A 230686-nucleotide genomic window follows, 5' to 3' on the forward strand; every position below is an offset into this window, starting at 1 on the left:
GAAAGAGCAGCCCCTCGGAAGCAGGCCGAATCGAGCGATTCGGCGCAGAGAGGCAAAGAGGCGCGATTATAGCACCCAAACAGGGGAGGTCAACAGCCCCCCTGACGGCCAGACTCCTGCCTGACCGTCGGAAGACAGGAGTCGGAGGACGGAGGACAGAAGCGGCGGCGTGTCCCGTGGCGGCGCATCGAGCGCCGCTGGAAAGCTCGTCGTGGGTTCGGCGTCCGCCGAACGACGCCGACTCAGTCGCTACAATTCGAGTCCGCCGCCCATCGGGCGCCGACCGATCTGCCGTGAGCGAACCCCGATCGTCCTCTGACGCGCCCGAGCCCCCGCTCCCCGGAGAGGTCGCTCCGGCCGCGAGCGTGCGCGCGGCGCCGGCCGACGTCGTGCCGGAACCGCCGGAAGCCGCCGGGACCGCGGTGAGCCTCGCGGAAGCGGCAACCAGGGCCGCGACGACGTCCGTGCCCCCGGTGCCCCCGGAGCCACCCGCGGGCAAAGCATCGCCCGCTGCCGCGCCGCCGCGCGACGTCACGCCGGTCGCGATCGTCGTCGCCTTCGTCGCAGGCTGCGCCATCGCGCTCGCCGCGTACGTGGCGATCAACGAGGGCTCGTTCCGCTCGACCGGACAGGCGCAGGTCTACGGCATCGCGAAGATGTCCGTCCCGCGCGGCACCGCGAAACGCGACGGCGACACGCTCGTCGTACAGGCGCCGGTGGCCGACGTCCTGATCGTCTCGACACCGAGCGATTTCCGCGCGCGCGACCTCGCTTCGATCGCCTGGAACGTCGAGGACGTCCCGGCGGGCGCCGACGTGCGCCTGCTGTTCACCAGCGACTACCGGCCGCGACGCGTCGAGAATCGACCGCTCGCCGTCGAGGACGGGCGTGTGCAGCCCATCGTGCTCTCCGGCGATCGCGATTGGATCGGGAAGATCACCGGACTCGCGCTCGCGGTGCGCGCGCCGGGCGCGACGATCCGGGTCCGCGGCGTCACGGCCAAGCCGCAGACGGCGCTGCAACTCGTCGGCGACCGCGCGCGCGAATGGTTCCGCTTCGAACCGTGGAACGGCACGTCGATCAACGCCGTCACCGGCGGCGCTCAGGCGCAGAACCTGCCGCTGCCCGTTCCGGTCACGATCGCGGCGTTGATCGCCCTGGCCGCGCTCGCGCTCGTGCGCCGCCTCGCGCCCGCGCGCCTGCGCGGAACCCTCGCGTCGATCGCCGCGGGACTGTTCGTCCTCGCCTGGGCGGTGCTCGATGTCCGCTGGACCGCGAACCTCGCGCGCCAGAACGTCGCGACGATCGAACGCTACGGCGGCAAGGATGCCGCGGGCCGCGCCGACGCGGCCGAGGACGGCGACCTCTACCGCTTCATCGAGAAGGTACGCGCCGCGCTCCCGGCCGATCCGCAGCGCATCGTCGTGCTCTCGTCCGCGCACTACTACCGTGGGCGCGCCGGATGGCACCTGCTGCCGCATCGCGTGATGTGGACCCCGACGGTCGACGCGGCGCCCGCGCGCGACCTGCTGCGCCCGGGCGACTACGTCGTCGTCTGGCAGGACAGCCACGCCGCATTCGATGCGGCCGCAGGACGCCTGCGCTTCGACAACGGCGTCGATCTCGCCGCGAAACTCGTGACGGGCGAGGGCCCGCACGCCGTCTACGCGATCCTCTGACGCGCCATGGACCTCGTCGGGCTGCTGTTCGCCCTGCTGCTGCCGTACGCGATCGGCGATGCGCTGCTCGCGGCCTGCGTCGCCAACGGCCGCGCGTGGCGGGAACCGGGCCTCGTGCCCTGGCTCGCGGGCGCCGCGTGGATCGTCGGGTCGTTCGCGCTGACGCTCGTCATGCGCGCGAACGCGATGGCCGGCGTTCCGTTCAGCCTGCCGTCGATCGGCGTTCCCGGCCTCGCGATCGTCGCGGCCGCCGGATTCGTCGCGTGGCGACGCAACCGCGACGGCTGGCGCGACGGCCTCGGTGATGCATTCGGCGGCCTGATGGCGCACGATCTCGGCCGCGCGGCGCGCATCGCATGGTTCGTGCTCCTCGCGTGGCTCTCGTTGCGCGCGGCGATGCTGCTCGTCGAGGTGGTATCGAAGCCGATCTACCCGTGGGACGCGTGGTCGGCCTGGGCGACGAAGGCGAAGGCGTACTTCGCCGCGCGCACGATCGTGCCCTTCGGCGACGAATCGGCGTGGGCCACTGCCCCGACGGCCATCTGGTTCGACGCGGCGCCCGGGCAGCCCGCGACGCTGCCGCTGCTGCAGACGTGGATCGCCACCGCGATGGGCCGCTTCGACGACGCGCGCGTGACGCTCCCGTGGTGGTTCGCGTTCGTCGCGATGATGCTCGTCGTGTACGGGGAGACGCGCAGGCGCGGCGTCGCCCCGTTGCCCTCGCTCGCGGCCGCGTGGTTCGCGGGCTCGATGCCGCTGATGGGCACGCAGGTGGCGCTCGCCGGCTACGCGGATCTTTTGCTGGCGGCGGCGTTCGCGCTCGGCGCGCTCGCCGGTCTTCGCGCGGTGCGAACGCGCGAGCCCGTCGATGTCGTCGCGGCGCTGTTCGCGCTCGCGGCGGTCGCGTCGATGAAGGTTGCGGGCTGGGCCTGGATCGTCGCGGTACTGCCGGGTCTCGCCGCAACCGCGCTTCCGCCGGCATGGACGCGGCGCATCGCCATCGGACTCGTCGCCGCGGTAGCCGCCGTCGTCGCGGTGGCGGCGCGATTCACCGACGTCGCGATCGGCCCGGTGTCGCTCGCGTTCGATCCGTCGTACTCCACCCTCGCCGCCGACGGCCTGCTGCTCGCGAACTGGCACCTGCTCGCGCTCGGCGTGGTGGGCACGATCGCGTTCGCGTGGCGCCGGCTCCTCGGGCCCGACCTCGGAGGGCTCACGCTCGTCGTCGCGGCCTGCGCCGGATGGATCGCGCTCCTCGCCGCGTTTCCGTGGCTGCGCGCCTGGGGCGCGGACGGGCTCGGCCTCAATCGCGCGGTGCTGGTGGCCGCGCCCGTCGTCGTGACCTGGATGGTCGTGGCGTTGCAGGACGCGGGCGCCGCGCGGAGCATGCCGGCGCCGGCCGAAGCGGGAAGCTGATCGATGCTCGAACTGCCGTCGGTCACGCTCGTCTGCGCCGACACGCTGAACCACGGCCTCGCGGTGCGCGCCCTCGCGCTCTGCCGCGAGCGCGTGCGCTTCGGTCGCGCGCTGTTCCTGGCCGACCGCGCGCCGACGCCGTTGCCGCCGGGCGTCGAGTGGCGGCCCATCGCGCCGCTCGATTCGCGTGACGCCTACTCCTCGCTGATGATCAAGGGCCTCTCCGCGCACGTCGAGACGACGCACGCGCTCGTCGTCCAGTGGGACGGCTACGTCGTGAATCCGGACGCGTGGACCGACGAGTTCCTCGCGTACGACTACATCGGCGCGCCGTGGTTCTGGGCTCCGGAAGGGGCGCGGGTCGGCAACGGCGGCTTCTCGCTCCGGTCGCGCAAGCTCCTCGACGCGCTCGCCGATCCGGCGGTCGTCGTCGATGGCAACGAGGACGTCACGATCTGCCGCACCCATCGCAGGCACCTCGAGGAGCGCCACGCGATCCGCTTCGCGCCCGAGGCGCTCGCCGCGCGCTTCTCGTTCGAGGCCGCCTACCCGATCGGCCGCCCGTTCGGTTTCCACGGACTGTTCAACTTCGCGCGCGTCGAATCCGACGCCACCATCGCCGCGCTCGCTCCCGCGGTCTCCGACGCGATCGCAGGTTCGCCGCAGATGCACTCACTGATGCGCAATTGCGTGGCCCTGGGCCACACGCAGGCCGCGATCGCGATCGCGAACCGGATCGTCGCGGCGGTGCCCGATCACGAGGAGGCGCTGCGCGTGCGCGCCGATGCGGGGCGGGCGCTCGCCCGCGGACCGGCCGCCGGGCGGAACGAGCCGTGTCCGTGCGGCAGCGGCAAGCGCTTCAAGGCCTGCCACGGCGCGCTCGCGCCCGCGCCCAAGGCGGCGAAGGATGCCGAAACCCTGACGCGCGAAGGCATCGAGGCCCACCGCTCCGGCCGGATCGACGACGCGAAGCGTCGCTACGAAGCGGCGCTGGCCGTCGCGCCCGATCACCCGTACGCCGGCCATTTCCTGGCCGTCATCGCGATGCAGCGGCGCGATTACGCGGTCGCGATCCCGGCGCTCGAGCGCACCGTGCGCGAACGTCCCGACGAGCCGGACTTCCACAACAACCTCGGCCTCGCCTACGCCGGGGTCGACCGGTTCGACGACGCGATCGCCGCGCATCGCCGGTCGATCGCGCTCCGCCCGGAGAACGCGAGCGCATGGAACAATCTCGGCCTCGCGCTGGTCGAGCAGTGCCGCCACGCCGAGGCGGTCGACGCCTATCGGCGCGCGCTCGCGATCGACCCCGCGTTTCCGAAGGGACGCTGGAACCTCGCGATGGCGCGCCTCATGCTCGGCGATCGCGGCGGCTGGTCCGACTACGAGGCGCGACTCGACATCGACGAACTCGGCCACCCGCCCGACATCCCCGGCGTCGCGCGCTGGCGCGGCGGCGAGGCCTCCGGCAGGACGATCCTCCTCGACGCCGAGCAGGGCTACGGCGACATGCTGCAGTTCATCCGCTACGCGAAGGCGCTCGCCGCGCGCGGCGCCCGGGTGATCGTGCGGGCGCGCGATCCGATCGCCGACCTGATTCGCACAGCCCCCGGCGTCGCGGATGTCGTGTCGATCGACGCGACTCCGCCTGCCGACGGCTGGCTGCCGCTCATGTCGCTGCCGGGCGTCCTCGGCATCGATCCGCACGGCGAGGCGCCCGACCCGCCCTATCTCCGCGCGGACGCCGCGCGCGTCGAGGCGATGCGCGCGAAGCTCGCGACCCGGCGCGCGAAGCTCAAGGTCGGACTCTCGTGGGCCGGCAATCCGGTCCAGCAGAACAACCGCCGCCGCTCGATTCCGCTGGCGCTGCTCGCGCCGCTCCTCGAGCGCGACGACATCGCCTGGTACTCGCTCCAGCGCGTCGACGGCGAGGACGAGATGGCCTCGGTCCCGGCCGCGCGTTCTCTCGTGCTCGCGGACGAACGCAACGAGTTCATGGGCAAGGCGGCGCTGATGGAGGCGCTCGACCTCGTCGTGAGCGTCTGCACGAGCAACGCGCATCTCGCCGGAGCGCTCGCGCGCCCGACGTGGATCGCCCTCGCCTACGCGCCCGACTGGCGCTGGGGCACGACCGGCTCGTCGACGCGCTGGTACCCGACGGCGCGACTGTTCCGTCAGGGCGCGCCGGGCGACTGGACCTCCGTGGTGCGCGAGATCGGCGTCGCGCTCGACCGCGAACTCGACGCGCGATGACGCTGCGCCCGCCCAGGTCGCGCAACGACCCCTGTCCCTGCGGCAGCGGCAAGCGCTACAAGCACTGCCATGGCGGCGACGCGCGGCCTCAGGAGACGTTGGCCGTTCCGGCGTCGACGCAACCGGACGACCTGGCCCGCGCCGCGCTGAGGAACGGCCGGCCCGATGAAGCGGTCCGGATCCTCGTTGACGCGTTCGGCCGGTCGCCGGAGGACCTGGGAACGCTGAAGCTGCTCGCGGAAGCGCTGCGCGGTTCCGATCCCGCCCGGTCGCGCGCTTGCTGGGAGCGCGCGCACGAGCGCGCACCCGACGATCCGGAGACGCTGTTCTTCCTCGGGGACTTCGCGCGCGAAGCGGGCGACTTCGAGGAGGCGATCCGACGGTTCGAACAGGCGCTCGCGGTCGCGCCCGATCACCCGGCGCTCCTCAACAACCTCGGCCTCGCGCTCGAGAAGGCGGGCCGCCTGGACGAGGCGGAGCCGCGCTTCCGCCGCGCGCTCGAGGTCGCGCCCGGCGATCTCAACGCCCTCGCGAACCTCGCGCAGAACCTCTACCAGCTGCACCGCTTCCGCGAGGCGGCCGGACTCTTCGACCGGCTGATCGCGCGCATGCCGACGGCGCCGGCCTCGATCTGGGTCAACCGCGCGATCTGCCTCATCGACTGCAGCGAGATCTCGAAGGCCGCCGCGAGCTTCGAGCGCGCGGTCGAGCTCGCGCCCGACTCCGCCAATGCGTGGCGGGGCCTCGGCATCGTCCGCATCGAGCAGAAGCAGTTCGGAGCGGCGGTCATCGCGCTCGAACGAGCGATGAAACTCGATCTCGAGGACGTCGCGGCGGAGTGCATGCTGTTCCACGCGAACGGCTTCGAGTGCCACTGGCGCGATTTCGACGCCGCGCGCGCGCGCCTGATCGAGTTCGCGCGCAACCCGTCGCCGACACAGGTCGGCGCGGTCCTGCCGTTCGTGTTGCAGTCGATCGACGACGACCCCGAACTCGAACTTCGGGTGGCTCGCCGCTGGGCGGACACGCAGCTCGTGCCGCCGAGCCCGGTGCGTCCCCCGCGACGTCGCCCGGACGGCCGACTCAACCTGGGGTTCGTCTCGTCCGACCTCTACGAGCACCCGGTCGGCCGGCTCGTCGTCGGACTGTTCGAGCGGCTCGATCGGTCGCGCTACCGCGTCTTCGCCTACTCCCATGGCCCGGATCGTGCGGACGCGACGCGCGCGCGGCTCGTGGCGGCGTCCGACGGCTTCCGCGTCCGTCCTTCGATGGACGCCTTCGAGATCGCCCAGTCGATGCGCGACGACGGCGTCGACGTCGCGTTCGATCTGACCGGCTTCACCGGGACCACGGTGGTCGAGGTGCTGCTGCACCGGCCCGCGCCGGTGCAGGTCAACTTCCTCGGCTACACCGGCACGATGGGAAGCTCCGCGATCGACTGGATACTCACCGACCGGTTCTGCGTGCCGCCGGCGTTCGCGAAGCACTACGCCGAACGAGCGCTCTACGTCGACCCCTGCTACATGCCGAGCGACACGGCGCGCATGCTCTCCGAGACGCCGGTCACGCGGCGCGAGTACGGACTGCCCGAGGATGCCGTCGTGTTCTCGGCGCAGATGGGGGCCTACAAGATGAAGCCTCCCGTCCTCGCCGCGTGGATGCGCATCCTGGCGGAGGTCGACGGTTCGGTACTGTGGATGCGCCAGCAGTCGATCGGACTGGAGGCACGCCTGGGCGGCCTCGCACGTGCGCACGGCGTCGATCCCGGACGGCTTCGCTACGTGCCGTCGCAGAAGGTTCCGGTGTATCTGTCGCGGTTCCAGCTCGCCGATCTGTTCCTCGACGCGACGCCGTTCGGCTCGCACACGACGGTCAACGACGCGCTGTTCGCGGGCCTGCCCGTGCTCGCCATCGCCGGACGGTCGTTCGCGTCGCGCGCGAGCGCGAGCCAGGTACATGCCGCAGGACTCTCCGATCTCGTCGTGACCGATCTCGACGCGTACGTGAAGAAGGCCGTGGCGCTCGCGCGCGATCCCGCCGGGCTGCGCGCGATCGGGGCCCGGCTGCGCGAGCAGCGCGCGAGTCTCCCGCTCTTCGATCTCGATCGGTACGCACGCGAGTTCGAGGCGGCGATCGAGTACGCGTGGGCCAACACTCCCGAAACCTGACGCGGGTCAGCGTCGCTCCGCCCCCGGGCCCTCCGACAGGAACGTTCCGAGCGCGGTCAAGGGTGCGGCGTCGTCGAATACCCGGGCGGCGCCGGCGGACACGCGGCGCGACATCGCCTCCCGGAAGTCGCGATCGGTCGCGAGGCGAACGGCGCTCGCCACGCACCCTTCCTCGTCGCTCGCGACGAGCTCGGTCGCGCCGGCGAGCGCGAGCATGCCCGCGCTCTGGCGCGCACGCATCACGGTCCCCGGAAGCGTCGCGATCGGCAGGCCGCAGGCGATCGCATCGAGGCTCGTGTTGCCCCCCGACCAGCGCGCGCTGTCGAGCATCGCGTCGCACGCGAGGTTGACCCGCAGGTAGTCGTGGTGGCCGACCTGCGGCCGCACGATGACCCGCTCACGCGCCACGTCGTGCGCGTCGAGGACCGGGTCGAGACGCGCGCGCCAGGCCGCCGTGATCCGCGGATGGCGGCCCGCGAAGGCGACCACCCGGGCGAGCGGCGCCGCAGCGAGCACGCGCGCGATGCGACGATCGTCGGCGGGATGCAGCTTGAACAGCGACTGCGGCACGAGGAGCAGCGGCCCGTGCTCCGGCAGTCCCAGCGCGGCCCGGGAGGCCGGCTCGGGCAGGTGGAAGCGCGCGTAGCGCGTGCCCAAGCCGGGCAGGCGCACCAGGCGTTCGCGGTACTGCGCTTCTCCGCCCTCGGGCTCCATCGCGTCGCAGCCGAACATCGCGTCGACGGTCGCGAGTCCGCTCGTGACCGGATGGCCCCAGCCTGCCGCCTGCAGTGGTGCGAGGCGCAGCGATGCGAGCACGAAGGTCGTCGCATCCATGCCGAGTTCCGGATACACGATCGCGTCGGCAGCGCACGCGAAGACGGTGCGCGCGAGATCGGCCGTGCGCCTGCTCCCGATCGGCACGAAGCGATCCGCACGCGCGCGAATGCGCGCGGTGAGTTCGTCGTCGCCGTGCGTCAGGTGGAAGACGATCACTTCGAAGCGATCGCGTGCGAGGCCGGTGATCCAGCTCTCGAAATAGCGTCCCGCCGTGCCGTCCCGCAGGAACGCGGACACGAACGCGATGCGCCTGCGCCCGTCGCGCGGGCGCGCCGCGGCCTCCGCGCCCGCGACGAGCCGCGAAGGTTCCCTGGCCGCGCCGATCGTCGCGGCCAGCAGATCGCCGTAGGCCGCCTGCAGGTCGCGGTCGTCCTCGCCGTGGTAGGCGAGCAGGAAATTGGTCCAGCGCATCTCGTCGAGCACCCGGTCGGCGGGCATGCCGGACGCCCGGGCGGGCAACTCGTCGCGCAGCCTCGCCACGCCGGTCCGAAACCGTTCGCGCGCCTCCGCGATCGCCGTCTCGCTCGCCATGATCGAGGGCAGCGCCAGCTCCGCGCCCAGGCGCGCGCGCAAGAGACCGGCATCGTCCCGGGCCGCCTGCACGTAGGCGGTGTGCGCGGCCTCCATGTCGTCGCGCTCGGCGAGCGTCCCGGCCAGCGCGAAACGCGCGCGCGCGTCGCCGGGCCGGTCGACGAGCGCGCGGCGGTAGCCGTCCACCGCGCCGTCGAGGTCGCCGCCGCGGCGAGCGATGCTCGCGAGCACGATGCGGGCGCTCGCCTGCCGCGCATCGAGCGCGATCGCGCGCCGGGCGGCGTCGGCCGCGCCGTCCGAATCGCCGGCATCGCGCCGCGCGACCGCGAGGTTGGTCCAGCCGAACGCATAGCGGGAATCGGCCGCGACCGCACGTTCGAACGCGGCGCGGCCGTCGTCGTGGCGCCCGGCGCCGCGCAGCGCGTTGCCGAGGTTGTTCCAGGCCCGTGCGTAGCCCGGATCGAGACGCGTCGCCCGCTCGAAGCACGCGATCGCGAGGTCGAGCTCGCCGGCATCCGCGGCCGCGATGCCGCAGCGGTGCCACGCGCGAGCGTCGCCCGGGGCGAGCACGGTCGCCTCCCGGGCGTCGTCCAGCGCGCCGGCCGTGTCCCCCGTCCCGGATCTCGCGTCGGAACGCAACCGGAACGCCAGGGCCCGGAGCGACGCCGGGGCGAGCGCATCGTCGATGACGCGCGTCGCGTCGCGCATGGCGACGGCGACCTCCCCCGCGTCGAGCGCGCGCTGCGCGGCGACGAGGCGCGCGTCGCTCACGTCGGCGCGGGCCAGCCCGCCGATGCGAGCGCCTCGGGGGCCTTCTGCCCCAGCGCGACGACGTACGCCGCTTCGAGGTGCCTCGCGTAGATCCGGCCGTCGGTGAGCGGCGAGGTCGCGAGCTTCGCGACGATCTCCTGCCGCGTCTCGCGCATGAACGCCTCGTCCTGTGCGAGACGAACGGCGAGTTCGACGTAATCGCGCCCGCTCGCGGCGACCGTCGAGGTCACGCCGAGGTTCGCGAGAATCGACCAGCTCGTGCGTTCGCCGTGGCGCTTGCCCATCATGGTCACGACCGGGACCCCCATCGACAGCGGTTCGATCGTGCCGTTGACGTTGCCGAAGGGCATCGGGTCGAGGACCACGTCGACGATGCGATAGCGGGCCCGGTTGCCGCCTTCGCCCGACGCCTGCGGCAGGAACGTGAAGCGTTCGCGGGCGATGCCCGCCGCCGCCATGAGCCGCTCGTACGCGCCGCGATGTTCCGGCCGCAGCGGCGAGAACACGAACAGCGCCCGGGGCACGCGCTCGGCGATTTCCTTCCACAGCGAGAGGCACCGGCGCGACAGCTTCATCGGCGTCACGAAGGCGCCGATGACGAACGCCTCCTCCGGGACGCCCGCCTGCGCGCGGCCGAGCGGAGGGATCTTGCCGGGCGCGACGCGGCGCCAGGGATAGACCGAACCGCCCATCACGAGCAGCGGCTCGATCTGGTCCTCCTGCGCTTCGGGCAGGTCCGCCCAGGCGTCGGTGAGCTTGTAGTCGATCGCCGAGAGGCCCAGCGTGCCGGCGGAAGCGACGTGCGTGATCTGCACGCGCGCCGGCTTGAGCGCGAGGATGCCCGGCCGCGCGCCGCGGGTGTGCGTCTGCAGATCGACGAGGAGATCGAGATCGTCGCCGTCGATGGCGCGGGCGGCGGCACGATCCGCGAGGCCCGACAGGTCGCGGAACGCCGTGGCTATCGACTCGTATCGTTCGGTCCAGCGGTCGCGGTCGGACGAGAGCGCGTAGAAGTACAGATCGAAACGGTCGCGGTCGTGATGGCGCACCGCGTCCCACATCATCTTGCCCATGACGTGGTTGCGAAGATCCGCCGACAGGTAGCCGATCCTGATCTTCCCCGGCTTGCGTTCTGCCGCGCGCGGCCGCGGCACGCCGTAGACGCGCCGGGTCGCCTGGTCGTAGGTGCGCGCGAAACGGTGGATGACCGACGGCTCGACGTCGAAGAAGAGCAGCAGGTAGAGAAGCTCCTCGAGGGCGTCGACGAGCGAGGTTTCCGATCCCGCGCGATAGCGCTCCTGCCGCAGGCCGTCGAGGTAGCGGTCGAGCCGGGTGAAGTCGGCCTGGAACTGGCAGACCTCGAGCGCCTGCACGGCGAGCAGCAACGATTCCGGGCACGCAGCCTCGAAACGGCGGAAATTCGCCGCCCAGCCGCCGAAGTCACCGGCCTCGCGCAGGACCTCGCCCAGGTTCTTCCACGCGGACTCCCGCGTGGGGTCGATCGCCAGTACCCGGCGATACATGCTGGCCGACGCCTTGCGCCGATCCTGCTGTTGGAACAGCACCCCGAGGTTGAACGCCGCGTCGGGGAACGACGGATCGAAGGTCATCGCGTGCCGGTACGCCTCGACCGCGGCTGCGGCATCGCCCTCGAGTTGCCGGGCCACGCCCAGGTTGTAGTGCGTCTCGGCGTCGAGCGGATCGATGAGTGACGCGCGCTCGAACACTCGCGCGGCACCGGCGCCGTCGCCGATCCGAAGGAGCGCGTGTCCGAGCGCGCGCCACAACCCGAGGTTCGCGCCGTCGCGCGCGAGCCCGTCCTCGGCGAGCGAGATCGCGAGTGCCGGACGTTCGGCTTCGAGCGCGAGCCGGCTCGCGTCCACGCGCGCCTCGGCGTACCGCGGCGCCTGCGCGAGGACGGCCTCGAGATCGTCCGCTGCGGCATCGATCTCGCCCGCGTCCCATTCCAGCCGGGCGCGGAAATGGCGCGCGGGCGCGTAGTCCGGCTGGTCGTCGATGACGGCCGAGTACGCGGCCCGCGCGCGGCTGACGTCGCCCGTCTGGTGCGCGCGAAGGCCGTCCGTCCATCGGCCGGCGATCGCTTCGGCGTCGAGCCGCGCCGGCGTGTCGAGAGCCACTTCGCCGAGCGCGGCGCGCAGCGCCTCCGCGTCGGCGGGGATCCGGCGGTCGACGAGCGGCGGCTCCAGGTCGGCGATCGTCCACAGCGCGCGCGCCGGCCGGGCCGCGAGCCAGGGCCCCGTCGGCGCGTCGAGACCGCATGCGTCGACGAGGACGTCGGCATCGCGCGCGGCGACGACACGCGGGGTCGATGGGTCGGGAATCGGCCCGGTCGCGATGATCGCCGCCACCGGGACGGGCAGCGCGTTCGCGAGCGCCCTCGCCTCCTCCGGCGGCGCGAGCGCGACGAGCGTCGTCACGCACCCGTCGAGCGCCCGCAGAGCGTCGATGCGATCGCGCGGCAGGCCGGGGCTGGCCAGCACCGCGACACGCAACGCCTCTCCCGCGGTTCGCCGCGGCCACGCGACCGGCAGCGCCGCCGCGTGGCCGCGCACGGTTGCCACGGCGTACGCAGCGGACAGGCGCTGTGCGCGTTCCGTGTCCCCGAGATCACGGGCTGCGCGGGCGAGCTCGCGCAGCGCGTCGGCATTCTCGCCTCGCGCATCGCGACGCAATGCCTCGTCGAACACGTCGACGGTCGACGATGGCGCGGCTGCCGGCCCTTCCGCGGCCCGCGCGGCGATGACCGCGAGCAGTTCGAGCGGCGCCCTCGCCGGCGTTCTGGCCAAGTCCGCCAGGAGCACATCCTGGCCAGGCGCACCCGCCGTTCGCGCGAGCGCGGCCGCGATCAGCTTCGCGCGTGCCGGCGCGAACACCATGCCGGGGTCTCCCCGCACCGCGTCGGCGACTTCGGACCAGTCGACATCGGCCTCACCGAGCGACGCATCGGCGATCAGGCGAAACGTTCTCGCGCGCGGCTCATCCGGGTGGAGCGCGAGCGCCGAACGCGCGGCGGTCCTGGCGGCCTCCGCGTCGCCGGTCGCGAGGCAGGCCTCCGCCAGTGCGAGCCAGCTCGCGAGATGCGTCGGCGCGCGTTCCGTCGCCTCGCGCCATTCGGCCTTGGCCTGTTCGAGGCACCCGAGTTGCCAGAGCACCTCACCCGAGTGGAACCGGGCGTCCCCGTGGTCGGGACGGCGTTCGAGCTCCTGCTTGAAGCAGTACAGCGCATGGATCGGCCGCGACGCCCATTGCTCCTGGCGTCCCTTCGCCATCCAGTCGACCGGCGCCTCCTCGCTCACTTGAGCCTGGCCTTCAGCGCTTCGCGCACGAATCCGGGCGTGATCGCGCGCAGCAACGGTCCCGCCGACGACCGGCGCAGGCGCAGCGCCGCGAGGGCAACGCGATGTCCGCTGCCCCCGGTCGCCTGCAACGCAGCCTGCGCGTCGCGCGAAGGCGTCCACGGGCGGTAGCCGAGCGCATCGCGCAACCGGGTCCGCGCGAGCGGGGCGTGCCGCGTCGCCGCAGCTCTTCCGATCCGCACGCGTTCGTAGCAGGCGAGTGTCGCGTCCGCCATCGCCTCGAGCGTAATGCGCGGCACCGCTGCCGCGGTGCGCGCCGCCTTTGCGAGTGCCTGCGCCTCGCCGGGCCCGACGAGCGCGAGGATGCGATCCAGCATCAGGGCCTCGTCGCGCCACTCGCCCTCGGTCATCACGAAACCCGCCCCCGTCGCGGCGACGCGCTCGGGCAGTGCGCCGATCGGCGGCACCAGCGCCGGCCGGCCCGCGCCCCAGGCCTCGGACAGCGTGTAGCTGAACGTCTCGGGTCCCGCCGAGGGAAAGAGCACCAGCGACGCCCGGTAGTGCGACAGGAGATCCGGCAGGTCCCGGGGGTCGTAGCGGCCGTGCACGGTGAAGCGCGCATCGTCGCTCTGCCAGGCCGCGTGTTGCCGGTCGAGGTAGCCGATCAGCACGAACCGCACGCGCGACCCGCGTGCGCGCGCGAGTTCGACCAGGCGCTCGATGCGCCGCGCGCCCTTGTCGGGACCGACCGCGCCCAGGACCGCGACCGTCGGCACGTCGTCCTGCGGCAGCATCACGGCGAGCCGGGTTCCCGAGTGCCGGGGCGCCACGTCGGGCACGCCATGCGGCACGATGACCGCACCCTTCGCCGCCGGGAAGTACCGCTCGAGCGTGTCCGCCGCCCAGCGCGACGGCGCGACGACGAATGCCGCGCGCTCGATCATTGCGCGATGGCGCTGGCGCCACGCGACGATGTCGATCTCCGCGAACGCCGGCTGCGCGGCAAGGCACGCCCGGCACGTCGACGGATCGGTCTGCGCGCCGCAGTACATGCCCCGCGCGTCGAGGAAGGTGATCGTCGGACACGCGGCGTTCACGTCGTGCACCGTGTAGCCGTAGGGCAGGTCGAGCGAGGCGAGCGCGGTGAGGAGTCCGTCGCGGCACGCCGACAGGTTGTGGACGTGCACGAGGTCGACGCCGAGCGTCGCGCACAACGCGCCGAGGAAATCGCGCCAGGGCTCGTCGGGCAGGCGGTCGAGGTCGAACGCGATCGCCGTGCCGTCGGCGCGGTGGGCCTCGATGCGCCAGCGGTCGCCGACCGCGATCGCGACCGCATGGCGGCAGCGTGCCCGCGTGGACGCGACGAGCGCGCGCACGTGCGTCTCGGTGCCGCCCCCCTGGTGGTGCAGGATGTGCAGCACGCAAGGAGCGGACGCGGCATCGAGCGCGATCGTCGCCGCGGCGCGCAGCGGCGCGAGCGGGTCCTTCGAGACGTACTCGTGCACGAGCGACAGGTAACCCGGATGACGCGCGGTGAGCGTCGCGGTGTTCCTCGGCACCAGCGCCTCCTTCTGCTTCTCGAAGGACCGGCCGCCGGTGTGCAGCACGAACGCGTCGTCCGCGAGCACGTTGCGCCAGCCGGCCGCGGCCGCGCGCATGCACAGGTCGTTCTCCTCGCCGTAGCCGGCCCCGAACGCGGAGTCGAAGCCGCCGATCTGGTCGAGCAGCGCGCGGCGCACGAAGAAGCAGAAGCCGACGCCAGTGGGAAGCTCCGGGTAGCTCGGCACCGCCGCGCGCGCGAACGCCTCGGCGACCGGGCGCGGGTCCTCGCCCGCGGGCCATGGATTGTTCACGCAGAAGCGCGGATACGACAGGATCTCGGCGTTGTTCGACCACGGCGTGATCGTTCCGATCGAAGGATCGGACGCCGCGCAGCGCAGGAGCGCATCGAGCCAGCCGTCGGTGACGACGGTGTCGCTGTTCAGCAGGACGACATCGCGGCGTGACAGGCCGAAGCCTCGGTTCGCGGTGCCGGTGAATCCGAGGTTCTTCCCGTTCGCGAGGACCTCGACCTCCGGGTGGCCTTCCGCCGCGATCGAGCGCAGCACGTCGGCCACGCGCGGGTCGGGCGATGCGTCGTCGATCAGGACGAGCCGATAGACGGGCGGCGTGCGGTCGAGCACGCTCGCGACGCAGCGGCGGACGTCGTCGGGCGCGTTGTACACCGGCACGACGACGTCGACCACGGGCGCGCGATCCATCGGAGGACTCATCCGCCGCGAAGGCGCTTCCACGCGAGCTTCCCGCGCATCCACGGCAGCACCGCCCACCAGCGGAAGCTCTGGCGGTAGGCGATGATGCGCTCCTGCGCCTCCAGCGCGCGGTCGAGGCGGACGCACTCGTTCGCGGCGGCGGCGGCCTCGCGCTTCGCCGCGGCGAGCGCCTCGCGGGTGTTCGCCGACTCACGTTCGAGATCGGCGATGCGGCTCTGCGATGCCGCCAGCGCCGCGTCTCGTTCCGCCACGAGATTCGTCGCGTACGCTTCGCGCGCTCCGACTTCCGCGAGCGCAGCGTCGCGGTTCGCCAGCGCGGCGTCGCGTTCGACGACGAGCTTCTCGCGGAACGACGCGAGTTCCTCCAGGTGCTTCACGTGGGCGTTCGCCTTGGCGAGCTGGGTGTCGCGCTCCCCCACCAGCCGCTCGCGCTCGGCGACGAGCGACTCGAGCGCTCCGGCGCGATCGCCCTGCGCGGCGAGCTGGCCGTCGCGCTCGGCGACGAGCCGGTCGCGCACGGCGAGGAGTTCCTCGAGATGGCCGACATGCGCGTTCGCCTTCGCGAGCTGGCCGTCGCGCTCGACGACGACGCCTTCGCGGTCGCGCAGGAGCGCGTCCAGCCGGATCGCCTCGGCGGCGGCCTGCGCGGCCCGCCGCAGCTCGGTCTCGCCGGCATCCGAGAAGAGCGAGATCGCGGGGGCCGGCGGGGGCAGCGCAACTGCGCGACGCGCCGCGACGACGACGAAGTACATCGCGGGGGGCACCGCCGCTGGCCCGACGCGCGACGCGTCGCCGTCGAAGGCCTCGACGTCCGTCCCGCCTTCCTCGCGCCACAGCACGGAACCCAGCCAGACGCGCTGGGCGTGCCAGCGCCGCGCCGGGAAACGCGCATCGAGCAGGCGCTCGAGTTCGGCCCGGTCGTGCTCGTGCCGGTGGAACGGATTCACGTAGCCGCGCGACTCCGAGTATTCTGGACGGTTGGGCGCGGAGAGCACGAGCACGCCGTCGTCGACGAGCACGCGCGCGAACTCCTCGAGCATCCTCGGCTGGTCCTCCGGCGCGAGGTGCTCGATGGTCTCGAACGACACGACCAGCTCGACGCTCGCGTCGTCGAGCGGCAGCGCGGTCGCGGACCCCGCGCGGAACGAGAGGTTGGCGCACGAGGCGTAGGCGGCGTTCGCGTGGGCCACGGTCGCCGCGTCGATGTCGATGCCGACGACCGACGCCGCGGCCTGGGCCAGGATCGCGCTGCCGTAGCCCTCGCCGCACGCGACGTCGAGCACGCGGCGGCCGGCGGCATGGCGTCGCGCGAACGCGTAGCGGTGGACGTGCTCGTAGACGATTTCGCCCTCGATGCCTGGGACGAAGCGCTCGCCGGTGAACGTCAGGGGCTCGGGCATGCGGGGCGCGAGGCGCGCGGGGCGCAGAACCGCGTCATTTTAGCCGATCACCCCGGTCGGCCGATGGCGCCGGTGCCCACGGAACTCCCGTCCTACGACCCCCGGTCCGTGTCGAGCCACTCGTGCGGCAGCCGCACCAGTCCGAGTTCGCGCGCGTCGCCGCCGACGATGAGCGGCGTCTCGACGTGGTCGAACAGGTAGATGCCCTGCGGGTCGAGCGCGTGCGCGCGCACGACGTACTTGCCCGGCAGGATCGCGAGCCGCGGCAGGCGCAGCGCGAACGCGAAGCGGTCGCCCGAGGCGTGGCGCAGCGTGACGTGCTCCATGTCGGTGGCGACGCCGTAGACCGGCGTGCCGTCGGCGCGCACGATGCCGATGAGCACGGCGGGCGGGCGCCCGTCGGACGAGAAGACCTCGCCGCTCACGGTCAGGGATTCGCCCATCCGGATCGACGCGCCCGGGTCGAGGACGAGCGAACACACGCGCGGGGTGTCGGTCGAGGTCGGGGCCGCGGTCAGCGATTCGGCGCGCTGCACGACGCCGGCCGCCTTCTCCTCGTGCCACGCGAGGTAGGCCTGCGTCACATCCATCGCCGGGCCGTAGCGTTCGACCCGCCCACCCCTGAGCCAGATGGCGTTGCGGCAGAGCTTCTGCACGTGGTACATGCCGTGCGAGCACAGGAGCAGCGTGCCGCCGCCCGCGAGGTAGTTCTCCATCCACGCCATGCACTTCTTCTGGAACGACTCGTCGCCGACCGCGAGCACCTCGTCGGTGATGAGCACGTCGGGCGAGAGCGCGGTCGCGACCGCGAAGCCCAGCCGCACCACCATCCCCGACGAATAGTGCTTGATCGGGTCGGCGAGGTGCTCGCCCAGGTCGGCGAAGCGCACGATCGACTCGCGCTTCTCCGCGAGTTCCGCGGGGGTGATGCCGAGGAGCGCCGCGGCGAGATCGATGTTCTGCGCGCCGGTGTACTCGGGATGGAAACCCGACCCCAGCTCGAGCAGCGCGCCGACGCGCCCGCGCACGGTCACGCGTCCGCGCGTCGGCGTGATGATGCCCGCCACGGCCTTGAGCAGCGTCGACTTGCCCGCGCCGTTCTCGCCGATCACGCCGAGCGACTGGCCGCGGTACATCGTGAACGAGACACCGTCGAGCGCGGTGAACGCCCGGGCGACGCCGCGTCCCCGCAGGAGGCTCCACACCAGCGACACGCGGCCGCCGCGCGAGTCCACCTTCGCGTAGTCCTTGCCGACGCCGTCGAGTTCGAGCAGCGGCGCGGTCACACGAAGTCCTCGAAGTGCGGCGACAGCCGCCGGAACATCCAGCGCCCGGCGAGGAAGATCGCCACCGCGACCGCGAGCGCGACGACATCCGAGAGTCGCGGCGCGAGCTGGCCTTCGAGCAGCGCCGCGCGCATGCGGTCGACGAGCCAGGTGAACGGGTTCGCGGCGACGAAACCGCGCAGGTTGGCGGGCACGAGCGAGAGCGGGTAGAGGACCGGCGTCAGGTACATCAGCATCATCAGGACCGGCATCAGCACGTGCTCGACGTCGCGCACGAACACCTGCAGCGACGCGAGCGCGAGCGAGATGCCCGCGACCGCGATCGCCATGATCATCCACAGCGGGATCGCGGCGACGAGCCCGACGAGCCAGACCTCCTTGCCGAACGCCCGCAGCACGGCGAGCACGACGATGTAGCCGACGAAGTGGATCGCGAGCGTCCCCGCGACCGACGCGTAGACGACGACTTCGTGCGGGAACGCGACTTTCCGGATCAGCCCGCCGTACGCGGGCACGCAGACGGCCGCGCGCTGGATCGCCTCCTGCGCCGCGACCCAGGGCCACAGCGCGACCGCGACGAACGCGAGAAACGAGGTGCCGACCGAACCCGTCGCGCGGAAGATCGACGTGAACACGAAGTGGTAGACGCCGAGCAGCGCGACCGGGTGGATGAGCGCCCACGCGAGGCCGCTGACGCTGCCGAGGTAGCGCGTCGTCGCCTCGCGGCGGAAGAACTGGACGAAGAGCGCGCGTCCGATCGCGCCCTGGTCGGGCCCGGCGATCCGGCGCGTGGAGACGACCTGAGCGGGGGCGCCCATCGGCTGGAAGCGCGACGCGCGGACGGGGTCAGCGCTTCGCTGCGGCCCTGCCGGCGCGGTTGCGCATCGATTCGCGCTGCAGGCGCATCAGCTCCTGCTCGGACGGCTGCTCGATGACGAAGAGCTTCACCTTGTCCATGTCGACGTTGGCATGGGCCGTGGCCTGCATCGCTCCGAGCACCTCGTCGCGGCGCGCATTGACGTATTGCTCGCGCAACTCGGCCATGATCTTCGGGCCGGCCTCCTCCCAGCTCTCGCGGTGCTCGGGCGTGCGCGACTGCACCACGATCAGGTGCACGCCGAACTTCGAGACGACCGGCTGCGAGAGCTCGCCGACCCCGAGGGCGAACGCGGCTTGTTCGAACGCCGGATCCATCTCGCCGCGCGCGAACGGCGGCAGCTTCCCGCCTTCCTGCCGCGAACCGGGATCCTCCGACACTTCGCCCGCCACCTTCGCGAAGTCTTCGCCGGCGACGATACGCGCGCGCGCCTTGGCCGCGAGCGCCATCGCCTCGGCTGCGGAGTGTTTCTGGGTCAGGAACAGCAGGTGGGAGGCCTGCAGCCGCTCGGGCGTCGTGAACCGTTGTGGCTGCGTGCGGTACAACTCGCGCGCGCGCTTCTCGAAGCTCGCCCGTTCGCGCTCGAAGGCGTCGCCCGCTTCCTTGTCCATCTGCGCGACACGGAGCTGCGCCTTCGCCCGTTCGAGTTCGTAGGCGAGTCGCGCCGCGTTGTAGGGCTCCCGCGCCACGCCGGTCTCGTCGGCCTGGATCGCGAGTTCCCGGGTGACGAGCATGCGCGTGAGGAGATCGGCGACGCGCTTCTCGCTGGTCGCGAAGCCGGGGCGCAGGTCGGGCGGCAGGCGCGTCAGCTCGAGTTCGTAGTCGGCGCGCGTGACCTTCGCCGCGCCGCGCTCGGCGAGCACCGCGTCGGGGGGAAGGGCAGCACCGGAAGCCGGGATGCCGGTCGACGAAGCGGCAGGGGCGGTTCTCGGTTGGCCGGGCGGGGTAACCTGGCCCGCGGCCGGGAACGCGAAGGCGAGGACCGCCGCCACGGCGAAGGTGCGAAGGGTCATGGGAAAAAGCGCAATTCTACCAGCCCGAAACGACGCCGCCCCGCACGAGGCGGGGCGGCGCTTCCGAACACTCGGGGGATTGCCCCCTGAGTGGGATTATTGCGTTGCTACTTCCGGCAGCACTCCGATGATGCCGGCCCCGTTCGGCGCGTACATGTTGAGGTAGTACATCTTGCCCGGGGTCAGGTTGCCGGTCACGCGGTACTGGAAGTTGACCGTGCCGTTCGGCGTGTAGCCGGCGAGCGGGTACGGCGTCGGGTTGCCGGAGAAGCTGCTGATCGTCCGGACTGCGTAGGTGCCGGCGTAGTCGCAGGCGACTTCCGAGATCGAGTAGTACCAGCCGCCGCCCGCACCGTAGGTTGCCCAGTCACCCTTCTTCTTGCCGGTGGAGTAGCCGGACGACGGAACCCACATCGCGAACGACACGTGCTGGCCGGCGGAGGGGTAGAGCACGGTACCGGTGCTCGCCTGATAGGTGCCGTAGCCCGGGTCGAGGGTGATCGTGCCGGCCGGGCAGCTCGAGAAGTCGGCACCGCCGCCACCGCCCGCATTGTAGGTGAACGTCGCGGACTTGTTGCTGTTGTTCGTGCCGTTGCCCTGGTCGTTCGAGAACTGCGCAACCGTCCACGTGGTGGTCTGCGAGACGCCCGACACGACGCAGGTCTTGGTCAGCGCGTCCATCGAGGTCGGGCAGTTGGAGTTGGCCGGCGGGTTGCCGCCCTGCCAGGCGACGTTGATCGGCAGCGTGCCCGAGGAGCAGGAGAGTGTCAGCGTAACGTTGGTCGCCGACGGGCCGCCGTTGGCCGGGCTGCGGCCCAGCGTGCAGCCGGACGGCGCGACGGGACCGCCGCCGCCGCCGGTGCAGCTCACCGAGTTCCCGTTGACCGTGGCGACCTGGCCACCGGTGCAGGTGAGCGCGCAGACGTACGACGCGCTCGATGATCCGTCTCCGGACCATTGGGGCGCCATGCCGGACGGGCAGCTGGCCGTGCTCTGGGCGAAGGCCGCCGGGGCGACCGCGAGACCGAGGGCGACGAGCGCCGCGCGGCCGATTGTGGTGAACAAGTGAGTCATGAGTCGCTCCTGAGTGGTCCCACGGCCAGCTTCAGCAAATATCGATCCAGTATAGAACAAGTCCGGCCGGATGTCAGCATGACGGCGGCATGAAAACCGGCCATCCGACGAAATACCCGGCCCGAATGACGGGCGGCGGCCTGTGTCAGCACCACGCCCGGGCCACGCGGAGCCGGATCCTGCCGGCGTCTGACGCAGCGTGGCGCCCTGCGCCGTCCACCGGCAGCCCCGCCGGGCCCTCGACGCGCCAAATACACGCGAGCGGGGGAAACGACGGAAGCTGTACTGTAGGGTGCAAAGGACATGCCCCGGCGACGGGCGGCGGCCGAAATCGGCCGTGCCCCGACGAACGGTCGGCGGTGCCGCTGGCGCGGCCAGGGGCCCGCGAAGGACCGGCCTTCGGTCCGAGATGGGGCCGCTCGGAAGCGCCGATTCGCGGCAAATGGAACGCCGGCCCGACGGGACTGCCGGCGAGCATCCGGCCAAACCCGGATCCGCCGAACCCAGGCGCATCGCGCCGCACGGCGCACTGCAAGCGTCCGGAACGCAAACGCTCGCCGTTGCGTGCACCTCGGCAAACGGGCACAAAAAAAGGCGGAGCCGGAGCTCCGCCTTCGAGGGGTTGAAGCAACGATCGCGTCGTATTACGGGTTGCCGTAGTCGACGCGGCGGGTGGCCTTGTGGTCGAAATTGCCACCGTAGTTCGACAGCGCACCACCGACGTCGCCGTTGTTGTACGTGACCGCGGCGAAGCCGATCACCGGCAGGCCCCAGTACGTGGCGGACGTCCACGTATCGGTGGAGCCGGTCAGCAGGCTGATCCGCGTCGTCGAACCGCCGCCGAGGCGATGGACCAGCGAGGTCGCCGGGATCGCCGTCGACACCGACGGGAAGCCCAAGTCGGCCCAGCCGTTCTCGAACGTGGTGGTGGCGTTGAGCCTGTTCGTCGACAGCAGGACATCGCTGCTGTTGAACGTGATGACGTTCGCTTCCCAGCAGATCGAGTCGGTCTTGGTGGGCGGCGGCGGCGAGAACGAGCTCGTCACCTTGACCACCTTCTCTTCGCGATCGTACTTGGTGAAGGTGATGTCGTCGCAGGCGCCGGTCGACGTGAAGTTGCGCTGGAACAGCCGGTTGACCTTGAGCTGCGTGGTCGACGGGTTGTTCGCGTAGTACGCCCACTTCGTCGGCATCGTCACGACCCAGTCGGTACCCGACTTGGTTCCCGCGTCGAGCACGAACTCGTTGTAGATGTGGTCGTGCATCAGGACGGCCGAGACCGCGTCCACCGGCTGCCAGAACTGAGCTTCGTCCCAGACGGTGACGTAGGCCGCCGCGTTGCCGAACGGCAGGTCGTTCTGCACCACGAGCGAGACCGGATCGCCGGAGTTCAGGTTCGGGAAGATCGAACCCGGATTCGCGAAGATGCCGTCACCGTAGGTGCGCGACGCGAACGCGGCCAGGGCGGTGGCGTCGTAGCCGAAGTCCATGCCCGTGCCCACGTTGATCAGCGACATCGTGCCGAACAGGCCGCCGGTAAGCGAGGTCACCCAGTAGCCGGCCTCGACCAGACCGCCGTTGCGGAACTCGCGCAGGTAGTCGCAATGCGCCGGGACGCCGGACGAGTTGTGCGTCGCCCACTTCGCGCCGTAGCCGTACATCGCGCCCATCTCGATGATCTCGACGTAGCCCTCGCGGGTGCGGTCGAGATCGTCGTTGGCCGGATCGTCCTGCTCACCCGTGTACGCGTAGTTGACGAACGGCGTCAGGTTGTTCTCGTCCTGCGAGACGACGCCGTCCGTGCAGCTGTTGTCCGGCGTCATGATGCCGGCGCCTGCGGCGGTCGGAAGGATCGCGGCGACCCACACGTCTTTCGCCGACAGGTACAGGTTGAAGTCGAGGACTTCGCGGCTGTTCTTGCCTTCGAGGAAGCGGACCTTGACGGCCTTCGCCGAAGCGGTCGAGTTGACGACCGACAGCAGCGACATGTAGGACGAGCCGGTCGCGCTCGAGCGCACCGTGAAGTACGGGTACAGCAGCACCGACCCGAGACCGTCCGCATTCAGCGTGACGGCGCTCGCGGACCCGGCACCCAGCGCGCTAGCTCCCGCGACGGCGAGGTAGAGCGACTTCTTCTTGAAGGTGTTCATGGTGGGTGATGACTCCTTGGTTTGCAATTTAAGTGATCACTTGGAACCGACAGCGCGTCAATGGTATGCCAAGGCTCTCCTGGTTGGCAATCGGAAAACTCGCCTCCGAACGCCGGTTGTTGGAAATCTGCAACGGAACCGTGTCAGCCGGCCGGGAACACGAAAAACGGCCTGCCGTTCTCGATCACCCAGACCTCGGTGATCGGCGTGGTGACGCCTTTCATCATGCGGTGGTTGAAGGTCAGCTTGGACCGCACCGTGCAGTTGCCGCCCTCGCAGTTCGCGTCGTCGATCCGGTACGCGGTGAACGGGACGAGGCCCATACGGCGCTTGAAATTGTCCAGCGAAATCACGGCCTTGGATCCTTCCGACAGATACTGGTACGCGCCGTCCAGGTCGCCGCGTACCAGCGCCGCGCCGCGGCCGTCGGCACGCTCGATCAGCGCCGCGCGTTTCGCCTCGGGCGGGCTCGACTCCGAGACGCCGCCGATCGACGCACAGGCGGAGAGGCCGAGCGCCAGCAGGAGCGATCCCGCGCGGACAACGCAGGCAGATTGGCAAAAACCCATCCAGTTGTCTCCAAACAGCGACAGATCGAGCGCATCTCGACCTTCATGTCCAGCTTCGGCCGGTGGAACCGGCTTCCGGACGGAAGAAAGCGTACGCAAACGGCCCGCTATCGTCAATGTCGCTGGATGACGACAGGGAAATGGCACGTTTTCCTGCGTCCCCCGCAGGCGGACTGTCGCTGCCGCCCGACACTTCATCTCCCGCCGAAGCGTTCCGGGCCGCGAACGCGGCCCGGAACGCGGGATTCGGAGGGGTCAGTTCCCCGGAGAAGCAGGAGGCGTGCCGCCCGCAGGCTGGGCCCGCCGCGGCGGACGCCTGGGTGCGCTCTGCGCAGGAGCGCCGGACGTCGCGCCCGAGCCTGCGGGCGATGGCGTCACGGCTGCCGCAGCGGGCGGAGTGCCGGAGGCGGGCGCGGACTTCCCCTGCGCGGCAGCAGGCGCCGCTGGAGGCGCCGCAGCGGGCGCCGCAGGTGCTCCCGCGGGCGCGGCAGCGCCGGCCGGTGCCGCGGGCGGACGCGCCGCCGGCGCCGGTGGCGCCGCGACCGGTACGGGCGCGGGCGCAGGCTGCGCCGCGGACGGCGCCGGGTAGTAGATCGGCAAAGGGCCTCCCTCGCCCGCGTTCGGCCCCGACGTCCGCGGCGGGAACACCGAAGGCTTCACCTCGGGCTGGTACTCGGCCGGCAGGCGCAGCGACGGCATGAACGTGCGGTCGAGGTACTCCATCCGGCGGCGCAGGTCGTCGACGAGCCCGCGCATGTCCTGTTGCGTCTCGACCACGCGCGGCGTGACGAACAGCACGAGTTCGGAGCGCTGGTCCTTGATGTCCTGCTGGCCGAAGAGCCCGCCCAGCACCGGGATCTTCGCGAGCCACGGAATGCCTTCGGAACCCACCTGCTTGGTGTCGCGGATCAACCCGCCCATGATGAGCGTGTCGCCGCTCTGCACCGCGACCATCGACTGCAGCGAGCGCGTGTTGATCGGCGGGGCCTCGCCGGCGTTGGCGACGTCGCCCGGGTTGCTGACCTCGGCCTGGATGTCCATCGTCACGAGGCCGCCCGCGTTGATGCGCGGCGTGACCGACACCAGCACGCCGGTGTCGATGTACTGCGAGGTCGTGGTCACCGCGTTGGTCGTGCCGCCGACGAGCGTCTGCTGCGTGATCGGGATGCGGTCGCCGACCTTGATCGTCGACTTCTGGTTGTCGAGCGCGGCCACGTGCGGGTTCGCGACGATCTTCGTGTTGCCCGCGGTGCCGAGGAGCGAGAGCGCGGCCTGGATGCCGCCGGGGAACATGCCGGAGAGCAGGTAGTTGAACCCCGGCACGCGCGCGCCGATGCCCGCGGCCGCGACGTCCGCCGCGGTTCCGGCGATCGCGCCGAAGATGTCGCCGGGCACCGTGCCGCGGCGGAAGTTGCCCCCGGCCTGGTTGCCGCCGTTCTTGAAGTACCACTCGACGCCGAACTGGAAGTTGTCGATCAGCGACACCTCGGCGATCACCAGTTCGATCATCACCTGGCGCGCGGGCACGTCGAGCTTGCGGAGCGCGGCCTCGATGATGACCCATTCGGCCGGCGTCGCGACGACGAGCAGCGTGTTGTTGTCCTTGTCCGCGACGACCTGGATGTTGCGCACCACGCCTTGCGGCTGCGCGCCGGGTATTCCCTGCGCGACCGTCTGCGCCGCGGTCGGCGGCGGGGGCGGCGCGTTCACGACGACGGTGGACGGCGGCGCGACCAGCGGCGTCGCCTGCGGCTGGAACGCCGGCGGCGAGACGATCTGGCCGGCGGGCGTGCCCGGTGCGAGCGTCGGCGCCTGCGTCGTCGTCTGGGCCGCCGGCTTGCCGGTGAACGCCTGCTGCAAGAGCGGGCCGACGCGCTCGGCGCGGCTGTTCTGCAGGTTGTAGACGTAGAAACGCACGCCCTCGCCGCCGGTGCCCTGGTCGAGCTTCTCGATCCACTCCTTCGCCTTGTCGATGAGCGCGGGGTTCGGCGTCACGACGAGGAGCGCGTTCATGCGCTCGATCGGAATGACGCGGATCAGGCCCGCCAGCGGGTTCTGGTCGCGCGCCCCGAGGAGTTTCTCGATCTCCTGGCCCACCGCCTTCACGTCCGCGCTCTGCAGCGGGAAGATGCCTGCCGACATCCCCTTCATCCAGTCGATGTCGAACAGGTTGATCGTGTCGAGCAGGCGGCGCAGTTCCGGCTCGGTGCCCGACAGGATCACGAGATTGCGGAGGTCGTCCGCGCGCACCGCCTGCGCGTCCTTCGCGATCGGCTCGAGGATCTTCACCATCTCGCGCGCGCTCACGTAGCGCAGCGGCACGACCTGCACCGAGAAGCCGGGCGGCAGGATGCGCGTGCTGTTGCCGAGCATCGGCGTCACGTTGCCGCGCACCGCCGCGCCCTGCGGCACGATCCGGAAGAGGTCGGTCGCGTCGTCCCAGACCATCGTCGCGCCGTTCATCCGGAGCAGCGTCTCCAGCGTGGGCAGCAACGCGCTGCGAGGCAGGCCCGACGAGGTGCGGATCGTGACCTGCCCGCCGACGGCGGGGTCGATCACGTAGCCCTTCTTCATGATGTCGCCGAGGATGTTGCGGATCACCTCGCGCAGGTCGGCTCCCTCGAAGTTGAGGCTCACGTTGCCGCCCGCGTCCAGCGGCGTGGTCGTCCAGGGCGGGCTGCCTCCGCCCTGCGGCTGCCCGTTCACGACGATGCCGGTGCCGCGGAACACCTTCGCGCGATCGGGCGTGTCGCCCGCGCCGGTCTCGACCCGCGCCGCGGTTTCGGCGAGCGCGGGCGTGAGCCCTTCGGGTTGCAGCGAGGAACGCACCTTCTCGGGCGGCTGCGGCGGCGCCACGGGTTGTTGCGCGCATCCGGCGAGCGCGAGCACGCACGCGAGCGCGATCCAGGCGGCGGCGCACGACGGCGGCGCGGCGCGGCGCCCGATCGGTTCGGGGCGGAAGGGTCGTCGGATCATCGTGGCTTCCCGGGTCGTGCGATCGAGGTTCAGCGGGGCTGACGCATGTTGCGGTAGACGTTGTTCCAGCTTCCCGGCGCAGGCGGAGGCGTGCTGTCGTCGCTCTGCGGCTGGAGGCCCTGTTGCGTGCCGCTCGCCTGCGCTTCGGCGGCGCGCGCGTTGCGGCGATTCTGCCGAAGGTTCTGCTCGGCGGTGCTGCCCGGCGGGCCGCTCGTGCCCTGTCCGCGTGCGCGCGTTTGCGCGGTGGCGGGCTGGACCTGCGCGCCTCCTGCCCCGGGGACGCCGGCGCTCGGCCGCGCGGCCTGCGCCGCAGGTGCGGGCGCGGGCTCCGCCGGCTGCACCGTCGTCTTCGGCCCCTTCTGGACCTTGAGTTCGAGATCCTCGGCGTCGTCGCCGAGCGTCAGGCGCACGCGGTCGGTCTCGACGGAGGCGACGAGCATGCCGCCGATCGCCTCACCCTTGCGGACGGAACGCGACTTGCCGGCGCCGCCCGTCTCCTTCAGGAAGGCGATCGCGACGTTGTCGACGATCATCGTTCCGGTCAGCACGTACTGGCCGCGCTGGATCGAGGACTTGGCCGCGACCGCCGCCGCCGTCGGCGCGGGCCGGCGCGTCGCGTTGAAGAGCGGCCGCTCGACCGTCGCGCGCATCGAGGCGATGCCGCCTTCGATCTGGTAGCCGGGCAGCACCGGCACCTCGACCGGCGCGGGCACGGCGGGGAGATCGGGCGGCAGGTTCCGGCGCCAAGCGGTGCCCCAGCCGGTCTGCACGCCGATCGCGAGCGCGAGCAGGGCGAACGGTGCCGCCCAGGCGAGCCAGCGGGTAAAGCGGGGTGTGAGCGCGCTCATCGTCGGCCTCGTCGGGTCACTTGCGCGGCGCGGACACCGGCACGAGCGGAGCCGCGACCTGCGGCTCGGGCATCGCCCAGGCGGTGACTTCGAGTTGCACGTTGACCTCGGGCTCCTGGCCCGCGGCCGGCTTGAAACCGCGGAACGCGTTCGCCGGCCGCACCGTGATGTTCTCGACGACGAGGAGCGGTTCGCGCGTCTCCAGCGCGGAGAGGATCTTCTGCAGGTTCGGCACGGTCGCGAAGAACTGCACGCTGGCGACGATCTGCCGGAAGGCGCCGTCCTCGCGCGGCGCGGGGCTCTGGCTCGTCGTGATGCGCCCGCCGTTGCCTTCGATCGCCGCCTTCGCGATCTCCTGCAGTTCCGCGCCCGCGAGGTTCGCGGCGGTGTTGCGCAGGTAGAAGCGGCGGGCGTCCTTCGCGCGCATCGCGTCGAGCGCGCGGCGCAACTCGGGCGCCTGCGCGGCGACGCGCTTGTAGGTGGAAAGCCGCTGCGACCAGGTCTCGATCGCGTCGTCGTAGTGGCGATGCAGGAGCCACAGCGGCGCGAGCAGCGCCGTGAACACGAGCGCGATCGCGACCGCGAGCAGGCCCACGGCGAGCGCGCGGCGCTGGCCCGGCGAGAAACGGGCGAGGATCGCGGGCGTCATGTATCCGACCTCCGCCGTCGACCGCCGGGGCGGCCCATGCCCTTCGCCTCACCCTGCGGCGGTGCCGGCGCGGCCGCGGGAGGAGCCGGCGCGTCGGCGACCGGCGCGGACGAACCTTCCATCTCGGAGACACCCGCCGACGCGGGTTCGGGCACCGGTGCGGCGGAGGCAGGCGCGAGCGACGCGGACGACGGCGCTGGCGCGGCGTTCGCCGGCGCAGGCTGCGGCGGCGCGGGCGGCGGGGCAGCGGGCTCGGGTGCGCGCGCGGGCGGATCGGCCAGCGCGAGCACCGTGACCATCGCGGGCTTCGCCGCGGGCTTCAACTGCGCGCCGAGGTCGAAGATCTCGCCGGGCCCGGGCTGGATCTTGGTGACGGGCGAGCGCGGTGCGACCTGCGCGACCAGCCCGGAGCCTTCGAGGATCGGGATCAGCGCACCGGCGTTGCCGGACTCCCCGCGAACGACGATCTCGCGATCGCGGTCGCGGCCCTTCGGCAGCGCGCGGATCTCGAGTTGCGTGATCCAGGTGTCGTCGGGCAGCACCGAACTCATCGTGTCGAGCACGCGCACGATCGGCGGATACGCGTACTTGCGTTCGAGCACGAAGTTGACCTGCGCGGCGGCGTTCTCGACGTCGGCGCGCAGGCGCTCGGAGACCGCGGCCTCGTCGCGCGCGGCCTGCGCCCGCCCGATCAGCGCGATCGCGTAGTCGCGCTTCTGCCACAGCGGCAGCACGATCGCGACGAGCGTGACGGCACCGAGCGCCGCGAGCGGCGCCCAGAATTGCCAGCGCTTCCACGGCGCGGGCGCGGCGCGCGACTCCTCCGGCGCGAGGTTCAACCGCGACGGCGGCGCGCCCGGCTCGTCGGGCGTGACGCTGCGCACGTCCGCGCCCCAGAGCGCGGCGTGCGCGAGCGCGGCGTCCACCACCGGGCGGCGCACGGCGGCGAAATCGACCGCGACCGTGCCCTTGCCCGCGTCGCGCGACACGACGGCCGCGTCGTAGTAGAGCTCGTCGGCCTTGAACGGCGTCAGGCGATCGAGGTCGTAGCCGATCGCCTGGCGCAGGTTCTCCTCGACCGCGGCGGGCAGCACGAGCGTCTTGCGCAGGACGGCACGCGCGGGGATCGCGAGCCGGACCCGCGGCGCGCCCGACGCGCCCGAGCCCGCGAGGCGACCGAGTTCGCCGATCGCGGCGCGGCCCGCCGCGACGACGGCCTGCGCGTCGCCGTCGAGCGTGATGCGCGCGGTCGGCTCCACCTTCACCGCGCCGTCGACCATCACCGGCCGCCACACGGTCGCCACCGGGCCGTCGAACGCGAGGATCGGCCGCATGCGCCGGCGCGCCACCGCGTTGCGCGCGCCGCTCGGCACCAGCGGCGCGAGTTCCGCGCCCCACCAGCGCAGGAACGACGCGAAGCCGCTCCGCTGCGCGATCGCGGAGAGCGCGCCCGCGGTGCGCTCGAGCGGCGTGCTACGGTCGGAGGGCATCGTGATTGTCGGTCTTCGCGTCGGCGGGAGCGGCGGGCGCCACCGCGCCTTCGAGCCACGCCAGCACGACGAGCGGCCTTCCCGGGTCCTGTGAGGGCCGCACCACCGCTTCGCGCACGAAGGTTACACCATCGGAGGTGCGCGCCTCGCCGCGGATCCGCCACGTCTGGACCGCTCCGGACGCGAGTCCCGACGCGTTCGGGAAGTTGGGCGGAGGCAACCCGTCGCGGATCGCGGCGTCGCGCTGCGCGAGGTAGCCGTCGACCGCCGCGGCGTCGACGCCCGGCAGGGCGAGCAGAACGTCGCGCGAAGCGGTCTTCGGATTGATGCCCGGCTGTCGCGACCACACGGTGACACTGCCGGCGATGCGCTCGTAGACGCCGGGCGTCATGCCGAGCACGCGCGAGACCTCGCCCGTCGTCTCGAACGGAGCGTTCCCCGGCAGGACCTTCGCACCCGCCGCCTGATAGTCGGCCGCTTCCGCGCCGAGCGGCCGCCGGAAGTCGTCCGCGTCGCGCCAGTCGATCACCGCATCGACGAGGCGCGCGGCGGTGTCGGGGTCGGCGCCACCGATCGCCGTGAAGAGCCCGCGCAGCAGCACCTCGCCGGCGGCGTTCAGGTCGATCTTCGCGGATTCGTCGGTCGCGACGACCGTGATCGCGATGCCGTCGTCTTCATAAGCGTGCGGCGCGCCGTCGGGCGTCCACGCGCCGGGCACCCGCGCACGCCCGAGTTCGTAGACGGCACGCTCGATCGCGCCGTCGGCCGCGGCGCGCGCCCGGGCGACGCCCACCGCGTTCCCCGCGGCGAGCGCCTCGGTGCGCATGCTGTAGGCGAACGACCCCGCCATCGCGGTCAGGAGCACGGTGGCCCACAGCGCGAGCACCAGCGCGATGCCCGCCTGCGACGTCTTCGCCGCACCGGGCATTGCCCGGGCGGGCCGTGCGCGATGCGGCGGGCGTGGCGAAGCCGCGCGAGCGTTCCGCATGGCGGTCATCGCTGCGCGCAGCGCGCGCGCGCCTTGTCCCATGCGCGACAGCCGGCCTCGGGCGCCTCGCGCGGCGCCGCGTAGAACACCGGCCACTTCGCGCCCCGCTCGGTCTCGACCTCGATGCGGATCAGTTGCGGCAGGCGCTGCGTGTCCTGCCATTGATCGCGCCACGCCGGTTCGGCGCCGGCCGCGCCCGTCGCGCCGGGGTCGAGTCCGAGGTAGCCGAAGGTCACCGACCGAATGCCGGTCGCGAGCACCGAGTGCTCGGCCCCGCCGAAATCCGGCAGCGCGGCCGCGGTGACGTCGGGCACCATGCGATCGACGACGAGCGCGGGCTTGCCGTCGATCTCGGTCACGTGCAATCGGTAGTACCAGACGCCACCGCCCTGAACCCGCGCGGGGAGCGCCGCGGCGAAGCGCATCTCGTCGCGATCGCCGGCGAAGAGCAGCGGCCACTCCGGCATTTTCTTCATCCGCTGGCCGTGCTGGCCTTCGAGGGTCGCGCGCAGGAATTCCTGCGCGGTGCGCATCGACGCGGTCTTGGCGGCCTTCGCCTCGCCCGCGTCCCAACTGCGGCCCGACAGGGCGAGCGAGCCGAAGAGCGTCGCCGACAGCAGCGCGAGGAGCGCCAGCGCGACCAGGAGTTCGACCAGCGTGAAGCCGCGCTCGGCTCGCCGCGGAGCATCGCGTCGTGGGTCGAACCGGGGGACCGGCTTCACGGCGCGCCCTCCCGCCGGGCGAGGCGCAGCGTCGAGAGCGCGAGCGTGCGTTCGCGTCCGCCCGCGCCGGGGTAGCGGACCTCGACGCGGATCCGGTAGAGCTGCATCGGCGACACCGGCCGCGGATCGGCGGCGGCCGCGGCGTCGGGAGAGACCCAGGGCTCGACCGTCGTCGTCCAGGCGATGCGCCCGTCGTCCTCGGAGCCCGATTCGCCGGCGAGGCGCGCTCCGCCGCGCGCCGCGTCGAGCCGGCTCTGCGCGACCAGCACCGCCCGGCTCACGTCCTCGGCGACCCCCGCGTTGCCGAGCGCTCCGCCGATCAGGCGGAACAGCGCGGTCGCGACGAGCGCGAGAATCACGAAGGCGACGAGCACCTCGAGCAGGCTGAAGCCGCGCAGCGCGTGTCGAGACATGTTCACTGATCGAGTATCGCGACGCGACCGGTGAGCCAATCGACGTCGACTTCGTACCTGCGTTCGCCCGACGACACGGTGACGCGGCCGCCGTTGCTGCCGCCGTCGGGAAAGAAGCGGATCGCGCCGCGCTTGTCGGAGACGAGGTCCGACTGCGCGGTGAAGAGCTCGAGGTCGACCTTCCGCGGCAGCGCGACTTCGCGCGCGTCGTTCGCGACGTGGAAGCTGCGCGCCTCGAGATCGAGCGTGAGCGCCGTCTCGCGGCGGGAGGTGACCGCCTCGCTACGCGCGAGGCGCAACCCCGCGGCGATCTGGCGCGCGGCGGACTTGAGTTCGCCGGTCGTGGCACCCTGCCCCGAGACCATCGGCACGACGAATGCGGCTCCGATCGCCATGATCGCGAGCACGACGAGGATCTCGATCATCGTCATGCCGAGCGACAAGCGTCGGGCTGAAGCCCGACCCACGGGAGCGGGCGGCGAGCGTCGGGCTGAAGCCCGACCCACAGGAGCGGGCGGCGAGCGTCGGGCTGAAGCCCGACCCACAGGGGCGGGCGGCGAGCGTCGGGCTGAAGCCCGACCCACGGGAGCGGGCGGCGAGCGCCGCGACGGCGCCCGATCCGCGTGCACGCGTCGCGATCGCGAATTCGCCCGGTGCGTTGCCATGGGGGGACGGTCTCACGCGGCGCGCCTGCCCGGCGTCATTCCGCGCTCGTGATGTCCTTGTTCGCGCCCTCGCCGCCCTCCTGGCCGTCGGCGCCGAGCGAAACGATGTCGTAGGCGCCCTTCTGGCCGGGCGCGCTGTAGCGGTACTCGTGACCCCACGGATCCTTCGGGATCTGCGCCTTCTTCCAGTAGGGGCCGTTCCAGTTCGACGCGCCGGCGGGCGCGCTGACGAGCGCCTGCAGGCCCTCGGACGACGACGGATAGCGGCCGGTCTCGAGCTTGTAGAGATCGAGCGCCTGCCCGATCTGGCCGATCTCGATCTTCGCCGCGTCGGCCTTCGCCTTCTCGCCGCGGCCGATGAAGTTGCCCCCGACGATCCCCAGCACGACGCCGATCAGGACCAGGACGACGAGAATCTCGATCAATGTCATGCCCCGCTCGCAGCGGAACGGGACGGGACGGCGGAGGATGCGGAGGTTCATGAGTGTCACCATCTGGCGACAACGGGCGCCATGCCCGCGTTCGCGGAAACGATTAGACCGGGTTCAGCCGACAAGTTCGCTCATGCCCATGACGCCGAGCAGGATCGAGAACACGATGCCGCCGATCAGGACGGCGAGCCCCAGGATCAGCACGGGCTCGAGGACCGCGAGGAAGCGCTTGATCGCGACCTGCACCTCGCGGTCGTAGACGTCGGCGACGCGGCCGAGCATCTCCTCGAGCCGGCCCGACTCCTCGCCCACGAGGATCATCTGCGTGGCGAGCTTCGGCCACAGGCCGGTCTCGGCGAGCGGCCGCCCGAATCCCTTGCCCTCGCGCAGCCGGGCGGTCACGCTGTCGAGCGAGGCGCCCATCACCGCGTTGCCCATCGTCTCCTTGACGATGCCGAGGCCGGCGAGCAGCGTCACGCCGTTGCCGAGCAGCGTCGCGAGCGTGCGCGAGAAGCGCGCGACCTCGACCTTCGCCACGAGGTCGCCCACGATCGGCAGGCGCAGCAATCGCGCGTCGACGCGCGCGCGAAACGCCGGGTCGCGGAACCGGCGGCGCAGCCACCACGCGAGCGCGGCGGCGGCGACGATCATCGCCCACCACCAGCGCTTGATCGCCGTGCCGACGAGGATGACGACCTGCGTCGCGAGCGGCAGCGCCTTGCCGGCCTGCGCGAAGGTCTGCTGGAACTGCGGCACGACGTAGACGAGCAGGATCATCACCGACAGCACCGCGACGCCGATCAGGATGACCGGATAGATGAGCGCGCTCTTCACCGTCTCGCGCAGCTCCTTGTTGCGCTCCATCGTGTCGGCGAGGCGCGTCAGCACCGTCGCGAGCGCGCCACCGGCCTCGCCCGCGCGCACGATGTTCACGTAGAAGCGCGAGAAGGTCTCGCGGCGCGCGTCGAGCGCCTGCGACAGCGCCTTGCCTCCGCGCACCTCGTCGCGGATGCCCTGCAGCAGCGCGGTGACGGCGGGCGTCGGCGCGAGGCCGATCAGCGTCTCCAGCGCGCGGTCGAGCGGGAGGCCGGCGCGGAGCAGCGTGGCGAGTTCGCGCGTCAGCGCCATCGTCTGGTCGCGCGTGACCGATTTCGATTCGAACCACCGGCGGCGCGCGGGCGCGGCGCCGCGCCCCGCCGCGGGCGATTGAGCGCCGGTCGCCGGCGCGACCTGCATCGGCATCAGGCCCTGGTCGCGCAGGCGGTCGAGGATCTCCGCCTCGTTCGCGGCGTCGAGTTCGCCGGAGGACACCGCCCCGCCGGGGGCGACCGCCTTGTAGCGGAAGAGCGGCATCGTGTCAGGTCGCGGAACGGATCCGCAGGGACGAAAGGGCGTCGGCCTGAAGGCCGACCCACAGCCACCCCTCGGTGGGTCGGGCTTCAGCCCGACGGGTTCGCGTCGATGCGCGGGGACCGCGTCGGCCTGAAGGCCGACCCGCGGGATGGAGGAGGCTTCGCATCGTCAGTCCTCGCGCGTCGCGCGAAGCACTTCCTCGACCGTCGTGACGCCGGCCACCGCCTTGCGCAACCCGTCTTCGTACATCGTCAGCATGCCTTCGCGCACCGCCTCGGCCTTGAGTTCGGAGGCGGTCGCGTGGCGCATGACGAGCGAGCGGATCGCGTCGGTCATCGGCATCACCTCGATGATCGACACGCGGCCGGTGTAGCCGGTGTGCGCGCAGGCCGCGCAGCCCTTCGCGCGCCACAGCGTCATCGGGCCGCCGTTCGCGAACCGGCGGAGCCCGGCGTGCTCGACCATTTCGGGCAGCGCCGTGTACGATTCCTTGCAGTGGGCGCAGAGCGTGCGCACCAGCCGCTGCGCCTCTATGCCCACGACGGTCGAGGTGAGCAGGTAGTCGTCGACGCCCATGTCGAGCAGCCGGTTGACGGTCGAGGGCGCGTCGTTCGTGTGCACGGTGGACAGCACCAGGTGCCCGGTGAGCGCCGACTGCACCGCGATCTGCGCGGTCTCGAGGTCGCGGATCTCGCCGATCATGATGACGTCGGGATCCTGGCGCACGATCGAGCGCAGCGCGTTGGCGAACGTGAGGTCGATCTGCGGCTTGACCTGGATCTGGTTGATGCCCGCCATCTGGTACTCGACCGGATCCTCGACCGTGAGGATCTTGACGTCGGGCCGGTTCAGCTCGTCGAGCGCCGTGTAGAGCGTCGTCGTCTTGCCCGAGCCCGTGGGCCCGGTGACGAGCAGGATGCCGTTCGGCTGCTTCAGCGCGCGCATGAACCGCTCGAGCGTGTCGTCGAGGAACCCGAGCTTCGCGAAGTCGAGCGCGACGCCGCCCTTGTCGAGGATCCGCATCACGACGCTCTCGCCGTGCATCGTGGGCACGGTCGAGACGCGCAGGTCGATCTCCTTGCCCTGCACGCGCAGGCGGATGCGGCCGTCCTGCGGAAGCCTGCGCTCGGCGATGTCGAGGTTCGCGAGAATCTTCACGCGCGAGATCACGGCCGCGGACAGCCGCCGCGGCGGCGTCTCGACCTCGTGCAGCACGCCGTCGATCCGGTAGCGCACGGTGAGCCGGTTCTCGAACGGCTCGATGTGGATGTCCGAGGCGCGCGCCTCGAGCGCGTTGGTGATGAGGAGCGAGACGAGCCGGATGACCGGCGCCTCCGACGCGAGATCCTTCAACTGCTGCACGTCGGCGTCGAACGCGATCTCGTCGCCGCGCATCTCGACGTCGTCGCCGACGATCTGTCCGACCGCGCTCTTGCCGCTGCCGTAGAGGCGCTCGAGCGCGGCGTCGAGGTCGCCGGGCACCGCGACCATCGGGCGGATCTTCCGGCCGGTCACCATCGCGAACGCGTCGATCGCGTAGGCGTCGGTCGGGTCCGCCATCGCGAGCACGAGTTCGTCGGCGTCCTCGCGCACCGGCAGCGCGCGGGCGTCGCGCAGGAAACGCGCCGAGACGCGTTCCTCGAGGATCGGCAGCTCGGGATAGCCGGCGCCGTCGAGGAGCGGCAATCCGAGCTGCGCCGCGAGGGCATCGGCGACGTCGCGCGGCGCGACGAGGCCGAGCGTCACGAGGAGCGACCCCAGCCGCTCGCCGGAATCCTGCTGCAGCCTCAGGGCACGCTCGAGCGAACCGGCATCGAGCTTGCCGCGCTCGATCAGGAGTTCGCCCAGCCGACGCTTCGGGATCGACATCGACGGGGGTGTCGGGGAAAGGACGGTTCGATCCGCAACGCGCGGTCCGAGTTCAGCGATTCTAGCAGAGGCGTGGCCGGCAACGACGAGAAATCCTTGCGGAGCAACGACTTAGCCGAAATCCTCCGTCCGTCGGACCGGCCGGTCCACTTCCCGTGGCATGCTGCCCGCTGCCCCCGGCCGAACCCGATCGACCCATGAAGCTCGAATGCTTCGCCCTCGACGATGACCCGCTGCCTCTTTCCCCGGCGTCGCCGACGCGCGAGTGGATGGACCGCATCCCGGATCGCCACGCCTACCGGTGCCTGCCGCTGTCGATCGCGAACGCGCACGGCTGGACGATCGGCGCGCCCTGCGACCTCGAGATCGCCTGGGACGGAGGCCACCACGCCTTCAACCTGAAGGTGCGCGCGTTGGACGGCTTCGCGAACGTCGAAAAGTACGCGGTGTCGCACTTCGCGTTCGGCATCGTCACCTTCAACCTGGGCTGGCTCTTCCGCACGCCGCCGGGCTGGAACCTGCTCGCGTCCGGCCCCCTCAACCGGCCGAAGGACGGCATCGCACCGCTCGCCGGCGTCGTCGAGACGCACTGGCTGCCCTATCCGTTCACGATGAACTGGCAGCTCACGCGGCCCGGAACCGTGCGCTTCGACAAGGACGAGCCGGTGTGCATGGTCATCCCGCTGCCCGCGGGCGCGATCGAGTCGTTCGAACCCGAGATCCGTTGGCTTCGCGACGATCCGGCGCTCGCGGAGCAGGCCCACGCGTGGAAGGCGCGGCGCGACGATTTCATGCGTCGCTTCGCGCGAAGCGACCCGGCGACGCTCGCCGAAGCGTGGCAGAAGTACTATTTTCTCGGCAAGCTGCCGGACGGCAGCGATGCGCCGGTCGGCCACGCGAAGAAGCTGCGCGCCGCGACCCCGGTCGATCGGCGCGGTTGACCGCGGCTCATCGCTGCACGCTCGGCGGCGCGCGGCAACAGGCCGCCTGCTCCAGCACTTGGCGGGCGGCCTCGCTCTTTCCCTGCCGCTCCAGGATCGTCGCCAGCATCGTGGCATAGGTCGCCGACCCCGGCGCGAGCGCGAGGGCGGACATCAGCGTGAATTGCGCCGCCCGCTCGTCGCCCGCGCGCAGCGCGATCGTCGCGTACCCCACGACCGGTTCCTCGTCGAAGGGCAACATGACGTGCGCGCCGAGCCAAGCCGTCGCGGCCGCTTCCAGACGGCCGGACGCGGCGAACGATCGCGCCTCGCGCTTTTTCGCCTCGAACGCCTGCCACAGCGGCGAACGCCGCGCCGCGTAGCGTTCCCTCACCGTCTGCAGGTCCTGCGCGATGCGCGGATCGCTGCCGGGCCGTTCGTAATCCCACACCCCCGACTGCGACAGCTGCAGCCGGTAGACGCCGGTCCGCTCCCGGACGTGCGCGAATGGCGTGAGCGCGGCGGCCTTGAGCCAGAGGTCCCAGTCCTCGAAATAGTCGATCCCCTCGTCGAAGCGGACGCCGTCATTCCTCATCAGGGAGAGGTCGAACATCGCCGCGTTGGGCGGGAACAGGTTGCGCATCAGGAGCGCCAGCTCGGAATACTCGAACATGTACTCGTATTCGATGCCGGATTCGGTCTCCACCGCGACGTTGCCGTACGCGACCCGCATCGGCGGATTCGCCTCGAGGGCGTTCGAGAGCAGTTCGACGGCGCGCGGCAAAAGCAGGTCATCGTCATCGAGCACCATCCCGCGGGCGCCCCGCGCATGAAGGAATCCGAAGTTCCCCGCACGCGAGCGAAGCATCCGTTCGCCGTTGCCGATCACCCGGACCTCGACATCGCCCGCTGCCGGCGGAACCACGCCGCTCCCTGCCGCGTCGACGACGAGCCACTCGATCGGGCGGTAGGTCTGCGCGGCGACGCTCGCGGCAGCGTCGGCAAGACAGGGGCGTCCGAGGGTGCGCGTGACGATCGTGACCAATGCCGGCACGGCTGTCAGCGCGCGCCGAACGCACGCTCCGCCGCGCGCACCGTCTGCGCGATGTCGTCGTCGCCGTGCGCGGCCGAGACGAATCCCGCCTCGTAGGCGGAGGGCGCGAAGTACACGCCCGCGTCGAGCATCGCGTGGAAGAAGCGGTTGAAGCGCTCCTTGTCGCAGGCCATGACCGCGTCGTAGCTCGCCGGCACCGACGGCGCGAAGTAGAGGCCGAACATGCCTCCGACCGCCTGCGCGCGAAACGTCGCGCCCGCGCGCTTCGCGGCCGACTCCAGTCCGTCGACGAGCGCGCGCGTCTTCTCGGCGAGCGTCTCGTAGAATCCGGGCGCCTCGGTGAGCGCGAGTGTCGCGAGCCCTGCCGCGACCGCCACCGGATTCCCCGACAGCGTGCCCGCCTGGTAGACCGGTCCGAGCGGCGCGATCTTCTGCATGATGTCGCGGCGGCCGCCGAACGCGCCGACCGGCATCCCGCCGCCGATCACCTTGCCGAGCGTGGTGAGGTCGGGCGTGATGCCGACCATGCCCTGCACGCCGCGCGGATGCACGCGGAAGCCGGTCATCACCTCGTCGAAGATCAGCACCGCGCCGTGGCGGTCGCAGAGCGCGCGCAGCGCGGCGAGCCATTCGCGCGAGGGCACGACGAGGTTCATGTTGCCGGCGACCGGCTCGACGATGATGCCCGCGATCGCGTCGCCGTCGGCGGCGAACGCGCGTTCCAGCGCGTCGGAGTCGTTGTAGGGCAGCACGACGGTCTGGTTCGCGATCTCCGGCGGCACGCCCGCCGACGAGGGCTGGCCGAAGGTGAGCGCACCCGATCCGGCCTTCACCAGCAGGCTGTCGCCGTGGCCGTGGTAGCAGCCTTCGAACTTCACGATCTTCGGGCGGCCGGTGTACCCGCGCGCGAGCCGCAGCGCCGACATCGTCGCCTCGGTGCCGGAGGACACGAGACGCACGAGTTCGAGCGACGGGAGTCTGCGCACGAGCGTCTCCGCCATCTCGATCTCGGCCTCGGTCGGCGCACCGAACGACAGGCCGTGCACGGCCGAGGCCTGCACCGCGCGCACGACCTCGGGATGCGCGTGGCCGACGATCGCCGGTCCCCACGATCCGACGTAGTCGACGTAGCGCCTGCCGTCGGCGTCCCACACGTACGGGCCTTCGCCGCGCACGAGGAAACGCGGCGTGCCGCCGACCGACCGGAAAGCGCGGACCGGAGAATTGACGCCAGCGGGAATCGTGCGCTGCGCGCGTTCGAACAGCGAATCGTTGCGGCTCATCGTCGGGGGCGGGATCGGGATCGGGAGGGAAAAGAGGGTCAGCGGCCGCTGCCGCGGCGCGCGAACGCAGCGACGATGCGTCGCGCCGCGCGCTCGACCTCGCGCGGGTCGTCGTGCGCGAACAGCGCACCGATCACCGCGACGGCGTCGACGCCCGCATCGGCGAGCGAGCCGGCGTTGCGCTCGTCGATGCCGCCGATCGCGACGACCGGGACGCCGAGCGCCTTCGCGCGCGGCACGAGGTCGAGGCTCGCGCGCCGCGCGGCGGGCTTCGTGCCGGATGCGAAGAAGCTGCCGAACGCGACGTGGTCGGCGCCCGCGGCCACCGCGGACGCCGCGCGCGCGGGATCGTCGTAGCACGACGCCCCGACGAGTCGGTCCTCGCCCACCTCCGCGCGTGCCTGCGCGACGCCGCCGTCGTCCTCACCGACGTGCACGCCGTCGGCGCCGACCGCGCGGGCGAGCGCGGGGTCGTCGTTGACGATCGCGAGGGCTCCGCGCGCATGGCACAACGCGACGATCGCCTCCGCCTGTGCGCGGCGCGTGGGCGCGTCCCCCGACTTGCGGCGGATCTGGATCGCGCTCGCCCCGCCGTCGAGCGCGGCCGCGCACTTCGCGAGGAGCGAGACGGTGTCGTCGGTGTCGGACGTCACCGCGTAGAGGCCGCGGAGCCGCGCGAGCCGCGCGGCGCGCTCATCAGTGACTGCCACGGGCATCGGCCGGACGCGCGTCGTCCGCCTCCTCGCCGCGGGCGTCGCTCTCCTCGCGCGCCCAGAACAGCCGGTCGGGCAGGAACTGCCCCATGCCGGGCCGATAGGCCTTGCGCAGCGCGTTCCAGGTGTAGTCCTGCGCCTCGCGCACCGCGTCGGCGAGTTCGAGACCGTTCGCGAGCATCGCGGCGATCGCGGCCGAGAGCGTGGCGCCCGCGCCCTTGAACGGCCCGGGCAGGCGCGCCCAGGTGTCGGTGCGCACGACGCCGCCCTTGCCGTAGAGCGTGTTGACGATCTCGCGCGACGCGTGGTGCGTGCCGGTGACGAGCACGAACTCGCAACCCGCCTCCACCAACCGTGCCGCGCAGGCGGCGACCGACGCCTCCTCGTCCTCGTCGTCGCCGGCGAGCAGGCGCAGTTCGAGTCCGTTGGCCGTGGCGAGCGTCGACTGCGGCACGAGCAGGTCGCGCAGCGCGTGCATCGCCGCATCGTGGAGCGGACCCGCGGCGCGGCCGGCGGTGAGCGAGGGGTCGAGCACGAGCGGCACGTCCGGGTAGTCGGAGAGCACCTCGGCGATCGCGGTGACGACCTCGACGTTGGGCAGCGCGCTGATCTTGAACGCGTCGACCGGCATGTCCTCGAGCAGCGCGCGCGCCTGGTCGGCGACCCAGTCGGCGTCCATCGGGAGCGAGCCCTCGACGCCGCGCGTGTCCTGCACGGTGAGCGAGGTGACCACCGAGAGCGGGTGGCAGCCCATGCTCGCGAGCGTCAGCAGGTCGGCCTGCAGACCCGCGCCGCCCGAAGGGTCGGAGGGCGCGAAGGAGAGGACGATGGGCGGCGAGCCCTGCAGCGGTTCACTGTTCACGCGTCGATGGTACCCGCACGGCGAAGTGCCCGCGACGGAGGCGGATCGCCGACAGCCGGCACGCGGTCATCCGCCGACCGCGGGCGTGGCCCCGCCGGTCGCCCGCGACTCGCCGCGCGGCACGCACTCGAGGTACATGCTCACCGCCTCGTCCGGCTTGCGGAGGTCGATGCCGCGCATCGCGGGATGTCGGCTCTCGCCGTAGCGCGCGACGAACGTGTCGAAGCCCGCCTGCGCGGCGACGCGCGAGAAGGTTTCGGCGTCGTACTGCCAGCGGCCCGCGAGCTTCATGCCGAGGTTCAGCACGTCCGCGGCGGTGCCGGTGGGGAGCGGCACGCCGACGCCCACGTTCCAGAACCGGATCAGCGTGTCGGGATCGTCGAGGTACATCCGGGCGAAGCGCGCGAGATCGGGGGTCAGCACGCGCAGCGTGCCGGCGGACTTCAGGATGCGGCGGCACTCGGCGAGGAAGCCGCAGAGCGCGTCGGGTTCGAGTTGCGCCACGAAGTCCTCGCTGAAGATCGCGTCGGCGCATGCGTCCGCGAACGGCAGCCCCCGCGCGAGGTCGGCGACGACGTCCGGCCGGCCGGAACGATCGAGGTCGACGTTGATCCAGCCGTCGAGCGGATAGGGGCCGGAGCCGAAGTTGACGAGGATCATCTTCCCGGGGCGAGCGCGTCGTTCATCCTATAATTCTGCCCGACGCGCGCGCCGACGCGCCGCGGTCCCGGAGAATCGCGTTGAAGAAATACATGTGCCTGGTCTGCGGGTTCATCTACGAGGAGGCGCTCGGCCTCCCGGACGAGGGCATTCCGCCGGGGACGACCTGGGACCAGGTGCCGCCGAACTGGACCTGTCCCGAATGCGGCGCCCGCAAGGACGATTTCGAGATGGTCGAATTCTGAAGCCTCGCGGCGGGCGTCCTGCCGCGCTCCGCTGGAGCGGACTCGCGCTTCGCGCCAGCCGCTCACCTTTCGCGAAAGCCCCTTCGGCGAGCGAATTCTCCCAACGCGATCGGGGCGCCGGCATGAAGCCTCGCGGCGGGCGTCCTGCAACGCTCCGCTGGAGCGGACTCGCGCTTCGCGCCAGCCGCTCAACTTTCGCGAACGCCTGCTCGCGGATCGATCTCCCCCAGGCGCGCCTCGAGGGCCGTCGCGACCTGCCGAACCGGTCCGGACCAGTCGCCCGGCGCCGACTGGCGGAAGAGCCTCGCCGTGGGATACCAGGGACTGTCGTCGCGGTCGCGAAGCCAGCGCCAGTCCGCCGCCGTCGAAAGCAGCACCCACAGCGGCTTGCCTAGCGCGCCGGCCAGGTGCGCGACCGACGTGCACACGCTGATCACCAGGTCGACCCCGTCGATCAGCGCCGCGACGTCCGCGAAGTCCTCGATCCCGCCGCCGACGTCGTGGAGGCGCGGCGTCGACGCGAGCGCGGCCCGGTCGCTCTCGCGCACGCCCTTCTGCAAGACGACGAACTCCGCGTCGAACTCGAGCAGCGGCGCGAGGCGCGCCAGCGGAATCGACCGGTACGCGTCGTCGCGCTGCGCGGCGTTGCCCGACCAGGCGAGGCCGATCCGCGGGCGCCCGCGCCGAGGCAGGCGCTCGCGCCAGCGGGCGACGCGCGCCGGATCCGCGGCGAGGTACGGCACGTCGGCGGGAACGTCGTCGAGCGTCGTGCCGAACGCGAGGGGCAGGCTCATCAGCGGGCAATGCAGGTCGACCGGCGGCAGCGGGTCGCCCGCGACGACGATCCGGTGCACGCCGGCGAGCGTCGCGAGGAGCGTCGCGAGCGCGGGCTCGACCTCGAGCACGACCTCGGCGCCGCGCGCGGCGGCGAGCGGCGCGTAGCGGGAGAACTGGATCGCGTCGCCGTAGCCCTGCTCGGCGTGGAGCAGGAGCCTGCGACCGGCGAGGTCCTGCTCGCCGGTCCACCGCGGCACCGCGAAGTCGCGCCAGCCGCGCCGCATCTGGTCGTCCCGCCAGCGCCACTCGTGCTCGGGCCAGCCGCGCGCGTAGTCGCCGAGCGCGAGGCGGCAGCGGCTCGCGTTCACGTGCGACGCGGCGCGTTCCGGCTCGGCTGCGAGCGCCCGCTCGAAGCTCGCCAGCGCGTCCGCGTGACGGCCGAGGTCGGCGAGCGCGATGCCCCGGGCGTCGAGCGAGTCGATGCGGGCGGGAGCCAGCGCGAGCGCACCCTCGGCGTCGGCGAGCGCCTCGCGCGCCCGGCCGAGCTGCCGCAGCGCGAGTCCGCGGTTGTGCCGCGCGTCCCCGTAGCCGGGCGCGAGCGCGATCGCCCGGCCGTAGCTGTCGACCGCCGCGTCGAGCCGGCCGAGCGCGACCAGCGCGTAGCCGCGGTTGTTCCAGGCCTCCGCGTACTCGGGCCTGAGCGCGATCGCGCGGTCGAAGCTCGCGAGCGCCTCGGCGGAACGCCCGAGCGCCAGCGCGACGTTGCCGCGGTTGTTGTGCGCCTCGGGCAGCGCGGGGGCGAGCCGGATCGCGCGGTCGAAGCTCGCGAGCGCTTCCTCGAGACGCCCCGCACCCTTCAGCGCGAGGCCGAGGTTCGACTGGATCCCCGGGTGGCCGGCAGCGAGCTTCGCGGCACCGCCGATCAGCGCGATCGCGTCGTCGTAGCGTCGCTGCTGCGTGCGCAGGACGCCCAGGAAGTGCATCGCGTCGGTGTCCTGCGGCGCGCGAGCGAGGATCTCGCGGTAGAGCGCCTCGGCGCGCGCCAGGTCGCCGCCTCGGTGGAGCGCGATCGCCTGCTGCAGCGTGGCCGCCATGGGAAAGGTGGGCAGGACTCGACTTCTGAATCGCGATGCGCTGCAGCGATGCAGGATGGAGAAGTCGGGCCTGACCCTGCTTTCCCTTCAGGACGCGCCGCGCAGGAGCTCGCGCAGGTCGTGCGCGAGGACGTCGGGCCCCTGGCCGTGTCCCTCGTAAACGCGAAGCCGTCCCTGCGGGTCGAAGAGGAACAGTCCCGCCGAGTGGTCGACCGTGTAGGACTCGGACGTCGCGCCCGGCACCTTCTGGAAGATGATCCGGAATTCCTTCGCGACCGCCTCGGTCTGCGCCGTGTCGCCGCGCAGGCCCACGAAGCGCGGATCGAAGGCCGGGACGTATTGGCGCAGGAGTTCGGCCGTGTCGCGATCGGGATCGACGGTGACGAACAGCACCTGCACCCGGTCGGCGTCGGGACCGAGGAGCTTCATCGTCTCGGAGAGCGTCGCGAGCGTCGTCGGGCACACGTCCGGGCACTGCGTGTAGCCGAAGAACACCACGACCGCCTTGCCGCGCCAGTCGGCGAGCGTGCGCGGCGTGCCGTTCGCGTCGACGAGCGCGAAATCGCGGCCGAACGCGCTGCCGGTGACGTCGGAGCCCTTGAACGCGGGACCGTCCTTGCCGCAGGCGGCGACGGCGAGCGCCACGAGGACCGCGGCGGCGAAGCGGGTGATCGCCCTCAGCATCGGCCCGGGCCACAGGCGGACGACGAGCGCGTTCGCGAAACGTGAGCGGCGCGCGAGGCGCGTCCGTTCGACCGTGGCGCGCTCGACGTCACCCGGCTCACTGCCAGTAGTGGTCGACCAGCAGCGCAGAGAACAGCGCCGCGAGGTAGACGATCGAGTAGGCGAAGGTGCGCCGCGCGAGCGCGTCGCTGTAGCGGAGGTAGAGCGCGACCGCGTAGGCGACGAACACGCCGCCCAGCACCAGCGCGCTCGCGAGATACAACGCGCCGCTCATCCGGATCGCGAACGGCAGCAGCGTGACCGCGACCAGCATCGCCGTGTAGAGCACGATCATGAGGCGCGTGTAGCGCGACCCGTGCGTGACCGGCAGCATCGGCAGCCCGGCGCGCGCGTAGTCCGCCGTGCGGTAGAGCGCCAGCGCCCAGAAGTGCGGCGGCGTCCAGGCGAAGATGATCAGGAACAGGATCAGCGCCTCGGGCGGGACCTCGTTGGTGACCGCGGCCCAGCCCAGCACCGGCGGCATCGCGCCGGACGCGCCGCCGATCACGATGTTCTGCGGCGTGGCCGGCTTGAGCAGCACCGTGTAGACGATCGCGTAGCCGACGAAGGTGCCGAGGGTCAGCCACATCGTCAGCGGATTGACGAACACGGCGAGGATCGCGAGACCGGCGATGCCGACGAGCGAGGCGAACCAGAGGGTCTGCGCCGACGTGAGTTCGCCCGCGGGGAGCGGCCGGCGGGCGGTGCGCATCATCTTCGCGTCGATCTTCTGCTCGACGAGGCAGTTGATCGCCGCGGCGGCGCCCGCCACCAGCGCGATGCCGACGGTCGCGGCGAAGACCACGGCCGGCGGAGGCAGGTCCGGCGTCGCGAGGAACATCCCGATCACCGCGCAGAACACGATGAGCGACACGACGCGCGGCTTGGCGAGCGCGAGGAACTGCTTCAGTCGGGTCTCGGCGAGGGCGAGGGACGTCATGGCTTGGCCGCGGGCGAAACGTCGATTCTACCGCAGCGGAGTTCGTCAGCCGATGCGGGAGGTCCGCAGGAGCTTCGAGACGTCCTTCGCCATCGCGCGGACGTCCGGATCGGACGGCCACGCGAGCACCTGGTTGCCCAGCGGGTCGACGAGGTAGATCGCGTCGGGACCTTTCGGCAGGCGTCCGGCCGAGCGAGCGTCCGCGCGGACCACGACGAGGTCCGGATGCTCGGCGAGCGTCGCGGGCCGCGGAGCGGCCGCGTCGGTGAGTAGCCACACGCGCACGACGCGCTCGCGATCCTTGCCCTGCATCGTGCGCGTCTGGCGCGTCGCGTACAGGCGCTTCGCGCAGGCGTCGTCGCAGGCGCCCCCCGCCGCGACCAGCACGACCCAATGGCCACGCTCGTCGGCGAGCGTCCAGGCGGCGCCGTCGGCGCGGACGCCGGCGAGGCCGGGCGCCGCCTGCGTCGGCAGCAGTTCGCCGTAGTTCGTCCTGTCGTGCGAGGGCAGCAGGAAGAACGCGACGAGCGAGGCGACGAGCGGCGCCGCGCACACCGCGAGGATCAGCCAGAGCGTGCGCAGGCCGCGCCGCGCCGCCGCGTCGCCGGTCACGGGCGCCCCGCGCGCATCCGGCGCCATGCGAAGCCGAGCCACAGCGCCGCAGCGAGCGAGGCGAAGGCGTACCACTGCAGCATGTAGTTGCGGTGCGTGTCGATCCCGAAGTCGGGATCGGGCCAGCGCCGGACCAGTCCGTCGGCCGCATCGCCCGCGTCCTCCTCGATCACGACCGGCAGCAGCGCGAGGCCGGTCGCGCGCGCGATGCGCGAGGGGTCGAGATTCTGGCGCACGCGCCCGGTCGGGCTGTCCTCGACCCACTCGAAGTAGCGCTTCGGCGGAAGCACGATGCGCCCGAGCACGCGCGCACGCCCCGCCGGCTCGGCCACCCGCGGCACGCGCGTCGTCCCGGCGCCGGCGGCGATCCATCCGCGATCGACGAGCACCGCACGCCCGTCGTCGAGCACGAGCGGCGTGACGACGTGGAAACCCGCGCGTCCTTCGTGGATCCGGTTGTCGATCATGATCTGCGCGTTGCCCCGCCACTCGCCCTCGATCGCCACGCGACGATACCTCCATGCCGCCCAGTCGTCGGTCGCGGGCAGGCGCACCGGGGCGTGCGCCGCGGCGGCATCGAGCGCGGCACGCTCGGCCTCCTTGGCGAGCATGCGCCCGCGCTGCCAATTGCCCGCGGACACCGTGAGCGCGATCGTCGCGAGCGTGGCCGCCGCGACGATCGCGCGGCGGACGCGTTCGCGGCGCGAGGCGTCCGCCATGGTGCTAGACTTCCCGGCGGGCGAGCGCTCGCCCGCGCGGCTCCATGAAGATCGTCGTCATCGCAGGATTGTGCGCCGTCGTGGTCGCGCTGTTCACGGCGCTCTATTTCCTCTACCACGACCAGGGGCGGGGCAACCGCGTCGTGATCGCGCTCGCGATCCGCGTCGGCCTCTCGGTCAGCGTGGTGGCGTTCCTGCTGCTGTCGTACGCCATGGGCTGGATCGGTCCGGGCGGCCTGCGCTGACCTCCGCGGACGCGAAGGCCGCACGGTCGCCCGCGCGGCCTTCGACCGACGACTCGCGCCGGGGCTACAGCCAGTAGACGAGCACGAAGAGCAGCAACCAGACCACGTCCACGAAGTGCCAGTACCACGCCGCGGCCTCGAACCCGAAGTGGTGCTGCGCGTCGAAGTGCCCCTTCAGCACCCGGCCGAGCATCACCGACAGCATGATCGCGCCGACGGTGACGTGCATTCCGTGGAAGCCGGTCAGCATGAAGAACGTCGAGCCGTAGACGCCCGAGCTGAGCTTCAGGTTGAGCTCGCTGTACGCGTGGACATACTCGTAGGCCTGGAAGCCGAGGAACGTGAAGCCCAGGGCGATCGTCGCGGCGAGCCAGAACGCGAGCCTGCCGCGCTGCCCGGCCTTGAGCGCGTGATGCGCGATCGTGAGCGTCACGCCCGAGGAGAGCAGCAGGATCGTGTTGAGCAGCGGAATGCCGATCGCACCCATCGGCGTGAACGACTGCTTGAGGTACGGGCCCTCGGTCGGCCACTGCGCCGCGTAGTCCGGCCACAGCAGGTCGCCGGTGACCGTTCCCGCGCCCAGCCCGGGGACCGACAGGTTGCGCACGTAGAACAGCGCCCCGAAGAACGCCGCGAAGAACATCACCTCGCTGAAGATGAACCAGCTCATCGCCCAGCGGAACGACGCGTCGACCTTCCGGCTGTAGATGCGCGCCTCGGATTCGCCGATGACCTTGCCGAACCAGCCGAAGAGCATGAACACGAGCGTCGCGAACCCCAGCGCGACCATCCAGGGCCCGACGCCGACGCCGTTGAACCACAGCGCGGCGCCCGACCCCATCAGGAGCAACGCCACCGCGCCGACGATCGGCCAGTGCGACGGCTGGGGGATGTAGTAGGCCGGCTGGCCGCCGTTCGTCGTCGAAACCATCGTGTCGTCTCCTCGCCTTCCTTCGATGTCCCGCGCGCGAGGGGTCACGAGCCCGTCGCCGCGCTCCCCTTGGCCGCCGCGGCCGCGTTCTCCACCTCGAAGAACGTGTACGACAGCGTGATCGTGTGCGTGTCGGCGGGCAGTTCGCCGTCGAGCACGAACACGACCGGCATGCGGCGCCGCTCGCCCGGCGCGAGCGTCTGCGTCGTGAAGCAGAAGCAGTCGAGCTTGCGGAAATACCGGCCGGCGCTCCTCGGCGCGTAGCTCGGGATCGCCTGGCCGATGACCGGACGCCCGGTCTCGTTGACGATCTCGAACTCGACCTGGTTGACCGCGCCCGGATGCACGTCGATCGCGGTCTCGAGCGGCCGGAACCGCCACGGCAGCCCCCGCGTGTTCGCGTCGAGTTCGACCCTGACCGTGCGCGTCGCGTCGACCTGCGTGTTCCGGACCTCGTCGGGCCGCGCGATGTCGCGCAGGCCGGTCACCCGGCAGATCTTGTCGTAGAACGGCACCAGCGCGTAGCCGAAAGCGAACATCGCGGCCGCGATCACGACGAGGCGCAGGAACAGGCCGCGGTTGTCCTCGCGCGTCGCGGCGGGGGCCTCGCTCATCGCGTCCGCCTCACTTCCGCCGCCCGAGGTGCCGCCCGATCCCCAGCAGCAGGAACAGGAACACCGCGGCGCCGACGATCGTCATGCCGATGCTCTGGTCGCCGAGGAGGCGCGAGGCGAACACGCCGAGGAAGAACACCACGGCGATCGACGCGAGGATCCACGCCGTGCGGCGGATGCTCGCACGGGTCTTCGGGTCGTCGGCCGGGCGGGGCTCGTCGGTCACGCGCGAAGGCTCACTTGACGACCGGAGGCGTCTCGAACGTGTGGTAGGGCGCCGGCGAGGGCACCGTCCACTCGAGCGTCGTCGCGCCTTCCCAGGGCTTCGCCGGCGCCTTCGCGCCGTCGCCGCGGATGCACTTCAGCACCGCGTAGAGGAACACGAGCTGCGAGAGACCGAAGCCGAACGCGCCGATCGACGAGAGCATGTTCCAGTCGGTGAACTGCGTCGCGTAGTCCGGGATCCGGCGCGGCATGCCGGCCAGCCCCGCGAAGTGCATCGGGAAGAACGCCACGTTGAAGAACACGAGCGACAGCCAGAAATGCCACCGGCCGAGCTTCTCGTCGTACATCGTGCCGGTCCACTTCGGGATCCAGTGGTAGACCGCGCCGAAGAACGCGAACAGGCTGCCCGCGACCATCACGTAGTGGAAGTGCGCGACCACGTAGTAGGTGTCGTGGAGCTGGATGTCCACCGGCACGATCGCGAGCACGAGGCCGGTGAAGCCCCCGATCGTGAACATGAACAGGAAGCCCAGCGCGAACAGCATCGGGGTCTCGAAGGTGATCGAGCCGCGCCACATCGTCGCGAGCCAGTTGAACACCTTCACGCCGGTGGGCACCGCGATCAGCATCGTCGCGTACATGTAGAAGAGCTGGCCCGCGGTCGGCATGCCCACCGTGAACATGTGGTGCGCCCACACGATGAACGACAGGATCGCGATGCCGGCGACCGCGTAGACCATCGACGCGTAGCCGAACAGCGGCTTGCGCGAGTAGACCGGGATGATCTCCGAGACGAGGCCGAACGCCGGCATGATGATGATGTAGACCTCGGGGTGCCCGAAGAACCAGAAGATGTGCTGGAACAGCACCGGGTCGCCGCCGCCGGCCGCGTTGAAGAACGAGGTGCCGAAGTGGCGGTCGGTGAGCAGCATCGTCACCGCGCCGGCGAGGACCGGCATCACGGCGATCAGCAGGTACGCGGTGATGAGCCAGGTCCAGCAGAACAGCGGCATCTTCATCAGCGTCATGCCGGGCGCGCGCAGGTTCAGGATCGTCGTGATGATGTTGATCGACCCCATGATCGACGACGCGCCCATGATGTGGATCGCGAAGATCGTGAAGTCCATCCCCATGCCGTTCTGGATCGTGAGCGGCGGGTACATCGTCCAGCCGGCGGCGACCGACCCGCCGGGCACGAACAGCGACGCGACCAGCATGATCGCGGCGGGCGGCAGCAGCCAGAAGCTCCAGTTGTTCATGCGCGCGAACGCCATGTCGGGCGCGCCGATCTGCAGCGGGATCATCCAGTTCGCGAAGCCGACGGCCGCGGGCATGATCGCGCCGAACACCATGATGAGGCCGTGCAGCGAGGTCATCTGGTTGAAGAACTCGGGGTGCACGATCTGCAGGCCGGGCTGGAACAATTCGGCGCGGATGGTGAGCGCCATCAGGCCGCCGACGATGAACATCGTGAAGCTGAACCACAGGTACAGCGTGCCGATGTCCTTGTGGTTGGTGGTCGTGATCCACCGCATGATTCCGCCCGGGCGGTGCGCGTGCTCGTCGTGACCGTGGTCGTGGCCGTGGGCGACGGGGTCGTGCGAAATGCTGCTCATCGACGTTCTCCTGGAATCGCTCTGGCGCGGCGCCGCGCGCGCGTCACTTGCTTCGGGCGGCCTGGATCTGGGCCGGCTGGATCGCCTGGCCGGTGCGGTTGCTCCAGGCGTTCCGCGTGTAGGTGATGACCGACGCGAGGTCGGTGTCGGACAGCTGCTTGAACGGCGCCATCGCGGTGTTCGGCCGGCCATCGAGCACCGTCGCGATCTGCGCGGCCGGCGGACCCAGCACGACCTTCGAGCCGTCGAGCGCCGGGAACGCGCCGGGCACGCCCTTGCCGGTCGCCTGGTGACAGGCCACGCAGTGGGCCGCGAACACCTTCTCGCCGCGCGCGACCAGATCCTTCATGTCCCAGACCTTCGACGGGTCCTCGGCCGCGGCGGCCGCCTTGCCCTTCTGCTCGGCCGCCCACTTCGCGTAGTCCTCCTTCGACCGCACGTCGACGACGATCGGCATGAACCCGTGCTCCTTGCCGCAGAGCTCCGCGCACTGGCCGCGGTAGACGCCGACCTTGTCCACCTTGAACCACGAGTCGCGGACGAATCCCGGAATGGCGTCCTGCTTCACGCCGAACGCCGGCACCCACCACGCGTGGATCACGTCGCCCGCCGTGATCAGCACGCGGACCTTGGTGTCGACCGGAACCACCATCGGGTTGTCGACCTCGAGCAGGTAGTGCTCGCCCCTGGGCTCGCGGCCCTCGATCTGCGCGAGCGGCGTCGCGAGGTTCGAGTAGAAGCCGAAGCCGTCCTGCAGGTAGTCGTAGTTCCACTTCCACTGGTAGCCGGTGACCTTGACGGTCAGCTCCGACGCCGAGGTGTCCTTCATCGCGAGGACGGTCTTCGTCGCGGGGTAGGCCATCGCGAGCAGGATCACGAACGGTATCACCGTCCACACGATCTCGACGACGGTGTTCTCGTGGAAGTGCTCCGCCTGGTGGCCGACCGACTTCCGGTGCTTGAACAGCGAATAGGTCAGCACGCCGAACACGCCGACGAAGATCACCGTGCAGACGACCATGATGAACACGTGCAGGTCGAACTGCTGGCGCGCGACCTCGGTGACCGGCGTCTGCAGGTTCCACGCGGGCACGGCGTGCGCCGCCAACGGCAGCGCCGCCAGCCCGGCGAAGGTTGCGGCGGCGAGGCCTCTGCCCCGGCTTCCCCTGGAATTGCGCTCCATGCTCTCCTCGTCGTCGACTGCTGCGGTCATTCCGATGCCTGTGCCACGACGCTCCGCACGCGCCTAGCGCTCGCGAAGCGCTCCCCTGATCGTCCGCGCGAGACCGGCGCGCTCGCAGGCCGCGAGCGTGTCGCCGAAGCGCACCTCGTCGCGGCCGCTGCGCAGCACGACGCGAGGCTCGCGCGCCCACCCCCGCGCGTCGACCTCGACGCGCAGCCACTGCCGGTTGAACTCGCGCCGGCTCCCTCGTCCGTGCCGCCATTGCTCGACGACCACGCGGTCGCCCTCGAGCGTCAGCCGGTCCACGTCGCCCGCGCGCCTCTCGATCAGCACGAACGCGACCGCGAGGCAGGCGAGTTCGAGCACCGAGTACGGCAACACCGGCCACGCCCCGCCGGCCACGAGCGCGAACGCGAGCGCGAGGCTCCCCGCCGCGAACGCGCCGTACACCGTCCAGCGCTGCCGGGACGCGAGCGAGTTGTTGCGGCTGGCGACGACGCGGAAGGCGGTGTCGGAGGGCGGGAGGCTGACCGTGACGGGCATCGAAGGCAAGGCCGGCCGGCCGGTTCAAGGACAGCGCGCCGCGCGGTCCCCGGAGCGGCGCGGCCGTTCGCGGAACGCGAAATCTTAACATGGATCATGGATCCGCCCCCGGCGCGGGCCGGCCCGGTTCTGTCGGCGGGCCGAACCCCGCCCGGGCGAGCGCGCCCGCGGGCAACGGGCCGCCTTCACCCCAGGCGAGGTCCGCCACCAGTGGCCCGGGGAGCCGCGCGGCGAGCGTCGTCACGCTCTCGTCGGCCGCTTCCATCGCGGGATCGATCCGGTTCGCGATCCAGCCGGCGAACGCGAGCCCCCGCGCGCGGATCGCCAGTTCGGCGGCCAGCGCGTGACCGAGGCACCCCAGCCGCACGCCGACCACCAGCAGGACCGGCGCGCGGAGCCGCTTCGCGACGTCGAGCATGTCGCATCCGCCCGAGAGCGGCACGAGCGGCCCGCCCGCCCCCTCGACGACGACGGCATCGGCGCGCTCCGCGAGGCGCGCGTGCGCGCGGGCGATGCGTTCGAGGTCGATCGCGCGCCGCTCGCGCGCCGCGGCCACGTGCGGCGCGATCGCGTCGGCGAACGCGTAGGGATTGCGGTCGGCGACCGGCGCGACGACGTTGCCGGCGCGCGCGAGGGCGTCGACGTCCGCGTTCGCGTGCGCGCCCGGATCGATGCCCGCCGCGACCGGCTTCATGCCGACCGCGCGGTACCCGGCGGCCGCGAGCGCGGACAGGAGCGCCACGCAGGCGTGCGTCTTGCCGATCCCGGTGTCGGTGCCGGTGACGAAGAGCGTGCGCGTCATCGGCGTGCGGACGCGCGGGAGCGCGCGCGGCCGGGGCCGCCGGCGGTCATCGCCGCCGCTCCAGGCGGACGATCGGCAGGCCCTCGGCGGTTCGCTTCGGCTCGCCCTTCCACGCGTGTCCGTAGACGACTTCGAAGGTCGCCGGCACCCGCCCGTCGCGCGCGAGCCCGGCGAGCGCGTCGACGACGGCCCGATGGCGCCGCCGGCCGGTGAGTCCGCGCGGGCGTCCCCGCGTCTGGTTGGTGGCGCCGATCGCCTTCAGTTCGGCGAGCAGCGCCCGAGGCGTCGCGTAGGTCACGGTGATCATCTCCATCTCGGTCACCGGATCGGCGAACCCCGCCTGCAGCAGCATGTCGCCCACGTCGTGCATGTCGGCGAAGCGCGCGACGTGGGTGTGCGCGTCGACGCCGGCGAAGGCCTCGCGCAGTTCGCGCAGCGTGTCGGGACCGAAGGTCGAGAACGCGAACAGGCCGCCCGTCGAGAGCACGCGCCGGCACTCGCGAAACGCGCGCGGCAGGTCGTCGACCCACTGCAGCACGAGGTTCGACCAGACCAGTTCCACGCTGCCCGCGGCGAGCGGGAGCGACGCGATGTCGGCGCAGGCGAACACCGGCGGGCGGGCACCGCGCGCGAGCGGGGCGACGAGCTTCGTGAACACCGAGCGGCCGCGCGCGGAACGTTCGCGCGCGGCGGCGACCATCGGACACGCGGCGTCGATCGCGACCACGCGCGCGCCGGGAAAGCGTGCCGCGAGTTCGCCGACCGCGCGGCCGGTGCCGCAGCCGCCGTCGAGGATCGTGGCCGGCGCGAGCTTCACGACGTCGAGGCGCGAGGCGAGCCGCGCGCCGATCTCGCGCTGCAGGATCGCGGCGCCGTCGTAGGTCGCCGCGGCGCGGCCGAAGGCGCGGCGCACCGCGCGCGGATCCGGCGCGCGAGGATCAGCCTGCGTCATGGAGGAAGCCGGCGAGCGCGCGGTCGAACGCCGCGCGATGCGAGAGGAACGGGGCATGCGCGGCACCGTCGATCCGTGCGAAGCGCGCGTCGGGCATCGCCCGCGCGAGCCACGCGCCCGCCGCCGCCGGCGCGAGCGTGTCGCGTTCGCCCGCGATCGCGAGCGCGGGCGCGGTCACCGACCGCACCTCGGCGCGGAGATCGGTGGCGGCGAGCACGCGAAGCGCTGCCGCGATCGACGATCGCTTCGGATCGCCCCGCGCGAAGAGCTGGCGACGCAGGTGGGCGAGCGCGCGCCGGCCCTCGTCGCTGCCCTGCACCTGCAGCGTCAGGAACCGCAGCAGCGTCTGGCGCCAGTCGGAGACGAGGTCGTCGCCGAAGCGCGCGAGCGTCGCGGCGGCCATCGCGTGCGGCCAGTCGGGCGCCGCGACGAAGCGCGGCGACGTGCAGACGAGCACGAGGCGCGTCACGCGGTCTCCCTCGCGCGACGCCCAGCGCAGCGCGACCTGCCCGCCGAACGACCAGCCCAGCACGGTGAGCGCCTCGCGCGCGCCGATCGAACGCGCGACCGCGTCGACGTACCCGTCGAGCGTGTCCGGCGCCGCGGCCTGCGACCTCCCGTGACCCGGAAGGTCGACCGCGTGCACGCGGAAGCGATCGGCGAGCCCGGGGAGGAGCGGCCCGAACAGGCCCGAGTGCATCGCCCAGCCGTGCAGCAGCACGAGCGGCGGGCCCGCGCCGACCGACTCGACGTGCAGTCCGGCGCGCTCGAGCGTCGCGCTCATCGTCCCTCGCGGGCGACGGCGTGCAGCGCGTCGAGCAACCGGTCGACGTCGGCCTCGACGTGCGCCGCCGAGAACGAGACGCGAAGCCGCGCCGTGCCCTCGGGAACGGTCGGCGGGCGGATGGCGGGCACGAACAGCCCGCGCGATTCGAGCGCGCGCGCGAGACCGACCGCGCGCAGGTTGTCGCCGACGACGAGCGGCTGGATCGGCGTCGTCGAGTCGCCGAGCTTCCAGGGGAGCGACGCCGCGCCCGCGCGAAACCGCGCGACGTGGCGCGCGAGCCGCGCCCGCCGGTCGTCGCCCTCGCGGAGCCTCGCGAGGCTCGCGAGGAGCGTCTGCGCGAGCATCGGCGGCGACGCGGTCGTGAACACGTAGGGCCGGGCCGTCTGCACGAGCGTCTCGATCACCGCGGGGTGCGCCGCGACGAACGCGCCGGCCACGCCCGCGGCCTTGCCGAGCGTACCCATCAGCACGATGCGCGGCGACGAGACGCGAAGCGCGGCGAGCGTGCCCCGGCCGCCGCCCAGCACGCCGAAGCCGTGCGCGTCGTCGACGACGAGCCAGGCGTCGTGCGCGTGGGCGAGCGCGGCGAGTTCCGCGAGCGGCGCGATGTCCCCGTCCATGCTGAACACCGCATCGGTCGCGATGAGCTTGCGCGGCGCGCGCGATTCGCGGAGCCGCCGGGCGAGCGCGCCGGTGTCGCGGTGCGCGTAGCGGACGAGCCGCGCGCGAGCGAGGAGCGCGCCGTCGTTGAGGCAGGCGTGGTTCAGGCGGTCCGCATGCACTTCGGTCTCGCGGTCGGCGAGCGCCGAGACGATCGCGAGGTTCGCGAGGTAGCCGGTCGAGAACGTCACCGCGCGCGCGCCCTCGCAGGGGCCCGCCCAGCGGGCGAGTTCGCCTTCGAGCGCCTCGTGCGGCGCGTAGTGGCCGCAGACGAGGTGCGAGGCGGTCGAGCCGACGCCCCAGCGATGCGCGGCCTGCGCGGCCGCGTCGGCGAGCGCCTCGTCGCCGGCGAGCCCGAGATAGTCGTTGCCCGCGAACGAGACGAGTTCGCGGCCATCGACGACGACGCGCGGGCCGGCCCGCGAGCCGATCGTGCGGCGCCGCCGCGCGAGGCCCGCCGCCTCGCGCGAGGCGAGCGCGCGCTCGAGCGACGCGATCAGCGGGTCGGACATGGGTCGCGCGCCGGGCCGCGGCCCGCGAACGCTAGGCGCCGGCGAGCCCGAGCTTCGCGAACAGCGCGCGGTCGTCCTCGACGTCGGGATTGCCGGTGGTGAGCAGCCGGTCGCCGTAGAAGATCGAGTTCGCGCCGGCGAGGAAGCACAGGGCCTGCACCGCCTCGCCCAGTTCGCGGCGACCGGCGGACAGGCGCACCATCGAGCGGGGCATCGTGATGCGCGCCGCCGCGATCGTGCGCACGAACTCGAGCGGCTCGATCGCGCGCTCGCCGTGCAGGACGTCGTGGAGCGGCGTGCCGGCGACCTGGACCAGGTGGTTGATCGGCACCGAATCGGGCGGCGGATCGAGGCTCGCGAGCGCGGCGATGAGCCCGGCGCGCGCGCGCCGCGACTCGCCCATGCCGACGATGCCGCCGCAGCACACGCGCAGGCCCGCCTCGCGCACGCGCGAGAGCGTGTCGAGGCGGTCCTGCTGCGCGCGCGTCGAGACGATCTCGCCGTAGAACTCGGGCGCGGTGTCGAGGTTGTGGTTGTAGTAGTCGAGGCCGGCGTCGCGCAGCGCCTCGGCCTGTCCGTCCTTCAGCATGCCGAGCGTGCAGCAGGTCTCGAGGCCGAGCGCCTTGACGCCGCGGACCATGTCGAGGACCGGCTCGAGGTCGCGGTCCTTCGGGCCGCGCCACGCCGCGCCCATGCAGAAGCGCGTCGCGCCGGCGGCCTTCGCGGCACGCGCCGCGCCGAGCACGGCGTCGAGCCCGAGCATCGCCTCCGCCGCGAGGCCGGTGCGGTGGCGCGCCGCCTGCGGACAGTACGCGCAGTCCTCCGGGCAGCCGCCGGTCTTCACCGACAGCAGCGTCGACAACTGGACCGCGTTCGGGTCGTGGTGCGCGCGGTGGACCTGCTGCGCCCGGAACACGAGATCGGAGAACGGCAGTTCGAAGAGCGCCTCCACGTCGTCGGTGGACCAGCGGGCCGGACGGCGTTCGGCCCCGAGGTCGGCGCGGCGATCGGCGCGGGCGTCCTGCGCGCGGAGATCCTGGGGTTCGTCGAGCATCGGTTCGGTCGTCGGTCGTAGCGCCGCCGGAACGGCGACGTCCTACAATCGCGGCGAGTGTCGAGGCCCCTGCGTGCGCTTGTCAAATGCCGTGACCGGAATGCTTGACAACTGGCGCGCCCGCTCGCGTGCGCTCGTCGCCGCGGCGTGGCCACCGCATTGCGTGCTCTGCGGTCGCGCGACGCCCGGCGGCCCGTGGTGCGCGCCCTGCGCCGAAGCCGTCGCGATGCCGGAGGGCGCCTGCCCGGCCTGCGCGCTGCCGTCTCCCGGCGGCGCCGCCTGCGGGCGGTGTCTCGTCCATCCCCCCGCGTTCGACGCGACGCTCGCCGTCGGCCCCTACCGCTTCCCGCTCGACCGGCTCGTGATTCGCCTCAAGTACGCGGGCCACCTGCCGCTCGCCTGCGCGCTCGGCCACCGGCTGGGCGAGGTCGCGCGCGCCTCGGGGGCCGCCGCGCGCGTCGAGGCGCTGGTGCCGATGCCGCTCGCCCCGGAACGTCAGCGCGAACGCGGCGCGAACCAGGCCCGCGAGATCGCGTGCGCGGCCGCTCGGACCACCCGACTGCCGATCGAAGGGGCGCTGCGCCGGACGCGTCACGCCGCTCCGCAAGCCTCGCTCGGGCGGCGCGAGCGCGCGCGCAGCCTGCGCGGGGCGTTCGTCGCGACCCGTCCGCTCGCCGGAGCGCGCCTCGCGCTGGTCGACGACGTGATGACGAGCGGCGCCACCGCGGCGGCCGCCGCGTCGGCGCTGCGCCGCGCCGGCGCCGCGCGCGTCGAGGTCTGGGTCGTCGCCCGCAGCCTCGCCGACTGAGAACCCGCGCCCGCGGCCCGCATGCGCACCGGATTCTTCCACGGCACCGGAGTCCACCGTGTTCGCGATCGTCCTCGTCCATCCGGAAATTCCGCCCAACACCGGCAACGTGATCCGGCTCGCGGCGAACACCGGATGCGAACTCCATCTGGTCGAGCCGCTCGGCTTCGCGATGTCCGACCGCGAGTTGAAGCGCGCCGGCCTCGACTACCACGAATACGCGCCGGTCCGCGTGCATCGCGACGTCGCCGCCTGCCGCGCCGTGCTCGACACCCCGCTCCCGCGCCGCTGGCTCGCCTTCACGACCCGCGCGACGCGCACGTTCCACGAGCACCGGTTCCACCCCGGCGACGCCCTGGTGTTCGGCCGCGAGTCCGACGGCCTGCCGGACGCCGTCGTGGCGGAGTTCGACGCCGCGTCGCTGCTGCGCATCCCGATGCGGCCCGGCATGAGGAGCCTCAACCTGTCGAACGCCGTGGCCGTGGCGGTGTACGAGGCGTGGCGGCAGAACGGGTTCGGCTGACGCCGACCGCCTCGCCGCGGACCCGCGTGGCGATCGCGCGATCGGCGGGTCGCCGCCGCGCGCGGCATGCCCTGCGCCGCCCGCGCGACGGGCGTATCATCGTATCGTTCCACGATGTATCGGCGCCGGCGACGGCGCCCTCGCGCGGAACGAACGCAGCATGACCACCGGTCGCCCCCCGACGCTCTCCGCGCTGCTCGCCCAGGTGCGCGGCTGCCGGGTCTGCGAACCGCACCTGCCGCTCGGGCCCCGTCCGGTGCTGCAGGTCGGCGCGGGCGCGCGCATCCTCGTCGTCGGCCAGGCGCCCGGCGCGCGCGTGCACGCCACCGGCGTTCCGTGGGACGACGCGAGCGGAGTGCGCCTGCGCACTTGGATGGGCGTCGGCGACGACGCGTTCTACGACGACGCGCGGATCGCCATCATCCCGATCGGCCTGTGCTATCCGGGCCGCGGGGCGAGCGGCGACCTGCCGCCGCGTCCCGAGTGCGCCGGGCTGTGGTTCGACCGGCTCGTCTCGCGCCTGCCGGACATCGCGTTGACGCTCGCCGTCGGCGACCACGCGCAGCGCCACGTCCTGCGCGGGCGCCGGAAGGGAACGCTGACCGCCACCGTGCGCGCGTGGCGCGAATACGCTCCGCGCGTCTTTCCGCTGCCGCATCCCTCGCCGCGCAACCAGCCGTGGCTCGCGCGCCACCCCTGGTTCGAGCGCGACCTCGTTCCGGAGCTTCGTGCGCGCGCGGGACACATCGCCCGTCAGGGCAGGAGGGCTCGACGATGAAGATCTCGATCAGGCGGGCGTACGAGGAAGCGGGCCCGGGCGACGGCTACCGGGTGCTGGTCGATCGCGTCTGGCCGAGGGGGCGCACGCGCGCGGACCTCGCGCTCGCGGAATGGGCGAAGGAACTCGGCCCGAGCACCGCGCTCCGCCGATGGTTCGGCCACGATCCGCGTCGCTGGGAGGCGTTTCGCGAGCGCTACCGGAAGGAACTCGCCGCCGCGGCGCAGCGCGCGCGGTTGCGGCAGGTGCTCGACGCCGCGGGCAAGGGACCGCTCACCCTGGTGTACGGCGCGAAGGACGAGGAGCACAACCAGGCGGTCGTCCTGCGCGATGAGCTCCTCCGCATGCTGACCCGCCGCTGACGACGCGCCCGCCCGCCGACCGGTCGTTCGACCGCGGGCCGAATCCCGGCCGGCGTGCGCCGCGAATCGCACCGCGCCCGACCCGAACGCGGGCGTACCCGCGTTCGCGCCGCCCGCACGGTTGATTAGAATCCGTTCGGCGCGCCTGCGCCGGCGGTACGCGTGTCGACGCGTCCTCCGGCGCCGTGCCCCACCTGCGCCCGGGCCCGCGCGCCCGGACCTCGTCAACCCCAGGGGAGCCCCCATGGCCGAAGCTTCGCCGTCCATGCATCAAGGCGGCGCGCAGCATCCGCGCGCCCACGCCGTCCTGTTCGTGAGCACGCTCGCGTTCATGGTCTGCTTCGCGGTCTGGATGATGTTCGGGGTGATCGGCATTCCGATCCGCGAGTCGCTCGGGCTCAACAACACCGAGTTCGGCCTGCTGACGTCGACGCCCGTGCTGTTCGGCGCGGCGATGCGCCTGCCGCTCGGCATCTGGACCGACCGCTTCGGCGGGCGGATCGTGATGACGGCGCTCCTGCTCTCGGCCGTGGCGCCGGTGTACCTGCTGAGCGAGGTCAGCGCGTACTGGCAGTTCCTCGCGATCGGGTTCCTGCTCGGCATCGTCGGCGCGGCGTTCGCGGTCGGCACGCCCTACTGCGCGCGCTTCTTCCCGAAGGAGAAGCGCGGCTTCGCGATGGGCGTTTTCGGAGCGGGGACGACCGGTGCGGCGCTGAACCTGTTCGTGGCGCCGCGCCTGATCGAGGCGTACGGCTGGCCGATGGTGCCGAAGGTCTACGCCGTCGCGCTCCTCGTCACCGCGGCGGTGTTCTGGCTCGGAAGCGCGCCCGACCCCGGCGCGGGCGCGGGCAGGGCCGCGCCCACGCTCCGCCAGCAGTTCGCGGTGCTCAAGGACTGGCGCGTCTGGAAGCTCTGCCAGTACTACTCGCTCGCCTTCGGCGGATTCACCGCGCTGTCGCTGTGGATGACGCAGTACTACGTCCAGGAGTACGGGCTCGACGTCAACGCCGCGGCGACCCTGGCGATCGCGTTCTCGCTCCCGGCCGGAGCGCTTCGCGCCGCGGGCGGCTGGATGTCCGACCGCTACGGCGCCCACGGCGTCACCTGGTGGGTGCTGTGGGTCGCGTGGATCGCGCTGTTCCTCATCTCGTATCCTCCGACCCAGCTGTCGGTGAAGACGATCGACGGTTCGGCGACGTTCCACCTCGCCTGGGCCGTGCTGCCGTTCACGCTGCTCCTCTTCGTGCTGGGCGTCGTGCTCGCGTTCGGCATGGCGTCGACCTTCAAGTACGTCAGCGACGAGTTCGCGGACAACCTCGGCGTCGTGAGCGGCATCGTGGGCCTCGCCGGCGGCCTCGGCGGATTCCTGCTGCCGATCCTGTGGGGCGTCGTGCTCGACCTCACGCGCATCCGCTCGAGCTGCTTCATGCTGCTCTACGGCATCGTGTGGGTGTCGCTGATCCTGATCTACTACACCGAGGTGCGCCGCTACCCGCTGGTGAAGCACGAGCCCTCGGCCGACGAGCGCCGCGCGCTGCAGGGCGGCGCGTCGTGAGGGTGTACACGTCGCGAATGCGGGTGTACGGTGGCGAACGACCGCGCGACCCGCGCGCGGCCCGGCTCGGATCCTCGAGACGGTGCGAAACGGTCGATCCGTGTCGCGCGTGCGGCCCGGTCCTGCGCCGCACGCGCGGCGCGACTCCGCGGAGAGCGTTGCCATGAGTCATTTTCTCGATCGCCTGATGTTCCTGACCGAGCGCCGCGAACCGTTCGCCGGAGGACACGGCGAGACCCGGAAGGAAGACCGCAAGTGGGAGGAGGGCTACCGGCTGCGCTGGCAGCACGACAAGATCGTGCGCTCGACCCACGGCGTGAACTGCACCGGCGGGTGCAGCTGGAAGATCTACGTCAAGGGCGGCATCGTGACCTGGGAGACGCAGCAGACCGACTATCCGCGCACGCGCCCGGGCATGCCGAACCACGAGCCGCGCGGCTGCTCGCGCGGCGCCTCCTACAGCTGGTACCTGTACAGCGCCAACCGGCTGAAGCACCCGATGGTGCGCGGCCGGCTCGTCCGGCTGTGGCGCGAGGCGCGCAAGACGCTCTCGCCGGTCGACGCCTGGGCCTCGATCGTCGAGGACGCCGCGAAGGCGTCGTCGTACAAGTCGATCCGCGGCCGCGGCGGCTTCGTGCGGACGACCTGGGACGAGGCGACCGAGATCGTCGCGGCCGCGAACGTCTACACGATCCGGCGCTACGGTCCCGACCGCGTCTGCGGCTTCTCGCCGATCCCCGCGATGTCGATGGTGTCGCACGCCTCCGGCGCGCGCTACCTCTCGCTCATCGGCGGCTCGCTGATCTCGTTCTACGACTGGTACTGCGACCTGCCGCCCTCCTCGCCGCAGACCTGGGGCGAGCAGACCGACGTGCCGGAGTCGGCCGACTGGTACAACTCGCAGTACATCATCGCGTGGGGCTCGAACGTCCCGCAGACGCGCACGCCCGACGCGCACTTCTTCGTCGAGGCCCGCTACAACGGCACGCGCGTCGTCTCGATCACGCCGGACTACGCCGAGGTGGCCAAGTTCGGCGACCTGTGGCTGCACCCGAAGCAGGGCACCGACGCCGCGCTCGGCATGGCGATGGGCCACGTGATCCTCAAGGAGTTCCACGTCGACCGCAAGGTGCCGTACTTCGACGACTACGCGCGCCGCTACACCGACCTGCCGCTGCTGGTGCGCCTGGTGAAGAACGGCGAGCGCTACGTTCCCGACCGCTACCTGCGAGCCTCCGACTTCGCCGACCGGCTGGGGCAGGCGAACAGCCCCGAGTGGAAGACCGTCGCGTTCGACGAGACCTCCGGCAAGCCGGTCGCGCCGCAGGGTTCGATCGGCTACCGCTGGGGCGCTCAGGTCGAGAAGGACCTCGGCAAGTGGAACCTCGAGACGAAGGACGGCGCGAGCGGGGCCGAGGTGAGGCTCGCGCTGTCGCTCCTCGAGGGCCGCGACGACGCGCTGCCGGTCGCGTTCCCCTACTTCGGCGGCACGCGGCACGAGCACTTCCCGGCGAACGACCAGGGCGGCGACGTCCTGGTGCGCAAGGTGCCGGTGCGCCGGCTCGCCACCGCCGACGGCGACGTCGTCGTGGCGACCGTGTTCGACCTCCTGTGCGCGAACTACGGCGTCGACCGCGGCCTCTCCGACGGCAGCGCGAAGTCCTACGACGACGACGTCCCGTACACGCCGAAGTGGCAGGAGGCGATCACCGGGGTGAAGGCCGAACTCGCGATCACCGTCGCGCGCGAGTTCGCGGAGACCGCGGAGAAGACCCGCGGTCGCGCGCAGATCATCATCGGCGCGGGCATGAACCACTGGTACCACCAGGACATGAACTACCGCGCCGTGATCAACATGGTCATGCTGTGCGGCTGCGTCGGCGTCTCGGGCGGCGGCTGGGCCCACTACGTCGGCCAGGAGAAGCTGCGGCCGCAGACCGGCTGGCAGGTGCTCGCGTTCGCGACCGACTGGGTGCGTCCGCCGCGCCAGATGAACGGCACCTCGTTCTTCTACGTCCACTCCGATCAGTGGCGCTACGAGAAGATCGACGTGGAGGGCCTGCTCTCGCCGCTCGCCGACCGCGCGCGCTACAGCGGCTCGATGATCGACTTCAACGTGCGGGCGGAGCGGATGGGCTGGCTGCCCTCGGCGCCGCAGCTCGAGACGAATCCGCTCGACGTCGCCGCCGCGGCCGCGAAGGCCGGGCTCGCGCCCGCCGACTACGTGGCGAAATCGCTCGAGGACGGCACGATCAAGCTCTCCTGCGAGGACCCCGACAATCCGGTCAACTACCCGCGCAACCTCTTCCTGTGGCGGTCGAACCTTCTCGGTTCGTCCGGCAAGGGCCACGAGTATTTCCTGCGCCACCTGATGGGCGCGCAGCACAGCGTCCTCGGGCCGGACCTCGGTGAATCGGGCGGCGCGAAGCCGGAGGAAGTCGCGTGGCACGACAAGGCGCCGGAGGGCAAGCTCGACCTCCTCACCGTGCTCGACTTCCGCATGTCGACCACCTGCCTGTACGCGGACGTCGTGCTGCCGACGGCGACCTGGTACGAGAAGAACGACCTCAACACGACCGACATGCACCCGTTCATCCACCCGCTCTCCGCGGCGGTGGACCCGGCGTGGGAGGCGAGGAGCGACTGGGAGATCTACAAGGGCATCGCGAAGAAGTTTTCGGCGCTCTGCGAGGGACGGCTCGGCGTCGAGCAGGACGTCGTGCTGCAGCCGATCCTGCACGACACGCCCGGCGAGATCGCGCAGCCGCTCGACGTGGCCGACTGGAAGCGCGGCGAGTGCAAGCTCGTCCCCGGGCGCACCGCGCCGTCGATCGTGGTCGTCGAGCGCGACTACCCCAACACCTACAAGCGCTACACCGCGCTCGGCCCGCTGGTCCGGAAGCTCGGCAACGGCGGCAAGGGCATCAGCTGGCCGATGGAGCGCGAGGTCGACGGCCTGGGCGCGCTCAACCACCGCGTCACCGAGGAGGGCGCGACGAAGGGCCTCCCGCGGATCGAGACCGACACCGACGCCGCGGAGGCGATTCTGCTGCTCGCCCCGGAGACCAACGGCGAGGTCGCGGTCCGGGCCTGGGACGCGCTGTCGCGGCAGACCGGCCGGTCGCACCGCCACCTGGCCGAGACGCGCGAGGACGAGAAGATCCGCTACCGCGACATCCAGGCGCAGCCGCGCAAGATCATCACCTCGCCGACCTGGTCGGGCATCGAGAGCGAGCACGTCAGCTACACGGCGGGGTACACCAACGTCGAGGAGCTGATCCCCTGGCGCACGCTCACCGGACGCCAGCAGTTCTACCAGGACCATCGCTGGATGCGCGACTTCGGCGAGGCGCTGTGCGTCTACAAGCCGCCGGTCGACACCCGCAGCGTCGAGGCGGTGCGCAGCCGCACGCCCAACGGCAACGCGGAGATCGTGCTCAACTTCATCACGCCGCACCAGAAGTGGGGCATCCACTCGACCTACACCGACAACCTGCTGATGCTGACGCTCTCGCGCGGCGGGCCGATCGTGTGGATCTCCGAGGTCGACGCGAGGAAGGCCGGCATCGTCGACAACGACTGGATCGAGCTCTACAACGCCAACGGTGCGCTGACCGCGCGCGCGGTCGTGAGCCAGCGCGTGCACGTCGGGATGTGCCTCATGTACCACGCGCAGGAGAAGATCGTGAACGTCCCGAAGTCCGAGGCGACCGGCCACCGCGGCGGCATCCACAACTCGGTGACCCGCACCGTGCTGAAGCCCACGCACATGATCGGCGGCTACGTGCAGCTCGCCTACGGGTTCAACTACTACGGCACCGTCGGCTCCAACCGCGACGAGTTCGTGATCGTGCGCAAGATGGACAGGGCGGACTGGATGGACAGGCCGCTCGCGAAGGCCGGGGAGTGACGTCATGAAGATCCGTGCGCAGATCGCGATGGTGCTGAACCTCGACAAGTGCATCGGGTGCCACACCTGCTCGGTCACCTGCAAGAACGTGTGGACCTCGCGCGTCGGGATGGAGTACGCGTGGTTCAACAACGTCGAGACCAAGCCGGGCATCGGCTACCCGAAGGACTGGGAGAACCAGGAACGCTGGAAGGGCGGCTGGGAGCGCAAGGGGGGCGGCATCCGGCTGAAGCAGGGCGGGAAGCTCGGGGTGCTGATGAAGATCTTCGCCAACCCGCACCTGCCGGAGATCGACGACTACTACGAGCCGTTCACCTACGACTACGAGTTCATCCAGACCGCGCCGGAGATGCCGACGCCGCCGACCGCGCGCCCGATCTCGGTCATCACGCGGCAGCGGATGGACAAGATCGAGTGGGGCCCGAACTGGGAGGAGATCCTCGGCGGCGAGTTCGCCAAGCGCTCGCAGGACGTCAACTTCGCGGACATCCAGAAGGACATCTACGGCGAGTTCGAGAACACGTTCATGATGTACCTGCCGAGGCTGTGCGAGCACTGCCTCAACCCCGCGTGCGTCGCGTCGTGCCCGTCGGGCTCGATCTACAAGCGCGAGGAGGACGGCATCGTCCTCATCGACCAGGACAAGTGCCGCGGCTGGCGGATGTGCGTGTCGGGCTGCCCGTACAAGAAGATCTACTACAACTGGAACTCCGGCAAGGCGGAGAAGTGCATCTTCTGCTATCCGCGCATCGAGGCCGGCCAGCCGACCGTGTGCTCGGAGACCTGCGTGGGACGCATCCGCTACCTCGGCGTGATGCTCTACGACGCCGACCGCATCGAGAGCGCCGCCGCCGCGGAGAACCCGCAGGATCTCTACCAGGCGCAGCTCGACATCTTCCTCGACCCGCACGACCCGGAGGTGCAGGCGCGCGCCCGCGCCGACGGAGTGCCGGAGAACTGGCTCGAGGCCGCGCGCCGCTCGCCCGCCTACAAGATGGCGATCGACTGGAAGATCGCCTTCCCGCTGCATCCCGAGTACCGCACGCTGCCGATGGTGTGGTACGTGCCGCCGCTCTCGCCGATCACCTCGCGCGCGAACGCGGGCCAGGTCGGTCAGGCGGACGGGCTGCCCGACGTCCGCAGCCTGCGCATCCCGGTGCGCTACCTCGCCAACCTGCTGACGGCGGGGAAGGAGGAGCCGGTCGTCCTCGCGCTCGAGCGGATGCTCGCGATGCGGGCGTTCTACCGCGAACGCCAGCTCGAGCGCCGCGACGACCCCGCGCTGCTCGAGCGCGTCGGCATGAGCGTCGCCGAGGTCGAGGACATGCACCGCTACCTCGCGATCGCCAACTACGAGGACCGGTTCGTGATCCCGACCACGCACCGCGAGTACGCCGAGACCGCGTACTACCTGCGCGGCGAATGCGGCTTCAGCTTCGGCAACGGCTGCTCCGACGGCCAGAGCGGCGCGACGCTGTTCGGCGGCAAGATGGGCGGCAAGCGGGTGTTCCCGATCCGCGTGCGCGGCGAGGACGGCCACGAGAAGATCGCCGACTATTGACCGCCGTGAACGACCTGACCGCCCTGCGCGCGCTCTCCGCGCTCCTCACCTATCCGCGGCCGGAACTCGTCGCCGCGCTGCCCGAGATCGGCGCGGCGCTCGACGCTGCCCGCGCCATTCCCCGGGCCGCGCGCGAGCGGCTCGCGGCGCTGGTCGCGGAGATGCGCGCCACCGACGGCATCGAGCTCGAGGGCCGCTACGTCGACCTGTTCGATCGCGGCCGGGCCACGTCGCTCCACCTGTTCGAGCACGTGCACGGCGAGTCGCGCGATCGCGGCATGGCGATGGTCGAGCTGAAGGAGATCTACGCGAACGCCGGCTATGCCCTCGCCGGCGGCGAGCTGCCCGACTACCTGCCGGTGGTCCTCGAGTACCTGTCGTGCCGCGATCCCGCGGAGGCGCACGCGATGCTCGGCGACTGCGCGCACGTGCTCCGCGGCATCGGCGAGGCGCTGGTCCGGCGCGACAGTCCCTACGCGGCGGTGTTCGACGCGCTGCTCGCGTTCGTGCGCGAGCCCGGGCTCGACTGGAGCACGGCGCGCGCAACGCAGCCGCCGGAGCCGGAGCCGTCGTTCGACGAGGACTGGGCCGAACAGCCGGCCTTCGCTCCGGCGCCCCCGGGGCGCACCGGAGCGCCGGAATCCGCACCGATCCACTTCGTGCCGCGCAAGCCGGTGGCCTGAGAAGCCATGAACGCATCCTGCAACGCCGCGTTGCGCGCTGCCCACCCGCGAGGAACCCTCCGATGACCGCGACCTCGTACCTCCACTCGTTCGTGTTCGGCATCTTCCCGTACATCGCGCTGGCGGTGTTCTTCCTCGGCAGCCTCGTGCGCTTCGACCGGGACCAGTACACCTGGAAGAGCGACTCGTCGCAGATCCTGCGGCGGCGCGAGCTGCGCTGGGGCTCGAACCTCTTCCACTTCGGGATCCTCGTGGTGTTCTTCGGCCACCTGTTCGGCTTCCTCGTCCCCGAGCCGATCGCCGACGTGTTCATGACGCCGACAGAGCACGCGCTGCTCGCGATCGTCGGCGGAGGCGTCGCCGGCGCCTGCGCCCTCGTCGGGCTGACGATGCTGATCCACCGCCGGCTGGCCGACCGCAGGATCCACGCGAACACCCGGACCTGGGACATCGCGATCCTCGCGCTCCTGTGGATCCAGCTCGTCCTCGGGCTGTGGACGATCTATTTCTCGGCCCGGCACCTCGACGGCGCCATGTTCCTGCAACTCGTCGCCTACGTGCAGGGCATCGTGATCTTCCGCGGCGGCAACGCCGAACTCCTCGTCGGTGTGCCCTGGGTCTACCAGGCGCACATCGCGCTCGGGCTCACGATCTTCCTCGTGTTCCCGTTCACGCGCATGGCGCACATCTGGAGCGGATTCGCGACCGTGGCCTATCTCTTCCGGCCGCCGCAGCTCGTCCGCACGCGCGGCCGCAATCCGCGCGAGAGCTTCCCGGCCCCGGCCGGCGACGAGTGAACCCCGACCCGCCCGCGGCGGCCGCGACGGCGATCGCGATCAACGGCGTCGACGTCGACGTCGCCGGACATGCGACGCCGCAGGCGGCGGCGGCGCGCGAGTTGCTGCGGCAACGCGCGGTCGCGGCGGGTTCGCTGGCCGAAGGCGCCGCGTCGGAGGCGGTGGACGCCGCGATCGAGCGCCTGCTCGAACGCGAGGTGGCCACGCCCGAGCCGACCGAGGCGGAATGCCGTCGCCACTACGACGCCAACGCGAAGCGGTTCATGGCGGGCGAACTCGTCGCGGTGCGCCACATCCTGTTCCAGGTGGCGCCGGGCGTGCCCGTGAACGCGCTCCGTGCCCGGGCGGAGGCCACGCTCGCCGAAGTGCTGAAGGCGCCGGAACGCTTCGAGGCGCTCGCGCGCGAATGGTCGAACTGCCCGTCGGCGCAGCACGGCGGCAGTCTCGGGCAGATCCAGCGCGGCGAAACGGTCCCGGAGTTCGAGCAGGCGCTCTTCGACGGCGCCTGGACCGGGATCGGCGCCCAGCTGGTGAAGACGCGCTACGGCTTCCACATCGTCGCCGTCGACCATCGCGCGTCCGGCAGCCTGTTGCCGTTCGAGGCCGTGCGCGCCGCCATCGCCGATCGGCTGCGCGAACGCGTCCTGCGCCGCGCGCTCGAGCAGTACGTCCGCGTGCTCGCGGGGCAGGCCGACGTGCGCGGCGTCGACCTCGACGCCGTCGCGACACCGCTCGTCCAGTAGCACGCGCCGATGGGCGCGCTGCGGCAGGGGGTGCGCGGTCTCTCGCCCGCCTACTTCGCGCTCGTCATGGCGACCGGCATCGTCTCGGTCGACGCGCACCTGCTCGGACTGCCGGTCGTCGCCGCTGCCCTGTTCCGGTTCAACATCGCCGCGTACCTCATCATCGGCGTGCTCGCCGTGCTGCGCGCGGCGTGGTTCCCGCGCGAACTGCTGCGCGATCTCGTCGACCACCAGCGCGGGCCCGGATTCTTCACCGGCGTGGCCGCGTCCGGCGTGCTCGGCAGCCAGTTCGTGCTGCTCGACGGGAACTACACGATCGCCGCCACGCTCTGGGTCGTCGCCCTCGCGCTCTGGGTCGGACTGACCTACACGGTGTTCACCGCGTTCACCGTCAAGGCGAAGAAGCCCCCGCTCGACGAGGGCATCTCCGGCGCGTGGCTCCTCGCCGTGGTCGCCACGCAGTCGGTCGCGGTGCTGAGCGCCTACCTCGCGGTGCACTGGGGCCATCCGTACCGGCTGGAACTCAACTTCCTGGCGCTGTCGACGTGGCTGTGGGGCGGGATGCTCTACATCTGGATGATGTCGCTCATCTTCTACCGCTACACGTTCTTCCGGCTCGCGCCGGGCGATCTCTCGCCGCCGTACTGGATCAACATGGGCGCGATGGCCATCTCGACGCTCGCCGGCTCGCTCCTGATCGTCAACGCGCCCGACGCGCCGTTCCTCGCGTCGCTCGCGCCGTTCATCAAGGGCTTCACCGTGTTCTACTGGGCGACCGGCACGTGGTGGATTCCGATGCTGATCCTGCTCGGCGTGTGGCGCCACCTCGTCGCCCGGTACCCGTTGCGCTACGACCCGCTGTACTGGGGCGCGGTGTTCCCGCTCGGGATGTACGCCGCATGCACGCACGTGATGGCGCATGCGCTCGACCTCGCGTTCCTCTACCCGTTCGTGCCGTGGTTCGCCGGCGTGGCGTTCGTCGCCTGGGCGGTCACCTTCTGGGGCCTCGTCTCGACGCTCGTCCGCGCGTTCCGGGCGCGCGGCCCCGGCACGTGAGCGCCGCGCGCGCCCGGCCGGCGGATGCGAGGCGCGGTTGCGCGCGCCGCGGCCGACGTGCTACATTGAACATGCATTCTGTATGTATCTTATGTTGATCGCCCGGCAGGCGACGCGCGGGGCGCGAGTCCGCGCCTCGGCCGTCGCCTCCCCGCCTCGCGCGGGCGGGATCCTGTCCTTCCGATCGAGGTGACCCGATGACGAACCGCATCACCTACTCGATCATCGCGGTGCTGCTCGCGGCCGTGGCGGCGATGGCCTGGAAGTTCCTCGTCGCCGGCTCGACGCTCCCGGCCGACGACGGCCGGGTCGCGATCGTCCTCGATCCGGGCGAGCGCGCGTTCGTCCTCGCGGAGATGCGCGGGTTCGTCGCCGGCCTGGAGCGCATCTCCGACGCGCTGGCGCGCGACGACATGAAGGGCGTCGCCGACGCCGCGCGTCCGTTGGGCGCCGGACGTACCCACGACGTGCCGATGGCACTGATGGGCAAGCTGCCGCTCGAATTCAAGACGCTCGCCCTCGCCACGCATCGTTCGTTCGACACACTCGCGGCGGACGCCGAGGCGGGCGGGACCCCGAAGCAGGCGCTCTCGCAACTGGCCGGGACGCTGCAGCAGTGCGTCGCATGCCACGCCACCTACCAGTTCACGACGCCGAAGGGCGTGTGAGCACGACCGCCGCGGTCGGGACCGCGCGGACGCGGGTGCTGCTCGCGCCGCACGCGCTGTTCTTCCCGGCGGCGGCCTGGTACGCCGCCGTCGTGCTGCCCTGGAGCGTGCTCGCGATGACCGGCACGTTCCCCGGGCCGGCGTCGATCGCCACGCCGCTCGGGCACGCGCACGAGATGCTCACCGGCTTCGCGCTCGCGGTCGTCGCGGGCCACCAGTTGCCGCCGATGCCGCGCCTGCGCGTCCTGTCGCTGTTCGGGCTGTGGGCGGCGGCGCGGTTCGCCTTCCTCGCGCTGCCCATCGGCGTGGCGTTCGCGTTCGACGCCGCCTTCGCCGCCGCGCTCGCGCTGCACGTGGCGCCGCGGCTGTTTCGCGCCGCGAAGAAGCTGCGCAACCAGGGCCTGCCCGCGATCCTGACCGCGCTCTGCGCCGGCGCGGTCGCGTTCGACGCGGGGATGGTGGTCTCCGGCGTCGCCGCGCCGGCGACCGCTGCGGTCGCCCTCGTCCTCTCGCTCGCGGCGCTCATGCTGTTCATGGGCGGCCGCATCATCGCACCGGCGGCGGCCGGACAGCTCTACCGCCAGGGCGGATCGCTCGCGGCCCGCGTCCAGCCGAGGATCGAGGGCGCCCTGCTCGTCGTGATGGCGGCCGCGCTCGTGTTCGCGGTGCTGCCGGACGGCGATCTGCCGATGCGCCTCGCCTGCGCGCTCGCCGGCGTGCTCGCGCTCGTCCGCCTGCTGCGGTGGCGCCTCCCGACCTGCAAGGGTCGTCCCGACCTCGTGTGCCTCGGGATCGGCTACGCGTGGCTGGGGCTGGGGCTCCTCGCGGCCGGCGCCACCGGACCGGGCATCGCGCGGACGGCCGCGTGGCATCTCATCACGCTGGGCGCGCTCGGCACGCTGACGCAGAACGTGATGGCGCAGACGCTGCTCCTCAAGGCGCGCCGCGTGCCGGCCGCCGAGTGGATTCCGACGGCCGCGACCGCGCTCATCGCGGCCGCGACCGTCCTGCGTGTCGCGGCGGCCTTCACGGACGCGAATGCGACGACGCTGCTGATCGCGGCCGCCGCGTGCTGGTCGATCGCCTTCGTCGCCACGGCGCGGCTCCTCGCGCGCTGCCTCGCCCTCCACGCGGAGCGGGTCGGCATGGCGCGCGACGCGGCACACTGATCTCGGACCACCGCCTCGCGGGCGCGGCCACGCTGTGCACGAAGCGCGCGGCGGATCGCGCGCGCCGCGCCGGGAACCGATCCACGCGTGCGATGCGCGGCGCGTGCGCGTCAGGCGCCTTCCGCGCGCGGCTCGCGCTTCAGCAGGGATTCGACCGCGTCGCGCACGGGGATCTCGCCCGACAGCACGCCCGCGACCGCTTCGGCGATCGGCATCTCGATCGCGTGACGTCGCGCCAGCGCGACGGTGGCGTGCGCGGCAGGGACCCCCTCGGCGACGTGACCGAGCGAGGCGACGACCGCGTCGAGGCTCGCGCCGGTCGCGAGTCCGAGGCCGACGCGCCGGTTCCGCGATGCGTCGCCGGTGCAGGTGAGGACGAGGTCGCCCAGTCCGGCGAGCCCCATCAGCGTCTCGCGTCGGCCGCCCTCGGCGACCGCGAGCCGCGAGATCTCCGCGAGGCCGCGCGTGACGAGCGCCGCGCGCGCGTTCTGGCCGAAGCCCAGGCCGTCGGAGAGGCCCGACGCGATCGCGAGCACGTTCTTCACCGCGCCGCCGACCTCGACGCCGACGAGGTCATCGGTCTCGTAGACCCGCATCGCATCGCCGCGCAGGAGCATGGCCGCCCGCGCCGCGAGCGCGGGATCGGTCGCCGCCGACGCGAGCGCGGTCGGCAGTCCACGCGCGACTTCGCCGGCGAAACTCGGCCCCGACACGACGCCGACCGGAGCGGGCCAGCGCGGCGCGATCCGCCGGTGCGCGAGGTCGACGCCGCCGGGACGCTCGGCGGACGCGACGAATCCCTTCGACAGCCAGACGAGCGGCGCGCGCACGCCCGACGCCGCGAGCGATGTTGCGACCGCATCGAGCGACGCCATCGGCGTCGCGACGAACACCAGTTCCGCGCGCGCGACGGCGGCATCGCCATGGTCCACCTCGAGCGCGGACGGAAACGCGACGCCGGGCAGGTAACGCTCGTTCGCGCGGGAGCGCGAAAGCGCATCCGCCCGCTCGCGGGTGCGCGGCACGAGCGTGACGCGCGGCGCGGCGTGGGCGCGCGCGGCGAGATGGCAGGCGATCGCGGTGCCCCACGCGCCGGCGCCGACGACGGCGATCCCGACGCGCGCGGCGCTCATCGAACGATCAGAGCCCGAAGACCTGCGCGATGCGCACGTAGCCGGTCGAGCCGTCGCGATGCTGCACCTTCACCCAGCCGGGCGACGCGGTGGTGCCCGGCGAAGTCGCGGGTTCGGCGAGTTCGACGAGCACGTTCGCCTCGGCGCGAAACGCGACCGGCGCCGCGTCGTCGGGCGAGGTGCGCACGTCGGCGACGCCGGCGCGCACCTGCAGCATCCGGCGGTCGGAGAGCGACTTGCTCGCGATCCACCCGATCGTGCCGCCGAGGTCGCGGACCTTGGTCCAGCCTTCGACGGCCACGAGGACTTCGAACGGCACGTCGCGCCCGTAGACGAACTGCGGCCGGGCGTGCTGCGACGGCGCGTCGTAGAGGACCGTCGGCGCGTCGGCGGTGACGCGGAACTCCGCCGCGCAGAGCGGCGCGGCGAACGCGCCCGCGGCGAGGGCGAACGCCGCCGCGCGCCGCCGCATCGTCGTCAGGCGGCGGCCGGCGCCGGGGCCGGCGTCCCGGCCTTCTGCGCGAGCTGCTGCGCGTAGAGGGCCTCGAAGTTGATCGGCGCGAGGTGCACCGGCGGGTAGCCGGCGTTCATCACGGCGGTCGCGATCTGCTGGCGCGCGTAGGGGAACAGCATCGACGGGCAGTGCATCGCGAGGATCGGCTGAAGCGCATCGGGCGTCGCGCCGTGGATCGAGAAGATGCCGGCCTGCGCGACCTCGACCAGGAACACGGTGCGGTCGGCGGAGGTCGCCGTGACGGTGATCGTCATCACGCACTCGTAGACGTCGGGCTCGATCTGCTCGGCGCGGGTCCGCAGGCCGATCTCGACCCCGGGAGCCTCGGTCGCGCGGAACATCTGCGGCGAACCCGGGTTCTCGAGCGAGAGATCCTTGACGTAGATCCTCTCGACCGTGACCTTCACGGCGTTGGGCGAGATCAGCGATTCGGTCATGGCGGTGCCTGCGGGTGACGACGTCGAAACCCGCGATTATACCCGACCGCGCCGCGCCGCACGGACGCTGTCGGTCAGGGGGCGGCGAGCAGCGGGTCGAGCCCGCCCGAGCGGTCGAGCGCGACCAGGTCGTCGTAGCCGCCGACGTGGACCGAACCGATGAAGATCTGCGGCACCGTCCGCCGGCCGGTGCGCTCCATCATCTCGGCACGCCGCGCCGGGTCGAGATCGACGCGAACCTTCTCGATCGCGGTGGCGCCCTTCGAGGCGAGGAACTGTTCGGCGCGGACGCAGTAGGGGCACACGCCGGTGGAATACATCGTGATCGACGCCATCGTCACTTCTCCACCGGCAGGCCCGCGCCACGCCAGGCGGCGAGTCCGCCGGTCAGGTGGTAGACGTCCTTGAAGCCGGCCTTCGCGAGCGCATTGCCGGCCGCGCGGCTGCGCACGCCGCGCGCGCAGTAGGCGACCACCGGGCGCGCCGCGTGCTTCGCGATCTCGCCGACGCGCCGGTCGAGTTCCGACAGCGGGATGTGCACGGCGGACGGCAGCTTGCCGTCGGCGAGCTCCTTCGCCTCGCGCACGTCGAGGACGAGCGCGTCGCGGTTCATGAGCTGCGTCGCGCCCTGCGTGCCGACGTCCTTCACCGACGAGAAGCGGCGTCCGACCATCGGCCAGACGAGCATCGTGCCCGAGACGACCGCCGCGACGGCGTAGATCCAGTTCTGGTCCTTGACGAGGAATTCGAGGGGGGTCATGGTCGTGCGCGCCGCCCGGGAGGGGAAGGCGAGTGTCGCAAAGGTAGAATCATAATCCAGCGGCCCCGCCGCCTTTCCGCCGCCGATGGCCGCCGACGCCCCGCCCTCCCCCCTGCCCGCCGGCGCCACGCCGCGTCCGGTGGTCCTCCTCATCCTCGACGGCTTCGGCGAGCGCCCCGACGCCCCCGACAACGCGATCACGCGCGCGCGCATGCCGCGCTGGCGATCGCTCCTCGCGCATCACGCGCACGGCACGATCGACGCGTCCGAGATGCACGTCGGGCTGCCCGACGGGCAGATGGGCAACTCCGAGGTCGGTCATCTCAACATCGGGGCGGGCCGCGTCGTCTACCAGGACCTGACGCGCATCGACCACGCGATCTCGAACGGCGAGTTCGCCGCCAACCCGGCGCTCGTGTCGGCGCTCGCGCAGGCGCGCTCCGGCGGAGGGGCGGTGCACGTCATGGGGCTCCTGTCGCCCGGCGGCGTCCACAGCCACGAGAAGCACCTCGCCGCGATGGTCGCGATGGCCTCGCGCTCGGGCGTCGGGCGCGTGCTCGTCCACGCGTTCCTCGACGGCCGCGACACGCCGCCGAAGAGCGCGGCGGCGTCGATCGAGTTCATGGAGGGCGTCTGCCGCGCGCATCCCGGCGCGCGCATCGCCACCGTGACCGGGCGCTACTACGCGATGGACCGCGACCAGCGCTTCGAGCGCGTGAAGCCCGCGTTCGATGCGCTGGTCGACGCTCGCGCGCCGTTCACCGCGCCCTCCGCGGCCGCCGCGCTCGACGCCGCGTACGCGCGCGGCGAAACGGACGAGTTCGTGCAGGCGACCGTCGTCGTTCCGCCGGGAGATCGCGCGGCCACGATGGACGACGGCGACGTCGTCGTGTTCATGAATTTCCGCGCCGACCGCGCCCGCCAGATCACGCGCGCGCTCACCGACCCCGTGTTCGACGGCTTCGTTCGCGACCGCGTGCCGAAGCTCGCCTCGTTCGTGTGCCTCACCCGCTACGGCGACGAGTTCGCCGCGCTGCCGGTCGCGTTCGGGCCCCAGAGCGTCGACAACGGCATCGGCGCCTGGCTCGCGCAGCACGGAAAGACGCAACTCCGCATCGCCGAGACCGAGAAGTACGCCCACGTGACCTATTTCTTCAACGGCGGCGTCGAGGCGGTCTATCCCGGCGAGGACCGCATCCTCGTGCCTTCGCCGAAGGTCGCGACCTACGACCTCGCGCCGGAGATGAGCGCGATCGAGGTGACCGACCGGCTCGTCGCGGCGATCGAGAGCGGCCGCTACGACGCGATCGTCTGCAACTACGCGAACGGCGACATGGTCGGGCACACCGGACGGTTCGACGCCGCGGTCCGGGCGGTCGAGACGCTCGACGCCTGCATCGGCCGGGTCGTGGACGCCGCGAAGCGCGCCGGCGGCGAGGTGCTGATCACCGCCGACCACGGCAACTGCGAGATGATGCACGACGCGTCGACCGGCCAGCCGCACACCGCGCACACCCTCGACGTCGTCCCGTTCGTCTACGTCGGGAGGCCGGCGCAGGTCGTCCGCGGCGGGGCGCTGAAGGACATCGCCCCGACGATGCTCGCGCTCTTGCGCCTGCCGCAGCCCCCGGAGATGACCGGCCGGCCGCTCGTGGCGCCGGCCTGATCGTCGTCCTGACAGCGCGTGTGTCCGGTCGGTCAGCTCCGGTCTTGACCAAGTTGGCAAGTACACACTGTCATTGAACGGCTTACCTCTAGCCACATTTCATTGCCGGGCTCCAGCCCGCTGGCCGAGCGGCGAAACGCGGCGGCGACCCGGGATCCGGACAGGCGACGGACCGGGGGACCGATGCGCCGAGCCATCGGCCGCATGGCGCGATTCGGCCGATCGGCGGGGGAACTCCCGGGCCGCTCGACCCCACCAAGGAGGGTGTCCGGGACCGCGCGTTCGCGCCTCTGGACAGGCCTGTCCGGGCCGGCGTGCGCCGCGGGGCCGGGCGTATACTTTGCTTGAAGTCCGGCAACATCGCGGCACCATCGACGATCCCGGCGGCCCGGGAGTGCGCGGAAGACCGCGTCCATAGAGGAACGCAATGACCAACGGCTGGAAGAAGGCTGGACTGATCGGGCTCGGAACCGTGCTCGGTGCCTTGCTGACCCTCAATTTCTCCGCCGTCGCGCAGCGCGAATCCCGGCTGCCGATCCCCTACGAGGACCTGCAACTGCTGTCCGCGGTCTTCGGCAAGATCAAGAGCGACTACGTCGAGCCGGTCTCCGACCAGAAGCTCATCCGCGAGGCCATCAACGGGATGGTCCACGGCCTCGACCCGCACTCCGATTTCCTCGACGCAGATGCGTTCAAGGAACTGCAGGTCAGCACGCAGGGCAAGTTCGGCGGGCTCGGCATCGAGGTCGGCATCGAGGAGGGCGTCGTGCGCGTCGTCTCGCCGATCGAGGACACGCCCGCGTTCCGCGCGGGCATCCGTTCCGGCGACCTGATCGTCAAGATCGACGACACCGCGACGCGCGGCATGCCGCTCAACAAGGCGGTCGAGCTGATGCGCGGCAAGCCCGGCACGCCGATCACGCTCACCGTCGTCCGCAAGGACGCCGAGGGCCTGCTCACCTTCCCGCTGGTGCGCGAGGAGATCAACGTCAAGAGCGTGCGCGCGAAGATGCTCGAGCCGGGCTACGGCTACGTGCGCATCCGCAACTTCCAGGAGCGGACCGGCGAGGACCTCGCGAAAGCCCTGCGCGAGTTCTACAAGCAGGGCGACCTGAAGGGTCTCGTGCTCGACGTCCGCTCGGATCCGGGCGGGCTCCTCAACCAGGCGGTGGCCGTGTCCGCGGCGTTCCTGCCGAAGGACGCGCTCGTCGTCTACACCGACGGCCGCACGCCGGACGCGCGCATGCGTCTCACCGCGAGCCGCGACAACTACCAGCGCCGCGGCGAGGACTGGCTGCGCGACCTGCCTCCTGCGGTGAAGAAGGTGCCGATGGTCGTGCTCGTCGACAGCGGCACGGCGTCGGCGTCCGAGATCGTCGCGGGCGCGCTGCAGGACCACAAGCGCGCGATCGTCATGGGCGCGCAGACCTTCGGCAAGGGTTCGGTGCAGACGATCCTGCCGATCGGCGCGACCGCGGGCCTCAAGCTCACGACCGCGCGCTACTACACGCCGTCGGGGCGTTCGATCCAGGCGAAGGGCATCGAGCCGGACATCGCGATCGACGACGGCCGCGACACCGGCAACCGCATCCGCGAGGCGAACCTCGAACACCATCTCGAGACGCCGCGCGCGGGCGGCGCCGGCACCACCGGCGCGTCGCCGAGCGGCGCGAGCGCGCCCGCCTCGACCGCTCCGGCGCCCGCGGTTCCGGCCAAGCCCGCCGCGAAGCCCACGGTGTCCGCGCCGCCGCTGCCGCGCTTCGAGTTCGGCTCCGCCGAGGATTTCCAGCTCAAGCAGGCGATGAACCAGCTGAAGGGCGAGCCGATCGTGGCGTCGATCCGCTCGGTCGCCGCCGCGAACACCGTGCCCTCGGTCGTCGCACCCGCGAAGTAGCGCGCAACGCCGTCCTCCCGCGACGAACGCCCGGCCCTGCGCCGGGCGTTCCCGTTTCATGCGCCGTTCGCGCGCCCCGTGCGGACCTGCGCGTACCATGGCGCGCATGGACGATGGAGAACTCCTCCGCTACAGCCGCCACCTCCTGCTGAACGAACTCGGACCGGAGGCGCAGGACCGCTTCGCGGCGGCACATGCACTCGTCGTCGGTGTCGGCGGCCTCGGGAATCCGGCCGCGCAGTTCCTCGCGAGCGCCGGCGTCGGGCGGCTGACGCTGGTCGACGCCGACCAGGTCGACCTCACCAACCTGCAGCGCCAGATCCTGTTCGCGCTGGACGACGTCGGCACGGCGAAGGTCGACGCCGCCGCGCGCCGCCTCGCGGCGATCAACCCGGGGCCCGAGATCGTGCCCGTAACCCGCCGGGTGGCGGCGGAAGAACTGAAATCGCTCGTCGCCGTCGCGGATGTCGTGCTCGACTGCACCGACAACTTCGCGACGCGCCATGCGATCAACCGTGCATGCGTCGAGGCGCGGGTGCCGCTCGTGTCGGGCGCGGCGATCCGCTTCGACGGCCAGGTGGCGGTGTTCGACGCCCGGGATCGCGAGTCACCCTGCTACCACTGCCTGTTCGGCGAGGGCGAGGACCTCGAGGAAGTGCGCTGCGCCACCATGGGCGTGTTCGCGCCGCTCGTCGGCGTCGTCGGCGCGATGCAGGCGGGCGAGGCGCTGAAACTCCTGTCGGGCGCGGGCACCACGCTCGCGGGGCGCCTCCTGCTCTTCGACGCGCTCTCGGCATCCTGGCGCGAGTTGCGCGTGCCGCGCGATCCGGCCTGCCCGGTGTGCGCCGCGCATTCTCCGTAGGTTCGGCTTCAGCCGAACGCCTTTCGCATCGACTCAGCGAACCCCGTCGGGCTGAAGCCCGACCCACAAGACCGAAGCCCGACCCACAAGACCTCCGACGCCTCTTGCATGTGGGTTCGGCTTCAGCCGAACGCCTTTCGCATCGACTCAGCGAACCCCGTCGGGCTGAAGCCCGACCCACAAGACCTCCGACGCCTCTTGCATGTGGGTTCGGCTTCAGCCGAACGCCTTTCGCATCGACTCAGCGAACCCCGTCGGGCTGAAGCCCGACCCACAAGACCGAAGCCCGACCCACAAGACCTCCGACGCCTCTTGCCCGGTTCGGCTTCAGCCGAACGCCTTTCGCATCGACTCAGCGCGAACCCCGTCGATAGGTGACCCACAAGACCTCCGACGCCTCTTGCATGTGGGTTCGGCGTCAGCCGAACGCCTTTCGCATCGACTCAGCGAACCCCGTCGGGCTGAAGCCCGACCCACAAGACCTCCGACGCCTCTTGCATGTGGGTTCGGCGTCAGCCGAACGCCTTTCGCATCGACTCAGCGAACCCCGTCGGGCTGAGGCCCGACCCACGCCTGCCTCCGACGCCTCTTGCGCCGTGGGTTCGGCTGCGGCCGAGCCGAACGCCTTTCGCATCGACTCAGCGAACCCCGTCGGCCAAGCCCGACCCACGCGACCGAAGCCCGACCCACAAGACCTCCGACGCCTCTTGCATGCGGGTTCGGCTTCAGCCGAACGCCTTTCGCATCGACTCAGCGAACCCCGTCGGGCTGAAGCCCGACCCACAAGACCGAAGCCCGACCCACAAGACCTCCGACGCCTCTTGCATGTGGGTTCGGCTTCAGCCGAACGCCTTTCGCATCGACTCAGCGAACCCGGTCGGGCTGAAGCCCGACCCACAAGACCGAAGCCCGACCCACAAGACCTCCGACGCCTCTTGCATGTGGGTTCGGCTTCAGCCGAACGCCTTTCGCATCGACTCAGCGAACCCCGGTCGGGCTGAAGCCCGACCTACAGGCTCCAGGCGACGGCATCCGATCCGCCGCCACCGGAAACGCCGCCGCTTCTGTCCTCTGTCCTCTGTCCTCTGACTCCTGTCAGGGCAGAAAACGCGCCTCCTTCGCCCTCGCGACGAGCTTCGCGCAGGCCGAGGGCTCATCGAGCGAGAGCGCATCCTCGAGGGCTCCGGTCTCGATCGCCCGAGCCGCGGCACGGCTGCCGGCATCGCGATTCAACCCCTCGATCATCGCGAGTTCGGCCCTGCGGCACGCGAGACCCGTGGCCTCGAGCGCATTGCGCTCCGCGGCGAGCCGCGCCCGCGCGGCGGGGTCGTCGGTCCAACTCCACAGGATGGCGAGGCCGACCCGGCGCGCCTCGAAGGTGTCCGCGCGATCGGCCATCGTGCGGGCGACCTGGCGGCACGCGTCACCGGCGTCGGGTGTCATGCCCGGCGCATCGCGGCGGCACACGAGCGCGGACTCCACAGTGGCGATGTCGGCGCGCGCCGCGCCGATCGCCACGGCCGCGAACGGCGCTTCCGGCTCCGCCGCGATCGCGGGAATGCCGGCGAGCACGCGCCAGACCGCGGCGCCACCGCGCGCGCGGTACGAATCGAAACGCGGGAGGCCGGCCGCGTGGGCGAGGTGCTCGCGCATGCCGGCGAGGTCGCCGCGCCCTCGCGCGCGCTCGGCGAGCAGCATGCGCGGACGCGCGTTGGTCGCGTCGCGCGCGGCCCAGCGCGAGATCGGATCGAGCGCCGCGCACTCCGCCCAGGTGGGAATCGCCCGCAGCATGCACGCGTCGGCGAGGCTCGCGAGGAACAGGATCTCGGCGGGCTCTCGGCGGTACGCCTCGGCGTAGTCGGCGATGCGCGCGGCGGGATCCATCGTCACCTGCAGGCCGCGCACGAAGTGCGCATCCGCGCTGTCCGCCGATGCGGCGCGCTCGCGCAGCGCCTGGTCGATCCGTTCGAACGCCGCTTCGGGGAGCGAAGGAATTCGCGGCCCGTCGGGCACGATCGCGGTCTGCGCGAACGCCGCGCCGCACACCGCCACGACGACGCCCGCGATGGATCGACCGACGCGCACGGCGCAAGTCAGTCGAACAGGAACTTGCGCTGGCCTTCCCATCCGTCCTGCGGCAGGCGCTTGAACCCGCTCTTCGCGTAGAGCTGCCAGCGCCCCATCACGAACGCGAACAGCGCGGCGGCGTCCGCCGAGGGGTCGCCGTGCCAGGCGTTCGCCATCTGCGCGGTGCGCAGCGACTGGCGCAGCGTCGCCTCGAGCCGGTCGTAGAGCTGGTTCATGCGCGCCTGCAGGCGGTCGTCCTCGCTCACGAGGGCGTCGCCGATCAGCACGCGCGTCATGCCCGGATTCTTCTGGGCGAACCCGAGCAAGAGCGACACGATCTGCTCGGCCTGCGCGACGCCGTCGGGTTCGGTCGACTGCACCTTGTTCGCGAGCGTGGAGACGGTGGTCTCGACGAACTCGATCAATCCCTCGAACATCTGCGCCTTGCTCGCGAAGTGCCGGTAGAGCGCGGCTTCCGAGACGTCGAGCTTCGCCGCGAGCGCGGCGGTCGTCACCCGCTCGCCGCGCGGGTTCTCGAGCATCGCCGCCAGCGCCTGCAGGATCTGCAGCCGCCGCTCGCCGGGTTTCGCGGCCATCGGCGCGCTCCTCAGGCCGGAGGATCGTCGGCGCGGATCATCGTGCCGACGCCCTCGTTGGTGAGCACTTCGAGCAGCAGCGCATGCTCGACGCGTCCGTCGATCACGTGCGAACTCCGCACGCCGTTCTTCACGGCGTCGAGCGCCGAGCCGATCTTCGGGAGCATGCCGCCGTGGATCGTGCCGTCGGCGAACAGCCGGTCGATCTCGCTCGCGGTGAGACCGGTCAGGAGCCTGCCGTCGCGGTCGAGCACGCCGGCGGTGTTGGTCATCAGCACGAGTTTCTCGGCGCCGAGCGTCTCGGCGAGCTTGCCGGCGACGAGGTCCGCGTTGATGTTGTACGCCTCGCCCGACGCGCCGACGCCGATCGGCGCCACGACCGGGATGAAGTCTCGCGTGTCGAGCAGCGCGATCAGCTCCGGATCGATGCGCTCGATCTCGCCGACGAAACCGATGTCGACGTCGGCGCCCGAGTCGCCGTCGCGCAGCATCATCTTGCTCGCGCGGATGAAGGCGCCGTCCTGCCCGGTCAGCCCGACCGCCTTGCCGCCGTGCTGGTTGATGAGGCCGACGATCTCCTGGTTGAGCTCGCCCAGCACCATCTCGACGACGTTCATGACCTTCGCGTCGGTGACGCGCATTCCCTGGCGGAACTCGCTCGCGATGCCCATCGTCTTCAGGAGGTCGCCGATCTGCGGCCCGCCGCCGTGCACGATGACCGGGTTCATGCCGACGAGCTTCAGCATCACGACGTCGCGCGCGAAGCCGGCCTTGAGACGCGGCTCGGTCATCGCGTTGCCGCCGTACTTGACGACGATCGTGCGGTCGTGGAACCGGCGGATGTAGGGCAGCGCCTCGGCGAGGATCTGCGCCTTCTGAGCGGCGGAGACGGGATCGAGCGACATGGCCTGGCGCGAGGAGGAGCGGCGATTGTACCGGAACCCGGCGGCGGCCCGCGCGGGATCGCGGAAATCGTTTCCCGCCGGTGCTTCGGCGGCGAGTGAGCGCTGACGGCGACACCGCCCGCCCGCCAAAGTTTGCTATCGTTGCGCGCATGGCTAGCCCGCTCCCGGACGCCGTCCCGCTGGCCGAGATCTCGCGCGTGCTCGTCACGAAGTTGCGCCACCACGGCGACGTGCTGCTCGCCTCGCCCGTGTTCTCGACGCTGAAAGCCGTCGCGCCGCACGCCGACATCGACGCGCTCGTCTACCGCGACACCGCGCCGATGCTCGAAGGCCATCCGGCGATCGCGAGACTCCACACGATCGACCGCGCGTGGAAGCGCGACGGACCGCTCGAGCGCCTCGCGAAGGAGCGCGCCCTCGCTCGCGAACTCGCCGGGCGGGGCTACCAGTTGCTGGTGCACCTGACCGAGCATCCCCGCGGCATCGCGCTGGCGCGGCGCCTGAGGCCGCGCTACGCGGTCACGACCGAACGCGGCCCCGAGCGCGGATCCGCCTGGCTGTGGAAGCGCTACTTCACGCACTTCTACAAGGTCCCTCGCGGCACCGAGCGGGCGATGGTCGAGCAGAATCTCGACGCGCTCCGGCGCCTCGGGATCGACCCGCCCGACGACCTGCGGCGTCTCGTGCTCGTCCCCGGACCCGAGGCGGACGCGCGCGTCGAGGCGAGGCTCGCCGCCGCATCGCTCGCGCATCACGGCTACGTTCACGTCCATCCGGGCTCGCGCTGGTTCTTCAAGTGCTGGCCCGCCGCGAACGTCGCCGCGCTCGTCGGGCGCATCGTCGCCGACGGCATGCCGGTCGTGCTCACCGCTTCGCCCGACCCGCGCGAACGGGAGATGCTCGACGCCGTCCTCGCCGCGCTCGCTCCGGCGACGCGCGCGCGGGTCCTCGACCTGGGCGGGGAACTCTCGCTGCGCGAGCTCGCCGCGCTCGCCGCGCGCGCCAAGCTGTTCGTCGGCGTCGATTCCGCGCCGATGCACATCGCCTCGGCCGTCGGCACGCCGGTCGTGGCGGCATTCGGCCCGACCTCCGAGGTCGCGTGGGGCCCATGGCGGGTGCCGCATCGCGCCGTCGTGTCGGCGCATCCCTGCCGTCCCTGCGGACAGGACGGCTGCGGCGGCAGCAAGGTCTCGGAGTGCCTCACCACGCTGCCGGTCGAGCGCATGCACGGCGCGATCGTCGAGCTCCTGGCATCGACCTCCGACCGGAGCCGGGCGTGAGGCTCGCGGTCATCCGTCAGCGCTACACGCCCTGGGGCGGGGCGGAGCGCTTCGTCGAGAACGCGCTCGAGGCACTGCTCGAGCGCGGGGTCGCGATCTCGCTCTACACGCGCGAGTGGCCGCAGACGCGCCTCAAGCTGATCGAGCCCACGATCGTCGACCCGTTCCACGTCGGGCGCCTGTGGCGCGACGCAAGCTTCGCGCGCGAGGTGGGCCGTGCGATCGGGGCCGCGAAGGCGGACCTCGTGCAGTCGCACGAGCGCATGACCTGCTGCGACGTGTTCCGCGCCGGGGACGGCGTGCACGCGGCCTACCTCGACGAACGCCTCGCGGCCGCCGGCCCGCTCGAACGCCTCGCGATCCGCGCGAGTCCGTACCACCGCTACGTGCTCGACGCGGAGCGCCGCCTGTTCGCGAGCCCGTGGCTCGCGGCGGTGATCTGCAACTCGACGATGGTGCGCGACGAGATCCGCGAGCGGTTCGGCTATCCGCTGGAGAAGCTGCACGTCATCCGCAACGCCGTCGACGGCAACGCGTTCCACCCGGGCCTTCGCGCGGAGGGCGAGCGCGTGCGCGCCGTGCACCGCATTCCGGCGGGCCACACGGTGTTCCTGCTGGTGGGTTCCGGCTACGGGCGCAAGGGCGTCGCGGCGGCCATCCGCGCCACCGCGTCGCTGCCGGACACCGCGCACCTCGTCGTCGTCGGCCACGAGGCCCATCCGCGGCGCTACGCGCGGCTCGCGCGCGCGCTGTCGCTCTCGGGGCGCGTGCACATCGCCGGCCCGCAGACCGACCCGCGCCCGTATTTCGGTGCGGCGGACGTCTTCGTGCTGCCGACGCTCTACGACCCCTGTCCCAACGCCGCCCTCGAGGCGATGGCCTGCGCGCTGCCGGTCGTCACGAGCACGAAGAGCGGCGTCGCGGACCTCCTCGCGCAGCACGACGCGGGGCGCGTCTGCCCGTCGCAGGACGTCGCCGCGCTCGCCGCGCACATGACCGAATGCCTCGACCCGGCCGTGCGCGAGCGCCTGGGCGCGAACGCGCGGCGCGCGGTCGAGCCGCTGACGCCCGAGGCGATGACGCTCGAACTCGTGCTCCTGTACCGCGAACTGCTCGCGGCGAGCGCGGCGCGCCGCAAGGGCGCGTCTTCGCCGCCGCCCTCGGCGTCGGCCGGGTGAGCGCGCCGCGCTATACTGCGCGACCGCCGCGACGGCGCGTCCGCGCCCGTTCCGCCCGCCCCACCGCCCGCCTCGACCGCAGCGCCCGATGACGGGAACCTCCCTCTACCGCCGGCTCCTCGGGTTCGTCCGCCCCTACTGGTGGACCTTCGCGCTCGCGATCGTCGGCATGGTCGCCGTCGCCGCGGGCGACCTCCTGATGGCGTGGCTGGTGATCCCGGTGGTCCAGAACTTCCAGTCGCCCGATCCGGAACGCACGCGCTGGCTGCCGCTCGTGATCGTCGGCGTGTTCGCGCTGCGCGGCGCGGGGTCGTACGTGTCCGAGTACGGCATGGCCTACACCGGGAACCGCGTCGTGTTCGACCTGCGGCGCAGGCTGATCGACAAGCTGCTCGCGCTGCCGACGCCGTTCTACGACCAGACCGCGGCGGGCGTCGTCCAGTCGAAGGTCACGTTCGACGCGCACCAGCTCGCGAACGCCGCGTCGGGAACGATCACCACCGCGGTGCGCTCGACGCTCACGATCGTCGCGAGCTTCGGCTGGCTCATGTGGCTCAACTGGCGCCTGACGCTCCTCACCTTCGTCATCCTGCCGGTGGTCGGCGTCACCATCCGCTACTTCAGCCGGCGCCTGCGGCGCATCGCGCGCGACATCCAGGCGCGCACCGGCAGCATGACCCACGTGCTCGAGGAGCTGATCGGCGGCCACCGGATCGTGCGCATCTTCGGCGGCGAGACCTGGGAGCGCGACCGGGCGGTGAAGGCGGCGAATGCGCTGCGGGTGTCGATGACCCGGCAATCCGCGGCGAGCGCCGCGAGTTCCCCGATCACGCAGGGCCTCGCGGCGGTGGCGGTGGGTCTCATCGTCTGGGCCGCGCTCGCGCAGAGCCAGGACGGCCGCCTCGACCTCCCGACGTTCACCTCCTACGTCGTGGCGCTGATCACGCTGCTCGAGCGGTTGAAGGCGCTGTCGGGCATCAACGCCGCGATCCAGCGCGGCCTCGCGGCCGCCGAGAGCATCTTCGGCCTGCTCGACCGCGAGGACGAGCCCGACCACGGCACCGTCGCGCTCGACCGGGTGCGCGGCGAGATCCGCTGCGAGCGCGTCTCGCTGCGCTACCTCGGCACCGAACGCGACGCGCTGGCGGACGTCTCGCTCACGATCGCGCCCGGCGAGACCGTGGCGCTCGTCGGCGCGTCGGGGAGCGGCAAGACCTCGCTCGTGAACCTCGTCCCGCGCTTCTACGAGCCGTCGTCGGGGCGCCTCTTCGTCGACGGACACGACGTCACGACGCTGACGCTCGCGAGCCTGCGGCGCCACATCGCGATGGTCGCGCAGGACGTCCTGCTGTTCGACGACACGATCCGCGCCAACATCGCCTACGGCGCGATGGCGGGAGCCGACGACGCCGCGGTCGAGCACGCCGCGGCCGCGGCGCACGCGCTGGAGTTCATCCGCGCGCTGCCGCAGGGCTTCGAGACGCCGGTCGGCGAGCAGGGCGTCCGCCTCTCGGGCGGGCAGCGCCAGCGCATCGCGATCGCGCGGGCGATCCTCAAGGACGCGCCGATCCTGATCCTCGACGAGGCGACGAGCGCCCTCGACAGCGCGTCCGAGCGGCAGGTCCAGGCGGCGCTCGACACGCTGATGCGCGGACGCACGACGATCGTCATCGCGCACCGGCTCTCCACGATCGAGCACGCGCACCGCATCGTCGTGCTCGACCGCGGCCGCGTCGTCGAAGAGGGCACCCACGCCGAGCTGATCGCGCGCGACGGCCCCTACGCGCGGCTCCATCGGATCCAGTTCGCCACCGCCGGCGGATGAGTCCTGCGCTGTCGATCGCCCACACCGAGGCCTCGATGGGCTGGGGCGGGCAGGAGATCCGCGTCCTCACCGAGGCGCGCGGGTTCCTCGACCGCGGCCACCGCGTCGTGCTCTACGCGGCGCGCGGCGCGCGCATCGCCGCGGAAGCGCCCTCGTTCGGCGTGCCGCACGTCGCGCTGCCGATCGGCGCGAAGCGCCCCTCCGGCGTGCTGGCGCTCGCGCGCGCGCTCCGCTCGGAACGCCCCGACGTCGTCAACACGCACAGTTCGACCGACAGCTGGCTCGCCGCGATCGCGTGCCGCTTCGTGCGCCCGACGCCGGCGATCGTGCGCACGCGCCACGTGTCGGTGCCGGTGCCGAGGGACCCGGCGACGCGCTGGCTCTACGGGAAGGCGACCGCACGCGTCGTGACCACCGGCGACGCGCTCGCCCGCCAGCTCGTCCGCGACAACGGGCTCGACCCCGCGCGCGTCGAGTCCGTCCCGACCGGCATCGACTTCGCGCGCTTCGGATCGATCACGCGCGACGCAGCGCGACGCGCGCTCGGCCTGCCGATGGACGCGCGGATCGTCGGGATCGTCGCGACGCTGCGAAGCTGGAAGGGCCATCGCCACCTGCTCGACGCGATGGCCCGCCTCGCCGATCCCCGCGCGATGCTCGCGATCGTCGGCGACGGGCCGCAGCGCGACGCCCTCGAACGCCGGGTCGACGACCTCGGCCTTGGCGCGCGCGTGCGCTTCGCCGGGCACGAGCGCGACGTGGCGCCGTGGTTCGCGGCGTTCGACGTCTTCGTGCTGCCGTCGACCGCGAACGAAGGCGTGCCGCAGGCGCTGCTGCAGGCGATGGCCTCCGGCATCCCCTGCGTGACCACCGATGCCGGCGCGATTCCCGAGGTCGCGCGCGACGGGGTCACCGCGCGGGTCGTCCGGCCCGGAGATCCCGTCGCGCTCGGGGCGGCCATCGATCGCACGCTCGCCGATCCGGCGGCGGCCGCGCGACTCGCCGCCGCGGCGCGCGAGGCCGTCGTCCCGGCGTTCGCGCTCGGCACGATGCTCGACCGGATGGAGATCGCGTTCCGCCGCGCGATCGAGGACGCGAGGCGATGAGCGCGGGCTCGGCGCGATCGCGCTTCGGCATCCGCGTGCGCGTGATCGCGCGCGCGCTGCGCGACCGGCCCGCCCGCCGGAGACCGCCGGCCGATCCGCGCCGCATCCTGATCGCGCACCACCTGCTCCTCGGCGACACGCTGATGGTGTCCGCGCTGGTCGCGAAGCTGCGCGCCAACCACCCGCAGGCCGACATCGCGATGACGGTGCCGCGCGCGTTCGCGCCGCTGTACGTGGCCCGTCCGTGGGGTCTGCGCGTGCTGCCCTGGGACACGCGCGACGTGCCACAGGCGCTGTTCGACGAGGCGCCGTTCGACCTCGCGTTCGTGCCCGGCGACAACCGGCACGGCTGGCTCGCCGCCGCGATGCGCGCACGCTGGATCGTCGCGTTCGCGGGCGACCGCCCGGTGTCGAAGAACTGGCCGATCGACCGGCTGGTGCCCTACCCCGGGGACCCGGGCTCCTGGGGCGACATGGTCGCGCGCCTCGCGGAGGGCCACCCGCCGCCCCCCTACGCGCCGTCGCAGTGGCCCGCCGGCCCCTCGACGCCGTTCGACCTGCCGCGTCACGCATACGCTGTCCTGCACGTCGGCGCGTCGACGCCGCTCAAGCAATGGCAAGGCGAGCGCTGGCTCGAGATCGCCGCGCGCCTCGCGATGCGCGGCATCGAGCCGGTGTGGTCGGCGGGAAGCGCCGAGGCGGATCTCGTGCGCCTCGCCGACCGCCGGGCGCGTTACCGCAGCTACGCGGGCGCGCTCGACCTCGCGCAGATGCGCGCGCTGCTCGACCGCGCGCGGCTCGTCGTCTCGCCGGACACCGGCGTCGCGCACCTCGCGCGCATCGCCGGCGCGCCGTCGGTCACGCTCTTCGGTCCCGGATCCGCGACGATCACCGGCCCGGGGCGCTTCCACGCGGCGACCCCGTGGCGGGCGGTGACGGTGGATCCGTTTCCCTGCCGCAACCAGCACGTGCTGTTCCGCCGGGAGATTCCCTGGGTGACACGCTGCGGCCGCACGACCGCCGAGTGCGCGCATCCGCGCTGCATGGACGCGATCGACGTCGACGCCGTCGCCGCGGCGGTCGACGACGTGCTCTCGCGACCGGATCCGCGGGGCGCGATGCGATGAGCCTCGCGCGCCATTGGCGCACGCTGCGCGACCGCGTCGCGGGCGACCCGTTCGAACGCGCGCTCGCCCGTGCGGCGCACGAGCGTCGCGACCGCATCGTGTTCTACTGGAACCGGGGGCTCGGCGACATCGCGCTCGGCCTCGCCCCGATGTTCGCGCGCGCGGCGGAGCGCCTGCCCGGCGCGGCGATCGAGGTGATCACGCGCGCCGACCTCGAGGAGACGTTCCGGCTCACACGCGCGTCGCGCATCCACGTGGTGCCCGGGCTCGCCCGCGAGGAGGGCATCGGCGCGGCGACGGCCTGTGCGCGCCTTCCGCTCGATCCGCGCGAAGGCGCCGTCGCGATCGACGCCCCCGACCCGACGCGGTGGCTCGCCGCCGCGGGCCGACGCGCCGCGCCGCCGAGGCTCGCGTGGCGGGGCGAGTTCGATGCGCTCGCCGTCCCGCTCGCCGATCCCGGCGATCGCCGACCCTGGATCGCGGTGCACGCGAACACCGAGACCGGGCGGCACTACCGCTACGTCAAGGACTGGCCGGCCGAGCGCTGGCGCGAACTGTTCCGCGCGACCGCGAAGCGGCACGACGTCCGGTTCGTGCTGCTGGGCCTCCACCCCGAACCCGCGTTCGTCGGCGAGAACGTGCTCGACCTGCGCGGCCGCACCGCGTTCCTGCCGATGCTCGCCCTCGTGAAGACTCGCTGCGCCGCGCTCGTCGCGCCCGACGGCGGCGTGCTGAACGCCGTGTATTTCCTCGACGCGGACTTCCCGATCACCGTCGTCTCGCTGTGGTCGGACCCCGATCAGGGCATCCTCAAGGCTCGCGCGTCCTCGCCCAATCCGCGGCTCGTGCACGTCCCGCTCGTCGGCGAAGGCGAGGACGTCCGCGCGATCCCGCCCGCCGACGTGCTCGCGGCGCTCGAGGTCGCGCTCGCCACGCCCCGGAGCGCCGCATGACTCCCATGCTCGCGACCGACCGGCTGCGCGACGCGCTCGCCGTGCTCGCCGCGACCTACCTCGTGTTGCTGCAGACGAACCTGATGAACGCTCCGCGCTCGGTCGTGCTGGGCCTCATGGCGGTCGTCGCGCTCGCCGTCTTCGCGCGGGCGGACGCGCGCGCCGACGCCGCGCTCTCGGCGGGCGCGCGGGCGCTCGCCGCCGCGTTCCTCGCCTGCGCCGCGTGGTCCGTCGCCTCGCTCGCCTGGACGGTCGATCGCGAACTCACGCTGACCGAACTGCGCGCGGACGTCGTGCTCACCTCCGTGGGCAGCGCCGCGATCCTCCTCTGCGTGCGCGAGACCGTCGCGTTCCGGCGCATCGTCACGGCGATCCTGGCGTCCTTCGCGCTCCTCGCCTGCGCCGCGGTCGGACTCGGGTTCGCGTCGGATCCCTGGAACGACAAGCTGATGCACCACGGCGCGGGCACCTGGTCGACCCATCTGGTGATCATCGCGCCGCTCGTCCTCCTCGTACGCGCGCCCGAGCCCGCCGGCTGGGGCCGCGGGCGGACCACGGGCCTCGCCGTGGTCGCGCTCGCCTGCCTCGTGCTCGCCGGCGCGCGGTCGAGCGAGAACCGGATGGTGTGGCCCGCGCTCTTCGCCTCACTCGCCGTCGTCGGCATCGCGCTCGCGCTTCGCGATCGCGGGTCCCGGCTCACGAACGGCGGACGCGCGCGCACCGTGCTCGTGTTCGTCGCGCTCGGCGTCCTGATGGCGCTGGCGTTCGTCGAGGCCGCGTCGCGCAAGGCCGATTCGCTCCTCCCGGCGCCGGTGACGATCGAGCGCTCGGTCTCCGGCGATCCGCGTCTCGCGATCTGGCCGCTCGCCCGCGAGAAGATCGGCGAGCGGCCCTGGCTCGGCCACGGCTTCGGCAAGGAGATCCTCGGCCGGGAGTTCGCCGCGAAGCTCGGCGACGCCACGCTCACCCACGCGCACGACGTGTTCCTCTCCGTGCTGATGCAGACCGGCGCGGTCGGCCTCGCGCTGTTCCTCGCGTTGCTCGCGGCCACCGCGTGGCGCTTCGTGGGCTATGCGCGCTCGGGCGACGACGCGCTCGCGCGGGTCGGCGTCGCCGGTCTCGCGATCGTGGCCGGCGTCCTCGTCAAGAACGTCACCGACGACTTCTTCGTCCGCAGCAACCTGAGGTTCCTGTGGGGCATAGTCGCGCTCTTCCTGGCGTTCGGCGAACACCGGCTGCGCGAGGTCTCGCGGCGGCCGTAGCGCAACAGCGCCGAGCGGCGCGCCTCAGCGACGGCGCGGCGCCCGCAACGGCGTCGGCGCGCGCGCGCCCGCTTCGCCGGGCAGCGGGGCGGGCATCGGCTTCACCGGCGCGCCGGCCGGCGGCGCGTATTCGGGAATCCACGCCTGCAGCCGGGCGCGGACTTCCGCATCGGGGGCCGCGCGGTCGCGCTCGCACAGCGCGATCATCTGGCCGACCGCGTCGCCCCTGGCGGGCCGCACGTTCGCGATGAAGAGCTTGGGATGCGGCGTCGGCCCGGTCGCCTCCTCGGAGGCGAGCGGCTCCTCGAACAGCTTCTCGCCGGGGCGCAGGCCCGTGAACACGATCGGGATGCGGTCGGGATCCGCGCCCGAGAGCCGGATCATGTCGCGCGCCAGGTCGAGGATGCGCACCGGGTCGCCCATGTCCAGCACGAGGATCTCGCCGTGCTTCCCCATGAAGCCGGCCTGCATCAGCAACTGGGTCGCTTCCGAGAGCGACATGAAGAAGCGCGTGATGTCCGGATGGGTGACCGTGACCGGGCCGCCGCGCGCGATCTGCTCGCGGAACCGCGGGATGACGCTGCCGGCGCTGCCGAACACGTTGCCGAAGCGCACCACGACGAACGCCGTGCGCCCGCGCTGCAGCGTCTCGCAGGCGATCTCGGCCAGTCGCTTCGACGCGCCCATCACCGAGGTCGGGTTCACCGCCTTGTCGGTCGACACCAGCACGAACTTCTCGACCTTCGCCTCGACCGCGGCGCGCGCGAGGACGTAGGTGCCGTAGGCGTTGTTGCGCACCGCCTGCCACGCGTTCTGCTCCTCCATCAGCGGGACGTGCTTGTACGCCGCCGCGTGGAACACGACGTCGGGCTTCTCGCGCGCGAGCACGTCCAAGACGAGCGCCGCATGCTTCACGTCGCCGACCACGCTCGAGACCGCGAGCTGGGTGAAATCGTCGCCCAGCGCGGTGCGGATCTCGTAGAGCGCGGCCTCCGAGATGTCGAACATCACGAGGCGCGCGGGCCGGAACTTCGCGATCTGGCGGCACAGTTCGGCGCCGATCGACCCGCCTGCGCCGGTCACCATCACGACGCGGTTGCCGAGCCACTCGGCGAGACCGGCGCCGTCGAGGACGACCGGGTCGCGTCCGAGCAGATCGTCGAGTTCGATGGTGCGTATCGTCGTGAGCGCCTGGTTGCCGTTGATCAGTTCCTCGTAGGAGGGCACGGTCAGCGCTTCGAGGCCGTGCTGGGCGCACAACTCCGCCGCGCGGCGGCGCACCGCATGGTGCGCGGACGGCAGCGCGACGATCACCTTGCGGACGTCGTAGCGGCGCGCCCATGCCGGCAATTCCGCGATCGGCCCCACGACCGACACGTTGCGGATCTGGCCGTGGATCTTGCGCGGATCGTCGTCGAGCAGGCCGACGACGCGCCACTGGCGGCTCCGCGAGAGTTCGGCGGTGAGCCGCGCGCCGGCTTCGCCCGCGCCGACCACGAGCACCGGTTCGCCCAGCGCGGCGAGCGGGCTGTACAGCCGATGCTCCTTCCAGATCCGGTAGGCGAACCGGTTGCCGGCCATCAGGAAGATCAGCACCAGCGGATAGAGCACGAGGACGCTGCGCGGCACCGACGCCTGCATCTGCAGCATCACGATCACGAGCGGGATCAGGATCGCGCCCAGACCCGCCGACAGCACGATGCGGTGGAGGTCCACGAGCGACGCGAAGCGCCACAGTCCCCGATACAGGCCGAAGCCCAGGAAGATCGCCGCCTGCAGCGGCAGGATCCACGCGAGCGACGCGACCAGGTCCGCCACCTGGGCGTCGGGGACGTCGAAATTGAAGCGTACGCCGTAGAGCAGGCTCCAGGCGATGCCCGCCGCGCACAGGTCGTGGGCGAACGCCAGCGCCGCCCGCCAGTTGATGTTCAAGGCGAATTCATCCGGGAAACGGGACATGATAATCAATGCGGGCGAAGACCGCAGCGATGATCGCGGTCCACACAGCGACCAGCGCCCAGCCCGCGGCGGGCGCGACCGCCGCGCAGGCCACCGCGCTCGCGGCGCATCCGAGCATCAGGCCGCCGTAGACGCGAAGGGTTCCCCGGTGGCCGGCGCCCATGCGCACCAGGCGCTGGTAGTAGTGCGATCGATGGGGCTCCCACACCCGCTCGCCACGGAGCAGGCGGCGCAGCAGCGTGACGGTGGCGTCCGCGAGGAACGGCAGGAACACCAGCACCGGGAACCAGGCGGGCCAGGCGCCGCCTGCGCTTCCCGCGATGCCGACGGCCCCGGCGAGGAATCCGAGCGGCACCGAACCCGCGTCGCCCAGGAACAGACGCGCGGGCGGCAGGTTTCGCGCGAGGAACGGCACGACGGCGCAGACGAGCGCGACCCAGGGCAGCGAGGGTGCGCCTGCGAGCGCGGACGCCGCCGCGTAGGCGCCGAACCCGCAGACGGCCATCGTTCCGGCGAGACCGTCGCTGCCGTCCATGAAGTTGAAAAAGTTCGTCACAGCGACGAGGACGAACGTCGCGGCCGCGATCGTCGCGTTGCCCCATCCGAGCGACGGGCCCATCGCAACAGCCAGCGCAACGGCGCAAACCGCCTGCACGACGAGACGAACCAGCGCCCCGACGCCGCGGTAGTCGTCGACGAGCGAGAGGCAGAAGAGTACGGCCACGGTCGCCAGCAACGAAGCGGTCGCCGCCTCGGGAATGCCCGCGAACGGCCCGGCGAACGGCAACGCGGCGGCCCAACCGCCGAAGATCGCCCAGCCGCCGGCACGCGGCACCGGCCTCTCGTGCAGCGATCGCCGGTTCGGCCGGTCGCACGGCGCGATACCCGGATGGCGGACGAGCCACGCCACGACCAGCGCGGAGCACGATAGCGCCAGCGCCACGGCGATCACAGGGTCTCCGAGACGACTTCCGGGGGACGGCAAGGGGAAATCGACCTTCGCGACCCCGGTTTGCGCCCGGAACCGGCGGAACCGGCCCGGAAGCACGCAAAGTCCTTGGCTCCGGCGCCGGCTCGCCAGCGGGGTTCAGTCAATTTCATGTTTAACATCATACAATTACATGACCCAATTCGCCTCAATTCGAAATGAGGCACGCAAGCTCGCAGGCGATGCCATGTTGCTTTGGCACAACAGGCACCCGGCGTCCGGGATCGGCGCGGGGCGCTTCCTTGCTTCCGATTCCCCCCGTTTGGCACAATGGACCCAACTTCTCGACAGACCTGAGAAGGTTGCCATGGCCGGGAAACCGTTGCTTCCCGGCCGACTTTTTCCGATAGAGGAGAGCCTTCATGAACAAGAAGCTTGTTGCCCTCGCCGTCGCCGGGGTGCTGTCCGCTCCGCTGGCCGCGCAGGCGCAAACCGCGAACGTCACGCTCTACGGCCGCCTGAACCTCACGATGGAAGCGGTTCAGCTCGGGAGCTCGTCGCAGGAGAACTGGATCTACCGCGTGAGCTCGAACTCGTCGCGCTTCGGCATCAAGGGTACCGAGTCGCTCGGTGGCGGCCTGAACGTGATCTTCCAGATGGAGTCGTCGGCCAACGGCGACGCGGGCGGCGGCACGATCGCCGGCCGCGACACCTACATCGGCCTGCAGGGCGGCTGGGGTACGGTGAAGATCGGCAACTTCCTCGCCCCGTACGACGACATCCACCCGATCTTCGGCAACGTGCCCACGCTGACCACGTCGATCCTGTCGACCGCGGCCCTGTGGGCGAACGCTCCGACGTCGAAGGCGTTGGGCGGCTTCGATGCGCGCCTGGGCAACTCGGTGCGCTACGACTCGCCGAATTTCTCCGGCTTCACCGGCAGCATCCAGGCGACGACGTTCGAGAACACGTCGCACGGGATGGTCTACAGCATGGGCGGCTACTACAACGCCGGCCCGCTGCAGGTCGGCCTCGCCTGGGAACACAACCAGGGCGCGCGCGCTCCCGGCCTCAAGGACGACGCGATCTCGATCGCCGGCGGCTGGAACTTCGGCATCGCGCGGGTCGCGGGCGTGTACGAGCGCCTCGACTACGATGCGGCCTCGGGCGGCAACCTGAAGCGCGACTTCTACGGCATCTCGGGCACGTTCAACCTCGGCCCGGGCCAACTGTACGCGGCGTGGATGCGCGCGGAAGAAGGCAAGGGCAGCGCGGCGGACGGCACGCAGATCGCCGGTACGGTCAAGGGCAACGACACGGGCGCCGACGAGTACTCCGTCAGCTACACCTACCCGCTGTCGAAGCGCACGCTGACCTACGTCGGTTACGTCCGCGTCGACAACGACAACAACGCCCGCTACACCTTCAACATCAACCCGCTGAACCAGTCGTCGGTCACCGGCGGTCTGGCGATGCAGGGCAAGCCGCAAGGCGTCGTGGCCGGCATCGTCCACTTCTTCTGAGAAGCGCGACGAGCCTGACACCGCAAGCATCGGACGGGCGCCTTCGGGCGCCCGTTTTTTTCGCCCCTACCGAACTTCGATCCGGCATCGGCGCTCAATGCGCCGCCACCGGAAACGCCACCGCCCCTGACAACTGACAACTGTTAACTGACAACTGCGTTACCCTCGCCCCATGCCTCCGCCGCTCCCGCTCCCGCCGCCGCATGCGCTGATCGTGGCCTTCGACCGGGCGCTCCGCACGCTCGCGGGCGTGGCGAACGCGTCGCGTCCCGCGCCGGGCGCGTCGCTGCCCGAGACCGCGCTCACCGACGAGGAACGCAGGCACGCCGCGGGACTGATGCGCGTCAACCACACCGGCGAGGTCTGCGCCCAGGCGCTCTACGCCGCGCAGGCGATCGTGGCGCGCGATCCCGGCATCCGCGAGCGTTTCGCGGCCGCCGCGCGCGACGAGGAGGACCATCTCGCGTGGACCGCCTCGCGTCTCGAGGAACTCGGCGATCGTCCGTCGCTCATGAATCCGCTCTGGTACGCCGGGTCGTTCGCGATCGGCGTGGCTGCCGGCCTCGCAGGCGATCGCGTCAATCTCGGATTCGTGGTCGAGACCGAGCGGCAGGTCGAGGAGCACCTGACCGGACACATGGACGCGCTCCCTCCCGCCGATGCGAAGAGCCGGGCGATCGTCGAGACGATGCGCGACGACGAGGCGCGCCACGGTGCGATGGCGCAGGCCGCGGGCGGCGTCGAACTGCCGCGCCCGGTACGCGGCGCGATGCGCCTCGCCGCCGATGCGATGAAGGCGATCGCGTACCGCGTCTGACGCCTCGCGCCGGCCCGCCGAAACCGGCGGATCACCCGAGCAGCAATCCGCCCTGCTCGCGCCTGCGCCACTCGCGGAGCGCCTTCAGGCGGGCCTCGCGAATCGCCTGCTCGATCGCTTCCGGCTGCGATGCGCGCGCGATCGCACCGGCATCGACGCCGCGCACGACCTCGAGCGCGCGTGCGAGCCACTCGCCGGGACGATCGCCGTCGCGCTCGCGTCCCGGGCGCGAATTGCGGTCCGCCAGCGAGGCCGCGCGCAGCCACGCGAGCCGTTCGGGCCGGCGCAGCGCGTCGGCGGCGACGATGAGGTCGATGAGCGTCGCCGGCCGCAGCGACTCCGCGCGGGCGACCTCGGCGTGGAACCGTGCGGCGAGGCGCGCGGCGTCGCGGCAGTCCGCCGGCACGCGCAGACGCTCCGACAGCCTCTCGGCGAGCCGGACGCTGCGCGCCCCGTGCGCGACGTGGCGCGGCCAGTGCTCGCGGAGCGTCGCGCCCTTGCCGAGGTCGTGCGCGAGCACCGCGTAGCGCACCGGAAGCGGATCGCCGCGCGCGGCCGCGAAGTCGAGCGCCTGCGCGACGTGCACGCCGGCGTCCAGTTCCGGATGGTGTGCCGGCGGCTGCGGCACGCCGTACAGTGCGTCGACCTCCGGTGCGAGCGCGGCGAGCGCGCCGGTCTGCCGGAGCACCGAGAGCATCCGCGACGGTTGCGGTTCCATGAGTCCGCGCGCGAGTTCCTGCCACACCCGCTCGGGCGCGAGCGTCGCGAGTTCGCCCGAACGCACGATCGCGCGCATCATGCCTTCGGTCGCCGGGGCGACCTCGAAGCCGAAGCGCGCGGCGAAGCGCGCGACCCTCAGGACACGCAGCGGATCCTCGGCGAACGCGTCGGAGACGTGCCGCAGCACGCCATCGCGCAGGTCGCGTTCGCCGCCGCAAGGGTCGATCAGCGTGCCGCGCTCGTCGCGCGCCATCGCGTTGATCGTCAGGTCGCGGCGGACGAGATCCTGCTCGAGCGTCACGTCGGGCGACGCGAAGAACTCGAACCCCCGGTACCCGGTGCCGTGCTTGCGCTCGGTGCGCGCGAGCGCGTACTCCTCGCGCGTCTCCGGATGCAGGAACACCGGGAAGTCGCGGCCGACCGGTCGGTACCCCGACGCCACCATGGTCTCCGGCGTGGCCCCGACCACGACCCAGTCGCGATCGACCACCGGGCGGCCGAGCAACTCGTCGCGCACCGATCCTCCGACGCGGTAGGTGCGAACCGGCTGGGGGAGCGCGCGGGCCATCGCCGGTGGCGGAGCCGAGCCGCGCCGGGCTTCGCCGCCAGCCTCGAACGGCGGCCGCGCGGCGCCCGGTCAGCGCGTCTGCGTCGTGCGCAGCTCCGCGTAGCGGCTCTTCAACGCGCCGGGCGCGAGCCACGACGGGCCGATCGCCTCGAGCGACGCCGGCTCGACGCCGAACTCGCCCGGAAACGGGCAGCCGCAGACGTTGTCCTTCGACATCGACGCCAGGTTGTCGCGGCTCATGAGCTTCCCCGGGAGGTGCTCCAGCACGTACGCCTGCATCGACGCGAGCGAACCGGTGAGCGGGACGATCGGGCGCACCGATCCGGCCGTCTCCGCGGTCCAGCGCACCAGTTCGCGCAGCGTGTAGACCTTCGGGCCGCAGAGATCGTAGCGCTGCCGCACGCAGGCGCGCGAGTCGAGCGCATGCGCGAACGCGCTCGCCACGTCGCCCACCCACACCGGCTGGAACCGCGCGTCAGGCGCGGCCAGCGCGATGACCGGCAGCCACCGCGCGAGCCGCGCGAACAGCGCGAGGAAGCTGTCGCCCTCGCCGAACACCACGCTCGGCCGGAAAATCGTCCACGCGAGCGCCGAGGCCGCCACGGTGTTCTCCGCTTCGCCCTTGGTCGCGAGGTACTTCGACGGCCCCGCCGGATCGGCGTTCAGCGCGCTCATGTGCAGAAGTCGCGCCACGCCGGCCTTGCCGCATGCGGCGACGACGTTTCGCGCGAGCGCGACGTGGGCGCGCTCGAACGTGTCCGCGCCCGATTCGTTCAGGATGCCGACGAGGTTCACCACCGCGTCGGCCCCGGTGACGAGGCGCGCGAGCGTCGCGGGGTCGTGCACATCCGCTTCGACCGCGTCGACCGTCGGCAGGAGGAAGAGCGGCCGCGCCCGGTCGCGGTTCCGCGTGGGCACGACGACGCTCGCGCCATCCGAGGCCAGGCGGGCCGCCAGCGCGCGGCCGATGAAGCCGCTGCCGCCCAGCACGACGATGCGGTGCGCCGCCACGTCGGTCAGTCCTTCGCGACGACGGCCGGCGAGGTCGGACCGCGCGGGCCCACCTTGCCGAGGCGAACCGTCACGTCGATCGCGGGGTCGCCGATCGCCCGCGCGTACACGACCGAATTGGCGAGCACCTTCTTCACGTAGTCGCGCGTCTCGTTGAACGGAATGGTCTCGACCCACACCGCGCCGTCGAGCGTCGCGGCCGGCCGCCACGCCTGCGCGCGGCCCGGGCCCGCATTATACGCGGCGGCCGCGAGCGCCCACGAGCCGTCGAGGCGGTCGAGCCAGTACTTGAAGTAGAACGCGCCGAACTGCGTGTTGATGTCGAGTTCGTTGATGCGCGACGGCCGGTAGTCGGTGCGGCCGGACTGTTTCGCGACCCAACGCGCGGTGGCGGGCATGAGCTGCATCAGCCCCACCGCCCCCGCGGAGGACACGATCTCGGGCGTGAAGCGCGACTCCTGTCGCGCGATGCCGTAGAGCATCGCCTCCTCGACGACGTTGTCGCGCGCCGCGGCCGCGAACTCGGCGCGCCACGGCGTCGGGTAGCGGAGCGCGTAGTCGTGCCGCTCGCGCGTCCGGTTCGCCGTGTTGATCGAGCGGTCGATCAGGTGCATCCGCGCGGCGTACAGCGACGCCTGGTTCAGCGAGGCGTCGTCGAAGCCGCGCACGATCGCGTACCACTCGCGCTGCGAGTCGCTCCGGAGGCCGAGTTCCGCGAGCTTCACGACGCGGATCACGTCGGGGCGCGCGGCGAAGCTCGCCTGCCACGCGGGATCGGCGGCGACCGGCTCGCTCACCGGATCCGCGCACACGCCGAGCGCGTCGGCTGCGAGCAGGCCATGGTAGTCGTGATCGACGGCGAGCGCGGCGTAGGCCGCCCTCGCCTCGGTGTTGCGGCCGTCCGCCTCGAGGGTGCGCGCGCGCCAGTAGCGCCACGCGGCTTCCTCGGCCTGCGCGCGCGGCATCGCGTCGATCGCGGCACCGACATCGCCCCAGGATTCCGCGCGCAACGCCGCGCGCACGCGCCAGGCGTGCATGTCCGCGTTCATCGTCTCGGGCAGCTTCTCGCGCCAGGCGTCGTTCGCCCACGGCAGGAGTTGGCGCGAGGCATGGTAGGCGAGTCGCGCATTGCCCCACGCCCGGTCGGCCGCCGGCAACTTGTCGCGCCGCTTGAGCCAGGCCGAGCGCGTGCCCTCGGGATCGGCGCGCGCGCCTCGCTCGAGTGCGTAGAGCGCGAGTTCGCGGCCGTCGCGTCCCTTCCAGCGGAATCCGCCCTGCGCGAGCACGGCGGCCGGCTTCACGTCCACGCGGCCGAACTCGCCGGCTCCGATGCGATCGGACGGGGGCAGGTCGCCCGCGATCTGCTGCGCGAGCCGCGCGTTGCCGTTTTCGAGCGCCAGACGGTAGCGCGCCCAGCGGTCGTCGAGGCTGATCGTGCCCCGCGCGATCAACGCGGCGAACACCGGCTCGCAGGCGTCGGGCGTAGCGCTGCCGGTGAACCAGAGCGGCTTCGCGTCGGCGAGCGCCGCGTCCCCCGACGTCGCGCGCGCGGCCTGGACCGCATAGCAGCGAAGGTCGATGTCCTCGGGCGGCGTGGCGTCGAGCGCCGCGGAGTACTGTGCCCAGTCCGCGCGCTTGCCGAGCGTGCGCAGCCAGTCCGCCCGGGCGCGCGGCGCGAGGGGCGTAGCGGCGTAGCGCGTGACGAAGGCCTGGACCGACTCCGGCGTCGCGCTGTCGATCGAGAGCTTCAACTGCCAGTACGCGACGTAGGGCTCGAGCGGATGGCCGCTCGCGCGCGGGGCGAGCGCGTCGAGGCGAGCGCGGTCGCCGCGTTCGAACGCGGCCTTGGCGGCGAGCACGTCGGCGTCGGTGCCCTGGGCGGAGGCGGGCGGCGCGCCCATGAGGGCGGCCAGCGCCAAGGCAGCGCCGAGCATGGGGGAAAGTCGAGGCATCACGGGTTCCGATTCTCGCGGTTCACGGCGCCGGCGACAACCGGCCCGCCCTCTGGGACCGCAGGAAGCGTGCCGGGTTCGACGCGACGGTGTCCGGTTGCTAGAATTCCCGCGCCACCGGATTCCCGGTCACAGCCGCGGGGGAACGCTCGATGCCGCAACGCAGGACCGCCGAGCCGCTGGTGGGCGTCGTGATGGGCAGCGACAGCGACTGGGACACGATGAAGCACGCCGCGGCCCAACTGGACGCGTTCGGCGTCGGCTGGGAGGCGCGCGTGCTCTCCGCGCACCGAATGCCCGACGACATGTTCGAGTACGCCGAGGACGCGCAGACGCGCGGCCTGCGCTGCATCGTCGCGGGGGCGGGCGGCGCCGCGCACCTGCCTGGCATGCTCGCGTCCAAGACGACGGTGCCGGTGCTCGGCGTCCCCGTGCCGTCCAAGTACCTGCGCGGCGAGGATTCGCTCCTGTCGATCGTCCAGATGCCGAAGGGGATCCCGGTCGCGACCTTCGCGATCGGCGAAGCGGGCGCCGCGAACGCCGCATTGTTCGCCGTCGCCATGCTCGCCGCGACCGATCCCGGGCTCGCGCGGAAGCTCGCGGCCTTCCGCGTGAAGCAGACCGCCGCCGCGCGCGCGATGCGCGTTCCGCCCGATCCGCGCCCCGCCTGAGCGTCGGCGGCGGGAACATCGTCGCGTCGATCGAGCGGTCCGTGAGCGTGATTCCGCCCGGTTCCTGGCTGGGGCTCCTCGGCGGGGGCCAGCTCGGCCGCATGTTCTCGATGGCCGCGCAGGCCATGGGCTATCGCGTCGCGGTGCTCGATCCGGCCGCCGACGGACCGGCCGCGAGCGTCGCCGACCGCCACATCCACGCGGACTATCTCGACAGCGCCGGGCTCGCGCGCCTCGCCGCGCTCGTCTCCGCCGCAACGACCGAGTTCGAGAACGTGCCCTCCGCCGCCCTCGACTTCCTCGCGAAGTCGGTTCGCGTGGCGCCGGGCGCGGCGAGCGTCGCGATCGCGCAGGACCGCATCAGCGAGAAGATGTTCCTGTCGGGTCACGGATTCCCGGTCGCGCCGTACGCGGTCCTGCGTTCCTCCGACGACGTCGCCTCGCTCGACGCGTCGCTGCTGCCCGGCATCGTCAAGAGCGCGCGGCTGGGCTACGACGGCAAGGGGCAGGTGCGCGTGGCGACGCGCGACGAAGCCGCCGCGGCGTTCGACACGCTCGGGCGCGTGCCCGCCGTGCTGGAGCGCTTCGTCGACCTCGCGGTCGAGGTGTCGTCGATCGTCGCGCGCGACGACGCCGACGCAGTGGCGGCCTGGCCGATCGCCGAGAACCGCCACCGCGACGGCATCCTGGACGTGACGATCCTCCCCGCGCGCATCGAACCCGCGCTCGCGCTTCGTGCCGCGGACCTCGCCGCCGCGCTCGCGCGCGCGCTCGACTACCGGGGCATCCTGTGCGTCGAGCTGTTCGTGACGCGCGCGGGAGCCTTGCTCGTGAACGAGATCGCGCCGCGTCCGCACAACAGCGGACACGCCACGATCGACGCCTGCCTGACCTCGCAGTTCGAGCAGCAGGTGCGCGTGCTCGCCGGCCTGCCGCTCGGCAGCACCACGCAGCACACGCCGGCGGTCATGGTGAACCTGCTGGGCGACGCCTGGTATCCGGACGCGACGGCGACGCAGCGCCGCGAGCCGGTCTGGGAGCGCGTGCTCGCGCATCCGCGCGCGAAGCTCCACCTCTACGGCAAGCACGAAGCGCGCCGCGGCCGCAAGATGGGGCACGTGACCTGCCTCGGCGCGACGGTGGACGAGGCGCTCGCGACCGCGCGCGCGGTGAAGCGCGACCTCGGGATTCCCGGCGCGGACGAACTCGTGTGACTCGCCAAGTGGCTCCGGCGAGCGACGAACGCTCGGCTGCCCCGGGGACGTCGGGACCCTCGGCAGCAGGTGGGCAGGGTGCGATGGCGGCGGCGCACCTTCCGCTCGCGGGCGTGCGCGTGCTCGACCTCACGCGCCTGCTCCCCGGTCCGGTGTGCACGATGCACCTCGCCGACCTCGGCGCCGACGTCGTCAAGGTCGAGGACACCGGCGCGGGCGACTACGCGCGCGCGCTCGGCGCGAAGCCCGGCGCGACCTCCGCGTTCTTCCGCATGGTCAACCGCAACAAGCGCTCGGTCGCGCTCGATCTCAAGCGCGACGACGCGCGCGAGGCGTTCCTCGCGCTGGCGCGGCGCGCCGACGTCGTCGTCGAGAGTTTCCGTCCGGGCGTGGTCGATGCGCTGGGCGTGGGCTACGCCGCGGTGCGCGCCGTGCGTGAAGCGATCGTCTACGCGTCGATCAGCGGCTACGGCCAGACCGGGCCGCGCGCGACGTTCGCCGGTCACGACATCAACTACCTCGGTTACGCAGGCGTGCTCGACCAGACCGGTGCGCGCGGCGGTCCTCCCGCGCTGTCGAACCTGCAGGTCGCCGACCTCCTGGGCGGCGCGCTCACCACGGCCATGACGATCCTCGCCGCGGTGGTCGGCGCGGCGCGGACCGGCCTCGGGCGCTACATCGACGTGGCGATGGCCGACGCGTCGCTCGCGCACAACATCTTCGCGCTCCACGCGCTCGAACAGGACGGGGCGACCGCGCCGCGCGGCGAGGACCTCCTGACCGGAGGCGTACCCTGCTACGGCGTCTACCCGACGAAGGACGGCCGCTGGCTCGCGGTCGGCGCGCTCGAAGCCAAGTTCTGGCGCACGCTGTGCGCGACGCTGGGGCGCGACGACCTCGTCGCCGGGCAGCTCGCGACCGGCGAGGCCGGCGAGCGCGTCAGGCGCGAACTGGAAGCGGTATTCGGCACGCGAACGCTCGCCGAATGGTCCGCGACCTTCGAGAACGTCGACGCGTGCGTCACGCCGGTGGCAACGCTCGGCGAAGCGCTGGACGATCCGCAGTTCACCGCACGCCGCATGGTCGTGCGCGAGCGCTCGGGCGCGCGCGCGTTCGCGCCGCCGTGGGCGATGTCCGGGGCGCCGGTGCGCGAGGCGCGGCCCGCGCCCGCGCAGGGCGAGCACACACGCGAGGTCCTGCGCGAGGCGGGCTACGACGACACCGCGATCGACCGTCTCGTCGCCGCGGGAGACGCGCGAGCTGCCTGATCGGCGCGGACCGCCCGGAAGTCCGTCCCCGAGCGATCATTTCGCGGTGCCGACGATCCGGGTGCGCCGCTTGCCCGATGCGGTCTTCGACGGCCGGTCGAGGCGCGACGCGCCGACCGGCAGCGACGACACGCGCTCGACCTCCGGGTCGTCGTAGCGGCCGCCCGCCAGCGCGTACTCGACCGCCATCGCGGTGGCATCGACGCCCCAGAAGAGTTCGTCGCCGACCGCGAGCGTCGGCACGCCGAACACGCCGCGCGCGATCGCCTCGTCGGTGTTTCGCCGCAGCGCCGCCTTGACCTCGGGGTCGGAGATGCGCGCCTCGGCGTCGGGCATGCCCAGGTCGCTCGCGAGTTCCGCCCACTCGATCGGCAGGTCGGGGAGCCGGCCGTCGCGCCAGACGAAGCGGAAGATGCGCTGCACCTGGTCGGGCGCGGCGTCGCAGGCGATCGCGAGCCGCAGGAGCGGCAGCGGATTGAACGGGTGTTCGTGGGGGAACTTGATCGGGATGCCGAGCTTGCGCGCCTGCCAGACGACGAAGCGGTAGGTGAACGCGCGCTTGGCCGGGATCTCCGCCGGTCCCTTCTGACCGTGGGCGTCGAGGAGCCCGGCGAAGAGCACCGGCCTGTAGCGCACCGACAGCCGCGGCGGCAGGCTCGCCAGCCGCTCGCCCTGCAGGTAGGCGAACGGCGAGACGAAATCGAAGTACCAGTCGACGATCATCGGTTCCCGCCGCCGCGAAGCTCGCGCGCCGTGCGGCGCGCCGGCAGGTCGGCGACGATCGCGCGCCTCGCATCGTCGTCGAGCGTGCTCCACGCCGCGATCTCGTCCAACGTGCGCAGGCAGCCGACGCAGTACCCCCGCGCGGGATCGAGCGTGCACACCGACGTGCACGGCGAGGCGACCGGATCGCCGCCTGCGTCCTTCGGACTCATGCGGCGGACTTCGCGTCGAGCGCCTTCGCGACGCGCGAGGACGTGGCGCGGCCGAGGGACGCCGAGATCGCGCGTCCGGCGGCGCGCAGCTTCGCGAGGTCGATGCCGGTCGCGATGCCGAGCCCGTGCATCAGGTAGACGACGTCCTCGGTCGCGACGTTGCCGGTCGCGCCCTTCGCGTACGGGCAGCCGCCGAGTCCCGCGACGCTCGCGTCGAACGTGGAGATCCCCATGTCGAGGCTCGCGCAGACGTTGGCGAGCGCCATGCCGTAGGTGTCGTGGAAATGGCCGCTCACCTCGTCGATCGGGTAGACGGCGAGCGCCGCCTCCAGCGCGCGCTTCGTCGCGCCGGGCGTGCCCACGCCGATCGTGTCGGCGACGCCGACGTGCTCGACGCCGATGCCGTGCATCAGCCGCGCGACGTAGCCCACCGCCTCGGGCTTGACCTCGCCCTGGTAGGGACAGCCGAGGCAGCACGAGATCGCGCCGCGCACCTTCATGCCGGCGTCGCGCGCCGCCCGGGCCACCGGCGCGAACCGCTCGATCGACTCGGCGATCGAGCAGTTGATGTTCTTCTGCGAGAACGCCTCGCTCGCGGCGCCGAACACGACGACCTCGTCGACCTTCGCGGCGAGCGCGCCCTCGAAGCCCTTCATGTTCGGTACCAGCACCGAGTAGCGCACGCCGGGCGACCGGCGCACGCGGGCCATCACGTCCGCGGCGTCCGCCATCTGCGGCACCCACTTCGGCGAGACGAACGACGTCGCCTCGATCTCGCGAAGGCCCGCATCGGCGAGCGCCTCGATCAGCGCGACCTTCACTTCGGTGGGCACGACCGCCTTCTCGTTCTGCAGGCCGTCGCGCGGGCCGACGTCGACGATGCGCACCCGGGGGGGAAGACTGGAGGTGGACATGGGGTCAGTACCCTCTGGCGCGGTCGACGATGCCGGAAATCGGTTCGCCGCGCTCGAGCGCCTCGATCTTCGCGGCGACCTGCGCGACCGTCTCTCCGAGGTCCGTGACCGCCGACACGTGCGGTGTGATCGTGACCTTCGGATGATGCCAGAACGCGTGACCCGGCGAGAGCGGTTCGTCGCCGAACACGTCGAGCGTCGCATGCGCGAGGTGGCCGGCGTCGAGCGCGGCGAGGAGGTCGGCGTCGACGACCAAGTCGCCGCGGCCGAGGTTCACGACATGGGCGCCCGCCGGCATCGCGGCGAACGCGGCGGCGTCGAGGAGCCCGCGCGTGTCCCTCGTCGACGGCAGGAGACCGATGACGACCCTCGAGCGCGCGAGGAAGGCGGGCAGCCGCCCGCGCCCGGCGAACGACTCGACGCCGGGGCGCGCGTGCGCGCTCCTGCTCCAGGTGGCGATCGGAAAGCGAAACGGCGCGAGCGCCGCGGCGACGGCCTGCGCGAGCACGCCCGCGCCGAGGATGCCCACGCCGAACGACGCCGGGTCGCGGCGGGCGAGCGGCGCCCAGCGGCCCTCCTGCTGGGCCCGGACGTAGTGCCCGACGTCCCGATACGCGCGCAGTACCTCGAACACCGCGTACTCCGCCATCTGGACCGCCATGCCCGCGTCCTCGAGGCGCACGATCGGCACGCCCTGCGGCAGCGACGGCACGGCGAGCAGCGCATCGACGCCCGCGCCGAGGTTGAAGATCGCGCGCCGCACCTCGACCTGCCGGAACGTCTCTCCGTCGGGCTTCCAGACGAGCGCGTAGTCGACTTCGGCGGGCGCATCGCCGGGCCACAGGTGGAGCCTGGCGGCGGGCAGCCGAGCAGCGAAGGCGTCGCGCCAGCGTTCCGCGCGCGCGGCCACCGCGACGAGCGCGTTCACGTTCCGGGCGCGTCCTCGAGGTCGACGAGATCCGCGCCCTCGGACACGCGGTCGCCGACACGGAAATGGATCGCGGCGACCACGCCGGCGGCCGGGGCCACGATCGAATGTTCCATCTTCATCGCCTCCAGCACGACGAGCGGCGCGCCGCGCTCGACGCGCTCGCCGACCTTCGCGGGGACGGCGACGATCGTCCCCGACATCGGCGCGGTCAGGTGGCCGCCGTGCGCCTCCTCCTCCCCGGCGTGGGCCAGCGGATCGACGAGCGTCAGCCGGCGGCGGAGCCCGCGCGCGAACACGAGCCGATCCTCGCCCAGGCGCACGACGGACACATCGACCCGGCGCTCGCCGGTGTCGATCGACCAGCGGCCGTTCCGGTGCAGCGCGCGCACGACATTGCGCCGGCCGCCGATCTCGACGGCGACGTCGGGCAGCGAGCCGGTGAGCCGCACCGTCGACGTCGCCTCGCCGTCCCGGAAGCGCAGGACGACCGCGTGCGAGGCGCTGTTCACCCACCACGCGTCGGTCTCGCGCCAGGGAGAATGCGGGTCCGCCGCATCGCCGCCCGCGGCATCGCGCACCTGCGCGAGTTCGTCGACCGCCGCGGCGACGAGCGCGAGCGACTGCGTGGGACCGGCGGGCGGGAACAGCGCCGCGTGGTGCTTCTCGATCAACCCGGTGTCGAGGCGGCCGGTGGCGAACGCCTCGTGCGCGACGACGCGCTCGAGGAACGCGACGTTGGTCGACACGCCCGCGACCTCGCAGTCGGCGAGCGCCGCGAGCAGCGTCGCGCATGCGCGCTCGCGATCCTCGCCCCACACGACGAGCTTCGCGAGCATCGGGTCGTACCAGGGCGAGACCTCGTCGCCGGCCGAGAATCCGGTGTCGATCCGCACGCGCGCCGACGCTTCCGGCATGCGCCAGTGCGCGATCCTGCCGATCGAGGGCAGGAAGCCGCGGTCCGGGTCCTCGGCGTAGAGGCGGGCCTCGATCGCGTGCCCGCGGATCGCGAGGTTCTGCTGCGCGAGCGGCAGCGGCTCGCCGGACGCGACGCGCAACTGCCATTCGACGAGGTCGAGGCCGGTGATCATCTCGGTGACCGGATGCTCGACCTGCAGCCGCGTGTTCATCTCCATGAAGTAGAAGCGGCCGTCCTGCTCGGCGATGAACTCGACCGTGCCGGCGCCGACGTAGCCGATCGCCTTCGCCGCCGCGACCGCCGCCTCGCCCATCGCGCGCCGACGCTCGGGCGTCATCCCCGGGGCGGGCGCCTCCTCGAGCACCTTCTGGTGGCGCCGCTGCACCGAGCAGTCGCGCTCGAACAGCGACACGACGCGGCCGTGCGCATCGCCGAACACCTGGATCTCGATGTGGCGCGGCTGTGACAGATAGCGCTCGACCAGCACCCGGTCGTCGCCGAAGCCGGCGAGCGCCTCGCGCTTCGCCGAGGCGAGCGCGCCGGCGAACTCCTCCGCCGCGCGCACGATCTTCATGCCCTTGCCGCCGCCGCCGGCCGTCGCCTTGATCAGCACCGGGAACCCGATCTTCGCGGCCTCGCGCGCGAGCAGCGCCGGATCCTGGTCGTCGCCGTGGTAGCCGGGCACGAGCGGCACGCCCGCCTTGCCCATGATGGCCTTCGCCGCCGACTTCGAACCCATCGCCGCGATCGCCCCGGGCGGCGGGCCGATGAACACGATACCCGCTTCCGCGCACGCCTTCGCGAACGCCTCGTTCTCGGAGAGGAAGCCGTAGCCGGGATGGATCGCCTGCGCGCCGGTCGCGCGCGCGAGCGCGAGGATGCGCGCGCCGTCGAGGTAACTCTCGCGCGGCGGAGGAGGGCCGAGCCGATGGGCCTCGTCGCACGCGGCGACGTGGGCGGCGTTCGCGTCGGCGTCGGAGTAGACCGCGACGGTGCGGATGCCGAGTCTGCGCGCGGTGCGTGCGACGCGGACCGCGATCTCGCCGCGGTTCGCGATCAGGATCTTGGTGAACATGTCAGGCGCTCCCGCCGGTGGCGAGGCCCCGAACGGCAACGGCGATCACGTCGGACTCCCGTTGCGTCGCGCGCCCGCGAGGCCCGCGATGCGGTCGAGGAAGCGGCCGATCAGGCGGACGAGCTTCGGCACGAGCCAGATCATCATCAGCACCGACAGGACGACGATGCCGAGCGCGATCCACGGACAGGCCCAGGCGAGCCACAGCACGGTCCCCACGGCGAGATCCTCGCCGAACGACGCGGCCCAGTTCGAGAACGGTTCGGGCGAGGTGTTGATCGCCATCCGGCTGCCGGCCTTCGTCAGGTGGCTGCCGGCGGCGAGCGTCCCGCCCAGGATCGCGGCCGCGAGCGTCGCCGCCGCCGAACTGTCGCCGAACACGCTCGCCGCGAGCGCCGCGCCGGCCGGGATGCGCACGAACGTCTGCACCGCGTCCCACGCGGTGTCGACGCCGGGAATCTTGTCGGCGAGGAACTCGACCGCGAACATGAATCCCGACGCCGCGAGGACGAACGGGTGCGCGAGGACCGTGAGGCCGCCGGGGAGCGGCACCCAGTCCAGGTATCCCGATCCGCCGACGATGAACAGCACCGCGTAGAGCCGGATGCCCGACGCCCAGCCGAACGTCGCCGCCAGCGCGACCAACTGCCAGGTGTCGAAGGAGTCCGCCGCGCCCATGCCGGATCTTCAGCGCCGGCGCTTCGCCGCACCGCGCAGCCGCTCGGGCAGCCACGACGGCTCCCGCTTGGCGAGGAACGCCGAGAGGCCCTCGCGCGCCTCGTCGGTCGCGCGCACGCGCGCGATGCGCTCGACCGTGTCGGCGACGAGCGGCGCGTCGATCGGGCGGTTCGCGATCGCGCGGACCAGGAGCTTCGCCTCGCGTTGGGCCTGTGGTCCAGCGAGCGCCAGCGCGTCGAGCACCTCGTCCACGCGGGCGTCGAGACCGGCGGGCGGCACGAGTTCGTGCAGCAATCCGATCCGGTGGGCCTCCGCCGCGGAGAAGCGCTCGCCGGTGACGAAATAGCGGCGCGCGCTCCGCTCGCCGATCGCCGCCATCACGTAGGGGCCGATGGTCGAGGGGATGATCCCGAGCTTCACCTCCGAGAGCGCGAACAGCGCCTCGTCCGAGCCGATCGCGATGTCGCAGCAGGCGATGAGCCCGACGCCACCGCCGAACGCGTTGCCCTGGACGCGGGCGAGCGTGGGCTTGGGACAGCCGGCGACCGCGGCGAGCATCGCCGCGAGCGCTTCCGCGTCCGCCAGGTTCTCGGCGCGGCCGTAGCTCGCCGTCCGGCGCATCCATTCGAGATCCGCGCCGGCGCAGAAGCTCGGCCCCGACGAGTAGAGCAGCACCGCGCGCACGCCGGGGTCGGCGCCTGCATCGCGGAACGCACGCGTGAGTTCCGCGATCAGCGTCTCGTCGAACGCGTTGTGGATCTTCGGCCGCGCGAGACCGATGCGGCGCACGCCCTCGCGGTCCGCCGCCTCCAGCGTGGTCCAGGTCCCGGGCACCGGAATGTCGTTCATCGTCATCGTGCGCTACATCCTGAAGACGCCGAAGCGCGTGGGCGCGATCGGCCGGTTGAGGGAGGCCGAGATCGCGAGCGCGAGGACGCGCCGCGTGTCGGCCGGATCGATGACGCCGTCGTCCCACAGGCGCGCGCTCGCGTAGTAGGGATGGCCCTCGCGTTCGTACTGCGCGCGGATCGGCGCCTTGAACGCCTCCTCCTCCTCCGCGCTCCAGGCGCCGCCCTTCGCCTCGATCGCGTCGCGTCGGATCGTCGCGAGCACGGTCGCCGCCTGCTCGCCGCCCATCACCGAGATGCGCGCGTTCGGCCACATCCACAGGAAGCGCGGCGCGTAGGCGCGGCCGCACATGCCGTAGTTGCCCGCGCCGTAGCTGCCGCCGATGATCACGGTGAACTTCGGCACCTGTGCGCAGGACACCGCGGTGACGAGCTTGGCTCCGTCCTTCGCGATGCCGCCCGCCTCGTACTTCCTTCCGACCATGAAGCCGGTGACGTTCTGCAGGAAGACGAGCGGGATGCCGCGCTGGCAGCAGAGTTCGACGAAGTGCGCGCCCTTCTGCGCGGACTCGCTGAACAGCACGCCGTTGTTCGCGAGGATGCCGACCGGGTAGCCCCACAGGTGCGCGAAGGCGGTGACGAGCGTCGTGCCGTAGCGCGCCTTGAACTCGTCGAACTCGCTGCCGTCGACGATGCGCGCGATCACCTCGCGCACGTCGTAGGGCTTGCGGATGTCGGCGTTGATGACGCCGTGGAGTTCGTCGACCGGGTAGAGCGGTTCGGCGGGCGCCCGGGTCGGCACGTCGGCGCGCCGCGCCGGCTCGAGCTTCGCGACGATCGAGCGGACGATCGCGAGCGCGTGGTGGTCGTCGAGCGCGTAGTGGTCCGCGACGCCCGAGATGCGCGTGTGGACGTCGGCGCCGCCCAATTCCTCGGCGCTGACGATCTCGCCGGTCGCGGCCTTCACGAGCGGCGGGCCGCCGAGGAAGATCGTGCCCTGCTCGCGCACGATGATCGACTCGTCGGCCATCGCCGGGACATAGGCGCCGCCCGCGGTGCACGAGCCCATGACCGCCGCGATCTGCGGAATGCCGTCGGCGGACATCGTCGCCTGGTTGTAGAAGATCCGTCCGAAGTGATCGCGGTCGGGGAACACCTCGGTCTGGTTCGGCAGGTTCGCGCCGCCCGAGTCGACGAGGTAGATGCAGGGCAGCCGGTTCTCGCGCGCGATCTCCTGCGCGCGCACGTGCTTCTTCACCGTCAGCGGGTAGTAGCTGCCGCCCTTGACCGTCGCGTCGTTGCACACGATCACGCACTCGCGCCCGCGGACGCGCCCCACTCCGGTCACGACGCCTGCCGCCGCGATCGTGCCGTCGTACATGCCGTGCGCCGCGAGCTGCGAGAGTTCGAGAAACGGACTGCCCGGGTCGATCAGCGCGCGGATGCGCTCGCGCGGCAGGAGCTTGCCGCGCGCGACGTGCTTCGCGTTCGCCGCCTCGCCTCCGCCCTCTTCGATCGTCGCGACCGTCGAGCGCAGGTCGGCGACGAGCGCGGCCATCGCCTCGCGGTTGCGCACGAAGGTCGCGTCGCGGGGGTCGAGCCGGCTCTCGAAGACGGGCATGGCGTGGCGTTCGGAGTTACGCGGACGGGTGCCGGCGGCCGGTCATCGGCGCCGGCCCGCGCGCGTGGCCGGATCGGGCGAAGCAGTGTAGCGTGAACTCGGCCACCGCGTCCTCAAACGGTCGGGACGAGCCGCGCCCACAGTTCGACGAGGTTGCCCGCCGGATCGCGCAGATGGGCCACCCGTTGCCGCCACGACGGCTGGTCGTGAGGCTCGCGCACGAGCGCATGCCCCGCGGCCTTCGCGCGCGCCGCGGCCGCATCGACGTCGTCGACCTCCAGGCACACGACGACCGCATCGCCCGCGCGCGGCGCGGGGCGACCGACCACCGCACCCATCGTCGCCTCGCCGACCAGCGCAAGACGCGCGCCGCGCGTCGCCCACTCCGCGTAGACGCCGGGCACGTCGACCGCCGGCGTCGCGTCGAGGAGTTCGCGGTAGAACGCGATCGCCCGCGGAAGGTCGGCGACGACGAGCCGCAGGTGCGACAGCGCACGCACGCGGCCGGTCGCGCTCGCGCGCGCCCCGAGGAACCAGTCGAGCTGGTCGAACCGGTCGAGACCCCAGAACGGTTCGCCGTCGACGATCACGAACGGCGAGCCGAACACGCCCTTCGAGAGGCCGGTGTCGACCTCGCGCTTCAACGCGTCCTTCCACTGCGGGTCGTCGACGACCGCGCGCGCCGCCGCCGCGTCGACTCCGCCTTCCGCTGCGGAGGAAGCCGCGACGTCGGGATTCGAGATGTCGCGATCCTGCGTCCAGTACGCGCGCAGCATGGCGTGGGCCACGCGCGGCGCGCTCGTCCCGTCACGCGCCTTCGCCCACAGCAGGATGCGCGCGGGGGCCTGGGTCGCGATCGGGAAGCGCGAGGGCAACCGGAAGTCGCCGATGCCGTGGAAGCGCGCGCTGCGCTCGAAGTCGCGGCGTGAGTACTCCCCCTTCATCGGCACCTCGGTGAGCGGCGCGGTGCCCGCCGCCTTGAACGCCGCGCCGAGCAGCATCGGACGCCAGTCGACGGCGCGGCCGTGCCGCGCGGCGAGCGCCTCGATGCGACGCGACGCGAGGTACGCGTACGGAGAGCTGAAATCGAACCAGAACTCGAGCGGGGACGCGGACGCGGTGGAACCCGGCGCCGACGCAGCCTCGCGCCCGGACCCGGAGTCGTCCCGCCGGCCTCGCGGCGACACCGGCGCGCTCACGATACGCCTCCGCCGTCCGCGAGGAGGCTGCGCCCGATGACCAGCCGCTGGATGTCGCTCGTGCCCTCGTAGATCTGGCAGACGCGGACGTCGCGGTAGATGCGCTCGACCGGGAAGTCGTTCACGTAACCGTAGCCTCCGTGCACCTGGATCGCCGCCGAGCACACGCGCTCGGCCATCTCGGTCGCGAAGAGCTTCGCCATCGACGCTTCCTTGAGGCAGGGCTCGCCGGCGTCCCGCAGCGCGGCCGCGTGCCAGACGAGCTGGCGCGCCGCCTCGATCTCGACCGCCATGTCGGCCAGCCGGAAGTTGACCGCCTGGTGCTCGCCGATCGGTTTGCCGAACGCGACGCGCTCGCGCGCGTAGGCGAGCGCCGCCTCGAACGCGGCGCGCGCCATGCCCACCGCCTGCGAAGCGATGCCGATGCGCCCGGCCTCGAGGTTCGCGAGCGCGATCCTGTAGCCCTGGCCTTCCGCGCCCAGCCGGTTCGCGGCCGGGATGCGGCAATCCTCGAACGCGATCTGCGCGGTGTCGGAGGCGCGCTGGCCGAGCTTCTCCTCGACGCGCGCCACGCGGTAGCCCGGCGTCGCCGTGTCGACGACGAACGCGGAGATGCCCTTCTTCCCTGCCGCGCGGTCGGTGACCGCGAACACGACCGCGACGTCCGCGTTGGCGCCGGTCGTGATGAACTGCTTGACCCCGTTCAGCACGTACTCGTCGCCGCGGCGTTCCGCGCGCGCGGCGATCGCGCCGGCATCCGAGCCGACCTGCGGCTCGGTCAGGCAGAAGCAGCCGAGCTTCTCGCCGCGCGCGAGCGGCACGAGGAAGCGTTCGCGCTGCGCGTCGTCGCCGAACGCGTGGATCGGGCCGCAGACCACCGAGTTCTGCACGCTGACGACGGTGCTCGTCGCGCCGTCGCCCGCCGCGATCTCCTCGAGCGTCAGCGCGAGCGAGAGGTAGTCGAGCCCCGCGCCGCCCCACGCCTCGGGCACGACGACGCCCATCGCGCCGAGTTCGCCGAGCGCGCGGAGTTCCTCGCGCGGGAAGCGGTGCTCGCGGTCCCAGCGCGCGGCCTGCGGCGCGAGGCGTTCGCGCGCGAACGCGCGCATCGTGTCGCGGACGAGTCTGTGGTCGGCGGAGAGGACCATCGGTCACCTCAGGTTCCGGAAGCGCATCGTGGCAGCGTCGCTCATCGCCGGGATTCGAACAGGAGCCGTACGGCGAGCGCGCCGAAGACGCCCGCGAGCAGGCGCTTCGAGACGACGGTCCAGCGCGTCGCGCCGGCGAGCCTGCGCTTGAGGTCCGCCGCCGCCAGCACGCACAGCGCGTCGGAAGCCCCGACGATCGCGAGCTGCGTCGCGCCGAGCACGAGCGACTGCGCGAGGACGCTGCCGCGCGACGGGTCGACGAACTGCGGAAAGAGTGCGAGCTGGAACAGCGCGACCTTCGGATTGAGGAGGCTCGTGGCGAGGCCCGCGCGGAGGAGCCCCCAGGCGGGTGCCGGCGCCACGGACGCGGCCTCCGGCAACGGCTTCGCGTCGCGCCAGGTCGTCCACGCCAGCCACGCGAGGTAGGCGGCGCCGGCGTAGCGGACCGCGTCGTACGCGTAGGGAACCGCAGCGAGCAGCGCGGAGAGCCCGAACGCCGCGGCGAGCACGTGCCCGAGGAGACCGCTCGTCGTGCCCGCGAGCGACAGGAGCCCCGCGCGCCGTCCCTGTGCCGCCGTGCGCGCCACGAGGTAGACCAGCGTCGGTCCCGGCGTGATCGCGAGCGCCACCGACGCGGCGGCGAACAGGAGCCAGGTGTCGAGCGGGATCATCGGCGCCGGCGCGCGGTCGAGGTCAGGCGAGTTCGATCGCCATCGCGGTCGCCTCGCCGCCGCCGATGCACAGCGACGCGACGCCGCGGCGCTTGCCGTATTTGCGCAGCGCGCCGATCAGCGTCACGACGATCCTCGCGCCCGAAGCGCCGATCGGGTGGCCGAGCGCGCAGGCGCCGCCGTGCACGTTCATGCGCTCGTGCGGGATGCCGTGCTCGCGCATCGCGGCCATCGTGACCACCGCGAACGCCTCGTTGACCTCGTAGAGGTCGACGTCCTTCGCGGTCCAGCCGGACTTCGCGAGCACCTTCGCGATCGCGCCGACCGGTGCCGTGGTGAACTCGCCGGGCGCCTGGGCGTGCACCGCGTGCGCGACGATCACCGCGAGCGGAGCGATCCCGCGCGCCTCGGCGGTCGAGCGGCGCATCAGCACGAGCGCCGCGGCGCCGTCGGAGATCGACGACGAGTTCGCCGCGGTCACCGTGCCGTCCTTGCGGAACGCGGGCTTCAGCGTCGGGATCTTGTCGGGCGAGGCCTTCGCCGGCTGCTCGTCCTTGTCGATGGTGACCTCGCCCTTGCGGCCCGGAACCACGACCGGCGCGATCTCCCAGGCGAAGGTCCCGTCGTTGTTCGCGCCGAGCGCGCGGGAGAGCGAGGCCAGCGCGAAGCGGTCCTGTTCCTCGCGCGTGAAGGCGAACTTCGACGCGCAGTCCTCGGCGAAGGTCCCCATCAGGCGCCCCTTGTCGTAGGCGTCCTCGAGGCCGTCCAGGAACATGTGGTCGAACACCTGCTGGTGCCCCATCCGGTAGCCCGCGCGCGCCTTGGGCATCAGGTAGGGCGCGTTGGTCATCGACTCCATGCCGCCGGCGACGATCGCCTCGTGCGAGCCCGCGGCGAGCATGTCGTGCGCGAGGATCGCCGCCTCCATCGCCGAGCCGCACATCTTGTTCACCGTCGTGCAGGGCACCGATTGCGGCAGCCCGGCCTTCAGCGCCGCCTGGCGCGCCGGCGCCTGGCCCTGGCCCGCGGGCAGCACGCAGCCCATGATGACCTTGCCGACGTCGCCGGGCGCGAGCTTCGCGCGCTCGACCGCGGCCTTGACCGCGACCGCGCCCAGGTCGCTCGCCGCGAGCGACGCGAAATCGCCCTGGAAGCCGCCCATCGGCGTGCGCGCCGCCCCCACGATGACCATCGGATCGTTCAACATCGTCGTGCTCCTCATCCGTTCACGGCGACCGGCGCCCGCGACTTCGTCGGGATGGCGCGGCGTCGCTTCGCGCGGGGCGCGATCACTTCGTTTCGTTGAAGAGTTCCCGGCCGATCAGCATCCGGCGGATCTCGCTGGTGCCGGCGCCGATCTCGTAGAGCTTCGCGTCGCGCCACAGGCGCCCCGCCGGATACTCGTTGATGTAGCCGTTGCCGCCGAGGCACTGGATCGCCTCGCCGGCCATCCACGTCGCCTTCTCCGCCGCGTAGAGGATCGCGCCGGCCGCGTCCTTGCGCGCTGCGGAGCCGCCGTGCCCGCGGTCGAGCGCCTGCGCGACCGCGTAGACGTAGGCGCGCGAGGCCTGCATCGTCGTGTACATGTCGGCGAGCTTGCCCTGCATCAACTGGAACTCGCCGATCGGCTGGCCGAACTGATGCCGCTCGTGCACGTAGGGCACCACGACGTCCATGCACGCCTGCATGATGCCGAGCGGTCCGCCGGCGAGCACGGCGCGCTCGAAGTCGAGCCCGCTCATCAGGATGTTGACGCCGCGCCCCTCCTCCCCCAGCACGTTCGCGTCGGGGATCGCGCAGTCGCGGAACACGAGTTCGCAGGTGTTCGAGCCGCGCATGCCGAGCTTGTCGAGCTTCTGCGCGGTCGAGAAGCCGGCCATCCCCTTCTCGACCACGAACGCGGTGATGCCGCGCGCGCCGGCCTCCGGATCGGACTTCGCGTAGACGACGAGCGTGTCGGCGTCGGGCCCGTTGGTGATCCACATCTTGCTGCCGTTCAGCACCCAGTGGCCGTCGTGCCGGGTGGCGCGGGTGCGCATCGAGACGACGTCCGAGCCCGAACCCGGCTCGCTCATCGCGAGCGCGCCGACGTGCTCGCCCGCGACGAGCTTCGGCAGGTACCTGCGCTTCTGCGCCTCGCTGCCGTTGCGGCGGATCTGGTTGACGCAGAGGTTCGAGTGCGCGCCGTAGGAGAGCCCGACCGACGCGGACGCGCGCGAGATCTCCTCCATCGCGACGACGTGCGCGAGATAGCCGATGGCGGTGCCGCCGTACGCCTCCTCGACCGTGACGCCGAGGAGGCCGAGGTCGCCCATCTTGCGCCACAGGTCGTGCGGGAACTGGTTGTCGCGGTCGATCGCCGCGGCGCGCGGCGCGATCTCGTCGGCGGCGAACTGGCGCACCGTCTCGCGCAGCATGTCGACGGTTTCGCCGTGGTGGAAGTCGATGGACGGCAGCGCGGCGGTCATGGACGGCCTTTCGTGGGGTGCGGCGGACGGGCGTCCCCGTCGTCCTTGCCGTGCATCAGCATCAGCGTCTGCTGCATCAGCGCGCAGAGCCTGCGCCGGCCGCCGGATTCGGCGTGGACCTCGCCGCGCGTGATGCACAGCGTGCGTCCCGGCTTGACGACGAAACCCTCGGCGACGATCCGGTCGCCCTCCGCCGGAGCGAGCAGGTTGACCTTGAACTCGACCGTCAGCACCGAGGCGTTCGCCGGAAAGAGCGAGAAGCCGGCGTAGCCGCCCGCGCTGTCGACGATCGTCGACACGATGCCCGCGTGCACGTAGCCGTGCTGCTGCGAGATCGCGTCGTGCGGCACGAGCGAGATGGCGCAGTAGCCGGGCTCGACCGCATCGAGCGTGGCGCCGATCGTCGCCATCGCGCCCTGCCGCGCGAAGCTCATGCGCACGCGCTCCGCGGCGTCGGGCGTGCCGAACTCGAAGCGGACCTGCGGCATGACGGGCGGCCGGGTCGGCGCGGCGGGGGCCGCGCCCGGGGGTCGGGAAGCCATCGATTCTGGATTACGTTTACGTTAACGTCAACCTCGATGCCCGTCCGGCTCGCGCGACCCCGCCCGGGCGGCGGACGGTCCGCGGGCCGGACGCGGCGATGCGGGCGCGGCGCGTTCCGCCGTCGCCTCCCGGAGGCGGCGGCGGCAGTCGCGCTCGATCGAGCCGATCTCGGAGAGGAGCGCCTCGATGTCCGCGCGCTGCACCTCGAGCTGGGCGCGGCGATGGTCGAGCGCCTCGAGGAAGCGCAGCAGCTGGCGCCGGTCGCCCTCCCGCGCGTCGTGCAGGTCGAGGATCTCGCGGATCTCGATGAGCGAGAGGCCGAGCCGCTTGCCGCGCAGGATCAGCTTGATGCGGGTGCGCTCGCGCTCGCCGTAGATGCGCGCTTGACGCTGCCGCCGCGGCGCGAGCAGGCCCTCGTCCTCGTAGAAGCGGATCGCGCGCGTGGTCAGCGCGAACTCGGCGGCGAGTTCCGAGATCGAATAGCTCGCCTCCCGCGGCGCGGCGGCGGGCGCGTTCGGCGGGCGGCGGGAGGCGGTCATCGGCGGCGGGATGTCCGCGGGAACGTCGGGGAACGGGCCCGGCCACGATACCATACCGGGTTGACGCAACCGCCGATGCCCGTCCCCAGGTGAACGCCCCCGCCCCGAGCCTGCTGCAGTACCCGTACGACGCCCCGCCCGCGCCCGGCGCGGCGCAGGAGATCGCGCCGGAGCTCCTCTGGGTCCGGATGCCGCTGCCGTTCGCGCTCGACCACATCAACCTGTGGCTCGCGCGCGGCGAGAGCGGAGGCTGGATCGCGGTCGACGCGGGCTACGGCAACGACGCCACGCGCGCGCTGTGGGAGCAGCACTTCGTCTCGACGATGGGCGGGCATCCGATCGAGCGCATCGTCGCGACGCACCACCACCCCGACCACCTGGGGAACGCCGCGTGGCTCGCGGAGCGCTTCGGCGCGAAGGTCGCGATGACGATCGGCGAGTTCCTGACCGCGCACGCGACGCTCGACCAGCGCGCGGCGCACACGATCGGCGACACCTGCGCGCTGTTCGCCGCGCACGGCCTCGACCGCGAGCACGTCGCGGCGATCGTCGCACGCGGCAACGCCTATTCGCGCGGCGTGCCGCGCGCCCCGGCGAACATCGAGCGCATCGTCGGCGGCGACACGCTTCGCCTCGGCGCGCGCGACTGGACCGTGATCCCGGGCTACGGCCACTCGCCCGAGCATGCCGCGCTGCACGCGCGCGAGGCCGGGCTCCTGATCTCGGGCGACATGCTGCTGCCTCGCATCTCGACCAACGTCAGCGTGTGGTCGTCCGACCCCGACGGCGACCCGCTGGGCCGGTTCCTGAAGTCGATCTCCGCCTACGAGGGTCTTCCCACCGACACGCTCGTGCTGCCGTCGCACGGCATGCCGTTTCGCGGCATCGCGGCGCGCGTCGCCGAGTTGCGCGCGCATCACGCGGCGCGACTCGCGGAGCTGGAGGAGGCGCTCGCCGACGCGCGCCGGCCGATGTCCGCCGGCGAGATCGTGCCGGTGCTGTTCCGCCGGCCGCTCGACCTGCAGCAGCGCTTCTTCGCGACCGGCGAGGCGATCGCGCACCTCAATCACCTGTGGCACCGCAAGCGCATCACCCGCGTCGTCGGCGACGGCGGCGCGGTACGCTTCTCCGCCTGACCCCCCGGCCTCCTCCCCCTTCCGGACCCGCCCGATGACGACCAAGACCGCCTCCACCGCCTCCTCCCCGACCGAGGCGCGCCCCCCGTTCGACCCGGTCGTCCTCGCCGAGTCGATGGCGTCCGCCGCCGAGAAGAGCGCGAAGCTCCTGGGCGAATTCGCCGCGAAGCAGGCCGCGCGCGGCGCGAGCCCGTTCGCCGACGAGCTCGGCCTCGGGAAGGCGTACATGGAACTCGCCTCCGCGATGCTCGCCAATCCGCAGCGGCTCGTCGAATCGCAGATCTCGCTGTGGCAGCAGTACACGGCGCTGTGGCAGTCCTCGGTCCTGCGCGCGTTCGGCGCGCAGGTCGCCCCGGTCGCCGAGCCGTCGAAGGGCGACAAGCGCTTCCGCCACGAGGGCTGGCAGGACCACCTGCTGTTCGACTACGTGAAGCAGAGCTACCTGATCGCGGCGCGCTGGCTGCACGAGAACGTCGCGAGCGTCGAGGGCCTGGACGAGCACACGAAGAAGAAGGTGGACTTCTTCACCCGCCAGTACATCGACGCGCTCGCGCCGTCGAACTTCGCGCTCACCAATCCCGAGGTGTTCAGCGAGACCGTCGCCACCGGCGGCCAGAACCTGGTCAAGGGCCTGAACAACCTGCTCGACGACATCGAGCGCGGCAACGGGCAGCTCCGCATCTCGATGACCGACGCGAAGGCGTTCGAGCTCGGCGTCAACATCGCGACCACGCCCGGCAAGGTGGTGTTCCGCAACGCGCTGATCGAGCTCATCCAGTACGAGCCCGCGACGGCGAAGGTGTCCGAGCGCCCGCTCCTCGTGATCCCGCCGTGGATCAACAAGTTCTACATCCTCGACCTGCGCGAGAAGAACTCGTTCCTGCGCTGGGCGGTCGCGCAGGGGCACACGACCTTCGTGATCTCGTGGGTCAACCCGGACGCGAAGCTCGCCGGCAAGGATTTCGAGGACTACCTGACCGAAGGCACGCTCGCCGCGATCGGCGCGATCGAGAAGGCGACCGGCGCGAAGGACGTGAACGCGGTCGGCTACTGCCTCGGCGGGACGCTCCTCGCCGCGACGCTCGGCTACCTGGCGGCGAAGAAGGAGCCGAGGATCGCGAGCGCGACGTTCATGACCTCGCTCGTCGACTTCACCCACGCCGGCGAACTCGAGGTGTTCATCGACGAGGGCCAGGTGGCCTCGCTCGAGCGCAAGATGAGCGAGCGCGGCTACCTCGAAGGCGCCGAGATGGCGAACACCTTCAACATGCTGCGCGCGAACGACCTGATCTGGTCGTTCGTCATCAACAACTACCTGATGGGGCGCGACCCGTTCCCGTTCGACCTGCTGCACTGGAACTGCGACTCGACGCGCATGCCGGCGAAGATGCACAGCTTCTACCTGCGCAACCTCTACATGAAGAACGCGCTGCGCGAGCCGGGCGGCGTCACGCTCGACGGCGTCGCCATCGACCTTTCCAAGTCGAAGGTCCCGACCTACTTCGTCTCGGCGATCGAGGACCACATCGCGCCGTGGAAGGCGACCTACGAGGGCCCGTCGGTCCTGTCGGGACCGTCGCGCTTCGTGCTGTCCGGCTCGGGACACATCGCGGGCATGATCAACCCGCCGGCCGCGAACAAGTACGGGTACTGGACCAACGCGAAGCTCCCGGCGTCGGCGGACGAGTGGTTCGCCGGCGCGAAGCAGCACGAGGGCTCGTGGTGGACCGACTGGCAGGACTGGATCTCGACGCGCACCGGGCGCGAGGTCGCGCCGCGCGTTCCGGGCAAGGGCAAGCTCAAGGCGCTCGCCGACGCGCCGGGCACCTACGTCCGGATCCGCGCCGACGGGAAGTGACGCCGCGGCGCGCGCGCAGTAGAGTGGCGCGAGGCAAGGGTCCTTTCGGGAGGACATCATGTTGATCCTTCGATCCTGCACGCTGCTGTCGCTCGCCGCGCTGGCCCTTGGAGCGCCGCTCGCCGCCGCGGCAGCGACCTGCGCGGACTGCGGCGTCGTCACCTCGCTCCGCTACGTCGAGGAGAAGGGCCAGGCGAGCGGCGTCGGCGCCGTCGCGGGCGGCGTCGTCGGCGGCGTCGTCGGCCACCAGTTCGGCAGCGGGCGCGGCAACACCGCGATGACGATCGCGGGCGCCGGCGCCGGCGCCTACGCCGGCCACCAGATCGAGAAGAACAAGAACAAGAAGGTCTACTGGGCGGTGACCGTGAAGATGGACGACGGGACCGTCCGCAAGCTCACCTACAGCCAGCGCCCGCCCGCCAACGAGGGCGAACGCGTCAAGCTGCTCGACGGCGGGAAGCGGATGGCGCTCGTCGCGCCGTAGGCGACCTTCGGCATGCCGCCCGTCGCTCCGTAGCGAAGCTCGACGCAACGCCACGCAGGTTCGCGCGCCGCCCGGCGCGGGTTTCGGCGGCGCCGATCACCGCTGCATGCCGCCCGGCTTCTCGGATGCGTTGCCGCGCGACGGTGCGCTGCCGTCGTGGCCGCCGCGTTCCTGCGGCTTGCGCTCGCTGCCGTTCGACGACGGCTTCGCCGCCGGAGCGTGCGCCGGAGCCTGCCCGTGCATCTGCGGGGGCGGCACGGGCGCCATCGTCGCCCCCCCGCGCGGCACCGCCTGTGGGCTCGCCGCCGGCGGCGACACGACCGCGGGCTTCGGCTGGGGCGCGCTGCGCGACGGCGGCGCGTACGGGTTCGAGGGCGAGGCGACCGGCATCGACGGTCGCTGCGGCGATGACGAGCGTGCCGGACCGGTCGCGGAAGGCGAGTACGTCGGCGCCGCCGGCGAAGCCTGGCGCGCCGGCGGCGAGACGTCCGGCTGCGGGTATCCGGTCGAGGGCACGTTCTGGCGCGACGGCGCGGTCGCCGGTGCGTAGGGCTTCGCCGTCTCGCGCTGGACCGGCGTGGTGTAGACCGACGGCGCACCGCCGCGGTCGGGCGCCGAGTACGACGCCGACGGCGTCGTCGGTGCCGCAGACGTTCCGCGCGACGGCGCGCCGATCGACGGCTTCACGCTCTCGCCGGCGCTGCGCGACGGCGATCCGCGCGCCATGCCGCTGCCCGGCGCGAAGGTCGACGCGGCAGGCGGCGCATCGGACAGTCGCGGCTTCAACGCCGGCCGCCCGGGCGCCGGGCGCTCCGCCGGCGGTGCGTAGGCGAGGTCCGGTGCGCTGCGGACCTGCGCGGCGGTCACCGGAACGAGATGGCGCGACACCGACCGCTCGCTCGCGAAATTCGCGACCGGAATCGCCGTGATGCCGCCGGGACGCGACGCGTTGATGTAGCTCTGGGGCGGCGCGCGGCGCACGCGTTCGTCGTAGTGCGCGGCATAGGGGCGGTTGTAGCCGCTCCAACAGCGCGACGAGCAGCCGTTCCACCACGGGCGGAACGGCTCGCCCCAGGCGAGCGGCACCCAGCCCATGACCGGCGCGCCCCACGACACCGACACGCTCCAGCCCGAACCGCCGACCCAGCCGACCATCGCGGGCGCCCAGATCGGACGGGCGACGAACGCGCCGGGACACCATCCCCAGCGGCCGCCGACCACGACCCAGCGTCCGTAGTGGAACGGCGCGTAGCCCCACGGCGCGGCATCGACCCAGGTCCAGCCCCAGGGCGCGACCCAGGTCCAGCGGCCGTCGCGGTACGGCGCCCAGCCCGCGGCGACCTGCGTCGGATACCAGACCGAACCGTAGGTCGTGTCGGTCTCCCACGCGCCGTACGCGTCGAGGTCGGCCGCGCCGACCATCTGGCGCGACACGTACGGAGACGAGCGGCTCCGCGCGTAGCGCCGGTCGCGCTCGGCGACCCAGGCGTCGAAGCCGTCGGATACGATGCCGTTCGCGACATCGACGCGCGTCGCGTCGAGTCCTTGCGCCACGGCGGTCTGCCCGGGCAGCACCTGCTGCATGCCGGCGGACGTCGGCAGCGTCGCCTCGCCTTCGCGGACGACGACGACCGTGCGGTTGCGGTCGCCCGACACCTCGACCCGGTAGAGTCCGGTGCGCGTCAGCACAACCTGCGTGTTCGGCGTGTCGATGTGCGCGGCCTCGCCCGGATCGAGGAAGCGCAGGCGCAGCGAGAGCTGGCCCTGCGCGAGGAACAGCGACACGACGCGATCGTCGAGGCGCGCGACGTGCAGGTTGGTCTGCGGGCCGAGGCGGATCTGGCCGGTGCCGACGTCGATCTCCGCGCGCGAGCCTTCCGCGACCCACAGGTTGTCGCCGGAGGTGATCGGATAGTTGACGCCGATCGCCTCCCAGTCGGACGCGCGATCCTCCGGCGCGTGGTAGACCTCGCCGCCCAGGTCGGCGAGGCGGCCCACGCGCGAAGGCAGGTCGTCCTGGGCGTATGCGACCGCCGCGAAGACCGCCAGCAGGACAGCGGCCGTGGCGCGCGCGGCCTTCCGCAGCGATCCACGCAAGTCGGTGCAATTCGGCATCCCGGCTGTCCTCATGGTCATCGATCGACTCCTGGTGCTGACGAAAACGATTGCCGCGGCGCCACGGTTGACCGGGCGCCTGCCGGCGACGCGGCGCACGTCCGGGCACAATGGATTAGACTCGGTGCTCCGTCCAGTCCGCCCGCCCCCTTCCAGGAGCCGTCCATGCGCACCTTCCGCGCGTCCCGCATCGCCGCCGCCGTCGCCATCGCTTGCACGTTCGCCTCGAGCGCGGCTTCCGCCCAGTTCTCGAACTTCTGGGTGTTCGGCGACAGCCTGTCGGATGCCGGTTCGTTCAAGCCCGCGCTGCCGCCGGGCACGGGCCTCTACACGACCAATCCGGGACCGATGTGGACGCAGGTGCTGGCGCAGCGCTACGGCCTCACCTCGACGCCGGCCAACCAGGGCGGCAACGACTATGCGGAAGGCGGCGCGCGCGTCGCGTTGCAGCCCGGCGTCCCGCCGAACTTCCCGCTGACCGCGAACGCGACCCCGGTGCTGACCCAGATCTCGCAGTACCTCGCGACCGGTCCGGCGGATTCCGGCGCGCTCCATTCGGTGTGGGCCGGCGGCAACGACCTGTTCACGCAGTTGTCGATGCTGCAGGCGGGCGCGATCACGCCGCAGCAACTGCAGGCGAACATGACGCTGGCCGCGGGCCAGCTCGTCGGTGGCGTCGCCCAGTTGCAGGCCGCGGGCGCGCGGAACATCCTCGTGTTCAACCTGCCCGACGCCGGCAAGACGCCCGACGGCATCGAATCCGGCAACGCCGCGTCGATCTCGCAGGTCGTGGGCCTGTACAACGGCGCGATGCAGGCGGGACTGAACCAGATCGGCGGCAACGTCATCCGCGTCAACATCTTCGCCCTGCTGAACGAGGTGATCGCCGACCCGGCGCGCTACGGCTTCGCCAACGTCACCGGCCGCGCGTGCACGAACGACTTCGGCGGGCGTGTCTACGCGCTCTTCTGCACGCCCGACACGCTCGTGTCGCCCGACGCGCCGAACACCTACCTGTTCGCCGACGGCAACCACCCGACGACCGCGGGCATGAACCTGATCGCGCAACTCGCCGCGAGCATGATCGAGGGACCGCAGAAGATGGCCTCGCTCGGCGAAGCGCCGCTCGCGGTCGAGGCCGCGAACTTCCGGACGCTCGACGGCCGGATGCAGTCGTCGCTCAACGCGAAGCCCACGTCGGCACGCTTCCAGCCCTGGGTCGCGGTCGACTACGCGAATCCGGACCTCCGCGGCTCGTTCATCTCGGGCGACGCGGACGTGACGACGGTGTCGGTCGGCGGCGACATGATGCCGAATCCGCGCCTGCTCGTCGGCGGCGCGTTCGGCTACACCGAGAACAAGTCCGACTTCGGCGGCGGCGGCTTCACGCTCAAGGAGACGACCGGCACGTTCTACGCCGGCTACGGCGAAGGCCCGTGGTACCTCGGGCTGCGCCTGGGCGCCGGCGACCTCGACTACGGCGACATCAACCGCGACATCGCGCTCGGCACCACCACGCGGACCGAGACCGGCGAGACGAGCGGCTACACCTACTTCGGCAGCCTCGTCGGCGGGTGGTGGTTCGGCACGAAGAGCGGCATCGTGCACGGACCGTACGCGCGGCTCACCTACCAGCGCGCGATCGTCCGGCAGTTCTCGGAGGCGAGCCGCGATTCGACCGCGCTCACCTACGGCCAGCAGGAGCGCGAATCGCTGCAGTCCTCGCTCGGATGGCAGCTCTCCGGCAATCTCGCCGGCATCCGTCCGTTCGGCCGCGTGACCTGGGAATACGATTCGAAGGCCGATGCGCGTTCGGTCGAGGCGACGCCGGTCCTGCTGGGCGGCACCTATTCGGTCGGCGCCTACGTGCCGGACGACGACTACTGGCTGTTCAACCTCGGCGCGTCGACCGACTTCGCGCGCGGCACCGTGTTCCTCACCGGCTCGGGGACCGCCAGCAAGGACGACGGCAACTACTGGGCGGTCACGCTGGGCGTGCGTATCCCGATCGAGTGAACGGTAGTTGATCCACGCGAAATCCGTCGGGCTGAAGCCCGACCCACCACCCTCCCCGTGGGTCGGCCTTCAGGCCGACACGATCCATCGCATCACCACCCGCCCCGTCGGGCTGAAGCCCGACCCACAGGGAAGGCGAAAGCCGCGGATCGCTCGTAGGTACGGCTTCAGCCGGACGATTCTCCCGCCGCCACCGGATACTCCGGCGCCGCCGCCAGCGGTCAACGGGTTCCTGACCGGAACCGCGCGAGCGCGCGCAACCCCTCGATCGAACGCGAGCCGTACCACGACGTCCACTCCCCGTCGATGAGGTCGACGCGCTTGCCGTACGTCGCGGCGAGCGCGTCGCGGTCGCGCGGGCGGAACGCGTAGGGCTCGGTCGAGAGCAGGATGCGGTCGGCGTCGCGCCACGCCGCATCGTCGTCGCCGATCCGCGGATAGCGCGAGTCGGCGTCCTCGGGCAGCGTGTCGAATCCCGCGCGTGCGAGCGTGGCGGACACGTAGGTGTCGCGCGCCACCGTCATCCACGGGGCTTTCCAGATCAGATAGAGGACGCGTTCGCGCGGCAGGCCGGCGGTGGCACGGGCGAGTTCGCCGAGCGCCGCGTCGAACTCCGCGGCGAGGGCGCGCGCGGCCGCCTCGCGATCGAAGACCGCGCCGAAGAGCGCGTAGAGCCTCCGGTTGTCCTCGGGGACGAGTGGATGGGTGACGATCACCGCCGGCACGAACGCGCGCGCCGCGTCGACGTCCTCGCGCCGGTTCTCGTCGACGTTGACGACGAGGTGCGTCGGTCGCGTCGCCGCGAGCGCCTCGAGATCGACGTCCTTGGTGCCGCCGACCTTCGGCACCCGCCGCACGGCGTCGCGAGGGTGCACGCAGAATCCGGTCCTCGCGACGACACGGTCGCCGAGTCCCAGCGCGAACAGGAGTTCGGTGAGGCTCGGCACCAGCGACGCGATGCGCGGCGCGCCGTCGAAGCGCCGGTGCCGCGCGCCGGACCAGTCGGTCGCGCCGCTCAGGGCTGCCTCGGCTTGCGCGGCGCGCGAGCGAACGCGCGGTCGTAGATCGCCCGCGGCAACGCGGCGAGCACGCGCCCGACGATCGCCATCGGCCAGGGCAGCACGTGGAAGCGCTTGCGGCGCGCGATCGCGCGCGCGATCGACGCCGCGGCGCTGTCCGCGTCCATCAGGAACGGCATCCGGTAGGGATTGCGCGCGGTCATCGGGGTGGCGACGTAGCCGGGGCAGATCGTGACGACCGCGACGCCGGAAGGCGCGAGTTCGACGCGCAGCGCCTCGAGCACCCTGATCGCCGCCGCCTTCGACGCCGAATACCCGGCCGATCCGGGCAGGCCGCGGAAACCCGCGACGCTGGCGATCCCCGCGAGCGTGCCGCGCCCGGCCTCGCGCATCGGCGCGACGAACGGGTGGAACGTGTGGAAGAGCCCGGCGACGTTCGTGTCCATGACCGCGCGGAACGCGGCGAGGTCCTCGGCGTGCTCGACCATCGTGCCGCGCGAGACGCCGGCATTGGCGATCACGACGTCGGGGACGCCGTGCTTCGCGATGAAGTCACGGCCCGCGGCGATCATCGCGTCGGCGTCGCGCACGTCGGCGGCGTAGGTTTCGACGGTCGCGGTGCCGAGGGCGGCTTGCACGCGCGCGAGTTCGTCCGCGCGCCGCGCGACGAGGCCGAGCGTCGCACCGTCGCGCGCGTAGTGCTTCGCGAGCGCTTCGCCGAGCCCCGACGAGGCGCCGGTCAGGAAGACTTTGAGCGCCAACGACGTCTCGCCGCCCGCGTCGCTACGCCGCCTGCGCTGCGAAGCGCGCGAGCGGTTCCGCGATGCCCGACGACGTGCCGGTCGGGTGCGCCTCGAACATCACGCCGCCTCGCTTTCTGCGTCGCTGCACCGCGCATACCACGCATACCACGCATACCACGCATACCACGCATACCGCTCCTGCCGCTCCTACGCTTCTATCGTATCCACCGCCTGCGCTGCGGAGCGCGTGAGCGGCGGTCGCGCAGCGAACGTCCGCTCGACGCCGCTCCCGGTCGCGCCGCCGCCCGTTCGAAGCTCTAAGATTTCGGGCGTTCGGCGCGCGCGACGGCGATCGCCGCGTCGATCGTCGCCGGCACGTTCGGGTGCCCGCCCGCGGTGCCCGAGGTGAGCTGGAACTTGCCGTCGACGATGATCGTCGGCACCGACTGGATGTTGTACGCCTGCGCGATCTGCTTGGCGCGACCGACCTTGCCGGAGACGCCGAACGACTTGTAGATCTCCTCGACCTTCTTGCGGTCGAGCCCCTTCTTCGCCGCCCAGTCGAAGAACTTGTCCTCCTTCGCCAGGTTGTCGCGCGCGGGGCCATGGATCGCGAGGAACACCTCGGGCGTGAGCTTCGCGTCCTCGCCCAGCGCCTCGAGCGTGTAGTACACCTTGGCGAGGTTCTCCCAGGGCGCGAAGAACGCGACCGGCACGCGGCGGAACTGCACGTCGGGCGGCAGCTTCTTCATCCACGCCTGCATGTGCGGCTCGAGGTCCGCGCAATGCGGGCAGCCGTAGGAGAAGAACTCGATCACCTCGATCTTCTTGCCGGTTTCGACCGGATGCGCCACCTTGAAGCGCAGGAATTCCTTGCCTTCGGCCTGGGCCGACGCGTGGCCCGCGAACGCGAACGCGGCCGCGAACGCGATGGCCAGGCGGGCGGCGGCGCGAAGGCCGGGAAACATCGATGCTGCGGTCGTCATGGACTTCCCTTTCCGGATTCGGCCCGGAGGCGACGCGATGGCTCGCGTCACTCCCGGATCACCGCGACGTCGAAACCGCGACGCGCGAGTTCATTCTTGACCCGGGCGAGTTCGTCCGGGTTGTCGTAGGGCCCGAGGCGCACGCGGTAGCGCACCGACTTGTCCTGGAGCGTTCCCGTCTGCACCCGAGCCTCCCAGCCGGAGAGCGCGAGGCGTGCCTTCAGGTTCTCGGCATCGGGTTCCTGCGTGAACGAACCCGCCTGCAGCCAGAGGCGATCGCCGGGTTTGGCGCTCTTCGGCGCAGAAGGTTCCGTGGCCGCGCTCCGTTCGGCCGGACGCTCTGCCTTCCCAGGCTCCGTGGGCTTTCCCGGTTCCGCCGCTTTCGTGGGCTCCGTCGATTTCGCGACGGATGCCGGCGGCCGCTCCGGCGCCTTCGGGGCGCCGAGCTTCGCCTCCTCCCCACCGGGAAGGATGCGGTAGAAGTCGAACCGGCCCTTGTCCTCGCCGCCCGCCTTCGCGCCTTTCGCGTCGCGCGGCGCGGAGGGCGCGTCCGCAGCCCCCTTGGTCGGCGCGACGGCCCGCCCGCCCATCAGCGTCCACGCGATGCCCGCGGCGAGCGCGATGCCGAGCGCGAGCCCGATGAAGATGCCGAGCAGCGTTCCGCCCGCGCCGCTGCGCCTCGCGGAGCGCGCCTTCGGCCTCGCCGCGGCGCCCTTCCCGGCCGTGCGGGCGCCGCCGGGCGGGTACTTCGCCGCGCGGCTCACATCTGCTCCGGCGCGCCGATGCCGAGCAGCGCGAGCGCGTTGCGGAGCACCTCGCCGGTCGCGACCGCCTGCGCGAGGCGCGCGTCGCGCACCTTCGCATCGTCGACGAGGAAGCGCTCGGCGTTGTACCAGCCGTGGAACGCGCCCGCGAGGTCCTTCAGGTACGCGGCGAGCCGGTGCGGCGCGAACTCGCACGACGCCTCGCGGACCTCGCCCGGATAGTCGGCGAGCAGGTTCTGCAGCGCGCGCTCGTGGCTGCCGTCGAGCGGCGAGAGGTCGGTCGCGGCCGCGCGCGCGACCACCTCGTCGCGCCCGACGCCCGCCTGGCGCAGCACCGAGGCCACGCGCGCGTGCGCGTACTGCACGTAGTAGACCGGATTCTCCTCGGACTGCGACCGCGCGAGGTCGATGTCGAAGGTGAACTCGCTGTCGGCCTTGCGCGCGACGAGGAAGAAGCGCACGGCGTCGCGGCCGGTCTCGTCGATCAGGTCGCGCAGCGTGACGTAGCTGCCGGCGCGCTTGCTGATCTTCACCTCCTCGCCGCCGCGCATCACCGTCACCATCTTGTGCAGCACGTAGTCGGGATAACCCGCCGGGATGCCCGCGCCGAGCGCCTGCAGGCCGGCGCGCACCCGCGTGATCGTGCTGTGGTGGTCGGAGCCCTGGACGTTGACGACGCGCGCGAATCCGCGCTCCCATTTGGTCACGTGGTAGGCGACGTCGGGGACGAAATAGGTGTAGCCGCCGTCCGACTTCCGCATCACGCGGTCCTTGTCGTCGCCGAAATCGGTGGTGCGGAGCCAGGTCGCGCCCTCGCTCTCGTAGACGTGCCCCGAGGCCCTCAGCCGCGCGACCGTCGACTCGACGCGGCCGTCGGTGTAGAGCGAGCTCTCCAGATAGTAGTTGTCGAAGGCGACGCCGAACGCCTGCAGGTCGCGGTCCTGCTCCTTGCGGAGTTCCGCGACCGCGAAGCGGCGGATCGCCTCGACGTCCGACAGGTCGTGGCCGACCTCGTCCAGGTAGCGCTGCGCGAGCTCGCGGATGTACTCGCCGCGGTAGCCGTCCTCGGGGAACGCGCCCGACTCGCCGAGGATCTCCTTCGCGCGTGCGCGGACCGACACCGCGAGGTTCTCGATCTGCTGGCCCGCGTCGTTGTAGTAGAACTCGCGCGTGACGCTCGCGCCCTGGCTTTCGAGCAGCGCGGCGATCGCGTCGCCGAGCGCCGCCTGCCGGCCGTGGCCCACGTGCAGCGGACCGGTCGGATTGGCCGAGACGAACTCGACCATGATCCGCTCGCCGGCGAGGCGCCGCGACCTTCCGTAGTCGCCGCGCTCGCGCAGGATGCGCGACACGACCGACTGGCGCGCCTCGGGCGTGAGCCTGAGGTTCACGAACCCGGGACCCGCGACGTCGAGCGATTCGGCGAGCGCGCGCACCGCGGGATCGCCCGCCGCGCGGGCGCAGAACGCCTGCGCGATCTCGCGCGGCGGACGCTTCTGCGCCTTCGCGCCGGTGAGCGCGACGTTGGTCGCGAAGTCGCCGTGCGCGGCCTCGCGCGGACGCTCGAGCGTCACCTCGACGTCCGGGAGCGCCGTCATCGTGGCGCGCGCGTGCCCGGTGAGCAGGCGTTCGAGGTCGGATTTCGGGTCGGAAACGTGCGTCATCGGCGGTAGGCAGGGCGCGCCATTCTAGCGTGAGGCGGGCGTCCGCCGCCGCGGGCGATCACAGCGCCGCCGGATCGACGTCGAGCCCCCAGCGCACGCGGGGGTGCCGCAACGTCTCGAGCGCGGGCAGGAAGCCGTCCAGGAAGCGCGACAACGAGCCGCGGCGCGCCGACTGCACGACGAGCTGGCCGCGCTCGCAGCCCGCGCGGCGCGCGAGGAGTGCGGGTACCGGGCCGTGGATCTCGACGTCGGCGCCGATGCGACTCCGGGTCGTGGCGGCTTCGATCGCCGCGGCGGCGAGGAACGCATCGACGTCCGCTCGCGCCGGGGCCTCGGCGCCGAGGAGCACGAGGAACGCGTACGGCGGAAGGGCTGCGGCGCGGCGCTCGTCGAGGAGCGCGCGCGCGAAGGTCGCGTAGTCCTGCGAGGCGAGCGCGCGATGCACCGCGTGCTGCGGAAACGACGTCTGCACGATCACCTCTCCCGGCAGCGCCGACCGTCCGGCGCGTCCGGCGACCTGGAACAGGAGCGCGGCCAGGCGCTCGGTCGCCCGGAAGTCGGCGCTGTAGAGCGCGTGGTCGGCGCCGACCACGCCGACGAGCGTCAGGCGCGGGAAGTCGTGGCCCTTGGCGAGCATCTGGGTCCCGACGAGGATGTCGACCGCGTCCGCGGCGACGCGCTCGCGCACCGAATCGAACGCGCCGCGCGTGCGCGTGGTGTCGCGGTCGACACGCTCGATCCGCGCGGCGGGGAACGCCGAGGCGAGCGCGGCCTCGAGGCGCTGCGTGCCCAGGCCCCGCGGCGCGAGATCGACGTTGCCGCAGGACGGGCAGGCGCGCGGCATCGGCTCGTCGTGGCCGCAGTGGTGGCAGCGCAACCGCGGAGGCTTGCGGTGCACGACGAGCCGGGCGCTGCAGTTCGGGCACCCCGACTCCCATGGGCACGCGGTGCACTTGAGCGACGGCGCGAAGCCGCGGCGATTGACGAACACCAGCGACTGCTCGCCGCGCGACAGGCGATCCGCGATGCCGGCCACGAGCGGCCCGGCGAGGCCCTCGCGCGCGGACGGGTCGTCCGGCGGCACGAACCGGATCGACGGCGGCCGCGCGCGCGGATCGGCGCGCCGCGGCAGCGCGACGCGCGCATAGCGGCCGGCCTCGACCTGAGCGAGGCTTTCGAGCGACGGCGTCGCGCTCGCCAGCACGATCGGCACGAACCGCGAGCGCGCGCGGACGATCGCGAGATCGCGCGCGTGGTAGCGGACGCCGTCCTGCTGCTTGTACGACGCGTCGTGCTCCTCGTCGACGATCACGAGCGCGAGGCGCGGCAGCGGAGCGAAGACTGCGAGCCGCGTGCCGACCACGAGTCCGGCCTCCCCCGCCGCCGCGCTGCGCCAGTGGCCGAGCCGCTCGCCGTCGGTGAGCCCGCTGTGCAGCGTGGCGATGCGCACGCCGGGCAGCGCGGCGGCGAAGCGCGCGGTCAATTGCGGCGTCAGGTTGATCTCCGGCACGAGCAGCAGCACCTGTCCGCCCCGCGCGATCGCCAGCCCCGCGGCGGCGGCGCACACGTCGGTCTTGCCGCTGCCGGTCACGCCGTCGAGCAGCGTGACCGCGAACCGGCCGGCGGCCGCGTCGATCACCGCCACGGCATTGCGCTGATCCGCGTTGAGTTCGCGTGGTCCGGACGTTCCCGCGCGCACCGGCTCCGCGACCCAGCCCGCGCGCCTCCAGGCCGCAAGTCGACGGCGTTCGGACTCCGGCAGCGCCGCGATCGCGTCGCGATCGAGCCCTTCGGCCCGGGCTGCGTCGAGGCGGGCGACGAGTGCGGCGACGGCGGGCGCCTGCGCGATGCGCGCGGCGAGCGCTGCGCGCCCCTGTTCGGTCAGCACGAGGGCGAGCGGAGGCGCCGGAGACCGCCGCGGCGCACCCCGGCCGACCGGCGGCACGGCGACCGCGAGGGCGAGCCCCAGGGGCTCACGGTAGTACGCCGATACGAACTCGGCGAGCGCGACGACGTCCTCCGGCAGCGGCGGCAACGCCACGACGTCTTCGATCGGCTGGATGCGCTCGCGCTCGATGCCGGCGGACGCCTGCACGCCGACGACGACGCCCACGCAGCGTCGACGAGAGAACTTCACGCGAACGAGGGAGCCGCGCACGAGACCGACGCCGTCGGGCGCCCAGTAGTCGAACGTGCTGCCGGTCGCCGCGGGGACCGCGATGCGGGCGATCGTCATCGACGCGCGATCCCGCCCGACTCACGCGCGATTGTAGTGTTCGAATTCCTCATGCCCAGACAGAGCAAAGCGAGACAAGTTCTTCATTTTTCAGCAGTTGGACTTTCGTTCCCGGCGAATGTGGATAACTGTGTGCACAAATGATGCGCCCATCGTGCGCCGCGCACGAGCGTACGCTCAGCCCTCCTCGGCCCCCCGTGGAATCCATCAGAATTTCTTCTGACCAATCAGGCGCTTGCAAGACCTTCGCCCGGGGCCTCCCGGACAGGCGACTCGGGCCGTCGCCGGGCAGGGGATTTGTGCATAACTGTGCCCCGCACACCGGAAATCGAACCTTGTCAAGCCCCGGATGCGCCCTTTCGTTCCCCCCGGGCATCGGCGGACACGCGGTGGACCGTCTCGACCAGGACGCCGACGTGTTCCGGTGGCGTGGAAGGCACGATCCCGTGGCCCAGGTTGAACACGAATCCCGGCGCCGGGCCCGCGGCAGCGACCACGGCTTCCGCTTCGCGCGCCACGGTGTCGGGATCGGTCGTGAGCACGAGCGGGTCGAGGTTGCCCTGCAGCGCGACGCGTTCACCGACCCGCGCGCGCGCGGCGGCGAGGTCCGCGGTCCAGTCGAGGCCGACTGCGTCGGCGCCGATCGACGCCAGCCGCTCGAGCCACGCGTCACCGCCCTTGGTGAACACGACGATCGGCACCGATCGCGCGGCGGGATCGCGCTTGAGCGCTTCGATCACGCTTCGCATCGTCGCGAGCGAGAACCGCTCGAACGCCGCGGTCGACAGCATGCCGCCCCAGGTGTCGAAGATCATCAGCGCGTCGGCCCCCGCGACCGCCTGCTCGCGCAGGTAGGCGGCGACGGCGCGCGCGTTCACCTCGACGATGCGCGCGAGCAGGTCGGGGCGGGCCGCGGCCATCCTGCGGACGGTCGCGAAGTCGTCGCTGCCGCGCCCCTCGATCATGTAGCACGCGAGCGTGAACGGGCTCCCGGAGAACCCGATCAGCGGCACGCGTCCGGCGAGCGCGCGCCTGATCGACGCGACCGCGTCGAACACGTAGCGCAGCTTCGCCATGTCGGGCGCCTCGAGCGCGGACGCCGACGCATCGTCGCGCACGGTGCGCGCGAAGCGCGGACCCTCGCCCTCGGCGAACGAGAGGCCGAGACCCATCGCGTCGGGCACGGTGAGGATGTCCGAGAACAGGATCGCGGCGTCGAGCGGAAAGCGCGCGAGCGGCTGCAGCGTGACCTCGGTCGCGAGGTCGGGCGACTGCGCGAGCGCCATGAAGCTGCCGGCGCGGGCGCGCGTGGCGTTGTACTCGGGCAGGTAGCGCCCGGCCTGCCGCATCAGCCAGACCGGCGTGCGCGGCACCGGCTCGCGACGAAGCGCGCGCAGGAACGTGTCGTTGCGCAAGCGGGAGGGAGGTTCGACGTCGGACGTTCGACTCATGCACGGCGATCCGCGCCCGCGCCCCGCGTCAGCGGGGAGCGGGTCCGGAAGTCAGGCGACGTCGAACGCTCGACGACGAACGTCGAACCCGGGTCATCGCGGCAGCGACGAAGCGCCCATCAGGAACGCATCGACCGATCGCGCGCACTGCCGGCCTTCGCGAATCGCCCAGACGACGAGCGACTGGCCGCGGCGCATGTCGCCGGCGGCGAACACCTTGTCGGCGCTGGTGCGGTAGAGGTCGGTATCCGCGGCCACGTTGCTCCGCGCGTCGCGCGCGACGCCGAAGCGTTCGAGCATCGGGGCCGATCCCGGTCCGGTGAAGCCCATCGCGAGCAGCACCAGGTCGGCCTTCATCTCGAACTCGCTGCCGGTCACCTCGGTCATCTTCATCTGGCCGTCGGCCGCGCGCGACCACTCGAGCCGCGCCGCGACGAGCCTCTCCACCCTGCCGTCGCGGCCTTCGAACCGCTTCGTCGCGACCGACCAGTCGCGCTGGCAGCCTTCCTCGTGCGAGGACGAGGTGCGAAGCTTCAGCGGCCAGTACGGCCACACGAGCGGCTTGTCCTCGTGCTCCGGCGGCCGCGGCAGCAGTTCGAACTGGGTGACCGACGCCGCGCCCTGGCGGTTCGACGTGCCGACGCAGTCCGAACCGGTGTCGCCGCCGCCGATCACGACGACGTGCTTTCCGGTCGCGAGGATCTGATCGGCGACGCGGTCGCCGGCGACGACCCGGTTCTGCTGCGGCAGGAATTCCATCGCGTAGTGGACGCCCGCGAGTTCGCGGCCGGGCACCGGCAGGTCGCGCGGCTTCTCGGCGCCGCCCGCGAGCACCACCGCGTCGAACTCGTCGATCAGCGCGCGCGGATCGGCGTCGCGGCCGATCTCGACGCCGGGGCGGAAGACCACGCCCTCGGCCGACATCTGCGCCATCCGCCGGTCGATCGCCGCCTTCTCGAGCTTGAAGTCGGGGATGCCGTAGCGGAGCAGCCCGCCGATCCGGTCGTTCTTCTCGAAGACGACGACATCGTGACCCGCGCGCGCGAGTTGCTGCGCGCAGGCGAGGCCCGCCGGTCCCGAACCCACGACCGCGACGCGCCGGCCGGTCCGTACCGCGGCCGGGCGCGGCTCGACCCAGCCTTCCTCCCAGCCCTTGTCGATGATGAAGTGCTCGATCGACTTGATGCCGACCGGCTGGGCGTTGATGTTGAGCGTGCACGCCGCCTCGCAGGGCGCCGGGCACACGCGGCCGGTGAACTCGGGAAAGTTGTTGGTCGAGTGCAACGATTCGAGCGCGGCCCGCCACGAGCGCCGGTACACGAGATCGTTCCAGTCGGGGATGACGTTGTTGACCGGGCAGCCCGAATGGCAGAACGGGATGCCGCAGTCCATGCAGCGCGCGCCCTGCTTCGACGCCGCGTCGTCGGTGAGCGCCAGCACGAACTCGCGGTAGTGCCGCACCCGCTCGCGCGTGGGCTCGGCCACCTCGGCGATGCGCTCGTATTCCAGGAATCCGGTGATCTTGCCCATGCGTGTGCGTGTTGCGAAGGGTCTATGCCACCGCGCGCGCCTTCGGCGCCGCCGGCTTCTCGGCCGCCTTCGCGGCCATCTCGGTGAGCGCACGGCGGTACTCGTGCGGGAAGACCTTGACGAAGCGGCCGCGCGCAGCCTCCCATCCGTCGAGCATCGCGAGCGCCACGGCCGAGCCGGTGAAGCGCAGGTGCTTCTCGACGAGTTCGCGCAGGATCGCGTCGTCGGAGCGTCCGGCGTGCCGGACGACCGCCTTGCCCGCCGCGGCGAGATCGCGCTCCACGCGCGCCTGCTCAGCCTCCGACAACACCGGTTCGAGCGCGACCATCGACAGGTTGCAGCGGTCGCCGAACGTGCCGTCGGGGTCGTGGACGTAGGCGATCCCGCCGCTCATCCCGGCCGCGAAGTTCCGTCCGGTGCGGCCGAGCACGACCACGGTGCCGCCGGTCATGTATTCGCAGCCGTGGTCGCCGGTGCCCTCGACGACCGCGGAGGCACCGGAATTCCGGACGCAGAAGCGTTCGCCCGCGACACCGCGGAAGTACGCCTCGCCTTCGATCGCGCCGTACATCACCGTGTTGCCGACGACGATGTTCTCCTCCGCCTTCGCCGGGCACGCCGGATCGGGGTAGACGACGATGCGCCCGCCCGACAGGCCCTTGCCGACGTAGTCGTTGGTCGCGCCCTTCAGTTCGAACGCGACGCCGCGCGCGAGGAACGCCCCGAAGCTCTGTCCGGCGATGCCTTCGAACGCCACGTGGATCGTGTCTTCGGGCAGCCCGTCGTGGCCGTGGCGGCGCGCGACTTCGCCCGACAGCATCGCGCCGACCGAGCGGTTCGCGTTGCGGATCCGGTGCGCGAGGCGCACCGGCTGGCGCGCTTCGAGCGCGGGCTTCGCGGCCTCGATGAGCTTGTGGTCGAGCGCGCGCTCGAGCCCGTGCTCCTGCGACTCGCACTGGCGGCGGGCGACCGCGGCGGGCATCGGCGGCTGATGGAACACGCGCGAGAAATCGAGCCCTTTCGCTTTCCAGTGCTCGATGCCCTTCCTCAGGTCGATGAGGTCGCTCTTGCCGATCATCTCGTCGAAGCTGCGAAAGCCGAGCTGCGCCATCAGTTCGCGCACTTCCTCGGCGACGAAGAAGAAATAGTTGACGACGTGCTCCGGCTGGCCGGCGAACCGGCGACGGAGCACCGGATCCTGCGTGGCCACGCCCACCGGACAGGTGTTGAGGTGGCACTTGCGCATCATGATGCAGCCCGACGCGACGAGCGGCGCGGTGGCGAAGCCGAACTCGTCGGCGCCGAGCAGCGCGCCGATCACCACGTCGCGGCCGGTCTTCATCTGGCCGTCGACCTGCACGACGATGCGCCCGCGCAGGCGGTTCAGCACCAGCGTCTGCTGGGTCTCCGCGAGCCCCAGCTCCCACGGCGTCCCGGCGTGCTTGATCGACGACACCGGCGAGGCGCCGGTGCCGCCGTCGTGGCCGGCGATCGTCACGTGGTCGGACTTCGCCTTCGCCACGCCCGCGGCGACCGTGCCGACGCCGACCTCGGAGACGAGCTTCACCGAGATCGACGCGCGCGGGTTCGCGTTCTTGAGGTCGTGGATCAGCTGCGCCAGGTCCTCGATCGAGTAGATGTCGTGGTGCGGCGGCGGCGAGATCAGTCCGACGCCGGGCACCGAGTAGCGAAGCATCGCGATGTACTCGGAGACCTTGTGCCCGGGGAGCTGGCCGCCCTCGCCGGGCTTCGCGCCCTGCGCCATCTTGATCTGGATCTGGTCGGCGGACGCGAGGTACTCGGCGGTGACGCCGAAGCGCCCGGACGCCACCTGCTTGATCTTCGAGCGCAGGCTGTCGCCGGCCGCGAGCGCGATGTCGCGCTCGATCCGGTCGCGACCGATCAGCTTGCCGACGGTGTCGCCGTCCTCGACGACGCTGCGTCCCGCGCGCAGTTCGGCGCGGTAGCGCATCGCATCCTCGCCGCCTTCGCCGGTGTTCGACTTGCCGCCGATGCGGTTCATCGCGACGGCGAGCGTCGTGTGCGCCTCGGTCGAGATCGACCCGAGGCTCATCGCGCCGGTGGCGAAGCGCCGGACGATCTCCTTCGCCGGCTCGACCTCGTCGAGCGGCACCGCGGGACGCGCGCCGGTCTTGAGCTCGAACAGCCCGCGCAGCGTCTTGAACGCGCGGCCCTGGTCGTTGATGAGCGCGGCGTACTCCTTGTAGGTCGCGTAGCTGCCGCCGCGCACCGAATGCTGGAGCTTCGCGATCGAATCCGGCGTCCACATGTGCTCTTCGCCGCGCAGGCGATACTGGTACTCGCCCCCGGCGTCGAGCGCGTCCGCGAGCAGCGGATCGTCGCCGAACGCGCCCGCGTGCGTTCGCGCGGCCTCCTCGGCGACCTCGAAGAGCCCGATGCCCTCGACGTTGCTCGCGGTGCCGGTGAAGTACTTGTCGACGAACGCGCGCCGCAGTCCCACCGCCTCGAAGATCTGCGCGCCGCAGTAGCTCTGGTAGGTCGAGATGCCCATCTTGGACATCACCTTGGTGAGCCCCTTGCAGATCGCCTTGATGAACTTCTTCTGCGCCGCCTTGCCGTCCGGCTCCCCGACCGCATCCGGCTGCGCGGCGAGCGTCTCGAGCGCGAGGTAGGGATGGATCGCCTCCGCGCCGTAGCCCGCGAGCAGAGCGAAGTGGTGCACCTCGCGCGCCGAGCCGGTTTCGACGACGAGTCCCGCGGACGTGCGCAACCCCATCTTCACCAGGTGCTCGTGCACCGCCGCGGTCGCGAGCAGCGCGGGAATCGGCAGGCGGTCCGGACCGACCGTGCGGTCGGACAGGATCAGGATGTTGCGGCCCTTGCGGATCGCGTCGACTGCGTGCGCGGCGAGGCTCGCGAGCGCGGCCTCCATGCCGTTCGCGCCCCAGTCGGACGGATAGGTGATGTCGAGCTCGTCGGCGTGGAACGCGCCGCCGGAGAAGAGCTCGATGTGGCGGAGCTTCTCCATGTTCTCGGCGGTGAGGATCGGCTGCTCGACCTCGAGGCGCATCGGCGGCTCGGTGACGCCCGGCTCGTAGTCGACCGCGAGCAGGTTCGGCCGCGGACCGATGAACGACACGAGGCTCGTCACCAGTTCCTCGCGGATCGGATCGATCGGCGGGTTGGTGACCTGCGCGAAGAGCTGCTTGAAGTACTGGTAGAAGACCTTGGATCGGTCGGAGAGCACCGGCAACGCCGCGTCGTTGCCCATCGAACCGATCGCCTCCTCGCCGGCCTGCGCCATCGGAGCGAGGATCACCTTGAGGTCCTCGAGCGTCCAGCCGAACGCCTGCTGGCGGTCGAGGAGCGGCACTTCCGATTCGATCGCGGGCGCGGGCTCGGGCATCGCCTCGAGCGACAGGCGGCAGCGCTCGATCCATTCGCGGTACGGCTTCACCGTGGCGAGCGAGCGCTTCAGCTCGTCGTCGTCGACGATGCGCCCCTGCTCCAGGTCGACGAGCAGCATCCGGCCCGGCTGCAGCCGCCACTTCTTGACGATCTTCTTCTCCGGAATGTCGAGCACGCCGACCTCGGAGGCCATCACGATGTAGTCGTCGTCGGTGACCACGAAGCGAGCCGGCCGCAGTCCGTTGCGGTCGAGCGTCGCGCCGATCTGACGCCCGTTGGTGAACGCCATCGCGGCGGGGCCGTCCCACGGTTCCATCAACGCGGCGTGGTACTCGTAGAACGCGCGCCGGTCCTCGTCCATCAGCGGATTCCCGGCCCAGGCCTCGGGAATCATCATCATCATCGCCTGCGCGACCGGATAGCCGCCCATCACGAGGAGTTCCAGCGCGTTGTCGAACGACGCCGAGTCCGACTGTCCCTCGTAGATCAGCGGGAACAGCTTCGGGAGGTCGTCGCGCAGCACCTTCGACGCGATCGCGCCCTCGCGCGCGCGGATCCAGTTGAAGTTGCCGCGCAGCGTGTTGATCTCGCCGTTGTGGCAGACGAAGCGGAACGGGTGCGCGAGGTCCCAGGTCGGGAACGTGTTGGTCGAGAACCGCTGGTGAACCATCGCGAGCGCCGAGACCATCGTCTCGTCGGCGAGGTCCGCGTAGAAGCTCCCGACCTGGTGGGCGAGCAGCATCCCCTTGTAGACGAGCGTGCGGGTCGAGAACGACGGCACGTAGAACTCCCGGCCGTGCTTCAGCGCGAGCGCCTGGATCGCGTGGCCGGCGCGCTTGCGAATCACGTAGAGCTTGCGCTCGAGCGCGTCGGCGTCCATGTCGCGCGAGCCGCGACCGACGAACACCTGCCGGATCACCGGCTCGACTTCCTTCGTGCGCTCCGAGAGTCCTTCGTTGTCGGTCGGGACGTCGCGCCAGCCGAGCAGCGCCTGTCCTTCGGCCGCGATCGCGCGCTCGATCTCCTGCTCGCAGGCCATGCGCGAGGCCGGTTCGCGCGGCAGGAACACCATGCCGACGCCGTAATGGCCGACCGCGGGCAGCGTGATGCCGAGCTTGCCGCACGCGCGGCGCAGGAACGTGTCGGGAAGCTGGATCAGGATGCCCGCGCCGTCGCCCTGCAACGGATCGGCGCCGGTCGCGCCCCGATGCGAGAGGTTCTCGAGGATCTTGAGGCCTTGCCTGATGATCGCGTGGCTCTTGCGTCCCTTGATGTGCGCGATGAAGCCGAGCCCGCAGGCGTCGTGCTCGCGCACGGGGTCGTAGAGCCCCTGGGCGACCGGCGGCCAGGCGCCGGGCGCGGTCGAATGTTCCTGGCCGGATGCTTGGTCCACCTTCGAGGTCCCCGTCGAGGTCCCACCACCGGCGCTCCACGGCCTCGAGCCGCGGTCCGGCGGGTCGTTTCGACCGACCGGCACGGGCGCGAAGCTTGCTCGTGCGAACGGGTGGCGAAACCTTGGAATCCTACCCGGCTTGCTGCGTTGCGACAAGAAATGCCGGTCGTCCCCTGCCGATCTGCGCGCAACAGCGCCCGCCTGACGGCGGCCTGCGACCGCCTGAAAACCTTGCAGTGGCCCGCGACTTGGGCTCTAATCTGAACAGTTTGGGCTATCTCGTTGTTGCAGCGTCCAAATCGGCCTTTTGGCGCCATCGCCTCCGGCCCCGCCCTCAAGACAACGTCATCAGGAATCGCGCCATGTCCCAAACCCGCCTCACCGGATGGTTGCGCCCGGTCGCCGCCCTCATCGTCCTGGCCGGCACGCTCGCCCTCTCCGCCTGCGGCGGCGGCAGCGGCAGCGTCAACAATCCGAGCACGCCGACCCAGCCCGACCCGGTCCCGACGCTCCAGACCTTGCCAGCCGGCATCATCACCGCCTATTCGGGCATCCCGACGACGCTCCAGATCCTCGGCGGCCTGCCACCCTACACCGCGGTCACCAACGATTCGGCCGTCCTTCCGGTGCCGTTCAACGTCGCCGGCAGCACCCTCGTCCTGGTCGCCAATCCGGTCGCGGTCGGCACCGATGTTCCGGTCCAGGTCACGGTGGCCGACCAATCCGGCCAGAAGGTGATCGCCAACGTCATCGTCCGCTTCGCCCCGCTGTTCCAGAACGGTCTCACGATCACGCCGTCGAACTCGACCTGCGGCTCGAACGTCTGCGACGGGGACACCGCGGCCGTGACGGTCGTCGCCACCGGCATCGGCGGAGCGCCGCTCCCGGGGCGCCAGATCCGGTTCGACGCGGTCTTCGGCCCGTTCGCCATCATGACGAGCAATCCGGGCACGCCGCTCGCGCCGACGCTCACCGTCGTCACCGACGGCACCGGCACCGCCACGGTCCAGATCCTCGCGACCGCCAACGCGCCTACGCAGGCCGCGCAGATCCGCGCGACCGACGTCGCGACCGGGCAGACGCAGAACGGCAACTTCGTGGTCGAGCGGACGACGAACGGGGACAACCTGTCGGTGATCCCGCCGTCCGCGACGATCCAGACGCTCTACAACAACTCGTGCTCGACCGGCTTCCTGATCGACTACTACATCTTCGGCGGCGTGCCGCCGTACACGATCACCGCTTCGTTCCCGACCGGCGTCACGTTCGCGCCGAACGTCGTGGCGGCGAGCGGCGGCTTCTTCCGTGCCGCCACCAACGGAACCTGCGTCAATCCGCTCACGTTCGCGATCGTCGACTCCGCGGGCAAGACGACCACGGCGACCCTCAACAACGTCCCGGGGACCGAGGATCCGCCATCCGGTGGCGGCGGTGGCGGTGGCGGCGGAGGCGGAGGCGCGCCGGTGCTCGCGGTCACGCCGAACAGCGCCGGCCCGGCCGCCTGTCTCGGCCAGACCTTCGGACCGTTCGTGATCACCGGCGGCACGCCCCCGTACAACATCGCGACGTTGACGTCGCTGGCGGGCGACGCGCCTTCCTTTGCTCCGTCGCCGCTCATCACCAGCGAAGGCGGATCGGTCTCGATCAGCGGCCTCAGCGCCACCGCGGGCGACCGGGTCTTCAGGATCAACGACGGGGGATTCCCGGCGCAATCCCGGCTGGTGACGATCTCCTGCAACTAGGCGACGGCCGCAACGGCGACGACGGCGATCCCCGGATCGCCGTCGTCGTTTCAGCGCGAAGGAAACGTCAGCCGACGACGGCGGCGATGTCGCGCTCGGCGACGTCCGCGCGGACGACCGCCCGGCCCAACGCTTCGAGCACGACGAAGCGCATGCGTCCGTGCTCGACTTTCTTGTCGCGACCCATGAGGTCGAGCCAGCGTTCGAGTCCGAGCTTCGGCGCGGCGGTGGGCAAGCCCGCGGCCGCGACCAGTGCCTCGACGCGCCCGCGTTCGCCCGCGGGAAGGCCGCTCACGCGCTCCGACAGCCGCGACGCGAGCACCATCCCGGCACCGACCGCCTCGCCGTGGAGCCAGGTTCCGTAGCCGGTCGCCGTCTCGATCGCGTGTCCGAAGGTGTGTCCGAAATTGAGGAGCGCGCGCTCGCCGGTCTCGCGCTCGTCCGCGGCGACGATCTCCGCCTTGATGCGGCAACTCTCGAAGATCGCGTGGACGAGCGCGTCGTCGTCGCGTGCGTTGAGCGCGGGCATCGCGCGCTCGAGCCAGGCGAAGAAGTCGGCGTCGCGGATCGCGCCGTACTTGACGACCTCCGCCAGGCCCGCGACGACCTCGCGCGGCGGCAGCGTCGCGAGGCACGCCGTGTCGATCGCCACCGCCATCGGCTGGTGGAACGCGCCGATCATGTTCTTGCCGAGCCGGTGGTTGACCGCCGTCTTGCCGCCGACCGACGAGTCGACCTGCGCGAGCAGTGTCGTCGGCACCTGGACGAACGGAACGCCGCGCTGGTAGACCGCGGCGGCGAAGCCCGCGAGGTCGCCGATCACGCCGCCGCCCAGCGCCACGAGCGGCGTCGTCCGGTCGGCCCGAAGTTCGAGGAGTCGCGTCAGGAGGTCGTTGAGCGTTTCCCAGTTCTTGTGCGCCTCGCCGTCGGGAATCAGCACGACGTCCGACGCGACGCCGGCCCGTTCGAGGCCGGCGCGGAGCGTGGCCAGGTGAAGCGCGGCCACCGTGGCGTTGGACACGACGACCGCTCGGGTCGATCGCGCCGCGATCGACTGCCCCACCTCCGAAAGCGCGCCGCGCCCGATCCGGATCGGGTAGCTCCGCTCGCCGAGCGCGACCACGAGTTCCTTCACCTTGCGTCCTCCGCCGCCGGCTGCCCGGCGGCCTCCCATCCGCGAACGAACCGCATCACGACCTCGCGGTCGGACGCCACGACGTGGTCGGCGATCGAACGGTACAGCGGATCGCGCTGCGCGTAGAGTTCGGCGATGCGCGCGGCGGGATCGGCGGCCCGCAGCATCGGCCGGTGGCGGCTGTGCCGCACGCGCTCGTAGAGCGTCGCGGGATCGGCGTGCAGGTACACGACCGTGCCCCCTTCCTTCAGCCGCCGCCGGCTCGCCTCGCGCAGCACCGCGCCGCCTCCGGTGCCGAGCACGATGTTCTCGAGCCCGGCGAGTTCGGCGATCAGCGCCTCCTCGCGGTCGCGGAACGAAGCTTCGCCTTCGATCTCGAAGATCGTGGGAATGTTGACGCCGAGACGCTCCTCGAGTTCGTGATCGGCGTCGACGAACCGCTTGGCGAGGCGCCGCGCGAGCTGGCGGCCGAGCGTCGTCTTGCCGGCGCCCATCAGCCCGACGAGGAAGAGATTGCCGCGGTGGAGCAGCATGACGGCATTGTAGCGGGAGCAGCGATGCGGCCCGCCAGGGTGCGCGGGGCGCCGAACGCGGAGGTGCCGCGGTTGCTCGACGCGGCGGTGCGCCGCGGGCGCACCAGCGAAAGGGCCGCCCCTCGGGCGGCCCTCGTGTCGCCCTCTCGCGCGTGACGTTACTTCACCGCGTTCACCGTCTCCTTGACGATCCGCGGCGTGAGGAAGATCAGCAGTTCGGTCTTGTCGCTCGACCGGCCGGTCTGCTTGAACAGGTAGCCGAAGAGCGGGATGTCGCCGAGGTAGGGCACCTTGTCGACGTCGTTGCGGATCGTCTCCTCGTAGATCCCGCCGATGACCGCGGTGTCGCCGTTGTTGACCGCGATCTGCGTGAGCACGTTCTTCGTGTCGATCGAGGGCACCTGGAAGCCGCCGCCGAGCTGCACGAACTGGCCGACCGAATCCTTGCGCACCTCGACCGTCATGATGATCCGGTTGTCCGGCGTGATCTGCGGCGTCACGTCGAGCAGCAGCACCGCCTTCTTGAACTGCACGGTCGCCGGATTGTTGGCCGAGCCCGGCGTGACGTAGGGGATCTCGGTGCCCTGTTCGATGCGGGCCTTCTGGTTGTCCGCGGTGATCACGCGCGGGCTCGACACCACCTTGCCGCGGTTCTCGGCCTCGAGCGCCGTCAGCTCGAGGTTGATGAGGTTGCCGCTGCCGAGGTTGATCAGCGTCATCGCGAGCGAGCCGGCGGCGTTCAGCACCGGCAGGTTGATGTTGAGCGCCTGCGGATCCGAGTAGCCCGGGTAGCCGTAGGGCGCGACCGTGGGCGACGCGATCTCGAACGGCGTCGGCGTACGCGTGTCGCGCACGATGCGGTCGCCCTCCGTGCGGACCACCGGCTGCGTGTTGAGCGATCCGGTCGAGCCGACCGAGTAGCGGCCGCGGTTGAACGTGAACCCGGTCTGCTGCCCGAAGCGCACGCCCAACTGGCGGCTGAACTTGTCGCTCGCGATCACGATCCGCGCCTCGATCAGCACCTGCCGGACCGGGATGTCCAGCTGGCGGATCATCTTGCGGACCTCCTCGAGCTTCGCCGGCGTGTCCTGCACGAAGAGCACGTTGGACCGCGGGTCGACGAACGCGACGCCGCGCCGCGACAGGATCGAGCCCTGCCCGCCGGTCGTCGGCGTCTGGCCGGCGCCCAGCCCGAACTGCTGCTGGCGGTTCGTCGACAGCATGTTGGCGAAGTCCGACGCCTTCATGTAGTTCAACTGGAACGACTCGACCTGCAGCGGCTCGAGATCGCTGATCTGCGCCTGCGACTCGAACTGCTGCTTCTCCTTGAGCGCGAGTTCCTCGCGCGGCGCGATGAGCACGACATTGCCGTTCTTGCGCATGTCGAGCCCCTTGGTCTGCAGGATGATGTCGAGCGCCTGGTCCCAGGGGATGTCCTTCAGGCGCAGCGTGAGCGAGCCCTGCACCGTGTCGCTGGTGATGATGTTGAGGCCGGTGAAGTCCGCGATCACCTGCAGCACCGAGCGCACGTCGATGCTCTGGAAGTTGAACGAGACCTTCTCGCCCTTGTAGCCGCCGCGCGTGCCCTGGGTCAGGCGGTTCGGGTCCTCCTGGATCGGCTTGATCTCGACGATGAACCGGTTGTCGGTCTGGTAGGCCGAGTGCTCCCACAGGCCCTTCGGCTCGATGACCATCCTCGCGTTCGGCCCCTGCGCGAACGTCTCGACCGAGACCACCGGTGTCGCGAAGTCCGCGACGTCGAGCCGGCGCTCGAGGTTGCGCGGCACCGAGGTCTTCATGAAGTCGACGATGAGCTGGCGGCCCTGCTGGCGAATGTCGATCCCGGTCGCCGGATCGGACAGGTCGACGACGATGCGGCCCTCGCCGTTGCGGCCGCGGCGGAAGTCGACGTCGCGCAGCGCGTGCTGCACGTCGCCCGGTCGGGCCTCGGCGAAGCGCTGGACTTCCTGGGCGGAGGCGTCGAGCCGGTCGCTCTGGTCGATCAGCGTGACCAGCACCGCGTTGCCCTCGATGTTGGTCTCGTAGGTCTGCGGGCGGTTCAGGTTGAACACGACGCGCGTGCGCGCACCGGCCTGGATCACGTTCATGCTGCGCAGCCCGGCGTCGTCGACCTGCTTCTGCGTGATGCCGAGGCCGTTCGTCGTCTCGAGGAAATCGAGCGCGATGCGCGGCGGGCTCGCGATCGCGAACCCGGCCGGCGGGTTCGCCGGCGGATGCTTGAGCTGGAAGCGGACGATCGTGCGGCCGGAACTCCCCTTCGAGACCGTGACCTGCTCGAGGCTGTTGCCCTGCGACCATGCGGGCGCGGCGAGCGCGAGTGCGCCGATCGCGGCGAGCCCGACCGCCATGCCGCGAACGGCGGCCGCGGCGCTCCTGGCCCGAGTGGCGAATGTTGCGCTCATCGTCTTCCCCCTTGTGCCCGCGCGTCGGGCTGCTGCAGCTGGAGCGCCGACGACCGTTCGGTCCAGTCGCCCGCGCCGTCCTGCACGAGTTCCTTCAACTTGATCTCGGTGTCGGTGATGCCGGTGACGACGCCGAAGTTCTGCCCCATGAAGTTGCCCGAACGCACCTGGTAGATGTCCTTCTCCGGCGTGCGAACGAGCGCGTACATCGTCTTGTCCTTCGCGAGCGTGCCGACCATCGACAGCGACTCCAGCGGGAAGCTCTCGAGCGGCTCGCGGCGCCGCGCGAGATCGGGCGCGAGCTTGCTGTTGCCCTTCGCCGGCTCGATCTTGCGCGGCTTGAACGGGTCGGGCAGGTCGAACGCGTTGTAGGCGAACGGCTCGTAGGGAAGGATCTGCGGCAGCGGCTCGAGCTTGCCCTGCGCGCCCTTGCCCTGATCGTTCATCCACTGGCGCAGGTCCTGGTGGCTCTCGCCGCCGCACGCGGCTGCGCCCAGCGCGGCGAGAACGATGGCGGTCGCGAGCCGTGCGCTCATTTCTTCCTCGCCTTGTCCTTCGCCTGCTTCGCGAGCGCGCGCTGCCGCTGGACCTCCTCGTCGTCGAGGTAGCGGAAGGTCTTCGCCACCGCGTCCATCCGCAGCGTGCCCTTGTCGTTCGCGATCGTCACGTCGTTCAGCGTCACGATGCGCGGCAGTTGCGCGACGTCGCTCGCGAACGCCCCCATGTCATGGTAGTTGCCGGTGATGCGGATCGCGATCGGCAGTTCGGCGTAGAAGTCGGCCATCTTCTCCTGCGCCGCGGGCTTGAAGAGCTCGAACACGAGGCCCCGCCCGAGACCCGCCTGGTTGATGTCGGTCAGGAGCGCGTCGATCTCGGAGCGGTTGGGGAGCTGCTTCACCAACGCGCCGAACGATTGCTCGACCTCGGAGAGCTGGGCGCGGTAGGCTTCGAAATTGATCGCCTTCACCTTCTTCTGCGCGTATTGCTCGCGCAGCTTCCCCTCCTCGACCTGCGCCTGGTCCAGCGTGTCCCACTGGTCCTTCCAGTCGAGGAGCGCGCCCGCCGCGATGATCGCGACGAACACCAGTCCGAGCACCAGCAGCTTCGGCAGGAGCGGCCAGTTGCCGACGTCGCGCAGCGACAGCCGGCGCAGTTCGTCGAAGTTCATCCGAGGCCTCCCTGCGCCGAGGCCGACTTCGCCGGGACCGGTGCGCCCGCCGGCGGGGCCGGCGGCCTCGTCGGTTGCACGCGCTTGACCTGGAAATTGAGCGTGAACTCGTTGACCTGCTGCGGTGCCGCGCCGCGCGCGGCGCCCGGCAGCGTCACGAGCTTGATCTCGACCAGTTCCGGCGACGCGAGCCAGGGGGAAGCCTCGATGTTGCGCATCAGCGTCGAGACCCGGGCATTGGACTGCGCGTAGCCGATCATCTGGACCCGCTCGCCGGTCTGGTGGATCGACCTGAGGTAGATCCCGTCGGGCAACTGGCGCACCACCTGGTCGATCAGGTGGACCGCCTCGTTGCGGTTCGCCTGCAGGTTCTCGACCACCTGCTTGCGGGCGAGCACCTGCTGGATCTGGTCGCGCAGCTTGTCGATCTCCTTGATCTGCTCGTCGAGCTTCGCGATCTCGGTCTTGAGGAGCCGGTTGCGGTCGTTCTGCTCGTCGATCTTCGCGGTGAACACCATGTGGACGAGTCCGACGACGGCGAGCGCCAGGATCGCGAGCAGCACGCCGAACGACACGAACTGGCGCTGGCGTGCCTGCCGCTTCTCCTCGCGGTGCGGGAGCAGGTTGATCCGGACGGCGTTCGCCATGGCCTAGCTCCGCGCCTCCGGGCTGCGCCGACGGCCGGTCGAGGCACCCGCGTGCGACCGAAGGACGCTTCGGGGGGACGTCACTCGAAACTCCTCATCGCGAGCCCGGTCGCCACGATCAGCATCGGAGCGTCGGCCGCGAGCTGGCGCGGCCGGATCCGGTCGCTCACCTGCATCGAGGCGAACGGGTTGGCGATGACGGTCGCCACGCCCGCACGCTTCGCGACGAGTTCGTCGAGCCCGGGGAGCTGCGCGCAGCCTCCGGCGAGCACGATCTGGTCGACCTGGTTGTACGAGGTCGACGTGAAGAAGAACTGCAGCGCGCGCGTGAGCTCGAGCGCGAGGGTCTCCATGAACGGCTGCAGCACGTCGTTGTCGTAGTTCTCCGGAAGCCCCTGGTTCTTCTTCGCCGACTCGGCCTCCTCGGGCGACAGGTTGAACGCACGCTGGATGTCGTGGGTCAACTGATTGCCGCCGAAGGCCTGGTCGCGGGAGAACAGGAACTGCCCGTTCCGCAGCACGTAGAAATGGGTGATGTGCGCGCCGATGTCGACGAAGGCGATGTTCTGGTCGCGGCCGTTGGCCGGGAGCGACGGCGTGATGAGCCGGAACGCCTCCTGCGTCGCGTACGATTCGACGTCCATCACGCGCGGCTTGAGGCCCGCCGCTTCCGCGATGGCGACGCGGTCCTCGACCTTCTCCTTCCGGGACGCGGCGATCAGCACCTCGACCTCGTCGGGATTGTTCGGCGCGGGTCCCAGGATCTGGAAGTCGAGATTGACCTCGTCCAGGGCGAACGGGATGTACTGGTTCGCCTCGGCCTCGACCGTCAGTTCGAGCTCCTCCTCCTTCTGGCCGGAGGGCACGATGATCTTCTTGGTGATCACCATCGCGGCGGGCAGCGCGAGGGCGATGTTCCGGTTCCGGCTGCCCAGACGCTTCCACGCGCGCTTGAGCGCGTCGCTGACTTGGTCCAGATTAGCGATGTTGCCGTCCTGGACCGTATCCTTGGCGAGCGGCTCGATGGCATAGCGGTCGAGCCGGTAGCTGCCCTTGCCGGCCTCGGACAGTTCGACGAGTTTGATCGAGGTCGAGGCGACATCGACGCCGATCAGCGTCGGCGCCTTGGTCTTGAAGACGTCGAGGACCCCTGAGAAATTTTCGGAAAGCATGTCCCTGTCGCCGTCAATGCTGACAACTTACATTAAACTCTGGCAGCAACCCACAACGATGTCAAACCTTTTGCCTGCCCGGCGCTTCCGGTGTTGCAAGGTTGCCGAAAACCGGGCGGCTCCGGGCTCCTGACGCAACTTTTATTCCCGCGTGCTAAAGCGCTGGCTCCTCTATACCGGGTCCGTCCTGCTTGGACTGGCCGTCGTCGGCGCCCTCCTGGGCGTCTTCGTGCTGGCATTGCTTTATCCGACCCTTCCGTCGCTGGAGACGCTCACCGATTACCAGCCCAAAGTCCCGCTTCGCGTCGTTTCCGCGGAAGGCGAGCTCCTGGGGGAATTCGGCGAGGAGCGCCGGGCGGTCGTCAGGATCGCCGAGGTGCCCGACCTGATGAAGCACGCGATCCTGGCCGCCGAGGACGAGCGGTTCTACCAGCATGGCGGCGTCGATTTCGTTTCGGTGATGCGGGCGGCCCTGTCCAACGTGTTCACGGGCACCCAGCAGGGCGCCGGGACCATCACGATGCAGGTCGCGCGCAACTTCTTCCTCACGCGCGAGAAGACGCTGAGCCGGAAGCTCCGCGAAGTCCTGCTCGCCTGGAAGATAGAAGGCAGTCTGTCCAAGGACGACATCCTCGAGCTCTACGTCAACCAGATCTTCCTGGGCCAGCGGGCCTACGGCTTCGCGGCCGCGGCCCAGATCTACTTCGGCAAGCCGCTGAAGGACCTGACGCCCGCCGAGGCGGCCACGCTGGCCGGCCTGCCGAAGGCGCCTTCGGCCTACAACCCGGTCTCCAACCCCAGGCGGGCCAAGATCCGGCAGCAGTACGTGTTGCGGCGCATGCACGACCTCCGCTACCTCTCGGACGCACAGTACGAGGAAGCACGAAACGCGCCACTGGTCACCCGGCCGGGGGTCAAGGCGACGGCGGCTCCGCTGCGCGCCGAGTTCGTCGCCGAGATGGCCCGGCAGGTCGTCTATGAGGCCTACGGCGACGAGGCCTACACCCGTGGCATCACCGTATGGACGACGATCCGCGCGTCCGACCAGGAAGCGGCCGTGGCCGCGGTCCGCAAGGGCGTGGTCGACTACGACCGGCGGCACGGATACCGGGGGCCGGAAGCCTACGTGAACTTGCCGGACGACCCGGCGGGCGCCGAGCTGGCGCAGGAACGAGCGTTCCAGGAGGCGCCCGACAGCGACAACCTGTTCGCGGCCGTCGTCACGTCTACGACCCCGTCGGAGGTCCGCGCGATCCTGTCGAACGGGGACCTGGTCCAGGTCGAGGGCGAGGGGCTCAAGTTCGCGGCCCGGGCGATCTCCGACAAGACCCCGGCCAACCAGCGCATCCGGCGGGGCGCGGTCATCCGGGTGTCCCGCGACGACAAGGGCCGGTGGGCGATCACGCAGATGCCGCAGGTGGAGGCGGCGTTCCTCGCGCTGCGGCCCTCGGACGGCGAGATCACGGCGCTGGTCGGCGGATTCGACTTCGAGCGCAACAAGTTCAACCACGTGACGCAAGCGCAGCGCCAGCCCGGATCGGCGTTCAAGCCGTTCATCTATTCGGCCGCGCTCGAGAAGGGCTTCACCCCCGCGACCGTCATCAACGACGCCCCGTTCTTCGTGCCGGCGGAGAAGACCGGCGCCGAGGACTGGGAACCCAAGAACTACGACGGCAAGTTCGAAGGCCCGATGCGGCTGCGCCTCGCGCTCGCCAAGTCGAAGAATCTCGTGATGATCCGCGTGCTGCAGGCGATCGGTCCCCAGTACGCGCAGGACTACATCGCGAGGTTCGGCTTCGACCCCAAGCTGCACCCGGCCTATCTGACGATGGGGCTCGGCGCCGGCACGGTGACACCGGTCCAGATGGGCGGCGCGTACGCGGTGTTCGCGAACGGCGGCTTCCGCATCACGCCCTACCTGATCGCGAAGATCACCGACGCGAAAGGCAGCCTGTTGTCGGAAGCCGAGCCGGTGCGCGCGGGCGACAACGCCGAACAGGCGATCGATCCGCGCAACGCGTTCGTGATGACCACGCTCCTCAAGGACGTCGTCGCCTTCGGCACCGCGACGCGCGCGCAGTCGCTCGGCCGCAAGGACATCGCCGGCAAGACCGGCACGACCAACGAGAACGTCGACGCGTGGTTCTGCGGCTTCACGAGCGCGCTGGTCGGCATCGCGTGGATCGGGTTCGACCAGCCGCGCTCGCTCGGCGCCAACGAAACCGGATCGGTGGCGGCACTGCCGATCTGGATCAGCTTCATGCAGCGCGCGTTGAAGGGGCTCCCCGAGGAGCCGCTGGAACCTCCTCCGGGAGTGGTCCAGGTCCGCATCAACGACGAGACCGGGCTGCGCGACGACGCGAGCAAGACGTCGGACTGGTTCTTCGCCGAGTCGTTGCCGCGTGGACGCGAGGACTCGCTGACGCCGGCGCCCGGCGGGAAGGCCGCGCAGGACGTGCGCAACCAGCTCTTCTGAACGATGGCGACCGTCGAGTCCCGGGCGTCCGGCTTCCCCATGCAGCCCGGGCTCCGCCCGGTGTCCGGGATCCTCCGATGAGCCGGCGCGCGCGACCCGCCGCCGTCTTCGAGGCCCGCCGCGCGGAGCGCCGGCAGGGCCTGGGGCCCGACGGCCATGAGCGCACGAGCCTCGCGCAGGCGGCGGCGCGCCTCATCGCCGAACACGGGATCTCCGACTGGTCGTACGCCAAGCGCAAGGCGGCACGCGAACTCGGCCTCCCGGAGCGCGCGTCGCTGCCGCGCGACGACGAAGTCGAGGATGCGCTCGCCGAGTACCACGCGATCTTCGGCGGCGACGAGCACCGCGCGATGATCCGCGAGCGGCGCCGCGAGGCGCTCGAGTGGCTGCGCCGCTTCGCGGACCGCGGCGCGCGGCTCGTGGGCGGCGTCGCCGCGGGCTGGGCCACCGAACACAGCGACATCCGCATCGAGCTGGAGGAAGACGACGCGAAGTCGATCGAACTCGAACTCATCAACGCGCGCATCGAGTTCCGGCCGCTGCCCGGTGACGAGGACGGCGCCGGCGAGTACTACATCGAGACGCGGCGCGGCGGCGTCCGTCTCTCGGTGCGAACGCGCGAAGCGCTGCGCTCGCGTCCGCGCCGCGAACGCGGCGGGCGGGCGGTGCTGCGACTCGACGCGACGGCGGTGGAGCAGTTGCTGGGGTCGGAACCGTAGTTGTCCCGCGCCGCGTCGCGAGGGCCGGGGTCAGAGTCGCATGTCCGACGACACCGGCCGCGTCGACGACCGCTTCCCGCGGGCTCCGGGCGATTACCGTCCCGGCGCCGCCAGCCACCGCGCGGCGTCGAGCGCGAAATAGGTGAGGATCGCGTCCGCGCCCGCGCGCTTCATGGAGGTGAGCGCCTCGAGGACGCACGCGCGCTCGTCGAGCCAACCCCGCTCCGCGGCGGCCTTCAGCATCGCGTACTCGCCGGACACCTGGTAGACCGCGGTCGGCATGCCGAAGCGCTCCTTCACGCGCCGCACGATGTCGAGGTAGGGGAGTCCCGGCTTCACCATCACCATGTCGGCGCCCTCGTCGATGTCGAGCGCGACCTCGCGCAACGCTTCGTCGCCGTTCGCGGGATCCATCTGGTAGGTGTACTTGTCGCCGCCCGCGAGGTTCGACGCGGAGCCCACGGCATCGCGGAACGGTCCGTAGAACGACGACGCGTACTTCGCCGAGTACGCGAGGATGCGCGTGCGCTGACGTCCGGCGGCGTCGAGCGCGCGGCGCAGTGCGCCGACGCGGCCGTCCATCATGTCGGACGGCGCGACGAAGTCGGCTCCGGCCTCGGCGTGGCAGAGCGCCTGCTTCACCAGCGCCTCGACCGTCTCGTCGTTCATCACGTAGCCCGACGCGTCGATGAGGCCGTCCTGACCGTGGCTCGTGTAGGGATCGAGCGCGACGTCGGTGATGACGCCGAGCGACGGAAAGCCGACCTTGAGCGCGCGCACCGCCCGCGGCACCAGGTCGTCGGAGCGCCAGGCCTGCGACGCGTCGGCGGACTTGAGCGAAGGATCGATCACCGGAAACAGCGCGATCGCCGGCACGCCGAGTTCGAGGCAGGCCTGTGCATCGTGCGCGAGGCGGTCGATGCTCTTGCGACTGACGCCGGGGAGCGATGCGACCGGCTCCTCGCGGCCCTGCCCGTCGAGCACGAACACCGGGAGGATGAAGTCCGCGGGAGAGAGCGAGTGCTCACGCATCATCCGGCGCGAGAAGTCGTCTCGACGCATGCGGCGCATGCGCGTGTCGGGATAGCGGGCGTGGGTCATGGACGGGGTGGGCGGTGTGAACGGGCAGATGGTAGCGCGGTCGATGGAGCGCGCCGGACGTGCGCGGCCGCGCGATCGTCATCGGACCGATCGACATCCGGGTCCTCGACCGGCGCCGCGCGCACCGACCCTTTCGACGACGCGGTCATCACCGCATCCGGTGACGAAACTTTCGTGGAACTCGCGCGCGACTGCATGGTCTGAACTTGCGGACGGTGACGTCTCCCGCTTCCCTCCCTGAGCGGGTGTCCGACGCGACCGGCAAGCCGCGTCGGGCGTTCCAAGGCCCCGGGTCACTCCCCTTGACTCCGGGGCCTTTTCTATTCACGACAGAAAGCGCGCGAGCACCGCGTCCGCTTCCGCGAGCCCGATCCGCGCGCTCGCGGAGAAGGTGATCACCTCGACCGCCGCGCCCTGATCACCGAAGTGTCGGGTGAGATCGCGCCTGATCGCCGCGGCAGCCTTCGCCGCGTCGGAACGTGTGAGCTTGTCGGACTTCGTCGCCAGCACCGCGACGGGCCGTCCCGAAGGCAGGTATCCGTCGAGGAGCGCGAGGTCCATCGGCTTCAGGCCGTGGCGCGCGTCGATGACCAGCACGAGGCCGACGAGCGTGGGCCGGGTCGAGACGTAGGTCGCGAGCACCTGCTGCCACGAACGCTTGACCGAGCGCGACACCGCCGCGTAACCGTAGCCCGGCAGGTCGGCGATGATCGCGCCCGACGGCAGGCCGAACAGCACGATCTGCTGCGTGCGTCCCGGCGTGCGGCTCGCGAAGGCGAGCCGGTTCCGGCCGGCGAGCGCGTTGATCGCGCTCGACTTTCCCGCGTTCGACCGCCCGGCGAACGCCACCTCGGGCGGTCCGGGCGGCGGCAACTGCCCCAGGGCCGCGGCAGCGATGATGAACTCGGCACCGCGCAGCACCTTGGGATCGGGCGCGGCCTTCTCGGCTACAATGCCGCGTTTGGTCATGCGCCGATGGTGCGCGCGACCGGGCCCGCGTCCTCCCCGGACGGGGTGCCAACGACCAGCAGGGGGAGGATTCCGGACATGAAACGCACGCTGCTCCTGGCCGTCGCCATCGGCCTGCCGGCGTTCGCCGTCGCGCAAGCGCCCGCCAAGCCCGACCTCGCGAAGGCGCGCGACACGGTCAACCAGGTGTGCGCCGCCTGCCACGGCACCGACGGCACGAGCGCCCTTCCCGCGAATCCTTCGCTCGCCGGGATGCCGGCCGACTATATCACCGCCCAACTGGCGCACTTCAAGAGCGGCGTGCGGCAGAACGCGATCATGCAGGGGTTCGCCTCGACGCTGACCGACGCTGACATGGTGTCGCTCGGCGCGTTTTTCGCGTCGCAGCCGTCGAAACCGAACATCGCGAAGGATGCCTCGCTGGTGCGTCTCGGCCAGAAGCTGTGGCGCGCGGGCGATGCGGCGACCGGCGTCCCCGCATGCAGCGCGTGCCACGGACCGACCGGCGCCGGCATCCCGAAGCTCTACCCGCGCATCGGCGGGCAGTGGTCGGACTACACGCTCGTGCAACTCAAGGCGTTCAAGGCCGGCGAACGCGGCATGGACAAGGCCGGCAAGGACGTGCAGGGCCGCATCATGCACGGCGTCGCCCAGGGCCTCACCGAAGAACAGATGCGCGCGCTCGCGGAGTACGCGCAGGGCCTGCGCTGATCGCGGGGCGCCGGCGTCCCGCGCAGCCGGCATGGACGCGGCCGTTCGCGCGCTCGCGGTCTACCCGCTGAAGGGCGCCGCCGGCCTTCCTGTCGACGCGGCGGAAGTGCGCGTCACCGGCCTTGCAACCGACGGGGTCGCCGACCGCGCGTGGATGGCGGTCGATCCGTCGGGTGTGTTCGTCACGCAGCGCGAACACCCGAGGTTCGCGCTGGTCCGCACCGCGATCGACGCGGGTCGCGTCGTGCTCTCCGCCCCGGGCGTGGCCTCGATCACGCTCGAGGCCGACGAGCAGCAACCCTCGCGCCCGGTCCGCGTCTGGCAATCACAGGTCCGCGGCTTCGACGCGGGCGACGGCGCCGCGGCGTGGCTCTCCGATCGCCTCGGGACTCCGGTGCGCGTCGTGCGCTTCGACGCCGCGCATCCGCGGCCGTGCAATCCCGCGTACGCGGGCGACTCCGGCGCCGAGGTGCGCTTCGCCGACGGCTATCCGGTGCTGGTGATCGGACAGGCCTCGCTCGACCACCTGAACGCGAAGCTCGCCGCGCGCGGGGTCGCCCCGCTCCCGATGAACCGGTTCCGGCCGAGCCTCGTGCTCGACGGCCTCGAGCCGCACGACGAGGACCACCTCGAGTCGATCGCGATCGGCGACGTGGTGCTGCGACCGGTCAAGCCGTGCACGCGTTGCCAGGTCACCACGGTCGACCAGTCGACCGGTCGCGCCGGCGACGAGCCGCTCGTCACGCTCTCGACCTATCGCCGCGACGAACGATTCGACGGCATCACCTTCGGCATGAACGCGATCGTGACCGCGGGCGCGGGCGCGACGATCGCGGTCGGCGATCGCGCGGCCTGCACGTTGCGCTTCTGACCGCGCCATTCCGTCAGGGTCGCGCGTGCATTGCCGAATGTTCCGTGACCCAACCGGCATTCACGACGGCGCCCGACGCGCCGCCCCTCAAAAACGCTGCCGCGCCTGTTCCCTGTTCCCTGTTCCCTGTTCCCTGTTCCCTGTTCCCTGTTCCCTGGAGTCAATACCCGTTCGGCGAGCACATCGCCGGATACAGCGGTCCCGGCCCGTAGCCTTCCGGTATCCAGCCCCAGGTCGCGTTCAGGTCGTTCGCGACCGTCTGCTCCGCCGGGAAGCGGTGATTGACGACCGACGGGTGGTAGAAGCGGTAGACCGGATGCGTCCCCGCGCCGCAGGCGCCCGACGACGGATTCGGCAACCCCATGTAGAAGACGTTCGCGCTCTCGAAGGTCCAGTCGGGGAACATGATCGCCACCTGCGCGCACTGCGCCGGATCGGCCGAGTAGAAGTGCGAGTTGTTGTCGCGCTGGTAGTAGCGGCACACCGGGCTGCGCCCCGCGCCGGGCCCCGCGTAGGCGAGGAAACGGAACCCGGTGCGCTGCCAGCCGGGCGGATTGCCGCCGTCGAGGATCGCGATCTCGACCGGGCTCGCCGTCATGAAGTAGTGGTCGAGCGCCGGGTGGTAGTACTCGACGACCGGCACGAACTCGGAGGGCACGGTGTCCGGCGTCAGGTACTCGCGCACGAGCGGCAGCATCACGCCGACCTGCGAGAAATAGTCGCTGCCGCTCGGATTGCTGCAGCTCGCGGAACCGCCGAGCAGGCCGCCTCGCACCTCGAGGCTCGTGCCGTTGAACACGCGCAGCGCGCCGCCGCTCGAACCGCCTTCGGTCGTCCCGAGATCCCAGACGACGCGCGTGAAGAGTCCGCCGCCGCCCGCCGCCGAACCGAAGTCCACCGGCACCTGCACGTAGGACGTGCCGCTGCTCCACTTCTTCAGGTCGCCCGACGGGTGATGGAAGATCTCGACCTCGGTCGACGGCTGCACCGTCGCCGAGTTCCACGCGCTGAACACGACGCCGCCCGGTGGCGCGCCGTTCAACCGCAGCAGCGCCCAGTCCCAGTCGCGGCTTCGCGCGAGGAGCTTCGCGCCGCCGTACTGGACCTGGTAGGCGCCGGGCGAGAGGCTGTCGCACGACGACGAATCGAAGAACCACCAGACCTCGAGACTCGCCGCCTCGTACGCGCTCTCGAAGCAGTGGCTCGCCGAGAACAGATAGGGGTTGCCGGATCCGATGGTGTCGTTGAGGAGCGTGCCGGTGCAGCGCGCCGTGCCGCCGCTGTCGGCCGTGAAGACGAGCTTGCCGGTCGCGGCCGCCGCGTTGTAGGACACCTGGTCCTGAATCGCCGGCGCGCACTTGAAGTCGATGTTGCAGAAGTCCGAATCGCCGATGTCGGACAGCAGCTTCGCCTCCGCGGGCCGCGACGCCGACGGGCTCACGACGAGGTGCGACAGCCGCGCGACCTCCAGCGTCACGCCGGCGAGCCTCGCCGACACCGGCGCCTCGATCTCGATGGCGACGCGCTCGCCGTCGACCACCGGCGACCAGAACTCGCCGAACTGCGCCGTCGCCCGCGCGATCGCGCCGGCCGGGACGGACCGGGGCGCCTGCGTCGACCCGGGGGCGGCGAAGCGCACGATCGCGTCGGAATCGAATGCCGGCAGCCGCAGCGCGACGCGCAGGCCCGCAGCCCCGGGCGATTCCACCTCGATGCGCGCCACGCGCCGGCCATCGCCGAGATCGGTCCACCCGAGCGCCGCGAGATCGACGCGACGCGCGGACGCCGGGACCTCGCGCCCATAGCCGATGAATTGGGGGCGACCTGGCGCGGCGATCGCCGAGCCGCCGTTCAGCGCGAGGAGCTTGCGCGTTTCCGCGGCTTCCGGCCGCGCGAGCGCGACACGGCGCGCCGCCGTGAAGGTGTCGAGCCGCATGCGTTGCGACGACGCGTCCTTCGCGACCGCGGGGATCGGCTGGAACTCGTCGGCTCTGGTCGCCGGCGGTCCGGCATCCGCCGGCATCGCCAGCACCGCGGCGAGGGCCGCCATGGCGAATCGCAATCTCATCGATCGTCTCTCGTGCATGCGTGACCTTCGGGGCACTCGTGGGGATTTCGGAGACCGCAACGTTCCGCGGCGTTCATCGGCCGACATCATCGCCGCCCGGGGCCGCCGGCGCTGTCAGACACTCGCGGAGGGAGGCTGACCATTCCGGCAGCGAAAAGCCGAACGTGCGCTCGAAGCGCGACGGGTCGAGGACGCTCATCGCCGGGCGTAGCGCGGGAGTCGGATACTCCGCGGTCGTGATCGGCGCGATGCGAACCGCCGCGCGATCGGCGAGGATCGCCTTCGCGAAGCCGTACCAGGTCGTCCGGCCGCGCCCGGACAAATGGTAGAGACCGCGGCGCGCCGCGAGCGCCGCGAGACCGCCGCCGACGATCCGCGCGGTCGCGCGCGCGAGTTCGCGGCTCCAGTTCGGAACGCCGATCTGATCATCGACGACGCGCAGTTCGCGGCCTTCGTCGGCGAGGCGCTCGATCGTCAGCAGGAAGTTGCGGCCGCGCCTGCCGTACACCCAGCTCGTGCGCAGCACGATCGCGGCCGCGCCGCTTTCCGCCACCGCACGCTCGCCCGCGAGCTTCGAGCGACCGTAGGCGGAGGCGGGGCGCACCGGATCGTCCTCGACATAGGGTTCGCGGGCCTCGCCGTCGAACACGTAGTCGGTCGAGTAGTGGATCAGCACCGCGCCGGCCCGTTTCGCCTCCTCGGCCAGCACGCCGGGCGCGACGCCGTTGACCGCATCGGCGAGCGCGCTCTCCGACTCCGCGCGATCGACCGCGGTGTACGCGCCGGCGTTGACGATCAGCGCGGGGCGCAGCGCGCGCACCGCCGCGACGATCGCCGCGGGCTGCGCGAGGTCGAGCGTCGCGCGGTCGGTTCCGGTCACCGTCCCGAACGGCGCGAGCGCGTGGACCAGTTCCGCCCCGAGCTGACCGGCCGCGCCGGTGACGAGGATCGCGCTCGTGCTCACGCGTAGGTCGCGGCGGCCGCGAGCGGCGCGCCCGCGGCGTCGCGGGCGGCGATCGTCGGGGGGCCGTCGAGCGGCCAGTCGATCCCGAGCGCGGGATCGCTCCACAGCAGCGTGCGCTCGTGCTCCGGATGCCAGTAGTCGGTGGTCTTGTAGAGGAAGTCGGCGGACTCCGAGACCACGCAGAAGCCGTGCGCGAACCCCGGCGGCACCCAGAGCATCCGCTTGTCGTCGGCCGACAATCGCACCGCGACGTGCCGCCCGAACGTCGGCGAGCTGCGACGGAGGTCCACCGCGACGTCGAACACCTCGCCTGCGACCACGCGCACGAGCTTGCCCTGCGCGTGCTGCACCTGGTAGTGCAGCCCGCGCAGCACGCTGCGCGCCGAGCGCGAGTGGTTGTCCTGCACGAACGACGCCGCGATGCCGGCCTCGGCGAGCGCGCGCGCGTTCCAGCTCTCGAAGAAGAAGCCCCGCGCGTCGCCGAACACGCGCGGCTCGACGAGCTTCACGTCGGGGATCGACGTCGGAACGACGTGCATGGTGCTTCAGCGGAGCTTCGGCTCGCGCAGCAGGCCGAGCAGGTAGCGGCCGTAGCCGTTCTTCGCGAGGGCGTTGCCCTGCGCCTCGAGGGCCGCGTCGTCGATCCAGCGCAGCCGCCACGCGATCTCCTCGGGGCATGCGATCTTGAGCCCCTGGCGGCGCTCGATCGTCTCGATGTACTGCGAGGCCTCGAGCAGCGATTCGTGCGTGCCGGTATCGAGCCAGGCCATGCCGCGGCCCATCACCTCGCAGTCGAGCGCGCCCCACTCGAGGTAGCGGCGATTGACGTCGGTGATCTCGAGCTCGCCCCGGGCCGAGGGGCGGAGATCGCGTGCGACGTCGAGCACGCGCTGGTCGTAGAAGTAGAGGCCGGTCACCGCGTAGCGCGACTTCGGCGCCTTCGGCTTCTCCTCGAGGCTCACCACGCGGCCGGACGCGTCGAACTCGGCGACGCCGTAGCGCTCCGGGTCGGCGACCGGGTAGGCGAACACCGTCGCGCCGGAGGTCCGCGCGTTGGCGCGTTCGAGCTGCACGTGCAGGTCGTGCCCGTAGAAGATGTTGTCGCCTAGCACGAGCGCGGACCTGTCGCGCCCGACGAAGTCGCGGCCGATGATGAACGCCTGCGCGAGCCCGTCGGGCGAGCGCTGCACCGCGTAGGACAGCGAGAGCCCCCAGCGCGAGCCGTCGCCCAGCAACTGCTCGAAGCGCGGCGTGTCCTCCGGTGTCGAGATCAGCAGCATCTCGCGGATACCGGCGAGCATCAGCGTCGACAGCGGGTAGTAGATCATCGGCTTGTCGTAGACCGGCAGCAGTTGCTTGCTGACGACCTGCGTCACCGGGTAGAGCCGGGTGCCCGACCCGCCGGCGAGGATGATCCCCTTGCGCGTCATCGGCGGACGGCGCGCGCGCCGGGCCGCCCCAAGCGCGCGCGCCCCCTGGGGGGAGGCAACCGAAGGTTGCTTCGGGGGGAGGTCGCCCCGCGCGCGCCGGGCCGCCCCAAGCGCGCGCGCCCCCTCGGGGGAGGCAACCGAAGGTTGCTTCGGGGGGACCACATTTCAGTGCGCCGGCTCGTACTGCAGCGAGATCCACGACTGGTACTCGCGCGTCTGCACCGCGGCGAGCCACGCCGCGTTGTCGAGGTACCAGCGCACGGTCTTCGCGATGCCCGAGGCGAAGGTCTCCGACGGCTCCCAGCCGATCTCGCCGCGGATCTTCGTCGGATCGATCGCGTAGCGGCGGTCGTGGCCGGGGCGGTCCTTGACGTGGGTCACGAGCGATGCGTAGTCGCGGCCCGGACGCTCGCGCGCGAGCACCTGGCAGATCGTGCGCACCACGTCGAGGTTCTGCATCTCGGCGTTGCCGCCGACGTTGTAGACCTCGCCGGGACGACCGCGCGCGAGCACCGCTCGGATCGCCGAGCAGTGGTCGGAGACGTAGAGCCAGTCGCGCACCTGCTTCCCGTCGCCGTACACCGGCAGCGGCTTGCCGGCGAGCGCGTTCGCGATCATCAGCGGGATGAGCTTCTCGGGAAACTGCCGCGGGCCGTAGTTGTTCGAGCAGTTGGTCGTGAGCGTCGGCACCCCGTAGGTGTGGAACATCGCCCGCACGAAGTGGTCGGACGCGGCCTTCGACGCCGAGTACGGGCTGTTCGGCGCGTAGGGCGTCGTCTCGCAGAAGCCGGGCGCGTCGGGAGCGAGCGTGCCGTAGACCTCGTCGGTCGACACCTGCAGGAAGCGGAACGCGTCGCGCTCGCCTGCGGGCAGCGCCGTCCAGTGCGCGCGCACCGCTTCGAGGAGTTCGAAGGTGCCGACGACGTTGGTCTGCACGAACGCGTCCGGCCCGTGGATCGAGCGGTCGACGTGCGTCTCCGCCGCGAAGTTCACGACCGCGCGCGGCCGGTGATCGGCGAGGAGCCGCGCGACCAGCGCGCGGTCGCCGATGTCGCCGCGCACGAACTCGTGACGCGCGTCGTCGCGCAGCGTCGCGAGGTTCCCGAGGTTGCCCGAGTAGGTGAGCTGGTCGAGATTGACGACCGCCTCGCCGGTCGCGGCGAGCCAGTCGAGCGTGAAGTTCGAGCCGATGAAGCCGGCGCCGCCGGTGACGAGGATCATCGCGTCGTGGCGTCGCGCCCGCGCGCGCGCCCTGCGTGGAAGGGACGCGGATTCTACCATCCGCGCGCGCCGTTCCTCCTCTGTCGCCGGGCGGCGACAGCGATCAGGTTCCGGTGTAGTCCCGGTACCAGCGGACGAAGCGCGCGAGGCCTTCGGCGAGCGGCGTGCGCGGCGCGAATCCGGTCAGCGCGGCGAGCCGTTCGATCGACGCGAAGGTGGCGGGCACGTCGCCGGACTGCATCGGCTGCGGGTCGCGGATCGCCTGCCGGTCGAGCAATCGTTCGAGCGTCGCGATGAAGGTCTCGAGTTCGACCGCTTCATGGTTGCCGATGTTGTAGATCGCCCAGGGCGCGCCGGTCGCGGCGTGCGGCGACGGAGGCCGGTCGAGCACGCGCACCACTCCCTCGACGATGTCGTCGACGTAGGTGAAGTCGCGCCGCATCCGTCCGTGGTTGAACACGCGGATCGGCTCGCCCGCGAGGATCGCGCGCGTGAACAGCATCGGCGCCATGTCGGGACGGCCCCATGGCCCGTAGACGGTGAAGAAGCGCAGCCCGGTCGACGGGAGGCCGTAGAGGTGCGCGTAGCTGTGCGCGAACAGCTCGTCGGCCTTCTTCGTCGCCGCGTAGAGGCTCACCGGATGGTCGGTCGGCTGGTCCTCCGAGAACGGCAGCGCGTGGTTCGCCCCGTACACCGACGAACTCGACGCGTAGACGAGGTGGCGCGGCTTCGCGTGGCGGCAGCCTTCGAGCAGGTTGCCGAACGCGACGACGTTCGCGCGCAGGTAGGCGGCCGGGTTCTCGAGCGAATGGCGCACGCCCGCCTGCGCGGCCAGGTGGACGACCGCATCGAATGCGCCGTCACGGAACAGGCGCGCGGTCGGCTCGGCATCGGCGAGGTCGAGGCGCTCGAACGCGAACCGCGCGCGGGGCGCGAGCCGCGCGAGCCGAGCTTCCTTGAGCGACACGTCGTAGTACGGATCGAGGTTGTCGACGCCGACGACTTCGTCGCCGCGGTCGAGCAGCGCGGCGGCCGTGTGCATGCCGATGAATCCGGCGGCGCCGGTGACGAGGACCCTGCGGCTCATGATGCCTCTCCGCGCTCGAGCGCCCGGAGCTTCGCGTACTTGAGGAAGCTCGCGAACGCCCCGATCGCGATGTGCGCGAAACCCGCCGCGCCGTCGAGGAATCCGAGCTTCAGCACGTAGAAGCGCAGGAACCGCGCCGCGGGCGACAGCGCGAGGCGGGCGAACCCGGCGCGCTCGCCGCGCGCATGCATCGCTTCGGCCTGCAGCGTCGTGTAGCGGTTCTGTTTCGCCACGTAGTCCTCGATCGATTCGGCGGACGCGTGCAGGAGGTCGCCTCGAAGCCGGGCGACCGGGGCGTCGGCCACGACGTGCTCGTGCACCGGATCGTCGCTCCAGCGCGCGCGACGGCGGTCGAAGAGCCGGAGGCTCCAGTCGGGGTAGCCTTCGCCGTGCGCGAGCCAGCGGCCGAGGAAGCGGTTGCGCCGGGCGAACGCGTACGCGGCCGCGGGCGGCCCCGACGCGAACGCGGAGCGGATCGAGGCCTCGAGTTCCGGCGTCGCGCGCTCGTCCGCGTCGAGGCAGAGCACCCAGTCGTGCCTCGCCGCGGCGACCGCGAAGTTCTTCTGCGGGCCGAAGCCGCGCCACGCCTCGACGAGCACGCGGGCGCCCGACCGGCGCGCGATTTCCACGGTATCATCGCGGCTGCCCGAATCGACCACGACGACGTCCGACGCGAACGGCGCGGAGGCGAGGCACTCCGCGAGGCTCTCCGCCGCGTCGCGCGTGATCACCACCAGCGAAAGAGGCAGCGTGCCGGCCATGGCAGGATCGCCTCCGCGATCTCCCCGTCGTTCGTGACGCCGCGATTCTACGATGGCCCGCGCCGCGGCCGCGAAACGGCCGGGGGCGGCCTGCCCCCGTCGACGGCCGCGTGTGCACCGCCGGCGGCGCGCGCCGCCGCTCCCGCGGGATGAGCGCCGCCCTGATCGTGCGTCCGTCGTCGCTCGGCGATGTCGTCTGGGCGCTGGCGGTCGCGCGCGACATCGCGCTCGCCCGGCCCGGCCTCGCGGTCGACTGGGTGGCCGAGGAAGCCTTCGTCGCCCTGCCGCGGCTGTCGGAGGACGTGCGCCGCGTCGTGCCCATCGCGCTGCGGCGCTGGCGGCGCGAGCCGTTCGCCGTCCGGACCTGGCGGGAGATGCGCGCCTCGCGCGCGGCGCTCCGCGCGCAGCGCTACGAGGCGATCGTCGATGCGCAGGAACAGGTGAAGGGCGCGGTGATCGCGCGCCTCGCGCGCGGCCGCCGCCACGGCTTCGACCGCAGGAGCATCCGCGAGCCGGTCGCGACCTGGCTGCACGACGAGCACCACGCGGTCGCGCGCGACGTCCACTTCGCGGTCAAGTGCCGCCGCCTCGCCGCGGCCGCGGTCGGCTACGCGCTCGATGGCCCGCCGCGCTGGCGCTGGCGCCTGCCCGCTCCGCCCGCGTGCGTGCCCGACGCTCCGTTCGTCGTCGCCGTGCACGCCACGTCACGGCCGGACAAGCGCTGGCCGGCCGACCGCTGGCACGACCTCCTCGCGGGCGTGGACGCAAGCGGACTGCCGGTCCTGATCCCGCATGGGAGCGACAGCGAGGAAGCGCAGAGCCGCGCGCTCGCCGCGCAACTTCGACGCGCGATCGTGCCGCCGCGTCTGTCGCTCGACGCGATGGCCGCGCTGCTCGCACGCGCGCACGCGGTCGTCGGCGTGGACACCGGCCTCACCCATCTCGCCGCCGCGCTCGGGACGCCGACGCTCGCGCTCTTCACCGCCACCGACGCGGCGCTCGCGGGCGTTGCGGTCGCGGGCGAACATGCGCGCGACCTCGGCGGCAACGGCGAGGTCCCCACGGCCGATGCGGCGCGCGCCGCGCTGGGCGGGCTCCTGCGCCGCGCCCCGCGGTGCTGAGCCGCCGTGAACGAACCCTGCATCCCCGTCGGACGCCTTCACGGTTGCTGAGCATGCGATCGCTCTACACGCTCGCCTGGCGCATCGCCGCACCGCTGGCGCCGCTGCGCCTGTGGTGGCGCGGCCGGCGCGAACCCGGATACCGCGAGCACGTCGGCGAACGCTACGGCCGCTACGACGGCCCGGCGCCGGGCGGCGACGTCGTCTGGGTGCACGCGGTCTCGGTCGGCGAGACGCGCGCGGCCGTTCCGCTCATCGAACACATCCTGCGCGAGCGTCCGGGCGCGACCGTCGTGCTGACGGCGATGACCGCGACCGGACGCGCGGCCGGACGCGCGCTCTTCGGCGAGCGCGTCGTGCAGGCGTGGCTGCCCTACGACCTGCCCGGCGCGATGCGCCGGTTCCTCGCGCACTTCCAGCCGTCGTTCGGCCTCCTGATGGAGACCGAGCTGTGGCCGAACCTCGCGGCCGAGGCGGCGATCGCGAAGGTGCCGCTGTTCCTCGTCAACGGCCGGCTCTCGGAGCGATCCGCGCGCCGCTACGAGCACGTCGGATCGCTCATCCGGCCGCTCCTCGGATCGCTCGCCGGCATCGCGGCCCAGACCCGCGAGGACGCCGACCGGCTCGAGGCGCTCGGCGCGCACGGCGTCGCGGTCACCGGCAACCTCAAGTTCGACCTCGCTCCTCCCGCCGACGCGACGACGCGGGCGGCCGCGCTGCGGGCGCTCTACGGTGCCGCGCGTCCGGTCGTCCTCGCGGCCTCGACGCGCGAAGGCGAAGAGGCGCTGATCCTCGACGCGCTCGCCCGTCGGCCGCTGCCGCCGCGCGCGCTGCTCGTGATCGTGCCGAGGCATCCGCAACGTTTCGACGACGTGGCTGCGCTCGTGCGCGCGCGCGGCCACGCGCCGTGGCGGCGCTCGGCGGGAACGCCGCTGCCTGACGACGCCGCGGTCGCGCTCGGCGACACGATGGGCGAGATGGCCGCGTACTACGGCGCCGCGGACGTGGCGTTCATCGGCGGCAGCCTCGTGCCGCTCGGCGGCCAGAACCTGATCGAGGCGCTCGCGATGGGCACGCCGGTGCTCGTCGGACCGCACACCTTCAACTTCGCCGACGCCGCGCAGCATGCGATCGACGCCGGTGCCGCGACGCGCGTGGCCGACGCCGATGCGATGCTCACGCAGGCAGCCGCGTTGCTTCTGGACGACGCGCGGCGCATCGCGATGCGCGCGAACGCGGAGCGCTTCCTCGCCGCGCACCGGGGCGCGACCGGGCGAACCTGGTCCTTCGTGTCGGAACGGCTGGCGAAACCGGCGGCCTGACCGCCGGAGCCGGGACGCCCTACCCGGCGAGCCGCCGGTTGAGTTCCTCGAGGTCGAGCTCGTTCAGCGTGCCGACCGCGGACTTGAGCCGCAGCGTGTTGATCAGGTAGGCGAAGTACGCCTGCGCGAGGTTGCGGCGCTGCGTGAACACCGCCTGCTGCACGTTCAGCACGTCGAGGTTGGTGCGCACGCCGACTTCCTGGCCGAGCCGGTTCGACTGCAGCGCGACCTCGGCGGACTGCACGGCCTGCGCGGTGGCGCGCACCGTCGCCACCGAACTGTTGACGCCGGTGTAGCCCACCTGCGCGTTGAACCGCGCGTTGCGACGCGCGAGCTCGAGCGTGTCGCGCGCGGAGTCCTGCAGCGCGACCGCCTCGCGGATCTTCGAGTCGACGAAGCCGCCCTGGTAGATCGGCAGGTTCAGCGCGAGGCCGATCGCGGCGTTGCGGGCGTGGAAGGTCAGGTCGTTCGCGGTGCTGCCGTTCGCTCCGCTGGCGGCCAGGCTGCCCACGAGGTCGAGCGTCGGCAGGTGTCCCGCGCGCTGGCGGTCGACTTCGAGGGTGGCGACGTCGAAGTTGACCTGCGCGACGCGCACCGCGAGGTTCTCCTTGAGCGCGCGGTCGAGCCAGACGTCGAGGGAGTTCGGCTCCGGCGGCGTCGGATCGAACCCGGGGCCGAGCTTCTTCAGCTCGCGCGGCATGCGGCCGATGATCGCGCGGAGCGCCGTGACCTTGTTGTCGAGGTCGTTGCGCGCCGCGATCTCCTGGGCCGCGATCTGGTCGTAGTTCGCCTGCGCCTCGTTGGTGTCGGTGATCGTCGCGACACCGACCTCGAAGTTGCGCTTGGCCTGGGCGAGCTGCTCCGACACGGCCGCCTTCTGCGCGACCGACAGCTCGACGTTGAACTGCGCGAGCAGCACGTCGAAGTACGCGACCGCGACACGGATGATGAGGTCCTGCTGCGCCGAGGCGAGCGTGAAGTCCGCCTGCTCGACGACGCGACGCGCCTGGTCGTAGGCGACGACGTTCTGGACGCGGTAGATCGGCTGCGTCGCGCTGATCGTCGCGCCCCAGGTCTGGTAGTTGCCCGACGCGACCACCGGCGGCTGGGAGCGCGTGTTGTTGTAGACGTCGTTCGCGTTCACCGACGCGGAGAACCCCACGTTGGGCAGCAGGCCCGCGCGGGCCTGCGGCGCTTTTTCCTGCACCGCGAGCCAGTTCGCGCGCGCCGCGGCGAGCACCGGGTCCGCGCGCTGCGCCTCGCGGTAGATGTCCATCAGGTCTTCGCCGGCGGCGGGAAGCGCTGCGAACGCGAGGGGCACGGCGAGGGCGAGCAGTCGTCGTTTCATCGAACGGACCTTCGAATCGGATCAGTAGCGCGGCATCGCCGGATCCACGTCGTCGGCCCAGGCCGCGATGCCGCCCGCCAGGTTCCACACCGGCGCGAAACCCGCGCGGGCGAGGAAGGTCGCGGCGAGCCGGCTGCGGACGCCGTGGTGGCACAGCACGACGAGGTCGCGATCGCGCGGCAGTTCGTCGAGCCGGCCGGGAAGTTCGTGCATCGGGACATGGATCACGTCGGACAACGCGCAACGCTCGAGTTCCCAGGGCTCGCGCACGTCGACGACCGCAGGCGCGCGTCGTTCCGCGTCCGCGCGCCAGCGGAGAAGCTCGGAAGGCGCGAGGTCGCGGATCAAAACGCGAAGCGCGCCGGCGCGGGCGCGTTGACGAGCGGCTTCACCACGGTTTCGAACAGCGAGGTGACGGCGCAGGCTCCCGGGGCGCTGAAGCGGAAGAGCTTGGCGGTCATCGCGGGGGCGTCGCCGACGATCGCGAACACGCGACCGCCGGGCTTCAACTGGCGGAAGAACGCCTCGTGCAGGATCGGCGTGGAGCCGGAGAGCAGGATGGCGTCGTAGCTGTCGTTGCCGAAGCCCCGCGAACCGTCGCCGACCACGAGTTCGACGTTGTCGATCGCGGCGCGCCGAAGCCGGCCTGCCGCTTCGCGCGAGAACCTCCCGTGGATCTCGACGCTGGTCACATGCCCGGCGAGGCTCGCGATCAGGGCGGTCAGGTAGCCGCTGCCGGTACCGATCTCGAGCACCGTCTCGCCGCGCCTGGGTGCGAGTTCCTGCAGCGCGCGCGCCTCGAGCTTCGGCGCCCACATCGACTCGCCCTCGCCGATCGGAATCTCGAGGTCGGCGAACGCGAGCGCTCGGTACGCGGAGGGGACGAACTCCTCGCGCCGGACCGTGAAGAGGAGGTCGAGCACGGCGGGATCGAGCACCTCCCACGGCCGGATCTGCTGCTCGACCATGTTGAAACGCGCTTGCTCGACGTCCATGGGTTTCGCTCGTGGGGTATCCGGGGAATCGCGCCGAGGCCGTGCCGCCCGACCTCGGCCGATGGGCGCCGATGGCGCCCGGCCGAACAACTGACCGCGGGTCAGTTATTATGCCGTCGTCGATTATCCCATGTCAAATGAACCTCGGCCCCGGCGCGCGCGGCGAGCCCGCACGCGTACGCCCGGATTCGGTTCTCGCGGATCGCCCCCGCATCAGTCCGCGGTTCCCGGATCGGCGGCCGGCGCGCTCGCCGCCTGCGCGGTGCGGCGAGCAGCTCGACGCTCGCGCCTCGCGCGTCGCGCCTCGTGCCAGCGGTCGAGCCAGGCGTAGAGCACCGGCACGACGACGAGCGTCAGGAGCGTCGAGGTGATGACCCCGCCGATGATCGCCCGGCCCATCGGCGCCTGCGTCTCGCCGCCTTCGCCGATGCCCATCGCGAGCGGCAGCATCCCGCCGATCATCGCCGCCGTCGTCATCAGGATCGGCCGCAGGCGCACCTGCCCGGCGTCGCGCAGCGCGTCGTCGAGACTCGCGCCGGCGCGCCGCGCGCGGTTCGCGAAATCGACCAGCAGGATCGCGTTCTTCGTGACGAGCCCCATCAGCATGATGAAGCCGATGATCGAGAAGATGTTGAGCGTCGTGCGCGTGACGAGCAGCGCGAGCAGCACCCCGATGAGCGAGAACGGGAGCGAGGCCATGATCGCGACCGGCTGCGTGAAGCTCGCGAACTGCGAGGCGAGGATCAGGTAGATGAAGATGATCGCGAGGCCCAGCGCGCCGAGCGCGGCCTGGAAGGATTCCTGCATGTCCTGCTGCTGGCCGGCCGCGGCGAGCCGGTAGCCCGCCGGAAGCTGCATGCCGTCGGCGACCTTCTGCACGTCGCTCCCGACGTCGCCGGACGGCCGCCCCTCGACGTTGGCGTAGATGCCGATGCGCCGCTGCAGGTCCTGACGCTTGATGATCTGCGGGCTGCTGGTCTCGACGAGTTCCGCCACCTGTCGCAGCGGCACCATGCGCAGCTGGCCGTCGGGACCGCGGCGGCTCGTCGACAGGTAGAGGTTGCCGAGGTCGGACACGAGCCGGCGGCTGTCCTTCGGCAACTGGACGTTCACCTCGTAGTTCTGGCCGTCGGGCGCGAGCCAGTAGCTCACCGTGTCGCCGGCGACCAGCGGGCGGATCGTCGCGCCGACCTGCTGCACCGTGATGCCCAGGTCCGCGGCGACGTCGTTGTTGAGCCGGATCGACAGCGCGGGATTCGCGGCCTTGTCGGAGGTTTCGAGGTCGGCGATCCCGGGCACCCTGGCCACCCGGTCCGAGAACTCCTTCGCGATGCGCGAGAGCGTGTCGGGGTCGGGCCCGAGCAGGTTGAACCAGATCGGGCGGTCGTAGCCGATCGCGAGTTCGATCCCCGGGATCGGCTTCAGCGTCGCGCGGATCGCGGTCTCGACGTCGCGCTGCGAGCGGGCGCGGTGCGCGCGGTCGACGAGCTTCAGGTTCACGCGCGCGTAGTTGCGGCCGTCCTCGGTGCCGACCGTCGTCATCGCGAGCTCGATTTCGGGAAACGCCTTCAGCGCCTCCTCGACCTGGCGCACCTTGCCGTCGGTGTATTCGAGGCTCGATCCGACCGGCGTGTTGAGCCGCAGCGAGATGAAGCTCTCGTCGGCCTGCGGGATGAACTCGGTCCCGACGAGCGGCACGACGAGGAAGCTCGCGAGGAACGTCGTGAGCGCGATCGCCACGACGCTCTTGCGGTGGCCGAGCGCCCAGTCGAGGATCCGGCCGTAGAGGACGTGCACCGCGTCGATGCCGCGCTCGACGCGGTCCATGAAGCGGCCGAGCCAGGGGACGCGGCGGAAGCGCGAGCCCGGCGGGTCGTGCCACACCGACGAGAGCATCGGGTCGAGCGTGAAGCTGATGAACAGCGACACCAGCACGGCGACCGCGACCGTCATGCCGAACTGGAAGAAGAACCGGCCGATGATCCCGCTCATGAACGCGATCGGCACGAACACCGCCACGATCGCGAAGGTCGTCGCCATCACGGCGAGGCCGATCTCGTCGGTGCCCTCCATCGCGGCCCGGCGGTGGTCCTTGCCCATCGCCAGGTGCCGCACGATGTTCTCGCGCACGACGATGGCGTCGTCGATCAGGAGGCCGATGCACAGCGACAGCGCCATCAGCGTCAGGAAGTTGAGCGTGAAGCCGAACGCGTAGAGCGCGATGAAGGTCGCGACCACGGCGATCGGCAGCGTGAGCCCGGTGATGACGGTGCTGCGCCAGCTGTGCAGGAACAGGAAGACGATCAGCACCGTCAGGAGCGCGCCCTCGACGATCGTGCTCTTGACCCGGTTGACGCTCTTCTCGACGTTGTCGGCGGTCGAGTTCACCACCCGGACCTCGACGTCGGAGGGCAGCCGGTCCTTGAGCGAGGCGACCGCCTCGCGCACGTTGCGCCCGGTCTCGACGATGTTCGCGTCCTGCGCCTTGCGCACGTCGATGGTGATCGCCGGACGGCCGTTGATGCGCGCGTAGCTCGACGGCTCCTTCTCGCCGTCGACGACGTCGGCCACCTGGTTCAGGTAGACCGGCGCCCCGCCCTGCTGCGTGACGATGATGCGGCTGAACTGCTCGGGATCCTTGATCCTGCCCTCGACCCGCACGACCGCGTCGGACGCGCCGCTGGTGAGGCGCCCGGCCGGCACGTCCTGGTTCGCCTCGCGGATCGCGTTCATCACCTGGTCGACCGAGATCCCGAGCGCGGTGAGCGCGTGCGGCTTGATCTGGACCAGGATCTGGCGCGTGAGCCTCCCGTTGACGTCGATGCGCGCGACGCCCGGGAGGTTCTCCAGCGCCTTGACGATCGTCTGGTCGGTGAGCGAGGTCAGTTCGCGCAGTCCGGTCGAGGGCGACAGCACGGCGAGCGAGACGATCGGGGCGTCGTTCTCGTTGTCCGCCCGGATGACCAGCGGATCCTTGACGTCGCGCGGGAAGCCGGGGCGCACCGTCGCGATCTTGTCGCGCACGTCCTGGATCGCCTGCGCCACGTCGGTCGACATGCGGAACTCGACGAACACCTGGCTCGAGCCCTCGCGCGAGTTGCTGAACATGCGCTTGACGCCCGCGACCTGGTTGACCGCGTACTCGATCGGCTTGGTGACGTCGTTCTCGACCGCCTCGGGCGCCGCGCCCGGGTAGTTCGTGAGGACCATCACGAACGGCAGGCTCACCTCGGGCATCTGTTCGACGCGCAGCCGCTGGTACGAGAACACGCCGAGCACGGTGATGCCGACCATCACCATGGTGGCGAACACCGGGTTGCGTATCGAGGTTCTGGTGATCCACATCTCAGGAATCAGGAATCAGAGGACAGGGAACAGATGCGGCGGTGATTTCGGTGGCGGCGCATCGAGCGCCGATGGGCGATCCCTGTGGGTCGGGCTTCAGCCCGACACGGTTCGCGCCGAGGCCGCGCAACGGCGTCGGCCTGAAGGCCGACCCACCGCCGCTCCCCCGTGGGTCGGGCTTAAGCCCGACACGGTTCGCGCCGAGGCGATGGAAGGGCGTCGGCCTGAAGGCCGACCCACCGCCGCTCCCCCGTGGGTCGGGCTTCAGCCCGACACGGTTCGCGCCGAGGCCGCGCAACGGCGTCGGCCTGAAGGCCGACCCACCGCCGCTCCCCCGTGGGTCGGGCTTCAGCCCGACGCGGTTCGCGCGCCGAGGCGATGGAAGGCGTCGGCCTCAAGGCCGACCCACCACCGCTCCCCCGTGGGTCGGGCTTGAGCCCGACACGGTTCGCGCCGAGGCGCGGCAACGGCGTCGGCCTCAAGGCCGACCCACGCACGCTCCCCCGTGGGTCGGGCTTCAGCCCGACAACGCTCGCGCCGAGGCCGCGCGCAACGGCGTCGGCCTGAAGGCCGACCCACCGCGCTCCCTCGCGGCCGGCTTCAGCCCGGGCGCGCATCGCGCCGAGCCACGCGCACGGCGTCGGCCTGAAGGCCGACCCACCACCTGACGGGGTTCGCCGCGTCGATGCAGTTTCCTTGTAGGTCAGGCTTTCAGCCTGACGCCCGTGGGAGGACCGTGGCGCAAGGCGTCCGGCTGAAGCCGGACCCACGAGGTGGCTGCAACGGCGCTTCATGCGCCGCCACCGTAAACACCGCCGTGACTGACAACTGTCAACTGCCAACTGACTTCTGCTTGACCGCACGCGCCTCGGACGTCGGCGCCGGCGCCTTCACGAGCGCCGGCGCGCCCTCCTTGAGATTCTCGAAGCGCGTCGCGAGCACCGGCAGGTCCTTCGGGAGCGGCGTCTTCACTTCGACCAGACCCGCATCGTCGTCGCGCCGCCCGATCGTCACGATGCGGCGCGCGAGCTTCCCGCCGTCGACCACCCAGACGTAGCTCTGCCCGGCCTCGGTGCGGACCGCGGAGGCGGGCAGCGTCGCCATCGGCGCGCTGGCGGCGAGCGCGATGCGGCCGTTGGCGAACATGCCGCTGCGCAGCGCCGCGTCCGGATTGCGCAGCGCGACGTAGACCATGATCGCGCGCGTGCCGGGTTCGGTCGCCGGATTGATGCGCGCGATGCGCCCGGCGAACTTGCGCTCGCCGAAGCCGTCGACCGCGAGTTCGACCGCCATGCCCGCCGCCAGCCCGGGCACGTCCACCGCGGGCACCAGCGCCTGCAACTCGAGGTCCGACAGGTCGACGACGGTCACGAGCGGCGCGTCCTGCGCGACCTTCTCGCCGCCCTGCACGTGCCGCTTGCCGACGATGCCCGCGATCGGCGCCACGACCGTCGCGTCCTTGATGGCGTTGCGCGCGAGCAGCACCTGCGCTTCCATGCTCTTGACGTTGCCTTTCGCGACGTCGTAGCCGGATTGCGAACTGTCGAACGCGGTCTGCGAGATGAACTTCTCGTTCAGCAGCTTGACGTTGTTGGCGCGGGTCTTCTCGGCGAGCGCCATCTGCGCCTTCGCGCTCTCGAGCGCGCCCTGGCGTTCGATCAGCTTCGCGTCGAGATCGGCGGTGTCGATGCGAGCGAGCACCTGCCCGGCCCGCACGGCCTCGCCTTCGCGCACCAGCACCTCCCGGACATCGCCCGGGACCTTGGCTTTCACCGTCGCCTGGTGGACCGGCGTCAGCGTTCCGGAGATCGGCAGCCAGCGCGACATCGCCGCCGGCGTCAGGTAGGCGAGGTCACCCTCGCCGAACTGCAGCGGCACCGGCGGGCCGCTGGCGGCCTTCGCGGACGTGCCCGGCGCCTTCACCCACGGCCGCGCCGCGAACAGGGCGGCCGAGGCCGCCGCCACGATGGCGAGTACGACGAGCGCGCGGCGCCCGGTGATGCGCAGACCCATGGTTTCCCTTTCCCCCGGTCCGGTGTTGCCGGCCGCTGGTGATTCCCGACGTCCGGCCCGTTCCTGGCGGTTGGACGCGGCAGGACCGCCGTCCGGATTCAGGCTCCGGCGGCGCCCGTCAATGTCGCATTGCTGCGCCCCGACGCCCAGCCGCAGCGACGAGGCGCCCCGGGGCCCGACCGAGCGCGCCCGGCCCCGACGGGTCGCGCCGGTGCCCGGGCCGCTCGCCGGCCTTCGGAACCGCCATTTGACACCAGAAATGGCCCCTGCGACAATTTTATGTTTCCCCTTTCCACCTGTTCCGGACATCTCCGGAGGAGCCCCCAGATGAACACCCCGAAGAAGCTCGGCCTGACGCTCATCGCGGCCGCGCTCGTCACCGTCTACGGCTGCGGCAAGAAGGAAGAGCCGAAGAAGGCCGAAGCCCCGAAAGCCGCGGTCGAAGACGTCGTCGTCGTCAAGATCGGCCATGCCGGCCCGCTGACCGGCGGCATCGCGCACCTCGGCAAGGACGACGAGAACGGCGCCCATCTCGCGGTCGACGAAGCCACCGCGAAGAAGCTCAAGATCGGCGGCAAGACGGTCAAGTTCGAACTGATGAGCGAAGACGACCAGGCCGACCCGAAGATGGGTCCGACGATCGCCCAGAAGTTCGTCGACGCGAAGGTCGCGGGCGTCGCCGGCCACCTGAACTCCGGCGTCACGATCCCGGCGTCGGCGGTCTACAACCAGGCCGGCATCCCGATGATCTCGGGCTCGGCGACCAATCCGAAGCTCACCGAACAGGGCTTCAAGAACATCTTCCGCACGGTCGGCCGCGACGACCAGCAGGGCCCCGCGGTCGCTCAGTACCTCGCCGCGCAGAAGATCAAGAAGATCGCGATCGCCGACGACGCGACGGCGTACGGCGAAGGCCTCGCGAACGAAGTCGAGAAGACGCTGAAAGCGGCGGGCGTCCAGGTCGTGGCGCGCGAGAAGGCCACCGACAAGACGACCGACTTCAAGGCGATCCTCACCAAGATCAAGGGCAAGTCGCCCGACGCGGTGTTCTACGGCGGCATGGACGCGACCGGCGGCCCGATGATCAAGCAGGCGCGCGAACTCGGCATCAAGTCGGCGTTCGCGTTCGGCGACGGCGCGTGCACCGACGAGATGGCGAAGCTCGCGGGCGCGGCGGCCGAAGGCCTCATCTGCTCGCAGGCGGGCCTGCCGGCATCGGCGGCCAGCAAGGAGTTCAACGACGCGTTCAAGGCGAAGTACGGCGAAGTGAAGCAGTACGCCCCGTTCTTCTACGACGCGGTGAACCTGATGATCGCCGCGATGCAGAAGGCGGACTCGACCGATCCGGCCAAGTACCTGCCCGAACTGCAGAAGATCAGCCACAACGGCGCGACCGGCAAGATCGAGTTCGACGAGAAGGGCGATCGCAAGAACGCCGAGATCACGATCTTCCAGCTGAAGAACGGCAAGGTCGAGCCGATCGCCGTCGTCCAGGCCGGCAAGGCCACCCCGTTCGCCGAATTCGTCAGCGCCATGGGCTCGGCATCCGCGGCGCCCGCTGCCGCGCCGGCGACCCCGCCGGCGCCGGCCCCCGAGGCGCCGAAGAAGTAACCGCGCTTCCCTGCACCGAAAGGCGGCGCCTCGTACAGGCGCCGCTTTTTTTCGCCTGCCGGTGTTGCCGGCGGCGCGGGCTCGCTCCACAATCGCGCGGTTGTCGGGAGTCAGTTGGCAGTTGACAGTTGACAGTCGACAGTAGCGTCGGCGATTCCGGTGGCGGCGCATTGAGCGCCGATGCAGTGTCCTGGTAGGTCAGGCTTCAGCGCCGATGCAGTGTCCTGGTAGGTCAGGCTTCAGCCTGACGGGGTTCGCCCCACCGATGAGATAGACGTCCGGCTGAAGCCGGACCTACGACCAACGCGCAACGGCGCTCGATGCGCCGCCATCGAAGACTCCGGCGCCACTGACAACTGCCAACTGACAACTGTCAACTGAACCGTGGACACCTTCCTGCAGCAGCTCGTGAACGGCCTGACGCTCGGCAGCGTCTACGCGGTCGTCGCGCTCGGCTACACGATGGTCTACGGGATCATCCAGCTCATCAACTTCGCGCACGGCGAGGTCGTGATGATCGGGGCGATGACGGCGTATTCGGTGATCGTCGCGCTGACCGGCGCCCAGGTGCCGCTCCCGGCGGTCGCGATCGTGCTGCTGGGCGCGATGGCGGCGATCCCCGTGTGCATGGCGATCGGCTACACGCTCGAGCGCACCGCCTACCGGCCGCTGCGCAACGCCCCGCGGCTCGCGCCGCTCATCACCGCGATCGGCCTGTCGATCATCCTGCAGCACCTCGCGATGCTCGTCTGGAGCCGCAATCCGCTGTCCTATCCGCAGATCATCAAGCAGGTCCCGATCCACCTGACCGCGAACCCCGACGGCGCGACGATCACCAACGTGCAGGTCGCGATCATCGTGACGTCGATCGCGATGATGGCCGGGCTCCTCGCGCTCGTGTACCGGACGAAGTTCGGCATCGCGATGCGGGCGGTCGCGCAGAATCCGTCGATCGCCGGGCTGATGGGCATCGACATCAACCGGATCATCGCGCTGACCTTCGTCGTCGGCGCCGGGCTGGGCGCCGTCGCCGGCGTCATGGTCGGCAGCTACTACGGCATCGCGCACTACCAGATGGGCGCCCTGCTCGGGCTGAAGGCGTTCTCGGCCGCGGTGCTGGGCGGCATCGGCAACCTCGCCGGCGCGATGCTGGGTGGCGTGCTGCTCGGCGTCATCGAGGCGCTCGGCGCCGGCTACGTCGGAGAACTCACCAACCTGTGCCGGCTGTCGGGGTGGTTCGACGCGCTCGCCCAGCGCTGCGCGAGCGATCCCAACGTCACGCTGTTCGGCTCGAACTACCAGGACGTGTTCGCGTTCATCGTGCTGATCCTGGTCCTCGTCTTCCGGCCGTCGGGCCTTCTCGGCGAACGCGTGTCCGACCGGGCCTGAAACGCCCGGCACCCAGGCCCTTCCGCGAGGCATCGAAGCGACCATGCACCCGATCGTCGACGTGAAGGGACGCCCGGCCCTCGCGCTCGCGGGACTCGCGATGATCGCGATCGCGCTCGTCGTGCTGCCGTTCGTGCTGACCGGGATCGGCACGTTCTGGGTGCGGATCACCAATCTCGCGATCCTGTTCTGCCTCCTCGCGCTCGGCCTCAACATCGTCGTCGGTTTCGCGGGCCTGCTGGACCTGGGCTACATCGCGTTCTACGCGGTCGGCGCCTACGTCTACGCGCTGCTCGCGAGTCCGCACTTCAATGTCCACCTGCCGTTCTGGGTCATCCTGCCGATCGGCGCGGCGATCGCCTGCGTGTTCGGCGTCCTGCTCGGGGCGCCGACGCTCAAGCTGCGCGGCGACTACCTCGCGATCGTCACGCTGGGCTTCGGCGAGATCATCCGGATCTTCCTCAACAACCTCTCGCAGCCGGTCAACATCACCAACGGGCCTCAGGGCATCTACCGGATCGACCCGGTGCGCATCGCCGGCATCGACTTCTCGCGCACCTCGCAGATCGCCGGGATGACCTTCACCGGCCCGATGAAGTACTACTACCTGCTCCTGGCCGTGCTCGTCGCGGTGATCGCGATCAACCTGCGCCTGCAGGATTCGCGCATCGGCCGGGCGTGGGAGGCGATCCGCGAGGACGAGGTCGCGGCCCGCGCGATGGGCATCAACACGCGGAACATGAAGCTCCTCGCGTTCGCGATGGGCGCGTCGTTCGGCGGCGTCTCGGGCGGCATCTTCAGCGCGATGCAAGGCTTCATCAGCCCCGAGAGCTTCATCCTGGTCGAGAGCATCATGGTGCTCGCCATGGTCGTGCTGGGCGGCATGGGCAACGTGTGGGGCGTCGTGATCGGCGCGGTGCTGCTGTCGTTCGTGCCGGAACTGTTGCGCGAATGGGTGGGGCCGGTGCAGCAGGCGCTGTTCGGGCGCACGCTGATCGACCCCGAGGTCATCCGCATGCTGCTGTTCGGCCTCGCGCTCGTGCTGATGATGCTGTTCCGGCCCGCGGGCATCCTGCCCTCCGCGCTGCGCAAGCGCGAACTCGAGACGCGCCGCGCCGCCGGCTGACGCGATGACCGACGAGCGATCGATCCTCCTCGCCGCCGACGGCATCGGCAAGCGCTTCGGCGGCGTGCAGGCGCTCTCCGAGGTGAGCTTCACGATCCGCCGGGGCGAGATCTACGGGCTCATCGGCCCCAACGGCGCCGGCAAGACCACGCTCTTCAACGTGCTCACCGGCATCTACGAGCCGGACGGAGGCCGGTTCACCTTCGACGGCGAGCCGCTGATGGGCCTCAAGCCCAACGAGGTCGCCGCGCGCGGCATCGCACGCACGTTCCAGAACATCCGGCTCTTCGCGAACCTGTCGGCGCTCGAGAACGTGATGGTCGGCCGGCACGTGCGCACGAAAGCCGGCGTGTGGGGCGCGGTCGTGCGCGACCGCCGCACGCGCGACGAGGAAGCGGGCATCGAGCGGCGCGCGCTCGAACTCCTCGACTACGTCGGCGTGGCATCGCGCGCGAACGACCTCGCGAAGAACCTGCCCTACGGCTTCCAGCGCCGGCTCGAGATCGCCCGCGCGCTCGCGACCGAGCCGAAGCTCCTCGCGCTCGACGAGCCCGCCGCCGGGATGAACGCCACCGAGACCGCGTCGCTCGAATCGCTGCTGCACGACATCCGCCGCGACGGCACCACGATCCTCCTGATCGAGCACGACATGAAGCTCGTGATGGGCGTGTGCGACCGCGTGCTCGTGCTCGACTACGGCCGCAGGATCGCCGAGGGCCCGGCCGCCGAGGTGCAGAAGGATCCGGCGGTGATCTCGGCCTACCTCGGCGGCGAGGTCGCGCTGAACCTGAAGGGCGCCTGACCGATGACGAGCACCGCGCCCCCGCTCCTCGCGCTCGAAGGCCTCAAGGTCGCCTACGGCGGCATCCAGGCGGTGAAGGGCATCGACCTCGTCGTCGGCAAGGGCGAACTCGTCTGCCTGATCGGCGCGAACGGCGCCGGCAAGACCACGACGCTGAAGGGCGTCACCGGCCTGCAGCCGGTCAGCGGCGGCAGCGTGCGCTACGACGGCGAGGACGTGACCGGCAGGCCGGCGTTCGAACTCGTCCGCCGCGGGCTCGCGATGGTGCCGGAGGGCCGCGGCGTGTTCGGCGCGCTCACGATCGAGGAGAACCTCGCGATGGGCGCCTACATCCGCAACGACAAGGCCGGCATCGCGAGCGACATCGAGCGCGCGTTCACGCTGTTCCCGCGCCTCAAGGAGCGGCGCCGGCAGACCGCGGGCACGCTGTCGGGCGGCGAGCAGCAGATGCTCGCGATGGCGCGGGCGATGATGTCGCGTCCGCGCCTGCTCCTGCTCGACGAACCGTCGATGGGCCTCGCGCCGCTCATGGTGCAGCGGGTGTTCGAGACCGTCATGACGGTGAGCCGCGAGGGCGTGACCATCCTGCTGATCGAGCAGAACGCGAAGCTCGCGCTCGAGGTGAGCCACCGCGGCTACGTGATGGAATCCGGCGAGATCACGCTCGCCGGCGAGGCGAAGGCCTTGCTGCACGACCCCAAGGTGCGCGCCGCCTACCTCGGCGTCGGCGCGTGACGCGGCCTTGTCGCCCCTGGCGCGCGCCGGTGTCGCGCGCGTCCCGCGCCCCGGAGTTCGTCGGTTGAGCGCGCAGACGACCATCGTCACGGTCCCGGCTTCGCGTGCGCTCGCCTGGTACGGCGACGCGATGCGCCTGTGGAAGCGCGGTCCGGTCGTGATGTCGGCGCTCGGCGCGATCACGATCCTGTCGCAGTTCGTCTTCGAGCTGTGGCCGGAGGCGGGCTCGCTCCTCGCGAAGCTCGCGGTGCCGCTCATCGCCTGCGGCATGCTCTACGCGGCCCAGGCGACCGAGCGCGGCGAACGGGCGCGCCTCGCGCACGCGCTCTACGCGTTTCGCGCCGGTGCGGGCGCGATCGGCGCGATCATCGTGTCGTCGGCCATCACGTTCCTGGCCGAATGGGCGGCCGCCGACAGCCTCGCGGGCGTCGACCTGATGCGTCCGGGCTCGCCCGCGCCCGACCTGGACCTCGCGACCGTGCTCGCGATCTACGCCGTCGGCATCCTCGCGTCGCTGCCGATGTCGCTGGTACCGCTCGCCGCGCTCTTCGGCGGCGAGGGCTTCGCCCGCTCGTTCGCCACGTCGCTGCGGGCGTTCGCGCGCAACCCCGGCGCGTTCCTCGTCTACGGCGTCGTCGCGCTCGCGCTCCTCGCGATCGGCCTCGCCACGATGGGCATCGGGCTCGTCATCGCGCTGCCGCTCATCGCCTGCGCGACCTTCGCGGCGTGGCGGGAGGTGTGTCCGGGCGAAGCTACGCCGTCGGCGCCTGCCTGAACCCCGCGAGGCCGGGGTCGGCCTCGACTTCCCCCACCTCGACCCGCGCGACGCGCGCGGTCGGCGGCCCGCGCCGCGCCCAGTCGATCGCGCGCAGGACGGCGTCCTCCGGCCCCTGCAGCCACGCCTCGACGGTGCCGTCGCGCCGGTTGCGTACCCAGCCGTCGACTCGGAGTCCGCGCGCGGCCTCGACGGTCGCGAAGCGGAATCCGACGCCCTGCACGCGCCCGTGGACGACGATGCGGCGCGCGATCACCCGAGTTCGCCGCGCCGCGCGAGGAAGAACAGCGCGGCGAGCGTCTTTCCGTCGGTGATCGCGCCACGCTCCGCCAGCTCCAGCAACTCGCCGCCGGTCATCGTGACGATGTCGAGGTGCTCGTCCTCGTCGAGCCGGCGGCCGACGTGCGTGAGCGCGTCGGCGAACCACAGCTCGATCGCCTCGTCGGTGTAGCCGACGCCGGGGTGGATGACGCCGAGGCGGCTCCAGTGCGCCGCTCGGTAACCGGCCTCCTCCTCGAGTTCGCGCTTGCCGGTGTCGAGCGCCGCCTCGCCCCGATCGCGCTTGCCCGCCGGGAACTCGACGATCACCTGCCCGACCGGATAGCGGAACTGGCGCTCGACGATCCAGCGCCGGTCGGGAAGCCTCGGCGCCACGAGCACGGCGCCCGGGTGCACGATGTACTCGCGGGTCGCGAGATGGCCGTTGGGCAGGCGCACGGTGTCCTTGCGCACGTGCAGGAGCGCGCCGTCGAACACCCGCGTCGAGTCGACGCCGACTTCGATGAGGTGCGCGTCCCGCGCGGATGGGTCTTCGCTCATGTCGCTTCGGTCTCCGTCCCGGCGCATCCTCGCGCTGCGTGGTTCCGTCTCGCGCGGGTCACTGGCCCGCGTTCTCCGCGGCCCAGTCGCGCGGCACCAGGTAGCGCTCGTGGAGTCGCGCCTCCGGCGTGCCGGGCTCGGGATGCCAGTCGTAGCGCCAGCTCGCACTCGGCGGCATCGACATCAGGATCGCCTCGGTGCGCCCGTTGCTCTGCAGGCCGAACGCGGTGCCGCGGTCCCACACCAGGTTGAACTCGACGTAGCGGCCGCGCCGGTAGGACTGGAACTCGCGTTCGCGCTCGCCGTAGGGCTGGTCCTTCCGGCGTTCGAGGATCGGCGCGTAGGCGCCTGAGAACGCGTCGCCGACCGCGCGCAGGATCGCGAATGCGCGGTCGAACCCGCCGTCGGCGAGGTCGTCGAAGAAGATGCCGCCGACGCCGCGCGGCTCGCGCCGGTGCTTCAGGTAGAAATAGTCGTCGCAGGCGCGCTTCCAGCGCGGGTGCAGATCCGCGCCGAACGGCGCGAGCGCGTCGCGGCAGGCGCGGTGGAACGCGATCGCGTCCTCGTCGAAGCCGTAGATCGGCGTCAGGTCCATGCCGCCGCCGAACCACCACACGGGTTCGGCGCCCTCGCGCGTGGCGACGAACATCCGCACGTTCATGTGCACGGTCGGCGCGTAGGGATTGCGCGGGTGCACGACGAGCGACACGCCCATCGCCTCCCACGCGCGCCCGGCGAGTTCGGGCCGGCCCGCGCTCGCGGAGGCCGGCAGCGCGGCGCCGCGCACGTCGGAGAAATTGACGCCGCCGCGCTCGATCACGCGAGCGTCCTCGATCAGCCGCGAAATCCCCCCGCCGCCTTCCGGCCGTTCCCACGCGTCGCGCAGGAAGGTGCCGCCGTCGACGGCTTCCAGTCGCGCGACGATGCGCTCCTGCAGGCCGGTGAGGTACGAGCGGACAGCACCGACATTCAAAGGTGTCATCAAAGGGGTCAGACTCGATTGTTTGGCTTCCTGGAGTTCATGGGCAAGAAGCGCTCCCGATCAATCGAGTCTGACCCCTTTGGTGTCGGAGCCTACCGCCGCGCGAGCGCACGATGGCCGATGTCGGTGCGGAACTGCATGCCGTCGAAGCGAATGCCGGCGATCGCCGCGTAGGCCGCACGCTGCGCGAGGCGCACCGAATCGCCGAGCGCGGTCACGCACAGCACGCGTCCGCCGCTCGTGACGACGCGATCGCCGTCGAGCGCGGTGCCGGCGTGGAACACCTTGACGTCCGGATGTTCGGCGTTCGGGCGGTCGAGGCCCTCGATCGCGTCGCCGCGCCGCGGCGCATCGGGGTAGCCGGCCGCGGCGAGCACGACGCCGAGCGCCGCGCGGCGGTCCCACGTCGCCTCGGCGCGGTCGAGCGTGCCGCGCGCGGCGTGCTCGGCGAGGTCGATCAGGTCGGACGCGAGGCGCACCATGATCGGCTGCGTCTCGGGGTCGCCCAGCCGGCAGTTGTATTCGAGCACGCGCGGCGTGCCTTCTGCGTCGACCATCACGCCGGCGTAGAGGAATCCGGTGTACGGAATGCCGTCGGCGGCCATGCCCTCGACCGTCGGCACGATGATCTCGCGCATGATGCGCTTGTGGAGTTCGGGAGTGACGACCGGCGCGGGCGAGTACGCGCCCATGCCGCCGGTGTTCGGCCCGGTGTCGCCGTCGCGAAGGCGCTTGTGGTCCTGCGAGGACGCGAGCGGCAGCACGGTGCGGCCGTCGGCGAGCACGATGAAGCTCGCCTCCTCGCCGTCGAGGAAATCCTCGACGACGACGCGCGCGCCCGCCTCGCCCATCGTGTGCCCGACGAGCATCGCGTCGATCGCCGCCTGGGCTTCCGCGACCGTGGCCGCGACGACGACGCCCTTGCCCGCGGCGAGCCCGTCGGCCTTCACGACGATCGGCGCGCCGCGGTCCGCGACGTACGCCTTCGCCGCGGCGGCGTCGGTGAAGGTCCGCGACGCGGCGGTCGGGATCTCGTGCCGCGCCATGAACGCCTTGGCGAAGTCCTTCGACGACTCGAGCTGCGCCGCCGCGCGGGTCGCGCCGACGATCGCAAGACCGGCGGCGCGGAACGCGTCGACGACGCCCGCGGCGAGCGGCGCCTCGGGACCGACGATCGTCATCGCGACGCGCTCGCGCTTCGCGAACGCGACGAGGTCGTCGATCGCGGTGATCGCGACGTTGACGACACCGGGCTCGCGCGCGGTGCCGGCGTTGCCCGGCGCGACGTAGACCTTCGCGGCGCGCGGCGACTGCGCGGCCTTCCACGCCAGCGCGTGCTCGCGCCCGCCGCCGCCGATGACGAGCACGTTCATCGGGCGCGGATCACTTGAAGTTGTAGCGGCCCATCACGTAGAGCACGCTGCCGTTGTTGACCCCCCCGTTCACCGTCGGAATGAAGGTCATCGTGACCACGGCGCGATCGTAGCGGACCGAGGCGAGCGGCAGCGCGGCCGGGAACGGGATCCCGTTCCAGATGTCGGGCCGCTGGACGATCATCAGCGTGTAGCCGAGCCCCCCCTGCAACCCGCCTTCGGTCCCCCAGTAGCGGGTCCACGCGTAGCCCACCTGGATCTGCGCGTTGCGGTGCGAGTCCTGGAACGCGAGCCCGTAGACCATGTGCTCGTCGCCCTTCTCGTCGTAGACCACGCGGCCGTAGCCGCCGCCCCACGAATCGGACTCGAGTTCGTCGCGCTTCTCCTTCGTGTAGGTCCACGGCGTGTGCCACGAGTAGCCCGACAGCAGCAGCGAGTGCCCGCCGCGCTTCCAGGTGTCGGTGAGGCGGCTGCAGAAGCGCTCGTACCAGGCGAGCGTCTCCGAGGTGGGATCGCCGTGGCAATCGACGGCGGCGGCGAGCGGCGAGACGACGAGCGCGGCGAGCGCGACGACGAGCTTGAACCCGGTTCGCATGGCGGGGGCTCAGTGCCTGAAATGGCGTACGCCGGTGAACACCATCGCGATGCCGCGCTCGTCGGCCGCGGCGATCACCTCGTCGTCGCGCACGCTGCCGCCCGGCTGGATCACCGCGCCCGCTCCCTGGTCCGCGACGACGTCGAGCCCGTCGCGGAACGGGAAGAATGCGTCGGAGGCCGCCACCGAGCCGGCGAGGTCGAGCTTCGCGGCGGCCGCCTTCGACGCCGCGATGCGGGTCGAGTCGACGCGGCTCATCTGGCCGGCGCCGACGCCGAGCGTCGCGCCGTCGCGGCAGTAGACGATCGCGTTCGACTTGACGAACTTGGCGACGCGCCAGGCGAACATCAGGTCGGCGAGTTCGCGGGCGTCCGGCGCCTTCTTCGTCACCACCCGCAGTTCGCCGGGCGCGACGTTGCGCGCGTCGCCGGACTGCACCAGCAGCCCGCCGCCGATCCGCTTGAAGTCGAGCTGCGGCGGCGGCGCTTCCTGCGCGAGCGGCACCTCGAGCACGCGGACGTTGCGCTTCTGGCCGACGATCGAGAGCGCATCGTCGGTGTACGCGGGCGCGACCAGCACCTCGACGAACTGACCGGCCACCGCCTCGAGCGTCGCCGCGTCGACCGGCCGGTTGAACGCGATGATGCCGCCGAACGCGCTCGTCGGGTCGGTCGCGAACGCGCGCCGGTAGGCTTCCAGCGTCGAGGCGCCGAGCGCGACGCCGCAGGGATTGGCGTGCTTGACGATGACGCACGCGCTGCCGTCGAACGACTTCACGCACTCCCACGCGGCGTCGGCGTCGGCGATGTTGTTGTACGACAGTTCCTTGCCCTGCCGCTGGCGGAAGGTGGCGATCGTCCCGGGCGAGGGCGACTCGTCGCGGTAGAACGCGGCGCCCTGGTGCGGATTCTCGCCGTAGCGCAGCGCCTGCACCCGCTCGCCCGCGTAGCGGAACGATTGCGGAAACGCCTCCGCGGTGCCGTCGGCGGAGCGCGCCGTGAGCCAGTTGGCGATCGCGCCGTCGTAGGCGGCGGTGTGCGCGAACGCCTTGCGCGCCAATGCGAAACGCGTCGCGTCGGAGAGCAGGTTGCCGCTCCGCGCGAGTTCGACCGCGAGCGCCGCGTAGTCGGCGGGATCGACCACCACGCCGACGTGCTGCCAGTTCTTCGCCGCGGCGCGCACCATCGCCGGCCCGCCGATGTCGATGTTCTCGATCGCGTCGTCGAGCGTGCACCCCGGTTTCGCGACCGTCTGCCGGAACGGGTACAGGTTGACGACGACGAGATCGATCGTCGGGATGCCGTGCGCGGCGATGGCGTCCACGTGCGAGGCGAGGTCGCGGCGCGCGAGGATGCCGCCGTGCACCTTCGGGTGCAGCGTCTTCACCCGCCCGTCGAGCATCTCGGGGAAGCCCGTGTACGCTCCGACGTCGGTCACCGGCAGCCCGGCGTCCGCGATGGCCTTCGCGGTGCCGCCGGTCGACAGGAGCTTCACGCCGCGGCCGGCGAGCGTCCGCGCGAACTCGACGAGACCCGTCTTGTCCGAGACCGACAGCAGCGCCTGGGCGACCGGCGCCGCCATCACGAGAGCTTGTATTTCGCGAGCTTCGCCCGCAGCGTGTTGCGATTGAGGCCGAGCATGTCGGCGGCCTGCGTCTGGTTCTGGCCCGCCCGCTCCATGATCGCGGCGATGAGTGCGCGCTCGACGTGCCCGATCACCATCGCGTAGACGTTGTGCGCCGGCTCGCCGTCGAGGCGACGGAAATACTCGTCGAGCGAGCGCTCGACGCTGCGGCCGATGTCGTTGCTGCCGTTGAGCTTGACCTTGCGATTCACGCGGCGAGGGCCTCCCCTGCCCGATGCCTCGAGGATTCGCGCGACAGCGGCGCGCGATCCATGACGGCGGCCTCTGCGGGTCCGCTCGCCTCCTGCAGGCGCTCGCCGTGGCGGGCGAGCACCTCGAACCAGCGCTCGACCGCGTCGAACTGCGCGAACGTCGTCTCGCACAGGTTCATCGCACGGCGGAACGCCTCGCCGCCCGGCAGCCCTTCCGCGTACCAGCCGAGATGCTTGCGCGCGGTGCGCACGCCCGCCTCCGGTCCGTGGAACGCGTGGTGATCGTGCAGGTGTCCGACCACCAGGTCATGGAATTCGCTCACGAGCGGCGGGAGCAGATGCCTGCCGGTCGCGAGGAAATGCGCGATCTCGCGGAAGATCCAGGGCCGGCCCTGCGCGGCGCGCCCGATCATCAGGCCGTCGGCGCCGGTGACGGCGAGCACCGCCCGCGCGCGCTCCGGCGAGTCGATGTCGCCGTTGGCGATTACCGGGATGCCCACCGAGCGCTTGACCGCGGCGATGGTCGCGTACTCGACCGCTCCGGTGAACGCGCACGCGCGCGTGCGGCCGTGCACCGAGAGCGCGGCGATGCCGGCGCCCTCGGCGATGCGCGCGATGCGCACCGCGTTGCGGCGCTCGGGCGCGGGACCGGTGCGGAGCTTGAGCGTGACCGGCACGTCGACCGCCGCCACGACCGCCTCGAGGATCGCTGCGACGCGCGGCTCGTCGGACAGGAGCGCGGAGCCGGCGGCGACGTTGCACACCTTCTTCGCCGGACAGCCCATGTTGATGTCGATGATCTGCGCGCCGCGGTCGACGTTGTAGCGCGCGGCATCCGCCATCATCGCCGGATCCGCGCCCGCGATCTGCACCGCGATCGGCGCGGCCTCGCCCGCGTGATCGACGCGCCGCAGCGATTTCGCGGTCGCGCGGAGCGCGGGATTCGACGCGACCATCTCCGACACCGCGTAGCCGGCGCCCAGCCGCTTGCAGAGCTGGCGGAACGGCCGGTCGGTGACCCCCGCCATCGGCGCGACGGCGAGAGAGTTCGGCAGCGCGTAGGGACCGATGCGCACGAGGTTCGCGTTGACGGGGGTGTCGCGGGGACCGCGATTATACCGGCTTTGCCCGACGACCTCAGTCAGGAAATCGCTCGACGGTTCGAGGATCTCGACGAACGCGCGTTCGCGGAATGCCGCGCCGCGTCAGGCGCCGAAGAGCATCCGTCGCGTGAACGCGCGCTTGAGCGGCGGCGCGGCATCCAGCAACGCGAGTCCGAGACCGCGCGGCCAGCGGACGAGCGGCGCTCCGGTGCCGAACAGGTGCACGAGCCCGTGCGTGAACGCGACGCCCGCCCAGCGGTCGGTCCGGCGGCGCGCCGCGTAGCCGTCGAGCGTCGCGCGCGAGCCCGGATCGTCGCCCGACGCCGAGAGGATCGTGCGGCGCAGTTCCCACGCGTCGCGCAGGCCGACGTTGAAGCCCTGTCCGGCGACCGGATGGAGCGTCTGCGACGCGTTGCCGATCGCGACGATGCGCGCGGCGACCGGCGGGCGCGCCAGTTCGAGCACGAGCGGGAACGACTTCCGGGCGCGCACGCTCACGAAATCGGAGCGCCGCCCGCCGAAGTGCGCGGCGAAGCGCGCGACGAACGCCTCGTCCGGCAGGGCCAGCACCTCCTGCGCCGCGGCGGGTTCCAGCGTCCACACGAAGCCGTACCGGTCGCCTTCGGGCAGCAGCGCGATCGGCCCGTCGGGGGTGAAGCGCTCGTAGGCGAGTCCCGCGTGCGGCGCGCGCGTCTCGAGCTTGCCGATCACCGCCACCTGGCCGTAGTCGTGGCGCACGCGCTCGATGCCGGCCAAGCCCGCGCCGGTGCCGTCGGCCGCCACCGCGAGGCGCGCGCCGATCGGCTCGGCGCCTCCCGACGGGACGATGCTCGCGAGCGCGGACGTCGCGTCGATCCGGTCGACCGACACGCCGTAGCGGACTTCGACGCCGGAGCGCTCCAGCGCCGCATCGAGCGCGGCCTGCAGCGCCACGTAGGACACCACGTAGCCCAGCGCGGGCAATCCGACGTCGTTCGCGTCGAGCGTCGCCGAACCGAAGCCGCGCGACTGCGACACGTCGATCCGCACGATCGGCGTCACGGCGCCCGGGGTCGCCGCCAGCTCGGACCAGACCTCGAGCCGCTCGAGGATCAGCCGCGACCCATGCGACAGCGCGAGCGAGCGGTCGCCGCGCAGCGTCGCGCCCTGCGCGCGCGCGTCGAGCGCGACGACGCGAAGCCCGCTGTCGGCCAGCGCGAGCGCCAAGGTTGCGCCGACGGGGCCGGCACCGACGATGCAGAGGTCAGGAGTCAGTTGGCAGTCGACAGTTGGCAGTGGCGCCGCGGTCTCCGGTGGCGGCGCCACTGGCAACTGACAACTGTCAACTGTCAACTGCGGCGGCACGCCGCCTCCACCTCCGCGACCGTCTTCGGCGCGGCGGCGGTGAGGTTCTCGATCCCGTCGGCGGTGACGACGACGTCGTCCTCGATGCGCACACCGATGCCGGCGAACTCGTCGGGCACGCCGTCGCCGGGACGGATGTAGAGGCCCGGCTCGACGGTCAGCACCATGCCGGGCACGAGCTTCACCGACTCGCCCTTCTCCTGGTAGAGCCCGGCGTCGTGCACGTCCATGCCGAGCCAGTGCCCGGCGCGATGCATGTAGAAGCGCTTGTAGCTGCCGCTCTCGAGCGCGGCGTCGAGCGGTCCCTCGATCAGGCCGAGGTCGATCAGCCGCTCGGCGAGCACCCGCTCCGCGGCCTTGTGGTAGTCGTGGAACGGCACGCCCGGCCGCACCGCATCGAGACAGGCGAGCTGCGCCGCGAGCACGGCCTCGTAGACCGCCTTCTGCGGAGCGGTGAAACGCCCGTTCACCGGAAAGGTGCGCGTGATGTCGGAGGCGTAGCCGCGGTACTCGCAGCCGGCGTCGATCAGCAGGAGGTCGCCGTCGGCCATCTGCCGGTCGTTCTCGCGGTAGTGGAGCACGCACGCGTTCGGGCCGCTCGCCACGATCGACGGATAGGCGACCGACTGCGCGCCTTCCATCAGGAACTCGTGAACCAGTTCCGCCTCGACCTGGTACTCGTGCATCCCCGGCCGCGCGGCGGCCATCGCGCGCGCATGCGCCGACGACGAGATCGCGGCGGCGCGGCGCATCAGCGCGAGTTCATGCGCGTCCTTGACGAGGCGCATGCGATCGAGCGCGCCGCGCACGTCGACGAGTTCGTCGGGTGCGGCGACGCCGGTGCGCACGCGCGCGCGCACCTCGTTCAGCGTGCCCGCGACGCGGCGATCCCATTCCGCCGACATGCCGACCGGCGTGTAGAGCGCGGGCCGGTCGGCGACGAGGTCGGCGAGGCGCGTATCGAGTTCGGCGATCGGCCAGGCCTCGTCGAAGCCGAAGATCTCCTTCGCCGCATCGGGGCCGTAGCGGAAGCCGTCCCAGATCTCGCGCTCCTCGTTCTTCTCGCGGCAGAACAGCAGGTGCCGGTTGCCCTCGTTTCCCGCCACGAGCGCGACGACGGCCTCGGGTTCGGGAAAGCCCGACAGGTAGTAGAAGTAGCTGTCGTGGCGATACGGGTAGAGCGAGTCGCGGTTGCGCGGCGCTTCCGCGGACGTCGGCACGACCGCGAGGCCGCCGCCGGAGCGCGCGCGCATCTCGGCCATCAGCGCTTCGCGTCGACCGCGGTGGATCAGGTGGGCACTTTTCATGATGTCGATCGACATGGCGCCACGGGGGCGGCGCGAGGGGCAGCCATTATAGGGGCGTCGCGATGCCTCCGGGGTGCGACACCTCCGCCGCGAAGCCGCGACTAGAATTCGCCCATGCCGATCGACTCCCCCGACGCCCCGGTCGGCGCACCGCTGCGCGAGGCCAAGCAGGCGATGCGACTCGCGATGGTCGCCGCGCGCGATGCGCTCGATCCGACGTGGCGCGCGCGCGCCTCGGCGGAACTCGTCGAACGGATCGCGTCCCTGCCGACCTTCGCCCGCGCCCGCAGCGTGCTGCTGACCGCGCCGTTTCGCAGCGAATGGGATGCCGCGCCGCTGATCGAGCGGGCGCTCGCACACGGCAAGGATGTTTCGCTGCCGCGCGTGAACGAGCCCGAGCGGATGCTCGAGATCTGCCGGATCGAGGACCCCGCAACCGACATCGTGCCCGGCCACCGGGGGATCCCCGAGCCGTCCGGCCGCTGCATCGAGATCGTTCCGGCGTCGATCGACTGGGTGCTGGTCCCGGGCATCGCGTTCGACCCGACCGGCGCGAGACTGGGTTACGGCGGCGGCTACTACGATCGCCTCCTCCCGATCCTCGCAGCGGACGCGGCGCGGGTCGCCGGTGCGTTCTCGGTCCAGATCGTCGCGCGGGTGCCCTCGGCGCCGCACGACATCCGGATGGATACCGTGGTGAGCGAAGTCGGCGTCGTGGTCGACCGCTCGTGCGTGCGTTGAACACGCCGGCCCCGGCCGGGTCTGGAGCCTCCCCCGGCCTCGCGCTCGGCGCGACGCTCGCGATCCAGATCTACACGTCGCTCGCCGGCGCCGCCGCCGCGGTGCTGGCACCGGCCATCGCCGCGGACCTCGGCGTGCCGGCGCGCTGGATCGGCGCCTACGTCGGCCTCGTCTATGCCGGCGCGATGAGCGCGAGCCTCGTGTGCGGCGCCTGGATCGCGCGCCACGGCGCGATTCGCGTGTCGCAGGCGTGCGTGGCGTTGTGTGCGGGCGGCGTCGCGCTCACCGCGCTCGCGGGACCGGGCGGACTCGCGCTCGTCGCCTTCGCCGCGTTCGGGCTCGGACTGGGCTACGGCCCGATCACGCCGGCGTCCTCGCAGATCCTCGCGCGCACGACGCCGCCGTCGCGCATGAGCCTCGTGTTCTCGATCAAGCAGACCGGCGTGCCGGCGGGAACCGCACTGGCAGGAGCAGCATTGCCGGCCGTCGCGCTCATGTGGGGCTGGCGCGCCGCGTTCGCCGCCGTCGCGATCATCGGCGCCGCGGTCATCCTCGCCGCCCAGCCGATCCGCCGCGGACTCGACACCGGGTTGCGACGCGATGCCGACGTCGCGATCGGCCGCGCGTTCACCGCGGTCGCGCAACTGATGCGCGACGCGAGGATCGCGCCGCTGGTGTTGCTCTCGTTCGCCTACGCGGCCACCCAGGTGTCGCTCACGAGCTTCCTCGTCGTGCACCTGACCGGGGTGCTCGGCTGGTCGCTCGTCGGCGCGGGCTTCGCGCTGTCGGCCGGCACGGTCGGCGGCGTCGCCGGACGCATCGCATGGGGCGCATTGTCCGACCGCACCCACGCGCCGCGCGCGGTCCTGGGCGCGCTCGGCGTCGCGGCCGGACTCTGCGCCACGCTGCTTGCGTTCGCGACGGCCGGGTGGCCCGACCTCGCGGTCTACGCGATCGTCGTCGCATTCGGGGCCACCGCCATCGGCTGGAATGGCGTGATGCTGGCGGAAGTCGCCCGCCTGGCCCCGGCAGGCGAAGCCGCCTCCATCACCGGGACCGCCGGCGTCGTGACCTTCTCGGGCGTCGTGGTCGGGCCGACGCTGTTCGCCGCGCTCTCCGCTGCGGCAGGCACCACGCGGGCCGGTTTCGCGGCGGCCGCCCTGCTGTCCGGCGTGTCCGGCGCCGTGATGCTGGTTCGGCGGCACGCTGGACGATAGGGCGAGGATCGCATTGTCAAACAATGCGTTGCAGAACAGTGATTACTTACTTCCGACACCGGGGTCATCCAACTTCCCGGGGCGCGGTCGACGGCGCAAAATTTTTGGAAATGATTTCCATGATGTGGTAACGTTGCACCAGACGCAGAATCGGCGGCCGCCCGTCGTGTCGTCCGACGCAGCGCAGCAATACAGGTCCGCAAGACCTCCCTACAATCGGCTATCCCGCGCAGCACCCACGCCGTTTTCGCAAGGCACGCCGGAGTTTCGACACCATGGACGCGAACGCGACCTCGCCGCACGATCCCGACCCCCAGGAAACCCGCGAGTGGCTCGATGCGCTCGACGGCGTGCTCGAGGCCGAGGGCGCCGACCGGGCGCACTTCCTGATCGAGAGCCTGATCGACGGCGCGCGCCGCCGCGGCGCGCACATGCCGTTCTCGGCGAACACCGCGTACATCAACACCATCCCGGTCGAGGTCCAGCCGAGGATTCCCGGCGACCAGGCGATCGAGCACCGGATCCGCAGCTACGCGCGCTGGAACGCGATGGCGATGGTCGTGCGCGCGAACAAGCACACCAACGTCGGCGGCCACATCGCGAGCTTCGCGTCGGCCGCGACGCTCTACGACGTCGGCTTCAACCACTTCTGGCACGCGCCGTCGGAGAAGCACGGCGGCGACCTCGTATTCGTCCAGGGACATTCGGCGCCCGGCATCTACGCGCGTGCCTACATGCTCGGACGGCTCACCGACGAGCAGATGGACCACTTCCGGCAGGAGGTCGACGGCAAGGGGATCTCGAGCTATCCGCACCCGTGGCTGATGCCCGACTTCTGGCAGTTCCCGACCGTGTCGATGGGCCTCGGGCCGCTGATGGCGATCTACCAGGCGCGCTTCATGAAATACCTGGAGGACCGCGGGTTCGCGCACACCGAGGGCCGCAAGGTGTGGTGCTTCTGCGGCGACGGCGAGATGGACGAACCGGAGTCGATGGGCGCGATCGGCATGGCCTCGCGCGAGACGCTCGACAACCTGATCTTCGTCATCAACTGCAACCTGCAGCGGCTCGACGGGCCGGTGCGCGGCAACGGGAAGATCATCCAGGAACTCGAGAGCGAGTTCCGCGGCGCCGGCTGGAACGTGATCAAGCTGGTCTGGGGCACGCACTGGGACGCGCTGCTCGCGCGCGACAAGAAGGGCATCCTGGTGCGCCGGATGATGGAGTGCGTCGACGGCGAGTACCAGACGTTCAAGTCGAAGGACGGCGCGTACGTCCGCGAGTACTTCTTCAACACGCCGGAACTGAAGGAACTCGTCGCCGACTGGTCCGACGAGGACATCTGGAACCTGAACCGCGGCGGCCACGACCCGCACAAGGTCTATGCGGCGTTCCACGCGGCGGTGAACCACAAGGGCCAGCCCACCGTGATCCTCGCCAAGACGATCAAGGGCTACGGCATGGGCGAGTCGGGCGAGGCCCAGAACATCACGCACCAGCAGAAGAAGATGAGCGGGCTCTCGGTGCGCCACATGCGCGACCGGTTCCAGATCCCGATTCCCGACGACAAGGTCGACGAGGTTCCGTTCGTCCGCTTCCCGGAAGGCAGCCGTGAACTCGAGTACATGCGCGCGCGCCGCAACGAACTCGGCGGCTACCTGCCGGCCCGCCGGCGCAAGGCCGAGTCGCTCCCGGTGCCGGAGCTCTCCGCGTTCGAGCGTTTCCTCAAGAGCACCGAGGACCGCGAGATCTCGACCACGATGGCGTTCGTGCAGATCCTGCAGGTGATCGTGCGCGACAAGGCGCTCGGCAAGCGCGTGGTCCCGATCGTGCCCGACGAATCGCGCACCTTCGGCATGGAGGGCATGTTCCGCCAGCTCGGCATCTGGAACCAGCTCGGCCAGCTCTACACGCCGCAGGACGCCGACCAGCTCATGTTCTACAAGGAGGACAAGCAGGGGCAGATCCTGCAGGAGGGGATCAACGAGGCAGGAGCGATGTGCGACTGGATCGCGGCCGCGACGAGCTACTCGACGCACGGCGTGCCGGTGATCCCGTTCTACATCTTCTACTCGATGTTCGGGTTCCAGCGCGTGGGCGACCTCGCGTGGGCCGCCGGCGACATCCGCGCGCGCGGGTTCCTCCTCGGCGGCACCGCCGGGCGCACGACGCTCAACGGCGAGGGCCTGCAGCACGAGGACGGCCACTCGCACCTGATCTCGGCGACGATCCCGAACTGCGTGTCCTACGACCCGACCTTCGGCTACGAAGTCGCGGTGATCGTGCAGGACGGGCTGCGGCGGATGTTCGCCGAGCAGCACGACTGCTACTACTACATCACGCTGATGAACGAGAACTACCCGCACCCGGCGATGCCGGAGGGCGCGGCGGCCGACATCATCAAGGGGATGTACCGCTTCGAAGCCGGAGCGAAAGGCAAGGCGGGACTGCGCGTGCAACTGCTGGGCTCGGGCACGATCTTCCGCGAGGCGATCGAGGCGGCGAAGCTGCTGCGCGCCGACTGGGGCGTCGAGGCGGACCTCTGGAGCTGCCCGAGCTTCACCGAACTCGCGCGCGAGGGCATGGCGGTCGAGCGCTGGAACATGATGCATGCGGGCGAGGCCCCGCGCGTCTCGCACGTCGCGCATTGCCTGAAGGGCACCGAGGGACCGGTGATCGCCGCGACCGACTACATCCGCGCCTACGCCGAGCAGATCCGCGCGTACGTGCCGCGCCGTTACGTCGTGCTCGGGACCGACGGCTTCGGCCGCTCGGACACGCGCGAGAAGCTGCGCCATTTCTTCGAGGTCGACCGGCACTGGATCGTGCTGGCCGCGCTCAAGGCGCTCGCGGACGACGGCAAGCTCGACCGGTCGAAGGCCGCCGAGGCGATGAAGAAGTACGGGCTGGACGCGGCGAAGCCCGCCCCGTGGACCGTGTGAGCCGGAGCGCGCCGAGATGAGCACGATCGAGATCAAGGTTCCCGACATCGGCGATTTCACCGACGTGCCGGTGATCGAGGTGCTGGTGAAACCCGGCGACACGGTGAAGCCGGAGGACGCGCTCGTCACGCTCGAGAGCGACAAGGCGACGATGGACGTGCCCTCGCCCGCGGCGGGCGTCGTGAAGTCGATCGCCGTGAAGGTCGGCGACAAGGTGAGCGAAGGGTCGGTGGTCGTCGTTCTCGATGCCGCCGCGGCGGCAGGGAAGGGGGAAGGGGGAAGGGAGAAGGGTGCACCTGCGTCTCCTGCGCCCGCTTCCCCTGCATCGCCTGCGGCGGTATCGCCCGCGCCTTCGCCGACGCGCCCTTCCCCCTTCCCCCTTCCCTCTTCCCCGGGTTCAGCCGTCGAGGTGAAGGTGCCCGACATCGGCGACTTCACCGACGTGCCGGTGATCGAAGTGCTGGTGAAACCCGGCGACACGGTGAAGCCCGAGGACGCGCTCGTCACGCTCGAGAGCGACAAGGCGACGATGGACGTGCCGTCCCCGGTCGCGGGCACGATCCGTTCGGTCGCGGTGAAGGTCGGCGACAAGGTGAGCGAAGGGTCGGTCGTGGTCGTGCTCGATGCCGCCGCGACCGCGGCGGCAGGGAAGGGGGAAGGGGGAAGGGAGAAGGGTGCGGCGGAGGCAGGGAAGGGAGAAGGGGGAAGAGGGAAGGGTGCGGCGGCGTCTCCGGCGCCCGTTTCTCCTGCATCGATTTCAACTGCGTCGCCAGCGCCGTCGCCGACGCGCCCTTCCCCCTTCCCCCTTCCCTCTTCCCCGGATTCTCCGGCATCCGGGACCGCGCACGCCTCGCCGTCGGTGCGCAAGATCGCGCGCGAACTCGGCGTCGACGTGTCGAAGGTGACCGGCAGCGGACCGAAAGGCCGCATCCTGGTCGAGGACCTGCGCGCGTTCGTCAAGAAAGTGATGTCCGGCGCCGCGGTGCCGTCCGCCACCGGCACGGGCGGAGCGATCAGCGGCGGCGGCGAACTCAACCTGATCCCCTGGCCGAAGGTCGACTTCGCGAAATACGGCCCGGTCGAATCGAAGCCGCTGTCGCGTATCCGCAAGCTCTCGGGCGCGAACCTCGCGCGCAACTGGGTGATGATCCCGCACGTCACGCAGTTCGACGAGGCGGACATCACCGACCTCGAGGCGTTGCGGGTCCAGCTCAACGGAGAGAACGCGAAGGCCGGCGTCAAGGTCACGATGCTCGCGTTCCTCATCAAGGCGTCGGTCGCCGCGCTCCGCAGGTTCCCCGAATTCAACGCGTCGCTCGACGGCGAGAACCTCGTGCTGAAGGGCTACTTCAACATCGGCTTCGCGGCGGACACGCCCAACGGCCTCGTCGTTCCGGTGCTGAAGAACGCCGACCAGAAGGGCGTGCTGCAGATCGCGAAGGAGATGGGCGAACTCTCGGCGAAGGCCCGCGAGGGCAAGCTCGGTCCCGCCGACATGCAGGGCGGATGCTTTTCGATCAGTTCGCTCGGCGGCATCGGCGGCACCGCGTTCACGCCGATCATCAACGCGCCGGAGGTCGCGATCCTCGGCGTGTCGAAGAGCGCGCACAAGCCGGTGTGGGACGGCAAGGCGTTCGTCCCGCGCCTCATGCTGCCGCTCTCGCTCTCCTACGATCACCGCGTGATCGACGGCGCCGCGGCGGCGCGCTTCACCACCTACCTCGGCACGCTGCTCGGCGACCTGCGCCGCGCGATGCTGTAGCGACGGCGATGGATCGCATCGGCGCGCGGTTGCAGGAACTCGGCATCGTGCTGCCGCCGGTGCCGGTGCCGGTCGCGAACTACGTGCCGTTCGTGATCACCGGGAACCTGCTGTACCTGTCGGGACAGGGGCCCCGCAGCGCGAACGGCTTCCATCGCGGCGTCGTGGGCGCGGACGTCGGCGTCGAGGACGCCTACGCGCATGCGCGCATCGTCGGCACGCAACTCCTCGCCGCGGCGAAGCAGGCGCTCGGCAGCCTCGATCGCGTGGCGCGCGTCGTCAAGCTGCTCGGCATGGTGAACGCAGCGCCCGGCTTCACGAAGCATCCGGCCGTGATCAACGGATGCTCCGACCTGTTCGTGCAGGTGTTCGGCGACGCGGGCCGGCATGCGCGCTCCGCGGTCGGGATGGGGTCGCTCCCCGAGAACATCACGGTCGAGATCGAAGCGATCCTGGAGATCCGAGGACCATGAGCCAGAGCGTCGACGTCAAGGTGCCGGACATCGGCGATTTCAAGGACGTTCCGGTCATCGAAGTGCTCGTCAAGCCGGGCGACGCGGTCAAGCCCGAGGACGCGCTCGTCACGCTCGAGAGCGACAAGGCGACGATGGACGTGCCCGCCCCGATCGCGGGCACGGTCAGGTCGATCGCGGTGAAGGTCGGCGACAAGGTGAGCGAGGGGTCGGTCATCGTCGTGCTCGATGCCGCGGAGGCGGGGAAGGGGGAAGGGGGAAGGGCGAAGGGTGCCGCAGAGGCAGGGAAGGGAGAAGGGGGAAGGGGGAAGGGTGCGGCGGTGTCTCCGCCGCCCGTTTCTCCTGCATCGATTTCAACTGCGTCGCCAGCGCCGTCGCCGACGCCCCCTTCCCCCTTCTCTCTTCCCTCTTCCCGGCCCTTCCAGGGCCAGCCGGACGTCGAATGCGAAATGCTCGTGCTCGGCGCCGGTCCCGGCGGCTACAGCGCGGCGTTCCGCGCGGCCGACCTCGGCATGAAGACGGTGATCGTCGAGCGCTACGCGACGCTCGGCGGCGTGTGCCTGAACGTCGGCTGCATCCCGTCGAAGGCGCTCCTGCACGTCGCGGCGGTCGTCGACGAGACCGCGGCGTTGGCGAAGCACGGCGTGACTTTCGGCAAGCCGCAGGTCGACCTCGCGAAACTCAAAGGCTGGAAGAACCAGGTCGTCGGCAAGCTGACCGGCGGGCTCGCGGGCATGGCGAAGGCGCGCAAGGTCGAGGTCGTGCGCGGCGTCGGCCAGTTCCTCGATCCGCACCATCTCGAAGTGGAACTCACCGAGGGCGTCGCGCAGGCGAAGACCGGCGCGAAGAAGGTGGTGCGCTTCGCGAAGGCGATCATCGCGGTAGGCTCGCAGGTCGTGCGTCTGCCGTTCATCCCGGACGATCCGCGCATCCTCGACTCGACCTCGGCGCTCGAACTGGAGAGCGTGCCCAAGCGCCTGCTCGTCATCGGCGGCGGCATCATCGGCCTCGAGATGGGCACCGTGTACTCGACGCTCGGCGCGCGGCTCGACGTGGTCGAGATGATGGACGGGCTCATGCCAGGCGCCGACCGCGATCTCGTGCGCGTGTTCGAGAAGGTGAACAAGCCGCGCTTCGACCGCGTCATGCTGAAGACGAAGACCGTCGCGGTCGAGGCCCGGGCGGACGCGATCTACGCGACCTTCGAGGGCGAAGGCGCGCCTGCCGGTCCGCAGCCCTACGACAAGGTGCTGATGAGCGTCGGGCGCGCGCCGAACGGCAGGAAGATCGCGGCGGAGAAGGCCGGCGTCGCGGTCTCCGACCGCGGCTTCATCCCGGTCGATTCGCAACTGCGCACCAACGTCCCCCACATCTTCGCGATCGGCGACGTCGTCGGCCAGCCGATGCTGGCGCACAAGGCGGTGCACGAAGGCCACGTCGCCGCGGAGGCCGCGGCCGGGCACAAGGCGCACTTCGACGCGCGCGTGATCCCGTCGGTCGCCTACACCGACCCCGAGATCGCGTGGGTGGGACTGACCGAGGACGAGGCGAAGGCGAAGGGCATCGCGGTCACGAAGGGACTGTTCCCGTGGGCCGCGTCGGGACGCGCGATCGCGAACGGGCGCGACGAGGGCTTCACCAAGCTCCTGTTCGACGCGGCGACGCATCGCATCGTCGGCGGCGGCATCGTCGGCACGCACGCCGGCGACCTGATCGGCGAGGTCGCGCTCGCGATCGAGATGGGCGCGGACGCGGTCGACATCGGCCGCACGATCCATCCGCACCCGACGCTCGGCGAGTCGATCGGGCTCGCGGCCGAGGTCGCCGAGGGCACCTGCACCGACGTGCCGCCGGCGCGGAAAAAGTAGCCGACATGACCCAGGACGAACTGAAGCAGGCCGTCGCGCGCGACGCGATGGCGCACGTCGTCGACGACGCGTGGATCGGCGTCGGCTCCGGCTCGACCGCGAACTTCTTCATCGACGAACTCGCGAAGGTCAAGGGCCGCATCAAGGGTGCGGTCGCCTCGTCGGTGAAGACCGCCGAGCGGCTGAAGGCGCACGGCATCCCGCTCGACGAACTCAACAACGTCGGCCCGCTGCCGGTCTACATCGACGGCGCCGACGAGGTCACCGAACACGGCGCGATGATCAAGGGCGGCGGCGGCGCGCTCACCCGCGAGAAGATCGTCGCGGCCGCGTCGCGCAAGTTCGTCTGCATCGTCGATTCGAGCAAGCTCGTCGACGTGCTCGGGCGTTTCCCGCTGCCCGTCGAAGTGATCCCGATGGCGCGCAGCTACGTCGCGCGCGAACTCGTGCGTCTCGGCGGACAGCCGGAACTGCGGCAGGGATTCACCACCGACAACGGCAACGTGGTCATCGACGTGCGCGGCCTGTCGATCCTCGATCCGGTCAAACTCGAGTCCGACCTGAACCAGCTCGCGGGAGTCGTGACCGTGGGCCTCTTCGCACGGCGCGGCGCCGACACGATCCTCGTCGGCGGCGAGAACGGCGTGCGGCGGATCGACCTCAGGCGCTAGGTCGGGCCGGGAGCGTCCGGCGGGCTACAATGTCCGGATGACCAACCTCGCCGTCCCCGGACTCGGCACCTTCGCCGACGTTCCCGCGTACATGCGCGGCGTCGGCGAGGCGGCGCGCGCAGCGGCGCGCGTGCTCGCGCGTGCCGACACCGCGGCTAAGGATCGCGCGCTCGCGGCGATGGCCGGGGCGATACGTCGCGACGCGGCGAAGCTCGTCGAAGCGAACGCTGCGGACGTCGCGGCCGCGCGCGCCGCCGGACAGGACGCGGCGTTCGTCGACCGGTTGACGCTCTCCGCCGCGGGCATCGAGGCGATGGCGAAGGGCCTCGAGGAGATCGTCGCGCTGCCCGATCCGGTCGGCGAGATCTCCGAGCTGCGCTACCGTCCGACCGGCATCCAGGTCGGGATGATGCGCGTGCCGCTCGGCGTGATCGGCATCGTCTACGAGTCGCGCCCCAACGTGACCGCCGACGCCGCGGGACTCTGCCTCAAATCCGGCAACGCGACGATCCTGCGCGGCGGTTCGGAAGCGATCCGCAGCAACGCCGCGATCGCCGCGTGCGTCCACGCGGGATTGCGCGCGGCCGGGCTCCCCGAGGCCGCCGTCCAGGTCGTCGCGACGACCGACCGCGCGGCGGTCGGCTGCCTCATCGCCGACGAGGAACACGTCGACGTGATCGTGCCGCGCGGCGGCAAGAGTCTCACCGAGCGGATCGCGCGCGAGGCGAAGGTGCCGGTGATCAAGCACCTCGACGGCGTGTGCCACGTGTACGTCGACGCGGCAGCCGACGTCGACATGGCCGTGAAGATCGCCGACAACGCGAAGACGCAGCGCTACTCGCCGTGCAACACGATGGAGACCCTCCTCGTGCACGCGTCGATCGCGCCGCGGGTGCTGCCCGCGCTCGCGGCGATCTACCGGGAGAAGGGTGTCGAGCTGCGCGGCTGCGAGCGCTCGCGCGCGCTCGTGCCCGACATGAAGCCCGCGACCGAGGAGGACTGGCGCACCGAGTACCTCGCGCCGATCCTCGCGGTGCGCGTCGTCGACTCGCTCGACGCCGCGATCGAGCACATCGCGACCTACGGCTCGCAGCACACCGACGCCATCGTCACGAACGACCACGCTGCGGCGATGCGCTTCCTGCGCGAAGTCGACTCGAGCTCGGTGATGGTGAACGCGTCGACGCGCTTCGCCGACGGCTTCGAGTACGGGCTGGGTGCCGAGATCGGCATCTCGACCAACAAGCTGCACGCGCGCGGTCCGGTGGGCCTCGAAGGGCTCACGTCGCGCAAGTGGGTCGTGCTCGGGTCGGGCCAGATTCGGACCTGACGCAACCTCCGGCCCCGCGTCCGGCGGCGAAGCGCGCCTTGCGGCGGCGGACCAGGCGGGCTACGCGGCCGCCGCCGTTTCGCGCCGCAGCCGGGCGAGCCAGACGACGCCCACCGCGACGATGAAGAGCACCGGGATCGCCGAGTAGTTCATCATCTCCCACCCGGCCGCCGAGACCAGCGCGCCGGAGGAGAACGACGACAGGCCCATGATCGCGAACACCGTGAAGTCGTTCGCGCCCTGCACGCGCGCCTTCTCGGAGGGCGTGTAGGCCTCGGTCAGCAGCGTCGTGCCGCCGGTGTACATGAAGTTCCAGCCCACGCCGAGCAGCGCGAGCGCCGCGACGAAGTGCGTGAACGTCGTCCCCGAGAGCGCGACGGCGACGCACATGAGCATCAGCACGATGCCGGCGCTGATCACCGAGAGCACGCCGAAGCGCTTGATCAGCGAGCCGGTGAGGAGTCCCGGCAGGAACATCCCGACGACGTGCCACTGGATGACGAGCGCGGCCGCCGAGAACTCGAAGCCGCAGAAATCCATCGCGAGCGGCGTCGCCACCATCAGCAGGTTCATGAGGCCGTAGCCCAGCGCCGCCGACAGGACCGCCACGATGAACACCGGCTGGCGCGCGATCTCCGCGAGCGGCCGGCCGCCGCCTTTCCGCTCCTCGTGGGACGGCGGCGGGACGCGCACGAACGACTGCACGGCCAGCGCGACCAGCGCGTAGAACGCGAGCGCGATGAACGAACCGGCGAAGGGCACGTCGAGCGCGTCCTTCGCGAAGCGCATCGACGTCGGCCCGATCACGCCGCCGGCGACGCCGCCCGCGAGCACCCACGAGATCGCCTTGGCGCGGTCGGCCGGCGTGGAGACCTCGGCGGCGGCGAAGCGGTACTGCAAACCGATCGCGTTGTAGACGCCGATGATCGCGGTCGCGATGCAGAACAGCGTGAAGTTCGCGAGGTAGAGCGCGAGGACGGCGAGCGCGCATCCGAGCACGTTGACGAGCGCGCCGGCCATGAATCCGGTGCGCCGGCCGACCCGCGCCATCCACAGCGACGCCGGCATCGTCGCGAGCGCGGATCCGATCACGTAGGTCGACGCGCCGAGCGTCGCCAGCGCCTTGGTCGAGGCGATCTGGTAGCCGACGAGCCCCTGCATCGAGATCAGCGACGAGGCGTTGGTCAGGAGCAGCGCCTGGCAGACCGCGAGGAGCGCGAGGGTACGGCGATCGGTGGTGGCGGGGGCGGACATCCGGGCAAGCGGAACGGGCGCGGGGCTTCGTCCCGCAGCCGGCCGGACCGCGTCCGGGCGGGGCGGGCGCGTACGGGGTCGCCGCTTTCCGTATGATACCCGGGTGGACGCCGCCGCCCTCGCCTCCGACATCCACGCGTTCTGGTTCGGCGCCCCGCCGCACGCCGCGCGCGCCGAATGGTTCCGCAAGGATCCCGCGTTCGACGCGCGCATCCGCACGCGCTTCGGGCCGGCGATCGACGCCGCGCTCGCCGGGGAATTTCGCGAATGGAGCGCGACGCCGCGCGGCGCGCTCGCGCGCATCCTGCTCCTCGACCAGTTCACGCGAAACGTGTTCCGCGATACGCCGCGCGCCTTCGCGGGCGATCCGCTCGCGCTCGAACTCGCGGGTGCGGCGGTCGATGCGGGATTCGACCGCGAACTCGACCGGTTCGAGCGCGCTTTCCTCTATCTGCCGTTCGAGCACAGCGAGGATCCCTCGGACCAGGAGCGCTCGCTCGAGCTCTTCGGGCGGCTCGCCGCCGAGACCGGCGATCGTTCGCCGCTCGAGTGGGCCGAGAAGCACGCGGTCATCGTCCGCCGCTTCGGACGCTTCCCCCACCGCAACGCGATCCTCGGGCGCGCCTCGACGCCGGAGGAAGTCGCGTTCCTGCAGCAACCGGGCTCAGGCTTCTGATGCCGCGAACCGCCACGGTGGCCGACGACGACCCCGCGCCGATCGCGCTGCTCGGCGGCACGTTCGATCCGGTGCACTACGGCCACCTCGGCCTCGCGCAGGACGCGCGCCGGGCGCTCGCGCTGCCCGAAGTTCGCATGCTGCCCGCGAGCGATCCGCCGCACCGTCCGCGCCCGGGGGCTTCCGCCGAGGATCGCCTGGCGATGCTCGAGCTCGCGATCGCGCGGCGCCGGGGACTCGTCATCGACGACCGCGAACTCAAGCGCCAGGGCAAGAGCTACACCGTGCTGACGCTCGAGGAGTTGCGCCGCGAGAACCGCCACGGGCCACTGGTGCTGATCCTCGGCGCCGACGCGTTCCGCGGACTGCCGCTCTGGTATCGCTGGCAGGATCTCCTGTCGCTCGCGCACATCGCGGTCGCCGCGCGGCCGCGCGACCCGTTCGACGCCGCGCTGCCCGAGGCGCTCGTGCCGCTGTGGAGCGAACGGCTGACCACCGATCGCGCCGACCTCGCCGCATCGAGCGCCGGGCGGATCTTCGTCGTCCCGACCACCGCGCGCGACATCTCCGCCTCCGCGATCCGCTCCGCGCTCGCGCGCGGCGGCGAGGAAGCGGACAAGGTGCGCGCGTTGATGCCCCGCGCGGTTTGGGACTATATTGCAACCCATCGGCTCTACGCCGCCTGACCGGACACCGCCCGCGCGAATGCGACCCGACAAACTCGCGAAGACCGCAGTCTCCGCGCTCGAGGACATCAAGGCCCGCGACATCGTGATCCTCGACGTGCGCAAGCTCACCAGCATGACCGACACCATCGTGATCGCCAGCGCCGAGTCGAACCGGCAGGTCAAGGCGCTCGCCCGCCACGTGCGCGAGAAGCTCGAGGCGGCGGGCGCGTCGATCATCGGCGTCGAGGGCGAGGAATCCGCCGAGTGGGTGCTGGTCGACGCCGGCGACATCGTCGTGCATGTGATGCAGCCGGCGGTGCGCGCCTACTACAACCTCGAGGAACTCTGGACCGCGCGGCCCCTCAAGCGCGCGAAGTCCGCGCGGGCGGCGTGATCGCCGTCGGCCGCGCGCTCCGTTCCGACGATGAGGCTCGCGATCGTCGCACTCGGCCATCGGATGCCCGCCTGGGTCGCGGCGGGCTGCGGCGACTACGCCTCGCGCCTGCCGCGTGACTGGCCGCTCGACGTCGTCGAGTTGAAGCCCGAGGCGCGCGACCGCGGACGCAGCGTCGCCCAGATGCTCGCGGCCGAAGCGAAACGGCTCGATGCGGCCTGCGCGGGCGCGACCGTCGTCGCGCTCGACGAACGGGGCTCCGCGTGGAGCACGCGCGAGTTCGCCGAGCGTCTGGACGGGTGGCGCGAGTCGACCCGCTCGCTCGCCTTCGTGATCGGCAGCGCCGACGGCCTGGACGCGGGATTCAAGCGCCGAGCCGCCGCACGATTCGCCCTCTCCGCGCTCACCCTGCCCCACGCGCTCGTGCGCGTCGTGCTCATCGAGCAGGTCTACCGCGCGGTGAGCCTCCTCGCCGGCCACCCCTACCACCGCGAATGAAGCCGACGGCGATCTGGCTCGCATCGAAGAGTCCGCGGCGGGGCGAACTGCTCGCGCAGATCGGCGTCGCGTTCGAGGTGCTGCGCATGCGCGAGGCGGCTGGGCGCGCGCCCGACGTGCTCGAGGTCGCGCACGACGGCGAGCCTCCGCTCCACTACGTCGAGCGCATCGCGCGCACCAAGGCGAACGCCGGCTGGCAGTCGATGCTCGCCCGCGGCCTCGAGGTCCGCCCGGTGCTCGGCGCCGACACCGAGGTGATCGTCGAGGGCGAAGTGCTCGGCAAGCCCGCCGACGAGCGCGCCGCGAAGGCGATGCTCGCGCGCCTCGCCGGACGGACACACGACGTCGTGACCGCCGTCGCGATCCGCTGGCAGGACGACACGCACTTCGCGCTGTCGAGCACGCGCGTCACGCTCGCTCCGCTCTCGCGCGCAGCCATCGCCGCCTACGTCGCGAGCGGCGATCCGTTCGACAAGGCGGGGGGCTACGGCATCCAGGGCCGGGCCGCCGCGTTCGTGACGCGCATCGAGGGCAGCTACTCGGGCGTCATGGGCCTGCCGCTCGCCGAGACCGCGTCTCTCCTCGCCAGGGCGGGATTTCCCGTACCATGACCCCCCCGGTGCCGGCCACCCGCCCGGCACCGGAGGCCGCCGATGGCGCATGAAATCCTCATCAACGTAACGCCGCAGGAGACGCGCGTCGCGATGCTCGAGCAGGGCGTCGTGCAGGAGTTGCACGTCGAACGCGCGAGCGCGCGCGGGCTGGTCGGGAACATCTGCCTCGGCCGCGTCGCGCGGGTGCTGCCCGGCATGCAGAGCGCGTTCGTCGAGATCGGGCTCGAGCGCGCGGCGTTCCTGCACATCGCCGACATCTGGGAGCACCGCCAGAACGGGCACGGCAACGCCGAGAAGCCGATCGAGCGGATCCTGCACGAGGGCCAATCGCTGCTCGTGCAGGTGATCAAGGACCCGATCGGCACGAAGGGCGCCCGGCTGTCCACGCAGGTGAGCCTCGCGGGACGCCTGCTCGTGTACCTGCCGCAGGACTCGCACATCGGCATCTCGCAACGCATCGAGGACGAGGGCGAGCGCGAGCAACTGCGCGGGCGGTTGCAGCACCTGCTGCCCGAGGGCACCGGCGGCGGATTCATCATCCGGACGATGGCGGAGACCGCGAGCGAGCGCGAGATGGCCGCCGACATCGAGTACCTGACCAAGCTGTGGCGCGACCTCGAGGCGCGCTCCTCCGCGCAGCCCGCGCCGGCCCTCCTCTACCAGGACCTCAACCTCGCGCAGCGCGTGTTGCGCGACATGGCGACCGAGGAGACGACGCGCATCCTCGTCGACTCGCGCGAGACCCACCAGCGCATGACCGCCTTCGCGGCGCAGTACACGCCGGCGCTCACCGAGCGGATCGAGCACTACGCCGGCGACCGCCCGCTGTTCGACCTCGCGGCGATCGAGGAGGAGATCGAGAAGGCGCTCGCGCGGCGCGTCGATCTCAAGTCGGGCGGCTACCTGATCATCGACCAGACCGAGGCGCTCACCACGATCGACGTCAATACCGGCGGCTTCGTCGGCGGCCGCAGCTTCGACGACACCATCTTCAAGACCAACCTCGAGGCCGCGCAGGTGATCGCGCGCCAGCTCCGGCTCCGCAACCTCGGCGGCATCATCATCATCGACTTCATCGACATGGAGAACACCGACCACCGCGCCGCGGTGCTCGCCGAGCTGAACCGCGCGCTCGAGCGCGACCGCACCCGCCTCACGGTGAACGGCTTCACCCAGCTCGGCCTGGTCGAGATGACGCGCAAGCGCACGCGCGAGTCGCTCGCGCACGTGCTGTGCGAGCCCTGCCCGACCTGCAAGGGCCGCGGCGCGCTGAAGACGCCGCAGACCGTCTGCTACGAGATCCTGCGCGAGATCCTGCGCGAGGCGAAGCAGTTCAACGCGCGCGAGTTCCGCATCCTGGCCGCGCAGGCGGTCATCGACATGTTCCTCGACGAGGAGTCGCAGAGCCTCGCCGGCCTGGGCGACTTCATCGGCAAGCCGATCTCGCTGCAGGTCGAGTCGCTCTACACGCAGGAGCAGTTCGACATCGTCCTCATCTGACGTAGGTCGGGCTTCAGCCCGACAATGTGCGCCCCGTGGGTCGGGCTTCAGCCCGACAGCCGCCGTGCCGATGCGAAGCAACGGCGTCGGCCTGAAGGCCGACCTACGGAGAGCGTGGTGGGTCGGGCTTCAGCCCGACAGCCTCCACGCCCGGGCACAATAGCGATCCCACGCCCCGGCCCCACCCGACCAACACCCCCCGCAATGAACCTCTGGCCGCGCATCAAGCAAACGCTCGCCCGCTGGTTCGGCGGCGGCGCGCCTGCGCCCGGTCATTACGTCGGCGGCGCAGCTTTCGCGTGGAGGGGATGGCTCGCGTCGAGCCCGTGGGTGTGGCCGCGCCGCAAGTGGCGCATGTACGTGCCGGCCGGCGCGTCGCGCTTTCGCGCGATGCCGCTCGTGGTGCTGCTGCACGGCTGCAGGCAATCGCCCGAAGACATCGCGAAGGGCACGCGCATCGAGGCGCTCGCGGACAAGCTTTGCGCCTATGTGCTGATGCCGCGCCAGCACGAGCGCGCGAATCCGTACCGCTGCTGGAACTGGTTCGACCCGGCCACGATCGCGGGCCGGGGCGAGGCGGCCATCGTGCTCGCCGCGATGCGCAAGGCGATGCGCTGGCGGAGCCTGGACGCCTCGCGCACCGCCGCCATCGGAATGTCGGCCGGCGCGGCGCTCGCGACCATCCTCGGCGTCCGCCATGCCGACCGCGTGCGCGCCGTCGTGTCGGTGGCCGGGCTGCCCTGCGGCGCCGCGTCCCAGCCGATCATGGCGCTCACCGTCATGAAGCGCGGCCCGGACATCGACGTGGCGAAGCTCGGCCTCACCGCGTACGACGCCGCGCCGCCCGAAGGCAAGCGCGTGGCGCTCCTCGCCATCCATGGGCGCGCCGACGACGTCGTCGCGGCCCGGAACTCCGGCGCGGTCGTTCGCCAGTTCCTCGCGCGAAACGAGATCGACGTTCCGAAGGGCTCCGAGTCCTCGCTCCCCGAGCCCGACCACGCGCGGCGCGAGAATCCGCTGCTCGGCCATCCGTTCCAGGTGCGTGACTGGGAGAAGGACGGAAGCCTCGTCGCGCGGCTGGTCGAGATCGACGGCCTCGGCCACGCCTGGAGCGGCGGCGACGCGTCGCTGCCGTTCAACGTCGCGGGCGCTCCCGACGCCACCGCGATGGCCGGCGCGTTCCTCGGACAGGTGTGGTCGCGTACCATGGGGGCAGCGCCGTAATTCGGGGCTGGCTGCCCGTGTTCTGCCTCATCGAACTGCCCGGACGACGGCTCTGACTCCATGCCCCCCTTCGATCCCAACGGCGCTCGCGCCGAACTCGGCTTCGATCCGGCGGAGGCGGCGCCGTGAGCACTGCGCTCGACCACCTCGTCGTCGCCGGCGTGACGCTCGCCCAGGCGATCGAATACTTCGCGGATTTGACCGGCGTCGCACCGCGCCCCGGCGGCCAGCACGTAACCGTCGGCACGCACAACGCGCTCGTGCGCCTCGGCGACAAAACGTACCTCGAGCTGATCGCGATCGACCCGACGCTGCCGAAGCCCGCGCGGCCACGCTGGTTCGACCTCGACGACACCGCGATGCAGGTCGCGCTCGCCGAGCGCCCGCGTCTGGTCAGTTGGCTCGCCCGCACCAGCGACATCGAGCGCACCGTCGCGAAGGCCGGCTACGCGCCGGGCCCGATCCACCCGATGTCGCGCGGCGACTTCCGCTGGCGCAGCACGATTCCCGACGACGGCCGCCGCGCCGGCGACGGCGTGCTGCCGGGACTCATCCAGTGGGACGTCGAGAAGCACCCGGCGGACGGGTTGCCGAACGACGGCGTGTCGCTCATCGAACTCGCCGCTTCGCACCCCGATCCGCAGTCGATCCGCAAGGCGCTCGCGTCGGTCGGATTGCAGGACGCCATGCGCGTGTCGTTCGGCTCGCCGGCGCGCCTCGCGGCGATGCTGCGGACGCCGCGGGGGCTTGTTACGCTGTAGGGGGCGATGGTGCGCGCGGGGACGCGATCCTCAGCGCAGCTTCCGCGCGCACGTCTTCGACTTCCGGGTCGTCTTCGACTCGGCTGGAGTACGACAGGCCGATGCGAGCGACGTCAGTCAACCGTTCCTCCGCCAGCAGCTTGAGCCCCGCGATCTCGTCGTCCGTGGGCGGCTCGCGTTTGAGCTGCCCGATGCGCGCGAGATTCTCGAGCTCAGGCGAGACCATCGTCCGAACCGATCACGAAGAGCCGCGGCTGTCCGGCGATGCGCGCCACGAACCCGGCCTGCTTCTGCTTGCGGCGCCATTCGGCCGGTGACATCAAATTGGGACTGATGGTCCGCGCAAGCGTCGCCTCGACAGGCTGCAGCACCGAGAAGACCTCCGTGTAGTCGACACCGTCAGCGACGACCATCAGGTCGATGTCACTCGCCGCACGATCCGTCCCTTTCGCTACCGACCCGTAGACGAAGGCGGCGAGAATCCGGCCCGAAAGCGGCGCGAGCGCAGCCCGGAGCGGACCGAGCAGACCCGACGTCTTGATGATCAGTCCGTGCAGCTCGTTGAACACCGGACTCGCGCGGTTGGCCCGGTAGTACTTCTGGTTGCCGACGCGCTCCACGGCAACGAGCCCCGCGCCCGCCAAGCGGGTCAGCACGCGATGGACCGCCCCGGTCCCGGAGGCGGCGAGCCGGATCAGTTCCGCGCTCTGGAAGCGCCGATCGGGCTGTCCGTAGAGGAGGCCGAGCAGGATTTGCTGAACGGGCGTGAAAAGGGCGCCGGCCAAGCCGCTTGCGGGGCTTGAACCGACCGCGGAGTTCATCGCCGTTCCCATTTCGGGAATTATCATACCCAATTTGGGAATCGACTGCAAGCATTCGGCTGGCGCGAATCCGGCTCGAGTACTGGCGCGACGACACCCGCCAGAAAGGTCCAGTCTCCGCTGTCTACCGGGACGGGGAACTTGCGGGGCAGCCGCCGTTGCGCACTTCTCTCGTTCAGTCCCGCTCGAAGCCCTGGCTCCCGAACTTCAGCGTCCGCCCGTTCTCGGTCACGATCCGCACGACGTTGTCGGGTACGCCTGAAGGTACCCTTACCTCGATCTCCAGCGTTACCGTGACATCGGAGCCTGCCAGTCCCGCGAGGTGCGCGATGACTTCTTCCGCAATGCGCCCCGCGTCGCGACCCACCCGGGTCGAATCGAGAACCACGCTGCCGTGATAGCGCGTCGGCGGGAGGCGTGGCGCGGGCTTGTCCGGATCGGTCGGATCGCTCGCGCCCGGTCGTGCTGCGGGACGGTCATCCCCGCCGGTTCCCGCACCGCCGCCCGCTACCGGTTCGTGTTCACGCTCCAGTTGCCGTTGCGCGACGTCGGCCTTCACCAGCAGCCCGTTCATGCGATCGGCCGTGACGTCCACGGTCTTGCCGCCGCGCAGGCCGACGTACCGCCCCGCAGCCTCGTCGTAGCCGTCGGCGAACGCGAACGAATCCTGCTGCCACAGGAGCAGCCCGAGCCCATCGCGCACGGCTCCCGCGAGCACGTCCGCATCCTTCAGCCGCGGCAGATAGACGTACCGGGCGAAGTCCTCGGCGAGCTGCCGGACCGCGACGTGGTCGCCGCGCCACAGCACCTTGTCGAGCTCCATGCGAAGCCGGGTTCCGGCGAGCGACGTAACGAGGAATTCCTCGTGGCGCAGCTTCTTGCTCGCCCGCACCGCGAGGGCGTCCCCGCCGGTCAACCGAATGCTTTCCCAGCGGACCTCGTCGGTCGCCTTCGGCTGCACCGGCACCAGCAGCCACTGGTACGCCTCGGGGAGGCGCGCGGTGACCGCGGTATCCGCGCCGGCCTTCTGCGTCTCGGCCTGCTTCTGCTGATGCGGATCGAGGTTAAGCGTGTCCTTCTCGCGCAGGATCGAATCCCACGCTAAGAACTTCCGCACCGCTTCGTCGAGATCCTGCAATCTCGCCTGGTCGACGGCGAGGAAGACGAGCGTGTTCCGGAACAGGCGCGGCGCGTTGCCGCGCGACTCCCAGATCTGCTTCGCCGCGCGCATGGCTGGCGAATCCGGATCCTTGCTGTACGGATGGTCGACGCCCAGCACGACCAGCCGCGCGTCCATGTCGTCGGGCACGTCCTGGCCCGAATGCGGCGTCGGATGGACGCGGTCGAAGTCGCCGGTCTTGCGGAGATCGGCGCGGAGCCGGTCCTCCAGCTCCTTCGTGACCTTGTCCGGGTCGCGCTTCAACTGCTCCGCGCGATCCTCGGCGAGCTTGGTGACGGTCGGCTGCGTCGAGTACCAGTAGCGCGGACCGTCCTGATAGAGGTAGGTCGCGACCGACGCCATGCGCCGCAGCGCGTCGCCGAACACCGCCGCGGTCTCGCCCGGCATCATGCAGCCGAGCTTCACGCGCCGGTCCTCGATGCCGCGATGTGCAGCGCTCTGTGTGGGCGCCGAGCCGAGGTAGATCGTGCGCGCGACGCGACGGCATGCGTGGTACTTGCCGAGGTTCGGCAGGTCGCTGTCCATGCGCAGCGGCAGCGAGTTCGGGCCGTCGATGTCCTTCTCGATCACCGGCGGCCAGTTGTCGGGCAGGTAGCGCGTCAGCTCGAACTGGACGCGCGAGTCGCCGACCGCGATGTTCGCCGGCAGGATCAGCGGATTGCGGTCGCCCTTCTCCCAGAGGCTGTGGATGACCGCGGCCATCAGCCGCAGCACGCCGCGCGTGCGCTGGAACTTCACCAGCGTCGACCAGTCGGAATAGAGCCGGTCGAAGATCTCGGGATGGATCGGGTAGGCCGCCTTGATCCGCTTCTCGTAGTCCGCATCGCGGCACTCGGGCGGAAACTCCTGTCCCTGCGTCTGGTACAGGTCGGCGAACGCGCGCGCGACGACGTCGCGATCCTTGAACTGCGCGGCCTCGGTCAGCGGCTCGAACAGGCGCCGCCGCACGATCTCGAAACCTTCCTCGGCGCTCGCGGGCCGCCATGTCGATTCCAGCCGCCCGATCACGTTGTGCAGGCGCGAGAGCGCGGCGCGCCCGCGCTCGCCACCGACCTCGACGTCGTCGGCCTGCACGTGCGGCGACCCCGAGAAGTCCGAGGCCGGCAGGCTGATGACCAGCATGCACGCCTTCGCGAGCTTCGCCGATTCGGTCAGCGCCTGCGCGAAGCTGAACTGCGTCTCGAAGCTGCCGGCAGGCAGGTCCCCCTGGTCGTGAAGCTGGCGGGCGTAGGCGACCCACTCGTCGATCAGGACGAGGCAGGGGCCGTAGGCGTTGAACAATTCGCGCAGCGCGTCGCCCGGATTGGTCGCGCGCTCGTCGTCGGCCCGGACGCGCTCGAACGCCTTCTTCGCCTCCTTGACTCCGCCCGCCGCGAAGCCGAGCTGCCACGCGAGCTCGCCCCAGAGCGTGCGGACGACCGTCCCATCCGATTTCACCACCGGATTGCCGGGTGAGATCTTGTTGCCGACCAGCACGACGCGACGCACCGACGGCAGCGCGGCCAGCCCCGAGTCCTGCATCACGGCGTCGATGCCCGGCAGCTCGACCGGCTTGCGCCCGGAGAACAGGTGGTAGAGCGCGAGCATCGAGTGCGTCTTGCCGCCGCCGAAGTTCGTCTGGAGCTGGACGACCGGGTCGCCGCCCTTCCCCGACAGGCGCTTGACGCCGCCGGCCAAGAGTCGCTTCAGGCTCTCGGTGAGGAACGTGCGCCGGAAGAACTCGACCGGATCGCGGTACTCGTCCGATCCCTCGCCGAGGTGCACCTGCCACAGATCGGCGGCGAACTCCGCCTGCTGGTAGCGTCCGCTCGCGACGTCCTTGTGCGGCGTGACCACCTCGCGCCAGGGTTTGAGCCCGCCAGTGGCCGTGCTCTCGATCGTCGTGCTCGAGACCTTCCGCTTCTCGCCGCGCACCTGGTCTTCGAAGCGGACGCGCAGGATCTCCTGTTTCAGCTGGTCGAGGTCCCCCGCCTGCGCAGCCGACACGGCCAGCAGCAGACGGTGGACCGAGTCGAGCGCACGGTACGTGTCGTCGGTCGAGAAAGCCTTCTGGTGCGCCCAGTTGTTGCGGACGGTGCGCAGTTCACCCACGAGCGCGCGTTCTGCCTGCCCGAGCGTCTTGCGGAACAGGTCCTGCCAGCGATTGCTCATCAGCGACAGCATCGCGGAGACGTCGCCGAGCGGATCGTTCATCGCTCCGGCAAGCGTCAACTGCTGCGGCGAGAGCGCTTCCTTCGCCTCCTTGAGCCAGTCCGCCTGGTACTGCGACTTCATCTCGCGCTCGATGAACGGCGCGAGGCCGGCCTTGAGCAGGTCCATCGCCTTGCCGACGCGTTCGTGGTTGGTGATCGCCATCGTTCCTCACCCCTGATTGGCTGCGGAGGTTCTGCTCGCCTGCGCCCGGCGCAGCATTCGCGCTATCGCTTCATTCGCGTGGATCGGCGCCAGTACCACCGCCGGATGCGCGTTCGCGAACACCCGAAACAGCTCATCGGCAAAGGACGGACCGATGCCCTCGATGCCGGCGAAATCGAGCTCTACCGTGCCATCGCGAGGCAGCGCCGAAATCAGCGCCTTTGCCTCACCGCGAGAAACGAGCCTGATGCTCCCGTCGAGGTGCGCACGCACATCGATTCGCGTGATGGTCATGGCGCCGATCACCGCTTCTTCGCTCGCACCTTGGTCCGGCCCGCGGCCACCGGCACCTGATCGACCCGGTACGTCGCTCGTGGCTCTTTCATCTTGTGCGCGGCCTTCAGTTCGTCGCCCGCAACAGGCGGCGCGCTTGCGACCTTCTTCAGGATGCTTCGCGCATGGTCCGGCTCGGCGCGCCGCGCCCGTTCGCGGAAGAACGTCTCGACCTTCTGCGCGGGCGCCTTGTCCTTTCGCGGCCGGCCGCCTTTCCTGCCGTTCTCCCGAGCCGCGATTCGCTTGGATTCGGTCGTGGCCGCTCCGCCTTGGCGACCCAGGGCAGACATCCATGCGCGGGATCCGAAGCAACCCGCGACGAGATCCGGAACCGCGACATCCAGATCGAGCGAAGGCCAGTGCAAGCCGTACCCGCCGCCCTCCACCCGTACCGATCCGAGGACCGCGCTCGACGCGCCCTCGAGCCCCTGAATCTTCTCCACCGGGATGGAGAGCCCGATACCCGACGCGAGCTCGATGCTCAATCGCTTCGCCCGGGCGTCGTACCGGACGCCGATCGCGAGATCGCCCTTGCTCGCGCGAGCACGGCCCGCCTTCGTGGCCTTCGCGAGTTGGTCGTCGACCGCCTTCGCAATGCGGCGTTCGGAAATGCTTGTCACCAGTTCATCGGTTGCCATGGATTCGCCTCCATTCGGCGAGGCACTCGGCGTGCCGCTCGATGATCGCTTTCGCGATGCGCCGCAGGTCCGAGACCGGAACGCCGCGCCGCTCGACCAGGCGGACGTCGTCGGGACCACGGCCGAGTTCGAACTTCGCGCTCCCGTTACCGGCCGCGTGGACATGAGCAGGCGCATGATCGTTCGTATAGACGACCACTCGAAACGCCCCGACCCGGAAGATCGTCGCCACTATATCCCAACGCTTGGGTTATTGCAAGTGCCCCCTAGAGCAGGGTGAATTGCGCGGCCGTGTCGGCCTGCGCCAGCCGCACGATCTCCGGCCAGCTCTGCACGAGCGCGTTGTAGGCGCGGGCGTCCTCGGCGCGCTTCTTCCGCTCGCAGATCGTGTAGAGGCGGTAGGCGAGTTCGCGCGCGGTCTCGGCGCGTGCGCCGAGTTTTCCGACGAGCGCGGCGGCACCGGCCTCGCCGCCGTGGTCGAGCGCGCGGATCAACTGGTGCACGCACTCCCAGGCGGTCAGGCGCGCATCGGCGGCAGGATCCCAATCCTTCGGCAACTCGGCGGGTTTCAGCAACCGCACCTTGCCCGCCCTCGACGCGACGATACCCGCCTCGACCATGCCGCCGACGCTCGTGTTCTTCGCCTTCGACAGCGTCTCGGCGACCCCGTACTCGCCCGGCTCGAAGCCCGCTTGCTCGAACCACGCGAGCGCCCAGCGCGTGTCGGCGTCGAAGTCGCCCTCCTGTTCGGCGAGCGCTTCGTCGAGGACCTGGTTGATGAGCGAAAGCGCCTGCCGCACCGTGACCGGCTTGCCGTCGGCGTCGAGGACCTTCGCGTAGCGCGTGAACACCGCCATGCCGGGGCCGATCGCGGCTTGCGCGAGGTCGACCGGCGCGATGTTGCCGCGCTGCAAAAGGACGAGCGCGGCGGGAAGCTCGGACTTCAGCGCGTCGAGGAAGTCGCGGCGGGTGGCGGTGGGGGCGGACGGCGAGCGCTTGCGGCAGACGAGGACGATGCTGGAGGCCAGGGCGTTGGTGCCGATGCCGATGGAGCGCGCGCCGCGCTCGGTGCGCATCGGCCACGTGCCGCTGAGCGCGAATCCGGCCCGGATCACCGCGTCGAGGAAGGTCTCCCAACCGGTGCTCGACGTGCCCGCATCGTCGTCGCTCTCGGATTGCTTGAAGGCGTAGTAGATGGTGACCGGGAATCCCGGGTGTGACTGCTCGGCGAGGCAATGCATCGCCTGCGTCATTCCGTCGAGGAAAAAGGTTTCGGCCTTCTCCTTGCTGCCATGGCGGTAGGGTGTCGCGACGAGCTCCTCGGCCTTCGGCACCGCCAATGTGGCGAAGAGGTCGGGAAACACCGGCCGCATCGAACGGCGCAGCCAGACGTAGAAGTAGTCCGACAAATCAGCGTAGCCGATGTTGTCGTAGTAGGGAGGGTCGGTCGAAATGACCTTGTCCGTCGAGATACTCTGATTCTGCGCGTCTGCTTGGTCGGAAAACGCGGACATTGATGATGGAAGCTGATCGACTACTCGCGCGAGGGTGTTCAACGTGGTGTGCAGATCACCCGCGGCGTCAGAGAAAGCACTGGACTCCGAATAGTCCCAGACCATCGGAACCGCTTGTCGCCGAAACAGGTGCTGAGTCTGATCCATCCCAGGACCCCACTGGCAGAGCGAGTTCTGGGCATCGGCTAGTCTGCTGACACCGATCCCGAGGAACATCGCGCCCGCAGCTGCATACGCCGCCGCGCCGCTGCCCCCCTCGCGCAGCGGCTTGCCGTCGTCGGCTATGCCGGCCTGCACGGCATCGCGGCGGACGCGCTCCATCGCCTCGCCGACGAGGTCCGAGAACGTCGTGAGCGCCACGAGCTGGCGCGGGGTGAAGAGGTCACCGTAGGTCGTGAGGCCGTACTGCACGGTCCAGAAGTTTCGCGGATCGTCGGGCAGCGACTGCTCCGGCTTCCACTCCGGCTTTGCCTTGCGCGCGATCGCTTCGTGTTCCGGCGTTGGCGCCAGATACACGCGACCGCGATCGCCCTCGGCCACGATCGCCATCAGCCGCGCGCCCATGCGCCCGGCCTTGCCCTCGGCCTTGATGTAGTCGCCGGCGATCGGCGTTCCCGACATCACGCACTGGAAGTTCGCGCCGCGTGAGAGCTTCGTCCCGTTCTTCGCCGCCTCCGCGTCCTTCGGCTTCCCCGTCTTCACCGTGAACCGGTAGCTGCTCAGTTGCGTACCCTGCTCGATCACCGGCTGGACGTACGCCTCCTTGCCCTCCTTGGTCGAGAGCATGAACGTCGAGGCGAGCGGCACGTCGACGTCCGCGAACGCGGGGTTGGGGCTCTTCACCGTGCGCGCCCACAGCCACGCGATCACGGTGAGCTTGCGGCCGACGTAGGGCTTGAGATCCGGGCGGCCCTTCGCCATCTCGGCCGTGACTTCGATCGGCGGGTACAGCTTGCCGATGCGCTTCTCGGCCTCGTCGCGCATCCACTGGCCGTAGTGGCGCACGTCCTCGGCGAGCCCCTGCGCGCCCTTCCACGTGCGCCCGACGAGGTCCTTGTTCTGCCTCGACTCGGGATTGACCGGCGGCCGCCCGGCGAACTTCGGCGGAATCTCGATCATCGCCTTGTTGATCAGCACCGCGACCGGATTGAGATCGCTCGCCCAGGCTTCGAGCCCGAGCCGTTGCGCTTCGAGCGGCAGCGCGCCGCCGCCGGCGAACGGGTCGTGGAAGGCGGGGAGCCTGTTGCGGTCGAAGAGTTCCTTCGCGCGCGGATGGTCGGCGTTCTCCGCGCAGGCGCGCCGCCAGCTCTGCCAGATCTCCTCGCGCGCCGCCTGCAGCACCGTCTCGTTGGTCGTGTTCTCCCAGAGGACCAGGTCCTCGATGATCCGGAACAGGCGCTTGCGCTCCTTCTCCTGCGCCTTCTCGGTCGGGAAGAGGTCCGGCCAGGCCGACGGGTCGTCGACCATCTGCGCGAAGATCACCGCCCGCGCCGCCGCCAGCGGCCGCCGCGCCCACCACAGGTGCAGCGTCGACGGGTGCCCGTGGCGGATCGACTTCTCGCGCGCGGAGGCTTCGTTGATCGCGGCGAGGGGGAGGGCGACTTCGATGAGTTTCTTGGCGGATTTCATCGGCGGTCAGCGTGGAGAGCAATGCAGGGGTGATCTGCGATTGCAGGCCGAGGGCGGGCGCGCGGGCTGCGGACGACGGCGGAAGTGCCCGGCGGCGCGGTTCCGTCGCCCCTTCCCTCGCCGCGCCCGCCGACCACGATCCCGATCAACTCGCGAGTCGCGCGGTGCCTGCGCGCCGCGCGATCTCTCTCGCGAGCCGCGCGAAGTCGTCGTAGCAGTCCTGCACCGCCTTCGCGTGCCCGCCCAATGCGCCTTCCGCCGCTGTCAGCTTGAACATCGGCTTCCGGGCGTCCTGCGCCAGCGGCATCAGGCTGCGATAGTGCTTGAGAAGCGCGAGACAGTGCGGGTCGTCCTCGATGCGCGGCGGCGACGTCGCCGCACCGTCGTTGAGCACCGATTCGCGATACTCACTCGGGATGCGCTGCATCCACTTGTCGTAGGCCTTCACAGGGCGATCGAGGCGCACGGCGTGCTGCATGACGACGTACCCGAGCGGATGCATGTCCCCCGTCGGAACCGACAGCGCCGACGCGGGATTGCGGCCTCGCCGTTCCATCCATTCCTCGCGCCAGCGCCGCAAGGCGGGTCCCAGGTTTCGCAGGCCTTGCAACGAGAAGAGGTCGGGCGCCAGCGGAATGACCACATGGTGCGCGGCGATGAGCGCCGCGCGATTGATCGCACCGAGATTCGGCCCCACGTCCAGCAGCACGATGTCCGCGCCCCTCGCGTTCGCCGCCGCCTCGATGATTCGCCAGAACGCGGAGATCACCCGAAAGGCGCGCTCCTGTCGGTCCAGGCACCTGGGCCATTGCGAGGACATCTCGTCCTCGGATGAGGACAGCGCCAGATCCCCCGGCAGGAGCGCGAGCCGCTCGTTCAGCACCTCCACGTAGGGGGACTGAACGTCGCCGGTGCCGTCGAGCAGCGGCTTGATCGCGCCCGCAACGGTCTCTCCATGCTCGCCGCCCGGCCACAGGCCCTCGAGGCGCGATTCGTCGAGGAACATGCTGGTCAGGTTCGCCTGCGGATCGAAGTCCGCGGCGACGACGGACAGCCCGAGCTCGGCGTACATCCAGGCGAGGTGGTAGACGAGGGTGGTCTTGCCCACCCCGCCCTTGTTGTTGAAGTAGGCGATGGTCTTCACGCGCGCGCCCTGACGATCGCGTTGACGAACGAGTCGGTCACCTGGAATTCCGGCTCGGGGTTGCCGTTGCGCTCCAGCTCGCGCCGGGCGGTGGCGATTCCCACCCCGAACCGCTGAACGAAGCCGAGGGCGCGCAACGCCTCGGCCAGATTCGGATTCCGGTAGTCGGCGACTCCGGCCTGTCCGAAGTTCGCCTTGCCGACGATGCCGAACGGCCCTCCGGGGCTGCTGATCTCGACTCTGTCGTCGTACCAGGTGATTCGAACAGGTGCGTTCGTCGATTCGTAGCTGCGGTGCATCACCGCGTTCCGGACGAGTTGCTGCAGGGCGACCTCAGGATAGGTCGGAATGCGTCGCTCGCGGGGTTCGCTCGAAAGATCGATCGACGTACGGTTGTGCGCGGCCACCTTGTCGTCGATGCGTCGCAACACATCGACGAGGGGCCCCTCGATGGCGGATTCGTCGACGATGGGATCCGACAAGGCCTTGCCCGCAATCCGCAGGAACTGGAGGTACGCCCCGGGCAGGAAATTCCGCGGCTGATGGCACAGCACCAGAATCCCGAGCACCGTGGGCACGGGATCGTCGACCGAGGCGATCATCTTGGTCGCCGCGAGCTGCTGCTCGGATGACCGCTCGTTCGCGGCCAGCACATCCGTCGCCACGACGTGCCCAAGATACTCGTCCGTGAAACGGCGAAGATCGAGGTCGGCGAGCGCGGCGCCGGCGACCTTGCGGACGTCGAAAGGCCGGTCGAGGTGGCGCCGGCGCTCGTTCAGCACGCGCTCGTCCTGGGCGGTGGCAATACCGCGCCGCGGCCCGATCCTGATCCAGATTCGGCCCTTGAATCGCACCGGAGGCGAATCGGAGGGTTGGACGGTGATCACGGCGACGTCGATACCGCCCAGCGCCCGTTTCTCGACCGAAAGGCTCGGAGGGGGAAGGATGTTCCCGTCGGTCTTCACGTCGGCCAGCGAGCGCAGCAGCTCGTCGGTGATGGGCAGCCCGGTCAAGGCGCCATTGTCGTGCGCCCCGACGAAGACGATGCCGGGTCGGCCATGCCCGGGGAGATCGTTGGCGAACGCGCAGACCGCCTCCCTCACCATCGTCGGCGATTCGCCACGAAACGTTTCCTTGCGCTCGCAACGGTCGGATTCGGTGTCGGCGAGCATCCTCTCGAGTTCCTCGTCCGCGAGCCTCATGATCCGGAGTTCCACCTCATGACCGGGAGCAACGCGTATTGTGCATCAAGGCGGCGTTGATACCGTCGCACGGGATCGACGTCTTCGAATCCGGCCAGGTACTCGATCAACGTACTCCCCAATGCAGAGCTTGGCGGAGCGCCCCGTTGCCTCGATGGCCGTGCCTCGACTGCCTGCTACTTGCGAGTGCGGCTTCTCCCCATGTACACCTCTTCGCCCGTCAATCGACTCACATAGACATCGACACCGTCGTCATGACGAAGGAACGTCAGCGAACGGTCGACACTCTCGAGCGGCGTGAATCCGAAGGTCTGCGACAGCGATCCCTCATACGTCCATCCCTCCGGTGTGGCCAGTTGTACGTCCGGCGCACCGAGCCTGCGGCATGCCGACACCCGGAACTCGCCTTCGCTCTTGCCGAACTCGACCCAATCGCAGCGCGTCGTCGGACCCCGCTGTTGGTCGACGACGACTACGTCGACGGCATTCCCGTCGCGCAAGTGCCGCAGTCCACGCGCCTCGAGCGCCTCCACGAACGCTCGTACGTCGTCCGCATGCATGAATCCGACACGCGCCAGAAACGGGTCGGCGCAAAGCGTCGGATTGGGCACGAACCGGACGAACGCGTCCCAGCCGCCCGGGAACCGGGCATCGATCGCGTTGCGGTCGACGATGACCGATATTGCTTCGACGAGGACACTCACGGCATGCAACCTATCGCTTCAGCAACCCGACCAGGTAGACGATTGTGCCCGGGATCATCGAAGTTCCGAAGCGAGTGGTTGCAGCGATGAGGGAAATTCGTTGGATTTCGGCCAGTTGCGAGCGGCGGGATCAAGATGGCCGTTTCCCTCTGCGTCGCAGGTCTTCGAGGTCGTAGTTGACGCTCGTCACCCCGAAATCCGGCTCCCGCTGGAAAGGCCTCCGCACGTACCGGACGTCGTGCTCGTCCCCGTCGAACTCGACGATCGCCAGGACGAAATCCTCCGGCTTGTTGAGCGAGTACAGGATCTCGTTCTTGGTCACCGTGATCGTCGAAGCGTCGGCAGTGCGCCCCTTCACCTCGATGAAGCGCAGCTTGCCGGTGCCGGGCACACGGCTCTCGATGTCGTAGCCGAGCCGCTCGAACTCGCGGTCGACCGGGTCGAATCCGAGCGAGCGCTCGATGTCCATGACGATCCGGCGGGCGCGCGCGGCCGAGGCCTGCCTGTCGGGCGAGTCGGCCGAGGGCGGCGGCGGCTTGCCCTGCATCTTCGCGAGGAGGCCGGCGGGCACCACCAGCAGTCCGCCGAGCACCACCGGCGGGAGCGCGTCGAGCTGGCGCTCCGAGCGCAACTCTTCCAATCGCTTCTGCAGCCTGGCCTGCAACGCATCGGCGCGCTTGCGGGCCTCCTCGGAGTTGAGTCTTCCCGGCGCCCTGCCCGCCTGCTCCTGCTCGCGAAGCTGCTGGGCCCGGTGGTCCCAATGGTGGATCTCCTTGGTCAGCCGGTCCTTGACCGCGGCCTCGGTCTTGTCGATCAGCTCGATGCGGTGCGAGCGCACTTCGTCGAAATGCTTCGGCACCACATGCTCGATCGCGTGAACCTGGGCTCTCGTTTCGAGGTCTGCGCCGATCCAGGCGCACTCCGGCCGCGCGAGCATCGCCGTCGCGTCGGGCTCGTCGGGGGCCAGCGGGCGATAGTCGAGATACGGCGCGTACTGGAAGTTGCGCGCGTTGCCCTCTCCGTCGAGCTCGACGTAGAGCACCTGCCTGGAGACGATCCGGTTTCCGCCCGAGGCGGTCCGGCTCGCGTCCTGGATGGCGTGCTCCAGGTAGAAGAGGACGCGCGGGCGATCGCTCCCGTCGCGCTCGTCGATGAGCACGGTTCCGCGGCGAAGCAGGTCGCGGTCCCGCTCCAGCGTTACGTCGAGCGTGGCGTCCAGCAGGGGATGGCCCGGGCACACGTACGCCGCGAGCGTGCCGCCCTGAGGCGCGATGAGCGACTTGTCGAAGGCGATGCGCTCGTAGCGCTGGAGCACGGGCTCACCCATGCCGATGACGCGATCGCGGTTCCGGACGGCGGCGGGGACATGGGTGATCTCGAAGCGCTCGGGCTCCCGAAGCCTGGCCGAGCCGCCGAGGCGCTTGAACGCCTCCAGGAAGAACGACTGGATGTAGTGCGGCTGCAGCTTGCGCGCCTCCGCACGCTCCATCGCCTCGCGAATGCGGCAGACGCGGCTGCGGTCCATCGCGTCATGGGCGAGCGCGTGATCTTCCACGAGGTTCGTCAGATGCTTCTGGTCGACCGCGCCGTCGATCTGCTGCGTGAGACGCGCGCGCACCTCGGGCTGGTCGCCGTACCGGATCGCCTCGATCAGCAGGTCCTTGAGCGGCCGGCCCTCGAACATGAGCTTGCCCAGAACGTCGAACACCTTGCCGCCCATGGCCGACCGCGCCTGCTCGATCTTCTCGAGCAGGCGCCGGTAGACGTCGCCCTCGCGCGTGCCCTCGGCCACCAGATTCCACAGGTGGCACACCTCGGTCTGGCCGATCCGGTGGATGCGCCCGAAGCGCTGCTCCAGCCGATTGGGGTTCCAGGGGAGGTCGTAATTCACCATCAGGTGCGCGCGCTGCAGGTTGATCCCCTCGCCCGCCGCGTCGGTCGCGAGCAGCACCTTGACCTTCGGGTCGGAGCGGAATTTTCCCTGCGCGGCGAGACGGTCCTCGCGCCCCATGCTTCCGTGGATGCAGACGACCGCGTCCTGACTACCCAGCAGCGATTCGATCTTGCGCTGCAGGTACGCGAGCGTGTCCTTCTGCTCGGTGAAGATGACGAGCTTCTCATGCGGCGACCCCTGCGGTCGCTTGATCTCCGTCGGCCGGAACGGCGGCGCGTCGGGCTCCGCGGACGGATTGGCGATCGACGCCGCAGTGAAGGCCACGCGCAGCAGGCCGACCAGCTCCGTCCACTTGCGGTCTTCGCCTGAGCTTCGGACCGACTGCGCGAGCGACTGGAGGCGTCCGAGCGTCTCGATCTCGGCCTTGAGCTCCACGATCGACCTCGCGGCGGTCGCCTCGTCGAGGATCTGTTCCTCGGCTTCCTCGACCTCGTTGTCGGGCGCGTCCTCCAGGTCCTCGACATCCTCGGCGTCCAGTTCGGGGCCGCGCGGCGCGTTCGCGAACTTGCCGGCTCGCTGGAGGGTTTCCATCTCGGCCAGCCGGCTCTCCAGGCGCTCGCGGCGCCGGCGCAGCGATTGGTAGATCGCTTCGGGCGACGACGCGAGCCGGCGCTGCAGGATCGTGAGCGCGAATCCGACGGTGCCGGTGCGCTTCTCGTCCTGCAGCTTCTCGGCGCGGTTGAACTCCTCGCGAACGTACGAGGTGACATCCGAGTAGAGCCGCGCTTCCATCGGCGAGAGCTGGTAGGGCACCGTGTAGGCGATGCGCTCGGGAAAGAGCGGCGTGCTGTCGAACTTCAGCAGCGACTCCTTGGTCATGCGGCGCATGAGGTCGGAGACGTCGACCGTGTGCGCACCATCGCGGAACTTGCCCTCGAAGCGGTCGCCGTCGAGCAGCGCCATGAAGAGCTGGAAGTCCTCCTCCTTGCCGTTGTGCGGCGTCGCCGTCATCAGCAGGAAGTGGCGGGTCAACGCGGACAGCCGCTGGCCGAGGCGGTAGCGCTTCGTGTACTTGACCTCGCCGCCGAAGAACGTGGCGGACATCTTGTGCGCCTCGTCGCAGACGACGAGATCCCAGCGGCAGTCGGGCGCTTCGAGCTTGAGCTGCAGATCCTCGTTGCGCGCTAGCTTGTCGAGGCGCGCGATGACGAGCGGCGTCTCCAGGAACCAGTTGCCGGTGCGCGCCGATTCGAGCTTGTCGTTGGTGAGGATCTCGAACGGCAGGTGGAAGCGCTGGAACAGCTCGTCCTGCCATTGCTCGGCGAGGCTCCCGGGACACACGACGAGGCAGCGTTGCAGGTCGCCGCGCGCGATCAGCTCCCTGATGAGGAGCCCGGCCATGATGGTCTTGCCCGCACCGGGGTCGTCGGCGAGGAGGAAGCGCAGCGGCTGGCGGCGCAGCATCTCCTCGTAGACCGCCGTGATCTGGTGGGGCAGGGGATCGACGTTGCTCGTGTGGACCGCGAGCACCGGATCGTAGAGGTGGGCGAGGCGGATGCGGTTGGCTTCGGAGACGAGCTGGAACGTCGCGCCGTCGCCGTCGAAGCTCCACGGGCGGCCCTGCTCGACGATTTCGAGCTCGGCCTCGCGGTCGCGGTAGAGCAGGACGTTGCCGAGCTTGCCCGCGGGATCCTTGAACGTGAGCTCGACTGCCGACGCGCCGATCGCCTTCACCGCTTGCACGGTTGCCAAGGCGTCCGGGATGATCCCGCGGACGGCGGCGCCGGGCTTGAGGTCTTCGAGGCGAGCCATGGTGCGAGGGGTCTTCTGCCCGTTCAGCGGCCGTTGATCGGGAGCAAGGATCGGGCCACTCTGGAACGGCGCTCAGGTGGCCGACGGACTGGGCAGAGGCGTACGCAAGTCCGGGAGCATGCCGGAAGGCAGGATCAGCAGATGAGCCACCGATCGACCGGGCGTCGCCCGCGGTGCCCCGACGGGTCAGGCAATGCTGGCAACGCGCCCTCCTCCGCTGGGGGGGCCGGCGCCCCGTTGTGCCGTCCAGCCGCCCCTGGACTTGGTGGCCTGCGAGGGCGTATCGCGCGGGCTACCGCCGCGTATGATTGATTGATTCTTCGGACCATTGCGCGCCCATGGCCACCACCGTCCGGAAGACGATCTCGCTCCCTGCCGACCTCGCCCGCGAGGCGGAAGCGCTCGCCGAAGCTGAGGGCAAGACGCTCAGCGGCGTGATCCAGGACGCGCTTCGTCAGGCGCGTGTTGCCCGTCGCGATCAGGAGTTTCGGACCGTCCAGGGCTATTGGGCGCGCGAGGCGCGCGACAAGGGCCTCCTCAACGAGGACGATCTCGAGCGCTACCTCGCCGGCTGACGCTCGACTTCGATCCCGCGTCCTCGCCTCGGACCTCCCCCAGGCAGGTCCCGAACAGAACGGCGCCGTTCGCGAAGGCCAGGCCGATAAAGCCGCCGATCACCGCGCCCCACTCCGCGGTCCGAGGCTAAGCGGATCGACATCCTGCACCAGCGCCTCGGCGCGATGGGTCCAGCGCGCAAGCATCGGTCGGCGGCGCAGCCAGCGCACGGCCGGACGGAACGGATCGAACAGGCGGGCGCGCGCGAGCACGCGCTCGGCGGCGCGGGCGAGGTCTTCGCGGCCGTGCGCGCGGCAGAACGGCGGAAGTTCCTTCCAGTAGTGGCGCTCGATCAAGGCGGCGATCGTCGTTCGCCCGGCCTGCCGTGCCGTCAACCTGCCGCCGCCGAACGTCGGCCAGCGATCGAGGCCGCCCAGCGCCTCGAGCGCCACCGCGGTGCGCAGGCACTTCGCGCAACGCATGCAGTTGTTCTCGTGTCCGCTCTCGTAGCAGACGCGCAGGACTTCGCGAACGACGTCGTGGTCCGCGATCCCGGCGATCTTGTCGACGCGGGACAGCGCGGCGCCCTCGTTCTCGAACCGGGTCCCGCGCGTCGACAGCAACTGCGCGACCTGCGAGTAGTCGAGGTCGCGCTCGAGCCAGCCGTAGTCGGTCCACGACGAGAACAGCACGCGATCGAACCGATGCTCCAGCGCCAGGGCCAGCGCCGCGAGCAGCGAATGCGCGGATCGGAGCGCGAGCGCGGCGTTGATCCGGCGGGTGCGCATCTGGTTGGTCGTGACCGGGACGAGCGTCTTGCCCAGGCGATCGGCCGCGTGCCGCATTCGCGCTTCGATGCGCGCGAACGACGCGGGATCGCCGCCGGAAGTGTCGAACGAACCGAGCGCGAGCAGGAGATCGTGGAGCCGCGAGGCGCGCGGGCGCAGCGCCGTGTGGAACGAGTCGACCCCGCCCGAGAAGAAACACGCGGATCGCGTTCCGGCTGCGCGGGCGGCGTCCTCCTGGACATCCGCGTCGATCGCGACGTCCGGATCGTCGGGATGGAAGGCGCGCCAGGTCCGCTTGAGATCCTCCGCGCCGTCCAGCAACCGTGCATCCACCGGCCGCGCGAGCACGAGCGGCTCGTTCGACGCGATCGCGACCGGCAGCAGCATCGCGAGCCACGGGTTGCCGGTTTCGGTGAGATCGCCGGCGAACACGTCGGGCACTTCGAACCAGTAGACCTCCTCCGCGGGGCCGCCGCGCGCGTCGTCGTAGCGAACGACGCCGGAGAGGCGCGCGTGTCCCGACCGCTCGGGCGACCGGCCGATGTCGACGTCGACGAGCTTCACGTTGCGATGTCGGTCACGTGCCGAGGTGGCGGGTGACGCCGGGCTCCTGCACGAGGCGCTCCAGCCGGTAGGTGAGCGGCCGGATCGCCGGGTGGCGGCGCAGCCAGCGCACGAACGGCCGGAACGGATCGTGCAAACGCGAGCGGGCGAGCGCGCGGCGGATAGCGCGCGCCATGTCGTCGCGGCCGGTCTCGCGGCAGACCTCGAGCATCTCCTCGTAGTAGTGGCGCACGTTCGGATCGCCGATCGCCATCCGCGCCACCTTGCGCACGTCGAGGCGCTGCGCTCCGAACGCCGGCGCCTTGCCGATGACGCCCATCAGGTCGAGCATGATCGCGGTGCGCAGGCACTTCTCGCAGTTCATGCAATTGGTCTCGTCGCCGGTGAACAGGCACACGCGCAACGCGGCGAGCGCGACGTCGTGCCCGGCGACGAACCGCAGCTTCTCGGTGCGCAGGACCGAGAAGCCGTGGTTCTCGACGCTGGTCGCGGCGGTGGAGAGCAGCGCATCGGTGAGCGGATGCGTGCCCCAGGCGTCCTTCCACGTGAGATCGACGCTGGCGGCGACGATCACGCGCCGGAACCGCCGCTCGAGCGCGAGCGGCACCGAGGCCATCATCGCGCCCTGCGACATGTACATGAGGTCGGTGCGCCCCAGGCGCGTGTGCAGCAGATTGGTCGCGCAGGGGATCAACGTCTTCCCGAGGGCGTCGGCCGCCGCCTGCAGCTTCGCCCGCACGCGCTCGAACGACGGGCGCTTCGCGTGCATCAGGTCGAACGCGCCGTGGATCGTCAGGAGATCATCGATCGGCGCGGCGCGCGATGCGAGCACCGAGTAGAACGAGTCGACGCCTCCGGAGAACAGGCACACGGTGCGCGTGCCCGCTCCCGGGGGCTCGCGCATGACGTCGGCCTCGATCGCCACCGGCCGATGCGCGGGATTCCACATCCGCCATGCGCCCATCAGTTCGCGTGCGTGGTCGAGCATCACGCCGTCGACCGGGCGGCAGAGTTCGAGCGATTCTCCCAGCGTGACCGCGACCGGCAGCAGGCACGCGAGCCAGGGGTTGCCGGTGGTCGAGATGTCGCCCGCGTACGCTTCCGGGAACTCGTACCAGTAATCCTCGGCGTCGCGGCCGGCCTGCGGCGCGGCGTAGGACACGCGACCGGTGAGCCGCACCCAGCCGTCGCGCTCGGGCGACGGAGCGAGGTCGACGCGTTCGAGCTTCACCCGGCCAGCGCGCCGATCGCGACGAGCGCCTGCCGCACGTCGTCGACGCCCTGCGCGGACAGCGGTGACTGGGGAGGCAGCGGGTCGCCCACCGCGTAGCCCTGCAGCACGAGTCCGCCCTTGATGCACGCCGCGAGGTTGTGCTTCGCGAACGCCTGATTGAGCGCCCACAGCGGCCGCTGCTTCTCCATCGCGCCCTTCCAGTCGCCGCGCCGGCACGATTCGTAGAGTTCGACGCTTTGCCGCGGCGCGACGCAAGCCGGGCCCGCCATCCAGCCCACGCCGCCGATCAGCATCACGCAGGCCGGGATGTGCGACGAGGCGGCGAACACCTGCATGCGCCCCTCGCCGCGCAGCAGGATCGACAGCAGGCGCCCGGTGTTCACCGACGCATCCTTGATGTAGCGGATGGTCGGGACGCGCGCGAGCTTCTCGATCACCGGCAGCGAGAGGTCGGAGCGCTGGAAGTTCGGATTGGTGTAGAGCACGACCGGCAGGCCCACCGCCTCGCCGATCGCCTTGAAGTACGCGTACACGCCGTCGTCGGCGATCGGAAAGTACGCCTCGAGGATCGCGAGGATGCCGTTCGCGCCCATGCGTTCGTAGTCGCGCGCCTGGGCGACCGCATCCGCGGTGGTGGTCGACGCGACGCCCGCGACGACCGGCACGCGGCCGTTCGCCGCCTCGATCGTGACTTCGACGACGCGCCTGCGCTGCGCGGCGGAGAGGTAGGCGAACTCGCCGGTCGATCCGAGCGGCGCGAGGCCGTGCACGCCCGCACCGATCAGGTCGTCGCACAGCCGCGCGAGCACCGAATCGTCGACCGAGCCGTCGGCGCGGATCGGCGACACGAGATAGGGGAATACGCCGTGGAACTCCTTCGTGCTCACGTTCGCGCTCCGTCGATTGCCCCGGCGCGCGCCCGGGTGGCACGCGAGGCAGCATCCATCGTAGCGCAACGCGCGATCCGACAGGCCGGCCGCACGCAGCCGGGCCCCCCGGATCCACCGGCGATCAACCGGTCGTGCGTGCGGGGGCGGGGGCGGGCACCGGAGGCGACGCGCCACCCGCCGGAGGCGCCGATGGAACGGGAGCAGTTCCCGTCGGCGGCGTCGCGAGCTGGCCGTAGACCACGCGCGCGACCGCGAGCAGCCTGGTGCGGTCGAGCGGGCCGGAGAGCGCGTAGGCGGTGTCGTCGTCGATCCAGTAGAAGACGCCGACGCCGTTCTCGGCGGCGTACCGGAACGCGGTTTCGCCGGTCGGCCCGCGTGAGTCCTTCGACAATCGCCACTGCAGCGTGACGCGCTGCTTGTCCGCGTTCTCGTACATGACGAGCCCGGTCGGCTTCTCGTTGCCCGCGACGAGGCGCCCGCCGACGAGCGTGAACCCGAGCGACCCCAGGTCGGGGATGTGCGCCTCGGTCCCCATGCGGCGCGTGAGCCAGCGCGCGAGGCTCGCTTCCTCGTTCGCCCACACCTCGACCGGCCGGCGCGGGTCGGCGCTGTAGAGCGCGTGCGTGATCGCGGCCTGCCGCGCGAAGGTCGTCGGCACGCCGGTCCGCTCGAGCATCGCATCGCGCGCGAACCACCCGGCGGCGAGGCCGAGGACGAGCGTCGCCGCGGCCGCGTACGCCGGCCACAGGCGCCACGCGAGAGCGCGCGCCGGATGACCGCGCGCGGCGGCGGCGAGGCGCGGCGGGATCGCCTCGTCGAGCCAGGGATCGAACGCGTCGCGCAGCGCGGCGTTCTGCTCGCGGATCGCCGCGACGCGCGCCGCGGCCGAGGGATCACGCGCGATCGCCTGCGCGACCGCCTCGCGGCGCTCGTCGGCGAGCTGGCCGTCGGCCCAGGCCATCAGGTCGTCGTCGGTGATCGGGATCGCGCTCATCGTTCTTCCACTGTCGCCGTGCGTCGTCACTTCACGCGCTTGAGCGCGGAGGGCGGCTCCTCGGTCATGCGGCGCAGCTTCTCGCGCGCCCGCGACAGGCGGGACATCACGGTGCCCACCGGCACGGAGAGCGCTGCGGCGATCTCCTCGTACTTCATCTCCTCGACCACGGCGAGGAGCAGCGTCTCGCGCTGCTCGGCAGGCAGCCGGCCCACCCGTTGCAGCAATTCCGTCAGCTCGACGCGCGCGAACTGGGTCGCCGGCACCGGCACCTGCCACGCGCTGCGGCCGAGTTCCGAGTCCGCATCGAGCGACACCTGCGCGGCCTCGCGGCGCGCGCTCGCCTTCTGGTTGACGAACACGTTGTGCATGATCGTGAACAGCCACGCGCGCAGATCGGTCCCCGGCTGCCACAGCCGGCGCTTCTCCCACGCCCGCGCCAGCGCCTCCTGCACCAGGTCGTCCGCGCGCGAGCCGTCGCCGGTCAGCACGCGCGCATAGCGCCGCAGTCGCGGGATCGCGGCGAGCATTTCCGGATGCGGCAGCGGCGGATCGGCCATGGCGTGGCGTCTGGTGCCCGAGGCGCGGCCCGGCGGGCATGGCCGCCGTGCCCGGGAGCGCGCCGGGAGCTTAGGCCGGTTTCGCCGGGCTGGCGAGCGTCCCGACGCGGCCCTCCCGCTCGTTCGACCTCCCCTCCGGGCAGTCCGGAACAAGGAGTCGAACAGTCGGCCGCCCGCGACTATTCCCCCGGGGCCGAATGCGCGCGACCGACGGTCCCGCAGGCGCGCTCGGCCGCGAGGGATCGCCCGCTCCGTCGGGTCGACGGCGGGCACCGCGTCGCCGCTACAGCAGGAACAGCGTCGCGAGTCCGAGGAAGATGAAGAACCCGCCGGAATCGGTGACCGCGGTGATCAGGACCGAGGAGCCGACCGCCGGGTCGCGGCCGATCTTGAGCATGGTCATCGGGATCAGCACGCCCATCATCGCGGCGAGCAGCAGATTGAGCGTCATCGCGAACACCATCACGAGGCCGAGCTTGACGTCGTGGTAGAGCATCATCGAGACGAGTCCCATCACGCCGCCCCAGATGACGCCGTTCGCGAGCGCGACCAAGAGCTCCTTGCGGATCAGCTTGTCCGCGTGGTTGCGCGTGACCTGCCCGAGCGCCACCGCGCGCACGATCATCGTGATCGTCTGGTTGCCCGAATTGCCGCCGATGCCCGCCACGATCGGCATCAGCGCCGCGAGCGCGACGAGCTTCGCGATCGAGCCCTCGAACACGCCGATCACGCGCGAGGCGAAGAACGCGGTCATCAGGTTCACCGCGAGCCAGGCCCAGCGGTTCTGGAACGATTTCCAGACCGATGCGAAGACGTCCTCCTCCTCGCGCAGGCCCGCCTGGGCGAGCACCTCCTCCTCGCCGCGCCGCCGCACGAAGTCCAGCACCTCGTCGACGGTGACGCGGCCGACGAGGCGGTCGTTGGTGTCGACGACCGGCGCCGACACGAGGTCGTAGCGCTCGAACGTGCTCGCGGCCACGTCGGCCTTCTCGTGCTGCGCGAGCTTGACGGCCGCGGGCGCCATCACGTCGCCGACCATGCGTTCCGGATCGTTGACGATCAGCTTCGCGATCGGCAGCACGCCGAGCAGCTTCTCGTCGCGGTCGACGACGAACACCTGGTCGGTCTGCGACGGCAGGTCCTCGAAGCGGCGCAGGTAGCGGAGCACGACCTCGAGCTTGACGTCGGCCCGCACCTGGATGTCCTCGAAGTCCATCAGCGCGCCGACCATGTCCTCGTCGAACGACATCGCGGCGCGCAACTGCTCGCGTTCCTCGACCGGGAGGCTCTGGAAGACGTCATCCATCACCTCCTGCGGCA

General features: G+C 71.2%; 196 protein-coding genes (1 of these 196 cut by a window edge). 68 read left to right on the top strand and 128 right to left on the bottom strand.

Annotation, left to right across the window (positions count from 1 at the left end):
- Positions 1-293: 293 nt before the first annotated feature.
- Genes HS109_15665 through HS109_15680 form a run of 4 tightly spaced genes read left to right on the top strand, consistent with a single transcriptional unit; the run spans position 294 to position 7516 of the window.
- Positions 294-1679, top strand: a complete 1386-nt coding sequence (locus tag HS109_15665; GenBank protein ID MBE7523801.1) for a hypothetical protein — start codon at positions 294-296, stop codon at positions 1677-1679.
- Positions 1680-1685: 6 nt separating this feature from the next.
- Positions 1686-3095: a hypothetical protein gene (locus HS109_15670; GenBank protein MBE7523802.1), complete on the top strand. Its 1410-nt coding sequence runs from the start codon at positions 1686-1688 to the stop codon at positions 3093-3095.
- Between the two features lie 3 nt (positions 3096-3098).
- Positions 3099-5348, top strand: coding sequence for a tetratricopeptide repeat protein (locus HS109_15675; GenBank protein MBE7523803.1), 2250 nt, complete (start codon positions 3099-3101; stop codon positions 5346-5348).
- Entirely contained in the window at positions 5345-7516 is a 2172-nt protein-coding gene (locus HS109_15680; protein ID MBE7523804.1) for a tetratricopeptide repeat protein, read from the top strand. The genes HS109_15675 and HS109_15680 overlap by 4 nt, the downstream gene beginning before the upstream one ends.
- A 6-nt stretch (positions 7517-7522) precedes the next feature.
- On the opposite strand, the gene HS109_15685 is transcribed toward HS109_15680, so the two are convergent.
- The 21 genes from HS109_15685 to gspE all read right to left on the bottom strand — a co-directional run bounded on the left by HS109_15685 (position 7523) and on the right by gspE (position 36018).
- Positions 7523-9655 (bottom strand): tetratricopeptide repeat protein, encoded by a 2133-nt coding sequence (locus tag HS109_15685; GenBank protein ID MBE7523805.1) that lies wholly within the window; start codon positions 9653-9655, stop codon positions 7523-7525.
- The gene (locus tag HS109_15690; protein ID MBE7523806.1) at positions 9652-12972 is read right to left on the bottom strand and encodes a tetratricopeptide repeat protein; all 3321 of its coding nucleotides are present in this window, start codon (positions 12970-12972) and stop codon (positions 9652-9654) included. Before HS109_15690 ends, HS109_15685 begins: the two co-directional genes overlap by 4 nt.
- A complete protein-coding gene (locus HS109_15695) occupies positions 12969-15233 on the bottom strand; it encodes a glycosyltransferase (protein ID MBE7523807.1) in 2265 nt (754 codons plus the stop codon). The genes HS109_15690 and HS109_15695 overlap by 4 nt, the downstream gene beginning before the upstream one ends.
- An 8-nt stretch (positions 15234-15241) precedes the next feature.
- Positions 15242-16645, bottom strand: a complete 1404-nt coding sequence (locus tag HS109_15700) for a methyltransferase domain-containing protein (GenBank protein ID MBE7523808.1) — start codon at positions 16643-16645, stop codon at positions 15242-15244.
- 92 nt (positions 16646-16737) lie between these two features.
- Positions 16738-17931, bottom strand: coding sequence for an ABC transporter ATP-binding protein (locus HS109_15705; GenBank protein MBE7523809.1), 1194 nt, complete (start codon positions 17929-17931; stop codon positions 16738-16740).
- Positions 17928-18749 carry an ABC transporter permease gene (locus HS109_15710; protein MBE7523810.1) on the bottom strand — a complete coding sequence of 274 codons (822 nt, stop codon included), beginning with the start codon at positions 18747-18749 and terminating at the stop codon, positions 17928-17930. The genes HS109_15705 and HS109_15710 overlap by 4 nt, the downstream gene beginning before the upstream one ends.
- 28 nt (positions 18750-18777) lie before the next feature.
- Complete coding sequence (locus tag HS109_15715) at positions 18778-19821, bottom strand: peptidylprolyl isomerase (GenBank protein ID MBE7523811.1); 1044 nt, start codon at positions 19819-19821, stop codon at positions 18778-18780.
- A gap of 96 nt (positions 19822-19917) precedes the next feature.
- Positions 19918-20895: a hypothetical protein gene (locus HS109_15720; GenBank protein MBE7523812.1), complete on the bottom strand. Its 978-nt coding sequence runs from the start codon at positions 20893-20895 to the stop codon at positions 19918-19920.
- Between the two features lie 644 nt (positions 20896-21539).
- Positions 21540-23045 (bottom strand): hypothetical protein, encoded by a 1506-nt coding sequence (locus tag HS109_15725; GenBank protein MBE7523813.1) that lies wholly within the window; start codon positions 23043-23045, stop codon positions 21540-21542.
- Positions 23046-23188: 143 nt separating this feature from the next.
- The gene (locus tag HS109_15730; protein ID MBE7523814.1) at positions 23189-23713 is read right to left on the bottom strand and encodes a hypothetical protein; all 525 of its coding nucleotides are present in this window, start codon (positions 23711-23713) and stop codon (positions 23189-23191) included.
- Positions 23714-23869: 156 nt separating this feature from the next.
- The gene (gspD, locus tag HS109_15735) at positions 23870-26590 is read right to left on the bottom strand and encodes a type II secretion system secretin GspD (GenBank protein ID MBE7523815.1); all 2721 of its coding nucleotides are present in this window, start codon (positions 26588-26590) and stop codon (positions 23870-23872) included.
- A 29-nt stretch (positions 26591-26619) separates the two neighbouring features.
- Positions 26620-27438 carry a hypothetical protein gene (locus tag HS109_15740; protein MBE7523816.1) on the bottom strand — a complete coding sequence of 273 codons (819 nt, stop codon included), beginning with the start codon at positions 27436-27438 and terminating at the stop codon, positions 26620-26622.
- A 16-nt stretch (positions 27439-27454) separates the two neighbouring features.
- Positions 27455-28087, bottom strand: a complete 633-nt coding sequence (locus HS109_15745; protein MBE7523817.1) for a hypothetical protein — start codon at positions 28085-28087, stop codon at positions 27455-27457.
- Positions 28084-29577 (bottom strand): hypothetical protein, encoded by a 1494-nt coding sequence (locus HS109_15750; protein MBE7523818.1) that lies wholly within the window; start codon positions 29575-29577, stop codon positions 28084-28086. Before HS109_15750 ends, HS109_15745 begins: the two co-directional genes overlap by 4 nt.
- Positions 29561-30505 (bottom strand): general secretion pathway protein GspK, encoded by a 945-nt coding sequence (locus tag HS109_15755; GenBank protein ID MBE7523819.1) that lies wholly within the window; start codon positions 30503-30505, stop codon positions 29561-29563. The genes HS109_15750 and HS109_15755 overlap by 17 nt, the downstream gene beginning before the upstream one ends.
- Before the next feature lie 65 nt (positions 30506-30570).
- On the bottom strand, positions 30571-31287 hold the full coding sequence (locus HS109_15760; GenBank protein ID MBE7523820.1) for a prepilin-type N-terminal cleavage/methylation domain-containing protein: 717 nt from the start codon (positions 31285-31287) through the stop codon (positions 30571-30573).
- Positions 31284-31700 (bottom strand): prepilin-type N-terminal cleavage/methylation domain-containing protein, encoded by a 417-nt coding sequence (locus tag HS109_15765; GenBank protein ID MBE7523821.1) that lies wholly within the window; start codon positions 31698-31700, stop codon positions 31284-31286. Before HS109_15765 ends, HS109_15760 begins: the two co-directional genes overlap by 4 nt.
- Positions 31701-31702: 2 nt before the next feature.
- Positions 31703-32125 (bottom strand): type II transport protein GspH, encoded by a 423-nt coding sequence (locus HS109_15770; protein ID MBE7523822.1) that lies wholly within the window; start codon positions 32123-32125, stop codon positions 31703-31705.
- A 275-nt stretch (positions 32126-32400) separates the two neighbouring features.
- Positions 32401-32847, bottom strand: coding sequence for a type II secretion system major pseudopilin GspG (gene gspG / locus HS109_15775; GenBank protein ID MBE7523823.1), 447 nt, complete (start codon positions 32845-32847; stop codon positions 32401-32403).
- A gap of 63 nt (positions 32848-32910) precedes the next feature.
- Positions 32911-34149, bottom strand: a complete 1239-nt coding sequence (locus tag HS109_15780; GenBank protein MBE7523824.1) for a type II secretion system F family protein — start codon at positions 34147-34149, stop codon at positions 32911-32913.
- Between the two features lie 168 nt (positions 34150-34317).
- Positions 34318-36018, bottom strand: coding sequence for a type II secretion system ATPase GspE (gspE, locus tag HS109_15785; GenBank protein MBE7523825.1), 1701 nt, complete (start codon positions 36016-36018; stop codon positions 34318-34320).
- Positions 36019-36215: 197 nt separating this feature from the next.
- Between gspE and HS109_15790 the strand changes: the two genes are divergently transcribed.
- Positions 36216-36959 carry a hypothetical protein gene (locus tag HS109_15790; GenBank protein ID MBE7523826.1) on the top strand — a complete coding sequence of 248 codons (744 nt, stop codon included), beginning with the start codon at positions 36216-36218 and terminating at the stop codon, positions 36957-36959.
- Between the two features lie 7 nt (positions 36960-36966).
- Here HS109_15790 and HS109_15795 read toward each other — a convergent pair whose 3' ends face one another.
- From HS109_15795 to HS109_15815, 5 genes are all read right to left on the bottom strand, one after another.
- A complete protein-coding gene (locus HS109_15795) occupies positions 36967-37992 on the bottom strand; it encodes a glycosyltransferase (GenBank protein ID MBE7523827.1) in 1026 nt (341 codons plus the stop codon).
- Positions 37993-37997: 5 nt separating this feature from the next.
- A complete protein-coding gene (gene hemL, locus HS109_15800; GenBank protein ID MBE7523828.1) occupies positions 37998-39275 on the bottom strand; it encodes a glutamate-1-semialdehyde 2,1-aminomutase in 1278 nt (425 codons plus the stop codon).
- A 38-nt stretch (positions 39276-39313) separates the two neighbouring features.
- Entirely contained in the window at positions 39314-39991 is a 678-nt protein-coding gene (locus HS109_15805) for a thiamine phosphate synthase (protein MBE7523829.1), read from the bottom strand.
- Positions 39972-40835 (bottom strand): hydroxymethylpyrimidine/phosphomethylpyrimidine kinase, encoded by an 864-nt coding sequence (locus HS109_15810; protein MBE7523830.1) that lies wholly within the window; start codon positions 40833-40835, stop codon positions 39972-39974. The genes HS109_15805 and HS109_15810 overlap by 20 nt, the downstream gene beginning before the upstream one ends.
- A gap of 81 nt (positions 40836-40916) precedes the next feature.
- Complete coding sequence (locus HS109_15815; GenBank protein ID MBE7523831.1) at positions 40917-41510, bottom strand: methyltransferase domain-containing protein; 594 nt, start codon at positions 41508-41510, stop codon at positions 40917-40919.
- 92 nt (positions 41511-41602) lie between these two features.
- Here HS109_15815 and HS109_15820 point away from each other — a divergent pair, with 92 nt between their 5' ends.
- Positions 41603-41755 (top strand): rubredoxin, encoded by a 153-nt coding sequence (locus HS109_15820; GenBank protein MBE7523832.1) that lies wholly within the window; start codon positions 41603-41605, stop codon positions 41753-41755.
- 188 nt (positions 41756-41943) lie between these two features.
- On the opposite strand, the gene HS109_15825 is transcribed toward HS109_15820, so the two are convergent.
- The 5 genes from HS109_15825 to HS109_15845 all read right to left on the bottom strand — a co-directional run bounded on the left by HS109_15825 (position 41944) and on the right by HS109_15845 (position 46620).
- A complete protein-coding gene (locus tag HS109_15825) occupies positions 41944-43626 on the bottom strand; it encodes a tetratricopeptide repeat protein (protein ID MBE7523833.1) in 1683 nt (560 codons plus the stop codon).
- A gap of 87 nt (positions 43627-43713) precedes the next feature.
- A complete protein-coding gene (locus HS109_15830) occupies positions 43714-44310 on the bottom strand; it encodes an SCO family protein (GenBank protein ID MBE7523834.1) in 597 nt (198 codons plus the stop codon).
- Positions 44311-44407: 97 nt separating this feature from the next.
- Positions 44408-45289, bottom strand: coding sequence for a protoheme IX farnesyltransferase (locus HS109_15835; protein ID MBE7523835.1), 882 nt, complete (start codon positions 45287-45289; stop codon positions 44408-44410).
- A gap of 45 nt (positions 45290-45334) precedes the next feature.
- On the bottom strand, positions 45335-45901 hold the full coding sequence (locus tag HS109_15840) for a cytochrome C oxidase subunit I (protein ID MBE7523836.1): 567 nt from the start codon (positions 45899-45901) through the stop codon (positions 45335-45337).
- A complete protein-coding gene (locus HS109_15845) occupies positions 45898-46620 on the bottom strand; it encodes an SURF1 family protein (protein ID MBE7523837.1) in 723 nt (240 codons plus the stop codon). The genes HS109_15840 and HS109_15845 overlap by 4 nt, the downstream gene beginning before the upstream one ends.
- Before the next feature lie 44 nt (positions 46621-46664).
- Here HS109_15845 and HS109_15850 point away from each other — a divergent pair, with 44 nt between their 5' ends.
- A complete protein-coding gene (locus tag HS109_15850; GenBank protein MBE7523838.1) occupies positions 46665-46865 on the top strand; it encodes a twin transmembrane helix small protein in 201 nt (66 codons plus the stop codon).
- A gap of 64 nt (positions 46866-46929) precedes the next feature.
- On the opposite strand, the gene HS109_15855 is transcribed toward HS109_15850, so the two are convergent.
- The 11 genes from HS109_15855 to bioB form a co-directional block, all read right to left on the bottom strand.
- The gene (locus HS109_15855; GenBank protein ID MBE7523839.1) at positions 46930-47796 is read right to left on the bottom strand and encodes a cytochrome c oxidase subunit 3; all 867 of its coding nucleotides are present in this window, start codon (positions 47794-47796) and stop codon (positions 46930-46932) included.
- A gap of 44 nt (positions 47797-47840) precedes the next feature.
- A complete protein-coding gene (locus tag HS109_15860) occupies positions 47841-48410 on the bottom strand; it encodes a cytochrome c oxidase assembly protein (GenBank protein MBE7523840.1) in 570 nt (189 codons plus the stop codon).
- Between the two features lie 10 nt (positions 48411-48420).
- The gene (locus tag HS109_15865) at positions 48421-48636 is read right to left on the bottom strand and encodes a hypothetical protein (protein MBE7523841.1); all 216 of its coding nucleotides are present in this window, start codon (positions 48634-48636) and stop codon (positions 48421-48423) included.
- 10 nt (positions 48637-48646) lie between these two features.
- On the bottom strand, positions 48647-50251 hold the full coding sequence (gene ctaD / locus HS109_15870) for a cytochrome c oxidase subunit I (protein ID MBE7523842.1): 1605 nt from the start codon (positions 50249-50251) through the stop codon (positions 48647-48649).
- A gap of 43 nt (positions 50252-50294) precedes the next feature.
- Positions 50295-51434 (bottom strand): cytochrome c oxidase subunit II, encoded by a 1140-nt coding sequence (gene coxB / locus HS109_15875; protein ID MBE7523843.1) that lies wholly within the window; start codon positions 51432-51434, stop codon positions 50295-50297.
- A 63-nt stretch (positions 51435-51497) separates the two neighbouring features.
- The gene (locus HS109_15880; protein MBE7523844.1) at positions 51498-51977 is read right to left on the bottom strand and encodes a DUF2244 domain-containing protein; all 480 of its coding nucleotides are present in this window, start codon (positions 51975-51977) and stop codon (positions 51498-51500) included.
- 94 nt (positions 51978-52071) lie between these two features.
- Positions 52072-52779: a dethiobiotin synthase gene (gene bioD / locus HS109_15885; protein ID MBE7523845.1), complete on the bottom strand. Its 708-nt coding sequence runs from the start codon at positions 52777-52779 to the stop codon at positions 52072-52074.
- Between the two features lie 46 nt (positions 52780-52825).
- Positions 52826-53731 carry a malonyl-ACP O-methyltransferase BioC gene (bioC, locus tag HS109_15890; protein ID MBE7523846.1) on the bottom strand — a complete coding sequence of 302 codons (906 nt, stop codon included), beginning with the start codon at positions 53729-53731 and terminating at the stop codon, positions 52826-52828.
- Positions 53718-54515, bottom strand: a complete 798-nt coding sequence (bioH, locus tag HS109_15895) for a pimeloyl-ACP methyl ester esterase BioH (protein MBE7523847.1) — start codon at positions 54513-54515, stop codon at positions 53718-53720. Before bioH ends, bioC begins: the two co-directional genes overlap by 14 nt.
- Complete coding sequence (gene bioF, locus HS109_15900; protein ID MBE7523848.1) at positions 54512-55690, bottom strand: 8-amino-7-oxononanoate synthase; 1179 nt, start codon at positions 55688-55690, stop codon at positions 54512-54514. Before bioF ends, bioH begins: the two co-directional genes overlap by 4 nt.
- Positions 55691-55721: 31 nt before the next feature.
- Positions 55722-56744, bottom strand: a complete 1023-nt coding sequence (gene bioB, locus HS109_15905; GenBank protein ID MBE7523849.1) for a biotin synthase BioB — start codon at positions 56742-56744, stop codon at positions 55722-55724.
- Between the two features lie 91 nt (positions 56745-56835).
- Here bioB and HS109_15910 point away from each other — a divergent pair, with 91 nt between their 5' ends.
- From HS109_15910 to HS109_15970, 13 genes are all read left to right on the top strand, one after another.
- Positions 56836-57552: a ComF family protein gene (locus HS109_15910; protein MBE7523850.1), complete on the top strand. Its 717-nt coding sequence runs from the start codon at positions 56836-56838 to the stop codon at positions 57550-57552.
- A gap of 58 nt (positions 57553-57610) precedes the next feature.
- Complete coding sequence (locus HS109_15915) at positions 57611-58075, top strand: tRNA (cytidine(34)-2'-O)-methyltransferase (GenBank protein ID MBE7523851.1); 465 nt, start codon at positions 57611-57613, stop codon at positions 58073-58075.
- A 160-nt stretch (positions 58076-58235) separates the two neighbouring features.
- Entirely contained in the window at positions 58236-58853 is a 618-nt protein-coding gene (locus HS109_15920; GenBank protein MBE7523852.1) for a uracil-DNA glycosylase family protein, read from the top strand.
- Positions 58850-59215 (top strand): DUF488 family protein, encoded by a 366-nt coding sequence (locus HS109_15925; GenBank protein MBE7523853.1) that lies wholly within the window; start codon positions 58850-58852, stop codon positions 59213-59215. The genes HS109_15920 and HS109_15925 overlap by 4 nt, the downstream gene beginning before the upstream one ends.
- Positions 59216-59459: 244 nt before the next feature.
- Positions 59460-60770 carry a NarK/NasA family nitrate transporter gene (locus HS109_15930; GenBank protein MBE7523854.1) on the top strand — a complete coding sequence of 437 codons (1311 nt, stop codon included), beginning with the start codon at positions 59460-59462 and terminating at the stop codon, positions 60768-60770.
- Positions 60771-60933: 163 nt separating this feature from the next.
- Entirely contained in the window at positions 60934-64680 is a 3747-nt protein-coding gene (locus HS109_15935) for a nitrate reductase subunit alpha (GenBank protein MBE7523855.1), read from the top strand.
- 4 nt (positions 64681-64684) lie between these two features.
- Positions 64685-66241 (top strand): nitrate reductase subunit beta, encoded by a 1557-nt coding sequence (gene narH / locus HS109_15940; GenBank protein MBE7523856.1) that lies wholly within the window; start codon positions 64685-64687, stop codon positions 66239-66241.
- A 5-nt stretch (positions 66242-66246) separates the two neighbouring features.
- Positions 66247-66924, top strand: coding sequence for a nitrate reductase molybdenum cofactor assembly chaperone (narJ, locus tag HS109_15945; protein MBE7523857.1), 678 nt, complete (start codon positions 66247-66249; stop codon positions 66922-66924).
- Between the two features lie 62 nt (positions 66925-66986).
- Positions 66987-67721, top strand: coding sequence for a respiratory nitrate reductase subunit gamma (gene narI / locus HS109_15950; protein ID MBE7523858.1), 735 nt, complete (start codon positions 66987-66989; stop codon positions 67719-67721).
- Positions 67718-68464 (top strand): peptidylprolyl isomerase, encoded by a 747-nt coding sequence (locus tag HS109_15955; protein ID MBE7523859.1) that lies wholly within the window; start codon positions 67718-67720, stop codon positions 68462-68464. Before narI ends, HS109_15955 begins: the two co-directional genes overlap by 4 nt.
- Positions 68465-68473: 9 nt before the next feature.
- Positions 68474-69520 (top strand): tellurite resistance/C4-dicarboxylate transporter family protein, encoded by a 1047-nt coding sequence (locus HS109_15960; protein ID MBE7523860.1) that lies wholly within the window; start codon positions 68474-68476, stop codon positions 69518-69520.
- A 197-nt stretch (positions 69521-69717) separates the two neighbouring features.
- Positions 69718-70188 carry a hypothetical protein gene (locus tag HS109_15965; GenBank protein MBE7523861.1) on the top strand — a complete coding sequence of 157 codons (471 nt, stop codon included), beginning with the start codon at positions 69718-69720 and terminating at the stop codon, positions 70186-70188.
- Complete coding sequence (locus HS109_15970) at positions 70185-71357, top strand: NnrS family protein (protein MBE7523862.1); 1173 nt, start codon at positions 70185-70187, stop codon at positions 71355-71357. The genes HS109_15965 and HS109_15970 overlap by 4 nt, the downstream gene beginning before the upstream one ends.
- Before the next feature lie 110 nt (positions 71358-71467).
- On the opposite strand, the gene HS109_15975 is transcribed toward HS109_15970, so the two are convergent.
- The 5 genes from HS109_15975 to HS109_15995 form a co-directional block, all read right to left on the bottom strand.
- Positions 71468-72490 (bottom strand): NAD(P)-dependent glycerol-3-phosphate dehydrogenase, encoded by a 1023-nt coding sequence (locus HS109_15975; GenBank protein ID MBE7523863.1) that lies wholly within the window; start codon positions 72488-72490, stop codon positions 71468-71470.
- A 7-nt stretch (positions 72491-72497) separates the two neighbouring features.
- Entirely contained in the window at positions 72498-72962 is a 465-nt protein-coding gene (locus tag HS109_15980) for a hypothetical protein (protein MBE7523864.1), read from the bottom strand.
- Positions 72963-72967: 5 nt separating this feature from the next.
- A complete protein-coding gene (secB, locus tag HS109_15985) occupies positions 72968-73441 on the bottom strand; it encodes a protein-export chaperone SecB (protein MBE7523865.1) in 474 nt (157 codons plus the stop codon).
- Positions 73442-73515: 74 nt separating this feature from the next.
- Positions 73516-73776, bottom strand: coding sequence for a glutaredoxin 3 (gene grxC, locus HS109_15990; GenBank protein MBE7523866.1), 261 nt, complete (start codon positions 73774-73776; stop codon positions 73516-73518).
- Between the two features lie 2 nt (positions 73777-73778).
- Complete coding sequence (locus HS109_15995) at positions 73779-74201, bottom strand: rhodanese-like domain-containing protein (protein MBE7523867.1); 423 nt, start codon at positions 74199-74201, stop codon at positions 73779-73781.
- 85 nt (positions 74202-74286) lie between these two features.
- Here HS109_15995 and HS109_16000 point away from each other — a divergent pair, with 85 nt between their 5' ends.
- From HS109_16000 to moeB, 3 genes are all read left to right on the top strand, one after another.
- Entirely contained in the window at positions 74287-75867 is a 1581-nt protein-coding gene (locus HS109_16000; GenBank protein MBE7523868.1) for a 2,3-bisphosphoglycerate-independent phosphoglycerate mutase, read from the top strand.
- A 427-nt stretch (positions 75868-76294) separates the two neighbouring features.
- Positions 76295-77761, top strand: coding sequence for a S41 family peptidase (locus HS109_16005; GenBank protein MBE7523869.1), 1467 nt, complete (start codon positions 76295-76297; stop codon positions 77759-77761).
- 106 nt (positions 77762-77867) lie between these two features.
- Complete coding sequence (gene moeB, locus HS109_16010; protein MBE7523870.1) at positions 77868-78623, top strand: molybdopterin-synthase adenylyltransferase MoeB; 756 nt, start codon at positions 77868-77870, stop codon at positions 78621-78623.
- Between the two features lie 1095 nt (positions 78624-79718).
- Here moeB and HS109_16015 read toward each other — a convergent pair.
- From HS109_16015 to argB, 3 genes are read right to left on the bottom strand one after another with little or no spacing between them, the layout of a single operon-like run.
- Positions 79719-80708 (bottom strand): hypothetical protein, encoded by a 990-nt coding sequence (locus HS109_16015; GenBank protein ID MBE7523871.1) that lies wholly within the window; start codon positions 80706-80708, stop codon positions 79719-79721.
- Between the two features lie 8 nt (positions 80709-80716).
- On the bottom strand, positions 80717-81286 hold the full coding sequence (gene slmA / locus HS109_16020) for a nucleoid occlusion factor SlmA (GenBank protein MBE7523872.1): 570 nt from the start codon (positions 81284-81286) through the stop codon (positions 80717-80719).
- An 11-nt stretch (positions 81287-81297) separates the two neighbouring features.
- The gene (gene argB, locus HS109_16025; protein MBE7523873.1) at positions 81298-82191 is read right to left on the bottom strand and encodes an acetylglutamate kinase; all 894 of its coding nucleotides are present in this window, start codon (positions 82189-82191) and stop codon (positions 81298-81300) included.
- A gap of 149 nt (positions 82192-82340) precedes the next feature.
- Between argB and rfaQ the strand changes: the two genes are divergently transcribed.
- The 7 genes from rfaQ (at position 82341) to HS109_16060 (ending at position 90922) form a co-directional block, all read left to right on the top strand.
- Positions 82341-83471: a putative lipopolysaccharide heptosyltransferase III gene (gene rfaQ, locus HS109_16030; protein ID MBE7523874.1), complete on the top strand. Its 1131-nt coding sequence runs from the start codon at positions 82341-82343 to the stop codon at positions 83469-83471.
- On the top strand, positions 83468-84649 hold the full coding sequence (locus tag HS109_16035; protein ID MBE7523875.1) for a glycosyltransferase family 4 protein: 1182 nt from the start codon (positions 83468-83470) through the stop codon (positions 84647-84649). Before rfaQ ends, HS109_16035 begins: the two co-directional genes overlap by 4 nt.
- 88 nt (positions 84650-84737) lie before the next feature.
- Positions 84738-86474, top strand: coding sequence for a lipid A export permease/ATP-binding protein MsbA (gene msbA / locus HS109_16040; protein MBE7523876.1), 1737 nt, complete (start codon positions 84738-84740; stop codon positions 86472-86474).
- A gap of 8 nt (positions 86475-86482) precedes the next feature.
- The gene (locus HS109_16045) at positions 86483-87580 is read left to right on the top strand and encodes a glycosyltransferase (GenBank protein MBE7523877.1); all 1098 of its coding nucleotides are present in this window, start codon (positions 86483-86485) and stop codon (positions 87578-87580) included.
- Positions 87577-88707 carry a glycosyltransferase family 9 protein gene (locus HS109_16050; protein MBE7523878.1) on the top strand — a complete coding sequence of 377 codons (1131 nt, stop codon included), beginning with the start codon at positions 87577-87579 and terminating at the stop codon, positions 88705-88707. Before HS109_16045 ends, HS109_16050 begins: the two co-directional genes overlap by 4 nt.
- Positions 88704-89660: a hypothetical protein gene (locus HS109_16055; GenBank protein ID MBE7523879.1), complete on the top strand. Its 957-nt coding sequence runs from the start codon at positions 88704-88706 to the stop codon at positions 89658-89660. Before HS109_16050 ends, HS109_16055 begins: the two co-directional genes overlap by 4 nt.
- Positions 89657-90922: an O-antigen ligase family protein gene (locus tag HS109_16060; GenBank protein ID MBE7523880.1), complete on the top strand. Its 1266-nt coding sequence runs from the start codon at positions 89657-89659 to the stop codon at positions 90920-90922. Before HS109_16055 ends, HS109_16060 begins: the two co-directional genes overlap by 4 nt.
- Before the next feature lie 24 nt (positions 90923-90946).
- Here HS109_16060 and HS109_16065 read toward each other — a convergent pair whose 3' ends face one another.
- Together HS109_16065 and HS109_16070 are read right to left on the bottom strand one after the other, a co-directional pair.
- Positions 90947-92881, bottom strand: a complete 1935-nt coding sequence (locus HS109_16065) for a polysaccharide biosynthesis protein (protein MBE7523881.1) — start codon at positions 92879-92881, stop codon at positions 90947-90949.
- Entirely contained in the window at positions 92862-93866 is a 1005-nt protein-coding gene (locus HS109_16070) for a glycosyl transferase (GenBank protein MBE7523882.1), read from the bottom strand. The genes HS109_16065 and HS109_16070 overlap by 20 nt, the downstream gene beginning before the upstream one ends.
- Before the next feature lie 365 nt (positions 93867-94231).
- On the opposite strand from HS109_16070, the gene HS109_16075 reads away from it, so the two are divergent.
- Together HS109_16075 and coq7 are read left to right on the top strand one after the other, a co-directional pair.
- Positions 94232-95332 carry a porin gene (locus tag HS109_16075; protein ID MBE7523883.1) on the top strand — a complete coding sequence of 367 codons (1101 nt, stop codon included), beginning with the start codon at positions 94232-94234 and terminating at the stop codon, positions 95330-95332.
- A 172-nt stretch (positions 95333-95504) separates the two neighbouring features.
- Positions 95505-96149, top strand: a complete 645-nt coding sequence (gene coq7 / locus HS109_16080) for a 2-polyprenyl-3-methyl-6-methoxy-1,4-benzoquinone monooxygenase (protein ID MBE7523884.1) — start codon at positions 95505-95507, stop codon at positions 96147-96149.
- Positions 96150-96180: 31 nt separating this feature from the next.
- Here the strand turns inward: coq7 and HS109_16085 are convergent, their stop codons facing one another.
- The 3 genes from HS109_16085 to HS109_16095 all read right to left on the bottom strand — a co-directional run bounded on the left by HS109_16085 (position 96181) and on the right by HS109_16095 (position 100382).
- On the bottom strand, positions 96181-97437 hold the full coding sequence (locus HS109_16085; protein MBE7523885.1) for a multifunctional CCA addition/repair protein: 1257 nt from the start codon (positions 97435-97437) through the stop codon (positions 96181-96183).
- Between the two features lie 69 nt (positions 97438-97506).
- Positions 97507-98448 (bottom strand): complex I NDUFA9 subunit family protein, encoded by a 942-nt coding sequence (locus HS109_16090; protein MBE7523886.1) that lies wholly within the window; start codon positions 98446-98448, stop codon positions 97507-97509.
- 5 nt (positions 98449-98453) lie between these two features.
- The gene (locus tag HS109_16095) at positions 98454-100382 is read right to left on the bottom strand and encodes a transglycosylase SLT domain-containing protein (protein MBE7523887.1); all 1929 of its coding nucleotides are present in this window, start codon (positions 100380-100382) and stop codon (positions 98454-98456) included.
- Here HS109_16095 and HS109_16100 point away from each other — a divergent pair.
- A complete protein-coding gene (locus tag HS109_16100; protein MBE7523888.1) occupies positions 100381-102285 on the top strand; it encodes a 5-(carboxyamino)imidazole ribonucleotide synthase in 1905 nt (634 codons plus the stop codon). The two genes, HS109_16095 and HS109_16100, sit on opposite strands and share 2 nt — an antisense overlap.
- Positions 102286-102368: 83 nt before the next feature.
- Positions 102369-103553, top strand: a complete 1185-nt coding sequence (locus HS109_16105; GenBank protein MBE7523889.1) for a CoA transferase — start codon at positions 102369-102371, stop codon at positions 103551-103553.
- Between the two features lie 36 nt (positions 103554-103589).
- On the opposite strand, the gene HS109_16110 is transcribed toward HS109_16105, so the two are convergent.
- From HS109_16110 to HS109_16180, 15 genes are all read right to left on the bottom strand, one after another.
- Positions 103590-104276: a 2-hydroxychromene-2-carboxylate isomerase gene (locus tag HS109_16110; GenBank protein ID MBE7523890.1), complete on the bottom strand. Its 687-nt coding sequence runs from the start codon at positions 104274-104276 to the stop codon at positions 103590-103592.
- On the bottom strand, positions 104273-104488 hold the full coding sequence (locus HS109_16115) for a DUF1289 domain-containing protein (GenBank protein MBE7523891.1): 216 nt from the start codon (positions 104486-104488) through the stop codon (positions 104273-104275). Before HS109_16115 ends, HS109_16110 begins: the two co-directional genes overlap by 4 nt.
- The gene (locus HS109_16120) at positions 104485-105402 is read right to left on the bottom strand and encodes a hydroxymethylglutaryl-CoA lyase (GenBank protein MBE7523892.1); all 918 of its coding nucleotides are present in this window, start codon (positions 105400-105402) and stop codon (positions 104485-104487) included. Before HS109_16120 ends, HS109_16115 begins: the two co-directional genes overlap by 4 nt.
- 4 nt (positions 105403-105406) lie before the next feature.
- The gene (locus HS109_16125) at positions 105407-106267 is read right to left on the bottom strand and encodes a glyoxylate/hydroxypyruvate reductase A (GenBank protein MBE7523893.1); all 861 of its coding nucleotides are present in this window, start codon (positions 106265-106267) and stop codon (positions 105407-105409) included.
- Between the two features lie 59 nt (positions 106268-106326).
- Positions 106327-108324 (bottom strand): acetyl/propionyl/methylcrotonyl-CoA carboxylase subunit alpha, encoded by a 1998-nt coding sequence (locus HS109_16130; protein MBE7523894.1) that lies wholly within the window; start codon positions 108322-108324, stop codon positions 106327-106329.
- Between the two features lie 45 nt (positions 108325-108369).
- Complete coding sequence (locus HS109_16135; protein ID MBE7523895.1) at positions 108370-109002, bottom strand: DUF4126 domain-containing protein; 633 nt, start codon at positions 109000-109002, stop codon at positions 108370-108372.
- A 9-nt stretch (positions 109003-109011) separates the two neighbouring features.
- Entirely contained in the window at positions 109012-109851 is an 840-nt protein-coding gene (locus tag HS109_16140; protein ID MBE7523896.1) for an enoyl-CoA hydratase/isomerase family protein, read from the bottom strand.
- Between the two features lie 12 nt (positions 109852-109863).
- Positions 109864-111471 carry a methylcrotonoyl-CoA carboxylase gene (locus HS109_16145; GenBank protein ID MBE7523897.1) on the bottom strand — a complete coding sequence of 536 codons (1608 nt, stop codon included), beginning with the start codon at positions 111469-111471 and terminating at the stop codon, positions 109864-109866.
- A gap of 113 nt (positions 111472-111584) precedes the next feature.
- Entirely contained in the window at positions 111585-112670 is a 1086-nt protein-coding gene (locus HS109_16150) for a DsbA family protein (protein ID MBE7523898.1), read from the bottom strand.
- Entirely contained in the window at positions 112667-113818 is a 1152-nt protein-coding gene (locus HS109_16155) for an acyl-CoA dehydrogenase family protein (GenBank protein ID MBE7523899.1), read from the bottom strand. The genes HS109_16150 and HS109_16155 overlap by 4 nt, the downstream gene beginning before the upstream one ends.
- A 41-nt stretch (positions 113819-113859) precedes the next feature.
- A complete protein-coding gene (locus HS109_16160) occupies positions 113860-114489 on the bottom strand; it encodes a LysE family translocator (protein MBE7523900.1) in 630 nt (209 codons plus the stop codon).
- 22 nt (positions 114490-114511) lie between these two features.
- The gene (locus tag HS109_16165) at positions 114512-115696 is read right to left on the bottom strand and encodes an acetyl-CoA C-acetyltransferase (GenBank protein ID MBE7523901.1); all 1185 of its coding nucleotides are present in this window, start codon (positions 115694-115696) and stop codon (positions 114512-114514) included.
- 82 nt (positions 115697-115778) lie between these two features.
- A complete protein-coding gene (locus HS109_16170) occupies positions 115779-116957 on the bottom strand; it encodes an isovaleryl-CoA dehydrogenase (protein ID MBE7523902.1) in 1179 nt (392 codons plus the stop codon).
- Positions 116954-117445 (bottom strand): PaaI family thioesterase, encoded by a 492-nt coding sequence (locus HS109_16175; GenBank protein MBE7523903.1) that lies wholly within the window; start codon positions 117443-117445, stop codon positions 116954-116956. The genes HS109_16170 and HS109_16175 overlap by 4 nt, the downstream gene beginning before the upstream one ends.
- Positions 117446-117526: 81 nt before the next feature.
- Positions 117527-118039, bottom strand: a complete 513-nt coding sequence (locus HS109_16180) for a MerR family DNA-binding transcriptional regulator (GenBank protein ID MBE7523904.1) — start codon at positions 118037-118039, stop codon at positions 117527-117529.
- A gap of 89 nt (positions 118040-118128) precedes the next feature.
- Here HS109_16180 and HS109_16185 point away from each other — a divergent pair, with 89 nt between their 5' ends.
- The 3 genes from HS109_16185 to HS109_16195 are packed head-to-tail and all read left to right on the top strand — an operon-like array spanning position 118129 to position 121517.
- On the top strand, positions 118129-119175 hold the full coding sequence (locus tag HS109_16185; protein MBE7523905.1) for an MBL fold metallo-hydrolase: 1047 nt from the start codon (positions 118129-118131) through the stop codon (positions 119173-119175).
- 34 nt (positions 119176-119209) lie between these two features.
- Positions 119210-121033, top strand: coding sequence for a class I poly(R)-hydroxyalkanoic acid synthase (gene phaC / locus HS109_16190; GenBank protein MBE7523906.1), 1824 nt, complete (start codon positions 119210-119212; stop codon positions 121031-121033).
- A gap of 58 nt (positions 121034-121091) precedes the next feature.
- Entirely contained in the window at positions 121092-121517 is a 426-nt protein-coding gene (locus tag HS109_16195) for a glycine zipper 2TM domain-containing protein (protein ID MBE7523907.1), read from the top strand.
- Between the two features lie 96 nt (positions 121518-121613).
- Here HS109_16195 and HS109_16200 read toward each other — a convergent pair whose 3' ends face one another.
- The gene (locus HS109_16200) at positions 121614-123653 is read right to left on the bottom strand and encodes a FecR domain-containing protein (GenBank protein ID MBE7523908.1); all 2040 of its coding nucleotides are present in this window, start codon (positions 123651-123653) and stop codon (positions 121614-121616) included.
- A gap of 144 nt (positions 123654-123797) precedes the next feature.
- Here HS109_16200 and HS109_16205 point away from each other — a divergent pair, with 144 nt between their 5' ends.
- A complete protein-coding gene (locus HS109_16205; protein ID MBE7523909.1) occupies positions 123798-125648 on the top strand; it encodes an autotransporter domain-containing protein in 1851 nt (616 codons plus the stop codon).
- Positions 125649-125869: 221 nt separating this feature from the next.
- On the opposite strand, the gene HS109_16210 is transcribed toward HS109_16205, so the two are convergent.
- The 9 genes from HS109_16210 to HS109_16250 all read right to left on the bottom strand — a co-directional run bounded on the left by HS109_16210 (position 125870) and on the right by HS109_16250 (position 140824).
- Entirely contained in the window at positions 125870-126763 is an 894-nt protein-coding gene (locus tag HS109_16210; GenBank protein ID MBE7523910.1) for an ABC transporter substrate-binding protein, read from the bottom strand.
- Positions 126664-127428: an SDR family oxidoreductase gene (locus HS109_16215; GenBank protein ID MBE7523911.1), complete on the bottom strand. Its 765-nt coding sequence runs from the start codon at positions 127426-127428 to the stop codon at positions 126664-126666. Before HS109_16215 ends, HS109_16210 begins: the two co-directional genes overlap by 100 nt.
- A 299-nt stretch (positions 127429-127727) precedes the next feature.
- The gene (locus tag HS109_16220) at positions 127728-128396 is read right to left on the bottom strand and encodes a thiol:disulfide interchange protein DsbA/DsbL (protein MBE7523912.1); all 669 of its coding nucleotides are present in this window, start codon (positions 128394-128396) and stop codon (positions 127728-127730) included.
- Between the two features lie 47 nt (positions 128397-128443).
- Positions 128444-129160, bottom strand: a complete 717-nt coding sequence (locus tag HS109_16225; GenBank protein ID MBE7523913.1) for an SPOR domain-containing protein — start codon at positions 129158-129160, stop codon at positions 128444-128446.
- Entirely contained in the window at positions 129157-130824 is a 1668-nt protein-coding gene (locus HS109_16230; protein ID MBE7523914.1) for an arginine--tRNA ligase, read from the bottom strand. Before HS109_16230 ends, HS109_16225 begins: the two co-directional genes overlap by 4 nt.
- Positions 130825-130882: 58 nt before the next feature.
- Complete coding sequence (locus tag HS109_16235) at positions 130883-133060, bottom strand: primosomal protein N' (GenBank protein ID MBE7523915.1); 2178 nt, start codon at positions 133058-133060, stop codon at positions 130883-130885.
- A gap of 338 nt (positions 133061-133398) precedes the next feature.
- A complete protein-coding gene (locus HS109_16240; protein MBE7523916.1) occupies positions 133399-134511 on the bottom strand; it encodes a uroporphyrinogen decarboxylase in 1113 nt (370 codons plus the stop codon).
- 93 nt (positions 134512-134604) lie between these two features.
- Positions 134605-136041: a glutamate synthase subunit beta gene (locus HS109_16245; protein ID MBE7523917.1), complete on the bottom strand. Its 1437-nt coding sequence runs from the start codon at positions 136039-136041 to the stop codon at positions 134605-134607.
- 22 nt (positions 136042-136063) lie between these two features.
- A complete protein-coding gene (locus HS109_16250) occupies positions 136064-140824 on the bottom strand; it encodes a glutamate synthase subunit alpha (protein MBE7523918.1) in 4761 nt (1586 codons plus the stop codon).
- A 95-nt stretch (positions 140825-140919) separates the two neighbouring features.
- Here HS109_16250 and HS109_16255 point away from each other — a divergent pair, with 95 nt between their 5' ends.
- Positions 140920-142566, top strand: a complete 1647-nt coding sequence (locus tag HS109_16255) for a hypothetical protein (GenBank protein ID MBE7523919.1) — start codon at positions 140920-140922, stop codon at positions 142564-142566.
- Between the two features lie 67 nt (positions 142567-142633).
- Here the strand turns inward: HS109_16255 and aroB are convergent, their stop codons facing one another.
- From aroB to HS109_16290, 7 genes are all read right to left on the bottom strand, one after another.
- Positions 142634-143701: a 3-dehydroquinate synthase gene (gene aroB / locus HS109_16260; GenBank protein ID MBE7523920.1), complete on the bottom strand. Its 1068-nt coding sequence runs from the start codon at positions 143699-143701 to the stop codon at positions 142634-142636.
- Positions 143698-144231, bottom strand: a complete 534-nt coding sequence (locus HS109_16265; protein MBE7523921.1) for a shikimate kinase — start codon at positions 144229-144231, stop codon at positions 143698-143700. The genes aroB and HS109_16265 overlap by 4 nt, the downstream gene beginning before the upstream one ends.
- 161 nt (positions 144232-144392) lie before the next feature.
- Positions 144393-146603: a type IV pilus secretin PilQ gene (locus HS109_16270; protein ID MBE7523922.1), complete on the bottom strand. Its 2211-nt coding sequence runs from the start codon at positions 146601-146603 to the stop codon at positions 144393-144395.
- A gap of 50 nt (positions 146604-146653) precedes the next feature.
- Positions 146654-147193, bottom strand: coding sequence for a pilus assembly protein PilP (locus tag HS109_16275; protein MBE7523923.1), 540 nt, complete (start codon positions 147191-147193; stop codon positions 146654-146656).
- Complete coding sequence (locus HS109_16280) at positions 147190-147825, bottom strand: type 4a pilus biogenesis protein PilO (protein MBE7523924.1); 636 nt, start codon at positions 147823-147825, stop codon at positions 147190-147192. The genes HS109_16275 and HS109_16280 overlap by 4 nt, the downstream gene beginning before the upstream one ends.
- Positions 147822-148472 (bottom strand): PilN domain-containing protein, encoded by a 651-nt coding sequence (locus tag HS109_16285; protein MBE7523925.1) that lies wholly within the window; start codon positions 148470-148472, stop codon positions 147822-147824. The genes HS109_16280 and HS109_16285 overlap by 4 nt, the downstream gene beginning before the upstream one ends.
- Positions 148473-148552: 80 nt before the next feature.
- Entirely contained in the window at positions 148553-149644 is a 1092-nt protein-coding gene (locus HS109_16290) for a pilus assembly protein PilM (GenBank protein ID MBE7523926.1), read from the bottom strand.
- A gap of 151 nt (positions 149645-149795) precedes the next feature.
- Here HS109_16290 and HS109_16295 point away from each other — a divergent pair, with 151 nt between their 5' ends.
- Both HS109_16295 and HS109_16300 read left to right on the top strand, forming a co-directional pair.
- Positions 149796-152120 carry a penicillin-binding protein 1A gene (locus HS109_16295; GenBank protein MBE7523927.1) on the top strand — a complete coding sequence of 775 codons (2325 nt, stop codon included), beginning with the start codon at positions 149796-149798 and terminating at the stop codon, positions 152118-152120.
- Positions 152121-152197: 77 nt separating this feature from the next.
- Positions 152198-152839, top strand: a complete 642-nt coding sequence (locus HS109_16300) for a hypothetical protein (protein ID MBE7523928.1) — start codon at positions 152198-152200, stop codon at positions 152837-152839.
- A gap of 93 nt (positions 152840-152932) precedes the next feature.
- Here the strand turns inward: HS109_16300 and hemB are convergent, their stop codons facing one another.
- Positions 152933-153940, bottom strand: coding sequence for a porphobilinogen synthase (gene hemB, locus HS109_16305; protein MBE7523929.1), 1008 nt, complete (start codon positions 153938-153940; stop codon positions 152933-152935).
- 324 nt (positions 153941-154264) lie between these two features.
- Positions 154265-154909: a YihA family ribosome biogenesis GTP-binding protein gene (locus HS109_16310; GenBank protein MBE7523930.1), complete on the bottom strand. Its 645-nt coding sequence runs from the start codon at positions 154907-154909 to the stop codon at positions 154265-154267.
- Positions 154910-154987: 78 nt separating this feature from the next.
- Between HS109_16310 and HS109_16315 the strand changes: the two genes are divergently transcribed.
- Positions 154988-155620, top strand: coding sequence for a cytochrome c4 (locus HS109_16315; protein ID MBE7523931.1), 633 nt, complete (start codon positions 154988-154990; stop codon positions 155618-155620).
- A 31-nt stretch (positions 155621-155651) separates the two neighbouring features.
- Positions 155652-156491, top strand: coding sequence for an MOSC domain-containing protein (locus tag HS109_16320; protein ID MBE7523932.1), 840 nt, complete (start codon positions 155652-155654; stop codon positions 156489-156491).
- Positions 156492-156651: 160 nt separating this feature from the next.
- On the opposite strand, the gene HS109_16325 is transcribed toward HS109_16320, so the two are convergent.
- The 7 genes from HS109_16325 to HS109_16355 all read right to left on the bottom strand — a co-directional run bounded on the left by HS109_16325 (position 156652) and on the right by HS109_16355 (position 164022).
- Entirely contained in the window at positions 156652-158541 is a 1890-nt protein-coding gene (locus HS109_16325; GenBank protein ID MBE7523933.1) for a hypothetical protein, read from the bottom strand.
- Between the two features lie 91 nt (positions 158542-158632).
- Entirely contained in the window at positions 158633-159523 is an 891-nt protein-coding gene (rfbD, locus tag HS109_16330; GenBank protein ID MBE7523934.1) for a dTDP-4-dehydrorhamnose reductase, read from the bottom strand.
- Positions 159520-160062, bottom strand: a complete 543-nt coding sequence (gene rfbC / locus HS109_16335) for a dTDP-4-dehydrorhamnose 3,5-epimerase (protein ID MBE7523935.1) — start codon at positions 160060-160062, stop codon at positions 159520-159522. Before rfbC ends, rfbD begins: the two co-directional genes overlap by 4 nt.
- Before the next feature lie 6 nt (positions 160063-160068).
- Complete coding sequence (gene rfbA, locus HS109_16340) at positions 160069-160953, bottom strand: glucose-1-phosphate thymidylyltransferase RfbA (GenBank protein ID MBE7523936.1); 885 nt, start codon at positions 160951-160953, stop codon at positions 160069-160071.
- 165 nt (positions 160954-161118) lie between these two features.
- Positions 161119-162174 carry a dTDP-glucose 4,6-dehydratase gene (gene rfbB, locus HS109_16345; protein MBE7523937.1) on the bottom strand — a complete coding sequence of 352 codons (1056 nt, stop codon included), beginning with the start codon at positions 162172-162174 and terminating at the stop codon, positions 161119-161121.
- Positions 162175-162277: 103 nt separating this feature from the next.
- Positions 162278-163261 (bottom strand): NAD-dependent epimerase, encoded by a 984-nt coding sequence (locus HS109_16350; protein ID MBE7523938.1) that lies wholly within the window; start codon positions 163259-163261, stop codon positions 162278-162280.
- Positions 163258-164022 carry a glycosyltransferase family 2 protein gene (locus HS109_16355; protein ID MBE7523939.1) on the bottom strand — a complete coding sequence of 255 codons (765 nt, stop codon included), beginning with the start codon at positions 164020-164022 and terminating at the stop codon, positions 163258-163260. The genes HS109_16350 and HS109_16355 overlap by 4 nt, the downstream gene beginning before the upstream one ends.
- Before the next feature lie 149 nt (positions 164023-164171).
- Here HS109_16355 and waaC point away from each other — a divergent pair, with 149 nt between their 5' ends.
- Both waaC and waaA read left to right on the top strand, forming a co-directional pair.
- Positions 164172-165143 carry a lipopolysaccharide heptosyltransferase I gene (waaC, locus tag HS109_16360; GenBank protein ID MBE7523940.1) on the top strand — a complete coding sequence of 324 codons (972 nt, stop codon included), beginning with the start codon at positions 164172-164174 and terminating at the stop codon, positions 165141-165143.
- A 53-nt stretch (positions 165144-165196) separates the two neighbouring features.
- The gene (gene waaA, locus HS109_16365; GenBank protein MBE7523941.1) at positions 165197-166465 is read left to right on the top strand and encodes a lipid IV(A) 3-deoxy-D-manno-octulosonic acid transferase; all 1269 of its coding nucleotides are present in this window, start codon (positions 165197-165199) and stop codon (positions 166463-166465) included.
- A gap of 19 nt (positions 166466-166484) precedes the next feature.
- On the opposite strand, the gene HS109_16370 is transcribed toward waaA, so the two are convergent.
- The 5 genes from HS109_16370 to HS109_16390 form a co-directional block, all read right to left on the bottom strand.
- Positions 166485-167813 carry a TolC family outer membrane protein gene (locus HS109_16370; GenBank protein ID MBE7523942.1) on the bottom strand — a complete coding sequence of 443 codons (1329 nt, stop codon included), beginning with the start codon at positions 167811-167813 and terminating at the stop codon, positions 166485-166487.
- A gap of 21 nt (positions 167814-167834) precedes the next feature.
- Positions 167835-168158 (bottom strand): sulfurtransferase, encoded by a 324-nt coding sequence (locus tag HS109_16375; protein MBE7523943.1) that lies wholly within the window; start codon positions 168156-168158, stop codon positions 167835-167837.
- Positions 168158-168808 (bottom strand): protein-L-isoaspartate O-methyltransferase, encoded by a 651-nt coding sequence (locus tag HS109_16380; protein ID MBE7523944.1) that lies wholly within the window; start codon positions 168806-168808, stop codon positions 168158-168160. The genes HS109_16375 and HS109_16380 overlap by 1 nt, the downstream gene beginning before the upstream one ends.
- A 213-nt stretch (positions 168809-169021) precedes the next feature.
- Positions 169022-172153: an efflux RND transporter permease subunit gene (locus HS109_16385; protein MBE7523945.1), complete on the bottom strand. Its 3132-nt coding sequence runs from the start codon at positions 172151-172153 to the stop codon at positions 169022-169024.
- 831 nt (positions 172154-172984) lie between these two features.
- A complete protein-coding gene (locus tag HS109_16390) occupies positions 172985-174166 on the bottom strand; it encodes an efflux RND transporter periplasmic adaptor subunit (GenBank protein MBE7523946.1) in 1182 nt (393 codons plus the stop codon).
- 327 nt (positions 174167-174493) lie between these two features.
- On the opposite strand from HS109_16390, the gene HS109_16395 reads away from it, so the two are divergent.
- The 6 genes from HS109_16395 (at position 174494) to HS109_16420 (ending at position 180604) form a co-directional block, all read left to right on the top strand.
- On the top strand, positions 174494-175777 hold the full coding sequence (locus HS109_16395; GenBank protein ID MBE7523947.1) for a branched-chain amino acid ABC transporter substrate-binding protein: 1284 nt from the start codon (positions 174494-174496) through the stop codon (positions 175775-175777).
- A gap of 384 nt (positions 175778-176161) precedes the next feature.
- The gene (locus tag HS109_16400; GenBank protein ID MBE7523948.1) at positions 176162-177166 is read left to right on the top strand and encodes a branched-chain amino acid ABC transporter permease; all 1005 of its coding nucleotides are present in this window, start codon (positions 176162-176164) and stop codon (positions 177164-177166) included.
- A gap of 43 nt (positions 177167-177209) precedes the next feature.
- On the top strand, positions 177210-178292 hold the full coding sequence (locus tag HS109_16405) for an ABC transporter ATP-binding protein (GenBank protein MBE7523949.1): 1083 nt from the start codon (positions 177210-177212) through the stop codon (positions 178290-178292).
- Between the two features lie 4 nt (positions 178293-178296).
- A complete protein-coding gene (locus HS109_16410) occupies positions 178297-179094 on the top strand; it encodes an ABC transporter ATP-binding protein (protein ID MBE7523950.1) in 798 nt (265 codons plus the stop codon).
- 3 nt (positions 179095-179097) lie between these two features.
- Positions 179098-179829, top strand: a complete 732-nt coding sequence (locus HS109_16415) for an ABC transporter ATP-binding protein (GenBank protein MBE7523951.1) — start codon at positions 179098-179100, stop codon at positions 179827-179829.
- Between the two features lie 64 nt (positions 179830-179893).
- Complete coding sequence (locus HS109_16420; protein MBE7523952.1) at positions 179894-180604, top strand: hypothetical protein; 711 nt, start codon at positions 179894-179896, stop codon at positions 180602-180604.
- On the opposite strand, the gene HS109_16425 is transcribed toward HS109_16420, so the two are convergent.
- From HS109_16425 to HS109_16470, 10 genes are all read right to left on the bottom strand, one after another.
- Entirely contained in the window at positions 180582-180860 is a 279-nt protein-coding gene (locus HS109_16425; protein ID MBE7523953.1) for an acylphosphatase, read from the bottom strand. The genes HS109_16420 and HS109_16425 overlap by 23 nt on opposite strands.
- Positions 180857-181423 (bottom strand): NUDIX hydrolase, encoded by a 567-nt coding sequence (locus HS109_16430; protein ID MBE7523954.1) that lies wholly within the window; start codon positions 181421-181423, stop codon positions 180857-180859. The genes HS109_16425 and HS109_16430 overlap by 4 nt, the downstream gene beginning before the upstream one ends.
- A 58-nt stretch (positions 181424-181481) precedes the next feature.
- Positions 181482-182405, bottom strand: a complete 924-nt coding sequence (hemF, locus tag HS109_16435) for an oxygen-dependent coproporphyrinogen oxidase (GenBank protein ID MBE7523955.1) — start codon at positions 182403-182405, stop codon at positions 181482-181484.
- Between the two features lie 92 nt (positions 182406-182497).
- Entirely contained in the window at positions 182498-183778 is a 1281-nt protein-coding gene (purD, locus tag HS109_16440) for a phosphoribosylamine--glycine ligase (GenBank protein ID MBE7523956.1), read from the bottom strand.
- A 10-nt stretch (positions 183779-183788) separates the two neighbouring features.
- Positions 183789-184373 carry a lipid IV(A) palmitoyltransferase PagP gene (pagP, locus tag HS109_16445; protein MBE7523957.1) on the bottom strand — a complete coding sequence of 195 codons (585 nt, stop codon included), beginning with the start codon at positions 184371-184373 and terminating at the stop codon, positions 183789-183791.
- A 9-nt stretch (positions 184374-184382) separates the two neighbouring features.
- Entirely contained in the window at positions 184383-185954 is a 1572-nt protein-coding gene (gene purH / locus HS109_16450; protein MBE7523958.1) for a bifunctional phosphoribosylaminoimidazolecarboxamide formyltransferase/IMP cyclohydrolase, read from the bottom strand.
- A complete protein-coding gene (locus HS109_16455) occupies positions 185954-186208 on the bottom strand; it encodes a Fis family transcriptional regulator (protein ID MBE7523959.1) in 255 nt (84 codons plus the stop codon). The genes purH and HS109_16455 overlap by 1 nt, the downstream gene beginning before the upstream one ends.
- A complete protein-coding gene (dusB, locus tag HS109_16460; GenBank protein ID MBE7523960.1) occupies positions 186205-187284 on the bottom strand; it encodes a tRNA dihydrouridine synthase DusB in 1080 nt (359 codons plus the stop codon). Before dusB ends, HS109_16455 begins: the two co-directional genes overlap by 4 nt.
- Positions 187285-187413: 129 nt before the next feature.
- Positions 187414-188565, bottom strand: a complete 1152-nt coding sequence (locus HS109_16465) for an FAD-dependent monooxygenase (GenBank protein ID MBE7523961.1) — start codon at positions 188563-188565, stop codon at positions 187414-187416.
- Between the two features lie 74 nt (positions 188566-188639).
- A complete protein-coding gene (locus tag HS109_16470; protein MBE7523962.1) occupies positions 188640-189977 on the bottom strand; it encodes an aminopeptidase P N-terminal domain-containing protein in 1338 nt (445 codons plus the stop codon).
- A 99-nt stretch (positions 189978-190076) separates the two neighbouring features.
- On the opposite strand from HS109_16470, the gene HS109_16475 reads away from it, so the two are divergent.
- From HS109_16475 to HS109_16510, 8 genes are all read left to right on the top strand, one after another.
- Complete coding sequence (locus HS109_16475) at positions 190077-190703, top strand: 5-formyltetrahydrofolate cyclo-ligase (GenBank protein ID MBE7523963.1); 627 nt, start codon at positions 190077-190079, stop codon at positions 190701-190703.
- Positions 190700-191920: an MFS transporter gene (locus tag HS109_16480; GenBank protein ID MBE7523964.1), complete on the top strand. Its 1221-nt coding sequence runs from the start codon at positions 190700-190702 to the stop codon at positions 191918-191920. Before HS109_16475 ends, HS109_16480 begins: the two co-directional genes overlap by 4 nt.
- Positions 191921-192195: 275 nt before the next feature.
- Positions 192196-194862: a pyruvate dehydrogenase (acetyl-transferring), homodimeric type gene (gene aceE, locus HS109_16485; protein ID MBE7523965.1), complete on the top strand. Its 2667-nt coding sequence runs from the start codon at positions 192196-192198 to the stop codon at positions 194860-194862.
- Positions 194863-194878: 16 nt separating this feature from the next.
- Positions 194879-196624: a dihydrolipoyllysine-residue acetyltransferase gene (gene aceF / locus HS109_16490; GenBank protein MBE7523966.1), complete on the top strand. Its 1746-nt coding sequence runs from the start codon at positions 194879-194881 to the stop codon at positions 196622-196624.
- A gap of 8 nt (positions 196625-196632) precedes the next feature.
- Positions 196633-197097 carry a RidA family protein gene (locus tag HS109_16495; protein MBE7523967.1) on the top strand — a complete coding sequence of 155 codons (465 nt, stop codon included), beginning with the start codon at positions 196633-196635 and terminating at the stop codon, positions 197095-197097.
- A complete protein-coding gene (lpdA, locus tag HS109_16500; protein MBE7523968.1) occupies positions 197094-198965 on the top strand; it encodes a dihydrolipoyl dehydrogenase in 1872 nt (623 codons plus the stop codon). The genes HS109_16495 and lpdA overlap by 4 nt, the downstream gene beginning before the upstream one ends.
- Before the next feature lie 5 nt (positions 198966-198970).
- A complete protein-coding gene (rpiA, locus tag HS109_16505) occupies positions 198971-199636 on the top strand; it encodes a ribose-5-phosphate isomerase RpiA (GenBank protein ID MBE7523969.1) in 666 nt (221 codons plus the stop codon).
- A 37-nt stretch (positions 199637-199673) separates the two neighbouring features.
- The gene (locus HS109_16510) at positions 199674-200966 is read left to right on the top strand and encodes a glutamate-5-semialdehyde dehydrogenase (GenBank protein MBE7523970.1); all 1293 of its coding nucleotides are present in this window, start codon (positions 199674-199676) and stop codon (positions 200964-200966) included.
- Positions 200967-201026: 60 nt separating this feature from the next.
- Here the strand turns inward: HS109_16510 and HS109_16515 are convergent, their stop codons facing one another.
- The gene (locus tag HS109_16515; protein ID MBE7523971.1) at positions 201027-202220 is read right to left on the bottom strand and encodes an MFS transporter; all 1194 of its coding nucleotides are present in this window, start codon (positions 202218-202220) and stop codon (positions 201027-201029) included.
- A 103-nt stretch (positions 202221-202323) separates the two neighbouring features.
- Between HS109_16515 and HS109_16520 the strand changes: the two genes are divergently transcribed.
- From HS109_16520 to HS109_16555, 8 genes are all read left to right on the top strand, one after another.
- On the top strand, positions 202324-202896 hold the full coding sequence (locus HS109_16520; GenBank protein MBE7523972.1) for a DUF924 domain-containing protein: 573 nt from the start codon (positions 202324-202326) through the stop codon (positions 202894-202896).
- Positions 202896-203582, top strand: coding sequence for a nicotinate-nucleotide adenylyltransferase (gene nadD, locus HS109_16525; protein MBE7523973.1), 687 nt, complete (start codon positions 202896-202898; stop codon positions 203580-203582). The genes HS109_16520 and nadD overlap by 1 nt, the downstream gene beginning before the upstream one ends.
- A gap of 19 nt (positions 203583-203601) precedes the next feature.
- Positions 203602-203958 carry a ribosome silencing factor gene (gene rsfS, locus HS109_16530; protein MBE7523974.1) on the top strand — a complete coding sequence of 119 codons (357 nt, stop codon included), beginning with the start codon at positions 203602-203604 and terminating at the stop codon, positions 203956-203958.
- 30 nt (positions 203959-203988) lie between these two features.
- Positions 203989-204456, top strand: coding sequence for a 23S rRNA (pseudouridine(1915)-N(3))-methyltransferase RlmH (rlmH, locus tag HS109_16535; protein ID MBE7523975.1), 468 nt, complete (start codon positions 203989-203991; stop codon positions 204454-204456).
- Entirely contained in the window at positions 204453-205067 is a 615-nt protein-coding gene (maf, locus tag HS109_16540) for a septum formation inhibitor Maf (protein MBE7523976.1), read from the top strand. The genes rlmH and maf overlap by 4 nt, the downstream gene beginning before the upstream one ends.
- Positions 205068-205109: 42 nt before the next feature.
- Entirely contained in the window at positions 205110-206570 is a 1461-nt protein-coding gene (gene rng / locus HS109_16545; protein ID MBE7523977.1) for a ribonuclease G, read from the top strand.
- 204 nt (positions 206571-206774) lie between these two features.
- Positions 206775-207794 carry an esterase gene (locus HS109_16550; GenBank protein ID MBE7523978.1) on the top strand — a complete coding sequence of 340 codons (1020 nt, stop codon included), beginning with the start codon at positions 206775-206777 and terminating at the stop codon, positions 207792-207794.
- Positions 207795-207919: 125 nt separating this feature from the next.
- A complete protein-coding gene (locus HS109_16555; protein ID MBE7523979.1) occupies positions 207920-208555 on the top strand; it encodes a VOC family protein in 636 nt (211 codons plus the stop codon).
- On the opposite strand, the gene HS109_16560 is transcribed toward HS109_16555, so the two are convergent.
- The 11 genes from HS109_16560 to HS109_16610 all read right to left on the bottom strand — a co-directional run bounded on the left by HS109_16560 (position 208545) and on the right by HS109_16610 (position 223781).
- Positions 208545-208781 (bottom strand): hypothetical protein, encoded by a 237-nt coding sequence (locus tag HS109_16560; GenBank protein MBE7523980.1) that lies wholly within the window; start codon positions 208779-208781, stop codon positions 208545-208547. The genes HS109_16555 and HS109_16560 overlap by 11 nt on opposite strands.
- Complete coding sequence (locus tag HS109_16565; protein MBE7523981.1) at positions 208768-209388, bottom strand: nucleotidyltransferase domain-containing protein; 621 nt, start codon at positions 209386-209388, stop codon at positions 208768-208770. The genes HS109_16560 and HS109_16565 overlap by 14 nt, the downstream gene beginning before the upstream one ends.
- 163 nt (positions 209389-209551) lie before the next feature.
- On the bottom strand, positions 209552-212911 hold the full coding sequence (locus tag HS109_16570; protein ID MBE7523982.1) for an ATP-binding protein: 3360 nt from the start codon (positions 212909-212911) through the stop codon (positions 209552-209554).
- A 6-nt stretch (positions 212912-212917) separates the two neighbouring features.
- A complete protein-coding gene (locus HS109_16575) occupies positions 212918-213205 on the bottom strand; it encodes an STAS-like domain-containing protein (GenBank protein ID MBE7523983.1) in 288 nt (95 codons plus the stop codon).
- An 8-nt stretch (positions 213206-213213) separates the two neighbouring features.
- Positions 213214-213729, bottom strand: coding sequence for a DUF2442 domain-containing protein (locus HS109_16580; protein ID MBE7523984.1), 516 nt, complete (start codon positions 213727-213729; stop codon positions 213214-213216).
- Between the two features lie 139 nt (positions 213730-213868).
- Entirely contained in the window at positions 213869-214114 is a 246-nt protein-coding gene (locus tag HS109_16585) for a DUF4160 domain-containing protein (protein MBE7523985.1), read from the bottom strand.
- Positions 214115-214148: 34 nt separating this feature from the next.
- On the bottom strand, positions 214149-217025 hold the full coding sequence (locus tag HS109_16590) for a DUF1156 domain-containing protein (protein MBE7523986.1): 2877 nt from the start codon (positions 217023-217025) through the stop codon (positions 214149-214151).
- Positions 217026-217170: 145 nt separating this feature from the next.
- Positions 217171-218169, bottom strand: coding sequence for a ParA family protein (locus HS109_16595; GenBank protein MBE7523987.1), 999 nt, complete (start codon positions 218167-218169; stop codon positions 217171-217173).
- Positions 218166-219371 carry a putative DNA binding domain-containing protein gene (locus HS109_16600; GenBank protein MBE7523988.1) on the bottom strand — a complete coding sequence of 402 codons (1206 nt, stop codon included), beginning with the start codon at positions 219369-219371 and terminating at the stop codon, positions 218166-218168. Before HS109_16600 ends, HS109_16595 begins: the two co-directional genes overlap by 4 nt.
- Positions 219372-219547: 176 nt before the next feature.
- Positions 219548-220075, bottom strand: a complete 528-nt coding sequence (locus HS109_16605) for a hypothetical protein (protein MBE7523989.1) — start codon at positions 220073-220075, stop codon at positions 219548-219550.
- 130 nt (positions 220076-220205) lie between these two features.
- Positions 220206-223781 carry a DUF3883 domain-containing protein gene (locus HS109_16610; protein ID MBE7523990.1) on the bottom strand — a complete coding sequence of 1192 codons (3576 nt, stop codon included), beginning with the start codon at positions 223779-223781 and terminating at the stop codon, positions 220206-220208.
- A gap of 338 nt (positions 223782-224119) precedes the next feature.
- Here HS109_16610 and HS109_16615 point away from each other — a divergent pair, with 338 nt between their 5' ends.
- On the top strand, positions 224120-224356 hold the full coding sequence (locus HS109_16615; GenBank protein ID MBE7523991.1) for a CopG family transcriptional regulator: 237 nt from the start codon (positions 224120-224122) through the stop codon (positions 224354-224356).
- 99 nt (positions 224357-224455) lie between these two features.
- On the opposite strand, the gene HS109_16620 is transcribed toward HS109_16615, so the two are convergent.
- The 5 genes from HS109_16620 to mgtE all read right to left on the bottom strand — a co-directional run.
- Complete coding sequence (locus HS109_16620) at positions 224456-225688, bottom strand: hypothetical protein (GenBank protein ID MBE7523992.1); 1233 nt, start codon at positions 225686-225688, stop codon at positions 224456-224458.
- A gap of 13 nt (positions 225689-225701) precedes the next feature.
- Positions 225702-226919, bottom strand: a complete 1218-nt coding sequence (locus tag HS109_16625; protein ID MBE7523993.1) for a hypothetical protein — start codon at positions 226917-226919, stop codon at positions 225702-225704.
- Complete coding sequence (locus tag HS109_16630) at positions 226916-228493, bottom strand: dihydrodipicolinate synthase family protein (protein ID MBE7523994.1); 1578 nt, start codon at positions 228491-228493, stop codon at positions 226916-226918. Before HS109_16630 ends, HS109_16625 begins: the two co-directional genes overlap by 4 nt.
- A gap of 339 nt (positions 228494-228832) precedes the next feature.
- Positions 228833-229366, bottom strand: a complete 534-nt coding sequence (locus HS109_16635; protein MBE7523995.1) for an RNA polymerase sigma factor — start codon at positions 229364-229366, stop codon at positions 228833-228835.
- A 283-nt stretch (positions 229367-229649) separates the two neighbouring features.
- On the bottom strand, positions 229650-230686 hold the 3' portion of the coding sequence (mgtE, locus tag HS109_16640; GenBank protein ID MBE7523996.1) for a magnesium transporter. It continues 442 nt past the right edge of the window; only the last 1037 of its 1479 coding nucleotides appear in the window; its start codon lies beyond the right edge, outside the window; it ends in the stop codon at positions 229650-229652.

The sequence above is a fragment of the Burkholderiales bacterium genome (assembly GCA_015075645.1).
Taxonomy (GTDB): domain Bacteria; phylum Pseudomonadota; class Gammaproteobacteria; order Burkholderiales; family Casimicrobiaceae; genus VBCG01.

Bases quoted from the DNA above. Each gene is read 5' to 3' on its own strand.
- HS109_16160 (MBE7523900.1), bottom strand. From the start codon at position 114,489: ATGATCCCGCTCGACACCTGGCTCCTGTTCGCCGCCGCGTCGGTGGCG.
- waaA (MBE7523941.1), top strand. From the start codon at position 165,197: ATGCGATCGCTCTACACGCTCGCCTGGCGCATCGCCGCACCGCTGGCG.
- HS109_15935 (MBE7523855.1), top strand. From the start codon at position 60,934: ATGAGTCATTTTCTCGATCGCCTGATGTTCCTGACCGAGCGCCGCGAA.
- HS109_16370 (MBE7523942.1), bottom strand. From the start codon at position 167,813: ATGAAACGACGACTGCTCGCCCTCGCCGTGCCCCTCGCGTTCGCAGCG.
- aceE (MBE7523965.1), top strand. From the start codon at position 192,196: ATGGACGCGAACGCGACCTCGCCGCACGATCCCGACCCCCAGGAAACC.
- bioF (MBE7523848.1), bottom strand. From the start codon at position 55,690: ATGTCCGACCCGCTGATCGCGTCGCTCGAGCGCGCGCTCGCCTCGCGC.
- HS109_15820 (MBE7523832.1), top strand. From the start codon at position 41,603: ATGTGCCTGGTCTGCGGGTTCATCTACGAGGAGGCGCTCGGCCTCCCG.
- HS109_15855 (MBE7523839.1), bottom strand. From the start codon at position 47,796: ATGGTTTCGACGACGAACGGCGGCCAGCCGGCCTACTACATCCCCCAG.
- coq7 (MBE7523884.1), top strand. From the start codon at position 95,505: ATGCCTCCGCCGCTCCCGCTCCCGCCGCCGCATGCGCTGATCGTGGCC.
- HS109_15980 (MBE7523864.1), bottom strand. From the start codon at position 72,962: ATGCGGCGGCGCGCGGCGGCGTTCGCCCTCGCCGCGGGCGCGTTCGCC.
- HS109_15720 (MBE7523812.1), bottom strand. From the start codon at position 20,895: ATGACTCACTTGTTCACCACAATCGGCCGCGCGGCGCTCGTCGCCCTC.
- HS109_16510 (MBE7523970.1), top strand. From the start codon at position 199,674: ATGACCAACCTCGCCGTCCCCGGACTCGGCACCTTCGCCGACGTTCCC.
- HS109_16590 (MBE7523986.1), bottom strand. From the start codon at position 217,025: ATGAAATCCGCCAAGAAACTCATCGAAGTCGCCCTCCCCCTCGCCGCG.
- purH (MBE7523958.1), bottom strand. From the start codon at position 185,954: ATGGCGGCGCCGGTCGCCCAGGCGCTGCTGTCGGTCTCGGACAAGACG.
- HS109_16380 (MBE7523944.1), bottom strand. From the start codon at position 168,808: ATGGACGTCGAGCAAGCGCGTTTCAACATGGTCGAGCAGCAGATCCGG.
- rfbA (MBE7523936.1), bottom strand. From the start codon at position 160,953: ATGACGCGCAAGGGGATCATCCTCGCCGGCGGGTCGGGCACCCGGCTC.
- bioD (MBE7523845.1), bottom strand. From the start codon at position 52,779: ATGACGCGCACGCTCTTCGTCACCGGCACCGACACCGGGATCGGCAAG.
- HS109_15790 (MBE7523826.1), top strand. From the start codon at position 36,216: ATGAAGCTCGAATGCTTCGCCCTCGACGATGACCCGCTGCCTCTTTCC.
- ctaD (MBE7523842.1), bottom strand. From the start codon at position 50,251: ATGAGCAGCATTTCGCACGACCCCGTCGCCCACGGCCACGACCACGGT.
- HS109_16355 (MBE7523939.1), bottom strand. From the start codon at position 164,022: ATGGCCGGCACGCTGCCTCTTTCGCTGGTGGTGATCACGCGCGACGCG.
- HS109_16130 (MBE7523894.1), bottom strand. From the start codon at position 108,324: ATGTTCACCAAGATCCTGATCGCGAACCGCGGCGAGATCGCGGTCCGC.
- HS109_16065 (MBE7523881.1), bottom strand. From the start codon at position 92,881: ATGTCCCGTTTCCCGGATGAATTCGCCTTGAACATCAACTGGCGGGCG.
- HS109_16430 (MBE7523954.1), bottom strand. From the start codon at position 181,423: ATGAGCGAAGACCCATCCGCGCGGGACGCGCACCTCATCGAAGTCGGC.
- HS109_15680 (MBE7523804.1), top strand. From the start codon at position 5,345: ATGACGCTGCGCCCGCCCAGGTCGCGCAACGACCCCTGTCCCTGCGGC.
- rlmH (MBE7523975.1), top strand. From the start codon at position 203,989: ATGAGGCTCGCGATCGTCGCACTCGGCCATCGGATGCCCGCCTGGGTC.
- bioH (MBE7523847.1), bottom strand. From the start codon at position 54,515: ATGAGCGCGACGCTCGAGCGCGCCGGACTGCACGTCGAGTCGGTCGGC.
- HS109_16635 (MBE7523995.1), bottom strand. From the start codon at position 229,366: ATGGCCGATCCGCCGCTGCCGCATCCGGAAATGCTCGCCGCGATCCCG.
- HS109_16120 (MBE7523892.1), bottom strand. From the start codon at position 105,402: ATGTCCACCTCCAGTCTTCCCCCCCGGGTGCGCATCGTCGACGTCGGC.
- HS109_16145 (MBE7523897.1), bottom strand. From the start codon at position 111,471: ATGCCCGTCTTCGAGAGCCGGCTCGACCCCCGCGACGCGACCTTCGTG.
- HS109_16325 (MBE7523933.1), bottom strand. From the start codon at position 158,541: ATGGCGGCCCTCGCCGCGGTGCTGGCGATGCCGGCGGATGCCGGACCG.
- HS109_16165 (MBE7523901.1), bottom strand. From the start codon at position 115,696: ATGTTGAACGATCCGATGGTCATCGTGGGGGCGGCGCGCACGCCGATG.
- bioC (MBE7523846.1), bottom strand. From the start codon at position 53,731: ATGACGCAGGCTGATCCTCGCGCGCCGGATCCGCGCGCGGTGCGCCGC.
- HS109_16085 (MBE7523885.1), bottom strand. From the start codon at position 97,437: ATGGCCCGCGCGCTCCCCCAGCCGGTTCGCACCTACCGCGTCGGAGGA.
- HS109_16110 (MBE7523890.1), bottom strand. From the start codon at position 104,276: ATGATCGTCGACTGGTACTTCGATTTCGTCTCGCCGTTCGCCTACCTG.
- HS109_16275 (MBE7523923.1), bottom strand. From the start codon at position 147,193: ATGAGCGCACGGCTCGCGACCGCCATCGTTCTCGCCGCGCTGGGCGCA.
- HS109_16610 (MBE7523990.1), bottom strand. From the start codon at position 223,781: ATGGCTCGCCTCGAAGACCTCAAGCCCGGCGCCGCCGTCCGCGGGATC.
- HS109_16055 (MBE7523879.1), top strand. From the start codon at position 88,704: ATGAGCCTCGCGCGCCATTGGCGCACGCTGCGCGACCGCGTCGCGGGC.
- rsfS (MBE7523974.1), top strand. From the start codon at position 203,602: ATGCGACCCGACAAACTCGCGAAGACCGCAGTCTCCGCGCTCGAGGAC.
- HS109_15965 (MBE7523861.1), top strand. From the start codon at position 69,718: ATGACGAACCGCATCACCTACTCGATCATCGCGGTGCTGCTCGCGGCC.
- HS109_15860 (MBE7523840.1), bottom strand. From the start codon at position 48,410: ATGAGCGAGGCCCCCGCCGCGACGCGCGAGGACAACCGCGGCCTGTTC.
- aceF (MBE7523966.1), top strand. From the start codon at position 194,879: ATGAGCACGATCGAGATCAAGGTTCCCGACATCGGCGATTTCACCGAC.
- HS109_16180 (MBE7523904.1), bottom strand. From the start codon at position 118,039: ATGACCGCCTCCCGCCGCCCGCCGAACGCGCCCGCCGCCGCGCCGCGG.
- HS109_16155 (MBE7523899.1), bottom strand. From the start codon at position 113,818: ATGGTCCTCTCCGCCGACCACAGACTCGTCCGCGACACGATGCGCGCG.
- HS109_16565 (MBE7523981.1), bottom strand. From the start codon at position 209,388: ATGGGAACGGCGATGAACTCCGCGGTCGGTTCAAGCCCCGCAAGCGGC.
- rfbB (MBE7523937.1), bottom strand. From the start codon at position 162,174: ATGATCCTCGTCACCGGCGGCGCCGGCTTCATCGGCTCGAACTTCACG.
- HS109_16475 (MBE7523963.1), top strand. From the start codon at position 190,077: ATGCCGATCGACTCCCCCGACGCCCCGGTCGGCGCACCGCTGCGCGAG.
- HS109_16405 (MBE7523949.1), top strand. From the start codon at position 177,210: ATGCACCCGATCGTCGACGTGAAGGGACGCCCGGCCCTCGCGCTCGCG.
- coxB (MBE7523843.1), bottom strand. From the start codon at position 51,434: ATGGAGCGCAATTCCAGGGGAAGCCGGGGCAGAGGCCTCGCCGCCGCA.
- HS109_16385 (MBE7523945.1), bottom strand. From the start codon at position 172,153: ATGTGGATCACCAGAACCTCGATACGCAACCCGGTGTTCGCCACCATG.
- rfaQ (MBE7523874.1), top strand. From the start codon at position 82,341: ATGGCTAGCCCGCTCCCGGACGCCGTCCCGCTGGCCGAGATCTCGCGC.
- HS109_15675 (MBE7523803.1), top strand. From the start codon at position 3,099: ATGCTCGAACTGCCGTCGGTCACGCTCGTCTGCGCCGACACGCTGAAC.
- HS109_16515 (MBE7523971.1), bottom strand. From the start codon at position 202,220: ATGTCCGCCCCCGCCACCACCGATCGCCGTACCCTCGCGCTCCTCGCG.
- rfbC (MBE7523935.1), bottom strand. From the start codon at position 160,062: ATGCACGTCGTTCCGACGTCGATCCCCGACGTGAAGCTCGTCGAGCCG.
- narI (MBE7523858.1), top strand. From the start codon at position 66,987: ATGACCGCGACCTCGTACCTCCACTCGTTCGTGTTCGGCATCTTCCCG.
- grxC (MBE7523866.1), bottom strand. From the start codon at position 73,776: ATGGCGTCGATCACGATGTATTCCACCGGCGTGTGCCCCTACTGCGTC.
- HS109_15755 (MBE7523819.1), bottom strand. From the start codon at position 30,505: ATGCCCGGTGCGGCGAAGACGTCGCAGGCGGGCATCGCGCTGGTGCTC.
- waaC (MBE7523940.1), top strand. From the start codon at position 164,172: ATGAGCGCCGCCCTGATCGTGCGTCCGTCGTCGCTCGGCGATGTCGTC.
- narH (MBE7523856.1), top strand. From the start codon at position 64,685: ATGAAGATCCGTGCGCAGATCGCGATGGTGCTGAACCTCGACAAGTGC.
- hemF (MBE7523955.1), bottom strand. From the start codon at position 182,405: ATGACACCTTTGAATGTCGGTGCTGTCCGCTCGTACCTCACCGGCCTG.
- HS109_15715 (MBE7523811.1), bottom strand. From the start codon at position 19,821: ATGACCCTTCGCACCTTCGCCGTGGCGGCGGTCCTCGCCTTCGCGTTC.
- HS109_16315 (MBE7523931.1), top strand. From the start codon at position 154,988: ATGAAACGCACGCTGCTCCTGGCCGTCGCCATCGGCCTGCCGGCGTTC.
- HS109_16220 (MBE7523912.1), bottom strand. From the start codon at position 128,396: ATGACGACCGCAGCATCGATGTTTCCCGGCCTTCGCGCCGCCGCCCGC.
- rng (MBE7523977.1), top strand. From the start codon at position 205,110: ATGGCGCATGAAATCCTCATCAACGTAACGCCGCAGGAGACGCGCGTC.
- HS109_15925 (MBE7523853.1), top strand. From the start codon at position 58,850: ATGAAGATCTCGATCAGGCGGGCGTACGAGGAAGCGGGCCCGGGCGAC.
- HS109_16470 (MBE7523962.1), bottom strand. From the start codon at position 189,977: ATGTCGATCGACATCATGAAAAGTGCCCACCTGATCCACCGCGGTCGA.
- HS109_15805 (MBE7523829.1), bottom strand. From the start codon at position 39,991: ATGCCCGTGGCAGTCACTGATGAGCGCGCCGCGCGGCTCGCGCGGCTC.
- gspE (MBE7523825.1), bottom strand. From the start codon at position 36,018: ATGTCGATCCCGAAGCGTCGGCTGGGCGAACTCCTGATCGAGCGCGGC.
- HS109_16050 (MBE7523878.1), top strand. From the start codon at position 87,577: ATGAGCGCGGGCTCGGCGCGATCGCGCTTCGGCATCCGCGTGCGCGTG.
- gspG (MBE7523823.1), bottom strand. From the start codon at position 32,847: ATGAACCTCCGCATCCTCCGCCGTCCCGTCCCGTTCCGCTGCGAGCGG.
- argB (MBE7523873.1), bottom strand. From the start codon at position 82,191: ATGTCGCTCGATCCCGTCTCCGCCGCTCAGAAGGCGCAGATCCTCGCC.
- HS109_16575 (MBE7523983.1), bottom strand. From the start codon at position 213,205: ATGACCATCACGCGAATCGATGTGCGTGCGCACCTCGACGGGAGCATC.
- HS109_16630 (MBE7523994.1), bottom strand. From the start codon at position 228,493: ATGCGATGCTCGAGCGGACCGGCGTGCCGACGACCTTCGCGCGGCAGG.
- HS109_15725 (MBE7523813.1), bottom strand. From the start codon at position 23,045: ATGAACACCTTCAAGAAGAAGTCGCTCTACCTCGCCGTCGCGGGAGCT.
- HS109_16390 (MBE7523946.1), bottom strand. From the start codon at position 174,166: ATGGGTCTGCGCATCACCGGGCGCCGCGCGCTCGTCGTACTCGCCATC.
- phaC (MBE7523906.1), top strand. From the start codon at position 119,210: ATGACGACCAAGACCGCCTCCACCGCCTCCTCCCCGACCGAGGCGCGC.
- HS109_15995 (MBE7523867.1), bottom strand. From the start codon at position 74,201: ATGACCCCCCTCGAATTCCTCGTCAAGGACCAGAACTGGATCTACGCC.
- HS109_16245 (MBE7523917.1), bottom strand. From the start codon at position 136,041: ATGGGCAAGATCACCGGATTCCTGGAATACGAGCGCATCGCCGAGGTG.
- HS109_15850 (MBE7523838.1), top strand. From the start codon at position 46,665: ATGAAGATCGTCGTCATCGCAGGATTGTGCGCCGTCGTGGTCGCGCTG.
- HS109_15710 (MBE7523810.1), bottom strand. From the start codon at position 18,749: ATGGGCGCCCCCGCTCAGGTCGTCTCCACGCGCCGGATCGCCGGGCCC.
- pagP (MBE7523957.1), bottom strand. From the start codon at position 184,373: ATGCGAACCGGGTTCAAGCTCGTCGTCGCGCTCGCCGCGCTCGTCGTC.
- HS109_16495 (MBE7523967.1), top strand. From the start codon at position 196,633: ATGGATCGCATCGGCGCGCGGTTGCAGGAACTCGGCATCGTGCTGCCG.
- HS109_16105 (MBE7523889.1), top strand. From the start codon at position 102,369: ATGGCGGCGGCGCACCTTCCGCTCGCGGGCGTGCGCGTGCTCGACCTC.
- HS109_16550 (MBE7523978.1), top strand. From the start codon at position 206,775: ATGAACCTCTGGCCGCGCATCAAGCAAACGCTCGCCCGCTGGTTCGGC.
- HS109_16350 (MBE7523938.1), bottom strand. From the start codon at position 163,261: ATGAGCCGCAGGGTCCTCGTCACCGGCGCCGCCGGATTCATCGGCATG.
- HS109_16135 (MBE7523895.1), bottom strand. From the start codon at position 109,002: ATGGGCGCGGCGGACTCCTTCGACACCTGGCAGTTGGTCGCGCTGGCG.
- hemL (MBE7523828.1), bottom strand. From the start codon at position 39,275: ATGAGCCGCAACGATTCGCTGTTCGAACGCGCGCAGCGCACGATTCCC.
- HS109_15975 (MBE7523863.1), bottom strand. From the start codon at position 72,490: ATGAGCGCCGCGCGCGTCGGGATCGCCGTCGTCGGCGCCGGCGCGTGG.
- HS109_15745 (MBE7523817.1), bottom strand. From the start codon at position 28,087: ATGACGCCCGCGATCCTCGCCCGTTTCTCGCCGGGCCAGCGCCGCGCG.
- HS109_15765 (MBE7523821.1), bottom strand. From the start codon at position 31,700: ATGTCTCGACACGCGCTGCGCGGCTTCAGCCTGCTCGAGGTGCTCGTC.
- moeB (MBE7523870.1), top strand. From the start codon at position 77,868: ATGGACGATGGAGAACTCCTCCGCTACAGCCGCCACCTCCTGCTGAAC.
- HS109_16060 (MBE7523880.1), top strand. From the start codon at position 89,657: ATGACTCCCATGCTCGCGACCGACCGGCTGCGCGACGCGCTCGCCGTG.
- hemB (MBE7523929.1), bottom strand. From the start codon at position 153,940: ATGACCCACGCCCGCTATCCCGACACGCGCATGCGCCGCATGCGTCGA.
- HS109_16195 (MBE7523907.1), top strand. From the start codon at position 121,092: ATGTTGATCCTTCGATCCTGCACGCTGCTGTCGCTCGCCGCGCTGGCC.
- HS109_15750 (MBE7523818.1), bottom strand. From the start codon at position 29,577: ATGCCCTCCGACCGTAGCACGCCGCTCGAGCGCACCGCGGGCGCGCTC.
- HS109_16280 (MBE7523924.1), bottom strand. From the start codon at position 147,825: ATGAACTTCGACGAACTGCGCCGGCTGTCGCTGCGCGACGTCGGCAAC.
- HS109_16320 (MBE7523932.1), top strand. From the start codon at position 155,652: ATGGACGCGGCCGTTCGCGCGCTCGCGGTCTACCCGCTGAAGGGCGCC.
- HS109_16240 (MBE7523916.1), bottom strand. From the start codon at position 134,511: ATGAGTCGAACGTCCGACGTCGAACCTCCCTCCCGCTTGCGCAACGAC.
- HS109_16000 (MBE7523868.1), top strand. From the start codon at position 74,287: ATGGCCGCCGACGCCCCGCCCTCCCCCCTGCCCGCCGGCGCCACGCCG.
- HS109_15740 (MBE7523816.1), bottom strand. From the start codon at position 27,438: ATGAGCGCGCTCACACCCCGCTTTACCCGCTGGCTCGCCTGGGCGGCA.
- nadD (MBE7523973.1), top strand. From the start codon at position 202,896: ATGCCGCGAACCGCCACGGTGGCCGACGACGACCCCGCGCCGATCGCG.
- HS109_16140 (MBE7523896.1), bottom strand. From the start codon at position 109,851: ATGAACGACATTCCGGTGCCCGGGACCTGGACCACGCTGGAGGCGGCG.
- HS109_16075 (MBE7523883.1), top strand. From the start codon at position 94,232: ATGAACAAGAAGCTTGTTGCCCTCGCCGTCGCCGGGGTGCTGTCCGCT.
- HS109_16230 (MBE7523914.1), bottom strand. From the start codon at position 130,824: ATGACGCACGTTTCCGACCCGAAATCCGACCTCGAACGCCTGCTCACC.
- HS109_16415 (MBE7523951.1), top strand. From the start codon at position 179,098: ATGACGAGCACCGCGCCCCCGCTCCTCGCGCTCGAAGGCCTCAAGGTC.
- HS109_16005 (MBE7523869.1), top strand. From the start codon at position 76,295: ATGACCAACGGCTGGAAGAAGGCTGGACTGATCGGGCTCGGAACCGTG.
- HS109_16285 (MBE7523925.1), bottom strand. From the start codon at position 148,472: ATGGCGAACGCCGTCCGGATCAACCTGCTCCCGCACCGCGAGGAGAAG.
- gspD (MBE7523815.1), bottom strand. From the start codon at position 26,590: ATGATCCGACGACCCTTCCGCCCCGAACCGATCGGGCGCCGCGCCGCG.
- HS109_15830 (MBE7523834.1), bottom strand. From the start codon at position 44,310: ATGCTGAGGGCGATCACCCGCTTCGCCGCCGCGGTCCTCGTGGCGCTC.
- maf (MBE7523976.1), top strand. From the start codon at position 204,453: ATGAAGCCGACGGCGATCTGGCTCGCATCGAAGAGTCCGCGGCGGGGC.
- HS109_15880 (MBE7523844.1), bottom strand. From the start codon at position 51,977: ATGCCCGTCACGGTCAGCCTCCCGCCCTCCGACACCGCCTTCCGCGTC.
- HS109_16115 (MBE7523891.1), bottom strand. From the start codon at position 104,488: ATGAGTCCGAAGGACGCAGGCGGCGATCCGGTCGCCTCGCCGTGCACG.
- HS109_16100 (MBE7523888.1), top strand. From the start codon at position 100,381: ATGGGGGAAAGTCGAGGCATCACGGGTTCCGATTCTCGCGGTTCACGG.
- HS109_15695 (MBE7523807.1), bottom strand. From the start codon at position 15,233: ATGGATCGCGCGCCCGTGGTCGACGTCGTCGTGCCGGTGTACAACGCG.
- HS109_15845 (MBE7523837.1), bottom strand. From the start codon at position 46,620: ATGGCGGACGCCTCGCGCCGCGAACGCGTCCGCCGCGCGATCGTCGCG.
- HS109_15780 (MBE7523824.1), bottom strand. From the start codon at position 34,149: ATGCCGCTCTTCCGCTACAAGGCGGTCGCCCCCGGCGGGGCGGTGTCC.
- bioB (MBE7523849.1), bottom strand. From the start codon at position 56,744: ATGCTCGACGAACCCCAGGATCTCCGCGCGCAGGACGCCCGCGCCGAT.
- HS109_15670 (MBE7523802.1), top strand. From the start codon at position 1,686: ATGGACCTCGTCGGGCTGCTGTTCGCCCTGCTGCTGCCGTACGCGATC.
- HS109_16290 (MBE7523926.1), bottom strand. From the start codon at position 149,644: ATGCTTTCCGAAAATTTCTCAGGGGTCCTCGACGTCTTCAAGACCAAG.
- HS109_16410 (MBE7523950.1), top strand. From the start codon at position 178,297: ATGACCGACGAGCGATCGATCCTCCTCGCCGCCGACGGCATCGGCAAG.
- slmA (MBE7523872.1), bottom strand. From the start codon at position 81,286: ATGGCCGCGAAACCCGGCGAGCGGCGGCTGCAGATCCTGCAGGCGCTG.
- HS109_16205 (MBE7523909.1), top strand. From the start codon at position 123,798: ATGCGCACCTTCCGCGCGTCCCGCATCGCCGCCGCCGTCGCCATCGCT.
- secB (MBE7523865.1), bottom strand. From the start codon at position 73,441: ATGACCGAATCGCTGATCTCGCCCAACGCCGTGAAGGTCACGGTCGAG.
- HS109_15825 (MBE7523833.1), bottom strand. From the start codon at position 43,626: ATGGCGGCCACGCTGCAGCAGGCGATCGCGCTCCACCGAGGCGGCGAC.
- HS109_15920 (MBE7523852.1), top strand. From the start codon at position 58,236: ATGACCACCGGTCGCCCCCCGACGCTCTCCGCGCTGCTCGCCCAGGTG.
- HS109_16175 (MBE7523903.1), bottom strand. From the start codon at position 117,445: ATGCCGCAGGTCCGCTTCGAGTTCGGCACGCCCGACGCCGCGGAGCGC.
- HS109_15835 (MBE7523835.1), bottom strand. From the start codon at position 45,289: ATGACGTCCCTCGCCCTCGCCGAGACCCGACTGAAGCAGTTCCTCGCG.
- HS109_16570 (MBE7523982.1), bottom strand. From the start codon at position 212,911: ATGGCGATCACCAACCACGAACGCGTCGGCAAGGCGATGGACCTGCTC.
- HS109_16270 (MBE7523922.1), bottom strand. From the start codon at position 146,603: ATGGCGGTCGGGCTCGCCGCGATCGGCGCACTCGCGCTCGCCGCGCCC.
- HS109_15770 (MBE7523822.1), bottom strand. From the start codon at position 32,125: ATGATCGAGATCCTCGTCGTGCTCGCGATCATGGCGATCGGAGCCGCA.
- HS109_15815 (MBE7523831.1), bottom strand. From the start codon at position 41,510: ATGATCCTCGTCAACTTCGGCTCCGGCCCCTATCCGCTCGACGGCTGG.
- HS109_15930 (MBE7523854.1), top strand. From the start codon at position 59,460: ATGGCCGAAGCTTCGCCGTCCATGCATCAAGGCGGCGCGCAGCATCCG.
- HS109_15960 (MBE7523860.1), top strand. From the start codon at position 68,474: ATGGGCGCGCTGCGGCAGGGGGTGCGCGGTCTCTCGCCCGCCTACTTC.
- HS109_16200 (MBE7523908.1), bottom strand. From the start codon at position 123,653: ATGACCATGAGGACAGCCGGGATGCCGAATTGCACCGACTTGCGTGGA.
- HS109_16600 (MBE7523988.1), bottom strand. From the start codon at position 219,371: ATGAGGCTCGCGGACGAGGAACTCGAGAGGATGCTCGCCGACACCGAA.
- HS109_15700 (MBE7523808.1), bottom strand. From the start codon at position 16,645: ATGCCCGAGCCCCTGACGTTCACCGGCGAGCGCTTCGTCCCAGGCATC.
- HS109_16310 (MBE7523930.1), bottom strand. From the start codon at position 154,909: ATGACCAAACGCGGCATTGTAGCCGAGAAGGCCGCGCCCGATCCCAAG.
- HS109_16560 (MBE7523980.1), bottom strand. From the start codon at position 208,781: ATGGTCTCGCCTGAGCTCGAGAATCTCGCGCGCATCGGGCAGCTCAAA.
- lpdA (MBE7523968.1), top strand. From the start codon at position 197,094: ATGAGCCAGAGCGTCGACGTCAAGGTGCCGGACATCGGCGATTTCAAG.
- HS109_16615 (MBE7523991.1), top strand. From the start codon at position 224,120: ATGGCCACCACCGTCCGGAAGACGATCTCGCTCCCTGCCGACCTCGCC.
- HS109_16395 (MBE7523947.1), top strand. From the start codon at position 174,494: ATGAACACCCCGAAGAAGCTCGGCCTGACGCTCATCGCGGCCGCGCTC.
- rpiA (MBE7523969.1), top strand. From the start codon at position 198,971: ATGACCCAGGACGAACTGAAGCAGGCCGTCGCGCGCGACGCGATGGCG.
- HS109_16095 (MBE7523887.1), bottom strand. From the start codon at position 100,382: ATGCTCGGCGCTGCCTTGGCGCTGGCCGCCCTCATGGGCGCGCCGCCC.
- HS109_16170 (MBE7523902.1), bottom strand. From the start codon at position 116,957: ATGACCGCCGCGCTGCCGTCCATCGACTTCCACCACGGCGAAACCGTC.
- msbA (MBE7523876.1), top strand. From the start codon at position 84,738: ATGACGGGAACCTCCCTCTACCGCCGGCTCCTCGGGTTCGTCCGCCCC.
- purD (MBE7523956.1), bottom strand. From the start codon at position 183,778: ATGAACGTGCTCGTCATCGGCGGCGGCGGGCGCGAGCACGCGCTGGCG.
- HS109_16300 (MBE7523928.1), top strand. From the start codon at position 152,198: ATGAGCCGGCGCGCGCGACCCGCCGCCGTCTTCGAGGCCCGCCGCGCG.
- HS109_16235 (MBE7523915.1), bottom strand. From the start codon at position 133,060: ATGACGATCGCCCGCATCGCGGTCCCCGCGGCGACCGGCAGCACGTTC.